A 230,686-nucleotide genomic window follows, 5' to 3' on the forward strand; every position below is an offset into this window, starting at 1 on the left:
TTAGAACTGGAAAAAATTCTTAACGATAAGCTTTCCGCATCGCTAATAAAAGATTACTGCCCAAATGGTTTACAGGTGGAAGGGAAAGCGGAAATCCGCAAAGTGATTACTGGCGTAACGGCTTCTCAAGCTTTGATAGAGCAAGCGGTCGAGAAAGGCGCCGATGCCGTGTTAGTCCATCACGGCTATTTTTGGAAAGGCGAGCCAGAGCCCATTCGAGGCATGAAAGGAAATCGCATTCGCACCCTGATGCGGCACGACATCAATCTATTGGCGTATCACTTACCACTCGATATCCATCCACAACTAGGCAACAATGCACAACTGGCCAATCTACTCGATATCGAAGTCGAAGGTGGATTGGAAGGGCACGCCCAATCCGTGGCTATGTTTGGCCGTTTGCGACAAGCGATGAGGGCCGAGGCGTTTGCAGACAAGATCACTCGAACTCTATCGCGTCAGCCACTGCATATCGCGTCAGAACGTGGACAACGCATTGAAACGATTGGTTGGTGTACTGGCGGTGGGCAAGATTTTATTGAACTGGCCGCTCAACGGGGTTTGGATGCTTATCTCTCTGGAGAAATTTCAGAGCGCACGACCTACAGCGCGCGTGAAATGGGGATTCACTACTTTTCGGCTGGGCATCATGCTACCGAACGTTATGGCATCAAAGCTCTAGGCGAATGGTTAACGCAAGAGCACGGTTTAGACGTTGAATTCATCGATATCGACAATCCAGTATAAAGCGCTGGAACGGTCAAAAAGAGAAAGGGCTGAGACTTGCATCTCAACCCTTGATTTTTATTCAACCTGTTATTGGCGCTCGTGCATAGGTTTGAAATCGCGCTGCTCTTCACCAGTATAGAGCTGGCGAGGACGGCCAATGCGATTGAGTGGATCGCTGTGCATTTCGTTCCAATGCGCAATCCAGCCGATAGTGCGCGAGATGGCGAAGATAACGGTAAACATTGAGACAGGAATACCGATCGCTTTGAGGATAATACCTGAGTAGAAGTCTACGTTCGGGTACAGCTTCTTAGAGACAAAGTATTCGTCTGACAGGGCAATGCGCTCAAGCTCCATCGCGACATCCAAGAGCGGATCTTTGATGTTGAGCTCTTTTAGCACTTCGTGACAGGTTTCACGCATCACGGTTGCACGTGGGTCGTAATTCTTATACACGCGGTGACCAAAGCCCATCAGACGGAATGGATCGTCCTTGTCCTTCGCGCGTTCCACGTACATTGGGATGTTATCGACCGAGCCGATCTCTTCCAACATCTTCAGACACGCCTCATTGGCACCACCGTGAGCAGGACCCCATAGAGAAGCAATACCTGCGGCAATACACGCAAACGGGTTTGCCCCCGAAGAGCCAGCGAGACGCACGGTGGAAGTTGAAGCGTTTTGTTCGTGATCTGCATGCAGAGTAAAGATTTTATCCATTGCACGCGCGACGACTGGGTTCACTTCGTATTCTTCACATGGGTTTGCAAACATCATGTGCAGGAAGTTTTCAGCGTAAGTCAGGTCATTGCGTGGATAGATAAAAGGCTGACCAATCGAATATTTGTAACACATGGCCGCCAGCGTTGGCATTTTAGACAGCAGACGATAAGCGGTGATTTCTCGGTGCAAATCGTTATTGATGTCTAAAGAGTCATGATAGAAGGCTGCCAGAGCGCCGACCACGCCACACATCACCGCCATTGGGTGAGCGTCACGACGGAAGCCATGGAAGAAGCTGGCAATCTGTTCGTGCACCATAGTGTGACGTGTCACGGTTGTTCTGAATTTCTCGTATTCCTCACGTGTAGGGGCTTCACCGTAAAGTAGAATATAACAAACCTCTAAGTAATCAGCGTTGTTGGCTAACTGATCAATAGGGAACCCGCGGTGCAAAAGAATACCTTTGCCGCCGTCGATGTATGTTATTTGCGATTCACAAGATGCAGTGGCAAGAAAACCGGGGTCAAATGTGAAATAGCCGTTTGCTCCCAGTGTACGAACATCAATTACAGGGGTACCTAGTGCACCTTCCATAATTGGCAGTTCGATTGGCGCTTTGCCTTCGATGTGAAGGGTAGCTTTCTTATCTGCCATAACAATCTCCTTTGTTTATTATTTAATCCGTCCAGGATGTTTGTGTGCCATTTTTGTACTGGTGTTAAAGATTAAAGTCAATTGTTCTGCCTTTTTGTGTGCACTCAATATGATTTTTTACATAAAAATCGTTAAAAATCTGTTCTGTGTAGCATAATTTGTTACATCAATTGTATTAGAATGTTGCCAGCCGTATAGTGGCGCAGAAATTTTTGGTTAAATCCTTATAAATTCGGGGCTAGAAACAAAGGTGAGGTGTTTTTTTTAGTCTCGTTGTTAACAAGAGTTTTACATTTAAATCGATTATATGTCGTGGAAGGTGTTAAATAAATGTTAACTTTTGTGGGGTTGAGGGCCAAAATTCGTTAATAACAATAAATGCTCAATGGAGCTGAGTGAGCAAGCCCGTGAAAGAAAGAAAGTCAAGACCTGTTAATTTAGATTTGCAGACCATTCGCTTTCCTATCACCGCAATCGCATCCATCCTGCATCGTGTATCTGGGGTGATTACGTTTGTCGCGATAGGCATACTGCTATGGCTACTATCCATTTCCCTGTCATCCCCTGTCGGATTCATGCAAGCGAGCGACATCGTCGATAGCTTTGTCGTGAAATTCGTGTTGTGGGGCATCCTAACTGCATTGGCCTACCACATTGCTGGCGGTATTCGTCATCTCATGATGGATCTTGGTCATTTTGAAGAGCTTGAATCTGGCGCCATGAGTGCCAAGGTTGCATTCGGCGCGACAGCCGTGCTTTCAGTTTTGGCGGGGATCTTAGTATGGTAAAACACGTTTCCTCATTTGGTCGTAACGGGGTACACGATTTCCTCCTGATCCGTGCTACGGCCATCATAATGACACTCTACACAATTTATCTGGTGAGCTTTTGTGCTTTCACGGATATTTCCTACGCATCCTGGACCCAATTTTTCGGTGGCACCTTCACTAAGGTTTTCACCATGCTGGCATTGGTCTGTGTGCTGATTCATGCCTGGATTGGTTTATGGCAGGTTCTGACTGACTACATCAAATGCGCTAAGTTGCGTGGTGGCCTTCAGTTAGCCGTTATTGCCGTGCTGTTCGGATATTTCTTCTCTGGTCTATTTGTGTTGTGGGGTGCGTAAGTGTCTATTCCAGTTCGTGAGTTTGACGCCGTTGTGATCGGCGCAGGTGGTGCAGGTATGCGCGCTGCACTACAAATTTCAGAGCAAGGCCTAACTTGTGCATTGCTATCAAAAGTGTTTCCTACTCGTTCTCATACCGTTTCAGCTCAGGGTGGTATTACGGTTGCACTAGGAAACTCACACAAAGACGATTGGCAGTGGCACATGTATGACACGGTCAAAGGTTCCGACTACATCGGTGACCAAAATGCCATTGAGTACATGTGTAAGAACGGCCCTGAGTCGGTGATTGAGCTAGAGAAGATGGGGTTGCCATTCTCTCGCTTTGAAAACGGATCAATCTATCAGCGTCCTTTTGGTGGCCAGTCAAAAGAGTTCGGTGGTGAGCAAGCGGCTCGTACTGCTGCTGCTGCTGACCGTACTGGTCACGCTCTGCTGCATACGCTTTATCAGCAAAACGTAAAACATAAGACCACTATTTTTTCAGAATGGTATGCGCTTGATCTAGTGAAAAACCAAGATGGCGCTATCTTAGGCTGTACAGCATTGTGCATGGAAACGGGCGAAATTTGTTATTTCAAAGCCAAAGCGACCGTATTAGCAACAGGCGGTGCAGGCCGTATTTATGCATCAACCACTAACGCACACATCAACACGGGCGATGGCGTGGGTATGGCACTGCGTGCTGGTGTTCCGATGCAAGATATGGAAATGTGGCAATTCCACCCAACGGGCATCGCTGGTGCAGGTGTTTTGGTGACGGAAGGTTGCCGTGGCGAGGGTGGTTACCTTCTCAATAAAGATGGTGAGCGTTTCATGGAACGTTATGCACCAAATGCCAAAGATTTGGCTGGCCGTGATGTGGTTGCTCGCTCAATGATGATCGAAATCCGTGAAGGTCGTGGTTGTGACGGCCCTTGGGGTCCACATATCAAGTTGAAGCTCGATCACTTGGGCAAAGATGTACTTGAATCGCGTCTGCCTGGTATCTGTGAGCTTTCTCGTACTTTCGCTCACGTCGATCCAGTGAAAGAGCCGATTCCGGTTATCCCAACCTGTCACTACATGATGGGTGGTGTACCAACTCAAGTTTCTGGTCAGGCGATTAAACAGCTGGCGGACGGCACTGACGTAGAGGTTCAGGGCTTGTTCGCGTGTGGTGAAATAGCTTCTGTATCGGTACACGGAGCGAACCGTTTAGGCGGTAACTCGCTACTCGATCTGGTGGTCTTTGGCCGTGCAACGGGTCTTCACTTAGGTGAAACGCTGGCAGCACAAGCAGAAGCACGCTCAGCGACCGCTTCTGACGTCGAAGCGTCACTTTCTCGCTACATGCGCTGGGAAAACAGCACGGGTGGCGAAGATCCGGTGCAAATCCGTAAAGACCTACAACGTTGCATGCAAAATAGCTTCTCGGTGTTCCGTGAAGGTGAAGCCATGGCGCAAGGTTTAGAAGAACTGAAAGTGATTCGCGAACGTTTGAAAAATGCCCATCTGTCAGACAAGTCTACCGAGTTCAACACGCAGCGTATTGAGTGCTTAGAACTGGATAACTTGATGGAAACGGCATTCTCAACGGCAGTGGCAGCAAACTACCGTACGGAAAGTCGTGGGGCTCACGCTCGTTTCGACTACCCAGATCGTGACGATGAAAACTGGCTATACCACTCTATCTATAATCCGGAAACTGAACAGATGACCAAACGCGACGTAAACATGTCTCCAGTTCATCGTGATGCTTTCCCACCGAAAGTACGTACATACTAAGGGAGGACTAAAAAATGAAATTGAACTTCTCTGTGTATCGTTACAATCCGGATATCGATAGCAAGCCGTACATGAAAGAGTACACGCTGGATGTGGAAGATGGCTCTGACATGATGGTGTTAGATGCGCTGATCCTATTGAAAGAGCAAGATCCAACGCTGGCATTTCGCCGCTCCTGCCGCGAAGGCGTGTGTGGTTCTGACGGTTTGAATATGAACGGCAAAAACGGCTTGGCGTGTATCACTCCGCTGTCGGCTTTGGGCAGTGGTAAGCTGATTATTCGACCACTACCGGGTTTGCCTGTAGTACGCGATCTTATCGTTGACATGACACAGTTCTACGACAACTATGCGAAAGTTAAGCCATTCTTGATCGATGACGGTGCGTTGCCACCTTCTCGCGAGAATCTGCAATCTCCAGAAGAGCGTGCGCATTTGGATGGTTTGTACGAATGTATCATGTGTGCATGTTGTACAACATCTTGCCCATCGTTCTGGTGGAACCCGGACAAATTTATCGGTCCAGCAGGTCTTTTGGCTGCATATCGTTGGTTGATTGATAGTCGCGATACTGCAACAGATGAACGTCTGTCCAATCTTGATGACGCATTTAGCGTTTTTCGTTGCCATGGCATCATGAATTGTGTAAGTGTTTGTCCTAAGGGACTAAACCCAACAAAAGCCATTGGTCACATCAAAACAATGTTGGTCAATCGTTCGGTTTAATAGACAAAAATTGCCGGCTAACTCTTAACCAGATTTAGCCGGCTCTTATAGTAGCTCGGCGCAGACCGAAGCAAACGTGAAAACTACTGGTTAAGGGAAAATATGCACAACGGCGTGATGAAGGCATGGCTCGAGTCTTCACACTTGGCTGGCGCCAATGCAATGTATGTAGAGGACCTCTACGAACTGTATCTAAGTGATCCCGATCTGGTAAGTGAGGAGTGGAAACGTGTTTTTGATGAGTTGCCCAAGCACTCAGAAGTGGCTGAACAGCCGCACTCACGTGTCCGTGACTACTTCCGACGACTCGCTCAAGAAACAAAGCATTACAGTGTCCAGGTCAGTGATCCAGATGTCGATGCTAAGCAAGTAAAAGTACTACAGCTGATAAATGCCTACCGCTTCCGCGGCCATGAAGCAGCTCAGTTAGACCCCCTAGGGTTGTGGCAACGTCCTCAAGTGGCGGAGCTTGATCCTGCATTCCACAATCTCACTCAAGATGACTTCGAAGAGACTTTTAACGTAGGTTCTTTTGCCATTGGCCAAGAAACTATGCAGTTGAAAGACATCTTTAATGCCCTGAAAAAAACCTATTGTGGTTCGATTGGTGCAGAATACATGCACATGACCGACACAGAGCAAAAACGTTGGATTCAGCAACGTCTTGAGTCTGTTATCGGCCAGCCTTCCTTCGAAAAAGAAGAAAAAATTACATTCCTGGAAGAGCTGACCGCAGCAGAAGGTCTCGAGCGCTACCTTGGCGCAAAATTCCCCGGTGCTAAACGTTTCTCTTTGGAAGGCGGTGACGCCATGATCCCAATGATGAAAGAGTTGATTCGTCATGCGGGTAAAAGCGGTATGCGTGAAGTGGTAATTGGTATGGCTCACCGAGGCCGTCTCAATATGCTGGTTAACGTTTTGGGTAAGAAGCCACAAGATCTGTTTGACGAATTTGCCGGTAAACACGGCGAAAGCTGGGGAACGGGTGATGTGAAGTATCACCAAGGCTTCTCTGCAGATTTCGCTACTCCCGGCGGTGATGTGCACCTTGCCTTAGCATTTAACCCGTCCCACTTGGAAATCGTTAACCCAGTGGTGGTGGGGTCGGTACGTGCTCGTCAGGATCGCCTTGGCGATGAAGATGGCAGTAAAGTCCTACCTATCACGATTCATGGTGATTCGGCGATTGCAGGCCAAGGTGTCGTGGCAGAGACGTTCAACATGTCTCAAGCCCGTGGTTACTGTGTCGGCGGTACTGTTCGTTTGGTTGTGAATAACCAAGTCGGTTTCACGACCTCAAACCCACGTGATACGCGTTCCACCATGTACTGTACCGATATTGCCAAGATGGTACAGGCACCGATTTTCCACGTTAATGCCGATGATCCAGAAGCAGTCGCTTTTGTGACGCGTATTGCCTTAGATTACCGCAACGAATTTAAACGCGATGTCGTGATTGACCTTGTTTGTTACCGCCGTCATGGTCACAACGAAGCTGACGAGCCAAATGCCACTCAGCCTCTGATGTACCAAAAGATCAAGAAGCATCCAACACCGCGTAAGCTGTACGCCGACGTGCTGATTGATCGCAACGAGTGCGATATCGAAACCGCAACCCAAATGGTCAATGAGTACCGTGATGCGCTTGACCACGGTGAAGTGGTGGTCAAAGAATGGCGCCCAATGGCTCTACATTCTGTAGACTGGTCTCCTTATCTGGGGCACGACTGGGAAACACCTTGGGCAAACGTATTCGATAAAAAACGTTTAGTCGAGCTAGGACGACGCCTATGCCAATACCCAGAAAGTCACGTTTTGCACAGTCGAGTGAGCAAGCTCTACAGTGATCGTGTTGCGATGATTGAAGGGGAGAAAGAGTTCGACTGGGGGATGGCAGAGACGCTTGCCTATGCGACCTTGCTTGACGATGGAAAACGTATTCGTATTTCTGGTCAAGATTCAGGCCGTGGAACCTTCTTCCATCGTCACTCTGTACTACACAACCAAACTGACGCCAGTACCTATATCCCATTGGCAAACATTCATGACAAACAAGGCCCATTCGAGGTGCTTGACTCTGTGTTGTCGGAAGAAGCGGTGCTGGCATTTGAATACGGTTATGCAACGGCAGAACCAGGTGGTCTGACCATCTGGGAAGCGCAGTTTGGTGATTTCGCTAACGGCGCTCAAGTTGTGATTGACCAGTTCATCTCTTCTGGTGAGCAGAAGTGGGCTCGTTTGTGTGGCTTAACGATGTTGCTGCCACACGGCTATGAAGGTCAAGGCCCTGAACACTCTTCTGCACGTTTGGAGCGCTACCTTCAGTTGTGTGCAGAACAAAACATGCAAGTGGTTGTACCATCAACCCCTGCGCAGGTTTACCACATGATTCGTCGTCAGGTGGTTCGCCCAATGCGTCGCCCACTGATTGTGATGTCGCCGAAGTCGCTGCTACGCCACCCATTGTGCACATCAACGCTGGATGAGCTGGCGAACGGTACATTCTTGCCAGCGATTCCGGAAATTGACAACCTTGATCCTGCCAAGGTCAAACGTGTCGTTTTCTGTTCTGGTAAAGTCTATTTTGATCTACTGGAACAACGTCGTAATAGTGAGCAAGAGGATGTGGCGATTGTTCGTATCGAGCAACTTTACCCGTTCCCACTCGATCAGGTGAAGGACGCCATTGCGCCATACGTCAATGTTGAAGACTTTGTATGGTGTCAGGAAGAGCCTCAAAACCAAGGTGCTTGGTACTGTAGTCAACACAATTTCCGCGCGGCCATTCCAGTTGGCGCAGATCTAAAATACGCCGGCCGCCCGGCTTCTGCTTCACCAGCAGTAGGCTACATGTCGGTGCACTTGAAACAACAGAAAGCGTTGATAGAAGACGCTCTGAACGTGAATGCAAAAACTTCGGATTAAGAACTAGAAGTGAAAGGAAGAAACAGACATGACAATTGAAATTCTGGTTCCAGACTTACCTGAATCAGTCGCGGACGCAACCGTAGCGACTTGGCACAAGAAACCGGGCGACAGAGTAGAACGTGATGAAGTTCTCGTCGATATTGAAACGGACAAAGTCGTTTTAGAAGTACCTGCGCCAGAAGCGGGTATTTTAGAGGCTATCCTAGAAGACGACGGTGCTACGGTGCTTTCAAAGCAGCTTCTTGCGCGCCTAAAACCCGGCGCAGTGGCAGGCGAACCAACCAAAGACACGACTGAAGAATCGGTAGCTTCACCAGACAAGCGCCACAAAGCTTCGCTAACGGAAGAGAGCAATGACGCATTGAGTCCAGCTGTCCGCCGTTTGCTGGCTGAACATAACCTAGAAGCGCATCAAGTGAAAGGCACAGGTGTTGGTGGCCGTATTACACGTGAAGATATCGAGGCGCATTTGGCTAACGCGAAAGCGGCAGTCAAAGCTGAGGCTCCTGCCGTTGTTGCTGCGCCAGCTGCGGCTCGCAGTCAAAAACGCGTACCGATGACTCGTCTACGCAAAACGGTGGCAAATCGTCTGCTTGAAGCGAAAAACAGCACAGCAATGCTGACGACGTTTAACGAAGTGAACATGAAGCCAATCATGGATCTTCGTAAACAGTACGGAGATCAGTTCGAAAAACGTCATGGCATCCGTCTCGGCTTCATGTCTTTCTATGTCAAAGCCGTTACTGAAGCGTTGAAACGTTATCCGGAAATCAACGCCTCGATCGATGGCGATGACATTGTGTATCACAACTACTTTGATATCAGCATGGCGGTATCAACACCACGTGGTTTGGTTACGCCAGTACTGAAAGATTGTGACACGCTAGGTTTTGCTGATGTTGAAAAAGGCATCAAAGAGCTCGCTATCAAAGGTCGCGATGGCAAATTGACAGTAGATGAGCTGATTGGCGGCAACTTCACTATCACCAACGGTGGCGTATTTGGTTCACTGATGTCAACCCCAATCATCAACCCACCACAATCCGCCATTTTGGGTATGCACAAGATCCAAGATCGTCCAATGGCGGTTGACGGTAAGGTTGAAATCTTGCCAATGATGTATTTAGCACTCTCTTACGATCACCGTTTGATTGACGGACGCGAGTCTGTTGGTTTCCTCGTGACAGTGAAAGAGCTGCTGGAAGCTCCTGCACGTCTGCTGCTCGATGTGTAATCGAAATTAGACGTTCGGTCACAGATGGCTGGACGTCTAAAGTTTTCAGGGCTAGACTCGCTCAACGTCTGGCCTTCATTTGAGTCATCTGTGGCTTATTTGAGAAGCACCCTACGTACGTATAGCGCAGCGGTTGCTGCACTTTATGGAAATAATAAATCCCATAAGGGATAAACATACGGAATAACACAATGAATTTGCATGAATATCAAGCCAAACAGCTGTTTGCAGAATTCGGTTTGCCTGTACCGGAAGGCTACGCTTGTGACACCCCACAAGAAGCGTTTGAGGCTGCAGGTCGTATTAGTACAGCCAAGAAAGTCGTAAAATGTCAGGTTCACGCTGGTGGCCGCGGTAAAGCGGGCGGTGTTGAACTGCACGATACTAAAGATGGTGTGAAAGAGTTTGCACAAAAATGGCTAGGTAAAAACCTAGTTACTTATCAAACCGATGCAAATGGTCAGCCAGTCACCAAGATCCTTGTTGAAGAAGCGTCAAACATCGCTAACGAACTGTACTTGGGCGCGGTAGTCGACCGTGCAACGCGTCGTATCGTTTTCATGGCATCTACCGAAGGTGGTGTGGAAATCGAGAAAGTGGCGGAAGAAACGCCAGAGCTGATCCACAAAGCGGCTATCGATCCACTGGTAGGCCCTCAGGCATATCAAGGCCGTGAACTGGCTTTCAAACTTGGCCTTACGGGCGATCAGATCAAACAGTTCGTGAAAATCTTCATGGGTTTGGGTCAGATGTTCTCTCAGTATGACCTGGCACTATTGGAAATCAACCCGCTAGTGATCACTGCTGAAGGCAATCTGCTGTGTCTGGATGGCAAGATCAACATCGACTCAAACGCGATGTACCGTCAGCCAAAACTGCGCGAAATGCACGATCCTTCGCAGGAAGATGCTCGTGAAGCGCACGCGGCGCAGTGGGAACTGAACTATGTCGCACTCGATGGCAACGTAGGTTGTATGGTTAACGGCGCTGGCCTAGCAATGGGCACCATGGATATCGTTAACCTGCACGGCGGCAAACCTGCCAACTTCCTAGATGTCGGCGGCGGCGCAACGAAAGAGCGCGTTGCAGAAGCATTCAAGATCATCCTATCTGATGATAACGTGAAAGCGGTATTGGTTAACATCTTCGGCGGTATTGTCCGTTGTGACATGATCGCAGAAGGTATCATCGGCGCCGTAAAAGAAGTCGGTGTTAACGTACCTGTGGTTGTTCGTCTCGAAGGAACCAACGCTGAGCTAGGTCGTAAAGTGCTTGCCGAGTCTGGTCTGGATATCATTGCAGCTGAGTCGCTAACCGACGCAGCTCAGAAAGTTGTTGCTGCTGCGGAGGGCAAATAATGTCTGTACTAATTAACAAAGACACCAAAGTAATCTGTCAAGGTTTCACCGGTGGTCAAGGCACATTCCACTCCGAACAAGCGATTGCTTACGGCACACAAATGGTTGGTGGTGTTTCTCCAGGTAAAGGTGGCCAAACTCACCTAGGCCTGCCAGTCTTCAATACCGTGCGTGAAGCGGTGGAAGCAACGGGCGCGACAGCAACGGTTATCTACGTTCCAGCACCATTTTGTAAAGATGCGATTCTCGAAGCGATCGATGCAGGTATTCAACTGATCGTCACGATCACCGAAGGCATTCCGACGACCGACATGGTCGACGTGAAAGTGAAGCTGGAAGAAACTGGCGTGCGCATGATTGGCCCTAACTGTCCGGGTGTGATTACGCCTGATGAATGTAAGATCGGCATCATGCCAGGTCACATTCACAAGAAGGGCAAAGTGGGTATCGTTTCTCGCTCCGGTACTCTGACGTACGAAGCAGTAAAACAAACCACAGACGAAGGCTTCGGTCAGTCTACCTGTGTTGGTATTGGTGGCGACCCAATCCCGGGTTCAAACTTTATCGATATCTTGAAACTGTTCCAAGAAGATCCAGAAACTGAAGCGATCGTCATGATTGGCGAGATCGGTGGTACAGCAGAAGAAGATGCTGCTGCGTTTATCAAAGAAAATGTGACTAAGCCGGTGGTGTCTTACATCGCAGGTGTGACCGCGCCTCCAGGCAAACGTATGGGCCACGCCGGCGCAATCATCTCTGGCGGTAAAGGGACAGCGGACGAGAAATTCGCTGCACTGGAATCGGCTGGGGTGAAAACAGTCAAGAGCCTTGCTGACATCGGTAAAGCGTTGCGTGAAGTAACAGGTTGGTAATCTGACCAAACAATAGAGTAAAGCCAGGCTCATGCCTGGCTTTATTTTTACTTGATAAATGTGGTGGTCGCACACTTAGCTGTTGCGTGGTACGAGCTGTGAAAGCACAAACAAGCTTGTTGCGCTGATGACGACAGATGGTCCAGCAGGTGTATCGAAATGCCATGAAAGCGTTAAGCCAGACAAAACCGAGATAACGCCTAAAAACGCAGCCGTAAACGCCATTTGTTCAGGAGAAGAGGCAAAACGTCTGGCGGTAGCGGCGGGGATAATCAGCAGAGAGGTCATAATAAGAGCGCCGACAAACTTCATCCCGACAGCGATGACAATGCCGACCATGAGCATCAGTACCAGACGAATCAAATCGGTGTTGACTCCTTCCACTGCGGCTAACTCTTCGTTCACCGTCGTTGACAGTAGCGGGCGCCAGAAAATAAACAAGGCGGCGGAAATCGCCACGACGCCAGCGTAAATGAACAGCAAATCTTGTGCGGAGACCGCCAAAAGATCGCCAAACAGATAGCTCATCAAGTCCACACGTACATTATCTAAAAAGCTTACCGCGACTAAACCGATGGAAAGTGCGCTGTGGGCGAGAATGCCAAGCAAGGTATCTGACGCAATCAACTGTTGTTTTTGCAAAGTGACCAAAATGACCGCTAAAGTCAGACAGCAGACGACTAAGGCTAAGTAGAGATTGATATCGAGCAGAAAGCCGAGCGCTAATCCCATCAGGGATGCATGGGCTAGAGTGTCACCAAAATAGGCCATTTTCCGCCAAACAACGAACGAGCCAAGAGGTCCGGCGATAAGTGCGATACCGATACCGGCGAGAATCGAAGGCAACAAAAATTCAATCATGATGATGTCCGTGATGATGATGACCGCAGCTTGTCGCCTCGCCGGAAACGGGTTGACCCGCTAAATCATGGTGGTGATGATTGTGTTGATGGTGATAAAACGCCAGCGATTGCTGAGTGGCTTTGCCAAACAACGCAATGTAAGAGGGGTGCTGGGTAATATCTGCGGGCGAACCTGAACAACAGATATGGTGCTGCAAGCATATGACGTCGTCAGTTTTCGCCATCACGAGATGAAGATCATGAGACACCATAAAGACCGCACAGTGGAAGCGATGACGAATACTCTCAATGAGCTCATACAGGTCAATTTGCCCTTGAATGTCGACGCCCTGAGCAGGTTCATCCAGCACCAACAGATCTGGCCGTTGCAGTAGGGCCCGAGCAAGCAAAATGCGCTGAGTTTCGCCCCCAGAGAGTTTGTGCATATTACTCTCTAGCAAATGCTCCGCGCCAACCAGTTTCACCGCTTCAAGCGTTTCTTGCGGACTGTATTTGCCTGAGAGATTGAGAAAGCGCTTTACCTTTAGCGGGAGCGCATCATTGAGTTTGAGTTTCTGTGGCACGTAACCGACTTTGAGCTTGTCCTGGCGAGTAACGCTACCATCACTGGGTTTGACCAGACCAAGGATAACTTTGACCAGTGTGGATTTACCCGCACCGTTTGGACCGATAAGTGTGGTGATTTTACCTTTATGCAATTCGAGGTTGATATTATCTAGGACTGCTTTTTCGTCAAAAGTTACGCACAGGTTCTTTAGACTGACTAACGCCGACATGAATGGAACTTATTTGCAATTGATGAGTGTTATAAAGTAACATTTTACTACACTTAATGCTACTGCCTTACTGGGGAACGATGATGCGCGCGTTTTTAACTGGATTCTTACTTTTATTGCCAACCACGGCCGGGGCTGTGGAGGTTCTTACCAGTATTAAACCCATCCAAATGATTGTCCATGAACTTATGCTTGATGTCGATAAGCCGGATGTACTACTCGCTAGCAATGCTTCTCCACATGATTATGCGTTGCGTCCTTCTGATATGAAGAAAATCCGCCATGCTGACTTGGTGATTTGGTTTGGCCCAGGTTTAGAGCCTTTTATGGAAAAGTTGCTGGAAAGCCATCCGCAGGTGATCACGATCGGCGCTATTAAGGATATTCCGCTGCGTGAATATCAAGATGATCACGGTCATGAAGGACACAATCATGGTAACTATGATCCTCACTTCTGGTTAGGCGTGGATGTCGTTACTATCGCGGCCAAAACAATCAGTGCAAAACTGGTTGAATTGGATTCGGCCCACCAAGAGATTTACCAGCGCAATCTCACTCGTTTTCTTACGCAGTTGTCCAGTACGGATGTACAACTTAAAAAGCAACTGAACGACGTTTCGAAGCTCGGTTACTTTGTTTTTCACGACGCTTATGGGTATTTTGAGTCTCGATACCAGTTGAACAACCTTGGCCATTTTACCGTAAGTCCAGAGCGAAAGCCGGGCGCGAAAACCTTGATCCAGATCCGCAACCGACTGGCAAAAGGGGATGTGCAGTGCGTGTTTGCTGAACCGCAATTTACGCCAGCCGTAGTGGATACGGTGATTGGTAACAGTCCTGTGAATCGAGGCGTGCTAGACCCGATTGGCAGCAAGTACACCGTTGAAAATGGCAGCTACTTCCGTTTTCTCAACGGCTTGGCTGGCGATTATCTGCAATGTCTTAAGCAATAATAACGATTTTACCGAACCAGTTTACGTGATCTAACAAGAAAAATAGCGCAAGTTGACGCCATGAGCCTTTCATCAGCTCGTAATTGATATATCATACCAGATAATTATCAGCTCAAAATAACACCATTGCTGATGAGTGTCCGGTTGATGACCTGACGTATGAAAGGAATGTTCTCTTGCTCCGTATACTGGCCCTCATACTATTTGGGCTTGTGCTGCCGTGGGTAGCACAAGCTGAAAATGGCCAATCTGTTATTTTCTATCCACTGCCCGGACAGGAGCAGGGTACCTTTGTGGCTGCAAAAAACCTTTTTATCGGGAAAGAAGGTGGGCTGTGGATCCATGATGTGCATGGCCGGGTTCAGTTCTATGATGGCAACACGGTGCTTCCCAAAAAAGGTAGCCTTTTAGAGTTCAACGCTGAACAGGTCGCCTTTCATGAGGGGAGTTTCTGGACTTTTGTTGACAATGAAGTCTTTCAAACCTATCCAAATCGTAAACGCTCCTTAGTGTTTAGCCTCAGTCCTGGTACGCAAATTCGCAAAATCGGCAGTTCAGACCAGTATATTTGGGTCAGTGATGGGATTAATTTTTACACCTATAACGTAGAAAATGGCCTGCTTGATACCTACTCGCTGCTATCACTTTATCAAAACAATCATAGTAGTTACGTCTATATCAATGATGCGCAACGTGTACTCAGTAAATGGGTGTTGGGCACAACCGCAGGGGCTTATCTCTCACAAGACAAGCAGTTTACCCACATCAAAGCGTCGGGTAAGCATACGGTCTCGAAACTCTATTTTTCCAATACCCGCCGCGAGTTGTTAGTGGGCACTATGCGTGGAGCTGTGCTGGTGAATATTTTCCAACCGTTACAACAAGAAGTGACGATTGGAGACTCTCATGTATTGTCCATTAGCGAAACGAGCCAAGAATATTGGGTAGGAACAGAACATGGGTTGTTTAGCTATTCATTTCTGGATGGGCAAGTTACGCCAGTCCAATCTTCTGCACATCAAGGAATTGACTTAGCAAAAAGGAAAATCTACGCACTGGTGAATGATGGCAGCGGTGGCATCTGGATCGCGACCAATGCAGGTTTGCTTTATCACTCTTTATTTAGTCGTAAGTTTGAACGGTTTAGTCCTTTCTCAGTTGGGAATGCGAGCCGATTGACGGGATACATCCACAAAGCGCTGTATGATTCTTCTGGGGGGCTGTGGCTGCAAGATGGACAAACTCTTTATCGTATGGACTCAGAACGCGTGCTCATACCTATCCATCTACCGGGGAAAGTCAACGACTTCGCTATTGCTCATCAGCAAGCTTGGATTGCAACGGATAAAGGGGTATTTATCTACGATATTGTCAAGCAACGCCTTAGACAAAATGAGGCAGTTGCTGAACTGGCGGGTAGGTCCGTTGACTATGTTGCCATCGATCAGCAAGGCACGGTGTGGTTTAACGGCGGCTATCGCTTGTTTGCTTTAGACGCGGTTACGCAACAACTAAAAGATTATGGCGACAGATGGATAGTAGCTACTTACTTACCCGCACAGGTCCTCGGTCTTGAAGTCGATACAGGAGATAGTCTGGTTGTTCGCACGGACCACGGTGCTTACACTTTGGCGGAGAATAAAATTCGCTTTGATCGTAGCAGTTCTGTGCTGGGCGAAAGCATTGATATAGTCCGTGCTATGGACGAGACCCTTTGGCTGGCAGGTTCGTATGGGCTCTATCGTAAACGTAAAGGTGATAACACTTTTATCGAACTTCCTTTGCCACAGGAGAACGTGAGGCCAGCTTGTTTAATTCCAGATAAAGAAGGGGTTTGGATGTCAAGTTCGGTAGGATTGAGTTTTTACAATTTTGCCGGAGAGCTAGTCAAGCATTTTGGTGAACCGAACGGGGTTCTAAGTAACGAGTTTTTACAAGGTGTGTGTGCGTCGAGCGCGCTGAATGAGGGCGCTCTTGGACAACTGCTGTTTGGCTCTAAAGAGGGGCTGTTGTTTGTTAATCGTCAAGAGCTGTTGATTTCAAAACTCCCCCCTGTACAGGCGGTGATCAGCCAAATGCGGGTCGATAATCAAGTGCTGGTTACAGGCTATCATCAATCCGTTCCTGATCTTATTCCCTATGGTGCTTCGGTCAGTTTTATGCTTGGCGTTATGCCCGTTGCGTATAACCAGTCACTTTATTACCGTTTGAATCAAGATAAGTGGCAAGCCACAGAAGCTGGCCAAATCGCTTTTGAGCATCTCTCGCCAGGCTCTTATCAGCTAGAAGTGAAAGCGGCACAAGGGAACATGCCTGGGGCATCGATTCATTTTGTCGTCGAAGAGCCTTGGTATCTAACCAAAGTTGCCTGGTTGCTGTTTGCGTTCTCTTCGTTTGCGCTTGTCGTTCTGCTGTTTGTTTGGCGTTCGCGCTATGTAATGGCACACAACCGTGAGTTAATGGCTCAAGTTGCCTTGAAAACCAATCAGTTGCGGCATCAGAGCCGAGTGCTACTCAACAGTAACCAACAGTTGCGTAAACAGATACAAGTACGCAATCTCTTGGTGGATCACGTAGCTAAATCGGTGAAATCTAGCTTAAATGCCATTGTTCCTCAGTCTGACGTTTTGTTGGAGGGAGATAGTCGTGATCATCTGAACAAAATCCACATGCAGTTGGATGAATTGCTTAGTTCCCCTAACGGGTCAGAGGAAAACGCGCTTCAACAGTATAATTTAAGCCAAGTTATACACTCTGTGGTGGCCGTATGGTTTGACGATCTGACAAAAGCGGGTATCACAGTGGATATGAGTCAAGCGCAAGCCAATGTCAGAATCACGGTTGATTGTTTCAATTTGGATGTGATCTTGAATAGCATCCTCGCGAGTGTCGTGCGGCGAACCTACCGTGGACAGACGTTGGAAATTCATCTGCGAGAAGCAGAGCAGTATGCGGAGTTGTCATTTATTGACTACGGAAATGCGCTGCCTTTGAGTTTATCTGGTGACGCTCTAAGCAGCAGTGTGGGAAGTAAAACTCAGATAGACCTAAGTATTGAAAACGTACCTGCGTTGGTTGCAGCCAGCGGTGGTCAATTTAGTGCCTTTATCGGTGATGCCCGCAATAAATTGCATCTTTGTTGGCTAAAAGCGCCCGAGTTCGATTACCTACCCGCGCCGCTGTTGCCTGGCATGGAAGAAATGAAGCCGCCAGCAACGCCAGAACTCGACTGGCTAAACAAAGTAGAAAGTCTGGTTGCAGAACACTATCAAGACGCGGAATTTGGTACTGCTATGGCAGCGAAGATGTTGTATGTTTCGGAGCGAAGTTTACAGCGCCGCTTCAAGTCAGCCAGTGGAAGAACGTTTAAAGATTATCTTACCGAAGTACGTTTAGAGCGTGCGTGTGAAAGCCTACTTGCCGGCGAGAAAATTGCCGATGTCGCCTTTTCTTCTGGTTTTAACGATCCTTCCTATTTTAGCCAACGGTTTAAAATACATTTCGGATTATCCCCTTCAAAATTTGCAACGCACCAACAAGAGCAAGATTAATCAACGCACCACTACTTTTGGCAACTTTCGCTAATGCTAATGATTTAGGGTTAGTTTGTTGGCTGAGACTAGCGGCAGAACGTTAATGGGTTGAGAAACAGCGGTCTGGTGCAACAATATCCTACAGAACTCAATGACGACTAATGAAGCGTAGTTAGAAGCGTGCAGTAAAGAATTGAGGGTGTTTGAGAAGTGACGAGAGTAGAAAAAAATATCGTGGTATAGCCGGGGGGACTATACCACGGGTGTCAAGGACACCTTCGCTTGCTGCCGGAGTGACACGAGTAAATCGCGTCACCTCTGGAATTTCTGAGAGAACGTGCTCTCGATGGGTTCACTATATGAGAACTCACTTATTTTCTTTATAAAAATAACGCCATCATTACCTGACTAATACGACATTATAATTACCTTTTTGTTAAGCATTTGAAAATAAACGATTTATTACATTGTTTTACGGAATTGTAAAAATATTGCCAATTTAAAGTTTGAATACGGATGGTGATTTTGACGAAAGTGACGAGGCGTAAATTGACGAAAGTTACGGCTTCAAAAATGTAAACTTTGATTTCACGCAATAAAGCGATGGGTATTGAACGATAAAATTACACCACTAATAATAATCCTTCTCATTTCAATTTCCGATTAAGGTACCCATCATGAAGTTATCCGAATTAGCGCAGGGGCAGCGTGCGACCGTGTGCGCTTTCCTCTCTCTCTCAACTGATGTCAGGAAAAAACTCATGGTGATGGGGATATTGCCAGATACCGAGATCAGACTGATACGCCGCGCACCGATGGGTGACCCGCTGCAAGTCGAAGTTCGTGGTGTTTCTCTCGCCGTTAGGGAAAACATTGCCGCGCAGATCGAAGTGGAGAGCAAATAAATGCAGTATCAAATTCTGACCGTTGGCAATCCGAATAGCGGTAAAACAACGTTGTTCAATGGTTTGACAGGTGCAAAACAGCAAGTGGGAAACTGGGCGGGGGTCACCGTTGAGAAAAAAACTGGTCGTTACATGCACGCCGGAGATGATTTTTCTCTGACGGATCTGCCCGGTATTTATTCACTCGACAGCGGTAATGACAGTAACAGTATTGATGAATCGATTGCCGCTCGAGCTGTATTAACACACCCCGCCGATCTGATTATCAATGTTGTGGATGCGACAAGTCTTGAACGTAGTCTCTATATGACGTTGCAGCTACGTGAACTTGGGCGACCAATGATTGTGGTGCTGAACAAAATGGATGCTCTGAAGAGAGAGCGACAACTACTCAGCGTCGATGAGCTGGAGAAAGTGTTAGGTTGCCCTGTGGTCACCCTGTCTGCCACCGATAGCAAACAAGTTCTCCAGTTTAAAGAAAAACTGCATAAACTTTTGTTACAGGGGGTAGCGCTAAACGACGTTGCATTAGATTACGGCACCGAGATGGAAGCGGCGATCAAAAATTTACAGCCGATGTTTACGAGTGCTGAAGTCGCTTACCGCGCGTTGGCGATTCGTGCTCTGGAATCGGATACTCTTGTGCTAAATGGTCTTAGTGAAGGTCAACGAAATCAAGTCTTGGTGCAAAAAGGTAATCTAGATCTTGATATCGACTTGCAAGTAGCCAATGTGAGATATACGTTTTTGCATCAAATCTGTAAGCGTGTGCGTCGTACCGAGGGCAAGTTAAGTCGCAGCACCACCGAGACCTTGGATCAGTTCATCCTCAACAAATGGATCGGCATCCCTTTCTTTTTTGTTGTCATGTATTTGATGTTCATGTTCTCCATCAATATTGGCAGTGCCTTTATTGACTTCTTTGACATCGGTGTAGGGGCTTTACTGGTTGATGGCGGCCACCACTTGCTTGATGACCATTTACCTGTATGGCTAGTGACGATTTTAGCCGATGGCATTGGTGGCGGCGTACAAACGGTTGCTACCTTTATTCCAGTGATTGCTTGTTTGTACCTTTTTCTCGCGATGCTAGAGAGCTCCGGCTATATGGCAAGGGCCGCATTTGTGTTGGATAAAGTGATGCAGAAAATTGGCTTGCCGGGTAAGGCTTTTGTACCACTGGTGTTGGGCTTTGGCTGTAATGTGCCTTCAATTATGGCAACGCGCACTTTAGATCAAGAACGTGAGCGAAAGCTGGCTGCATCAATGGCCCCTTTTATGTCCTGCGGGGCTAGATTGCCCGTTTATGCCCTTTTTGCTGCCGCCTTTTTTCCCGGCGCGGGTCAGAACGTTGTTTTTGCTTTGTACCTGCTTGGCATTGTGGCGGCGATTTTTACCGGGCTGTTTTTGAAGAAGACGTTGTATCCTGGCAGTAGCGACAGTTTATTGATGGAAATGCCTGACTACGAATTCCCGACGATGCAAAACGTGCTGTTAAAAACATGGCAAAAGCTAAAACGTTTTGTATTGGGTGCAGGGAAGACCATCGTTATGGTAGTCGCCATTCTCAGCTTTCTGAATTCGCTTGGCACTGATGGCAGTTTTGGTAATCAGGACAGTGAACACTCCGTGTTGTCGAAAGCGGCGCAGGTAGTCACGCCAATTTTTGCACCGATAGGCATTACCCAAGAGAACTGGCCTGCAACTGTAGGGATTATCACGGGGATTTTTGCTAAAGAAGCTGTGGTGGGGACGTTGAACAGCTTATACACCACGTCCGGTGAGGAAGAAGCGGCAGAGTACGATTTGGCAGACAGTTTAAAAGAAGCGGTGATGACAATTCCAGCTAATTTAGCTGGCCTGAGTTTTTCCGACCCGTTGGGGATTGAAGTGGGCGATCTGTCCGATTCAACAGCAGTTGCGGAAGAGCAAGCCGTGGATGCCTCGATTTTTGGTAATTTAAAAGCGAAGTTCGCTTCTGGCCACGCCGCGTTTGCCTATCTGATCTTTATTTTGCTTTATACGCCCTGTGTTGCGGCTATGGGGGCTTATGTGCGTGAGTTTGGTGCGCCTTATGCTCGCTTTATCGCCCTGTGGACGATGGGATTGGCCTATAGTGGAGCGACATTCTATTATCAAGCGGCTCACTTAGCCGATCACCCTGCGCGTAGTGTGGTATGGATGGTCGCTATTATTCTACTGTTTGTCTTGACCTATCAGCTACTGAGACAAGTGGGTAAAAAAGAGCGCAGCTTAGAGGCAACGTTAGCGTGATCTTAGATGAACTGTATCAGTATATCGCCGCGCAAGGGATGGTTTCTCGTCGTGATTTAGCCAAACACTTTGGCATGAGTGATGACGGTGCTGATGCCATGCTTAACGTGTGGATCAAGAAAGGTAAGATAAGTCGCTTAGTTGATACCAACCAAGCGAATCACGTTACTCGTGTGCGCTACACAGTGACAAAGCAACAGGGCTTGTCTCTCACCGTCACAATGTGACCATAAAGAAAAGAGCCGCATCTGAAGCGGCTCTTTTTCATACCTGCGGAATTATCCTTTTTGAAACAGTGAGCTCAATGACAACACATTGCGGATGCGTTCGAGCATCTCTGCTTGCTCTGCTTCGTTGCGGAACTCACCTTGCGTATTTCCCCAAATTGGGCCGGGCCAGGCAACATCGGTCTGAAAACGCGCAATATGATGGATGTGCAGCTGCGGCACCATGTTACCTAATGCGCCAAGGTTGAGTTTGTCTGGGCGAAAAGTCGCTTCCAATGCTTGGCTAACGGCTTGAGATTCGAGCAAAAACTGTTGCTGCTCTTGCATGGGTAAGTGGTGCAGCTCTTTTAAGTTGGCACGTTTGGGTACCAATATAACCCACGGCACGGCATTGTCTTTATGCAGCAATGCCACACACAGCGGGAAGTGACCGATGAGAGTGGTGTCTTTTGCCAATTGAGGGTGCAGTTCAAAACTCATTGTTGTTGTCCGGTTTGAAGAGAGTGAAATCAGTATACGTCAGATAAAACAAAAGGTTGACGCTTTCACGTCAACCTTTCTTAATTACCTAGAACCTAGAACCTAGAACCTAGAACCTAGAACCTAGAACCTAGAACCTAGAACCTAGAACCTAGAACCTAGAACCTAGAACCTAGAACCTAGAACCTAGAACCTCTTACATACGCTCCAACGTATCGATACCGAGTAGAGACAGACCTTGCTTGATGGTCTTCGCTGTTAGCGCTGCTAGTTTTAGACGGCTTTGTTTCACTGCTTCATCTTCAGCCACTAGGATAGGGCACGCTTCGTAGAAGCTAGAGAACTGGCCTGCGAGTTCGAATAGGTAGCTACACATGATGTGTGGTTGACCTTCACGCGCGACAGATTGCACCGCTTCTTCAAACTGCAGCAGTTTGGCGATAAGCGCTTTTTCTTTCTCGTCAGTGATCTTGATATCACCTTGTAGCTCATCCATAGAAACGCCAGCTTTAGCGAATACAGAGGCTACGCGAGTGTAAGCGTATTGCATGTACGGTGCCGTGTTGCCTTCGAATGCGAGCATGTTGTCCCAATCGAACACGTAGTCTGTAGTGCGGTGTTTCGAAAGGTCGGCGTACTTCACCGCTGCCATTGCTACCGTGTTCGCGATCGCTTTCTTCTCGTCTTCTGCGAGTTCTGGATTCTTAGACTCGATCAGCTGCGCTGCACGAACTTCTGCTTCATCTAACAGATCGGCCAGACGAACCGTACCACCAGCGCGCGTCTTAAATGGACGACCATCTTTGCCGAGCATCATGCCGAACGCGTGATGCTCAAGAGAGACAGATTCTGGCACGTAACCGGCTTTGCGAACGATAGTCCACGCTTGCATCAAATGCTGATGCTGGCGTGAATCGATGAAGTACAGTACGCGGTCCGCGCCTAGCTGCTCGTAACGGTATTTCGCACACGCGATGTCGGTTGTGGTGTAGAGGAAGCCGCCATCACGCTTTTGGATGATCACGCCCATTGGCTCGCCATCTTTGTTCTTGAACTCTTCAAGAAACACCACTTGCGCGCCGTCATCTTCAACCGCTAAGCCTTTCTCTTTTAGATCGGCAACAATCCCTGGCAGCATGTCGTTGTACATGCTTTCGCCCATCACGTTTTCACGTGTTAGTGACACATTGAGTCGGTCGTAGTTGCGCTGGTTTTGGATCATGGTGACATCCACCAGCTTCTTCCACATCTCGGCGCAGAATTCGTCACCGCTTTGCAGCTTAACTACGTAGCCGCGAGCTTTTACCGCGAACGCTTCGTCTTCGTCGTAAAGCTTTTTCGATTCGCGGTAGAAGGCTTCCAGATCAGCCAGTTCCATGGAAACTTCGCCAGACTCTTGCTGTACGCGCTCAAGGTTGGCGATAAGCATACCGAACTGAGTGCCCCAGTCACCGATGTGGTTGGCGCGGATCACTTTGTGGCCTAGAAACTCAAGAGTACGCACCACTGCATCGCCAATAATGGTTGAGCGCAAGTGACCAACGTGCATCTCTTTGGCTACGTTTGGCGCCGAATAATCGGCTACGATGGTTTTCGCTTCTTCAGCGGCTACGCCGAGGCGTGCATCTGCCAATGCGGCATCGGCTTGTTTAGCGAGGAACTCTTCACTAAGGAAAATGTTGATAAAGCCCGGACCTGCGATTTCGGTTTTGCTTGCAATGCCTTCTAGGTCTAGAACATCCAGTACTTTTTGCGCAAATTCTCGAGGGTTGGTACCCAGTTGTTTTGCTACGCCCATAACGCCATTGGCCTGGTAATCACCAAATTGTGGCTTAGCGGATTGGCGAACTGCTGCAGGGCTGCCTGCAGGAGCGCCAGCAGCTTCGAGAGCCTGAGATACTTTGTCGTTAATAAGTGCTTGGATATTCACACGCGTTTCCTTCAATTCAAGGACGAAAAACCCAGAAAGCAAGTGGCCGGGTTCTGTTTGAGTTCACAAAAATGACGCTAATGATAACAATTTTCTTGGTGATCATATAGAGAGGATTTGGTGAAATTTCGACTTTTTCCAGCAAGATGAAAATGCCTGCGATTTTGCGATGGAGTTGCTACTATGAGGCCGAAAATCCGAGCTTTCGTGAGAGCAAAATGAATAGATTACTAGAAGAAAAACGCCTGACACCTGTGCAAATGCTTGAAGATTTAGACGGTTTTATGCAAAAAATTGAGTCTTTAGCTGATTTGCTGCAATTAGATTTGAGTTTAGCTCAGGCTGATCATCTGGCGCTGCGAATTAATCAAGCACATCTTGCCAAGGCGGCGCATCTGGCTTGGTCTGATTATGGCGAGACTATTTCCGAGGCGATGATCAATGGTCGGCCCATTATCGTGATCGCCTTCAAGCAACCATTGCATGCGCGTGGCTGGAAAATCGAATGTTTGGAGTTGCCATACCCTGCACCGGGGAAAACTTACCACAGCGAAAGTTGGGAGCATGTGGAATTTGTCGTGCCTTCGCACGCGCAAAGTGCCGAGGCATACCTAGAGGACTTACAGCATACCTATCCCGCTTTTGGTGCTCAGTTTGCCAAGCTGGAAGAACGAGGTGTGAAGACCAAGCTGTCGAGCCCGAAAGGGGAGGGGGAGCGTTTGAATAACCCAACTGTGGCGTTTAAGTACCAAGGCGTCTGTATTAAGCTTCATCCACACTCCCTCAAACGCATTGTTGAATCGGAACAAAACGCGCATTAAAAAAATAGAGGGTTGCCACTTGGCAACCCTCATTCACTGCTAAGTCAAATCTTAGAGAATCACGGTCTTATTGCCGTAGACAAAAACATGGTCGTTAAGCACTTTATTCAGCGCTTTGCTCAAGACATTTTTCTCCACGTCACGCCCAGCCTGCGCCATATCTTGCGCACTGAAATTGTGATCAACAGGAATAACGTCCTGTTTGATGATCGGCCCTTCATCTAAATCATTGGTGACAAAGTGGGCAGTGGCGCCAATGATCTTGACGCCGCGCTCATAGGCCTGTTGATAAGGCTTGGCACCGATGAACGCTGGCAAAAAACTGTGGTGAATATTGATGATCTTGTGGTGGTATTTCTCGACAAAAGCTGGGGTCAAGACGCGCATGTACTTTGCCAGCACCAGATAATGCGGCTGGTAGCGGTCAACCACCTCCAGCATTTTCTGTTCATGTTCTTCGCGGCTTAACCCTTCGTGCGACACATAATGGTATGGAATATCAAAACGCTCGGTAAGGGTCTGCAATTTGTCGTAGTTACCAACCACAGCGGCGATCTCGACATCGAGGCTGCCATCGTAGTTCTTCATCAGAATATCGCCCAGACAGTGGGCTTCTTTAGTTACCAAAATCACAATGCGCTTGCGCTCAGAGCTGACCAGTTTACGCTTTGCTCCGCTTGGCAAAGCTTGGTCTAGATCGGCGAGAAAGGTGTGATCGTTGAAGTATCCTTCCAGTTCGGTGCGCATGAAAAAATGACCGCTGGCGTTATCTACGAACTCATTGTTGTGAATGATATTAAGTTGGTGTTTGTAACAGATGTTGGTGATTTTCGAGATCAGACCCGGCGCGTCTGAGCAATGAGTCAGTAGTGTTTTCTTTTCCATATTTAAGATACTTCCGTGAATAATTTTTTTATGGTACGAATAATTGTTTGGGCGTCGAATAGTGAGCTAAACCGCAATACAAGGCTAATAGATAATCTATTATTAATTTGGTTTCAACATATTCTCTGGGCCAAACGTTTTGCTAAAGAGGATTGCTGAGAAGAGCCGTCAAAACGATACACAAGGTGGTAACTTATGGACAAAGATCTATTGGCTCGAAAACTGTACCTAGAAAGAGTCTCGACTCTGGTCGGTCAGCACGAAATCGATGAGGAGCTTATTACGGAGATGTGGCAAAATCGCGCCTCCCCAGCAGAAGCAGCCAAAGTCATTTTAGAGGGTGAACATTTTAGCGGTCCGGCATGGCTAAACCGTTACCTGAATCGCAAATAATCGAACAGCATAGATTCTACATCACTGCGAGGCGAGCCAAATCCGATTCGCCTCGGCTTCGCAAAACTGCCATAATCAGCCCCACTTATCCATCACCAGCATACAGAATGATAGCCAAAACCTTCTCTTCCAAAGGCGCATTAGGCAAAGCCATCCCTGGATTTCAGGCTCGTCAGCCGCAAATTGACATGGCCGAAGCGGTCAGCCAGGCGATTCAAGACAAGAGTCAACTGGTGGTGGAGGCAGGCACCGGAACCGGAAAAACCTTTGCCTATCTTGTACCTGCATTATTGAGCGGCAAGAAAACCATTATCAGTACTGGATCGAAAAACTTGCAAGAGCAGCTCTTTCACCGCGATCTGCCGTTGATGGTCGATGCGTTGGGTTTTTATGGTCAGGTTGCGTTGCTAAAAGGACGTTCGAATTATCTCTGCTTAGACAGGCTCAGCCGACAAATGGTGGAAGTGCATCATCATGAGGCCGATTCGACGCAATTGAGTCAACTGGTCAAAGTGCGCAGTTGGTCGTCGGAGACCAAAACGGGCGATCTGGGTGATTGTGACGATTTGCCAGAAGACAGCCCGCTGATTACGACCATCACATCAACCAATGACAATTGTCTGGGTAAAGAGTGCCCGAGCTATCAAGATTGCTTTGTCCTTAAAGCACGCAAAAAGGCGCTGGATGCCGATGTGGTAGTGGTTAACCACCACCTATTTTTAGCCGATTTGGCGATCAAAGAGACCGGATTTGGCGAACTGATCCCGGAAGCCGATGTGTTTATTTTCGATGAAGCCCATCAGTTGCCGGATATCGCCAGCGAATATTTTGGACAATCACTCTCAAGCCGACAGATCCACGATCTCGCCAAAGACATCGAGATTGCTTATCGCACGGAAGTGAAAGACATGCGTCAGTTGCAAAAAGTGGGCGATAAGCTGGTGCAAACCTCGATGGATATGCGCATTGTGCTGGGAGAGCCCGGTTTTCGTGGCAACTGGCGTGATGCGTTGCAGTCACCATCGATAAAGCGTGAAGTCGAGCGCTTAGTCGATGCGTTAGATCTCACCATCGATGTGCTTAAATTGGCGCTCGGGCGCTGCCAGTTGCTCGATACGGCCTTTGAGCGGGCCAATTTGATCAAAGCGCGCTTGGAGCGCGTGTGCGATACCAGCGTAACGGGGTATTCTTACTGGTTTGATACCTCCCCCCGTCATTTCACCCTGCACATTACTCCGCTGTCGGTGGCCGATAAGTTCCACGAGCAGATTGAGATGAAACCGGGCGCGTGGATTTTTACCTCCGCGACTTTGGCGGTCAATAGCGATTTCGGCCACTTCACCGCAAGATTGGGGCTAAAACCCGCGAAACAGTTCTCGCTGCCTAGCCCTTTTGATTATCAGCAGCAGGCGCGTCTTTGTGTTCCGCGCTATCTGCCTGAACCCAATAGCCCCGGTTTAGCCGACAAACTGGTGCGTATGTTAGCGCCGTTGATTGAAGCGAACCAAGGGCGCTGTTTTTTCCTTTGTACCTCTCACAGCATGATGCGTGAACTGGGTGAACGCTTTCGCGAGGTGCTCAGTTTGCCCGTGCTGCTGCAAGGGGAAATGAGTAAACAGAAAACGCTGGCAGAGTTTATGGTGCTGGGTAATGCGCTACTGGTGGCGACAGGCGCTTTTTGGGAGGGGATTGATGTTAGAGGTGATGCGTTAAGCTGTGTTATCATCGACAAACTTCCTTTTACATCACCCGATGACCCCTTGCTCAAAGCACGAATTGAAGATTGCCGCTTGCGGGGTGGAGAACCTTTTGAACAGGTCCAGTTGCCTGATGCCGTTATCACCTTAAAACAAGGGGTAGGACGTCTAATTCGCGATCAAAAAGACCGCGGCGCACTGATTATCTGTGATAACCGCTTGGTGACCCGTGAGTATGGTGGCGTCTTCCTCGCCAGTCTCCCTCCGATCCCAAGAACACGCGATCTGGACATCATTCAACAATTTCTAACAGAACAAACAGAGAACTAAATGAGCGCAAAAATTCTCGCTATCGACACAGCCACGGAAAACTGCTCTGTGGCACTCCTAGTTGGTGAGCAAGTTTTCTCACGCAGCGAAGTGGCTCCGCGTGACCATACCAAAAAAGTGTTACCTATGGTGGACGAAGTGCTGCAAGAAGCAGGGCTGACTTTGCATGATCTGGATGCGCTAGCGTTCGGCCGAGGCCCGGGCAGTTTTACTGGCGTGCGAATTGGCATTGGTATTGCACAAGGTTTAGCGTTTGGTGCGGATTTGCCCATGATTGGCATTTCGACACTGGCGGCGATGGCGCAGGGCAGCTATCGTCAAAATGGGGCGACTCATGTGGCGACGGCGATTGATGCACGAATGAACGAAGTGTACTGGGGACGTTACCAGCGCCAAGAAGATGGCCGTTGGCAGAATGTAGATGACGAATGTGTTATTCCCCCTGCCGATTTGGCGGCGCAGTTAGACTCAGATGTACAGACTTGGACGACAGCGGGAACAGGTTGGGATGCGTACTCCGATGCGTTGGGCGCATTGGCCATTTCTGTTGAAAAAGGCGACATCCTCTATCCAGACGCGCAAGATATTGTGGTGTTAGCAGGTCACGAATGGGCAGCGGGAAACACCGTCGCGGTTGAAAACTCGAGCCCGGTGTATCTGCGTGATAACGTTGCGTGGAAGAAATTGCCTGGGCGAGAGTAGTCGCCCAACTCACTGAATAATAATGGTGGAATGCGATGGCCTCAATTAATGGTTTACCTCCTGCGATTATTCCCGGCACGGGCCGGACCAATAAGAGCAGCCGTAAAAAGGTCAATAAAAGCCAGCAACAAGTCGCACAACCTTCCAAGGTGGCCGATGCGGTGGCGCATTCCATCCGTCATGTCTCTCAAGCGGATGTAGAGCGTGCCCAGTTGCAATACGACCTTCCTGAAGGACGCGCGCGCCGAGCGATGGAAGAGTATATGGATGTAATGAATCAAGCGCGTAGAGAGGAACTTGCCCAACTCGTTGGTGTCGATATCTACGTGTAGCGCTCTGGCAATGTGCATTGAAACGTTAAAGGTGAGTGAAAGATGAAAAAAGAGTGCCGTTTACTATTCACACTGGTTGCGCTGTTTACCGTCAGTGCCTGTAGTTCGCTGCCAGAAGAGCTCAATGCGCGCAATGAGTCTGTGCTAACGGATTACAAAACCTTTGCCAAGCAGCAAGGCCAAGTCACAGAGGAAGTTCGTCTTGGTGGTGTGATTGCCAAAGTCGATAATCTATCAGATAAAACCCGAATCGAACTGGTTAATTTGCCGATAAGTAAAGAAGGCAAGCCCGATATCGGCCAAGAGCCTAGTGGCCGTTTTGTTGTCTACCTTCCTGGGTATCTTGAACCTGTCGCATTCAGTCAGGGTCGTCTAATGACGGTTGTGGGGCAAGCTGGCGGTGAAGAAAAAGGCAAAATTGGTGATTATGACTACGTCTTCCCTGTGATCCAAGCTTATGGTCACCGACTCTGGACCATCGAAGAGCGAGTCCGAGTTTACGACACTTCCACTTATCTCTATCCTTGTTACTCCATTTCTTGCCGCCAACGGCGTGATTTCCCTCGTGATGGAAAAATCATTAAAGACGTCAACTAATGCGTGATTCCCGTTATACGCTGGCGGACTTGAGTCTCGCGGCACTTGAGATTGGTGATGCAAAAACGGCTGATTTATCAGTCGTTTTTATTCATGGCTGGTTAGATAACGCCGCCAGTTTTCTCTCTGTTATGCAGCATCTTCATCATCTTTGCCCTAGATTGCATCTGTGTGCGATCGATCTGCCGGGGCATGGGCATTCTGACCACAAAGCATCGGGCAATTTTTACCCTTTTCACGACTACATTGATGATATTCATCAGTTTTTGCACATTTTATCGCCAAACAGACTGCTGTTAGTCGGCCATTCTCTTGGTGCATTGATTGCGAGTTGCTATAGTGCCGCCTTTGCTGAACAGGTGGATGCACTGGTTCAGATAGAAGGTTACGGGCCTTTGGCTGAAGCCCCGCAAAACGCGGTTCAAAGGCTCAGGCAAGGGGTGCTCAGCCGTAATCGTTTGCGTACCAAACCCTCCCGTAATCTCGCCAGTTTTGACGAGGCACTACGCCTTCGCGTGATGGCAAATCAGCTTTCTCCAGATCTGTTACGGCCGATCGTCGAGCGCTCAGTGATTGAGCAGCAAGGCACTTGGCAGTGGCGGCATGATGCAAAATTGAAATGCGACTCGCTCTATCGCATGTCCCACAAACATGCTGCAACAATGGTAGAGCAGATTTCTTGTTTTCATCTGGTCATATTAGGCGAAAATGGCTTTCGCGAGCTTAAGGATTTCAGCCACTTAAACGTGAGCAATCCTGCAAAAATCGCGACAGTTGCGGGCGGTCATCATTGTCATTTAGAGCAATCGCTCGAGGTGGCTCAGCGAATTCTTGGTGTAGTTAACAAAATTTAAACAAGTGTTTGAGAGTTTCGTGCTCAAGCATGACGGCTGTGCTGTAATAGCGAACAAAATAAGAAAGGACGCTATTGCGCAAGACAAAAGTCTTTCGTTAGCCAGCTATTGACGAGGAGTAACATCGTGGAAAAACCATGGCTTTCACGTTATCCAAGTGACGTACCTGAAACCATCAACCCAGACCAGTATGAATCGCTGGTGGAAATGTTTGAGCAATCGGTGCAAAAGTACGCCGACCAGCCTGCGTTCATGAACATGGGCTCGGTGATGACGTTTCGCAAATTAGAAGAACGCAGTCGTGCTTTTTCTGCCTATCTGCAAAACGAGCTCAAGCTGAAAAAAGGCGATCGTGTTGCCTTGATGATGCCAAACCTGCTGCAATACCCAGTTGCGCTGTTTGGCGTGTTGCGCGCCGGTCTTATTGCGGTTAACGTCAACCCTCTTTACACTCCTCGCGAGCTGGAACACCAGTTAAACGACTCTGGCGCCAAAGCGATTGTGATTGTCTCCAACTTTGCCAACACGCTTGAGCAAATCGTTGATAATACGCCAGTGAAACACGTGGTTTTGACGAGTTTGGGGCAAATGTTGCCACGCGCGAAAGGTACCATTGTTGATTTTGTCGTCAAATACGTCAAAGGCATGGTGCCTAAGTATGATCTGCCTGGGGCGATTTCAATGCGTAAAGCGCTGCACAAAGGGCGACGCCTGCAATACGTCAAACCGTTTATGACCGGCGATGACATCGCCTTTTTGCAATACACGGGTGGTACCACAGGCGTGGCAAAGGGCGCGATTCTCACCCACCGCAATATGGTGGCAAACGTCTTGCAAGCCAAAGGCATGTATGGTCCTGTCCTGAGTCAGGGGCGTGAGTTAGTGGTAACGGCTTTGCCGCTTTATCACGTTTTTGCGCTGACCGTGAACTGTTTGCTGTTTATCGAAATGGGTGGCCGTAACCTGCTGATTACCAACCCTCGAGATATTCCTGGGCTCATTAAAGAGCTGCAAAAGTATCCCTTTACTGCGATTACCGGGGTCAATACGCTGTTTAATGCCTTGGTTAATAATGAAGATTTCCACGAGTTGAACTTCAGCAATCTCAAACTTGCTGTGGGCGGCGGCATGGCGGTGCAGCGGGCGGTGGCGGAAAAATGGAAAAAAACCACCGGTTGCTACCTGCTTGAAGGTTACGGATTAACCGAGTGTTCACCTCTGGTTGCCGCCTATCCGCACGACTTGGTTGATTACAACGGTTCAATTGGCCTGCCTGTTCCTTCAACCGAGGTGCGTATTGTCAATGATGAAGGCGAAGCCCTAGCAAACAGCGAAACGGGTGAGCTGCAAGTGCGCGGCCCGCAGGTGATGCAGGGGTACTGGCAGCGTCCGGAAGCGACCAAAGAAGTGATCAATAGCGAAGGCTGGTTATCGACCGGGGATGTGGTGAAGTTCGATCAAGAGGGCTTTTTGCACATTGTTGATCGTAAGAAAGACATGATTTTGGTCTCCGGTTTCAATGTCTATCCGAATGAGATCGAAGATGTGGTTGCGCTGCATGGTAAAGTGCTGGAAGTGGCCGCCATTGGACAACCACATGAAGTCTCTGGTGAAGTGGTGAAAATCTACGTGGTGAAGCGTGATCCAAGTTTGACCAAAGAAGAAATCATCAACCACTGTCGCCAGCATCTCACCGGTTATAAAGTGCCGAAGCTGATTGAATTCCGCGAAGAGCTGCCCAAGACTAATGTCGGAAAAATATTGCGCCGAGTATTGCGTGACGAGAACGACGCAAAACTGGCGAAAAATGATGCCGCTGCGTAATCCGCGCAAAGTGTAACAATCAATGCTAGAATGCCAGCCTATGTTTTCAGGCTGGCATTTTTATTTTCAAGCGATAGCGAGTGACGAGTGAATTATCAGATTATTACCGATGAAAAAGAGCTCAATAGGGTCTGCCACCAAGCGCGACAAGCGGATGTGGTGATGTTGGATACCGAATTTGTTCGAACGCGAACCTACTATCCTCAACTTGGCTTAATTCAGTTATTTGACGGGGAAAACTTGTCGCTCATCGACCCAACGACAGTGAAAGAGATGGATGCTTTCGTTGAGTTGTTGCAAGACACTGCGGTGATTAAAGTGCTGCACGCTTGCGGCGAAGATTTAGAAGTGTTTCACAACGCTTTTGGTTGCACGCCAGTTCCCATGGTCGATACGCAAATTATGGCGGCCTTTCTCGGTCACGGGCTGTCTACTGGCTTTGCCGCTTTGGTTGAGCAATATTTGCACGTTCAACTGGATAAAAGTGAATCCCGCACGGATTGGCTAGCGCGCCCATTGTCAGACAAACAGCTGGAGTATGCCGCGGCTGACGTGCATTATTTGCTGCCGCTGTATGACATTTTGCGAGACCAAGTGCAGCAGGCCGGCTGGTGGCAAGCCGCGCAGCAAGAGAGTGAACTACTGGCGGGCAAACGCGTGCGCACCCCAGATTTAGCAAACGCCTATCTCGAGATCAAAGGGGCATGGCAACTTAAACCGCGTGAATTGGCCATCTTGAAGCCGCTCGCGACTTGGCGAATGCAGGAGGCAATTCGTCGTGACTTGGCGCTCAACTTTGTCTTTAAAGAGCAAGATTTGCTAACGGTTGCCCGTTTGGGCCTCACTAGCTTTAAACGCATGGAGCAAGAGGGGATGGATTTACGTTCCGTGCAGCGCCATGGCAATAAAATTGCGGCCATCGTTAGAGAAGCGCTAACGACGCCGGCTGACGAGTATCCTGAAGAGATAGACCGTTTGATGGACTTGCCGGGTTATAAGCAGCTGTTTAAGCAGCTCAAAGATCAAGTGACCTTAGCAACGAAAAACACCGGTCTGGCCTCAGAGTTTTTGGCATCGAAGAAGCAAATTAACCAGTTGATTACCTGGGTGTGGAAAAAGGATCGCGATCCAGAGAGTTTGCCGGATCTGATGCAAGGTTGGCGTTTGCCCATTTTGGGCGAAAAAATGAATGCGCTAATCTAAGCGCGGAATATGCGGAATATAAAAAAGACAGATGGTTTGATCGTCTGTCTTTTTTTGTAAGCAAAACACAACAATATGTGTTTTTACAGCGCCTGCGCTTATTTCTCTTCGTCGGGTAACTTGACGTTCAGCTCCAGAACCGAAATATCATCGTCTTTATGTTCGAAAGTGAGATCGACCATCGACGGGTCAACGGCAACATACTTGCTGATCACTTTCAAAATATCTTCTTTTAACTGAGGAAGATAAGAAGGCGCGGGATCGTTCTGGCTACGACGTTCCGCCACAATAATTTGCAGACGTTCTTTCGCCAAGCTGGCAGAACTCTTTTTTTGTGGGCGGAAAAACTCTAAAAGTGACATAAACTAGCCTCCGAACAGTCTTTTGAACAGTCCTTTCTTCTCTTCCGTCAGGAAACGAAAATCCACCTGTTTACCCAGTAGACGTTCGACCGTATCCGCGTAAGCCATACCAGCATCCGATGCTTCATCAAAAATGACTGGCACCCCTTTGTTCGAAGCATTTAGCACCGCTTGGCTTTCTGGAATGACGCCAAGCAGAGAGATGTGCAGGATCTCTTCCACGTCTTCCACGCTGAGCATCTCGCCTTGACTCACACGAGTTGGGTTATAACGTGTTAATAACAGGTGCTGTTTCACGGGTTCAAGCCCTTGCTCGGCGCGCAGTGATTTTGAATCCAAAATACCGAGAATCCGGTCGGAGTCGCGAACCGAAGAGACTTCTGGGTTGGTGGTCACAATCGCTTCATCTGCATAGTATAGCGCCATCAGCGCGCCTTGCTCGATGCCTGCTGGCGAGTCACAAATGACAAAATCAAAGCCCATTTCATCCAATTGATCCAGCACGCGTTTTACGCCATCTTTGGTCAGTGCGTCTTTATCGCGGGTTTGCGATGCAGGCAGAATGAACAGGTTCTCAGTGCGCTTGTCTTTAATCATCGCCTGATTGAGGGTGGCTTCGCCGTTAATCACGTTGACGAAATCGTATACAACGCGACGTTCACAGCCCATGATAAGGTCTAAGTTACGCAGGCCAATGTCAAAATCGATCACGGCCGTTTTTTTGCCTTGTAGCGCGAGGCCAGAGGCAATGGCGGCGCTTGACGTGGTTTTACCAACCCCACCTTTGCCAGACGTAACAACAATAATGCGTGCCATTGTGTTTTCCTTTCTAATCTTTAAAGAGTGAGCAATTCGAGGTGGAGTGATTCATCCACTAGGCTCAACATAATTTTTTGTTGCCAGAATTCGCGGTCGATCTGATCGCTCAGCCAGTAGTTTCCAGCGATAGAGATCAGCTCCGCTTGCAAATCATGGCAGAGTATTCTTGCTTCTTTTTGACCACTCGCGCCAGCGATAGCTCGCCCGCGTAGGGTGCCGTAGATATGAATCGAGCCATCGGCAATCACTTCGGCACCGGCACTGACGTGACTTAAAATGACCAAATCCGCGTCTTTGGCATAAATTTGTTGTCCGGAGCGAACCGGCGTACGCACCACTTTCGTCGGAGCAATTTTAGCCGGAGCTTGGGTCGGTGATTTGCTGGCTGACATAATGGCGAAACCCGCTTGTGAAGCGAGATTTTGCGTGCGCTTATCTTTGCAGCCCGTAATGCCAACTGGGATCAAGCCCGCTTTTGCAATCCCCTGTTTCAGGCGGTCGAAGTCGATATCGCCTTCGACCTCGGCAATATTGATCACGACTGGGGCAGAGGCGAAAAACGCCGGTGCTTGGTCAACTTTTTCTTGCACAAATTCAATGGCGCTGTCGACCGAGCAATCTGTTAGGTGCAACACCGACAAGGTGAAGCTGCTACCTTTTAAATCAGGGGTACGAGACATCCGATACTTCTTGCCTTTATTGAAAGAGCGTTGTCTTTTACTAAGGTTGTCATGTTATATTTCATCCCTGCACGCAGCAAGTTATCTTGCGGTCATTTAGGTGATTTTGTCTGAAAAATTACGTTTTAATTAAATTTCGCGTGTCGGATGCGGAAATTAACAAAAAAGGCTTGTCATGCTTTGTTCTATCTATAAAAGTTCTAAGAAAGAAGGCACATATCTTTACATTCCTAAAAAGGATGATTTTTCAAAAGTTCCTGAACAATTAATGGCAATGTTTGGTAAGCCACTGCCAGTAATGACGATAAATTTGCAAGGTCGTACGTTGGCGTTGGTCAGTGTCGAGAAGGTTCGCGAATCACTAATAAATGACGGTTTCTTCTTGCAACTGCCGCCACCACCGAAAAATCTTCTCGAACAACATAAAGAACGCAAAGCGCAGCAGAAGTCAGATTAACGGCGTGGCTGGTTTTGCGGGCCGATTGGCTCAAGGAGGGCAATATGAGAACACTGTTAACAGCGATGCTCGGTATGAGCCTAAGTGCTTCGGTATGGGCGAACTCGGAAAGTTTCGAGCAGTATATTGAACGCTTGAAAGCACAAGCGCGCTCGGAAGGTATTAGCGCACAAACCATTGCGCAGGCGTTTCACAATGTCGAGTACAAGCCCCGAGCGGTAAAAGCGGATCGCAATCAACCAGAAAAAAAACTGACGCTGGATGAGTATCTTCCACGCGCGGTGCCCGATTGGAAAGTACAGCAGGCGAAAGATCTCTACCAAAAACATGGCGCAGAACTGAAGCAAATTGCTGAACACTATGGCGTGCAAGCGCGCTTTATTGTCGCGCTTTGGGGCGTAGAAAGTAATTTCGGTAAATTTACTGGCAATTTTCCTGTGGTCGACGCGCTCGCGACTATGGCCTATGAAGGGCGACGCGAGGCGTTTTTCCGCGCCGAAACCATGGCGGCGTTGAAGATTCTCGATCAAGGACACATTGAATACGAGAATTTTAAAGGCTCTTGGGCGGGTGCCATGGGGCAATGTCAGTTTATGCCCAGTTCGTTTTTGGCCTACGCTGCTGATGGCGATGGTGATGGCAAAAAGGACATCTGGAGCAATACCCACGATGTATTTGCCTCGACCGCTAGTTATCTCAGCCAGTCTGGTTGGGATGACAAGTACACTTGGGGGCGGCAAGTAAGAATCCCTAAAGGGTTTGACCTTTCCTTGCAGGGCAGGGAAGAAGCCAAAGGTAAGTATTTGCAAGAGTGGAAAAAGCTAGGTATTACCAATTATGTGGGCGGGGCGTTGCCGATGCTCAATCAAGATATCAAAGCCTGGCTGGTGATGCCGGATGATGAAAATGGCCGGGCTTACTTGGTGTACAACAATTACAATGTACTAATGAAGTGGAACCGCTCTCACTACTTCGCTCTGGCCGTTAGCCATCTGGCTGATCGCATTAAAGATTAACCACCAACTTAGGCTTGTCTCATGCGTTGCGTGATGGCAAGGCCTTCTTAACGACAACATGTTATCTGAACGCGCAGCACAAATGGTGGTTTTTTCCGCCTTGGTTAAACATCGCAACTTCACTCAGGCGGCGAAAAGCTTGGGTGTGTCGGTTTCACACGTCAGTAAGCAGCTTGCGTTACTCGAAGCCTCGCTTGGCATCAAGCTGATTCAGCGCACCACGCGCAGTTTTACGCCGACCGAAGCAGGGCTGAGCTTTTATCGTCATTGCCATCAGGTGGTGCAAGCGGTGAACAATGCGCAGTCTGAAATGGAGAGCCAGCGTGATGAGGTGGCTGGTTTGGTGCGTATCGGTTTGTCGCAATCTTTCGGTACCTTGCATGTGCTGCCTGCGATTGACGAGCTGCGTCAGCGCTACCCACAATTGCAAGTCGAATTGCACCTGTTTGATTATAAAGTGGATATGTTAGACGAAGGGCTGGATGTGTGGATCACCAACCACGAGAAATTGCCAGAGGGGTATATTGCCCAGCGTTTGGCCGATTGCCAATTCGTGGTTGCTGCGTCACCCGACTACTTAATGCGTCACGACACGCCTGCACATCCAACGGACCTTAGCGAGCATAACTGTTTGATTTATCGCAGTTGGGAACGTGATTACACCAGCTGGGCTTTTCGCCGCGCCGACGAAGAGTTATGCGTCAAAGTAGCAGGCAACTATTCCGTTGATTTGGCCGAAGCAGTGCGCGATGCCGCGATTGCCGGATGGGGGATAGGCTATCTTGCCACCTATTTGCTGAGTGATGAGTTTCGCAGCGGAAAACTGATTCAGCTATTGCCAGAATGGCGCGCCAGCCAGCAAATGCCGTTTTATGCGGTCTACCCAAGTCGTCAACACATGCCAAAGAAAACCTCAGCGGTGATCGAATTTATTCGGCAAAAGATCGGCGCACCATGTCACTGGGATCAAAAGCTGTTGCCTTATATCACCATTGCGCATTGAGTGATTTTCGTCACATATTATTTCTCTGTTGGGAAACATTTTCCTTATATGGAAACAATACCAAATAGCAAACGTTTATCTTGATTTTTTTCAAAGAGTTAAGTGTATAGGCGTTGGCTGCTGTTCTTCCTGTTCCACTTTATTAACATTCCCGACTTGCATCCCGCGTTTGTCACTATACAATCCGCGCCTTCCTTGTTCCCCCTCTCTCTGGAAACCTTCTATGAACTCTTTACTGGGTATTGTGGCCATTCTCGTTGTCGCGTGGCTATTATCTACCAACAGAAAAAACATTCGTTTGAAAACAGTACTACTGGCGTTTTGTCTGCAAGTCGCGTTTGCCTTACTTGTGCTCTATGTTCCTGCGGGCAAAAATGCGCTGAATACAGTGACGGGCGCTGTGTCAGGATTGATCAAATATGGGCAGGAAGGCATCGCTTTTCTGTTCGGCGGTTTGGCAACCGGCGGTTTCACTTTCGCCATTAACGTGCTTGGGATCATCATTTTCTTCTCCGCGCTGATCTCGGGTCTGTATCACATTGGCTTGATGCCCAAAGTGATCAATTTGATTGGTGGTGGCCTACAGAAACTGCTCGGTACGGGAAGGGCTGAATCGCTCTCCGCGACGGCGAATATTTTTGTCGGCATGATTGAAGCCCCCCTTGTGGTCAAACCGTACCTAAAGCACATGAGTGATTCGCAATTTTTTGCAGTGATGACTTGTGGTCTTGCCTCGGTTGCTGGTGGTACCTTGGTCGGGTATGCCTCGCTCGGTGTAGAACTGAACTATCTGATTGCTGCTGCGTTTATGTCGGCACCAGCGGGCCTGTTAATGGCGAAGATCCTCATGCCAGAGACAGAAACTGAGCCACAAGCGGCACAGATGGAAAACATTGAAATGCCAAAAGCCACCAATGTGGTGGAAGCGATGGCCGATGGCGCGATGTCGGGGCTACGCATTGCCGTTGCGGTGGGCGCGACACTGCTGGCGTTTGTCAGTGTGATTGCGCTGTTAAACGGCATGTTGGGTTGGATTGGCAGCTGGTTTGGTATCAGCCTGAGTTTTGAGCTGATCCTCGGCTATTTATTTGCTCCCGTCGCGTGGCTGCTAGGTATTCCTTGGCAAGAAGCGATCACCGCAGGCTCATTGATTGGCAATAAGATCGTTGTTAACGAGTTTGTCGCTTTTATTCAGTTGATGGAAGTGAAACAGCAACTAAGTGCTCACTCTCAAGCGATTGTGACGTTTGCGCTGTGTGGTTTCGCCAACATTTCGACCATGGCGATGCTGATTGGTGGTTTAGGTAGCTTAGTGCCGGAGAAACGTACCTTTATCTCGACCTATGGTTTTCGCGCCATTGCCGCTGGTGTGCTGGCAAACCTAATGAGCGCCTCGATTGCTGGTGTGATCTTAAGCTTGTAATTCGTCTACGCCATTGAACTTGGCAGATAGCATTGTCACTTCTGGACAAAGCCGATGCTGTCTGCCTTTATTCTTTCTCTTCTCCCTGATTTTCTTGTAACTCTTCTCTACGCGGTTCGCGCCTTTCCCACTGCTATTCCCTTTCTTTCTCATGCAAAGCGACAAGTAGGAGCATTTGATGGACGGCCAAAAAAGCGGTTACATGAAATGATGAAATGATGAAATGATGAAGAGATAAGGATTGAAGATTGGCGCTGTTAAGCTATTTTAGGCGAGAAAGCAAAAGAGAGAGCCGAAGCTCTCTCTTTCTAGGTGTATGGTCGGACTGAGAGGATTTGAACCTCCGACCCCCGACACCCCATGACGGTGCGCTACCAAGCTGCGCTACAGTCCGATGGCGTCTACTCTAATCGGAAGTTCTGGTTAGGTCAACACTTTGTTTCACAACAATAAAAGCTCGTTGATAGAATGACCAGTTTGCGCATTTAATGGCCAGAAAAAGTGAGCCACAATATTGAGCGCCGTAATGGCAAAGTTAATCACGTACGCGTTTAAAGATGATCGAGGTGTTAATGCCACCAAAAGCAAAGTTGTTGCTCATCAGATACTCGATATCCATCTCGCGCCCGTTGCCTGTGATGTAATCGAGATCGCCGCATTCGGGGTCGAGATTGTTGAGGTTGAGAGTGGGGTTAAACCAACCGCTGTTCATCATCTCAATCGCGATCCAAGCTTCAATTGCGCCGCAAGCGCCCAACGTGTGGCCAAAGTAACTCTTTAGTGAACTGATAGGCACCTTGCCGACGGCATTTTGTGTGGCGTTGCTTTCGGCAATGTCACCTCTGTCGGTGGCGGTGCCGTGGGCCGACACGTAGCCGATGTGTTTCGGATGTAGATTGGCGTTTTGCAGTGCCATCTCCATGCAGATTTGCATCGTTTCCATTTGTGGCTGAGTGACGTGCGCCGCATCGCAATTGCTGGCGAAACCGATAATTTCTGCGTAGATCTTCGCCCCTCGAGCCACCGCATGTTCATACTCTTCCAGCACCAGTGTTCCCGCGCCTTCGCCAATCACCAGCCCGTCACGATCTTTGTCGTAAGGGCTCGGCGTGGTTTTCGGTGCATCGTTTTTCAGACTGGTGGCAAAAAGGGTGTCAAAAACGGCGGATTCTGTCGGGCATAACTCTTCTGCTCCACCTGCGACCATGACGGTTTGGTAACCGTGCTTGATGGCCTCATACGCATAGCCAATCGCTTGGCTACCTGACGTGCAGGCGCTGCTGGTGGGAATCACTCGGCCACGTAAACCGAAAAACAGCCCAACGTTGACTGCGGTGGTGTGTGGCATCATCTGTACATAAGTGGTCGCGGTGATCGCTTTGGTGGTTTTATCGTTGAGCATCACGCCGAAAGCACCGATCGCATCGGTAGAGCCAGTTGATGACCCATACGCGATACCGGTTTGGCCATTGGTTAGCACCTTATGACCTATTAAGCCTGCTTGCTTGAGCGCATTTTCCGTTGCGACGGTGGCGAGCTTGGAGACGCGCCCCATGCCGCGTACCTGCTTGCGTTTATAGTGCGATGGGAGTTCAAAATCGACCACGGGGGCGGCGAGTTTTGTGTTTAGCCCTTCATATTGCGCGTAGTTTTCCATGTAGCGCGTGGCATTTTCTAAGGCTTTGAGACGCGGCTCAACGCAGGCCCAATCATGACCAAACGCGGTCACACCAGACATGCCAGTGACAACGACTCTGCGGTTCATATTAAACCTCCGTTGACCGAAATCACTTGGCGGGTAACATACCCGGCGATGTCGGACATCAGATAGCTGACCAAACCAGCAATCTCTTCAGGTTGCCCCATACGGCGCATCGGCACTTGCGGTAATGCATGTTCTTTGACGTGTTCATCGACCATACCTGTATCGATTAAGCCGGGCGCAACACAGTTAACGGTGATTTTGCGTTTCGCCAGTTCAAGTGCCAGCGATTTGGTTGCGCCAATCACACCCGCTTTTGCCGCTGCATAGTTGGTTTGGCCACGGTTGCCCATCAAGCCAGACACCGATGCCAGCGTGACGATGCGTCCACCTTGACGCTTTTGCACCATCGGCATGACGCATGGGTGCAGCACGTTGTAGAAACTGTCGAGATTGGTGTGGATCACGCCATCCCATTCTGCCTCTGTCATCGCTGGAAACGCAGTATCGCGTGTGATACCGGCATTGTTGACCACGCCATAATATGCGCCGTGAGCGGCGATGTCGCCTTCAAGCTGTTCTCGGCATTGGGTGCGATTACTGATGTCAAACTGGATTAAACGGCCTGTGCCGCCCTGTGCCTGAATGGCTGCTAAGGTTTCTTCAGCGCCGTTTTTATCTCCCATGTAATGAACGGCGACGGAAAACCCATCTTTTGCCAATTGAATCGCAATGGCTTTACCAATTCCTTTACTGGCCCCGGTGACTAACACTTGTCGGGTCATTGTTGACTCCTGATTTTCATTTCTTGTAATTTTTCTTCGGTTGGTACGTAAACATTCAACTGGCATTGTGCAAGCAATTGGCCAGCCAGTTCGATTTGACCGCTAAAGACGGCCATACCGCTGTCTTGCATGATTTGTTCGGCGAAAATATCCAGCGTTTGGCCCTGGAGGAAAAGATCGCAATGGGCTTGATAACGGCGGCTGCCGAGTAAGAAACCGATCGGTGGTTGTTCGCCTTTCTGCAGTGCATGATAACCAGACCAAGCGGCAATCGACTGAGCCATAAATTCAATGCCGACGTAAGCGGGAATGCTGCATGTTTCGCTGTCAAAAAAGACATTGTGTTCACCAATGTCTACTTGGCAGTGAATGCGAGTTGGCTGTACGTCTATCGCGCGATCAATCAAAATCATCGGCGCATCGTGTGGCAGCAGAGTGGCGATGTCAGCAAGGTTATTCATGAGTGAGTCCAAAAATTAGCGCAATGTTGTTGCCACCAAAGGCGAATGAGTTGCTTAAAATCGCTTTCTTCTTAAGCTTGGTAGGCGTTTCCACCAAGCGGATTGCAATATCTTCTGCTTTGTTCTGGCATCCTTGCTGCGGCAAATCCAGATCGTATTTGAGGATGTTCCAAGCGATAGCCGCTTCTACCGCGCTGGCGGCGCCCAAGGTATGACCGGTGAGATGCTTGGTTGAGCTGACGGGCACTTTGTCACCAAATACACGATAGATGGCTTTGCTTTCCATGCTGTCGTTGAGTGGGGTAGCAGTACCGTGTGCGTTGACATAGCCAATATCCTCGGCAGAAAGATGGGCATCGAGCAGTGCCTTTTGCATCGCTTCTTCAGCGCCGTTGCCTTGAGGATGAGGTGCGGAAATATGGTGCGCATCTGAGCTGTCGCCGCAGCCAAGCAGAGCGACATCACTGGATTCTAAGCTCAGCAACATAAAAGCCGCTGCTTCGCCGATATTAATCCCATCGCGATCGGCACTAAAGGGCTGACAATGCTGGTTTGACAATGCTTCTAAACCGTTAAAACCGTTGAGGGTTAGACGGCACAGGGTGTCTACGCCGCCGACAATCACAGCATCGGCCATACCCGTTTGCAACAAGCGTTTGGCCGAGATAAACACGCGGCCGCTGGATGAACAAGCGGTCGAGATGGCGTAGCTTGGGCCTGTGAGGGCGAAATAGTCGGCGACAAAATCACTGACGTTGCCGAGTTCTTGTTTTCGGTAGTGAAAACTGTGAGGAAATGCACCGCTTTGGATCTTCTCTCGATAGGCGATTTCACCGTCGGCAATGCCGGAGGTGCTTGAGCCGATGACAACCGCGATACGATGACAGCCAAAGCGCTGCTTGGCTTGCTCGACTTGCGCTGCAATTTGTTTTAACGCTGAGAGCGCTAGACGGTTGTTGCGTGTGTCATAATCCGTCAGTTGCAGCGGCATGTCAGGCAAAGGTTGGGTCACTTTTCCGACGACCGTTGCGGTTTGAGTGTTGAGCAGCGAAGGCTCAACGATCATTTGTTCGCTGCGGTTTAGCGCTAGGCATTGATGGATCTGCTCTGGGGTTGAACCTAATGCAGAATGAAAGCCACAGCCATGAATATAAATGGGTTGAAAAGAGTGCGAATTCATTTGGCTTATTACAGTTAGGGTTGTGTTATCTGGTAGTTGAGCGTCTCAATGGTAATACTGTAGTGATTTTGCACCGAGTAAAAATGGACAGTGCCGTCAAAACCGCGGCCATTCTCATACTCAATCTGGAGCGTCTCTTTCCCGTTATTATCAATGATGGTGCGCTGATTGGTGCTATCAATAAGTTGCCACTTTACCTGATTTAGCGGTGCTTCCCAAGCTTGTTGCGGCCAGAGCGTGATCATCAGATTAAAAAGAACCTGCTCCGGCTGCGGTAGGGTATTTTCTAACCCGCTTAAGACTTGCGTTTCTATCTCGCCATCTTGATAAGTTAGTGAGAGCAGCCGTGTTCCCCACGACGAGAAACCCGCCAACACCACTTTATTCGCATCGACTTGCAACTGTACAGGAAGCTGCTGGGTCTGCTGGCCTTGTTCTGCCTGCCACGTGGCCGTGATGAGCTGAGTGGCGCTGATATGTTGGCCCAGTTCACTTGGTGAGGGTAAGGTGACCTTGACCTCTGGCGTTATCTGCACTGTTGAAAGTGGAGCAGACGGTGTCAGAGCGCATCCTTGCAGCACAAAGCTGACGATGGCCAAAAGCCATAAGCGTGAAAGCGTCACGATGATTTTCCTTTGTTGTCAATCGCCATTGGTGCCAGAAGCCATGCGACAAAAATGCCACTTAGGACCGTTAGGCCAAAACTGTGAATGGCGTGTGTGGCACTCAGTGCTAGCAGGCCAAACGACAGCAGGGTGGTGATGGCGGAGAGTGTCACCGCGAGCAAGGTGCTGTGACTTGCTTGTTGCTCGGCAAAAAACAAGGTGTAGTCGATACCAATGCCAATCACCAACACCAGCGCAAGCAGGTTAAACAGATTGAGTGTGGAGCCAGTGAACACAGATACTGCCAGACCAGCAAGGCAGGCGATGAGACATGGTAGAACGATGCGCACGCTGTGTCGCACTCCGTAGCGCCAACTGAGTAAGCTGAAGATAACCAGCAGAGCGGCGCCGATGAGTTCCATCACTTTGAGGCGATACTGGCTAAGCAGCTGCGAGATATCTTCTGTTTTGTTGAGATAAAGGATTTCGGCATCTTGCTCGGCAAACTGTTTGATTGCGCTTGAATCACTGACTTCTTTGAGCAAAATTGCGGCAGAAACCTTTTCGTCGATCAGCCCAAGATACATAAAACGCACCGGCTCGGAGACGGGAGATTGCAGATAATCTTGTAAAAAGACCGGATCAAAAGCCGCATCGAAGCTGGCGACCTGCTTGAGCCCCAAACTTTGGCTCAGTGAGCCGGAAAACCCCTGATAAAGCGCTTTGATTAACTGATAATCCTGCTGCTGCTGGGTGACCGAATGGATCGTTTGTGCAAGGCTTTGATGAGCAGAAATGAGCCCCTTATGTTGCCAATCGGCCAGCGTGGGTTCCAGTGACTCTAAGCGCTGCAGCAGTTTTTCGTTGTTCTCGGCGCGAACAAGCAACATTTGCTGTGAGGCGTGCACGCCAGTGAGCTGTGCGATGACACTCTCTTGGCTCTTGAGCTGTGGCGGCAGTGCTTGCAACTGGCGGATATCATCGTCGTAACGGATCTGGGTAACGGCGAGTAGGCTGGCTAGGGCAATAGCTGCGGGAAGATAAACAGCGACGCGTTTTTGTTGCCAGCAGGCAAGCCAAGCCTGCCAGAGAGCAAGGCCCGGTAAAGAGCGTTCTTTTGATGGGCGCGCAGCCAGCCAGGGATACCAAGCGACAACGGTTAAGTAGGCAGCAAGAAGGCCTGTTGCGGAGAAAAGCGCAAGCTGCTGTAAACCGGGAAAAGGCGCAATCAGTAAGCCCAAATACCCAATTAAACTGGTGATCAAACCTAAGGTGATGGCGGCAAAAATGTGTTGCAGCCCCGAGATGCTGTGCCACTTTCTGCCAGCGGCTAAGCGGTCAGTGAGGTAGTGAAACGCGTAGTCAATCGAAACGCCAATCAGGCTGGCACCAAAGACCAAACTGAACAGATGAACTTTGCCAAACAGCCACAAGGTGACACAAAACGCCACCAGTAGCCCGATAGTGATAGACAGCAGGGCGAGTAGCAGTGGGGTGGCGCTACGAAACACCCAAAGCATCAATAGTACAATGCCTGCAAGCGATGCCATGCCAATGGTGCTGATCTCTTGCTTGGCGCTTTGAGTGCCAAAATCGGCGTAAAACAGCACCCCCGTATGGTAAAACTCACTACCCGTCTGAGTCGACAGTTGCTGTTGCCACTGTGAAATCTGCGCGACCGCGCGTTGGGCATCCAAACTGTACGGCGAATCGGCTAATTGTGCGCTGAGCAACACATAGGTGGTGTGATCTTTCTCCAGGGTGAGGAATCCATCGCGTACCTTAAACGTGCCCGCGCGCTGTGAGAGCTCATTGAGATAATCACGAAACATCAGAAAAGGATCGTTAGCGAGCTCAGTGCCAGTCACGCCGGAAAAGGGGTTATACAACGACTGAATCACGTATTGCACTTGCTGCTGGGGTTGTTCATTGAGCCTTTGTCGCTGCTGTGCAGTGAGAAACTGAAAGCGATGAGTGAAATAGTAGTTGGCCCACTGCTGCTGAGCGTTGGCATCAATCTCGCCAATCACTTGATGGAAATAGCCGCTTTGTTGCAGCTTTTCCGCCAGTTGGCGACTGGCTAAAAAAGCAGAGGAGGCGTCTTGGTTAGCCACCACAAACACCACCTGTTTGCCCATCGAATCAGCCATGTGCGAGAAGGCTTGTTCGGCCACGGGATTTTGTTTGTCTTGTGGCAAAAGCTTGAGAATATCCGTTTCGATCGGGGCGCTTGCGCTTTGGTTCCACAGTTTCAGCAGTAGAATGAGCGCGGCGATCACGAGTGCAAGCCAGCCAAAGGCGAAGAGAGGAGATTTAAAACGCAAACTGCTGCTGCTCCGTGCTGGTCAATTGAGCGGGTTGATGGCTGTGTGCTTGGAAATGTATTTCGCTGCGATCGCCACGTTTTTCCAGCAGTTCAATCTGCTCTATCTCATCTTCGCCCTGCAAAACAATACGCTCAAACACCGCATTTAAAGGGGCGGATTTTGGCGCTAAGGTCAGCGTCCATTTGGCATCATCGGTGCTGAGTGACAGGTCAAACTCGTTTTGTAAGGCGTTGGTATCGCCATGAAATACGGCTAAAAAAATCCGGCTGAAGTAAAATGCCATCGGATTTTGTGCCGACGTGATCACCTCTGGCGCTTGACCAGCAATACTCTGCCTGAGTTTATCTTGTGTCAGCACCAAATTGACCGGAAACGGCGCTGTTTGTTGCCACAGCAAACCGTGCTGCTTATCCAACACAAACTGACCTTGCGAGCTGAGGGGCTGGGCAAACATCTGCAAATGGCGAAGCTGGGTAAACTGGCCGCGCACCAGAGCATGACTAGAGAGCTGCTTTTGCAGCGAATCTAGGTTGTCCACCTTGGCAAAGGTGACGAAAGAGAACAGGCTTAGCAGTAGACAAAGCGGTTTTTTCAAGCGGTTTAGCATTGATATTTTCCATGCTGATGCCACTGTGCCACACGCTCAAGGAGTGCCGCTGGCGAGGCAAGGCGCATCTCTTTGTCTTCAATCCCCACCGCCACTTGGGTGGTGTGGCCTTTTGTCATGCGTTGACCAGTCTGAGCATCGTAGATTTCATAGTGGACACGCAGCCGATTTTCCCATTCCGTCAGGCGGGCTTTGACCCGAATCGGATGATTAAACGCAATGGCTCGGACATACTTTACCTGAACATCAATCACTGGCCACATAAAGCCCGATTCGGTCATTTTGAGATAGCCGTAATCGATTTTCTCCATCATTACCCGGCGAGCTTCTTCAAAAAAGCGAAAATAGTTACCGTGATAAATCACGCCCATCGGATCGGCGTCTTGAAAGGAGGTGACCAACGTCACCTCCGCTTCCAGAGGGTAAAGTATGTCTGTCATAGAACCTCTTAATACAATGACCAGTGGCGCTGTTGAATACGCGTGATAAAGTGGCGCAGGTCCTTCTCTAGCGGGCGATCTTCGCTTACAAAATCAAACTCTTCCAACACGTGAGCGCACATCGCACGCAGTTGGTCGCTCATATGTTGCTGGTTCAACTCACCGCGACGACGACGAATTTCGATCGCTTGTGTGGCGGCAAGCAACGAGGCTGCGGCCACTTGTTCCGTCAGCTCCAGTACACGTAGACAATCGCGCGCGGCGATAGTGCCCATGCTCACTTTGTCTTGGTTGTGACATTCAGTTGAACGTGAGAACACGCTGGCTGGCATGGTGTGCTTCAGTGCTTCTGCTGTCCAAGCGGAAATGCCGATCTGCACCGCTTTAAAACCGTGGTTGATCGGTTTGCGCTCGCCTTCAGCACCACTTAGGTTAAATGGTAGGCCGTTATTGAACTTATAGTCCATTAACTGCGCCATTTGTCTGTCCAGCAGATCCGCCAAGTTGGCAATCGCCGTTTTTAGCGTGTCCATCGCCATAGCGATGTGGCCGCCGTAGAAATGGCCGCCGTGCAGAACGCGTTCATTGTCGCCATCGATGATGGGGTTGTCATTGGCGCTGTTGAGCTCGTTTTCGATCAATTGGCGCAGCCAAGGCAGGGCGTCTTGCACCATGCCAATCACATGTGGCGCACAGCGCAGCGAGTAGCGATCTTGCAGACGGTCACTGTTACGCGGCGGTTGTTCAGCCTTAAGATCGGCACGCAGCCACGCCGCGATCTGTTGCTGACCTGGGTGCGGTTTGACGGCAAAAAGGGCTTCATCGAAATGGAAGTCATTGCCTTGCATGCCAACCGAAACCATCGCGGTGATTTTGCTTATAAGCTGAGTGAGATATTCGGCCCGTTTAAACGCTAGACAAGCGAGTGCGGTCATGACCGAGGTGCCGTTCATCAGCGCCAAACCTTCTTTTGGCCGCAGCTTAATAGGCTGGATCCCCAGCTCAGCAAACACCTCCGCGGTGGCACGTTCTTGGCCGCGATATAACACTTCGCGCTCGCCAATCAAGGCCGCTGCAAGATAGGAGAGCGGCGTGAGATCGCCACTAGCGCCGACCGAACCTTCTTCTGGGATGCGCGGGGCGATGTCGTGATTGATCAGCGTGACAATCTGCTTGAGTAGCTCGTGACTCACGCCAGAAACACCTTGCGCGAGTGAGCAAAGCCGTGTCGCCAGTACCGCGCGCGCTTGTTCATGAGTGAGTACTTTGCCAAGGCCGCAGCCGTGAAAGCGAGTTAAGTGCAGCGGAAGCTCTTCAACCAGTTGGCTTGGAATTGCCACAGTACAAGAGTCACCATATCCGGTGGTGACACCGTAGATAACGCCTTCTTCTTTGAGTAACTTCTCTAAAAAAGCCACGCCACGGTCGATTTTGGCGTTGAACTGGGCTGAGTCATTTAAGCGGGCTTTTGCCCCCTGTGCAATTGCGCTGACGTCTTCAATCGTCAGGCGTCCCTGCCCAAAGGTGATGTTATGTTCTGTTTGCGTTGTCATGTTGCTGATCTGTCAGGTTCCAAAAATCGAAAAAGTTATACCACTGCAAAGGAGCTTGCAGCGTGTAATGTTCTAAGCGTTGCGCGTATTGTTGCACAACCATTTCTAAAGCGGCCTGTCTCTCTTTGCGAGGCAGAACAATTTTGTCGCTAAAATGCTCGAAATAGACATCAAAATGCGCTGTGGAACTGGTGTCATCCCGTAAACCAAACAACAAATAAACCGGTGCTTTTAAGATGGACGCCAGCATAAATGGCCCCTGAGGGAAAGGTGCTGGCTTGCCGAGAAAATCGGCCCAGACCGCTCGGCTCTCTTTGCTGGTGGAGGTGCGGTCGCCGACAATCACTATCCACTCACCTTGCTCAATTTTCTGTTGCAGCAAGATAGCGGTGTCCGGCCCTAACGAACTTACTTGGATCAAGTTCAGCTCCGAGCTCGGATTCACCGCTTTCATCACTGCGTTAAAGCGCTCGGCATGCTCAGTGAACACCAGCGCATTGATCTTGACGTCAGTATGGCGTCGCCCCAGTGCGCGACACAGCTCAAGGTTGCCTAAATGTGAGCCTAAGATCACCACGCCCTGCTTATTCGCGACCATTTGGTCGAACTGTTGTTGGCCGTGAATAGTAAGATTGTGCGCTGAAAAGTCACCTTTCCACGCGGCCAGTTTGTCGAGCATGGTGTGACCAAACGAGAGCAAATGATTGTAACTGGTGAGGTGGTCGGGTAGCTCGATCTGCTTGTCACTGGCGTAGTGTTGCAACTGGGCCAAATAGGTTTGCGAGGCGCTTTTTGCCTGCTTGCCTGTGGCATGGTAGTAGCCGATCACTAAACGCAAAATTAGGTTGAAAGTCGGCCTGCCAAGCAGAGTGTAAATCGCCAGCAGCAGCTTAATCCCGAGCACGGTGCCTTTTTCCTGCTGTTTGGACCAATGGGTTCTTAGTTGCGAATTGGGCTTTTTTCGGCCTAGAAGTTTGGGAATACGCGGCAACATGCCGAAAAATAGCCGAGTGTGCATCCAACTGATTTTGACATTGTCCCACAGCGCATCGAAGTGGGAGATGCCGCCTTCGGGGTAAATGACCCGAGTTTCGATAAACTCAATGTCGCTCCCTTCCCAGTACATCCGCACTAAGATCTCGATATCAAAATCCATCCGACTGCCAATTCGGTACTTATTGAGCACGCTGACGGTTTTCGCCACCGGGTAGGCGCGAAAACCGCACATGCTGTCTTCGATGGCCAAGGATAAGGTTTCAATCCATACCCAAACGTGCGTCACGTAGCGTCCATAGAGTCGAGATTTAGGCACGCTCGCATCGTAAATCGGCTTGCCGGAGATGAGGCGCTCGGGATGCCTTTGAGACGTTTCAAGCAGTTTTGGCAGAGCTTGAATATCATGCTGCCCATCGGAGTCAATCTGGATAGCATGAGTAAAACCGAGTTTATTGGCATGGCGAATCCCCGCCATGACTGCGCCACCTTTGCCTTGGTTGTGCGCCAGCCTGACCAAATGAACATTGTCGCGCTTTGCTTGCCGCTCAAGTTGCTGCTGTGTAATGAGGTTACTGCCGTCATCAACCAAAATAATCGGCAGTTGGTATGGCAGTAGGGCATCAATGACCTGACCAACGGTGCTACCGTGGTTGTAGCATGGGATCAAAAAGCAAGCGTGGTAATTACTCACTAGGGTTCCCCAACTTCATTTTTCCAGTAGAGTGATTGACCACTGTGCCATTTCGTTGTGACGTGTAGGCAAACTGCAATTTTTGTTTTTCGTCATCCCATTTGAGCTGTAGCGACACTTCGCTATCTGGCAGAATCGGTTCTTGGAATTTGATCACTTCCATGCCTTTAAAGGAAGGTGGCGTATGCAAAAACTCCTTGGCATAAGCGACCGCCCAATCAATTTGGGTCACGCCCGGCAACAACGGAAAATGACTAAAGTGACCGGAAAAGTCCAGTATGTCGTGATCAACACGCAAATGCAGTGTGGCTTGGTTTTGTTCGACCATAACGGATAACAGCGTTGGCTTTCTTTTTGGGGTCATGATGTTCTATTTTTTGTCATTAATTGGACTGAAAAAGCATCTCGATTTCGTTGTTCAGCCGTTTTCCTTGGCTGTTGAGTGGAATGTGTTCCACTAGGCGATAGCGCCGAGGTACGGCAATCGGCTCTAGCCACTGGCGCAGCTCAGCGCGCAACTGCAACCAGAATTTGCCTTTGCCGATATCTTCTATCTGTTGTTTGCCTGTCTGATTTAAGACCAGCGCGGCGACCAGTACTAAGCGATCATTTTCCTGCATCGGTATGACTGCGCTTTCGCTGATCCATGCTAACTGCTCAAGACGCTTTTCCACTTCGACTAACGAAACGCGTTTCTCTTCGATTTTAATCACGCGGTCAGTGCGTCCTTTGAGGATAAATTGTCGCTCACCGAGCAACTCACATTCATCGGCGGTCTGATACCAGTGGTGCGGATCGATATGCGGAGAACGTAAACGTAAGCATCGTTCTTCATTGAGCATAACCTCAACGCCGGGGAACAGCGTCCACGGTTGCTGGTCGCAAACCTGCTGGCGATAGGCAATTCCGCCCGTTTCGGTGCTGCCAAACACTTCAATCGGCCACTGAGTAAACAACTGTTGCGCATCGTGGGCGGCCTGAAAACTCAGTGGTCCGCCGGATGAGAAAATAGCCGCGAAAGCGCCAGTCTGATGCTCCTGACCCAAACGTTTTAAGAGCGCAGGGCTACTGATCAGCGCGACTGTCTCCCCAGCGTGGGCGATCAACTGCTCAGGATATTCCAAGTTATAGCGTGCAAACGCTCGACCTGCGCACAAAGGCCACAACAGGCGAAATAGTAAGCCATAAATATGCTGATGGGAGACAGTACTCTCAATGCGACAGTTCGTCAGTTGAGCGCCGAACAGACGCTGTAAGATCTCAATCTCGATATCAAGTTGTTTGATTGTTTTGGCGATTGCTTTTGGCACTCCACTCGAGCCAGAAGTAAATAAGGTCAGAGTGAGGTTTTCCACATCCAGCGGCTCAAACACATAGCTGGCGCTTTCCATCGACTCTGACTCAAGCAAAAGATGAGGAAGTGACGTGCTTTGCGCAATCTTATGATCGCAAAGGAGCAGATCAAACTCACTGCTGAGTTCTGTCAAAGCGGATGGCTGATAGTTACCCGGCAGAATGAGCGCTTTCTGGCTGTAACACAAGGCAAAAAAGCCCACGGCAAAGTGGTAGCTGTCCAAACAGCACAGGGCGATCTTTTTCGCCGGCTCGCGGTTGAGTCGTTGGCAAAGTGCGGCAACCTGCGCCGAGAACTGCTGCCAGTGGAGCTCTCCCTGCGCATCAAATGCGATCGGGTGATTGGGCGCTCTGCCAGTTGCCAAAAGCGTCGACAAAGAGAGAAATGGTTGAGTTTGACTCATCGAATGTTTAGTCCTTGCGAACACGTTGGCGTACGATCCACTCTCCGGCAAATAAGCTCCCCGCTGCCAAATAGCTGATCAAACCGTTGTACAGTGTCCAGACGTGCAATGGCTGAAAGCAGGTATACAGAGCGATGGCCGCGTTGCAGACAAAAAATGCGCACCACACTTTGGTGACGGTGCGCGTGTAGCGCACGCCACTTTCAGGCAGATCCGGTTGCTGTAATCTGGCCAAACGTTCAATCACCGTTTGTGGTTGAGTTAAACTGAGGGCAAAAACGGCCAGCATAGACAGGTTTATCACCACCGGATAAAAGGTCAGCCAGCCTTGCTGCTTGAAAATTGCCCCAAGCGTGACCAGAGTGACACCGACCATGCCGCTTAATACTGCCAGATGTTTCAGCTCTTTAAGCTTGGCCTGATGGCCAGAAAAGATTCTTAGCAGGAACACTGCGCCTAAAAGGAGAGCGACCACGTTAAGACCAAGCTTATCGATACCGAAGTAAACCGCAAATGGGTAAGCGAGCAATACGATTGCAGACAGAACTGTCAGCAATGTGCGCATCGGTTAGCCCTTCACGAGTTCAACAACCGCGTCCACGACATCATTGACGGTACGTACGGTTTTAAATTCCTCTGGTTGAATCTTTTTACCGGTCACTTTTTGCAAGTGGACCACAAGGTCAACCGCATCAATGCTATCTAGATCTAGGTCCTGATACAGATTGGCTTCGGGCTGGATATCATCTTCATCCAGCTCAAATAGCTCAATCAGAGCGGCTTTTACTTGCTCAAAGACTTGTTGTTGATTTACTACTGACATATCAGGGCCTACTAAATTAGTGTTCGGTTTGTGAAGAAATATAATTCGCCAAGTTAGCTACAGAGGCGAAGTGTTGACGGGTGTTATTATCATCCGCATCAATAACGATATTGTATTTCTTTTTAATGGCCAAACCGAGCTCTAATGCATCGATAGAGTCTAAGCCTAAACCATCACCAAACAGCGGTGCTTGCGTTTCGATATCATCAATCGAAATGTCTTCAAGGTTAAGGGCGTCGATGATCAGTTGTTTGATTTCGTTATGTAGTACTTCCACTGGGACCTACTTATATTGACTGATATTGTGAAAAAAACCCGAGAATGAGCGCAAAATGCCATAAGAAGGGCAAATAAGTCACTTAACTTGGGAAAATGGTCTTAGCCAGATGTTGATTTAATCTTCTAGCTGCTGACGTTGGGTTGCTAGTTTGCTCTATAAATGGTTTTACCTCAACCTTATGTTTTACCTCTATATGAAAGAAGGGTTTGGTCTCTGGCACTTGATACCACTTTTTCTCTTTTGTTAGAAAACTAGGCGTTACGGTAATGTGCACAACGCGCATATCGCGCTCAGTACGAACTGCCACTTGGGCAGCGCCGCGTTGTAAACTAGATTTTATTCCAGGTGTTGTACGGGTTCCTTCAGGAAATACCAACAATACATTTCCACGCGCAAAGCGCTGTTCACACTGGTTGAGTAATTCATCAGGGGATTTATTGGGAATATAACCAGCGCCTTTTACGACGTGCTTCATAAAAGGATTATCCCAAATCGCCGCTTTAACTAAACAATCGCATTGTGGCAACTGTGAGGCAATTAACACGTAATCAATCAAACTGGGATGATTGGCAATTATTAAACAGTTCTTATCACTGGCTAAAATATCAGCGCCGGTTATTTTGTAGTCGATCGCGCCAGTGTATTTCATCAACTTGCAAAGCAGATTGAAGGTTATTTGGATCGTGTTTTGTACGCGATATTCACGCCGCGTTTGATCTTTTTCAAGCAAGTGAATGAGAGGGATAACCACAAAACTCAGTGCTAATCCACCAATACCAAACATGGCAAAACAGAAACCCGTGGCGACAATACGCCAGTACTGACCAATTTTTCTCATCTCTGTTGCCATATCCAAGTGTGACGACGAGTGGAAACTGGCCATGTGCGAACTGAACTCGCCAGATAGTGTTGCAAAAATTGCAACGCTTGTGGGCGTGGTGTGACTGGATCCACACTAGGTGCGGCTTGACTGATGGTGAATTGCTCACCTTGGCTAATCACCAATGCAAGGGCATAACCGCGGTACGATTGTTCTTCGAACTCGGCATAATCCTCGGGCAAAGGCTCATCGAAATCCACCAATAAGACCTTTTTGTCAGGGTGTTGCTGTAAATAACAGAAGGTTTCAATTAGAGCGCTGTGGAAGGTATTTTCGCCCGCGGCGATAGAAGTCAATGGAATGGACTTTTTACTGGCGATGGTGGCCAGCCCAGCTGCGGTATTATGCACAGATTGAGAAAACGCCATGGGCGAGGCCTCTTCACCTAGTAAAATATCTTTAACTAATGCGATGCTGCGATGTAACTCTCCATGCCGACTGGAAAAAACCATATAATCTACCGAGGTTTGCGAAAGTAATTCCAGTGCGCTGTGCACCGCGTGTTTACTTAATTCGCTCATCCGCCGACGCATCATTGCTGGGATATTAGTAAATATCGTTTCGCTATTTTCGGGATATTGACCGTTCAAAGCCCAATCTTGCCAAGCTTGGCGATCATTCAGTCCAACTGAACTTGCATACCACTTTTCAATATTTAAACAGATAAAAGAGGATGAAATTGACATAGGTTGTTGATTTGTTTCCAACGGAGTTCATACTAAGGGCTTCTATTTCGTTTGAATTCAGGAGCAATATCTAGATGAACACCTTTAAAATTATAATTTCTTTTTGTTTGACGTTGTTGTTAGTTGGCTGTGGTCGTTTACAACCAATTATGGAGATACAGGATACTCCGATCAGTTATGATCTTCAAAGCAAACAAGTGAAAAGCGCGATAGTGTTAGCAGCAACAAAGCGTGGTTGGGGCATTACCGAAGTTGAACCGGGCGTTTTGACCGCAAAACTGCATCTTCGATCGCATATTGCAGAAGTCATGATCCCTTATGACACTAAATTTTATTCAATTCTTTACGTTAAATCAGAAAACCTAGATGAAGATGATGGCAAAATCCATCGCAACTACAATCGTTGGATCAATAACTTAAATGTTGATATTCAACGTCAGCTTGCGGTTACGGCTAATCAGTAACCTCTTCTTTTAACTATTAGTTAGGTTTTTTCGTGTTAAATCATAATTTAGACCCTTACAACGCTTTACAAGCAAAAACAGAGGCACAGAAACTCTCCTTTGCACCGATTTTATTTCACACCGCTCGAACGTTGAGAGATTTGAATATCCTTACGGTCCTCGACGCCGCTGGTCAGGCGGGGTTACCTGCTGTGGAGATTGCGGAAAAAACCGGCGTCTCCGAATACGGTGTCAAAGTGTTGCTGGATATGGCGTTAAGTGCACACATTGTGGTGTGGAAAAAGCCTAACTACGTGTTGGCAAACGTTGGTCATTTTTTGCTGCATGATGGCATGACCAAAGCCAACATGGATTTTACCGCGGACGTTTGTTATGCGGCGATGATGCATCTGACGGAATCGATTACCACAGGCACACCAGCAGGGTTGAAAGAGCTCGGCGACTGGAACACCATTTACGAAGGGCTTTCACGTCTACCGGAGAAAGCAAAAGAGAGCTGGTTTAAGTTCGATCACTATTACTCCGACCGTTCCTTTCCGATCCTGCTAGAGCGGGTGTTTGCCGACAAACCCCAACACATCGTAGACATTGGTGGAAACACCGGAAAATGGGCTCTTCAGTGTTGCAATTATGATCCGGATGTCAAAGTGACCATTGTCGATCTGCCACGCCAGTTAGAACTGGCGATGTCCAATGCCCGTGAGCAAGGTTTTGCTGAGCGAATATCCCCTTTCCCAGCCAATATGCTGGATAAAAATCAGCCTTTGCCGACACAAGGCGATATCTGGTGGATGAGCCAGTTTCTTGACTGCTTCTCGCCAATGGAGATTCTCAGCATTTTGACTCGCGTTAAAGAGAGCCTTCAGCCCGGAGCAGTAGTGTATATTCTTGAGCTCTTTTGTGACGCACAGAAATACGACGCCGCATCTTACAGCCTTAATGCGACCTCGCTGTACTTTACCTGTTTGGCCAATGGCAACAGCCGTTTTTACCGCAGTGACGATTTTCTGCAAATTGTCGCTGAAGCGGAGTTAGAGGTGATTGAAAGAACCGACAACATCGGTCTTGGCCACACCTTGCTAAAACTGGTCGCAAAATCACATTAAAAACTCAGGATAAAATGAGATGCAAAAGCAATCGACTCAGGTTGTGATTATCGGTGCTGGCCCATCTGGGTCGACGGCCGCTGCGCTACTGAAAGCGCAAAACATCGACGTCATTGTATTGGAAAAAGCGCTATTTCCGCGTTTTTCAATTGGTGAGAGCTTATTACCCGCTTGCATGGAAGTGATTGAACAGGCGGGTATGCTAGATGCGGTGAATCAGGCTGGTTTTCAATTTAAAAATGGTGCCGCATTTAGAAAAAACGGCGTTTACACCGAATTTGATTTTACTGACAAATTTACCCCCGGCCCAGGAACGACTTATCAAGTCCAACGCGCGACGTTTGATAAAGTGCTGGCCGATGATGCCGAACGTCAAGGGGTCGAGATTCGCTATCAACACGAAGTCACTCGCGTTGAGATGAGAGGCAACACGTCACTGCTGAGTGTGAAAGACGAGCTTGGCCAGGCTTATCAGTTAGAGGCGAATTTCCTACTGGATGCCAGCGGCTTTGGCCGGGTGCTGCCTCGCTTGCTTGACCTTGAAGAGCCCTCTTGTCTGCCACCACGCCAAGCGATTTTTACCCATATCGTTGACCATATTGATACTGGGGACATGGCGTATACCCGCGACAAAATTCTTATTTCCGTGCACCCACAACACGCCGATGTCTGGTACTGGTTGATCCCATTTTCTAACGGCGTTTGCTCTTTGGGTATCGTCGGTACGCCAGCATTTTTTGCCAACTACCCGCAAGATAAAATCTCGGCGATACAGCAGCTTGCTAGCGAAGAGCCCGGTTTGGCGAAGTTGCTTAGCCGCGCCCAATACCCCAATCCGGCTGGGGAGCTTGGCGGTTATTCGGCCAACGTGAAGCATTTGGCAACGGAACATTATGCACTGCTTGGTAACGCCGGTGAGTTTCTTGACCCAGTGTTCTCTTCTGGCGTAACCATTGCGATGAAATCAGCTCAATTCGCCAGTGCTTGTGTGGCAAAACAGCTCAATGGGGAACGGGTAGATTGGCAACGTGACTATGCGCAGCCGCTCATGGTCGGGGTGAACACTTTCCGCACCTATGTCGAAGGTTGGTACGATGGCACCTTGCAGGATGTGATTTTCTTTGAAGAGCCCAATGAACGAATTAAGCAGATGATTTCCTCCATTTTGGCCGGATATGCTTGGGATGAAGCAAACCCGTATGTCAAGGAATCGCAGCGCCGTTTAGCCTGTCTTGCTGAATTTGTCCGCCAAGAGAACGCGGCGATAAAATAAGGGTCTGCACGCAGTGCTCACTTGTCAAAAGGCTCGCTTGGGCCTTATTTGAGTGATTGTCAATGACAACAAATTATTTTGCTGAATGATTCGCGTATTTTATAAATTGTTCTTGTGTCTGAGCTGGAGATACATAAGGTGTGTGCTTTCGTTTCGTTATTGAGACACAAGCCAAAGAATATCTTAAAGGGAGTTAGGGTTAAGAATGAAAAAATGGCTTTCTACGCTGGCGTGTAGCGCCGCAACGATGGCATTGTCAGCCTCAGCGCTGGCAATGGTTCCCCCGGCACCGATTTGGCATGAGATAGTGCTGCCGGATGGTTCCAGTACTCAAATTCGCCTGCAGGGCTCGGCCCATTTTAGCTGGTTCGAAGATGAGCAAGGCAATGCTCTCATCCAGCAAGGGGATAACTGGTACTTTGCTGAAATCCAAAGTGATTCAACAGGCGCTCAACTGATTTCAACCGGAGAGCTTTTGCTTGCGGGCGCGCTAGCACCGACGCGTTCTCAATTACGCCCGCCGCTTAATTTGCCTGACGCCCTTAACACAGACAGTGCTAACCAAGTTCTCCGCTCACGCAGTTTTACCCCCAACAAAAGGCTGGCTCGCAGTGCTTTCTCTGCGCCAGCGCAGCCGTTTGAACAGCCGCTGTTGGTGGTGCAAGTTTCCTTTTCCAATGTCAACATGGTGCACGATTTTACCGAGCGAGTGTTTGGTGAGGCAGGGCAGAGCGTGGTGGATTACTACGCGAAAAACTCGGCCGGTCAGTATCAAGTCGTACCCGCGAAAGAAAGCTTTGGCACGGCGAATGATGGTGTCATTGATATTACGCTCGATCAGTTCCATCCCAGCTGCCATGATTCAGCCTGGTGTACCAACCGCCTCAACAGCATTTTTCAGGAAAGTTATCAAAAACTCGATCAATACGTCGATTTCGCCCAATACGATGTCAACGCGGATGGCACCATTGATCCCACCGAACTGTCAGTAATGTTTGTCTTCGCGGGGGGCGATCGCTCCACAGGCGTCGTCAATCGACCTTCGATCTGGCCTCACATGTATTACCACAACGACGCCCCCGTTGATGGGAAAACCATTTCTGCTTACTGTTTGTTTGGTGATTATCAAGTCGATCACCAAGCTACACTCGGGGTGATTGTCCATGAACTGGGCCATCTGATGCTTGGCCTGCCGGATCTCTATTCTTACAAACACGATGGCTCCGTTGGCCAGTGGGGTGTGATGGGGGCGGGGTCTTGGGCCATGACCCCGGATGATCAGTACGCCGGTGACACGCCAGTCAATATGAGCGCGTGGAGCAAACACGCTTCCGGCTTTGTTGCGCCGCAGGTGTTGAGTCAATCGCAAGCGGCAGTGCAAGTGGCAAACGCAGAGGCGGGGCTTATCTATCTTGACCCTTATTTGAAGGAGTTTGGCCCGCGATTGTATGTGGAAAATCGTCGCAGTGTCGATTACGACCGCGCTTTGCAGGCCGAAGGGATGCTGGTGACCTCGGTTAACGTCAACAATGCATTTAACGAAACTGGCCCAATGCAGGTGCAGATCATGCAAGCTGACGGATTGGGCGAACTGGAGCGCGGCGGTCGTGCCGACAGTGCCGACATCTACCCGGGTCTTTATGGCAATACTCAAATTTCGGACAACTCACAGCCGAATTTAACCAGCGTCGCTGGCTTTGAAACTGGCGTTAGCCTCACTGGGATTGTCAGTGGTGAGCACGCTGCGCGTTTTGATTTTGTCAAACCGCAAGATGGCGAGAAGTTCGCTTGGTTAACCAGTTTACGCCGGAGCTATGTGCAAGCGGAAGCGGGCAAAGACGCGCTGGCGTTTGAAGTGAATTTGCCCAAAGCCACCCAGATTGATGGCGTTCAACTCTATTACCAAGTGGTGAATAGCTCGCTGCCAGTTCGCTATACCGTTTCTCGCTATCCACAAAATGGGGCAAACTTTGCCAATCTGCTGTTAGACAGCAGCCAGCAAGAACGATTAGCCGAAGGGGTAGTGAGCCGCTCTGGCCGAGTGATGTTTAGTACTCCCGCAAAGCTCGCCGTTGGGACTCATACCTTGGTGGTGGAGTTGCAAAATGCCGTTTTGGAGCAAAACTATCTCTTCAGTGATTTACAGAATATGGAGCCGACGGATGAGAAAAAAGCGTGGCTCGGTAGCCGGTTAGAGAAAGAGAGCAATGGCCTGAGTAAACTGCTCGGTTACCAAACGGTGGCTTTTGCTGCGCTGTTTGATGTCGACCTCGCAAGTTTAGTCCAACCTATGGCAGATAAGGTTGAAGTTGATAAAAACGGCTCGGTGGCGTTGGATGTGATGACCAATGACAATATGGACGCGGGTTATGTGTTCCAGGCCGAACTGGTTTCGCCACCGACTAACGGCACAGTCACAAACTGGGTTTACACGCCGAAAACCAACTTTGTTGGGCAAGATCAATTGACCTATCGCTTACGTTCGACCGCTGGAAACCTTGTTTCTTCAGTGGTGACGGTCGAGATCGATGTTACGGGCAGCAACGCGGCTCCGCAAGCCAAAGCGTCAGTTGCCGAGGTTGCACTGGTCGCAGGAGCACGGATTACGCTGCTGGGTGATGCAAGCACTGATGCCGACGGTGATGAGCTGCAATATCAATGGCGACAAATATTTGGACCCCAAGTTAACTTGAACAATGCCAGCAGCAGTACTGCCGAATTTGTGGTGCCAAAAGAGGTGATAATGGGCAATACGCTGGCTTTCGCGCTAACGGTCACTGATCCAAGTGGCTTGAGCGATAGCGCCACGATTCAGCTTGAAGTGGCTAACAGTGCACCGATGGCGAAGCAAGATGCCATCAGCCTCTCCGCTGGCTCTAGTGTCGACATTATGGCGTTATCCAATGACTACGATCAGGATAACCACGTACTGACGCTCATCTCGGTATCAACCCCAGAGTTCGGTTCGGCCAGCGTAGCGAACAATCAAATTCACTACCAAGCGCCAAACAGTGTGGCGCAGGAAACTGTGGTGACGCTGGAGTACCAAATTCAGGATGCAGAAGGGGCAATTGCCAGCGGAACGGTGCTGGTAACGGTGACACCAGAGATCAATGCGACCTCGTTTACCGCCAGCTCTTCTAGCGGTTCATCCGGCGGTTCGCTTGCCGTACTACCTCTGCTATTTCTCGCGTTACTTGGGCGCAGACGCTCGCGCACCTAACTCAGCTAAAACGCGCCTTCGGGCGCGTTTTCACTTTAGGCTCCACCGACAGAGCCATATGGCACAAGCAATTTCCCTGCTGCCAATCGGTGTTTGTCACCTTCACTCTGTGCTAGTTTGGAGAGGATTTCTCTTTTTTGGAGCCCTTTATGTCTGCTTGGCCATCGGTCACATTCTCACAGCGTTTTTCTTCGCTTCCTCGCGCCTTTTATACTGCGGTTAAGCCGCAGCCGCTGCAAAATAGCCACTGGGTGGTGTGGAACGCACCTTTAGCCGCCCGTTTTGCTTTGCCGGAGGTTGCGGATGAAACCTTGCGCTGCGCTTTTGCGGCTGAGCAAGTGCCGGATTGTTTCTCGCCGCTGGCAATGAAATACGCCGGGCACCAGTTTGGTGTCTATAACCCCGATTTGGGCGACGGTCGCGGCCTGCTGCTGGCCGAAATGCAGGACAAACAGGGCAACTGGTTTGACGTGCATCTCAAAGGGGCGGGGCAGACGCCGTACTCGCGCATGGGCGATGGCCGTGCTGTGCTGCGCTCAACCATTCGTGAATATCTGTGCAGTGAAGCCATGGCGGGGTTAGGCATTGCCACTACGCGCGCGCTGGGGATGTTGAGTAGCGATACCCCAGTTTATCGCGAGCAGACCGAGCGCGGCGCGCTGCTGATCCGTTTAGCCACCACTCACATCCGTTTTGGTCATTTTGAGCACTTTTTCTATACCAATCAGTTGGCTGAGCACAAACTGCTGGCTGACAAAGTCATCGAATGGTATCTGCCGCAATGCCAACAAGCGGCTAAGCCTTATTTGGCGATGTTTGAGCAGATTGTCGCGCGCACTGCACTGATGATTGCGCAGTGGCAAGCGGTCGGTTTTGCTCATGGGGTGATGAATACCGACAACATGTCGATTTTGGGCGAAACGTTTGATTACGGCCCGTTTGGGTTTCTTGATGACTACGAGCCGGGCTACATCTGTAACCACTCCGATTATCAAGGTCGCTATGCTTTTGATCAGCAGCCCAGAGTCGCCTTGTGGAATCTCTCTGCCCTGGCCCACGCGCTTTCGCCATTGATCGAACGTGCCGACTTGCAAGCCGCGTTGGCGCAGTTTGACGTTTTATTGGGTCAGCACTTTAGCCGCTTGATGCGCAGCAAATTGGGTTTGAACGCGCGACTTACCGGAGATAGTGAGTTGTTTGACCGACTATTCGCCCTGCTGACGGAAAACCGCACCGATTACACCCGTTTTATGCGCACGCTGTCGGAGTTGGATCGCCATGGCAAACAAGCGGTGATCGATCTCTTTATTGACCGAGAGTCGGTAACGCGCTGGTTGGATGATTATCTGGCGCGCTGCCAACAAGAAGTGCAAGCAGACGGTTCGCCGCTGTCAGAAAGTATGCGCTGCGCGGCCATGCGTCTGGTGAATCCTAAATACATTTTGCGTAATTATCTGGCCCAGCAAGCGATAGAAAAAGCGCAGCAAGGTGATTTTAGCCAAGTGCAACAACTGGCAGAGCTACTTCGCCGTCCTTACGATGACGCACCGCAATTTGAGCACTACGCGCGTCTTCCGCCTGAGTGGGGTAAGAAAATGGTCATCAGCTGCTCTTCCTAACTGTGATCCAAACGCGGATTTGCCTCAAATTTCACTAAACTATCTCTCATTATTGATTGGCGAAATCGATAGACTATGTAAATGAATTGTAATGATAGGTAGAGGCGAATGCAGGAAGTAAGCCGAATTTTGGTGGTTGACGACGACGAAGAGATCCGTGAGCTGTTGGATGAGTATCTGACGCGCAGCGGATATCAGGTAAGAACCGTCGCCGATGGTGTACAGCTCAAAGCACATCTTAGCCAAGAGGGCTTTCCGGATTTGATCCTGCTCGACATCATGCTGCCCGGCGAGGATGGTTTTAGCTTGTGCCAGTACATTCGCCGTGAATCGAGCGTGCCGATCATTATGCTTACTGCTGTCTCGGAAGAGACCGATCAGATCATTGGCTTAGAAATTGGCGCTGATGACTACATCGCGAAACCGTTTAATCCGCGCCACCTGATCGCCCGCATCAAAGCGGTGTTGCGCCGTGTGCAAGTTCGACAAGAAAAGGGCAGTGATACGCTGCCAAAGCAAATTCTGTTCGGTGATTGGAGCCTAGACACTCTGGCCCATCGCCTTACCCATCAGGAAACGCAAACGCAACACGAACTCTCTGGCAGTGATTTTGCTTTGCTGATGCTGTTTCTGACTCGGCCAAATGAGGTGCTGGATCGCGACACCATCTCCTATGCAACTCGAGGGCGAGAATCACTGCCATTCGAGCGCGGTATCGATGTGCAGTTGAGCCGTTTGCGCCAGCGTTTGGGCGACAGTGCGCGCTATCCGCACTACATCAAAACCATGCGCGGCAACGGTTACATTCTCTCTGTCCCTGTCAGTTATGAACATTAAGCGAGATGAGTGATGCTGAGATTTAGGCCCCATTCATTGGTTGCGCGAACCTTGATGTTGACGCTACTGGCGGTGGTGATTGCCCAAGGCATCGCCACCGCGATTTGGTATAGCCAGTCGAAACAGAAAGAACTTGAAGGGATTCGCTCGACGTCAGCCAGCATGGCGAGCATGTTTGCTTCGACTGTGACCTTTTTCCAATCTTTACCGGTCAACTACCGCCATATTGTTTTGGATCAGATCCGCAATATGGGCGGGACGCGCTTTTTCGTCTCCTTTAACCGAGAAAAATTACAGGTCGAGCCGATTGAAAATACCCGCTTAAAAGAGGCTTCGGTCAGCGCAATCAAAAGTGTGCTGAGGCAAAAGCTCACGCGGGTTGAATCGGTGTCGGTCGATTTTTCCAGCCCGGAAACACTACGGCTGCTCAAAAACGACATTTATCTGCACGACTTACCCAAATCGTGGGCGCACCACACCTTAACTTTGGCGCCGATTAATCCGCCTGTGCTGGTGGTGCAAATTGAGCTGAGTAGCCATGAATGGATCTACATCGCTGCGCTTTTGCCTGCCCCGTATCTGACCTTGGATGACGAGCTGCTGGGGCGAGAGCAGATGCTGTTTCTGTTTTTGTCCACCAGCTTATTGCTGCTGCTCACCTATGCGATGATCCGTCGGCAGGTGAAACCGCTTAAACGTCTGGCGCGCGCGGCCAATGAGATGAGCATGAATATTGAACAGCCGCCTCTGGTGGAGGAGGGGGCGAGTGAACTGGTCACCGCCACGCGCGCTTTTAATCGTATGCAGCAACGTATTCGTCGTTACGTGGCGGATCGTGAGCACCTGTTTTCGGCTATTTCCCATGATTTGAAAACGCCGATCACTCGCCTGCGTCTTAGGGCCGAGCTGTTGGACGATGAGCGTAAACGCAGCAAATTCAATCAAGATTTGGATGAGCTGGAGATGATGGTCAAAGGCGCGCTGCAGTGCGTGCGTGACACGGATTTGCATGAAAATAACGACTATATCGATCTCAACGTTATGCTGGAGCAGATCATCGAAAGTTACAATCAGCATCAGGTTCGAGTCCACTTTACCCCGCATCCGATGGAGCCCTTGGTCGCGAAACCGTTGGCCATTAAGCGAGTACTGACCAACTTGCTGGACAATGCGCTCAAGTATGCAGGCAGCGCCGAAGTGCAGTTAGAGGAAAACGATAACTGGGTGAAAGTGACCATCACCGACTCAGGCCCGGGCATTCCCAACCATAAACTGGAAGCGGTGTTTGAGCCCTACTATCGCTTAGCGCGTGATACTGATGGCCACGGTTTGGGGCTGGGTATCTGCCGCAATATTTTGCACGGGCACGGCGGAGATCTCACTCTGAGCAATTTGCCAAAGGGCGGCTTGAAAGTGGAAGTGCTTATTCCATCAGGGCTTGAAGTGTAATGTAACTCAATTGTTACATTGTGGTTACTGTTTGTTGCAATCCATACGGTTTATTACGGATAGACTGCTCAATATCAGACCAAGCCTGGTTTGACTAAGCCGATACATGGAAGATAACAATGAAAATGACCAAAACCCTACTTACCCTCTCTCTTCTTTCTGCGACTTCATTGGTTCAGGCTGGTGAAGTGGAAGTACTTCACTGGTGGACTGCTGGAGGCGAAGCCAAATCTGCCGCTGTGCTGAAACAGATGCTGGAGCAGCAAGGCCACACTTGGAAAGATTTCGCCGTTGCTGGCGGCGGCGGCGAGTCTGCGATGACCGTCCTCAAAACCCGTGCCGTTTCTGGCAATCCGCCTTCTGCGGCGCAAATCAAAGGCCACGATATCCAAGAATGGGGTGGGCTCGGCTTTTTGACATCGCTAGACGCGACGGCGAAAAAAGAGAATTGGGATGGCATTCTTCCTGCCGTGGTCACCAAAGTGATGAAATTTGATGGTGAATATGTGGTAGTTCCTGTCAACGTGCACCGCGTCAACTGGCTGTGGGCCAACCCAGAAGTGCTGAAAAAGTCGGGCGTTGCGCTACCCACCACCTTAGATGAATTTTTTGCCGCCGCCGACAAAATCAAAGCTGCGGGCTTTATTCCACTGGCACATGGTGGTCAACCTTGGCAAGACGCAACGGTATTTGAAGCGGTAGCACTCGATGTCCTTGGCAGTGCCGACTACAACAAAGCGTTTGTCGATCTCGATATGAATGTGCTCTCGGGCGACAAAATGGTCGAAGTGTTTACTAAATTTAAGAAAATGCGCAGTTACATTGATGACAACGCGCCGGGACGTGACTGGAACGTGGCCACGTCGATGGTGATCAATGGCGAAGCAGCAATGCAGATCATGGGCGACTGGGCAAAAGGAGAGTTTTCTGCGGCGGGCAAAGTCGCGGGCAAAGATTACATCTGCGCGCCAGCGCCGGGCACAGCGGGGCAGTTTACCTTCAACATCGACAGTTTTGCTTTCTTTGAGCTGAGCAATAAAGCCAACCAAAAAGCGCAGCAAGACTTGGCAAAAACCATTTTGACCAAAGAATTCCAAGAAGTCTTTAACCTCAACAAAGGCTCCATTCCAGTGCGTCTGGACATGGATATGTCTAAGTTCGACCAGTGCGCGCTGGACTCTATGGCGACCTTCAAAGCCAGTGCTAAGTCGGGCGATCTTGTGCCGAGTATGGCGCACGGTCTTGCCACCACCAGCTACGCGCAAGGTGCCATCTATGACGTGGTGACCAACTTTTTCAACGACAGCAAGGCCGATCCGAAAGAAGCGGCGAAAAAGCTGGCGAAAGCGGTGAAAGCGGCCATCTAACTCTTGGGGCGGGCAGGCTTGTGGGGAGCCTGTCTGCCTATTTTCGCCACTCAATACTATGGACAACGGGCGACGTTGGCCACGACTGAGTGTTTGCTACAAGGAATCGTTATGGAGCATGTTTTGCACGGGTCATCTGCCAAAAACGCACCGAAACCGGGTTTTGCCGACCGCTTGCAACATTGGCTGCCAAAAATTGTTTTGGCACCAACGATGCTGGTCACTGTGGTGTGTATTTATGGATTTATTTTCTGGACAGCAGCGCTGTCTATGACCAACTCGCGCTTTTTGCCGAGTTTCAATTTTGCGGGTTTCGATCAGTACGCCAAACTGATGGACAACGACCGCTGGTTAACTTCGATCACCAATCTGGGGGTGTTTGGGCTGCTATTTATGCTGGTTGCCATCGTTTTGGGCGTTGGGCTAGCGATTCTTCTGGACCAAAATATTCGCCAAGAAGGGGCGATTCGCACCATCTATCTCTACCCGATGGCGCTGTCGTTTATCGTCACGGGCACGGCGTGGAAGTGGATTCTAAACCCCGGCCTCGGGATTGAAAAACTGATGCATGATTGGGGCTTTACTGGTTTTGAGTTTGACTGGTTGGTGGACTCCGATATGGCTGTCTATACCTTGGTGATTGCCGCGGTCTGGCAATCGTCTGGCTTTGTCATGGCGATGTTTTTAGCTGGACTGCGCGGGATTGATTCTTCGATTGTCAAAGCGGCGCAGATTGATGGCGCGAGTCTGCCGACCATCTATTGGAAGATCATTTTGCCTTGTTTACGTCCGGTGTTTTTCAGCGCGGTGATTATCACATCGCACATTGCGATTAAGAGTTTCGATTTGGTCACTGCCATGACCGCAGGTGGACCGGGTTATTCCTCTGATTTGCCTGCGCTGTTTATGTACGCGCACTCCTTTACCCGCGGGCAGATTGGCCTTGGCGCAGCCAGTGCCATGATGATGCTGGCTGGCATTCTTGCCATTTTGGTGCCGTATCTTTATTCCGAACTTAGGGAGAAGCGTTCATGAACAGTCAAATGAACTTGGCCCGCCTGACGATTTACGCTGCCTTGGTTTTCTTCTGCTTGGTGTATCTGATGCCGCTGTTTGTCATGGTGATCACCTCATTTAAAACCTTACCCGATATCAAAGCAGGCAACTTGATGTCTTTGCCGCAAGAGTGGGTGATGGATGCGTGGTACAAAGCGTGGAACAGCGCCTGTACCGGGGTGAAATGTGAAGGGGTGAAAGGCTATTTTTGGAACTCCTTTCAGATGGTCATTCCGGCGGTGGCGATATCCACTTTGCTTGGCGCGTTCAACGGCTATGTGGTAACCAAATGGCAATTTCGCGGCTCCAACCTGTTCTTCAGTTTGCTGCTGTTTGGCTGTTTTATTCCCTTTCAGGTGATTTTGTTACCGATGGCGGCTGTGCTGGGCAAACTGGGTTTAGCCAACACCACCACAGGCTTGGTGTTGGTTCACGTTATCTATGGTATGGCGTTTACTACGCTGTTTTTCCGCAATTTTTACATTGGCGTACCGGATGAGTTGATCAAAGCCGCTAAGCTCGATGGCGCTGGCTTTTTCGCCATTTTCTTTAAGATTTTGCTGCCGATTTCTACCCCCATCATCATGGTGACGGTGATTTGGCAATTTACCGCCATCTGGAACGATTTCCTGTTTGGCGTGGTTTATTCCGGCTCAGAGACGCAGCCGATCACCGTGGCGCTGAACAACTTGGTTAACACCAGTACCGGGGTCAAAGAGTACAACGTTGATATGGCGGCGGCGATCATCGCGGCGCTGCCGACGCTGCTGGTGTATGTATTAGCAGGCAAATATTTTGTGCGTGGTTTAACGGCAGGATCAGTAAAAGGATAAGTAACATGGCAACTCTAGAACTCAAACAGATCCGCAAAACCTACGCGAAAGCGGACATTGAAACCCTCAAGGGAATCGATATCAGTATCGACTCTGGCGAGTTTTTGATCCTCGTTGGTCCATCTGGCTGCGGAAAATCAACCTTGATGAACACCATTGCTGGGCTTGAGAACATCTCCTCAGGGCAAATTGTGATTGATGGGGTGAACGTGGCGGAGGTCGAACCGAAAGATCGCGACATCGCGATGGTGTTTCAATCCTATGCGCTCTATCCCAATATGACGGTGCGCGGCAATATCGAATTTGGCCTTAAGATCCGCAAGATGGCGAAAGCCGAGATCGATGCCGAGGTGCAGCGCGTGGCCGAGATGCTACAAATCGACCACTTGCTGGATCGCAAGCCGTCCCAGCTTTCTGGCGGTCAACGCCAGCGGGTGGCGATGGGGCGAGCACTGGCACGTCGGCCGAAACTCTACCTATTTGATGAGCCGCTATCGAACTTGGATGCCAAATTGCGCGTGGAAATGCGCCATCAAATTAAACGGCTGCATCAGCAGCTCAACACCACCATTGTCTATGTGACGCACGATCAGATAGAAGCGATGACGCTGGCAGACCGTATCGCGGTGATGAAAGACGGCATTTTACAACAGCTCGGTACACCACAGGAGATCTACAACAAACCGGCCAACATGTTTGTCGCCGGATTTATGGGCTCGCCTTCGATGAACTTTATTCACACTATGGTGGACTTGGATGAACAAGATCAGCCCGTGATTAAAGTGACGGGCGGCTGTGGGCAAGAGCATCACATTCGCTTGCCAGTGTCGATGCGTGAGCAAGATGGAAAGCAGGTGGTGATTGGCCTGCGACCTGAACACATCAGTGACAAACCGAGTGATGATCAATCGGCGTCGACTTGTCTTAATCTTAAACTAGAGGTTTTGGAACCGACGGGGCCAGACACCATCGCGATGATCAAAGTTAACGATCAAGAAGTGGCCTGCCGTTTATCGCCAGAACTGCAAGCAAAAGTGGGCGACGCCGCGCCGCTCTATTTCGACTTGTCTAAAGCGGTTTACTTCGACGCGCAAAGTCAGGCGCGCATCGAGTTCTAACCCGCTTGCGTCGTTTGTGCTTTCTCCGGGCAAACGACGCCTCTATTTGCGTGTCCTCTATCGCGTTCGCAGTTGGCACAGGCTGCGACCGGCACAATCGGGGGAGAGTGACCAGAGCGCTTGCTGTCTGGTGTGAGGACACGCCCTTCTTCTCCATTCCGTTCTCTTTTCACTTACTCGTTCTCTTCTCACTTACTCATGCTGTTCCTGATTTAAGCACCCAGTTTCAATGGGTCATTTTCCACCCTTTGGCGATTTTTAATGGGTCATTTTCCACCCATTTCTTGAATGAATGATCAGCGAAATATTATTCGCTATAAATGATCTTATCTTATCTTATTGATTTTTAATGGTTAAAAAATTGTTAGCAAATGTGGCCTAGTTGTTGCTCTTAGTGAAACATCAGTCCCCAAAGAAGGGGCTGCTTACTTCAACAAGGAGAACACAATGTTTAAACCTCTTACCCTACTTGCTGCTTCTGTTCTTGCCGTGACCAGCTTTACCGCCGCCGCGAACTGTGATCCGGGCGAAATCGTGATCAAGTTCAGCCACGTGACCAACACCGACAAACACCCGAAAGGGATCGCCGCTTCTCTGTTGGAAGAGCGCGTCAATAAGGAGATGAACGGTAAAGCGTGTATGCAGGTTTATCCAAACTCAACCCTTTACGATGACGATAAAGTGCTTGAGGCGATGCTCAACGGTGACGTGCAACTGGCTGCGCCGTCGCTTTCCAAATTCGAGAAGTTCACCAAGAAATACCGCATTTTTGACCTGCCTTTCCTCTTTGAAGATGTTGACGCCGTAGACCGTTTCCAAAACTCTGAAGCGGGCGAAAAGCTGAAAAACGCCATGAATCGTCGTGGTGTCCGTGGCCTCGAATTTTGGCACAACGGCATGAAACAGATTTCGGCCAGCAAGCCAATCATGTTGCCAGCCGATGCCAAAGGCTTGAAATTCCGCGTTCAGGCGTCGGATGTGTTAGTGGCTCAGTTTGAGCAGCTTGGCGCGAACCCACAGAAAATGTCTTTTGCCGAAGTGTACGGTGGTCTGCAAACCAAAGTTATCGATGGTCAAGAGAACACTTGGTCAAACATCTACGGTAAGAAGTTCTTCGAAGTTCAGGACGGCATTACCGAAACCAACCACGGCATTCTGGATTACTTGGTGGTGACATCAACCAAGTGGTGGGATGGCCTGCCAAGCGATGTGCGCAATCAGCTCGCCACCATCTTGAAAGAAGTAACTGAAATGCGTAACGCCGAATCGAACAAAGTGGAGCTGGCGAACAGACAGTATGTGATTGAAGCCGGTGGTGTGGTGCGCACCTTGACGCCAGAGCAGCGCCAAGAGTGGGTCACGGCGCTAACGCCAGTATGGAAAAAGTTTGAAAAAGATATCGGTTCTGATCTGATTGACGCAGCGCTGGCGTCAAACAAGAAATAACGAAAAACGGCAGGCCTCAGCCGTGAGGCCTGCCAAAAATAAAGAGCGAAAGCGATTATGGAACAATCAATGATGGCCAAAATCGGCCAGTTTACCGACCGAGTCGAAGAGGGGCTGATTGCCTTTTTCTTAGGGGCGATGACCTTGCTAACCTTCATCAACGTGGTGATGCGTTACCTGTTTAACGACAACATTTTATGGGCCTTGGAGCTGACGGTGTTTATGTTTGCCTGGATGGTGCTGGTCGGCGCGTCCTACGGCGTGAAGAAGCACTTCCATATCGGAGTCGATGTGGTCATCAATAAGGCACCACCACAAGTTCGCAAGGTGCTGGCGTTGTTGGCCGTGGCTTGTTGTCTGGCGTTTGCCATCCTGCTGCTGATTGGCTCGTGGAATTACTGGTATCCGTTTGCCACCGAACGTGCTTGGTATGAGACCGACGATATTCCGATGCCGGAGATGTTCCAATTTTTATCTGTGTGGTTTAACGAAGGGGAGTTGTATGAAAAGATCCCGCGTTTCCTTCCTTACATGGCATTGCCTATTGGTATGGGGCTGCTCACTTTCCGTTTTCTCCAAGTGGCTTGGCTTATTGTGACTAATCAACAAGATCGCATGATCGCGGGGCACGAAGCGGAAGAAGATTTAGAGAGCTTGAAAGCGGAGCTAAGCGGCGCAGAAGCCATCATGAGCAAATCGCAACAAACCGACAGCAAGGAGCGTTAATCCATGGCTATTCTGATTCTGTTTTTGATGGTGATCGCCTTCATGCTGATTGGCGTGCCGATCGCCGTCTCGCTGGGCTTATCCAGCATTCTGTTTTTGATGTGGCATTCAGACGCCTCCCTCGCATCGGTGGCGCAGACGTTGTTCAATGCCTTTGAAGGACACTACACGCTGCTGGCCATTCCTTTCTTCATTCTGGCATCGAGCTTTATGTCGACTGGCGGGGTGGCCAAGCGGATTATTCGTTTCGCCATTGCGATGGTGGGCTGGTTTCGTGGTGGTCTAGCGATGGCTTCTGTGGTGGCCTGTATGATGTTTGCCGCGCTGTCGGGGTCTTCACCGGCAACGGTGGTGGCGATCGGTAGCATTGTGATTGCCGGGATGATCAAAAATGGCTACTCGAAAGAGTTTGCCGCCGGGGTGATTTGTAACGCAGGTACGCTTGGCATCTTGATCCCACCTTCTATCGTGATGGTGGTCTATTCGGCGGCAACCGACGTGTCGGTCGGGCGCATGTTCCTTGGCGGCGTGATTCCCGGTCTGCTGGCGGGATTGATGTTGATGGTGGCGATTTACATCGCCGCAAGAGTGAAAAACCTGCCCAAGCAACCTTTTGTTGGCTGGAAAGAAGCAGTGGCCGCCGCCAAAGACGCCAGTTGGGGCTTGCTGTTGGTGGTGATTATTTTAGGCGGTATCTACGGCGGGGTCTTCACCCCAACCGAAGCGGCTGCGGTGGCTGCTGTTTACTCATTCTTTATCGCCAATTTCGTCTACAAAGACATGGGCCCGTTTGCCGACAAAGAGAACACTCGTCCGGCACTGGTGAAAATGGTCGAAACCTTTGTGCACAAAGATACGCAAAAAACGCTGTTTGAAGCGGGTAAGCTGACCATCATGTTGCTGTTTATCATTGCCAACGCGCTGATTCTCAAACACGTACTGACCGAAGAACGCATCCCGCAGATGATCACAGAATCCATGCTGTCGGCAGGTCTTGGCCCAATTGCTTTCCTTATCGTGGTCAACGTGCTGCTGCTGATTGGTGGTCAGTTTATGGAGCCGTCGGGCTTGCTGATTATCGTCGCGCCACTGGTTTTCCCGATTGCGATTCAGCTTGGCATTGACCCGATCCACCTTGGCATCATCATGGTGGTCAACATGGAGATTGGCATGATCACGCCACCGGTTGGCCTCAACCTGTTTGTGACCGCAGGGGTGGCACGAATGTCGATGATGGGCGTGGTGAAAGCGGCGCTCCCTTGGGTAGGCGTCATGTTCCTGTTCTTGATTATCGTGACCTATGTTCCATGGGTCTCGACGTGGTTGCCGACCACCTTAATGGGACCGGAGATTATTACCAAATAGTCGCTAATTAGGCCAAAAAGAGCCGCCTCGGCCTATTTGTCGAGGCGGCTTCGTTATGAGGTCGTAATCATGAGGCTTAATCGTTTTTATAGTGACTTTTATCTAAATCGTAACGCTGCATCTTGTCGTAAAGCGTTTTGCGCGCCACTTTGAGTTTTTCCATCGTCTCCTTGATGCTCCCCCCGCACTCGATCAGTGTTTGTTCGATGATGCTTTTCTCAAACTCCGCCACTTGTTCGACTAAGCTTTGTGCATTGTTACTGACGCTGGGGAGATCGCCCAATTGTGCCAGTTTACCCAGTAGTGTGTAGCGCTCAGCGGCGTTGCGCAGCTCTCTGACATTGCCCGGCCAGCTGTGGGCGAGCAATTGTTGTAAATCGCTGCTATTGAGCGCAGGAACGGTTTTGCCGTAGCGGGAAGCCGCAACCAAGAGAAAGTGATGAAAGAGGGCAGGGATGTCCTCTTTACGCTCGCGCAGAGGTGGCAGATCCAGCGTGACGACATTGAGGCGGTAGTACAAATCTTGACGAAATTCGCCTTGCGCAGCCGCTTGTTTGAGATCGACTTTGGTGGCCGCTATCACACGAATATCGAGTGGTAACAATTGGTTTGAGCCGACGCGCTCAATCACTCGCTCCTGCAGTACACGCAACAGGCGAACTTGCGCTTGCATCGGCATCGATTCAATTTCGTCCAAAAACAGCGTACCGCCTTGGGCGAATTCGAATTTGCCGATGCGCTGGCTGTCTGCGCCTGTGAACGCGCCTTTCTCATGGCCATACAGTTCGCTTTCAATCAAATTTTCCGGCACCGCCCCGCAGTTAACGGCGACAAAATTTTGCTCGCGGCGACTGCTTTGTTCATGAATCGATCGAGCAATCAGCTCCTTCCCGGTTCCCGTCTCACCAAACAGTAAAATATCCGCGTTGGTATCCGCGATATGGCTGATGGTGTCGCGCAGCTCTTGAATGCACGGCGTTTCTCCGATGATGCGCGGACCGAGTGCCTTGCTTGCTTTGAGCGACTGGCGCAGCGCTTGGTTTTCGTTGGTCAATTGACGTTTTTCAATCGCCCGCTTGACCGTTTCGACCAAGTGCTCCGGCGAGAAAGGCTTCTCAATAAAATCGTATGCGCCTTGACGCAGCGCTTTCACCGCCATGGAAATGTCACCGTGACCAGTAATCATGATCACGGGCAGATCTTTATCACGATGGCTGAGAGTGCTCAGCAGATCCATCCCTGAGATCCCCGGTAAACAGATATCGGTCACCACCACACCGGGTTTGTCGTTCCCTTTCATCGCCAACAGGGCGCTCTCGGCATCAGCAAAAAAACAGGCTTCGATATCGGCCAGTTCAAAGCTTTGTTCGATGGCCAGCCGCAGATCCGACTCATCGTCAATAAAATACACTAGACACATCATGACACCTCTGTGTTAATCACCGGCAGTACTACCGTGAAGCGAGCGCCGCATAACGCGCTTGTGCTCACACTCAGTTTTCCTTTCATGCCGGAAAGAATTTGTTGAGAAATTGATAGGCCAAGCCCGAGACCATTTTTTTTGGTGGTGTGGAAAGGCTCGCAAAGCGTAGAGAAAGCATTGAGTTCGATACCTGGCCCGTTGTCGTCAATGTGGATGGCGACCATCGCGTTTGCATTTAACTCGACCGTGATCACTAGGCGTTTGTTGTCACACTCGCTCATCGCTTCCATCGCGTTTGTCAGCAAGTTAATCAGCACCTGTTCCAGTTGAATGGTGTTGGCCAACAGCCAAATATCATCCTGAGGAAAATCGGTTTCCAGATGGACCCGTGCAGACTTAAGCGCGGGTTTCATCAACTCTTTGGTCGAGAGCAAAATCGGCAAAAGTTTGGTTTCAACCAACTTATCCCCTGTCGTCTTGCGTGCGAAGGAGCGTAACTGTTGACTGATCTTCGCCATACGATCCGTGAGGGCAGATATCCGGCTGAGGTTGTCATCGACCCGGTCATAGTGTTCTTTGTGCAAAAACAGCTTGCCATTTTCTGCAAAACTGCGAATCGCGGCCAGCGGGTTATTGAGCTCATGACTGATGCTGGCGGACATTTGCCCCAATACGGCCAGTTTGGCGGCTTGAATCAACTCATCTTGGGTGACGCGCAGCACTTGCTCGGTCTTGGCGCGTTGGGCAATTTCTGCCTGCAATTCGGCAGTGCGTTCCATCACCTGAAATTCGAGCTTTTGATTGGCCTCTTGCTGTAATTGTTCTATTTGACGGTGTTTTTGCTGACGATGGTAATAAAGCTGTCCCAGTAGAAATAAGATGGCAAAAACCAGTGTCAACACCAGCAGAGCGCCAAGGGTATTGAACACGATGGTGTGTTTGGACGAGAGAACGCGAATGGTCAGATCCAGCTCAGGCAGCGCATGGGAGGAGACAACCAAAGTGGCAGAGCGATAATGACTGCCTTGACGGATTTCACTGTGTTCGCTGGTGAGATCGCCGACAAAATTGAGTGATTCAATCTTTTGGTCGAGATATTGGCGTGATGCGCTGATCTGCGCCAAGGTCTCTTGGCTTAGAGTCGTTAGGCTTTTAAACAGCCAGTCGGGATTACTCGACATAAATACAATTTGGTTGCGGTCACTGGCAACAAAAATACTGCGCTTTTCACGCCAGTTTTCCTCTATCGAGGTAAGATCCATTTTGACCACGACAACGCCAATCGGTGCGCCAGCATACGTCATGGGGTAGGAGTAGTAGTAGCCGCGCTGGCCAGAGGTTGACCCAAGGGCAAAGTACTGGCTCTGTTCTCCCACAATCGCCTGCTTGAAATAAGGGCGAAAGGCGAAGTTGCGGCCAATAAAAGTGCGGTCGAGATTCCAGTTACTTGCGGCAATGGTGTTGCCAAATTGGTCAATCAAATAGGTATCGACCGCTTTAATCACGTGATTGACCTCTTGCAAATAGCGATTGGTGACATCGATTTGTGCGCTATTGTTCGGATGAAGCAAGGCTTGGAACAGTGGCTCATCTTTGGAGAGCAGCTGCGGGATATGGGCGTATTTATCCAATTTATTCTGAATATGGCTAGCAAAGCGTTCTAATTGAGATTGGTGCTGCTGCAGTAGAGAAGCGTAGGTGGTTTGCCAAACCCAATGCCCAGTGACCATTAGCGAAAAGAGGTAAAAGGCGATAAAAATCAAAATAATGCGTCTGCGTTGTGACATTCCTTGCCTCCAGCTACTGACACGGATAAAACATCAAAACGGGACCAGCGTAGCGCAAACGCTGGTCTGATAAATTTGTTATCGCGTTTATGTTATCGAGTTGTAGAGAATAGTCGCGGAAAAGATCTCAACTCTGTGGAGCAAAACAAGAGCAAGATCTCTTTTTGGGCTTTTGGATAAAAAAAGCTGTCGATTCTCTTGAAAAAGTCGCTATTGTCCCAATCTTAGCGATAAGGCAGCGCATATTGCGACGTAAATTCGAGTTTTTAGGACAGACATTGCTCACATAGTGGCGATTGGCTCGACAGGGTAGGATCAGATCGTTAGAATGTCGCGTCTGAAATTTCGTCCTGAGACTAATGGGAGATACCTTTGGCTAACCGAAGATATCGCTGATTAGTCAGGTGTGAACTTTCGCACCGTACTCGATTTTTAAAATAGGTGCTCAGCAGAGCACAGACAAGGATGCAGCTGGTCAGGCCGCTCTAGCGACCGTCTGGCTCATACGCTCAGAGTAATCTGAGCCATTTTTGAGGTTTATATACAATGCAAGTTACTGTTGAAACGCTAGAAGGCCTACAGCGCCGTCTGAATATTACTGTTCCTGCTGCTAACATCGAAGATGCAGTGACAGCTGAACTACGCAACATCGCGAAAAACCGTCGTTTCGATGGTTTCCGTAAAGGCAAAGTGCCAATGAAGATGGTTGCGAAAATGTACGGTCGCGCAGTACGTCAAGACATCCTAGGTGAAGTGATGCAACGCCACTTCATCGAAGCGATCATCAAAGAGAAAATCAATCCAGCTGGCGCTCCAACTTTCGCTCCTGTTGAGAACAAAGAAGGTGCAGACCTAGTATTCAACGCAACTTTCGAAGTTTACCCAGAAGTAGAACTGAAGGGTCTTGAAAACATCACTGTTGAGAAACCAGCGGTTGAAGTGAAAGACGCAGACGTTGAAGAGATGATCGAAACACTGCGTAAGCAACAAGCAACTTGGAAAGAGATCGAAGGTGCGGCCGAAGTTGGTACTCGTGCAACCATCGACTTCGTTGGTTCTATCGACGGTGAAGAGTTTGAAGGCGGCAAAGCAGAAAACTTCCCACTAGAAATGGGCGCTGGTCGTATGATCCCAGGCTTTGAAGATGGCATCGTTGGCAAGTCTAAAGGCATGGAATTCGAAATCGATGTGACTTTCCCAGAAGATTACCACGCAGAAAACCTGAAAGGTAAAGCGGCGAAGTTCGCAATCAAAGTCAACAAAGTAGAAGCCCGTGAACTGCCAGAACTGAACGACGAATTCGTTGCTAAGTTTGGTGTGGCTGAAGGCGGCGTTGACGCTCTGAAAGCTGAAGTGCGTAAAAACATGGAACGTGAACTTAAGCAAGCGGTTAAAAATCGCATCAAAGAACAAGCGATTGACGGCCTTGTAAAAGAGAACGAAATCGACGTACCAGCAGCGCTTATCGACCAAGAGATCAACGTTCTGCGTCAGCAAGCGGCTCAGCGCTTTGGTGGCAATGTTGAAGCAGCAATGCAGCTTCCACGTGAACTGTTCGAAGAGCAAGCAAAACGCCGCGTGGTGGTTGGCCTGCTGCTAGGTGAAGTGATCAAAGCCGACCAGCTGAAAGTGGATGAAGAGAAAGTGAAAGCACTGATCTCTGAAATGGCGACAGCGTATGAAGATCCAGCAGAAGTGGTTGCTTACTACGAGCAAAACGAACAGCTAATGAACAACATGCGTAACGTTGCTCTAGAAGAGCAAGCTATCGACGCAATCATTGCTAAAGCGCAGGTTTCTGATAAAGAAGTTAGCTTCAACGAGCTAATGAACCAACCAGCTTAATCAGCAATATCGAGCGTAGAAGGTTGACTAAACGTTAACTATTCTGCTAACAATGGTCCGTGTGATAAGCATCATCCGGGCCATTTATTTTAGGGACATAAGAATATGAGCTACCAAGAAAAAAATGCAATGTCGCCAATTCTTGACGCACTAGTACCCATGGTGGTTGAACAGACTTCCCGTGGTGAGCGTTCTTACGACATCTACTCTCGTTTGCTCAAAGAGCGAGTGATTTTCCTTACGGGACAAGTTGAAGACCACATGGCAAACCTTGTTGTGGCTCAGCTACTGTTCTTAGAATCTGAAAACCCAGACAAAGATATTTTCCTGTACATCAACTCTCCTGGTGGCAGTGTGACCGCAGGCATGTCAATCTACGACACCATGCAGTTCATCAAACCGAACGTGAGCACTGTATGTATGGGTCAAGCGTGTTCAATGGGCGCTTTCTTACTTGCGGGTGGTGCTCCAGGTAAACGTTATGTTCTGCCAAATTCACGTGTGATGATTCACCAGCCTCTGGGCGGTTTCCAAGGCCAAGCATCGGATATTCAGATCCACGCTCAGGAAATTCTGACGATTAAGAACAAACTCAACCGACTGTTGGCAGAGCATACAGGCCAGCCGCTGGAAGTGATTGAGCGTGACACCGATCGTGATAACTTCATGGCGGCAGAACAAGCAGTAGAATATGGATTGGTGGATGCAGTTCTCACTCACCGTGGTGCATAATTGCCTACGCAAGTTGATACGAATTGTTATACACTCAAAGCATAATGAGTAAAGGCTAAGAGGTTAGCGAATGACAGATAAAGGCAAAGAGGGCAGTAGCAGTAAACTGTTATACTGCTCTTTCTGCGGTAAAAGCCAGCACGAAGTTCGCAAGTTAATCGCGGGTCCTTCCGTTTACATCTGTGATGAATGTGTCGACCTTTGTAACGACATCATCCGTGAAGAAATTAAAGATGTGCTTCCAAAGCGCGAATCCGAAGCGTTACCAACGCCGCGTAAAATTCGCGAACATCTTGATGATTATGTAATTGGTCAGGACCGAGCGAAGAAAGTGCTCGCGGTTGCAGTATATAACCACTACAAGCGTTTACGTAATGGTGATACGACTAACGATGGCGTAGAGCTAGGTAAGAGTAACATTTTGCTGATCGGCCCAACGGGTAGCGGTAAAACGTTGCTTGCTGAGACGCTAGCGCGTTTCCTTGATGTACCTTTCACCATGGCAGATGCGACCACATTAACAGAAGCGGGTTACGTGGGTGAAGATGTTGAAAACATCATCCAAAAGCTTTTGCAAAAATGTGACTACGACGTCGCGAAAGCCGAGCGTGGCATCGTTTATATCGATGAAATTGATAAGATTTCTCGCAAAGCGGAAAATCCATCCATTACGCGTGATGTGTCAGGTGAAGGTGTTCAACAAGCACTGCTAAAACTGGTTGAAGGCACCATCGCTTCAGTACCACCACAAGGTGGACGTAAGCATCCTCAGCAAGAGTTTCTCCAAGTCGATACATCGAAAATCCTCTTTATCTGTGGTGGTGCGTTTGCAGGCCTAGATAAAGTGATTGAGAAACGTGTTGCTACTGGTACAGGTATTGGTTTCGGGGCGGAAGTGCGCTCGAAAGATGAAACGAAAACCGTTGGTGAATTGTTCACTCAGGTTGAGCCTGAAGATTTGGTGAAATATGGTTTGATCCCTGAGTTTATCGGCCGTCTTCCAGTCACCGCTTCATTGACCGAACTGGATGAAGAAGCGTTGATTCAGATCCTTTGTGAGCCGAAGAATGCGCTAACCAAACAGTACGCGGCGTTGTTCGAACTTGAAGATGCCGAGCTTGAGTTTCGTGAAGATGCGCTGCGCGCGATTGCGAAAAAAGCGATGGAGCGTAAAACAGGTGCTCGTGGATTGCGCTCTATTCTTGAGAGCGTACTACTGGAAACCATGTACGAATTGCCATCCATGGATAACGTAAGCAAAGTGGTTATCGACGAATCGGTGATTAACGGTGAATCAGAACCGCTGCTAATCTACAGCAACGCTGATAGTCAAGCCGCTGGCGCTGAGTAAGTTCCCAAAACGAAAAAAGGAGGTAATTACTTACCTCCTTTTTTAATTTCTATTATTGAATCCAAATAATTAGCCCCCATATACTGCTCATATCAGTAAGTGGAAGAGAGAATTATATGAACTTGGAACGTTCCGAGCTTATCGAGATCCCCGTACTACCTCTGCGTGACGTGGTGGTTTATCCACACATGGTGATTCCTTTGTTTGTTGGCCGAGAAAAATCCATCAGTTGCCTTGAGTCTGCGATGGAAACCAACAAGCAAGTTCTGCTGGTGGCACAAAAGCAGGCAGATACAGACGAACCTAAGATTGATGACCTCTTTAACGTTGGTACGGTCGCGACCATTTTACAGCTACTGAAATTACCAGATGGCACCGTTAAAGTATTGGTGGAAGGCCAGCAGCGCGCCAAGATCACCCATTTTAAAGAGAGCGAATTTTTCCTCGCAGAAGCGCAATATGTTCTGACGCCAGAGTTGGATGAGCGTGAGCAAGAGGTGGTCGTGCGCAGTGCGATCAATCAGTTTGAAGGTTTTATCAAGCTGAACAAAAAAATTCCGCCTGAAGTATTAACTTCATTAGGTGGCATTGATGACGCAGCGCGCCTTGCTGATACCATTGCTGCCCATATGCCCTTAAAACTTCTAGACAAACAGAAGGTGCTTGAAATTGTCGACGTCACCGAACGTTTAGAATTTCTTATGGGACAAATGGAATCTGAGATTGACCTACTGCAAGTTGAAAAACGCATTCGCAATCGAGTGAAGAAGCAGATGGAAAAATCTCAGCGCGAGTACTATCTGAATGAGCAGATGAAAGCGATCCAGAAAGAGCTGGGTGAGAGTGAAGACGGCGTTGATGAATTTGAAGTGCTGAAACAGAAGATCATCGATGCCAAAATGCCACAAGAAGCACGCGAGAAGACCGAACAAGAGCTGCAAAAGCTGAAAATGATGTCTCCCATGTCAGCAGAAGCAACGGTAGTTCGTAGTTACATTGATTGGATGGTGAACGTGCCTTGGAACAAACGTTCCAAAGTGAAGAAAGATCTGGCGAAAGCAGAAGAGATTCTTCATGAAGATCACTATGGCTTAGAGCGAGTAAAAGAGCGCATTCTAGAATACTTGGCGGTGCAAAATCGCATCAACAAGTTGAAAGGGCCTATCTTATGTTTGGTCGGTCCTCCAGGTGTAGGTAAAACGTCATTAGGCCGCTCAATTGCCGCGGCTACTGGTCGTAAGTATGTCCGTATGGCGCTAGGTGGGGTGCGCGATGAAGCCGAAATTCGCGGCCATCGTCGTACTTACATCGGTTCATTGCCGGGTAAGCTTATTCAGAAAATGGCAAAGGTTGGCGTGAAAAACCCGCTATTTTTGCTGGATGAAATCGACAAAATGTCATCGGATATGCGCGGTGACCCGGCGTCGGCGCTGCTTGAAGTACTTGATCCAGAACAGAACAACACCTTCAATGATCACTATTTGGAAGTGGACTACGATCTCTCTGACGTGATGTTTGTCGCGACATCAAACTCGATGAACATTCCAGGACCTCTACTGGATCGTATGGAAGTGATTCGTCTCTCTGGTTACACCGAAGATGAGAAGCTCAACATCGCTAAGCGCCATTTGGTTGCGAAACAGGTTGAACGAAATGGTTTGAAAGCGCACGAAATCACCATTGAAGACTCGGCGATAGTTGGTATTATCCGCTACTACACGCGTGAAGCGGGTGTGCGTGGCCTTGAGCGTGAAGTGTCGAAAATCTGTCGTAAAGCGGTGAAGAACATTCTGCTGAAACCTGAGTTGAAGTCGGTGACGGTCACCATGGAAAACTTGAAAGAGTATCTTGGTGTGCAGCGTTTCGATTACGGAAAAGCGGATGAAAGCAACCGCATTGGCCAAGTGACTGGTCTGGCTTGGACAGAGGTGGGCGGCGACCTGCTGACCATTGAAACGCAGGCGATGCCAGGCAAAGGTAAGTTGACGCAAACGGGCTCACTGGGTGACGTGATGCAGGAGTCGATTCAGGCCGCAATGACTGTGGTGCGTTCTCGTACAGAAAAGTTGGGTATTAACAGCGATTTCTACGAGAAAAAAGACATTCACGTGCATGTACCGGAAGGCGCGACACCCAAAGATGGACCGAGTGCTGGTATCGCGATGTGCACCGCGTTGGTATCCAGCTTGACGGGCAATCCGGTCAAAGCGGAAGTTGCCATGACAGGTGAAATTACGCTGCGTGGTGAGGTGCTACCTATTGGTGGTTTGAAAGAGAAGCTACTCGCAGCTCACCGTGGTGGTATCAAAACGGTGTTGATTCCTAAGGATAACGAGCGCGATCTCGAAGACATTCCAGACAATGTGATTGCTGATCTGCAAGTCATTCCGGTGCAGTGGATTGATGAAGTTTTAAAAGTCGCGCTAGAAAAAGACCCAACTGGGGTCGAATTTGACGCGAAAAAATAGTGATGTGCTGCAAAAATAAGTAAAACTTTGCGCTGACAAGTCCGAAAAGGCTTGTCAGCCTTTTTTTTGAGAGCTAACTTAGACCTCGATAGCGGCCAGCCCTTTTGTAATAAGGCTTGGCGCTGATTTTTTGTTTTAATGGAACGAAAGTCATCTAAAAAAATAATCACAGATGACACAAAGGGGAATAACAGTGAACAAAACTCAACTAGTAGAATCCATCGCTGCAAATGCAGATATTTCTAAAGCGTCAGCAGGTCGTGCCCTGGATGCATTCATTGAAGCCGTAAGCACCACCCTTGAGTCTGGCGAGCAGGTCGCTCTAGTTGGCTTCGGTACGTTCAGCGTCCGTACTCGTGCAGCACGCACTGGTCGTAACCCAAAAACGGGTGAAGAAATCCAAATCGCAGAAGCAAAAGTACCTTCATTCAAAGCGGGTAAAGCTCTGAAAGACGCTTGTAACTGATTTTAGTTGAACATTTTTTGTTCTAACAAATCAGTTTGAAGCAAATTTTGCGTTGTAACAGCCGAACTTTTCTAAATTATGCGCATCCTACTGATGCGCATTTCTTTTTCTGGTATTATCGCGCGATTAGTTTCTTAAGAAGCAGATGGCTTCGTGAGCGGAGAGTAGTTTAGTTATGATGGATCGATTACGCGAAGGCGTTAATAGCATCGCGGTAAAAATTATCCTAGGATTGATCATCCTTTCTTTCATCTTTGCGGGTGTTGGTAGTTACCTGGTCAGCGGTAGCAATAATGCAGCGGCAAAAGTGGGCAACAGAGAAATCGGTCGTGGTGAGTTTGAAATGGCTTACCAGAATGCGCGTAACCGTATGCAAGCGCAGATGGGTGATTACTTTTCCCAGTTGCTCGCCGATCCAGGTTATGTTGAATCGTTCCGTAAATCGGTACTTGACGACATGATCAACGATGTGTTGCTCGACCAGCATGCAGAGTCTCTAGGGCTACGTATTAGTGACGCGCAGATCCGTACCATTATTCTGAATATGCCAGAGTTCCAAGTGGAAGGTAAATTCAATCAGGATATCTATCAATCAATGCTGCGCCGGTCCGGTCATTCACCCGATTCCTTTGCAGAGTACATGCGCCGCCAGATGGTGCGTAGCCAGTTGATGGAAGCGCTGCAAGCCAGTGAGTTTACTTTACCTGGCGAAGTGGATTCTGAAGGTAAGCTGTTTACTCAAACTCGTGACATCCGCTCGATTGTTTTAAGTCTGGATGACTTCGCGAGCAAAGTCACGCTCAGCGATGACGAGATTCAGCAGTACTACAATGACAACAAAACCAATTTCACTCGCCCTGCGCAAGTAAAAGTGGCTTACATTGAGTTGAATGCACAAGATCTGAAAAAGCAGATTTCAGTATCAGATGAACAAGCAAAGCAGTATTACCAACAACACTTGGATAAATACTCTTCAGAAGAGCAGCGCCGTGTTGCGCACATTCTGGTAGAAGGTGATGACGAAGCGAAAGCACAAGCCATTTTGGATGAGCTTAATGCGGGTGCTGATTTTGCCGCGCTTGCGAAATCGAAATCCGATGACTTTGCTAGCGCAGAAACCGGTGGCGATCTTGGCTGGATTGAGCGTGACGTGATGGATGCCGCATTTGAAGACGCCGCATTTGCCCTGCAAAAACCGGGAGAGACAACTGGTCTAGTTAAGTCTGACTTTGGCTACCACATCATCAAGCTTGAAGAGCTGCGTGAACCTGAAAGTAAACCGTATGAGCAAGTGGCTGAGCAGATCAAACAAGAGCTGAGCGATCAGCAAGCGATTGATCACTTCTACGATCTGCAAAGTGAGCTAGAAAAAGTGGCGTTTGAATACCCAGACTCACTCGATCAAGCCTCCAAAGCGGTTGACATAGCAGTTCAGCGTACGGATTTCATCTCTGATGCGGATGCGCCTGCTGTGCTGCGTACCCCAGCGGTCATGCAAGCGCTCCAAACCGTTGAAGTGAAGGAAGACGGTCTCAACTCACAAGCGATTGAAATCGCGCCAGAGCACATTGTCGTGGTTCGCGTCGAAGACGCTCGTGCAGAGACGGTGTTACCACTGGATGAAGTGAAATCAAAAGTGGTTGAGGAGCTATCGAAAGTCAGAGGCGAACAACAAGCGATTGAACTTGCGAGCGACTTGGTCGTCGCGCTGAAAGCGGGAAATACTGAGCTTGTGGCTGAAAAAGGCCTAGCGTTTGGCGATGTCGAGCAGATCGATCGTCGTTCACCATTGGCGCAAACCGTGTTTGCGATGGTTAAACCTGAAGAAGGTAAAGCCGTGTATGCTCAAACCAGAGACTATACGGGCAACGTGGTGGTGGTTGCGCTAGAAAAAGTACAAGAAAGTCTAGATCCTGCTTTGGCGCCACAACTTGCTACGCAACTTCAGCGTGTCTCTGCGCAGCGTGACTTGACGTCTATCTTGTCTGTTTTGCGTGCCAACACCGATATCGAGTATTACGTCGTGAGCAACTAACCAGTTGCCGTGTAATTGATATGTTACTTAAAACGGGTTGCGAAAGTGACCCGTTTTATTTTTTATCAGACCGTGTTTCTTTCCTTTGTTGGCGTTTGTATAAACAGCAATACACAATCAAAGGAGAAGTTTATGAAACGGATACTGGTATCTATCGCACTTGTTTTGAGTTGCTTGTTTTCCTTTACGGCAAACGCTAACGAGGCGCCTGCGAAAGTCGATAAGCATGAAGGGATTGAGATCACCGTCAACATCAATACCGCAAGCGCTGAAGAAATCGCTGCTTTGCTAAAAGGCATTGGGATTAAGAAAGCGCAGCAGATTGTTGCTGATCGCGAGGCTAATGGCCCCTTTCAATCGGCGGAAGATTTAGCGCGTGTTAAAGGAATTGGTCCATCAACGGTGGCGAAGAACCAAGAACGGATCAAGTTGGAGTAGTGTTGGCTCGCTACGTCTGGCAAGGCTGGTGTTATACCGGCCTTTTTTTATCGATACCAAAACATATGAGGGCGAAAACTAAGCCAGAAAGCATGCCAAATAGATGGGCTTCAATCGCCACTCGTGCGGCAATCAGCTCGCTGGTCGAAATTGACGCGCCAAAGCTGTGTTCCCACCACACTTTGCCGATCACCCCGGCAACCAATAGCCCACTGCTCTTTCGGCCATGCAGATACTCCGTCAAGGCATAGAACGCAAACAGTCCGTGTAATGTGCCGGAAAGACCGACATAGCTCGACATAGAGGTCGAGAGGTTTGACACACCGACCAGCAGACTTACCAAGCCTAGTAGCCAAGCGACGCTTGTCCAACGTGGCTTGAACAGATAACAGATGACCCACAACCCCGCGAGATTCATGGTCAAATGGGCAAAGTTGGTATGAGTGAAATTTCCTGTTAGGATTCGCCACCATTGCCCTTGCTCTATGGCCAATTTATTCCACTCAGCGAGTTCACTCAACGCGGGATATTGAAGCGCAAGACACACGGTACTGATAATTGAAAGAAAGATAAAAAGGTTCACTCTATGTCCCGTTATTGTTCCCGATGTGGTAAAGCAAAAAAAGCCTGTCTGTGTCAGTGGATACGTGCACTGCCAGCGGATACCGAACTTATCATTCTTCAACATCCGAGTGAAGAACATCGTCCATTGGGCAGCGCGAGAATTCTCTCGCTCTCACTTGCCAATAGCCGCTGTTTTATCGGAGAGGACTTCACACACCATCAAGAACTGAACCATCTGCTTTGTGAAGAAGGTTACCAACACTGGCTGCTTTATCCCAGTGACAAGGCGTATCCACTCAGTGACCTTACCCAGAAAAACGCCGCAACGAGCAAACTCAGGGTGATTTTACTGGATGGGACCTGGAAGAAAGCGTTTAAAATGTGGCAGTTATCGAGCAACTTGCATACATTGCCTTGCGTCAAGCTGCCAGACAATCTGGTTGGCAATTACGTGATTCGTAAAGCGCCGAGTGAAAACAGTTTGTCGACGCTGGAAGCGGGCTATCATCTTTTGTCTCTGCTTGAGCCACAGCGAGACTTCACGCCATTGCTGACGGCATTTCACAATATGATTGAGTTTCAAATTGCGCAAATGCCGCCTGGGGTGTTTGAGCAAAACTATCGTAAACGTTAATGGTGTGAAGAGAAGAGCTGCTGGTGTAAACGCTGTGCATGGCCGTCGGTCATCGAGGAGATGTAGTCTGCGATCACCCGCATCTGCGCGCTTTCCTCTTGCGCCGCTTGCCAAAGCTGCCGAGTTGCAATCGGCAGCAAGCGCTTGGGATCAGCGCTAAAGGCTTCAAAGAGGTCCATGATGATCTGTTGGCCCTTATATTCGACAATTTGCACCTGTGGGATCTGAATGACATAGTGGCTGACGAAGTTTTTGAGTATGGTCAGTGCTTGATCCATTCCCGGCTCAAGAAAGGCGTTGTACGCCAGAAGTTCGCTGGCAAAATCGGCCTCTACGCGCTGGACGCGGATGCTGGTTAGCAGCGCATTGACCATGCCGCCGATGGCATCTTTTCTTTGATGGTGTTTACCGCTAAACAGCATGTCACCAATCGAACTAAGATGTTGTTCAAACCAAGCATCACCACAATCCGCCAGTTTGCTGGCTGCGCCTTCTTGCCATTGCCCGCGATTGACCAAACCCAGCACAATAGCATCTTCGAGGTCGTGTACACCGTAGGCGATGTCATCGGCCAGCTCCATGATCGAACAGTCGAGAGATTTGAAGCGCGTTTTACGATGAGCACAAGGATTTTCTGGCGCGATGCGCATTTGGCCAAGCAACTGCTGGTCATGGGTGTTAAGTGGCGCCAACACCCATTCAAACAGCGCTCGGTCACAGTCATAAATGCCTTTCGCGGGCATCCAGTCACTGGCTTTGAGCTGTCTCTGGTGGGAAACCGCTTTAGGTTGCACAAGCGCTTGAGTTTGACTGATAAGAGCGGGGTATTTGATCAAACCCAATAGAGTGCGGCGCGATAAATTCATGCCGAAATGTTCGGTATACGGCTCCAGTTGGGTCACAATGCGAAAGGTCTGCGCGTTGCCCTCAAAGCCCCCGTGGTTGCGCATCATGTAGTTCAACGCGATTTCACCGCCATGCCCATAGGGAGGATGGCCGATATCATGAGCAAGGCAAAGTGAGTCGATCAAGCTTTCAGTTGGCAGCAGATCGCGAAACTCCGCTTGTTTCTTCTTAATTTGCGCGACAATGCCGCTACCCAGTTGCGCTGCTTCTAGCGAATGGGTGAGGCGAGTGCGGTGAAAATCTTCCAGACTGTTGCCATGCACTTGGGTTTTGGCTTGCAGGCGACGAAAAGCGGCCGAGTGCAGTATTCGCGCCCGGTCACGTTGATAGGGACTGCGGTGATCGTCTCTGCGGATCTTATGTTCATCATCATGGCGTTCCAGCCATTGTGGGCTAAGGGTTACTTGCACTGTCTTGCTCCGCTTGGGAATTAACTGATTTCGTCGAGCGATAACTCGAAACTGGGGGCAAAGGTCTGCAGGAAATAGACCATTTCCGGCGTGTCACGCTCGGCCAAAGTGATGTCTAGTCGTTTCTTAGCCAAGGCAAATTCGTGATTGCCAGCACTGAGCTCTTCTAAACATTTTAGGTAGGCGCAGATCGAGTCGGCTTGCTTTACGATGTTGGCTTCGTCTTGCGGTGCTTCTTCTGAGAGTAGGAAAGGACGAAAATCGTCCTGAAACTCTTCAGGCAGCATCGACAGGAGCTTTTTTTCCGCCGCTGCTTCGATCTTTTTATACTCTTTGGCAATGTCAGGATTGTAGTACTTCACTGGCGTTGGCAAATCCCCAGTCAATACTTCGCTGGTGTCATGGTACATCGCCATCAACGCGATCCGTTCTGGGTTGACATTGCCAGCGAATTTTTTGTTTTTAATCAGTGCCAAGGCGTGGGCGACAAACGCCACTTGCAGGCTGTGTTCCGAGACGTTTTCGGTGGAGACAGAGCGCATGAGCGGCCAGCGTTGGATTAGCTTCATTCTGGCGAGATGGGCAAAAAAATGGCTTTCTTTCATCACAGACCTCATCGACAGCAAAAAGGAAAAGGTGTTCCAGATGGAACACCTTTAAGCATATGAAAGTTTTACACTAATTACTACTGTCGATAAGTGTGTAAGAAACGTTCGAAACGGCCGATCGCGGTTTCGAGATCTTCAATGTGTGGCAGAGTCACGATACGAAAGTGGTCAGGTTTTGGCCAGTTAAAGCCTGTTCCTTGCACTAACAGCACTTTTTCTTGTACTAGGAAGTCGAATACCATCTTCTGATCGTCGGTAATGTTGTACTTTTTCACGTCGATTTTCGGGAAGAGGTACATCGCGCCTTTTGGTTTAACGCACGACACACCGGGAATTTGATTGATCAGTTCCCACGCGCGATCACGCTGTTCCAGCAAACGTCCGCCCGGCAAAATGAGCTCATTAATGCTCTGATACCCCCCGAGCGCAGTCTGGATGGCGTGCTGCATGGGTACGTTGGCACATAAGCGCATCGACGCCAGCATGTCCAACCCATTGATGTAACCCTGAGCCAAGTGCTTTGGTCCGGTGAGGAACATCCAACCGCCACGGAAACCGCACACACGATAAGCTTTCGACAGACCGTTAAACGTCATCACCAGCACATCGTCAGTCAGTGTCGCAACCGAGGTGTGCACGGCACCGTCGTACAGCACTTTGTCATAGATTTCATCGGCAAAAATCATCAGTTTGTGCTGGCGAGCAATTTCGATCATTTGCAGTAGAAAATCCCGACTGTAGACGGCGCCTGTCGGATTATTGGGGTTGATTAGCACGATGCCGCGCGTCTTAGGCGTGATTTTCTTTTTCATGTCTTCGAGATCAGGATACCAATCCGACTCTTCGTCACATAAATAGTGCACCGCTTTGCCGCCAGAAAGCGATACAGCCGCCGTCCACAGTGGGTAGTCCGGTGCTGGCACTAACATTTCATCACCGTTGTTCAGCAGTGCTTGCATCGCCATCACAATCAGTTCAGACACACCGTTACCCACGTAGACATCTTCGACATCGAGCGAACGAATTCCCTTGCGTTGATAATGCTGTACAACTGCTTTGCGTGCGGAGTAGATACCTTTGGAATCGCAGTAGCCCTGAGAGGTTGGCAGATTACGAATCACATCGACCAGAATTTCATCAGGGGCGTCAAAGCCAAACGGGGCGGGGTTTCCGATATTGAGTTTAAGGATTTTATGCCCTTCTTCTTCCATGCGTTTAGCATGTTTGAGTACCGGACCCCTGATGTCATAGCAGACATTATCAAGTTTTGACGACATCCCGATATTTTGCATTGTATAATTCCTGAAAAATCGATAATTTCTTTATTAAAGCACACTAACTTGACATTCTTTAGGATAAAAATCTACAGCAAAGTGCAATTAACCCTAAAGTTTCTGTAATACGCACTTTGTGTGTTTGAAAGAGCGCGAACGAATGAGCGCCTGTTATCACAGGATCTGGTAAAAGATGTCCTACAACCTTGATTTGATCAGGGTCTATCAATAGAGTAGCGACAGTATTTCTTTATCCTCTAATGTTCGAGGTAGATTTGTCGTATTTTCATCAAGCCATTGGCCAACTGATTGAACGAGTCAAAAATGCTGGAGAGGACGAGAGCCGTCTGATTGAGCCCATCGACACCGCGCTGAAATTCACCTTAATTGATTGGCTTGAAGCGCAGCCTATTTTCCCTAAATTCTATTGGCATTCTCGTGATGGCCGCGAACAGGTGGTGGCGCTTGGCCAACTGCATACGTTTACCGAGCCAGCACCTGCTTACGCAATTTTGGCCCCTGGGCAGCGGGTTTGGGGAGGGCGTTCATTTGATGGACTGAGTGAGAAAAATCGTCGCTGCATGTCCTCATTTTTCTTTTTGCCACAGATCGAACTACTTCAACAAGATGGCAAGCTTTCCCTTGCGGTCAATTTGGGCGCTGAGCGTTCCCGCTTACTGGCAAGTTTACGCAAGCTGGTGTGCGACATTTCGCTACTGGCGCCGCTGGCTGCGCACATTTGCCACATCGATCATTTGCCAAGTCAGGATCAGTGGCAGAGTTTGGTAGATAAGGTGCTGCATGGCATTGAGCAAAATGCTTTTAAGAAAGTGGTGCTGGCGCGTAAAACCAGCGTGCAGCTTGATACGCCACTGTGCGCCTCGCAGCTGCTTAAAGCCAGTGCTCAGCACAATCACCACAGTTTTCATTTCATGTTAAGCCTAGATAGAAAACACAGTTTCATCGGCTCAACGCCAGAGCGGCTCTATCTCAGACACGATAGAGAACTGCATACCGAAGCGTTAGCTGGGACGATTGGCCGCGGCGTTAATGCCACGCACGATCTCGAACTAGCCAATTGGCTGGCGCAAGATGCTAAAAACCTCAACGAAAACCAATATGTGGTGGATGATATAGTCGAGCGTTTGACACCACATGCCGAGACGGTGCAAGTGGAAGCGGATCCGCGTTTGGTTCGTTTGCGCAAAGTGCAGCATTTAAAGCGTGATATTCACGCGCGTCTCAAAGAGGGGGTCAATGGCGTACAGCTTCTCTCGGCGCTGCAACCGACGGCGGCGGTGGCTGGATTGCCTCGTCAGGCATCGATGCAGTTTATTCTCGACAATGAACCATTTTCTCGCGGCTGGTATGCCGGTTCGGTCGGCTATTTGAGCCACGATAAAGCGGAGTTCTGTGTCGCTATTCGTAGTGCATTGATTGTCGATGACGAGTTACAACTGTTTGCGGGCGCAGGTATTGTCCCCGGTTCGATTGCTGAGCACGAATGGGCCGAGTTGGACAAGAAAATGTCCACCTTATTGTCGCTCATCGCAGAGTACCCACCGCTGGGTGTTGCTTCATGAAACACGACCAAGCGTTATTAAATCGGGTTTGGTGCCAAGTTCTGCTGGAAGAACTGCGCCGTTTTGGTGTGCAACAGGTGTGCGTAGCTCCGGGCTCTCGCTCGACGCCGTTGACCTTAGAAGCCGACGCCAACCCGAATCTCCATTTGCACACCCATTTTGATGAACGTGGATTGGGCTATTTGGCTCTCGGCTTAGCCAAAGCCAGTGGTAAGCCAGTAGCGATCATTGTCACTTCGGGAACCGCCGTCGCCAATTTGCTGCCAGCGGTGGCAGAAGCGGGCCTAACCGGGGAGAAACTGGTGCTGCTTACGGCCGATCGGCCTGTCGAGCTGGTGGATTGTGGCGCCAATCAAGCGATTCGCCAAGTAGGCATTTTCGCTCCCCATGTTTGCGCCGAGCTGGATTTGCCTAGCCCTACCACCTCGATTGGTCTGCCTTGGCTGCTGACTTCGGTTGATCAAGTCATGCACCGTCAAGCGGCCGCCGGGCACGCGGTGCACATCAATTGTCCTTTCCCTGAACCACTGTATTCTGATGGCAACAAAGCGCTCTACGCCGAGTATCTCGCATCGATTGCCTCGTGGTTGCGCAGTGAACAAGTTTATAGCGCGCAATCACTTCATCTGCACAACAACTTGCCCATTGGTGAGGCGTGGTGGCAGAAAAAAGGGCTGGTGGTGATTGGCAGTTTGCCTCTGGCCGATGCACAAGCGGCGTTGGTCTTCGCCAAGCGGCTTGGCTGGCCAGTGCTGTGTGATGTGCAAAGTGGCGTGAGCTCTGAATGGGCAGGGTATGACCTCTGGCTACAAAACCCCAAAGCCTCTGCGCAACTTGCGCAGGCGGAGTTGGTGGTTCAGTTTGGCAGTCGTCTGGTGTCAAAGCGCTGGAATCAGTGGCTACCAACGCAGATCTCGAGTCAATGCAACTATTGGTATGTCTTTCCTCAGTTGGAGCGAAACAACCCTGCACATCTCCCGCAGAGACACTTTGTCGCCAGCGCGCAGCAGTGGCAGTGCCAAGCACTGAGTGAATGGCAAGGAGACTCGCCGCATTCGGGCTGGGCAGACGAGCTGAAATGGTACTCACAGCGCAGCCAATGGGTCGCCGAAAAAATTGCCAACCAGCCAATCAGTGAGCTCTCTCTTGCCTGCCAACTTGGGCAATGGGCAACGAGTACAACGCTTTTTCTGGGCAACAGTTTATTTGTGCGCTTAGCGGATATGGTGGCTCGGTTAGATGGCCGGGCTGTGTTTACCAATCGCGGCGCGTCGGGTATTGATGGCCTGTTTGCCACCGCAGCGGGTGTGCAGCGCGCGCAGCAACAGCCGCTTTTGATGATTTTGGGTGACACTTCTGCGCTGTATGATCTCAACTCCTTAGCGCTGTTTGCCCACAATCCACTCCCCGCGGTGCTGGTGGTGGTGAATAATGATGGCGGAGCGATTTTTGATCTCTTGCCTGTTCCCGCGCAGCAAAGGCAAAGTTTGTATCAAATGCCGCACGGCTTTGGTTTTGAGTTCGCTGCCCGCCAGTTTGCTTTGGCCTATGCTCGGCCACAAAACATGGCGCAATGCGGGCAAATGATTAAGCAGCATTTGGCCTCTGGCCAAGGCACCTTGCTAGTGGAAGTGAAAACCGCGCCACTTGAAGCCAGCAACGATGTTAAGGCTCTTTGCCGTGCCGTTGCCGAGCTCTAGTGTGACCGCGCCCACCTTGGTCTATTTACATGGCTTGCTTGGCAGCAGCGCCGATTGGGCGGCGCTGCAAGGTTGCCTCACTGAGTTTGAGCACGTCGCTATCGACTTGCCCGGCCATGGCGTTCACCAAGCCGTGCGTTGCCAAGATGCCCTCGCATGCGGCGAGTTTGTCGCGCAGCAAATGCAATCAATGATTAAGCCCGGCACGCCCCTGATTTTGCTCGGATATTCGCTTGGTGCGCGCATTGTGATGCAAAGTCTGGTGAGTCGACTGTTTGCCCAACTGAATCTGCAAGGGGTCATTTTGGAAGGTGGCCATTTTGGCCTTGCTTGCGTCTCAGAGCGAGAAGAGCGGCTACGAGCGGATACGCGCTGGGCAAATCGCTTTCGCCGCGAACCCATTGAGCAGGTATTGTCCGATTGGTATCAACAGCCGGTATTTTCCTCACTAAACCATGAGCAAAGACAAACTCTGATAACAAAACGTAGTGCTAATCTTGGCGCTGCCGTTGCAGATATGCTGTTATCGACTTCTCTTGGCAAGCAAGCGAACTTGCTAGCCGATATCCAGGCTCTTTCGCTGCCAGTGCATTATGTATGCGGTGCAAAAGACACGAAATTTAGCACATTGGCGTTGCAAAGCGGTTTGCCTTGTACGCCAATCAGTCAGGCGGGCCACAACGTTCATCAGGAACAGCCTATGGCGTTCGCGAAAACGGTCCGCGCATTTATTCAATCGGTTTATCAACGATAACCACAACGAAAACAATGGGAATCACCATGGCTAAAACCGTAGGCATCACCGAAGCAGAACTCTACGCCCCAGTCAGTTGGAACGACTGCAGCGCAGGCTATGAAGATATTCACTATCACAAGTCGGAAGATGGCATTGCTAAAATCACCATCGCGCGTCCTCAAGTGCGTAATGCATTTCGCCCGCAAACCGTTAAAGAGATGATCCAAGCGCTTGCAGATGCTCGCTATGACTCTAACGTCGGTGTGATTATTTTGACCGGTCTAGGTGAAGACGCGTTCTGTTCTGGCGGTGACCAAAAGATTCGCGGCGATTACGGCGGCTATAAAGATGACTCCGGAGTTCACCACCTAAATGTGCTTGATTTCCAACGTGATATTCGCACTTGTCCGAAACCCGTTATTGCGTCTGTCGCAGGTTGGGCGGTCGGTGGTGGTCACGTGCTTCATATGATGTGTGACTTAACCATTGCCGCTGACAACGCGCAATTTGGTCAAACTGGCCCTAAAGTTGGCTCATTTGACGGAGGGTGGGGCGCTTCCTACATGGCGCGCATCGTCGGTCAGAAAAAAGCGCGTGAGATTTGGTTCTTGTGCCGCTTCTATAACGCGCAAGAAGCGTTGGACATGGGCCTAGTGAATACCGTTGTCCCTGTTGAAGAATTGGAAAAAGAGACGGTGCGCTGGTGCCGCGAAGTGCTGCAACATAGCCCAATGGCTCTGCGCTGTCTGAAAGCGGCCCTCAACGCCGATTGCGATGGCCAAGCGGGGCTTCAAGAGTTAGCGGGTAACGCCACCATGATGTTCTACATGACCGATGAAGGTCAGGAAGGACGTAACGCTTTTAACGAGAAGCGTCGACCTGATTTCAATAAGTTCCCGCGCAATCCTTAATCGCCTCGCTTTATCGGCTGCAGCGCAGTGACTGGTTGCGTTGTGGCCGCACTTTTCTGCTCTTTGTGGTGCAACAAAGAGCAACGGGCGTTAAGAGATCAAGGAATAATCATGAAATCAGCCAAACTTTTTCGTTATACGCTGCCGATGGACAGCGGTGTGATTTTAAGAGATGAAAAGCTGACAGAGCGAGTCGGCTATGTTGTTGAGCTAAACCAGAATGGGCAACGAAGCTACGGTGAAATCGCCCCTTTACCCGGTTTTAGTCTCGAGTCGGTAGAAGAGGCGGGCATTCAGGCGCAAGCCCAGCTTGAACTTTGGCTAGCCGGGCAAGCGTTAGAGTTTGATGCTTTGTATCCTTCGGTCGCGTTTGGTCTGTCGATGGCGCTGTTGGAGCTTTCGGGAGCGCTACCTGTCGAGGGGAATTACCTTGCTGCGCCCTTATGTACTGGCGATCCTGACGAACTGCTGCCTATTTTGAGTGCCATGCCAGGAGACAAGGTAGCAAAAGTCAAAGTCGGTTTGTATGAGCCGATCCGTGACGGCATGCTGGTCAATCTGTTTTTGGAAAGCATCCCAGATCTCACGCTGCGTCTGGACGCCAACCGTGCTTGGACGCCAGAAAAAGCCAACAAATTTGCCCAATATGTTACCCCCTCTCTACGTCAGCGCATCGTTTTCATTGAAGAACCGTGTCAAAAGCCGGGCGACAGTTTGTCGTTTGCCATTAACACCGGTATCGCCATTGCGTGGGATGAGACTTTGCAAGAAGCGGTGAAGCGAGACGATTTTCGTCTGGAAGATTTAACGGGCGTGAAAGCGATCGTCATCAAACCGACCTTGATTGGCTCTGTGCAACGCTGTATCGGGTTGATCGAGCGTGCTCAGGCGCTTGGTATCAAAGCGGTTATCAGTTCAAGCCTTGAATCGAGCTTAGGTTTGAGCCAGTTGGCTCGGTTGTCCCACTGGAAACTGCCGAATGTCACCCCGGGATTAGATACCATTGGCCTGTTTAAAGCACAGTTGCAAATGGCGTGGCCGAGTTGTGAACTGCCAGTGACTCCTTTGTCTGAGCAGAACTTGGTTTGGCAGTCATGAACAACATCACAGTGCCTGCGGCACTGCCGATGTGGCGCCATTGGGCGCAAACAACCCCTTTTTCGCAGGCGCTGAAGCTGCCTGCTTGCTCACTCACTTGGCAGCAATTAGCCCAAGTGGTGGATAGCTACGCTGGATTCTTAGCAGAACAAGGCGTTACAAGCGACGAGGTGGTGACGCTGATTGGCAAAAATCGTCCGGAAAGTGTCTTGCTCTGTTTAGCCGCGCAGCAGTTAGGCGCTTTGGTGGCGTTTGTTATGCCTGCTCCAGCGAAGGTGCTGACAGCAAAACTCAACGCTCTTTATCGCCCTGAGCAGCGCCGTTTTATCTATTGCACGGCTTTTGGCGATTGCCCAGAGGTCGACGTTCAGCAAGATTGGGCTCAACTGCCACGTTTTCATCCGCAACTGCTGCACATGGCTGCATCTGACACGGAGCCGATGGCGTATCATTCCTCTCGCTTGGCAAGCGTGCTTTTTACCTCGGGCTCGACTGGCGCGGCCAAAGCGCTGGCGCACACTCATGCACAGCACTTTGCTTCTGCGCAGGGTTTACTGCAAGAGTTCCCCTTCACCTCGCAAGATTGCTGGCTGCTCTCTCTGCCGCTCTACCACGTTGCTGGCGTCGCCATTGTTTATCGTTGGTTGCTGGCTGGCGCGACGCTGAAAATAGGCCAGGGTGCACTTGCCGACGACATATTGTCGGTCACGCACGCTTCTCTGGTGGCAACGCAGCTTAAGCGCTTGCTGGATGCTGATGCCAGTCTATCGCTCACGCATGTCCTTCTGGGGGGCAGCCATGTTGAGCATTCGCTTGCAACCCGAGCGCAACAGCAAGGGATTGAAACTTGGCTCGGCTATGGCATGACTGAAGCGGCTTCAACCGTTACGGCCAAGGCAATCGATGGTATGAGCAATGCTGGGCATGTGCTGAAAAATCGCCAAGTGAAATTGGTTGATGGGCGGATTTATATTGCCGGACAAACCTTGGCGCAAGGCTACTACTATCAAGGTGGATTAACGCCTCTTACCGATGAGCAAGGCTGGTTTGACAGCAAAGATCTTGGTGAATGGCAGGATGAGGAGCTGCGGATCGTCGGCCGAGCGGACAACTTGTTTATCTCCGGCGGAGAAAACATCCATTGCGAAGAGATTGAAAGTGCGCTGTGTCAGCACGCTGAGATCGCCGCTGCGATCGCGGTACCGATTGCCGACGCCGAGTTTGGCCATCGCCCTGTCGCGGTGTTACAAACCACGGCACTCTTCGCCAAGCCAACCTACGATGCGCACTTAATGGGTAAGCTCGAAAAATTCAAGTGGCCAGTCGCTTATTATCTATGGCCCGTCTCACTACAAAGTGGCGCGATTAAACCAGCGCGCCATGAGATCAAACAGTGGTTGGAGCAAAGACTCGCAGAGGGTCGTTTGGCGAATTAGTCAATTTAGGAATGATTTAGTCGCAAAGGGAATTTCGCTTAGTTATAACTGTGAATCATAATCATCTGGGATTTGAAGATGATAAAGGTATAAGGTTATGGCTAAGCGAATTCTATTCGGCGTCGTACTGTTGCAAATCGGCGTCGCGCTCAGTAACGAAGGGCTCTATCGCTCCCTAGCGGAATTAACGGCCTTCCTCATTTTGTCGGCGCTGTTTGTGCTGCATCGCCAGCAAACGCTTGGCAATAATGGCATCACTCAATCGACGGAGAGCTAACGGAGCAGCAGCCAACCGAGTGATGTGCTCGATATCACCAGCCACAAACCAACGCCAAACAGCAGCGGTTTTGCGCCCGCTCTTTTGAGTTTTTCCACTGAAATACTGCACCCAATCAAAAATAGACACACAACCAATGCCTGTTTCGCTACGGCAAAGATACCTTGATAGATCCAGTCAAATTGCGGCAGGGTATCGCTGATGCCAATTGCCGCGCAGTACCACAAAATAAAATAGGGGATAACGACGCGTTTTGCTTGGTTGTCGCCTTTGCGCTGAAATAACCAAGCGCTGAGAAGCGCAATCGGTACTATCCAGAGCGCTCTCGCCAATTTTAACGTTGTTGCCGTGGTGAGTGCTTGCTCTCCATAAGCCGAAGCGGCACCAACGACGGAAGAGGTGTCGTGAATGGCAATCGCCGCCCAAGTGCCAAATGTCTGTTGATCTAAATCGAGCGCGTGACCAATCACCGGAAACAGGAACAGCGCCAGAGAGTTGAGCACGAATACGGTCGCTAGGGCGAGAGCGATCTGATCGTCTTTCGCTTTAATCGCAGGCGCCACGGCGGCAATAGCGCTGCCACCGCAAATCGCCGTACCTGTCGAGATCAGATAAGCGGTAGTGCTTTCTAGTCTGATCATCTTGGCTATTAACCAACCTAAGCTCAGCGTGCCAAAAATGGTGGCAACAATTAACCCGATACCATCGGCAGTGACGGCTAATGCTTGCTCGAAATGAATGCCAAAACCGAGGCCAATAATCGAGTAAGCGAGGAGCTTTTTGGTGTAAGTCGAGATGGGGAGATGCGAGGGTACGTAGCCACAGCTTGCGAGGAGAAAGCCGATCACCAGTGCCATCGGCGAGGAGACAAATGGCGTAAGGCAGCAAAACAGTGCAAGGCCAAAAACAAGCAAGTTTTTTTTCAAGAGAATCAGCGTAATCAAGGATCGGGGCGACAGTATAGCGTAACGCTACGATCAGCAAGTTTTAATGAATTGAACAAGTGTTCATCTAATCTGAACACTTGCGGTTATTTCCAATCGCCTCGCAGTGCCTGCACTTTCTCTTGCATCCGTGACGCTGAGGCGTCATTGGGTGGCACAGGTGCGCCGGCTTCTATCTCCAAGCGAGACCAAAAACGCTGTGGTAAGCCTTTACATGCTCTGCCACGAGCACGACTGAAAAAGCTGCCCCACAACCCTTTGATCGCCATCGGCATCACCGGAACTGGGCTGCGGCGTAAGATGAGGTCAATACCGCGCATAAAGGGCTGAATCTCTCCATCAGGGGTGAGCCGTCCTTCAGGGAAGATGCACACAATATGGCCTTCGTTCAACGCTTGTTCTACGTCATTAAACGCGCGGCGTATTGAACTGCGGTTAGAGGCGGAAATGGGGATTACTCCTGCGGTGCGCAAAAAGCGATTCAAGAGCGGCAAAGAGGCGTACTCTTCTTCCATCACAAACCGGATCAATCTCGGGCAGACCGCACTGAGCAGTAACGCGTCCATATAGCTGACGTGGTTGCACACGATGAGCATTCCGCCTTGTTCTGGCAAGTGGTGCAGATTTTTGTGTTTGACGCGATAGAGAGTGTGGGTCAGCAGCCAAACCAAAAAACGGACGACAAACATAGGTGCGGACAAGAACAGGTATGCTGCCACGAGTAAGTTGAGTAACGCTAGCAGAGCAAACAGCGACGGAATGCTCATCTCAATCACACTCAGGCAAATAATGCCGAGAATGGCACTGGCGACCATAAACAAGGAGTTGATGATGTTCAGCCCGGCGATCACCTGCGCCCGCTCGCTCTCTTTAGCTCGATGTTGCATCAGTGCGTACAACGGCACAATAAACAGTCCGCCACAAGCGCCAATCATCAACAGATGAAAAAACAGAGGCCAAAGTGGTTCAAAGCCAATGAATTCAGCGAAGGTTTGGAACTGTGGTAAACCCTCTTGAATGGCGGTGGCCATTTGGTAACCGAAAATGGTCATGCCGATGGCACCAATCGGTACAATGCCCACATCGATACGTTGTTTGGACAGTGTGTTACACAAGAGAGAGCCGAGCGCAATGCCGACAGAAAAGAGTGCCAAAAGAAATGAGACTGCGCTCTCGCTGCCATTGAGATAGTGCTGGGTAAAATTAGGGAACTGAGTCAGATAGGCTGCGCCTAAAAACCAGAACCAACTGATCGCCAGTGTGGCCTTAAAAATGACCGGATCCGCTTTACTAATAGAGAGTGTGTGCTTGGTCTGGCGATAAGGTTGCCAGCGAAATTTAATATTGGGCGCGCTGGCCGCAGCCATCGGAATCGCGCGACTCGAAAGGTAGCCAAACAGAGCGAAGATCACCACACTCAGCGCAGCAATGTATTTTGCCTGTTCAGCAGAGGCAATAATGCCTGCGCCAAGCGTACCGAGCAAAATGGCGATAAAAGTGCCCGCTTCAACCAGTGCGTTGCCCGGCAACAGCTCTTTAGTCGTTAATTGTTGCGGCAATAACGCGTATTTGACTGGCCCAAAAAATGCCGATTGGGTGCCCATCAAAAAGAGTAAAAGCAGCAAAACGCCGTAGCTTTCGGTAATAAAGCCAATTGCACCAAGCAGCATGATGGCAATTTCAAATAATTTAACTTTGCGGATAAACCACGACTTTTCGTATTTATCGGCCAACACACCGGCGGAGGCGGAAAATAGGAAAAAAGGCAGAATAAAAAGTCCTGCCGCTAAATTGATAAATAGATTGCTTGAAATTGGTAGCGCACCTGTGCCCGCAAAAGCAACAAACAGCAACAAAACATTCTTAAAGATATTGTCGTTAAAAGCGCCGAAGAATTGTGTGACAAAATAAGGCAAAAACTTTCGTTGTGTTAACAGCGAAGGTTGTCGATTGCGGGACATGATTAAGCCTTGTGGTTACCAGTTGGCAAGATAATTAGACAATAGATTGTTAATCAGCTGTTTGCCATCTACCGGTTCGGCTGAAAAAAACTTGTCGTCGACGCTTAAGAGTGTAATACCATGCACTCCGGACCAAAGCACTCGGCTGGCTTGCAATACTTCAGAGGGATTATGCTCAGGGCTTATCTGGATGAGTAAAGATTCCAGCATGCCTGTCATGTGATCGATTCGCTTCGCTTGCCACTCTGGTAGTTCAGCGCCGTTCATGTTGTGTTCGAAAATCAGTTGCCACCGGTATGGGTTACGTTGGGCGAAATCATGGTAGCAATAGGCGAGATTAAACAGCGCTTGCTTACTGTCCGGAGAATTTTGCATGGCGGTCATGGCTTCGTTAGACAGCTCATCCAAGGTCTGAGCAATGGCATGGAGCAAGAGCAAATTGTAGTTGCCAAAAACATTGACCAAAGTACTGGGCACATAACCAATCATGTTTGCCAATTTACGTAAACTGAGTTCGTGATAGGAATTTTCGCTGAGGAAATCTTTAACGGTTTGAAGGGTTAAGGCAACCAGTTCTTCTCTGGTGTGATCGTTTCTACGGGCCATTTTCTGCTACTACAAATTGAACAACGTTCGATATTTTAGACGTGTCTGATATACCCGTCAATAATTCATCGCGGTGTAAATCGTTCTCTGTAGCAATATTCTGATACAAGTCCAATTCTCGCCAGCATTTAAAAGCAACTAAGATACTTGTATGATTCCAAGTGACCAATTCTCTTGTTAGCGCGCCATGACTTGGCCTTCCCGAGGATTGGAATTTGTTTCAATAAGATAACAAAAGGATAAAGATGAAACGTTTATTATCGATTGTTGCCCTGCTCATCGTCTCTGTCGCGGTAATGCCGATTGCAGAAGCGAAAAAGTTTGGTGGCGGTAAATCGCTCGGAAAGAGCTACAAAACCGCACCTGCACCAAAACAACAGCAGCAGGATACCAACACCATCGGCAAAGATCAGGGTGCGAAACAGGGTTCGAAGAAAGGTCTCATGGGCGGAATCCTAGGGGGATTGTTAGCAGGTGGCTTGCTGGCGGCTTTCTTCGGTGGTGCGTTTGAAGGCATTCAGTTTATGGATATCCTGATTATCGGCCTGATTGCCTTTATCATCTTTAAACTGATGCGTAGCTTGCTTGCCGCCAAGCAGGGCAGTATGAATCAGCATCGTCAACAGCCTGCATTTGGTGGTCAAGCGCCTAAGTTTGAACAAGCCAATGTACATAACTTTGAACAAACAGCGGGTTCTTCATCCAATGGCAGTTTTGGTTTTGCCAATCAATCTGATGTGCCGCACAACTACCCACCAGGGTTTGACCAAGTCGCATTTGTCAATGGTGCGCGTGAGCATTACCGAACACTGCAAGGTGCTTGGAACCATAATCAGTTGGATACGATTGAAGAGTACGTTTCGCCAACACTGTTTGCCGATCTGAAAGCAGAGCGTGAAAAGCTCGCTGGTGAGCAGCATACGGAAGTGATGTATGTCGATGCACAGATCGTTCGTGCCGAGTACGACGACACTAAAGCGCAGTTGAGCTTGCAATTCAGTGGTCGCTATCGTGACGCGGTTGAAGGCATTGAAGAAGATATCGAGGACATTTGGCACTTAGAGCGTGACCTAACCCAAGACAACGCGCCTTGGCTGATTGTCGGTATTCAGGGATAAAAACAACCCCTTCCAATTTAGTCTTACTAAAATCCCGCTCATCAAGGTGAGCGGGATTTTTTATTGCGGTAATTTTATTTGGCTATCAAGCCGTTGACGTTTTGATAAGCATCGTTAATACGATGATCAAGTCCAGAAGCAAAACAAAAAAGCCAGCTCAATGAGCTGGCTTCTTGTGTATGGTGGAGGGGGACGGATTCGAACCATCGAAGGCGGAGCCGGCAGATTTACAGTCTGCTCCCTTTGGCCACTCGGGAACCCCTCCAGAGGGTTTTTATACTTAGAAAGTGTTTTCCCAACACGGCTTTCCAAGTGCTTTCTTATGACAAGATCACAAGAAACAATATGGTGGAGGGGGACGGATTCGAACCATCGAAGGCGGAGCCGGCAGATTTACAGTCTGCTCCCTTTGGCCACTCGGGAACCCCTCCAGGGATTTTTATACTTAGAAAGTGTTTTCCCAACACGACTTTCCAAGTGCTTTCTCATGACAAGATCACAAGAAACAATATGGTGGAGGGGGACGGATTCGAACCATCGAAGGCGGAGCCGGCAGATTTACAGTCTGCTCCCTTTGGCCACTCGGGAACCCCTCCAGGGATTTTTATACTTAGAAAGTGTTTTCCCAACACGGCTTTCCAAGTGTTTTCTCATGACAAAATCACAAGAAAGAATATGGTGGAGGGGGACGGATTCGAACCATCGAAGGCGGAGCCGGCAGATTTACAGTCTGCTCCCTTTGGCCACTCGGGAACCCCTCCAGGGTGTTTTTCTTTTCACTAACTGAAAAGTTTAAGCGACGTTTTCCCAACGCATCGCTCAAGTGCGGAGCGCATCATAACAAACCATTTGTGACTGTAAAGCCTTTTTCTGGCGTTTTTGGTTTGAATGCTTCCTTTTTGGGCAAAGTTGCCAGAAAGTATTCATTTTGAGTGTTAAGTCGCCATTTGATCTGAATGGTCGCTATCGTGCGTATAAGGTTTGCGATAATTTACACAACTTGACGTTACCTGAGTTTTGAGCTGATAAACTAACAAACTCAAATACTTTTGCTCTGCTTGGCGGTTCCCGTCAAATAAAACGTATTCAGATGAATTGAGCAAAACTCTCCAACTTACATTCTTTGATTGATGGACTATGAATAAGCGCATTCTAATTTCTATGTTGGTGCTCACTTTGTCAGGACACTCGTCGCTGGCAAGCGCTGCACCTAAAGGGCCAACCGCAGTGACGGTGGTTGCAGAACAGGTTCAAACTCACCAGATAAACCAGTCGCTCTCTTTGGTTGGTAAGCTTGAGGCGGTACAGTCGGTGGTGATCGCCTCTGAAGTCTCCGGAAAAGTGGAGTCGATTCAGGTGAAAGCGAACCAAAACGTGCGCCAAGGGCAGTTATTGATTAAGTTGGAAGATGGCAAGGTACTGGCGGCGCAAACAGAAGCGAACGCTTATTTGAAGGATGAGCAGCGTAAACTGAAAGAGTACGAGCGTTTGGTAAAACGCAATGCCATCACCCAAACCGAGATAGACGCACAAAAAGCGAGTGTTGAGATTGCCGAAGCCCGTTTGGCAGCAGCAAAGGCGAGTTTGAACGATTTGCATATCTCGGCGCCGTTTGCGGGCACTGTCGGTTTTATCAATTTTAGCCGAGGGAAGCTGGTCAGCGCTGGAACGGAATTACTGACATTAGACGATCTTTCGCTGATGCAGCTCGATCTACACATCCCAGAACGTTATTTGTCACAGATTTCGCTGGGAATGGCAGTGACGGCCAGCTCTAATGCATGGAAAAATGAGACATTCCAAGGAAAGATCGTCGGCATCGATTCACGCATCAATGCCGAGACGCTCAACCTGCGCGTTCGTATCCAATTTGCCAATCCAGAGAACAAGCTTAAGCCGGGCATGTTGCTCAATGCGGCCTTAGCTTTCCCTGCCATCGAAGCGCCGATTATTCCAGTGCAGGCATTGGAGTACTCTGGCACAAAACGCTACGTCTACGTGATTGATGAACATAACAAAGCGCGCCGAACTGAGGTACGGCTTGGAGCTCGGGTTGAAAACCAAGTTGTGATCGAATCGGGCGTCAATATAGGCGACAAAATTGTGGTGCAAGGCATCGTCAATATGCGCGATGGCGTGTTGGTCAAAGAGCTTGTTGGTAGTGCCAACAGCGCTCAGCCAGAAACCAAGAAGGATAGCTAACCATGCTGTTGTCTGATGTGTCGGTCAAGAGACCGGTAGCAGCGCTGGTACTGAGTTTGCTGCTGTGCGTGTTTGGCTTTGTCTCTTTTACTAAGCTCTCAGTGCGGGAAATGCCCGATATCGAGAGTCCGGTTGTGTCGATCAGTACCCGTTATGAAGGGGCATCGGCCACCATCATTGAAAGTCAAATCACCTCGGTGCTGGAAGATCAACTTTCTGGCATCAGTGGGATTGACGAAATATCTTCTACCACGCGCAATAGCTCTTCGCGTATCACCATCACCTTTGAACTGGGTTACGACCTCAACACGGGGATCAGTGATGTGCGAGACGCGGTAGCCCGCGCGCAGCGTGCTCTGCCGGAAGAAGCCGATGATCCGATTGTCTATAAAAACAACGGTAGCGGTGAGGCGTCAGTCTACATCAATTTAAGCTCATCAGAAATGGATCGCACTCAGCTCACCGATTACATTGAGCGCGTGTTGATGGACCGTTTTAGCTTGATCACTGGTGTCAGCTCGGTGGATGTTTCTGGCGGTTTGTACAAGGTGATGTACGTCAAATTGCAACCGGAGTTGATGGCGGGGCGCAGTGTCACCGCTACCGATATCACTTCGGCGTTGCGCAGTGAAAACCTCGAAAGTCCGGGCGGTGTGGTGCGAAACGATCAGACGGTGATGTCGGTCAGGACAGCGCGCAGCTACAAAACCGTGGAAGATTTCCAATACTTGGTGGTCAAACGGGCCAGCGACAATACGCCGATCTATCTGAAAGATGTGGCGGATGTTTTCATTGGCGCCGAGAACGAAAACTCGACGTTCAAGAGTGACGGCGTAGTCAACGTCAGCATGGGGATTGTACCGCAATCGGATGCCAACCCGCTGGAAGTGGCCAAACGTGTCCATGAAGAAGTGGAGAAAGTACAGAAGTTTCTGCCCGAAGGCACCCGTTTAGCGATTGATTATGACTCAACGGTGTTTATTGAACGTTCCATTTCTGAAGTCTACAGCACTCTTTTTATCACGGGTGGCTTAGTAATTTTGGTGCTGTATATTTTCATCGGTCAGGTGAGAGCAACGCTGATCCCGGCGGTGACGGTACCGGTGTCACTGATTTCTTCATTTATTGCCGCCTACTACTTCGGCTTCTCGATCAACCTCATTACCTTGATGGCGCTGATTTTGTCGATTGGTCTGGTGGTCGATGATGCCATTGTGGTAGTGGAAAATATTTTCCACCACATTGAGCAAGGTGAGCCGCCACTGTTGGCAGCCTATAAAGGTACTCGCGAAGTCGGTTTTGCGGTTATCGCCACGACTTTGGTGCTGGTGATGGTCTTTCTGCCTATCTCCTTTATGGATGGTATGGTCGGCTTGCTGTTTACCGAGTTTTCAGTGTTATTGGCGATGTCGGTGATCTTCTCGTCTTTGATCGCCTTGACCTTAACGCCAGTACTGGGCAGCAAAATGCTCAAAGCCAACGTGAAGAAAAATCGATTCAATGATTTGGTCGATTTTCTCTTCGCCAAACTGGAAACCGCTTATCGCGCCGTGCTGAAAAAAGCTTTGGCGTGGCGCTGGCTGGCTCCCGTCATTATTCTCGCTTGCGTAGGGGGCAGCTACAGCTTAATGAATCAAGTGCCGGCGCAATTAACACCACAAGAAGATCGCGGTGTGATTTTTGCCTTTGTACGCGGCGCGGATGCAACCAGCTACAACCGCATGGCGGCTAACATGGATTTGGTCGAACAGCGTTTAATGCCGTTACTTGGGCAGGGCTTCTTGAAGTCATTCAGCATTCAATCGCCCGCGTTTGGCGGACAAGCTGGCGACCAAACCGGTTTCGTTATCATGATTTTGGATGATTGGAACGAGCGTAACGTGACGGCGCAGCAAGCACTTGGCGAAGTGCGCAAAGCCTTGGCGGGGATTCCGGATGTGCGCGTGTTTCCGTTTATGCCCGGTTTCCGCGGAGGTTCGAGCGAACCAGTGCAGTTTGTTCTTGGTGGCTCAGACTATGACGAGCTGAAAGTGTGGGCGGAAAAACTGAAAAATCTCGCCGAAGAGTCACCGATGATGGAAGGGGCAGAGATCAACTATTCGGAGAAAACCCCAGAGCTGGTGGTGTCGGTAGACAAGAAGCGTGCGGCTGAACTGGGCATTTCGATTGCCGATGTGTCAGACACGTTAGAAATTATGCTGGGCGGCAAAAAAGAGACGACCTTTGTCGACCGAGGCGAAGAGTACGATGTTTACCTGCGTGGTGATGAAAATCGTTTTAATAACGCCGCCGATCTCAGCCAGATCTACCTACGCACAAGCAGTGGCGAGCTGGTTACGCTTGATACAGTGACGAAAATTGAGGAGATCGCCTCGTCCATTCGTCTCTCTCACTACAACAAGCAGAAAGCCATTACGGTCACGGCGAACTTGTCTGACGGGGCAACCCTAGGCCAAGCATTGGAGTTTATGGATCAGCAAGCGATTAAGTTGTTGCCGGGCGATATTTCGGTCAGTTATTCCGGTGAGTCGAAAGACTTCAAAGAGAATCAGTCCAGTATTGTATTGGTGTTTGCGCTGGCGTTATTGGTTGCCTACTTAGTACTGGCAGCGCAATTTGAGAGCTTCATTAACCCGCTAGTGGTGATGTTTACCGTTCCTATGGGGGTGTTTGGTGGTTTCCTCGGGCTGATAGTGATGAGTCAAGGACTGAACATCTATAGCCAGATCGGTATGATTATGCTGATCGGTATGGTGACGAAAAACGGCATCTTGATCGTCGAATTTGCCAACCAGTTGCGTGATCGCGGCTTTGAGTTCGAAAAAGCGATTGTTGACGCGGCGGCGAGACGTTTGCGCCCGATCTTGATGACGGCCTTCACCACACTGGCAGGCGCTATTCCACTGATTTTGTCCAATGGAGCGGGATATGAAAGTCGCGTTGCTGTCGGTACAGTGATCTTCTTTGGTATGGCGTTTGCCACGCTAGTGACTCTGCTGGTGATCCCAGCTATGTATCGCTTGCTATCTCGTCACACTGAAGCTCCCGGTCATGTCGAAGCCGAGTTGAATAAAGCGCTCAGCCATGATACCAAAGGACGGGTAAGTCACGGTTGATACCAACCGAAGCTGGATACGATCAAAAGGAAGGTAAAGTGGCAGAGTTTAAATATCAGCAGTTGACGCAGGAGCAGCAAGATAAGTTGGATGCAGCGGCCTTTCGTCGTTTACTGGCTCATCTTGATGTTAATAAAGAGGTGCAAAACATCGATTTGATGATTTTGGCCGGTTTTTGCCGCAACTGTTTTAGTAAGTGGTACTTGGCAGAAGCGCAGGCGCTGGAACTGGATATCAGTCTCGATGATGCCAGAGAAAGGGTGTATGGCATGAGCTACGATGAGTGGAAAGCCAATCACCAGCCGCCAGCCACGGCAGAACAACTGGCTGCTTTCGAAAAGAAACAGCAGAAAGCATAAAAACATGCCCGCCAGTGTGCGGGCATGTTTCTTTTCAGCCTTCCTTAACTAGCAATCACGCTGGGCAACAAAGGGGCTCGACGCAGCCATCACGTTCGATGATCGACAGTTGTTCTAAATACGGCGTTATGTCACCGATATTGTGTTCGACCCACTGCGGGTTGTAGTAGGTGTCGAGGTAGCGTTCACCGCTGTCGCACAGAAGAGTGACAATCGAACCCTGCTCACCACGCTGCTTCATTTCACACGCCAATTGCAATGCGCCATACAGATTTGTACCCGTGGACGCGCCGACCTTGCGACCAATCAGCTTGGATAGCCAATGCGCACTGGCCACCGAAGCGGCATCGGGGATCTTGCGCATTTCATCGACCACGCCAGCAATAAAACTTGGCTCGACGCGTGGGCGGCCGATCCCTTCTATTTTGCTGCCTGCATCCAGTGTTATTTCTGCGTTTCGCGATTGGTAGTAATCAAAGAAAACCGAATTTTCTGGGTCTACCACGCACAGTTTGGTGTTTAATTTCTGATAGCGGATAAAGCGGCCGATGGTGGCTGAGGTGCCGCCAGTGCCCGGGCTCATGACGATCCAACTGGGCTCAGGGTGCTCTTCAAGCGTCATTTGGCTGAAAATCGAATTGGCAATGTTGTTGTTACCGCGCCAGTCGGTAGCGCGCTCTGCATAGGTAAATTGGTCCATGTAATGGCCGTTCAGCTCTTGCGCTAGGCGGCGTGATTCGGCGTAAATTTGATCCGAGCGATCGACAAGATGCGCTTGGCCACCATAGAACTCGATCTGCTCGATTTTTCTACGTGCAGTGCATTTGGGCATCACGGCGATAAAAGGCAGGCCAAGTAGACGCGCAAAATAGGCTTCAGACACCGCAGTACTGCCCGATGAAGCTTCAATCACCGTGGTTTCCGGACCAATCCACCCGTTACAAATCGAGTAGAGAAACAGGGAGCGCGCCAAACGGTGTTTTAGAGAACCGGTTGGATGGGTACTTTCATCTTTAAGATAAATATCAATGCCTTGCAACGAAGGAAGGTCGAGTTTGAACAGGTGGGTGTCCGCTGAGCGTTGATAGTCCGCTTCAATCTTGCGGATGGCGTTGTTAATCCAGTCGTGATCAGTACACATATTGGCTTTCCATAATGGGTTCGATAGTGACAAAGTACCTACTCATACGGAGAAATGCTTTGCTTTCTCGCTGGTGATTTCTCTATATTGTAGAAAATTTTTCTCTTAAAACGGTGAATCCGAGATGTTAGATAAAACCGATCGCACCTTGCTTGCTCTGTTGCAGCAAGACGGCACTTTGTCACTCAATGATTTGGCCGAGAAGGTGAACTTAACCACCACGCCGTGCTGGAAACGCTTGAAGCGCCTTGAAGACGAAGGTTTTATTGAAAAGCGAGTCGCACTTCTCAATGCAGAAAAGTTGGATCTCTCCTTTATAGCCTTCGTACAAGTGAAAACCTGTGACCACTCGTATGCTTGGTATGACCGTTTTGTCTCAACCGTTAATGAGTTTCCAGAGGTGATGGAGTTCTACCGTATGGCAGGGGAATACGACTACATGATGAAAGTGTTGGTCAAAGATATGAAAAGTTTTGATGAGTTTTACAAAAAGTTGGTCAACAGTGTGGCAGGTATTTCCAATGTCACCTCGACTTTTGCCATGGAACCATTGAAATACACCACTGCGTTGCCAATCGATGTGCATTAAAGCGGGCGTTTCGAGTTAACGTCCCCATGTTTGTTTCAGATCATCCGATGCTGAATCGTTTACTTGATGAAGCGCCCAGAAAGGCTCTGCGCGCCTTTTCCATACTTCAACGCTTAACCTTGACCGAAACGATAATTGACCCCAAGTTTCACACTGACAATATCGCTATCGTCTCTTTCTGTTGGAACATCTTTCTTGAGGTCGATAGAAAGATGCGTCCCAAACTGAGGTGTGAATTGATAATTTATGCCTGCGCTGTAGTTCGGGTTGAGCTTGTGAGAGACCTCCGAGCCCATCGCACTCTCAAAGCCTAAGGTCACCACGCCAATCCACTGGTCACTGATCGGTAAAGTCAGTTGTGAACCAAACTGCGCAAGATAAATGTCATCAATATCCGTATTGGTGATGGTGGTGAAGCCGAAGTAGGGTGAAAAGTATTTGCGAAACTTATAACCTCCTCGTATCTCGCTGCTGAGACCTAGGTTTGTCGTTATCTCATCATTTTGCAGCTCACTGCTGCCTAGGCTTGAGGAGACCCAAAAGAACTCTTCATCCAAAGGGTGAAGTGGTTTGGCAAAAACGCTCGTGCTCAGCAGTATGGTTAATAGGGGTAGGATAGATGTTGGCTTCAATCGGCGGTCCTCTGTTTTCATCTTTTCGGGTTGATTTTAAATTGCAGGCGAAGAGTAGAGGGTCAATGTCAGGAGATTTTTAAGGCGATGTCTATTTTATGACTGGTTTGCCCGCGGCGTTGAAGCTAGACGCAGAATGCTGAGGCAAGAGGTGCAAGCGCGTCGAGTTCAGTGAGTGACTGGCACTGAGCTATTCGCTGTAACAACAAAGAGAGAGCGCAAATGCGCTCCCTCTTTGTTGATAAATGCCGCCAAATTTGTCTGTATCAAAAGCACGCGCGTACTTTCTAAGCGCTATTTATGGGTAAAACGCATCACTCCTTCCTGCACGGCGGTAGCGACGAGGTGCCCTTGCTGATTGTAGATCTCACCGCGTACCAAACCGCGCGTGTTTGAAGCGGTTGGACTTTCTATCACGTACAGTAGCCACTCATCCATCTTGAATGGACGGTGAAACCAGATCGAGTGATCGATGGTGGCGACCTGAAAATTGGGCGTCATTAAAGATACGCCATGCGGGTGTAGCGCGGTGACCAAAAATCCCCAATCGGAAGCGTAAGCGAGTAGATACTGGTGGATCAGTTGGCTGTCAGGCATGTCGCCATTGGCGCGAATCCACAGACACTGTTTCGGTTCAGCTTTTTGCGGTTTGAGCGGGTTAATCACCGTCACAGGGCGGGTTTCAATCGGCTTTTCGCCGCAGAATGTTTTGCGCAGTTTCTGTGGGAGAAACTCAGCAATATGGCTGGCGAGCTCTGTCTCCGAGGCGAAATTCTCCGGCCCTGGAATATCGGGCATCTGATTTTGATGTTCAAACCCCGGCGCATCGCCGTGATAAGAAGCAGTGAGGTAAAAAATCGGCCGGCCATTTTGCACCGCTTTGACGCGTCGAGTGCTGAAACTTCGGCCATCGCGCAGGTTTTCTACATCATAAATGATCGCTTTCTCGGGATCGCCCGGATAGAGAAAATAGCTATGAAAGGAGTGCACCGTTCGATCTTCCGACACAGTATAGCGAGCCGCTGACAGTGCCTGACCCAATACCTGGCCACCATAAACTTGAGGAAGGCCGAGATTCTCACTTTGCCCGCGGAAAAGACCTTCTTCCAGTTTTTCTAATTGCAGTAAACTTAGGAGTTCTTTTAAGGGTTTACTCATAATTTGGCGTTCCTTTGAGTGACCTGTGTCATGTTGTTGTTGGTTCTGATTGGTACGCGACAGTGAAACCGTTATTTTTAGCTTAGTCAATATCAGGCGTAAAGTTCTGTTGTGCAAGACAGATCCCAATCGCGAGCCTATAATCCTTGGTGAACTATCAATGAGATCTGTTTTATGAAGAAAATTATTTACGCCGTAATGTCATTTTTCGTTGGCGTTATTCTAGTCGGTTGTCAAAGTGCTGAGCCGATTGTTCAGGAGCAGGGCATCAAAACCATTAAAGGAACGGTCAGTTATCGTGAACGTATTGCGTTGCCGGATGATACGACGGTGATTGTGCTACTTGAAGACGTGTCACGCGCGGATGCGCCATCGAAAGTGATCGCAAAATACAAGGTCATCACCAATGGAGCACAAGTGCCAATATCATTTGACTTGGCTTACGATACAAAGAAAATCGATTTCAAGCACACCTACAATGTTCGTGCGCGCATTGAAGTGAATGGACGTTTGCGATTTACCACCGACACCATCACGCCAGTTGTGACTGATGGCAGCAGAACGCATCACGTTGATTTAATGCTGGTCGGTGTACGTTAACCTCAAGATTTCTCATGCTTTCGAGAATGGCAGCCGTTATGGCTGCCATTTGTATTTGCGCAGATTGATCCGCCCGCTTTGATTGACCTCTATCTGTTCGGCTAAGAGCTTTTCTCTTTGCCGCACAAAATCCTCTCCGCTGAGTGATATTTTCCCTTGGCTATTGATCACCCGAAACCAAGGTAATTTGCTGCCTTCGGGTAAGTTACTCAGCGCTTTGCCGACATGGCGTGCATAGCCGGGATAGCCAGCCATCCGTGCAACTTCTCCATAAGTCGTCACCTTGCCGAATGGAATTTGGTGAATCACGGCAAAGATTTGTGGCAAAAATTGGTCCATACTGAAACTGTCCTAGTTCGTGATTACCAAGGATTGGTAAGCCAGACATTCTGGAAAACGAGCCCGCTTAGCGTACACCCTTTTACCGTAAAGTTTCCATCGTTACGCTGAGTCTGAGTTGTACAGATACGGGTCTTAAGGAGGCGCTATGATATTTTCCGTACTTCAATTTGTCATCACTAGCTTGCTGGCGGTGGTGTGTGCCAGAGCCATCAGTATGAATCCGGGGGACATCCCAGTTTTGGCGTTGGTAATCCCAGCGTTATGGATTCTGCCTCAAGGCGGCTTCTTTGGCCTTATCCTACTTGCGGCCATGACGGCTTACGGCCTGACTCTACCTTTGCAGCCGATTGCTTTGTCCGTCTGTGTCTGGATTCTGTTTCCACTTTTGATGGTGGTTTTCTCGCGAAAAAGCAGCCTTGGCGTGCTGTTGACCTCCGGCATGATTGTACTCACCTTACAAGTCGGCATTATGGTAACCCAATCGGCAGGAAAGCTCGGCGGCACACCCTGGGTCACGGTCGTGCAAACTTTGTCTGTGATGGTGATTTGGTGGGCGGCACGTCATTGGAAACCGTCAAATCGTCATAGCTGGTGGCCGCTGCTGCTGCTGATCCCTCTTTGGGTCGCAGACCTGCCCAACGCCGTTTTAGTCGCGCTGTGTATCACTGGCATTATGGCCTGCATGGAAAGTTTGAATACACTGAAAAGCTTCTCGTGGAATACCTTATTGTGTTGGACCCTGCCAACCGTCGGGTTCGCCGCTCTGGTGGTCACGCCAAGCGTTGAGGTGCCTAACTCTGTCTTTGTGGTTTGGATCTGTTTGCTTGGCACCGCTTGGATGACCGACTACATCCTCAAAGCGGCGGAAGAGATGGAAGAGCAAGATTAAGCTTGGCAAGAAAAGTGACCAATATTAAAGAATGCTAATTTACCGTATGCATATTTATAATAATTGGTATATGTTTCATATCAATCACTCAGGCTTATTGAGTTATTCCTAGATAATTAGCAGAAAAAGTTGTCAGTATGGTCAGGGAAATTTGTTGGCTGCTGGTTGGCCTGTTGTTTTGCCTTCCGCATAGCTCGTTGGCAAAAAACAAAGAAATCACAGTCGCCACGGAAGCGGATGATGTCGTCACGCGCATTTTGTTTGATGCCTTAGCGGAGCATTTTTCACTGGATGTTCGTTATGTCCATCAACCAAGCTTCGACGAAGTGTTGCATTCCGTCGCCATAGGGCAAACCGACTATGCTGCCAACGTCACTTACACTCCTGAACGTGCCAAACTGTTTAATTATTCCTATCCCACTAATATCGAATACACCTATCTCTACTCGTTTAACGAAAGTACCTTGGACGATGTGTCTGTGGTTGGAGTACCCGATGAGACAATTTATAGCGAGCTGATTGCGGCCAATTATCCGCATATTAAGCAGGTGAGCTATCAGGGCCATGAACAGGCATTCCAATTGCTGGAAACGGGAGCGGTTGACGGCGTTGTCGATGCCATCAATCAGCTAAAACCGATGCTGTTACGAGGTCTGGATGCGCAGCTACTTAATGACCAGATCTCGATTAAGCCAGTGTCGATTGTCAGTGCGAAAGGCCAACACGAGAAAGAGCTTGCGGCGTTCGCCAAATACATTCATAGCGAAGCGGTACAAAAGCGCATTCGCGATGAGATCAGCGACTATCAATTTTCCATTCGTAAAAGAGCACTGCAGATCGCCCTTGCGAGTACTCGTATCGATTTAAATCAGCCGCTTACAATTAAACTAGAGCCGATTTTCCCTTACGTGATTTATCATCCTGATGGTCGCATTGACGGCATTACCGCTGACGTGGTGCAGCAGAGCTGTCAGATTTTGGCCCTCAACTGTCAAATAGTCAGCCATGCCAATGAGACGTGGGGAAACATGTTGGGCGAGTTTACCAGGCAAGAAGTGGATATGATTGCACCGCTCACTTATACCAGCGCCCGTGAACAGATTGCCCAGTTTACCGTCCCTCACTATGCTCCCCAATCGGTGATGGTTAAACGCATCGGCTACAAGGAGAAGGTCTATTCGCATGTTTCTCAACTGATCGCGGAGAAAATCGGCGTGGTCAAAGACGACTTCTTTGATGCTCTGCTTAGCCAGATGTTGCCGCTTAAAGAACTTGTACGCTATCGGGATCGCCAGCAGATGGTCGAGGCTTTACTCCGTGGAGAAGTCGACTACATCGCCATGGATACCGCCACACTAAATTATTTGCTACGTACTAAATCGATGCCAGCCATTGAACAAGACGACGCGATCGGTGTTTTCCACCATTCTAAAATATCGATTGGTCTCGCCAACAATGGCCGTGGGCGAGAACTCGCCCCCTATTTTTCAAAAGCGATTCAAATGCTCGATCTGGATGCCATCACTGAGCGCTACGATCTGCGCCCAAATTGGCGCAGTTCTTTGGAGATGGAGCAGCTATTTGCGTCGCGTACGCAGGCGCTGTTTACTGCGCTGTTTCTCTTTGTCGGGGTCATCTCTTTTTATCTCTATCGTCAGTCGAATACCGATAACCTCACCGGGCTGGGGAATCGTCGCTCACTGGTGCAGAAATATGGCAAAGGCATACCCAGTGATTTGACGGTTCTTTACATCGATCTCAACCAATTCAAACCGATCAACGATACTTATGGCCATCATAGTGGAGATATGGTGTTGAAGAGGATTGGCCAGCAGATCCGCCAGCAATGGTCGGGCAAAGCATTTCGTGTCGGTGGGGATGAGTTTATCCTGATTGGTAAAATCAAGCAGAGCGAAGTGAACGAATCATTACAACGTTTCAGTCGGTTTGTGATTGAAACCGATCTGCTCGGTATGCCGTTGGTGGTCACGGCGTCGGTTGGTATTTCACGAACCAGAAAACAGTACATGAGTTTGCAGCAGGCGTTGCACTTAGCGGATGTGGATATGTACCAAAACAAACATCAGCAGCGAGAGATAGGGTACTCTTAAGCCCTTGTTTATCTGTTGCGCTTGAAAGGTGATGAGGTCACATCATGCCATTTTGCGCAAGAGTTAAGCGGTCAAACCGCCATGTCGGGATAATTACGAGATTGGGGTTGCAATCCGTCAGGCGATGCTTAATAATCGTGCCCACGTTAGGCGGCAGCCCAACAACAGAATCGACGGGGCTCTGGTCCTCTCGCAACAATAATTCGTGAACTCGGTCAGGTCCGGAAGGAAGCAGCCGCAGCGAATGACTTGTGTGCCGGGATGTGGCTGGGGCCCCACCCAATGTGATGTTTGCAAAATAAGTTCGCATAAATTGCAGGCTTTCTTCATATTTGCACCATAAGTTTTCATAGTCTATTTTTTTGTTGTAGGTTTACAACAAAAGTGACTTGGCTATGTTTGACCAAACTAAGAAATCATCTCACGTACACAACATCTGTAAGTTCATGAGCTTGAAGAACGATGCTGTTGTTCGCACTCTTTCCATTTTGGAATTCGATTTCTGTTTTCACCTCGAATACAACCCAAACATCAACAGTTTTACCTCTCAACCTTTTGGCTTCCACTATCAGTTCAATAACCGCAAGTGCCGATATACTCCTGACTTTTTAGCAATAGGTCATAATGAGCAATCAACATTCTTCGAGGTCAAACACTCTAGCCAGATTCTTAAACCTGATTTTAGGGAGCGCTTTGAAGAGAAGCAGAGAGTAGCGTTTGTCCGGTGCTGTTTATTCATGGTGAGAAGGCGCACTCTCGTTATTTCAGTGAAACCGCTTTCGAAGCGGCTGCAGAGCCAAAAGAGCTGATGATTATCCCGGGAGCCAACCACACCGATCTGTACGACCAGATGGATGTGATCCCATTTGACAAAATGACCTCATTCTTCCAACAACATCTGAGTAAAAGCTGAAGTTGACTTTGCGAGTCGATGGCGAGCTGGCGGGATGAATAGGTCGAAATGAACATTTTTTGATAGACAAATCATCTACCCCGAAAAAAACCTGCCTTGCTTCCCCCCGAGCAAGGCAGGTTTTTTGTTTGTAGCCAATGAGCCCAAAATTATGATCTTGCTTCAAATGTGAGAAAGGTTGCACATATTAAAAAAGTTGCTCATTCGCAGAGCAATTCATTGCGCATGTCTAACTATGAGCTAAGTTTTTATGCATGATGACTTTTAATGGTTGGTCGGTGTGGATAGAGACTACTATCGCTTGCGGGACGATTTCCTCCCGCTGGCTCAGATACAAAAAACGTTAGGCGCACTGAACGAGTCTGACTGGGTCAGTCACGTCAATCGGGCTTGCTATGAAGGTGGGTGGCAAGTTTACCCGTTGCGCGGATTGGCAAAATACAGTGAAAGCTCGCCCATTTTGCAGTCATTTGCTCTGGAAGAGTCGCAAGGCGAAGGAGACTACGTCAATTACCCTGCAATGAAAGTGTTTCCGGAGCTGGAAGTTTTTCTCTCTCAGCTTTGCTGCCCACTCCTCTCAATTCGGCTTATGCGTCTGATGCCCGGCGCGGTGATCCACCCACATCGTGATAGGGGGCTTTGCTTCTCAAATGGGCAGGCGCGCTTGCATTTATCTCTGACTTCAGAGCCCGATGTGGAGTTTATAGTGAATGGTGAATCAGTGCATATGGCACCTGGTGAGCTGTGGTACTTGAACGCTGATTGTGAGCACGCGGTGTATCACCGTGGGGAAATTCCCCGTGTTCACTTGGTGATTGACTGCCTAGCCAATGATTGGCTTAGGAACGCGTTAGGTTTGCCTGAGCATCGTAATTTGTGTGATGACACATTAGCTGAACGGCAAGCATGGTTGTCGCAGTTGACCAAGCAAATCGTGTATTGCGCGCCACAAGCACGCTACACATTGCGACAACCTGTAAGAGAGCTGGTGACCAGTTTCGCTAATCTGGTTGAGTTGGATCTCAACCCGACCATGTTTGTTGATGACCACTTTACGATGACCAATCATGGAAAAGCGGTGTCGATGCTGGTGGCGGCAAAATGTGGTGAAGAGTTTGCTCGCACGGCGGCGTTCCTTCAAGGGATATATCAAGCGATTGAAGAGAGGCAAAAAGAGGGCCGTACTGTATCCGTTCTATACGCAGGAACGGGCCCTTTTGCGACATTACTTCTACCCTTGATGAGCCTCTACTCGGCCAAACAGCTTCAAGTCACTATGCTCGATATCCATTCCACTTCACTCGAAAAACTAGGTTCATTGGTCAGTGCTTTTGGTTTGCAAGACAGAGTTGAAAACTATGTCTGCAGCGACGCAACTGATTGGACTTCTGAGCAACGTTTTGACCTGCTCGTTTCGGAAACGATGAAAGCGGCGCTCGATACTGAACCGCAAGTCTCGGTGTTTTCCAATCTCGTTTTGTTGCTTAAAGAAGAGGGTGCCCTGATACCACAAACGGTTGAAATGCACCTAAATGTTGTTGATCAACAGGGAAAAAGAACTCCCCTCGATATCTGTTCTCGGTTGGATAAGCAAGCTACGGAGCTTTTCAACCAAGGGGATAAAACGGCGTTAGATGTCATTGTTCAGTGGCCATTCGAAACGAACCATCAAGCTATTGAAATCTGTACTGAGATTCAAGTCTACGGGGAACACTGGTTGAGAGGATATGACTGCAGTTTAAATCTGCCATTTCACCTCCCTTTTTCATCAGAGCAACAGGCACATTTGGCAAAGCCTGATCTCTGTCAATGGCAACTCAATTACCACGTCAGCCAAACGCCGGGGTATCGATTAACGGCATTGAGATAACTCACTTGCCGATTGTAAGTATGTTTGTAGTCAATAAAGGGTCATCTAATGGAGAAATACAATTTTGAAACATTGAGTACATTGCTTGGGCAAACATTGCGAACCCGAGTGGATGATACTGAGGTCGAGCTGGAAATATTGGATGTAGCGCGCACGGCTACTCATGGTGATAAGTGGGATGCTTTTGCACTTTATTTAAAACACCAAAATGACGATGTGATGTTTAATCAAGGTATCTACGAGTTCAGTCACCCAGAACTGGGCACTGCACAATTATTTGTATCACCGAACTCTCACGAAGAATTAGAAATAATTTTCTCGCGCCGGATTCAACCTCAATCAGAGCAATAAGGAAGAACAATGGAACCGTATCTTGGTAATATTCAGATGTTTGCGTGTAATTTTGCGCCTAAAGACTACGCGTTTTGTGATGGTAGCCAAATTACAATAACTCAGAATCCCGCTCTCTATTCACTACTTAACACTACATTTGGTGGAAATAGTACGACCTATTTTAATTTGCCTGATTTAAGAGGAAGGATGCCAGTTCAATCTTCACCTACGCTACTCCAAGGTCAGCAGGGCGGAGTGGAAACCGTCTCACTCACCTTGCCGCAATTGCCTATCCACATCCACTTGGTCGGAGTGACCTCAGCAGAGGGAGATGCATTTCGCCCCAATTCGCCTAATGGTTCCAAACCGACCATTTTTGCGGGTGTTGCTGGTAATGCCTTGCCTGCTTATGGCGATCTGGAGAGCACGACTGCGCCATTAAATTCACTGACGATAGGCGATGCACCTAGCAGTAACAACGTGGGGTTGCCGCACAATAACGTTCAGCCCAGCACCGTTATTCATTTCTGCATTGCTTTAAAGGGCCTGTATCCACAACGTAATTAAGGAAAGTCACATGTCAACTCGATTTATGTCAGAAATTACCTTATTTGCTGGTAATTATGCTCCTCAGAACTGGGCCTATTGCAGTGGAACTCTTCTCTCTGTTGCTGGCAATGAAGCTTTATTTTCTTTGATTGGTAGCTATTTTGGAGGAGATGGTCGAAGTAGTTTTGGTTTGCCGGATTTACGAGGGCGTGTCGCCGTTGGATCTGGCAGTGGTCCAGGTTTGACTCCTCGTGTTTTAGGGCAAGTATTTGGCACTGAAGCCGTCACATTAACGGAAAATCAAATCCCCGGGCATACCCATAGCTTCAATGTTTCTACTGTTGAGGCCGATAGCACACTCCCCTATGGACAGGCCTTAGCCTCCGCCAATCAATATGTGGCCGTGCAAAATGCAGATGGTTTGGCGTCGATGAAGAGCAGCGCCATTCAAGAAGCAGGAGGCAACGGTGCGCACTATAATATGTCACCATTCTTAGCTCTGAACTTTATTATCTGCACTGCAGGTGCTTACCCCACAAGAAATTAACTGAGGAGTTAACGATGAGTGAAGCATTTTTTGGCGAAATTATGATGTTACCCTATACGTTCTCGCCTGTAGGATGGGCCTATTGTAATGGGCAGACGATGTTAATTTCTCAAAATCAGGCGTTATATGCTGTTATAGGCAATTTATATGGAGGGTCTCCGGGGCAAAATACGATGGCAGTACCTGATCTTCGTGGTCGATCGCCCATCTCACAAGGATCTGCGCCCGGTTTGACACCGAGAACACTTACTCAAATCGGTGGTCTTACAGAAGTGACATTAACTGACTCGCAGATGCCCAGTCATACACATCAATTGAGAGGAAAGTCGTCAGCGACGGTGACATCCGATCCTACAGGGGCAGTGCCATCAATCTTGAGGGACGGCAATGGGACTAGCATTGATCGCTACAGTACATCAATAGAACCTAATTACCCCATGAATGGGAATGTGTTGGGTGTTGCAGGTGGCAGTGTTGCCCATGAGAATCGTCAGCCTTTTTTAGCGATAAACTTTTTCATCTGCATTGACGGTGTGTTCCCATCAAGAAATTGAGGTTGTTTCTAATTAAAGCAACAAAATCGCGGATAGCCCCACTGTTATTGATTGGTCGGGGTTATCCTGTTTTCGGTTTGTCGCGACTCCCAGAACCGTTATATTGGTACGGAGAAACATAAGTGTAATGGTGCATTTTTGAGACGAAGTATGTTAGCAGTAGTAAGAATAGTGTCTCGGATGGTTTTCGGCCTTTGGCTTTTTATACCTCATATGGCCGCTGCATGGCCAAACGAGATGACGGTGCAGTACCACAACCGAGGGGTTACGCTATCCTTGGCAGCAGTGACCTCTGGGGCTCCTGAATATACCCATGCCAAATTGGGCGAGTTTGTTTTGAGAATTGAGGATAGGCTGCTTGTTAAGCATTTAAGCAGCGTTGAGTTGGCGAGCTTGGATGAGCTCAATGGCTATCCTGTGATGCCGTTGGTGGTTCTGCCTGATGGGGTTATGTGGAGCTTAGTTAAGCTGCCGGGCCCGAATGAAGTAGTAAGCCTGGCCAATACTCTGCCGACAAAATCGGGCATTTTACTCGCAGAACCCGATTTTCTTCAGCGTGATGGAGCCACGTTGCAACATCGCACAAATTCCGTCCCTTTCGCTGAGCCCAAACACTTTGTTCGTCAAGCATTACAACTTGAAGATTGGCCACCCTTAGCAGGTAAGGGCATTAGAGTCGCTGTGATTGATAGCGCATTTGATATTACAGACAGCGCGCTCAATCTATCCGATATATTACTAAATTATGATACGCATCTACTTGACACTGCTAGGGACAAACAATCCGCCTCAAGGACAGTGTTTAATGACCCCTATCATGGCAACGCGAGTTTGTCTTTACTATGGGGAAATGGCCGTGATTCGTTAGGCTTGGCTCCATTTGCTACACCGATATTAATTGAGAGGAGTGTTAACTGGGGTTCTGAGGTGGCTTTTGCGCTGCAATTGGCCAGCTCCGCCAAAGCGGATGTGGTTGCCTGCCCTTGGACACTGCGTTTTACTCCGCAAGTTGTCTCTGATGCGGTAACACTGCTGACTAAATATGGCAGAGAAGGTAAAGGAACCGTGGTCGTTGCAGCAGCAGGTAACACCAGCTTTCCGATTGACAACTCATTTAGCTTCGCCGCAGAGCCAGAGCTGATAGTGATCAATGCGGCAAGTTCAGGGACGATGTGGCCTGCAAAAAGCCAACATATTGGTGTTACAATGCCGGTACCCTATCTGATTAAGCAGCAAGGTCGAACGATTTCTTACAGCGGGACGTCTGCGGCCAGCATTGCCGTAAGTGGTGTAGTAGCGACATTGCTGAGCATTGGGCCAACTTTTACCGCTCAGGATATAAAGCATTTGTTGATCCGCTTTTCTACCCCAGAGCTTAACGTCACCAATTTGCTGAAGGAAGTAGAAGCAGAAATAAAGAAAACAACCGTTGATCAATAGCATAGGGAGAAGTGCTTTGAATTTACATCAGTTAAACTTACCTGCGGGTTTGCACGTCCGACCCGCAAGAGCGAATGACAATCCATTCTTAGAAGTTTTACATAATGAAAAGCGTAGCGATTTACGCCTCATTGATGCAGAACGTGACTTTGTAGAATCGCTTATCGACATGCAGTTTCGAGCGATGAATCAAGGTTATGGGGAGCAATTTCCCAACGCACTCTATTTTATCATTGAGTACCATAGTGAATCCGTCGGCCGAGCAGTGCTGGACTTTACAGACAACCATGTCCACTTAGTTGACATCGCTTTTCTACAAAAGGCGAGAGGTCATGGTCTTGGAGAGGCAGTAGTACGGTCATTTATGTACTCTTCCAATCAGCTTCGGGTACCGATGGTCCTCTCCGTTCAACAGTTAAATCTGGCGGCAAAGCAGCTATACCTCAAGCTGGGTTTTAGAACCTATAAAATGGAACTGCCGCACGAAAAAATGATTTGGTATCCACCGACATTAGTCGTCAGACGTGAAGTCAACACAACAGAATAACAAAGGAAAGGACCGCCGAATGGCAGAGAATCGCGAATACCAAAGTGATGCACAGATATCCGACTCAGAAGAAGCTAAAGAATTTGAGGTGACGTACTGCGAGCGTTTCGCTCCACTCCTTCAAGCGCTCAATTCGAGCCTCATTGTAAGCTCCTATTCGGCAAATAGCCTCTTGCTTTTAAGCAGCTCAGACGGAGAAAATATCCACGTCAGCTCCGTTTACGTTCCCCGTTTGTTAGGGATCGCCATAAATCCTGAGCAGAATAAACTGACCTTTGCCGCTTATGGGCAACTGTTGCACTACCAACGTCTTGAGAATCCGCATCAGCACAAAGTACTGGAAACGTTGAACAAGGAAAAAGACGTGTTCTTTGTGCCTTGCAGTTCCACGGTGACGGGGTTTCTCAATACGCACGATATGGCGTACACCGAGCAAGGGTTAGTTTTTGTCAATAGCAGCTTCAGTTGCATCGCTACCACTCACCCAGAGCGCAGTTTTAAACCGCTCTGGCAACCACCTTTTATCTCCGAACTGACACCCGAGGATCGATGTCACTTGAATGGCATGGCTGTAGTTAACGGCCAGCCTGAATTCGTCAGTTGTTTTACAAGTAGTGATGCAGCTTACTCATGGAAAAGCGAGTTAAGTCACCAAGGCGTGATTATTCGTACAGCAGATAACCTCATTTTATGCGATGGGTTAAGCCTTCCTCACTCTCCCCGTTTCCACCAAGGAAAGTTGTATTTCTGTGAATCCGGTGCGGGCCGACTGTGGTGCATTGAGAATCCTTACGCAGCAAGCAAAGACGAGTTGAACATCACTTGTGTGGGCGAATACCCCGGTTTCACCCGCGGGCTAAAGTGTGTGGGGGATCTCGCTCTGATGGGGCTTTCTCGGCTGCGCCCCGCAAAAGATGGCAGCAAGCGCAATACGGATATGCCTATTTTGCAAAAGCAAGAGGAAACCTGGGGCGGTATTGTCGCCGTGGATCTGCGTAGTGGTGAAATGGTAGCGCGCATGCAATTTAGTGAGGAAGTGGCGCAAATTTACGATGTCGATCTGCTGGCGGAGAGTGTAAATCCACACATTTTCGCTTGGGATGCCGAAGAAGTCAGTGAAGTGTATCTTTTTTAATTATTTTTGATCGATGTAACATTTGTAATATTAATGTTATGCAATCAGTGGGGCGTAATTGCATCAGTGTTACAGTATGTATGTATCTTTAATATTCTCGCCCTATGTCAGTGCAAACGTAAAGCGTGTGGCCGCTGTCTCTCTGCGGTTACACGAAAATACAGGTTGGCTAGCTTAGAAAGTTGAGATCATCAACTCAAAAATTTACAGGACTGATTATGTCAAAATCGTTTCGTGTCTCCCCGCTTGCTAGCGCGATAACGCAGCTGTTTGGTCGCTCAACGCCTGCCGAAGGAAAAGTTTCCTCGCCTAGTTCTCACATGGCGCCTTCATTGCTTTCGTTGGCAGTGGCTGGCGGAATGGCCTTTGCCTCACCCAACGTCGTGGCTGCAATAACAGACACTCAAGAGTTGAATGAGCCGAGTGCCGTTGTGCAGCAGGCCGATTCGCACAGTGTACAAAGGTCGGAATTCGATCTGGATGCATTCCTGCGATCAGCCAAACGATTTAATCAAGGCAGCCGCTTGCTTAAACAAGCCAAAGGGCAGTTGGCGAGTATTTCTCCTAGCCAAAGCCCACAATCTCAGTTTGTTGGTGGCGCAAAAGCGGCGGGGAAGGCCAATGCGGCGGCAAGTACTTATTGTCAGCCGGGGGCCGGTTCTTGTTATGGTGGCAATTATGACGGTGATGCTTGTAATACCAACGATGATTGCTTTCCTCAGACCGACCATGCGCCCACAGCGAGCAACGTCACGTTTAGTGGTAACTTGCAAGTTGGCCAAACGCTGACTGGCTCTTACAGCTACAGCGACAGTGATGGCGACACAGAAAGCGGTACATCGTTTCAGTGGTATGCATCGGATACCAGTGGTGGCTCAAATAAAGCAGCGATTAGCGGCGCTACATCACAAACCTTTACGCTTACCGCTAGCCAAGTTGGTAAATTTATCAGTTTCGAAGTTACACCAAAAAATAGCAAAGCGACGGGCTCTGCAGTATCAAGCGCAATTAACTCGACTGCGGTAACGGCGCCTGATAGTGCACCTACAGCAAGCAATGTGAGTTTTAGTGGTACGCTAGCTGTTGGGCAAGTTTTAACTGGCTCTTACAGCTACAGCGACAGTGATGGCGACACAGAAAGCGGTACTACGTTTCAGTGGTATGCATCGGATACCAGTGGTGGCTCAAATAAAGCAGCGATTAGCGGCGCAACGTCACAAACCTTTACGCTGACCACTAACCAAGAAGGTAAATTTATTAGCTTCGAGGTGACGCCTAGAAATACTAATGCCACCGGTAGCGCCGTTGAAAGTAGCATTAATTCAACCGCAGTTAATAGCAAGCCAGTAGTGGATTTGCAGGGCAGTGGTGGTAATGACACCACTGCTTCGTTTTTCGAGGGCAGTGGTGGGGTAAATATTGCGCCTTCTGCGAGTGTCACGGATGCTGATGGCGATACGATTACTTCAATTACAATAAGCTTATCTAACTCTCATGGCGACACAGATGAAGGTATCTACATCTCTGGCTCGGCAATTGATACGCTTAAAGGAACATCGGGCGCCTCGGACGTAAATGGCTCGCTCGAAACAACGATTAGTAGCTTGAGTGCAACCACATCAGCAGTCGCAACTTTTTTACAATCTGTAAAATACAATAATAAAGCCAGCACCCCAAATACGACCGCAAGAACAATCACAGTAGTCGTCAATGATGGTACTAATAGCAGTACATCACGTACCTCAACTATTAGTGTTTCAGATGTGAACGCAGCAAGTTCTACCGCTGTTAATTTTAATACAACAACGGGCACGAACCTTTCACCTGCCATTATTTTTGGCAGTGGTGATGAAACACTGACGATAGCGAATAGTGCGCACGCGGCAGGTTCTACCGCCGATGGCGGTGCAGGCACGGATACACTTGTTGTAACAACTGGCACCGATTTGTCGACTCTCACCTCTCTAACCAACTTTGAAACGTTGACGCCAGATAACGATGGTTCGCTCACCTTAACGGAAGCGCAGCATGAGAGCTTTACCACCATCAATGGGACCGGAACCAACCAATTTACAATTAGCAGTGCAGACGGTGATGGCGTGCTGTCGGGTGATGCCGATATTGAAACGTATGTACTTAATGCCGCGCTGACTTTTACACTTGGTGATGCAGCACAAAATGTGACGGGTGGCAGTAGTGCTATTACGGTTAAGACTGGTGCAGTAACTGCTTCTGGCACATTAACTGGCAGCAGCAGCAGCAGCGATACTTTAGAGTTGGCAAATGGGGCGAATATTGCAGGTGCTACGGTAAGCACATTCGAAACCCTTTCATTAGACAGCGGCGCATCGGTCACGATGACAGAAGCGCAGCACGATAGTTTCAGTGCGATCAGTGGTGCAGGCACAGAACAGATCACTATTTCGACTGCAACCGATGGGTTTACTGCGGCAAGCAGTATTGAAACCTATGTTTTAGGCGCGGCGAATACCGTCACCTTATCCAGTGGTAGTCAAAATATTACCGGTAGTAGCGGCAATGACACCATTGTTGCCGGCAGTTTAACACTCACTGGTGTGCTAAACCCTGCCAGTGGTATAGATACACTGAGTCTCTTCAGTGGTGCTGATATCTCTGGTGCCACGATAGTTAATTTTGAAAATCTGACTTTGGCGGACAATGCTTCTGTGACCATGAAAGCTAATCAGCCTTCAAAGTTTGGAGGAACGATCACAGCACCCGGGTCAGAAACAATCACGATATCAGGTGATGGCAATTTCACGACCTTAGCCAATGTGGAAAGTTTTGTTGTTGGGGATGAAACAACTAACACCAGAACTATTACTCTTGCTACTGGAGGGGCATCGGTTTCCGCAACCTCGGGAACCGATGCAATCACATTTGACGCTGGTTCTCTGACCCTGACGGGCACACTTTCTGGTGAAAGTAGTGTGGCTGATACACTCTCACTTTCAAACGGAGCGAATATCGCTGGTGGTACGTTAAATAGCGTTAACAATTTAACTCTAGCAAGTGGTGCAAGCGTGACCGTGACCGCCGCTCAGCATCAAGCGTTTTCTGGTACAGTGACCGCGACGGGAAGTGAAACGATTTCCATCACTGGAGATGGTGATATCACCACCTTGTTTGACGTTGAGAATTATAGTCTGGGTGATGCAAGCAATAACACTCGGACTGTGACAATCAGCAATGCGACGACCAGTGTCACCGCAGATTCAAGTACGGATGCTGTCACGTTTAATGTTCAGGGCAGTGGTTACTCAGGAACGCTGACGGGTGATTCGGGTGTGGGAGATACCGTGCTTGCATCAACAGGAGCCGATCTCTCTTCGGGTTCGTTCCTTAATATCGGTACGCTGAGCTTAGCCAGTGGTGCAACCGTGGCTATCGATGCGGCCAACGTCAGTGACTTTAGCACAGCAATGAGCGGATCCAGCGGCTCAGAAACGCTCAAGTTAATGGATGGCGGTACCTTCGACTTTTCAACCACTAGCGTATCTGAAATTGAAAACCTCGCTATTGGTACCAACAATAACTTCACAATAACGCTGACCGATAATTTTGATTCAAACGGCAATCCCGTAACCGTAACAAACGCCAGTGGCAGTGCGATTGTAGGTAATATCAGTTTGAATGCCAGCGCCCTGAGCGGCGATGCCTTGGTTATCTCCGCAACCGACTTTAATGGTGCCGATACTTTTGTCGGTGGCAGTGCGGCGGATACCATCAGACCGGGCGGTGGCACAGATTCAATGACAGGCAATGCTGGCAATGATAATTTTGTCGGCAGTGCGTCAAATCTCTCAGGCGACACCATTACGGATTTGAGCGTCGGCGATACTATCACGCTAACTGGTGTGACCGGGCTCAGTAAGAGTAATGTGCGTTTTAATGGCAGCAATGTTCTGCAAATCGATACCAACGGTACCGATTTCTCTGGCGTTGAAGTGGCGATCTCACTTTCGAATAGCCCAGCGGCTTCTTTAGATTTCACGGTTGCAGACAGCGGTAGCGATACCTTAATCACCTTTATTACACCGAATGATGCACCAACGTTTAGCGGCCTCAATGGCGGTAATACCTTTACCGAAAATGGCAGTGCTGTTGCTATTGATGACAACGCAACTGTCGCGGATACCGAGCTAGATGCACTCAATAGCGGCTTGGGTAACTACAACGACGCCACACTAACCATTGCGCGAAACGGCGGAGCGAATAGCCAAGACATCTTTACTAATGGTGGGCTACTCGGTGCGCTCGCTCAAGGCAGCAGCTTTACGTACAACGATACGACTGTGGGTACGGTGACCACTAATTCAAACGGAACGCTTGTTTTGCGCTTTAATAGCAACGCAACATCAGCGATTGTTGATTCAGTATTGCAGGCGATTTTCTACCAGAACAGCTCAGAAGATCCCGCTACCAGTGTCACTCTGGACTTTACGTTTAATGATGGAACGGCCAACAGCACTGGCATCAATCAGGCCGTGGTCAACATAACGGCGCAAAATGACGCACCAACGGATATTTCGCTTTCAGCGACTTCGGTGAACCAGTCAGCAACAGGAAGCGCTGCTACAGTTGCGACCGCGAGTACCACCGATGTGGACAGTGCAGACTCTCACACCTACAGCTTGGTTGCGGCAAGCAGCAGTACAAATGGAACCTGTAGCGCCAGCACGGGCAACGACAGTTTCCAATTCACAGGTAGTACCTTGCAAAGTAAAACGGCACTGACGCCCGGAAGTTACAGCATTTGCGTGCAAAGCGATGACGGTACCACCACTTTCCAAGAGTCCTTCACCATTACCGTGGTGGACAACGTGGCGCCGGACGCGCCGTCAACACCGGATCTTTATGCCGCCTCTGATACAGGTGCATCTAATACCGACAACATTACTAATGACACAACGCCAACCTTTAGTGGTACTGCGGAAAGTGGCGCGACCGTTACCTTGTATAGCGACCAAGTCGGCGGTGGCGCTACTTCCATAGGTTCCGCAACCGCAACTGATGGCAACTGGCAGATCACGACCGACGAATTAGCGGCGGGAGTGACGCATGTAATCACCGCCAAAGCGACGGATTCGGCAAATAACGTCAGCAGCAGTTCTGGTTCGCTGAGTGTAACGATTGACACCACGGCGCCATCCGCGCCAAGTACTCCAGATCTCGCGGCGAGCAGCGACACGGGTACCTCTAACACAGATAACCTGACAAAAGACAGCACGCCAACCTTTACAGGAACAGGTACCACCGGTGACACCGTTACTCTCGTTTCCAATGTCGATGGCACCATCGGCAGCGCTGTTGTCAGCGGTGGCGTCTGGAGCATTACTGCAAGCTCAGCACTGACCGCAGGTGACCACACAATTACAGCGCGCGCTTTTGATACCGCCGGCAATACCGCTGATAGCGCAAGTTTGGCGATTACGGTAGATACCGTTTCGCCAAGCATTGGCATTAGCAGCGACAAATCAGCGCTGAAAGTGGGGGAAACCGCGACGTTGACCTTCACCTTGTCGGAAAGCAGCAGTGACTTCACGGTCGGTGACATTGGGGTAACGGGTGGCAGCTTGTCGGGCTTTACCGGCAGCGGCACCAGCTACACGGCGACCTTTACCCCAACCGCTAATACGACCAGCACGGCGACCATCAACGTGGCGGCTAATACCTTTACCGATGAGGCGGGTAATCACAACACGGCGGCCCCGCAACAGAGCATCAGTGTTGATACACAGACGCCGACGGGCCACAGCGTGACGTTTGGCGATACGTTGTACTCGAATGCGGAGAAAACGGCGGCGTCATTCAGCTTTAGCAACGCGGAAGCGGGGGCCAGTTACAGCTACACCATCAGCAGCTCTAATGGTGGTAGCAGCGTGACGGGCACAGGCACGGTGAATAGCGGCAGTGAGATCGTCAGTGGCATCGACTTGTCTAATCTTAATGACGGCACCTTGACGCTGTCGGTCATCGTGACGGACAGCGCGGGCAACAGCGCCTCGGCGGTGACGGCGAGCAGCACGCTCGACACGGCAGCACCAACGGTGACCATCAGTGACGACACAACGGGCACGGCCACGGGCGATGTGCTGTACACCTTCACCTTCAGCGAAAGCGTGACGGGCTTTACCGAAGACGACATCACTGTATCCGGTGGAACCAAGGGCACCTTCACGGCCGTCAGTGGCACGGTGTACACCCTAGTGGTGACGCCAACGGCGGACAGCACCAGCAACCTCACGGTGGATGTGGCGGCGAGTGTGGCGACAGACACAGCGGGGAACCCGAACAGCGCGGCGACGCAAAGTGTCCAAGTGGTCGACACGGCGTTGCCAAGCATTGGCATTAGCAGCGACAAATCAGCGCTGAAAGTGGGGGAAACGGCGACCATCACCTTCACCTTGTCAGAAAGCAGCAGTGACTTTGCGGCGGACGACATCACCGTGACGGGTGGCAGCTTGTCGGGCTTTACCGGCAGCGGCACCAGCTACACCGCGACCTTTACCCCGACCGCTAATACGACCAGCACGGCGACCATCAACGTGGCGGCGAATACCTTTACCGATGCGGCGGGCAACCACAACACGGCGGCCCCGCAACAGAACATCGGTGTCGATACCCAAACGCCGACGGGCCACAGCGTGACGTTTGGTGATACGTTGTACTCGAATGCGGAGAAAACGGCGGCGTCATTCAGCTTTAGCAACGCGGAAGCGGGGGCCAACTACAGCTACACCATCAGCAGCTCTAATGGCGGCAGCAACGTTACGGGCACGGGCACGCTCGCCAGCGCCAGTGAGACCCTCAGTGGCATCGACCTGTCCAATCTCAATGACGGCACCCTGACGCTGTCGGTCATCGTCACGGACGGCGCAGGCAACAGCGCTTCGGCGGTGACGGCGAGCAGCACGCTCGACACGGCGGTACCGACGGGCCACAGCGTGACGTTTGGCGATACGTTGTACTCGAATGCGGAGAAAACGGCGGCGTCATTCAGCTTTAGCAACGCGGAAGCGGGGGCCAGTTACAGCTACACCATCAGCAGCTCTAATGGTGGTAGCAGCGTGACGGGCACAGGCACGGTGAATAGCGGCAGTGAGATCGTCAGTGGCATCGACCTGTCTAATCTTAATGACGGCACCTTGACGCTGTCGGTCATCATCACGGACGGCGCGGGCAACAGCGCTTCGGCGGTGACGGCGAGCAGCACGCTCGACACCGCAGCACCAACAGTGACCATCAGTGACGACACAACGGGCACGGCCACGGGCGATGTGCTGTACACCTTTACCTTCAATGAGAACGTGACGGGCTTTACCGAAGACGACATCACCGTATCCGGTGGAACCAAGGGCACCTTCACGGCCGTCAGTGGCACGGTCTACACCCTAGTGGTGACGCCAACGGCCAACAGCACCAGCAACCTCACGGTGGATGTGGCGGCGAGTGTGGCGACAGACACGGCGGGGAACCCGAACAGCGCGGCGACGCAAAGTGTGCAAGTGGTCGACACGGCGCTGCCAAGCATTGGCATTAGCAGCGACAAATCAGCCCTGAAAGTGGGTGAAACCGCGACGCTGACCTTCACCTTGTCGGAAAACAGCAATGACTTTGCGGCGGACGACATTACCGTGACCGGCGGCAGCTTGTCGGGCTTTACCGGCAGCGGCACCAGCTACACCGCGACCTTTACCCCAACCGCCAACACGACCAGCACGGCGACCATCAACGTAGCGGCGAATACCTTTACCGATGAGGCGGGTAATCACAACACGGCGGCCCCGCAACAGAGCATCAGTGTTGATACACAGACGCCGACGGGCCACAGCGTGACGTTTGGCGATACGTTGTACTCGAATGCGGAGAAAACGGCGGCGTCATTCAGCTTTAGCAACGCGGAAGCGGGGGCCAACTACAGCTACACCATCAGCAGCTCTAATGGCGGCAGCAACGTGACGGGCACGGGCACGCTTGCCAGCGCCAGTGAGACCCTCAGTGGCATCGACCTGTCCAATCTTAATGACGGCACCCTGACGCTGTCGGTCATCGTCACGGACAGCGCAGGCAACAGCGCCTCGGCGGTGACGGCGAGCAGCACGCTCGACACGGCGGTACCGACGGGCCACAGCGTGACGTTTGGCGATACGCTGTACTCGAATGCGGAGAAAACAGCGGCGTCATTCAGTTTTGGCAACGCAGAAGCGGGGGCCAACTACAGCTACACCATCAGTAGCAGCAATGGCGGCAGCAACGTAACGGGCACGGGCACGCTCGCCAGCGCCAGTGAGACCCTCAGTGGCATCGACCTGTCCAATCTTAATGACGGCACCCTGACGCTGTCGGTCATCATCACGGACGGCGCGGGCAACAGCGCTTCGGCGGTGACGGCGAGCAGCACGCTCGACACCGCAGCACCAACAGTGACCATCAGTGACGACACAACGGGCACGGCCACGGGCGATGTGCTGTACACCTTTACCTTCAATGAGAACGTGACGGGCTTTACCGAAGACGACATCACCGTATCCGGTGGAACCAAGGGCACCTTCACGGCCGTCAGTGGCACGGTCTACACCCTAGTGGTGACGCCAACGGCCAACAGCACCAGCAACCTCACGGTGGATGTGGCGGCGAGTGTGGCGACAGACACGGCGGGGAACCCGAACAGCGCGGCGACGCAAAGTGTGCAAGTGGTCGACACGGCGCTGCCAAGCATTGGCATTAGCAGCGACAAATCAGCCCTGAAAGTGGGTGAAACCGCGACGCTGACCTTCACCTTGTCGGAAAACAGCAATGACTTTGCGGCGGACGACATTACCGTGACCGGCGGCAGCTTGTCGGGCTTTACCGGCAGCGGCACCAGCTACACCGCGACCTTTACCCCGACCGCTAATACGACCAGCACGGCGACCATCAACGTGGCGGCGAATACCTTTACCGATGCGGCGGGCAACCACAACACGGCGGCCCCGCAACAGAACATCGGTGTCGATACCCAAACGCCGACGGGCCACAGCGTGACGTTTGGTGATACGTTGTACTCGAATGCGGAGAAAACGGCGGCGTCATTCAGCTTTAGCAACGCGGAAGCGGGGGCCAACTACAGCTACACCATCAGCAGCTCTAATGGCGGCAGCAACGTGACGGGCACGGGCACGCTCGCCAGCGCCAGTGAGACCCTCAGTGGCATCGACCTGTCCAATCTTAATGACGGCACCCTGACGCTGTCGGTCATCGTCACGGACAGCGCAGGCAACAGCGCCTCGGCGGTGACGGCGAGCAGCACGCTCGACACGGCGGTACCGACGGGCCACAGCGTGACGTTTGGCGATACGCTGTACTCGAATGCGGAGAAAACGGCGGCGTCATTCAGCTTTAGCAACGCGGAAGCGGGGGCCAACTACAGCTACACCATCAGCAGCAGCAATGGCGGCGGCAGCGTGACGGGCACGGGCACGCTCACCAGCGCCAGTGAGATCCTCAGTGGTATCAACTTGTCCAATCTCAATGACGGCACCTTGACGTTGTCGGTCATCGTCACGGACAGCGCGGGCAACAGCGCCTCGGCGGTGACGGCGAGCAGCACGCTCGACACGGCGGTACCGACGGGCCACAGCGTGACGTTTGGCGATACGCTGTACTCGAATGCGGAGAAAACGGCGGCGTCATTCAGCTTTAGCAACGCGGAAGCGGGGGCCAACTACAGCTACACCATCAGCAGCTCTAATGGTGGTAGCAGCGTGACGGGCACAGGCACGCTTGCCAGCGCCAGTGAGACCCTCAGTGGCATCGACCTGTCCAATCTTAATGACGGCACCTTGACGCTGTCGGTCATCGTGACGGACAGCGCAGGCAACAGCGCCTCGGCGGTGACGGCGAGCAGCACGCTCGACACGGCGGTACCGACGGGCCACAGCGTGGCTTTGAATGACACTACTTATAACGCCTCGGAAGCGAGTTCAGCGAGCTTTACCTTTAGCGGCGCAGAAAGTGGTTCAGCCTATAATTATGTATTAAGCAGTAATGGCGGTGGCACTGATGTAACAGGTTCAGGCAGTATCAGTACAGCGGATCAGCTCGTGAGTATTGGTGATATCAGCAGCCTAAATGATGGAACCCTAAGCTTGTCGGTGACTGTCACTGACGATGCGGGTAATGCAGCAGCACCTGTACTAGCTACCGCTACACTCGATATCACTCAACCAACAGTGAGTATTAACAGCGACAAGTCGGCGCTCAAAGCTGGCGAAACGGCAACACTCACGTTTACCTTGAGTGAGTCGTCGAGTGACTTTGCTGAATCGGATGTCACCGTCACTGGCGGCAGTCTTTCTAACTTTGCGGGCAGTGGTAGCAGCTACACGGCTACCTTTACGCCGGAGATAGACAGTACCAGTGCAGCGACGATTAACGTGCCGGCAGATGTCTTTACCGATGCTGCGGGGAATAGCAATACTGCTGCGTCTCAACTGTCTATGAGCGTTGATAGCTTAGTGCCGAGTGTGACTATCTCGAGTGATAAATCGGCGCTGAAAGCGGGTGAAACCGCGACGCTTACCTTTACCTTAAGTGAGTCGTCGAGTGATTTTGCCGAGACGGACATCACAGTCAGTGGCGGTACGTTGTCTGGCTTTTCAGGCAGCGGCATCAGCTACACGGCGACCTTTACACCGGCGGAAGAGAGTACGGCGAGCGGCACCATTGATGTTGCCACAGGCACATTTACCGATGCCTCTGGTAACAGCAACAGCGCAGCAACACCAATCTCTATCAGTGTCGATACTGTGCTTCCAACCGTTAGTATTACTAGCACCAGCGATGCGCTGAAAGCGGGTGAAACGGCAACGCTTACCTTTACCTTGACTGAATCAGCAACTGATTTTGCCGAATCTGATGTGACCGTTGCTGGCGGAACGCTTTCTAACTTTGCGGGCAGTGGCACCAGCTACACGGCCACATTTACACCTGCAGAAGAGAGCACTGAGGATGCAACCATTGATGTTGCCGCAGAGAAGTTTAGCGATGCGGCTGGCAACCTCAATACGGCAGCGACTCAGTTGGTGATCTCAGTGGATACGGCGATCCCGACTGGGCATAGCATCAGCATTGATCAGGAGAGCATTAACAAAACCAACGAACAGGCGATGAGCTTTACCTTCGCAGCAGCTGAAGTGAACGCGATGTTCACTTATAGCGTGAGCGACGGTACCGCGACCATTGACGGCGCTAGTCAAACCATCACCTCTGAAACTATGCAAGTAACGGGCATTGACGTCACAAGTTTGCAAGAGGGGACGTTAACAGTCAGCGTGGTGGTCACCGACGCCGCAGGCAATGCGTCTGATGCAGTGACGGATACCGTCACTAAACGTTACGATGTCGCGCCAACGGTGGTTGATGACAGCTTCTCTACTGAGGAAGATACGGCGAAACAATTTGATCTATTAGCCAACGATTCCGACATTAATGATGACATGGTCGCTTCTTCTGCAACGGTGAAAACGCAACCAAGTAAAGGTCAGGTGTCGATCAGCAACGGCGTTGTTACCTATACGCCAAACAGCAATGAGACAGGTACCGACACCTTTACCTATACCGTGAAAGATGCCCTGTTACAGGAGTCTCAAGAAGCGACAGTGACCGTCACTATCAGTGCCATCAATGATGCACCAGTGGCGAAAGCGTTGACCATCACTACCGACGAAGATACCGCCAGTGCGGCGCTTAGTGTGCGCAGCCAAACGACGGATGTGGAAGATGGCATCCCAACGGGTGATTTGGCATTGGTGAGCTTGCCTCAAAAAGGACAAGTGACCATTGATCAAACCGCAGGCACTTTTGTCTACACGCCGAATGCGAATGAAAATGGCAGTGACAGCTTTACTTACACTATCGCCGATAGTGAAGGCAGCGTTTCGCTTGCGGCAACAGTCAGCGTTAATATCGGTTCTGTCAATGACGCACCTGTGGCGGCGGCAGACACACTTACCTTTGATGAAGATGTCACCTCGACACTCGATGTTTTAAGTAACGACAGTGATATCGAAGATGGGTCATTCACCGCGAGCAGTATTACCTTGCTAGATCTTGGTCAAGGCGAGGGGATATATAGTTTCGCTACGGTGAGTGTCAACGCCGATGGCACCTTGAAGATTGTACCAACAGCGAACGTGAATGGTCAGCATAGCTTTACCTACACGCTGACCGACAGTAGCCAGGCGGTCTCAGCGTCGGCAACCGTCACGCTCAATATTACGCCGGTCAATGATGCCCCCGTAGCTGTTGATAACAGTGCGCAGCTACTGGAAGAAGGCTCGTTTGAAGTCAACGTATTGGGTAACGATAGCGATGTCGATACGGGAGACCGTTTTGATCTCACCAGCGTCAACGTGGTCGATAAGCCAGCTCATGGTAGTGTCAGCGTGACGGCGTCAGGAGCGATTGTCTACCGCCCTGAAGAAAACTACTTTGGCGAAGACAGCTTCACCTACACAGTAGCAGACGTAGCAGGTGCGGTTTCTAACGTTGCGACAGTGACCATGACGGTCACACCCGTTAACGATGCACCAATGGCACAAGCACAGTCACAAACACTGGATGAAGATAAGAGTTTGGTGATCACGCTGGTCGGTTCAGACATTGATAACGATGATGACACTCTGCAGTACGTTATCACTGAGCAAGTTAGCCATGGTGTGCTAGAACAGTTGACCAACAACAGTTGGCGTTACACACCAGAAGCGAACTTCAATGGCTCCGACTCCTTCTTGTTCAAGGTCAACGACGGTGATCTGGACTCTACGGAAGTGCGTGTCGATCTGACCGTCAATGCGGTCAACGATATACCCACTGCGACCGATGTCAGCGCGACGGGAGAGGAAGAAACACCGCTGACCATCACCTTAAATGGTAGCGATGTAGAAGGGTCATCGCTGAGCTATCAAGTCGCCACCGCGCCAGTTAACGGTAGCGTGACCATCACCGGTAACCAAGCGGTCTATACGGGTAACAGCAACTTCTTTGGTCAGGACAGTTTCACTTACAGCGTCAGTGACGGTGAACTCACCTCTGAAGCGGCGTTGGTAACCATTACGGTCAATAACGTTAATGACGCACCTGTGATTAGCGGTAGCCCAGCGACGCAAGTGGATGAAGATAGTGCGTATCAGTTTGTGCCTCAGGCATCGGATAATGACCCTGCGGATACACTGACCTATTCGATTGCTAACAAACCATCTTGGGCGACATTTGACACGGCCACAGGAGCACTCTCTGGCACGCCAAGTAACAGTGATGTGGGTACGAATACGGGTATTGTGATCAGCGTATCCGATGGTAGCGTTTCGGCCTCCTTGCCAGCGTTTGCGATTACCGTGAATAACGTTAACGATGCACCGGTTATCTCCGGTTCACCAGCAACGCAAGTGAATGAAGACAGCGCTTATCTGTTCACACCGCAAGTATCGGATGTCGACAGCCAAGCCTTCACCTTCAGTATTGCCAACAAACCTGCTTGGGCGAGCTTTGATGCAGCGACAGGTACGTTAAGTGGTACGCCATCGAATGATGATGTCGGCACCTATACGGGGATTGTTATTACAGTTTCTGATGGCTCAGCGACAGCCACACTCAATACCTTCAGTATTGCGGTGAACAATGTCAACGACACGCCAACCATCAGTGGTACTCCTGCGCTCACAGTCAACCAAGACAGTGCGTACCGCTTTGCGCCGCAGGCAGGGGATGTGGATAGTAGCAGTTTGAGCTTCTCTATTAGCAACAAACCAAGCTGGGCGAGCTTTAACACTGCAACCGGTGTGCTCAGTGGTACGCCAGCCAACGAACATGTTGGTACCACCGAGAATATCGTTATTACGGTATCTGACGGTGAACTCAGCGCGTCTCTCGCAGCGTTTAACCTTACAGTTATTAACGTCAACGATGCGCCAGTGGCGGTCAACGACACCTTTGTCTTCACTGAAAGCAACGATGGTATCTATCTGCTTGATGTGCTGAGCAATGATAGTGATGTTGACCAAGATACGTTGCAACTGGACTGGGTAAGACCAACCTCAGGAACCGCGACGACGGTCGGCAGCCAAATCCAGCTTGTGACGACTGCGATTGGTACCGTGACGGTGCAGTACGGTGTGAAAGATGGTAACGGAGGTAAAGCAACCGCGAAAGCGACAGTGACCATTAACAGCGCGAAATTGGATGCGCCAACCATTACCGCGCCAGCCGATGTGGAAGTGAATGCGACCTCACTCTTTACCAAAGTGGCGTTGGGGACAGCGATCGCCGAAGACAGCACGGGTAAACCATTACCGGTCTCCTTGGTCGACAACAATACCTTCTTCCGTCCTGGAGCCAATACAGTGTATTGGCGTACCCAAGACTCGCAAGGTAATGTGGCCGAGGCGAGTCAAACCGTGATTGTGCATCCGCTTATTAGCATTTCCAAAGATGCACAAACCACTGAAGGTACCAGCCACTCCGTGTCGGTATACCTCAACGGCCCTGCGCCGAGTTACCCAGTTGTGGTGCCTTACACGGTATCGGGGAGCACGGACAGCAGTGACCATACTCTCGCCTCGGGTGAAGTGGTCATCTCCAGCGGAACAGAAGGCAAGCTTTCGTTTGACATCCTGAATGATGGACAGAGTGAAAGTGCAGAAACCTTAGTGATCGACTTGGACAACACGCTCAACCTCGGCAGTAAACGTCGTTATACCTTGACGATTTTTGAAGAGAACGTGGCACCTAAAGTCTCGGTCAATGTTTCTCAGGCAGGAGAGCAGCGTAGCAAGATTGATAATAGTTCGGATTTGGTCACCATTACCAGCAGTGTGACCGATGCCAACGCGTCTGACACCCACACCTTTGCATGGAGTAGTAGTAACGATGCGCTCAACCAAGCGATTGTAGGCCAGACAAACAGCGACACACTGACTTTCTTGCCACAAACGCTCAGCTCAGCAATTTACACTCTGCAACTGACGGTTACTGACAACGGTACACCACCGCTTTCAGTCACCCACAACGTCTATCTTGAAGTGGTTGAGGCACTGGCAGTGCTTGGCAGTGAAGACAGTGATGGTGACGGCATTCCGGATGACCAAGAAGGCCATGGCGACAGTAATGGTAACGGCATTCCGGATTATCTGGATGCCATCTCCGACTGTAACGTGATTCAGCAAACGGTAACCGAGAACGACAGTTTCCTCATTGAGGGTCAACCAGGCGTTTGTTTGCGTAAAGGTGTCACCATAGTGGAAAACCAGACAGGTGGAGCACGCTTGTTGGATAATGAGCTGACGGTCGACAACGAGGCGGACAACATTGGCGGTATTTTTGACTTTGTGGCGACCAACTTGCCGCAGCCAGGTCAGAGCTATCAATTGGTTATGCCGCAACGTCTGCCTGTTCCGGCGAATGCCGTTTATCGCAAGTTCCGAGCGAGCGTGGGCTGGGTCGATTTTGTTGAAGATGCTGACAACTCGATTGCGTCTACTTCCGGTGAAGCGGGCTACTGTCCACCTCCTGGAGACAGTGCATGGACACCGGGCTTAACTGAAGGCCACTGGTGTGTGCAACTTACCGTTCAAGACGGTGGACCGAACGATGATGACGGCATGGCAAACGGCAGCGTGGTTGACCCAGGTGGTGTTGCCGCTCGCGCCAGCAGCAATGCGCTGCCACAAGCAAGCGACGATACTGCAGTGGTCACGCGCAATGGCAGCGTGGTCATTGATGTGCTGAGTAACGACACGGACGCCGACGGCGACAGCTTGACCTTGTTAGAAGGTGCTTCTGCGGACATCGGCAGTGTCAGCGTGGTAAACAATCAGTTGAGTTACACCACCCAGTCACAGTTTTACGGTGTGGCGACCATTACCTATAGCGTGACCGACGGTAAAGGTGGTACGGGTACAGCCAAAGTAACGGTCAACGTACTTAACAATCAAAATCCACGTGCCGCGGATGATGTGGTTGAAACCAACGACCGCACGCCAGTCACGATTAACGTCCTGTCCAATGACAGTGATGTTGATAATGACGCGTTGACTTTGGTATCAATTAATAACCCCGAGCATGGACAGGCCGTGTTGAACGCCGATCAAACGGTGACCTACACGCCGACCTTGGGCTTTGAAGGTACGGATGTTATCACCTATGTGATTCAAGACAGCCAAGGTCTGCAAGACACTGGCAAGGTGACGGTGACGGTGAAACTAGTGAAAGATGTCGATGTATCAAACAGTTCAGGAGGCCCGTTAGGCGGTATGGCATTAATGTTACTCACTCTCGCTGGCGCGCTGCGCCGCGTTGGCAAAAAAGGTTGGTTGGCGCTGCTGGCTGCGCTGAGTTTCAATTCTCAAGCGGCTTGGTATCTCGATGCGCAGATGGGCGTCAGCCATGCCGATGAGCGCAGCGCTGTCAGCATGGCGGATGTGGTCTCAACCGATGATAACGGCTTCTACCGTTCGGTTGGCTTGGGGTATCAGTTCGATGAAAAGTGGTCAGCGATGCTGCGCTATGTGGATATGGGAGAAGGAAGCGCGACGCTACGTGGCGCGACCACTTCGCCACAGGAGTACCATCAAAGTGTGGCGAGTGTTTCGCCCATTTTGGCCAGTGGTGTTGGCTTAGAAGTGGGCTATCAATTTTGGCAAAGTGACGCTTGGCATGCCAAAGTCAATCTCGGTGGCCTATTTTGGAATGCGGACATTGAAAGTACCTATCAAGGTAGCACCATTAAGACTGACATTGACGGCTTTAATGGCTATTTAGGTGCTGAAGTGGGGTATGCGCTTTCGGAGACATGGGGGCTCGGCTTGCAGGCTTCACGCTATTTTCTGCGAGAAAACGATGTCGATACCATCGCGATACAACTTACATACCGTTGGGCTCAGTAGCAAGATTTAGAGTAAAACGCTACACATCGGAGACCATGCCAACAAAATGGCATGGTTTCTAGAAGGAAAACGTATCGATTAGGGGAGGAACTGGAAAGTTCCTCTTTTTGTTGCTTTGGCGTTAAACAAGGCCTTGTCGGCTTTGGAGATAAAACGTTCTAAATCATTATGTTCTGTAGTTAACTGGTGGTAAAACTGAATGCCGATGGTGACGGTCAAAATATTGGCAACGCTTGAGTTTGGATTAGGAATGGCAAGTTTTTTGACCGATGCCAATAAAGCGTGCGCTTTTTCCACACATTCTTGCTGAGAAATGGCAGGGATAAAAACGAGAAACTCATCGCCGCCATAACGAAAACAGCTACCGCTCTCATGGCTCCATCTTTTTAATGTGTGGCTCACCATTCTTAACGCTTTGTCGCCATTGAGATGGCCAAAGGTATCATTAAGATCTTTAAAACAGTCAATATCGACCATAAACAAGGCAGCACTTTGACCGTTGGCAATCGCTTGAGCCAAAAGCGATGGAAGGTAGATCTCCAGTGCGTAGCGATTGTTTAATTGCGTTAAATGATCTAAACAAGACAGTGTTTCCAGTGACGCTCTTTGCCGTTTAAGTTCCTGAAGTGCGGTTTTGTATTCGGTAATGTTTCTCACCGACCAAAGTACCTTGTCTTCTCCAATGACCGGAATGACAAACGCGCTGAAATATTGCAGCTCACTCGGGCCTGCGACCCCTTTAAAACAAGGCATGTCGTAAGGGTGTAGCTCATACTCAAGCTCTTGCGGCTTCTGCGTCGCAATCACCTGTTTTATCACATCTAAAAACCATCTTGCTTTGTCTTCAGGCAGAACTTCGAACTGATTTAAACCAATCACATAAGATGGATTATGGTGTCGCTTGGTATCCTTGCCGCCCCAAGCTTCAATGTAATATCCGGCTTCACTGATGAGAAAAGTGGGCTCCGGTAGTGATTCAAAAAAGTGATGGATCACTTTTGGGTTATTCACAATAACGCGCGATAAGATGGATTCATCTACCATACTGTGCCCTTACTTCACTTTATGATTTAAATACAGCTATTAAGATATAGCTCAATAACACATTGTAGGGTTAATGGTGACGCTGGTTTTATCAACTTCTCCGATTGTCTCAAGGCTAAGAAGAACGATCTCATCAATTGATAAAATCGTCACATTCGATTTAGTAAATTGAGGAAATTAGACGACACTTAACTTAAGTGCAAAAAACGCTGCAAAGGAGATGGCGATGAAGTCACTAAAAGTTAAAGACTATATGACCTTACAAGCGGTGACCTTTACGGTCGATATGTCATTGAGCGCTGCGCTGAATAAAGTGATGGAAAGCCTGGTGATGGGCGGACCCGTGATCAATGAAAAAGAAGAAGTCATCGGCTTTTTATCTGAACAAGACTTACTCGATAAGTTAGTCAAAGCCAGCTACTACTGCCAAGACGCACATACGGTCGGTGAATGTATGCATGTCGATGTGCTGTCGGTGTCGCCTGAGATGTCGATTATTGAGCTGGCGGAGATGATGAAGGTAGGCAAACCGAAAATGTACCCGGTGGTAGACAAAAACCGCTTGGTTGGTGTGATAACCCGCCGTGATGTGCTTAAAGCGGTCGGAAACAGTCTGACTGATTGTTTCAAGCATCCCGTCTAGGTATATAGACAAGATGCGAGCAGATGGTGTGGCCTCGGATTAGCGAGGCCATTTTATTGCGAGCAGCGAAAAGTCGGCAAAAAAGGGGCTTGACCTTAGAGTGAACTCCAAGGTTTATGCTTAGGTTGTCATCTTAAAAAAGGAATCGACTATGTGCGCAAAACATACTGCTTGTCAGTCACAAAAAATATCGGCTATTCGTCCCGCATCAACTTGCTGCCAGAGCGCTAACCTCGCGGCTGCAAAAATCAGCCCAATCAACTCAGCCACGGCAGATTGCTGCTCCTCTGATGTATGCTCAACCAGTGACCCTGGTGAGGAAAGCGAGCGGCAAAGGCCTCAAACCCCAAGCCTGAACACAGAGCGCCAGCAATGGCTCATCTCAGGAATGGATTGCCCCTCCTGTGCGCAAAAACTCGAGAAAGCACTGCGTACAATGGACGGGGTTATTGAAGCAAAAGTGCTGTTTGCCACGGAAAAACTGGTGGTCGATTTTGATGAGCGCGTTGCTGCCAGCGATATTGAGCACCTAGCGCAAAAAACCGGCTTTCCTCTTAGCCTGCTCAGCGCAATAAAAGTGCGCAATCCCCTCAATGAGTCGGCATCTGGCTGGCGCGCAACATTGAAAAGCAACGCGCATATCTTGACCATTTCCCTTGCCATGATGATAGGCGCCCTGTTTTCAATCATTGATAGCGATGTTAGCCGTTGGATATTTGTACTCACCTGTTTAGCCGGGCTCTATCCTGTCGCGAGAAAAGCGTGGCGCTTGGCCTTATCGGGTACCCCATTTGCGATTGAAACCTTGATGAGTGTGGCCGCTCTAGGTGCACTTTATTTAGGTGAAAGCGTTGAAGCGGCAATGGTACTGCTGCTGTTTTTGATTGGTGAAAAGCTGGAAGCGTATGCATCGTCCCGAGCTCGCAGTGGCGTGCAAGCCTTGATGGCGCTCGTCCCAGAAAACAGCATAAAAATCGTCGATGGTGAACGGGTTTCGGTAGCTGCCAGTGAGTTGTTACCGGGAGATGTGGTGGAAATCGCTCCGGGCGATCGTTTGCCAGCCGATGGTAAATTGATGAGCGTGATCGCCAGTTTTGATGAAAGCGCGTTGACTGGCGAATCCCTTCCTGTCGAACATCAGGCTGGTGCTAAGTTGATGGCAGGCGTTGTTTCGCTAGATAAAGTCGTTCGAGTCGAAGTGACGTCTAAGCAAGGAGAGAATGCGATTGATCGTATTTTGCACCTGATCGAACAAGCCGAATCACGTAAAGCACCGCTGGAGCGTTTTCTCGATAGATTTAGCCGCTGGTACACACCACTGATGATGTTGGTCTCGCTGGCCGTTATCGTCACACCGCCATTGCTCTTTGCCCAGCCTTGGGAAACTTGGGTTTATCGCGGTTTAGCCTTGCTGCTGATTGCTTGCCCCTGTGCGTTGGTGATCTCTACGCCAGCGGCGATTACATCCGGGCTAGCCGCCGCCGCTAAACGAGGTGCCCTGATAAAAGGGGGGGCCGCGCTGGAGTTACTTGGTAAAGTGGACACCATCGCGTTTGATAAAACTGGCACCTTAACTCGTGGCAAGCCGCAGGTGACTGACATTGTTGCTGTCGATATCAGTGAAGAGAAACTCCTCACCATGACCAGTGCGATAGAGGTCGGCTCAAATCACCCGTTGGCAACGGCTTTAGTTGCCAAAGCTAAGGAAGCTGGAGTGACGATTCCTCACGCCCAAGACAAAACGGCGCAGATTGGCGTGGGCGTTTCGGGGTTGGTAGAGGGGCAGTTAGTGGAAGTGATTGCCTCAGCGAAAGCCAATTTTCCGCTTCCGGACGCGCTCGAAAAAGCGATGCAGACGTTAGAAGCTGAGGGAAAAACCGTGGCTTTGGTTCGCTATGATCAACAAGTTATGGGTCTGATTGCATGGCAAGATACCTTGCGTGATGACGCTCACCAAGCAATTAATGCGTTGAAACGCTTAGGTATTTCCTCGCTGATGCTCACCGGAGACAACCCACGTAGCGCAGCAGCGATCGCTGAGCACATCGGTATCGATTTTCAGGCTAACTTGCTTCCCACAGACAAAGTGCATCACGTTGAGAAGCTGGCGACAAAACAAACGGTGGCAATGGTCGGAGACGGCATCAATGACGCACCGGCGATGAAAGCGGCGAGTATTGGCATTGCGATGGGCGGCGGAACCGATGTAGCGTTAGAGACAGCCGATGCTGCGCTCACGCACAATCGCTTGGTCGAATTACCAGCGATGATCGAACTATCGCGCGCCACGCTAAGTAACATTCGACAAAATGTCACCTTGGCTCTGGGGTTGAAAGCGGTGTTTCTGGTAACGAGTTTGCTCGGCATCACTGGCCTCTGGGTGGCGGTATTGGCAGACAGTGGCGCGACCGCCTTAGTGACGCTTAATGCGTTGAGGCTGCTGCGTTTTCAACCGCAAGAAGAGTGATGGTTGGCGCACGGTAGATGGAGAAGATACCTGCTGATACGTGGCAGGTATCTTTGTCTCAGATTTATGCAAATGGATGATTGATTTGTTGGCTTTTTGTGATGCCAAACGGTTTTTCCTGAAAATACATAATTGTTACATTAGTCAGTTGTGATTTTGATCACTCCATATTTCACTTCGGTTAAGTAAAGTGCATTCTGTACCCCACAATTTCATTTGAGCTTACCTCACAGAGTAAGCCGCAATAAGGAGTGACTTATGTCTCAAGCTGTTTTCCACTTAGGTGTAACCGAAGCCGATCTCAACGGTGCGACTCTGGCCATTATTCCGGGCGATCCAGCGCGCGTACAAAAAATCGCTGAAGAGATGGAAAATCCCGTATTTCTAGCCAGCCATCGTGAGTACACCCTGTACCGAGCGGAGCTAGACGGAAAATCCGTGGTTGTTTGCTCTACGGGTATCGGTGGTCCATCAACTTCTATTGCAGTTGAAGAGTTAGCTCAACTTGGCGTACGTACTTTCCTACGCGTTGGTACGACTGGCGCTATCCAGCCACATGTGAATGTTGGCGACATGATTGTGACCACAGGTTCTGTTCGTCTTGATGGTGCCAGCTTGCACTTCGCGCCAATGGAGTTTCCAGCCGTTGCCGATTTTGAAGTGGCAACGGCAATGAAAGCCGCCGCTGAAGAGAGTGGCGCAACGGTACACACAGGTGTAACCGCATCAAGCGATACTTTCTACCCAGGTCAAGAGCGTTACGACACTTTCACCGGACGCGTAGTACGCCGTTTCCAAGGCTCAATGAAAGAGTGGCAAGAGATGGGCGTGCTGAACTTTGAAATGGAATCAGCGACTCTATTGACCATGTGTGCGAGCTCAGGCTTACGTGCGGGCTGTGTTGCGGGCGTGATTATCAACCGCACTCAGAAAGAGATCCCAGATCACGCAACGCTGAAAGAAACTGAAGCGCGTTCAATCAAAGTGGTTGTGGAATCGGCGCGTAAGATGCTGTAATCCCGCTTTTTACTCGATTGCAGAATAGTAAAACCCGGAGTTTTGGCTCCGGGTTTTCTTTTTCCACAGAAAAAATTAAATACCGTCGCTGCCACCGGCTTGGGCAAACCAGTTGGTGAGATGCAGTTTCAGATCGCGCAGTTCATCTGGCCCAATCAGAGCTAAGCCAAGATCTTCTGCTCGAGTGATGTCGTTGTGGCGCAGTGGTCGAAAGCTCACTAACATCGCACGTGCTTGCAACCCGCCCAGCAGATCGCGCAACGATTCCAACTTGTAGAGCGTATCGTCACCATCATCACGCATGCCTTTGGTTTTGCACTCAATAATGTGCAATTTATTGTTCACCACCGAGGCTACGTCTAGTTCATTGCGTACTTCACGCTCCCCAAGCTGTCGGTAAACCTGTACGTTCAGCGAATGGTCTTGAATGGTCGGCATGTCATCTTGGATTTGCTTGACTGTGCTGTGGACTAACGTTTCCAGCCATTCACCGTTGGAAAAACGGCGCGCGTCTTCATTGGCAAAGGTGAGTACCCCATTTTCGTAGGTGGCGATATTGGCCTCAACCAAATCTGCCAGCAGCATATTCAGTTCGCGGTAGCCTTGCTGCTTGTCGGAAAGCTCGACATCAAGCCGCTGCTCTTTGCGACAAGTGGTGGCTAAGTAGTTGAGCGTTGCCAACCCAGGGCCAAGCTCCAGAGCATTGCTCGCCCAGCGTTCACCAAGCTGGTAGAGCTGCTGATCCAGTTGGGGTGGCAACTCCACCTCGTTAAACTCACCGCGTGCGCCAAAAATGGTGAGGTAATCTGAAATGGTGATACGGTCCTGAACTTGGGCCTCTTCTCTACCGTCAGGGTAGAGCCAGCAAAGTTTGTCGCTGTTGGGCTCCACGACAAAAATCGGCCAATGGTAGGTGCGAAACACTTCATACACCGAAAGCAAACGATGTCGCAGACCACAACTGGCGTTCAATTTCACATCTTCGCCACGGCGTTTGAGATCCTCGGCCAGCGATTGGATAGACTGCTTGATGAGGGACGTATCGACCACTGAGGGAATTTCAAAAAACTCGGTCGTGATGCTGCGTTGGGCGAGGACGGAATGAAGCCTTTGGTACATGTCGTGCTGAGATTCGTCACCGATGAAAATGATGTGTGTACTGACGGTGCGATGATCGAGTAGGGGAGTGACCAAGCGTACCGGATCCTGGTCGATAATACCGACGTGAACAGCCATAGAGTTTCCTTTTTATATGGGCTGCACAGAATGAAAGAGAAAAGGAATTGGCAAGCCCTTGATCTCCATATGTAGACAAGGCTTATAAAAAACAAGGGCAACGCTGTGAAAAGTTGCCCTTATCGGATTGGAAACGGCTTTGGTGCGATGCGCTTAGATAAGACGCCTTATAGCTTAAAGCGATGCACCAGTTCAGTTTGCTGGTGAGCCAGATTCGACAAACTTTCGCTGGTTTGCGCAATGGTTGCCATCGCATGGTAGCTGCGATCAGCGATGCTGTTGATGTCCTCAAGGCTGCGCGCGATGTCTGCAGAAGTTTCGCTCTGCTCTGCGGCTGCGTGGGAAATATGCGTGCTCATCTGGCTGATTTCGATGATAAGTGCTTGGATCTCTTCCATTGAACTGTTGGCTTTGGAGGCTTGATCAACCGACATTTCCATATCGTTCATACAACTTTGAATCACTTGACTGGCAGATTGCGAGCTGGATTGTAAGTTACTGATCATCGCTTCAATCTCAGTGGTGGACTGAGTGGTCTTGGAAGCCAGTACGCGTACTTCATCGGCAACCACGGCAAAACCTCGCCCTTGTTCACCCGCGCGCGCAGCTTCGATAGCGGCGTTGAGTGCCAGTAGGTTAGTTTGCTCTGCAATGTTGCGGATCACATCCAAAATCGACCCAATTTGACCGCTCATGCGCTGTAGCTCAGAGACCGCACTAACCGACTCATTGAGGCGCATCTCAAGCTGATTGATGGTTGAGATATTGCTACTCATGATGCTACGGCCAGAATCTGACGCGGTTTCGACTTTCTGTACCATCTCCAAAGAGCTTTGCGCATTCTGTGCTACCTCTTGGACTGAATGAGACATTTCAGTCATTGCCGTGGCAACGCTGGCGGTTTGGCCACGTTGCGCATTGAGCTGAGTTTGCGCCTCAGAAGAGGTCCTCTCGTTGTTGGCCGCGGTGTCGGTAAGATTTTCCGCTGCGTCATTAAGCTTGACTAGGATGTTGTGCAAGCTATCGGCGAGGGTATTGATATGGCCACTCACACGGCTAAACTCGTTGTTGTAGCGGATCTCGATTCGCTGTGTCATGTCGCCATTCGCCAGCCCCTCCAGCGTTGCCAGAATGCGTGTGAGCGGTTCGCGTACACTGTGCGCGATATGATAACCCACCGCAGCGGCAAAAATGGTGACCGCAATACCGATGACGATCGCCTTGAGTAAGCCTTGGTCGTAAACTTCCCCCGCTTCTACTAGAGATTGATTCAAATTGTCGGTGGCGGTGGTGGTGAAGGTTTCTAGCGTGGTCATGGCATTATCAACTTTGACCGCTAGGTTGGCGATGTTGTTGTACAGCGCCGTTCTTGCGCGCAGGTAACTGGCATGTTGGTCAAGCACCCCGCCTTTTTGCCCGACGTCTTGGGTAAACTGTTCTACCGATTGGTTAAACACCTCTTTCAAAGAAGGTAACTGAGTGACCAAACCCCGGTAAGCGTAGTTTAAGTGAGTAACCGCTTTCTTGTTCTTGGTAACTGCTTTTTCCACAAACTCAAGGTCTGAGCTTGCTAACGCATCCGAGGTAATCACTTCGGCGTCTTTCAACTTGATGAAATAGCTCTTAGCCATCACTTTGACGGAAATACTGGTTTGATCATCAACATACTCTTTCATGCCAACGGTCAATTCGGTATGCAGTTTTTGGAAACGACGAGAAGATTTCTGCACTTCAGCTTGGGCAGTGAACATCGCTTCGTAGTTGTTCATCGCTTCATTAGCTTCTGCAAAATAGCTCTGTTCAGTTTCACGAAGCTGATCAAGTGGCTCGGCAAGAGCAGGATAAATACGGCTGGCTTGTTCAAGCTCGGCCAATGTTTTGCCAAACTCTTGTTGTGATTGGCCGAACTCTTGGCGCATCTGTGCCATCCGAGCTTGATCTTGTGTGGTCAGAAAATCTTTGAAGGATTTATCTGCCGACAGAAGCTGGACGCTGGTCTGGTTAGACAGTGAAACTAAAGGTAGAGAGGTGCTTGATACCGTCTCAAAGTTAGAATGAATTTGATTCATGCCGTTGGTCATGATGGTCACTGTGACTACAAACAGCACAATGATCAACGCGAAACCGGCATACATCCTTTTAATGACTGAGCCTTGCATAGGTGAAGCCCTCTCCCAGATAGAAATAAAAAGTGCAAAAAGACGTAAAACGTCTCAAAAAATTAACAAAATTATCATCATTGTAGGCAGTTTGAATGGAGCATTTTATGACGAGGGCGACAAAAAAAGCTTTATAGGTTGACGTACTGTTGATAATGTTAAGTGAACACTGTTTTTTATTGTGATGGCGCATGCCTTGACGCATACTAACCGGGCTACACACCACTTAATGGAGTACCTATGGCCGAAGAAACCATCTTTAGCAAAATTATTCGTAAGGAAATACCCGCTGATGTACTTTACCAGGATGATCTCGTCACCGCGTTTCGTGACATCAATCCTCGAGCGCCAAGCCACATTTTGATCATTCCGAACAAGCTTATTCCAACCGTGAATGACGTTGAAGCCGATGACGAAGCCATGATGGGACGTATGTTCACTGTTGCCAGAAAGCTCGCCAAAGAAGAGGGCATTGCCGAAGATGGCTATCGCATAATTGTCAACTGCAATGCGCATGGTGGCCAAGAAGTCTATCATATTCATATGCATTTGGTGGGCGGACGTCCACTTGGTCCCTTGTTGCTCGGATAAATGGTGACTCGGATAGGTTAAGGGGCCAGCGAGCGCTCGCTGGCCAAACGTCTTTTATATCTCTATTGGAGCCGAGTTTTGACGCGAAAGATAAAGTTTGCCGCATTGCTCAGTGGTGTACTCGCTTTAGCAGGGTGCGCCAATATGTCCGCCGGCAATCTATTTAGTCATTACAGTGAGCAGAATAAGTCCGTCTATCAGGCGGTGCAAAGTGGTCACTACTCACAAGCGCAGCAGATGCGATCAGATCTGGTGGCTGGTGAGATGCTCGACAATATGGAGCGTGGCCGTTTGGCATTTTTAGCCAGTGATTATTCGGCAAGCAAAAGCGCCTTTGAAAAAAGTGATGTGGCCGTGCGGCAATGGCAGGATCAGGCAAAAGTTTCTCTGTCACAAACCGCCACCAGCGTAGGCTCATTGGCCGTGAATGACAATCTGAATAATTACACCCCAGCAGATTATGAACTGGGTTTTTTGCATCTTTATCTTGGCTTGAACTATCTGCAGCAAAATAGTTTAGAAGGGGCCTTGGTCGAAATGCGCAGAGCCAACCAAGTGCAGGAAGCGGCTCGAAAAGCGCGTGAAGACGAGCTTAATGCAGCGCAGCGAGACATGCAGAAAAACGGCATGGCCACCAATTTAGGCAGCGTATTGGCAAACTATCCTGACGCGGGACAAACGTTGCAAGCAGTGCAAAATGGCTATCTGTTTTTCCTCTCAGGGCTGCTTTATGAAGCGTCACGCGATCTCAATGGGGCGTATGTGGACTACCGCCGCGCATTGGCAGTGATGCCAGACAATCGCGAAGTGATTGAGCGAACCATAGCCGTCGCCAAAAAGTTGGCGATGCGCGAAGACCTTCGCCAACTAGAGAAGCGCTACGGTGAGCACGATTTAACACTAGGTAGCGAAGAAGGGCGTATTATCGTCATAGAGGAACAAGGCGTGGTTGAAGCGTTGCAAGGATGGCGCATTGATCTGCCCGTTTACGATTCTCGTGGCGTGGGTGCGCTGTACTCATTGGCGCTACCCTACTATGCCAAACAAAGTCGTGCGTCATTCTCACCGCTGAGATTAAATCAGCAGGCGTTGACGACGCACTCCTTGGCGGATGTGAACCAAATGGCGAGATACGATCTCGGTGAGCGTTTACCGTCGATGGTGATTCGTCAGGCGTTGCGTGTGGTTGCCAAAGATCAACTGCGCAAAGAAGCGGCCAAAGGAGACGATGTGGGTAATCTGCTCTTCAATGTCTGGAATGCGTTAACAGAGCAGCCTGATACTCGCAGTTGGCAGACACTACCTGCGACAATCAACACGGCCAGTGCGGTGGTGAAGGCTGGAAAACAGGTGATGACGTCTACCAATCAAGATTATGTGTTTAACGTGCCAGCAGGGCAAACCACTTTGGTCTGGCTCTCTCGTCAAGGGGACAACCAGACTATCTGGCACAAACAATTAGGGAGATTGTAATGAAAGTTTGGCTCATTCAGGCACTGGTATTATTGGCTTTGGCTGGCTGTGCAGAAAATACCGCAGGCATGCGTGTTGATGGGGAAACACAGCATGTGTTCTTTCATGACAACGTATTGGGTAATCGTCTGTTGATCGACGATATCTCGACGGTACCCGCTGACGATCGAGTTCGTGGTGTGGTGCGTTTGACCAGTAATTACAAAGGCGACCAGTCGATCTTGTACCGTTTTTCTTGGTATGACGCGAATGGTTTGGAAGTGAACAGCAAACCCGGACCTTGGCGTCAAGCGATCGTCAGGGGATTTGAGTCGATTACCCTATCGGAAGTGACGGTTAATCCGAATGGTACTCAATACCGAGTGCAGATTCGTGCAAATAATGATTAAAACTCAAGAGTGTGAGGACTAAAAATGAACAAAGGTGTGGTTGCCCTGTTGGGGCTGGCAGTAGTTTTAGGTGGTTGTTCTAACAAGGTTTCTTATGGAGACGCACAGGCGACTGAAACGACAACGATTGATTTTGGCTCGACCGATCTGCAAACCATCGCGGGGCAGATGATCGATAGTATGATGATGTCAGGCTCAGTGGCCGCGATCACTCGTGATCAGCGTCCGATAGTCTTTGTTGAACGAATCAAAAACAAAACCAGCGAACATATTGATACAGAATCCATCACCGACACCATTTCGACCAAGATGTTGAACTCTGGGAAATTCCGCTTTGTGGATATGGACCGTGTTGAAGCGGTGCGAGAGCAGTTGAACTTCCAAAACAATGACGACTTGGTGAACCAATCAACCGCAATTCAGTTCGGTAAGATGGTGGGTGCGCAATACATGCTGTATGGCAATTTGTCGAGCATCGTCAAAAATGACGGCAGCGACAAAGATGTCTACTACAAAATGACCATGCGCTTGATGGATCTGGAAACGGGCCTGATCGAATGGGCGGATGAAACTGAAATCCGCAAACAGCAGTCTAAACGTTTACTTGGACTGTAAGCGCATGTGAGGCGAAATATGGCGTGGTTTTCTTGGCAGCAAGCCAAACAACTTGATCCCAGTTTGAAGGCGGTAGCGGAGTTTTTTGTACCCGCTCCCGCACAAGTTCAAACGGTGACGGGAGGGTTAACCAATCGTTGTTGGAAAATCCTTGATGCCAATGGAAAAGCGTATGTTTGGAGGCCTGCCAGCAAAGTCTGTCAGGCTTTTTCTATTTCTCGTTACAGCGAATATCAGATTCTGGCGGCAATAGCACCATTAAAAATCGGACCCAAGCCGATTTTGGTCAACGAGCAGGGCTTGTTGGTCGAATGGCTGGAAGGCGTGACCATGCGCGGCGCGGCCTCTATCGATACCTTACTGAAAACCTGCATTAAGATTCACGAATTTGATACGCATGGTTTACCGCTTGCGCCGTTTAGTTACACCGCGAGGGTGGATCACTACTGGATGCAGCTTGACGGTCACTACTTGGGGAGTGAATTTGAGAATTTGTATCAACAATGGCGTATGGCTCCTTCCATTGAGCCTTTGCCCGTCGCCCTTTGTCATTTTGACTTAGGGGACTATAACTTAGTTAAAGGTCCGGATGGGGTGAAAGCGATTGACTGGGAATATGCCGCTTTGGCTGATCCTAGGTTGGATGTCGCGTTGGTGATTCAAGTTGCCGGGGAAAACGTGTTTGAGTCGGTATGTCGTTACTGCCAGTTGAGAGAGATAGACGACATCGATTTGTGGCTTGATGGTGTGAAAGCGTGGCAGCCGCGTTTAACCATGATGGCGATGCTGTGGTACCTACTTGCCGACAAGCTTTGGGGTGGTGAAGAATATTTGCTCAGTGCCAAGCAAATGCTGCATACATTATGTCACGAGGATCACTGTTTACAGCCTCAACCCGGTTTACCACTTTAAACCCCTGCTAATCGTGGTAGATTTATGGCGATACCCAAGCTTAAAGTGAGAGGGAACTATGATTATCTATCTTCATGGCTATGATTCAACCAGCCCTGGAAATCACGAAAAAGTGTTGCAATTGCAGTTTATTGACCCCGATGTACGTTTTGTTAATTACAGTACCTTACATCCGAAGCATGATATGCAGCATTTATTAAAAGAAGTGCATAAAGCCATTGAACAGTCTGAGGATCCCGAGCCGATTATTTGTGGTGTCGGTCTGGGTGGCTACTGGTCCGAACGCATTGGCTTTTTGTGTGGCATCAAACAGGTGATTTTCAATCCGAATCTTCACCCGGAAAACAACATGCAAGGGCGTATTGATCGCCCTGAAGAGTACGAAGATATTGCAACAAAATGTGTCGAAAAGTTCCGCATGAAAAATCAAGGTCGTTGTTTAGTGATCCTGTCGCGCAACGACGAAGTGCATGACAACAATCTAACGGCAGAAGCGTTGCAAGACTACTACTCCATCATTTGGGACGAGAAAGAGAGTCACAAATTCAAAAAGATTTCTCAGCATCTGCAAGCGATGAAAGCATTTAAAGAAGCGCTATAGCGACCTCGTGTACCATCACAATGGATATTCTTGCAATAGAATATCAAACACCATCAGCCCCTTTTGGGGCTGAGCTTTTATAAGTGCAACTCATTTGATGATTGTTGAAAGATAATCGACCACTAAGCGGTCTCATCCTATTGTCTCTGCTCCTTTTTTAGCGTTACACGCCGAAGGATTATTCTGGTGTTAGCGCTCACAACAATGGATTTTTGTTGCGGTAAGGGGCTAGCGCTATATAATGTCACGCTATAAAATAATTTGATAAATATCAAAAAAAATTGAGAGCGAGAGTTTAACTTGCCCGATATGTGTGCTGTTTCAAATATTGTGCTGCACTTTGATTCTTAACGTAACAGAACGCCCTTTGATAACCCGTGACCCAGTGTCACACATAACAAGATTTATCCGTTGGATGCGCTTCGCTGAAATCATTAATCGGCTGAACGCGGTCGGGCGGACCCCATTTTTTATTTTGTAGAGGATTATCACTGTGACACGAATTATCGTTGTTGGCGGCGGTGCTGGCGGCCTTGAACTGGCCACTAAACTGGGCCGCACATTGGGTCGTAAAAAACGCGCCCAAATTACCCTAGTCGATCGTAAATCAAGCCATTTATGGAAACCCTTGTTGCACGAAGTGGCAACGGGATCGCTGGATGAAGGCGTGGATGCGCTCAGTTACCGTGCGCACGCGAAAAACCACAGCTTCGATTTTCAGCTAGGCAGCCTGTGTGGCATCGATCGTCAACGCAAAGTGATTACACTGAGTGAGCTGACCGATGAACATGGTGAGCTGCTACTGCCAGGTCGCGAACTGGAGTACGACATTCTTGTGCTGGCAATCGGTTCAACGTCTAACGATTTCAATACTCCTGGGGTAAAAGAGCACTGTATCTTCCTCGACAGCCCGGAGCAGGCACACCGTTTTCGCACGGAAATGAACAACCAGTTCCTCAAACTGCACGCGAAAAATGGTCAGGGAACTGTCGATATCGCGATTGTGGGTGCCGGCGCAACCGGTGTTGAACTCTCCGCAGAGCTGCATAATGCGCTTAAAGAGCTGCGCACTTACGGATTTGGTGACCTAGATTCGAGTAAGCTCAATGTCAACTTAGTGGAAGCGGGTGAGCGCATTTTGCCTGCGTTGCCGCCACGCATCTCTTCGGCTGCGCATCATGAACTGGTGAAGCTTGGCGTGAATGTTCGCACTGCGACTATGGTGACCAAAGCTGAAGCCGATGGCTTAACTACCAAAGATGGCGAGAAGATCTCAGCGCAAATCATGGTTTGGGCGGCCGGAATTAAAGCCCCTGATTTCATGAAAGAGATTGCGGGTTTGGAAACTAACCGTATCAATCAGCTGGTGGTGAAGAACACATTACAAACCACTCGCGATGACGACATTTTTGTTATCGGTGATTTGGCGCAATGCACGCAGCATGATGGCAAATTTGTACCGCCTCGCGCTCAAGCCGCGCACCAAATGGCGAGTCACGCGTTTAGCAACATCGTTGCCAAACTCAACGGACGTGAGTTGAAGGACTATGTGTACAAAGATCATGGTTCGCTGGTTTCATTGAGCCGTTTCTCGACGGTAGGTAGCCTGATGGGTAACCTCACCAAAGGCTCAATGATGGTGGAAGGGCGCATTGCGCGCGTGGTGTATATTTCGCTTTATCGCATGCACCAAATGGCGCTGCATGGTGTGTTCAAAACCGGTCTGATGATGCTAGTGGGGCGGATCAACCGCGTGCTTCGTCCAAACCTCAAGCTGCACTAATTCATCGCATGAACGTAAAGCCGGAGCATTTTCGCTCCGGTTTTTTTCGGCAGTACACTAAGGTACAGCAAAGCTCTCTGGTGCACTTAATCAGCTCAGACATATTGCTCGTCTAGAGATCTCTAGTCAGGTTTTCGTCCAGTAGAAGGTATATCCCCAAAAACGTTCCGTATTTGTCAGCGGCCTGCTTGGTTATAATGCGTGCCCAATTTCCCTGTGTCGTCATTAAAAGGTCATACCATGAGTCAATATGTTGTCTGTGCGCTCTACAAGTTTGTTGAGCTCAACCATTACCAAGAGCTAAGAGCGCCGCTGCTGGCACTGATGGAAGAGAACCACATTCGCGGCACATTACTGCTGGCGCAAGAAGGCATTAACGGCACAGTCGCTTCTTCGCGCCAAGGGATTGATGCGCTGTTGGCGTGGCTAGACAGCGAGCCAAGTTTAAAAGGTACGGTGTATAAAGAGTCTTTTGCCTCTGAGCAGCCGTTTAACCGCACTAAGGTCAAACTCAAGAAAGAGATTGTGACCATGGGCGTTGAAGGCATCGATCCGCGTCATGTGGTAGGCACTTACGTCAAACCGCAAGATTGGAACCAGCTCATCTCCGATCCGGAAGTATTGGTGGTGGATACGCGCAATGATTACGAAGTACAGCTCGGTACGTTTAAAAACGCGCTCAACCCGAAAACCGAGACGTTCCGCGAGTTTCCACACTATGTGAAGGAAAACCTTGATCCGCAAAAGCATAAGAAAGTTGCCATGTTCTGTACTGGCGGGATCCGCTGCGAAAAATCCACGGCCTATTTGAAAGAGCAAGGGTTTGACGAGGTGTATCACCTTGAAGGCGGCATCTTGAAATACCTTGAAGAAGTGCCGCAAGAGCAAAGCCTGTGGCAAGGCGATTGCTATGTGTTTGACGGACGAGTAGCGGTCGGACATGGCTTGTCTGAGAGTGACTATCAAGTCTGTAATGCTTGTCGTCTACCGATTACCGAGGACGACAAACAGAGCGAGCAGTATGAACAAGGGGTCAGTTGTCCGCGCTGTTTTGGGACGCACACAGAAGAGCAATTAGCGCGTTTTCGTGAGCGTGAGAAGCAAGTTCAATTGGCGAAACTGCGCGGTGAATGCCACATTGGTGAAGAGAGCGCACAGGTGATTGAAGCTCGTCGAGCGGAAAAACTGGCGCGCAAAGCCGCGCAGCGTAACCAGAAAGGCTAACCCTGTGGGCAATAAAAAGGCTGATTTAGCCAATAAACGCTAACCAACACAAAGGAGCGCCATGGTGCTCCTTTGTGTTATTTCACATTAAATGACGGCGATAAACGACTAGATCAGATCACTGGGAATTAACGAATAGACCACACCGTCTCTTGGTTCGCCGTGAAAAAGGAAACGATGGCGAGCGATCGATTCTCGTTTGGCATGACAGCGTTCAATCAGTTTTTGACTGGCAAGGTTTGCAGGATCGCAGACAATTTCAATACGGCTCACCTGCAACTTGGCAAAGCAGAACTCGACTAAAGCGGTGATCGCCTCTCTCGCGTTTCCTTGACGCTGATACTTATCCGCAATCCAATAACCAATGCTGACCATATTATAGGTGTGATAAAGCTCATTAATCGCCACCATTCCGAGTAATTGCCCATTCTCGCGATGAAAAATGCCAAAGCCGTACCCATCGGCTTTTACCCAGTTTAGGCGGGTGGTCAGCAAGAACTGCTGCGCCTCTGTGAGAGTGAAATCGGCATGGCACCAATCGACCCATTGATGTAGCGATGGCGAAGTGCGAATGAGCTTTGCCAAAGGTTCGGCTTCATTGGCGTTGATGAGGCGCAGGCAAAGGTGTGACGTAATGATTTGAAAATCTGGGCTCATGTTGACCTCTTTCAACGTTCGTTGATTTCGCTCCCCAGAACAGGCAAAAGTCTTGTTGTGGCGTTTGGGAGAATAAACAAAAGCCCTCGTTTGAGGGCTTTGAATAGACGTAAATCGGTTTTACTCCACGCGGCGAACTTGAATCACGATGCCCAGTAACGGATGGTCTAGGTAGTGGGTTTCACCACTGCGCATACGGCGTTTTTGATCCATGCGGTAGCTTTTGAGGAACTGTTCTACTTGTACCGTGGGAGAGACTTGCGCCAAGTTCCCTAGTTGTACATTGCCATCCACTTGGCCAAGCTGTTCGATGTTTTCATCCAGTGGGCTGGATTCCAGCTTCACTTCACGTACGCTAGGCGCTTTGAGATCTAAGGTGCTTTCAACGAACAGATAGTGCTGCACATAAACTTGCAAAGTACCGTCAAGTTCGTACAACGGGTTGTCGATACGCACTTCGGTAATGCCATCGGCAACGACCTGCTCTGGCTCGGCCTGCTTTTCACTGCCGTCAGGATTAAACTGCGCAGAGTAATCCTTACCACCTAAAATGCGAAAAATGGGCGCCGAGTTTCTGCCTTTGTCATCTTGTCGCCAAGCCGTGTGCAGCAACACGGTGAATCCTGCATGTCTGTCGAGCGTCTCTTTTTGCGAACGCAATTGGTACTGCTCATAAGGCAACATCTGTACGCCCTTAGCTTCACGATAAGCGGCGTCCTGAAACTCATGTGCTTGCGCTTTATTGATCTCCGGCAGTTGGTTTGGCCAGGATTCATTAGTCTGCTGGGCATCGAGGTTACGTTTGAAAATGATAACCTCGATATCAAATTGTCTCTGCGCCCATGAAGGGAGTGACACACAAAGAAGGAGCAGAGGGATCAAGAATCTCATCGGATAACTAGCTCACTGGTAATAAATTCTGATTAAACTCGTTCAGTAAATCGCGAATAAACTGAACACGTTGGCGTCGGTCGGTCAATGGTACGCTAAACTTGAACTTAGTTGGACCTTCCATTGCAAATTTTTTCGGCTGCGACTGCAATAGTCTGACCAAATACGCGGGGTTTATGTCAGCGTTGGGATAAAATTCGATAAACCCGCCTTTATCATGCGCTTCGATCTTTTTCACTTTGATGTTGGCGGCAAGAATCTTTAACTCGGCGATGGCCAACAGATTCTTCGCCGCGTCGGGCAGCAAACCAAAACGGTCGATCAATTCCACTTTGAGCTCGTTGAGTTCCTCTTCGCCTACCACGCTAGCAATGCGTTTATACATCGACAAACGACTGTTGACGTCGGGGATGTAATCATCCGGGAGCAGGGCGGGTATGCGGATCTCGACTTCGGTTTGCTCACGTAAAAGCTCATCCAGTGACGGTTCTTTGCCTTCTTTCAAGGCTTGAACCGCTTGCTCAAGCATCTCCATGTAAAGTGAGAAACCGACCGATTGGATCTGACCGCTCTGTTCTTCGCCGAGAAGCTCACCTGCGCCGCGGATTTCAAGATCGTGGGTAGCCAGTGTAAAACCCGCACCTAAATCTTCCAGTGAGGCAATCGCATCAAGACGTTTGATCGCATCTTTGGTCATGGATTTGGGATGCGGTGTGAGCAAGTAAGCGTAAGCTTGGTGGTGCGAGCGACCCACACGGCCACGTAGCTGATGCAGTTGGGCGAGGCCAAGATTGTCAGCGCGATCCATGATAATGGTGTTGGCGGTGGGGACGTCGATACCCGTTTCGATGATGGTGGTACACACCAGCAAATTAAAACGTTGATGGTAGAAATCGTTCATCACGCGCTCAAGTTCACGTTCACGCATCTGGCCGTGGGCGACGGTAATTCGCGCCTCTGGCACCAGCTTGGTCAAATCCGCTGCGACTTTCTCGATGGTTTCCACTTGATTGTGCAGGAAGTAAACCTGACCACCGCGCATGATTTCACGCAGGATCGCTTCTCGCACGATCGCATCATCGTGCTCGCGCACAAAGGTTTTGATCGACAGACGACGCGCTGGTGGAGTGGCGATGATGGACAAATCGCGCATGCCGCTCATTGCCATATTGAGTGTGCGCGGGATAGGCGTCGCAGTCAGGGTGAGAATGTCAACATCGGCACGCATCGCTTTGACTTTCTCTTTTTGCCGCACGCCGAAACGGTGCTCTTCATCGACAATCAGCAGGCCAAGATCGCTAAACTTGAGCTCGGACGAAAGCAGTTTGTGCGTGCCGACTAGAATGTCGACTTTGCCACTCGCGACATCCTCAAGGATCTGTTTCTGCTCTTTCGCTGATTTAAAGCGCGACAGCACTTCAACCCGAATCGGAAGATTGGCAAAGCGATCGCGGAAGTTCTCAAAATGCTGCTGGGCAAGCAAGGTCGTTGGAACGAGTACCGCGACTTGTTTGCTGTTGTCGGTGGCGACAAACGCGGCGCGCATGGCCACTTCGGTTTTACCAAAGCCCACATCACCGCACACCAGACGGTCCATCGCTTTGGCTTGGCACATGTCTGATAACACCGCGTTGATTGCCGTCGTTTGATCGTCCGTTTCCTCAAAAGGAAAACCGGATTTAAAACTGGCGTACTGGCCACGATCTAACGCAAATTTATAGCCCGGCTTGAGCTCGCGCTTGGCATAGACATCCAGCAACTCTGCCGCAACATCGCGCACTTTTTCCGCCGCTTTGCGCCGCGCTTTGGTCCAAGCTTCGCCGCCAAGTTTGTGCAGCGGAGCGCTCTCTTCCGCACCGCCAGAGTAACGGCTGATGAGGTTTAGCGACGCCACTGGAACGTACAATTTCGCCTCGTTTTGATACTCCAACATCATGTATTCGGCTTTGATGCCGCCCGCTTCGAGCGTCTCTAAACCGATATAGCGGCCGATACCGTGATCAATGTGCACCACAGGTTGGCCCGGTTTGAGCTCGGCAAGATGACGGATAACGGTATCGCTGTTGACGTTACGCTTATCTTTTTTGCGCCGTTGGATGACGCGATCGCCAAGCAGATCGCTTTCGCAGACAAAAGCAAAGCCGCGCTCGGGGTGAATAAAGCCGCGTTCAGTGGCGCCGATCACCAAAGTAAAGCGGTTTTCCTGTTGCAACGCTTCATCCAAGCTAGCCGACATCGTCGGACGAAGTTTTATCCCTTGCAACAGCTCGGTTAAGGCTTCGCGTCGTCCTTCGGACTCCACGGAAAAGACAATTTTTCCGTTAAAGCTTTCGCTAAATTGGCGCAGTTGTGCCAGCGGCTCTTTGCTGTTTTGTTGCACGGCCAGTTCAGGCAGTGCTTGCAGAGGCAGATTGCAACGGCCAGCTTTCTCTTCAATGGCTGCGACAGAGAGGCACGTTTGAGCGAATGGCTTGATGCGAGCGTAAAGCTCATCCTTCTTTAGCCACAGTTGCGCTGGCGGCAAGAGGGGGCGCAGCGGGTCGACTTTTTTCTGTTCGTAGCGGTAATCGACATCACTGAGAAACTGATCCATCGCCAGATCGATGTCGCCGACCGTGATGAAGTGGGAATCGCTAGCGACGTAGTCAAACAAGGTTTCGGTTTGTTCAAAAAACAGCGGTTGCCAATATTCTATGCCAGCCGGCCAAGTCCCTTTGCTCACTTGCATGTAAACCGATTCTGGTTCACGGCGCGCATCAAACTGGCTACGCCAGCGAATACGGAAATCTTCAATCGCCGCTTCAGTGGTGGGGAACTCGTGAGCGGGTAACAGGCGAATTTCCTGTACGGCGTCGGTAGAGCGCTGATTCTCTGGATCGAAGGTGCGAATAGTGTCGATTTCGTCATCAAAGAAATCTATCCGATAGGGGTCATGACTGCCCATTGGATAGAGGTCCAAAATGGAACCTCGGCTAGCGTACTCTCCCGGGCCAAATACTTGATCGACGTGGCGATAGCCGGAATTGTCTAATTGCAGGCGAAGTTTTTCCAGTGAATAGCGATCACCCACTTTGACCATCAAGGTATGTTGCAGCAGGAAATCGCGCGGTGACTGACGCTGAAGTAAGGTGCTGACGGGAACAATGGTGATGCCGTTGGTTTGCCCCGGCAGTTGGAATAAGGTCGCGATGCGTTCAGAAATAATATCTTGGTGTGGCGAGAAATTGTCGTACGGCAGCGTCTCCCAATCGGGGAACACTGTCACCGACTCACGGTAAAACTGTTCGACTTCTGCTTGCAGTTTCAACGCGCTTTGTGGGTCGGGTACCACTAAAACCGTGTGGCTAGTGGCTGCTTTTGCCAGTTCAGCGATGGAGAGTGCGAGCGATGCGCCCGGTAAGCAGCCAATATGTTTTTTGTCGCCTGCACCGTTTGCGCCGCAGACCGATAAGATAGGTTGGACAGTTTTCATTGTGGGTTATTTTGAATCTCTTTCCAGGGTTCGCTGACGAAGTATTTTTTGCTGCTGATGGAGTGCCGCTTTGATCAAAAGGTCTTGATCAGAATCACGCAGCAACTGGTACTTAATGGTGATTTCGAACTGCTGTTCGTGCGCCTCACAGGCGGTCACTTGCGCGTAACAATAAATCGCCGCCGCTGGGCTCTCGAGAAACAGTTTCACCCGCGCGAGTTGCCCGATTGGTACTGTTTGCGCGCAGAGATAACTTACTTGGCTAGCGCCAAAGCGAGTAGTTTTAAAGCGCAGTTTAGGGTCATCTTGCTGGGAGAGCATGAAACTGAGCAGCAAATTGAGTTTGGAATTTTGCGCATCGAGCAAACCGATCACGCTTTTGAAATCGCTATTTTTCAGCTCATGGCGTGCATGGTCCGCCATTTGATCGAGTTGGCTAAATTCGCTGGCGACGATAAACGGGGTCGGGATTTCTGCCAAAAATGTCTCTTCCGAAGGCAAAGTTGATGACGTAGGCAGCAGCTCGACGTTAACCGCGAGGGTCGAATGGACGGTAAAAAACTCTTGATCTGTCATGCTGTTGTTCCTTATTCGTCATCTTGAATTGGCAAGATGAATCTTCAAGTGATTGATTATCGCTAACTTCGCTTAGTTATCAAGCTCTGTTCTGCATCAATTGGCCCACATCCCAGCTTCACTCATCACTAAATTGGCAAAATTACGGTGAATTCTTCGTGGCTTACTCAATTTTAGCTATATTCGTGCCATCTTTCTGGTTAGAGTAACCAGTTGGATTGATTATCGGTTTTTACAATGTTTTATCCAGTATCGCTATTTGTCGGGCTGAGGTATCTGCGCGGGCGTTCCGGTGACAGATTCAGTCGCTTCGTCTCTTATATGTCGACTGCGGGCATCACCATCGGCGTGATGGCGCTGGTCACGGTACTCTCGGTGATGAACGGTTTTGAAGCGCAGCTTAAAGAGCGCATCCTAGGGGTGTTGCCGCAAGCGGTTGTCTCTTATCAAGACGAAACGCCTTGGCAAGCCAATGCGCCCGAATTTGTCCGTCAGCTTTCACCCTCGCGCACCCCAGTACCGATTGTGCGCGGCGAAGCCGTGATTCAAAGCGCAGCGCAGCTTTCGGTGGGTTATTTGATTGGCATTGATTCAAGCTTTGACGATCCTATCGCCGAACATTTAATCGCAGGCTCCGTCGCGAACTTGCATGCTGGTGAATATCAGGTGTTCCTTGGCCATACGCTGGCAAGAAATCTCAACGTATCAATGGGCGATAAAGTGCGCCTTATGGTGACCAGCGCCAGCCAGTTCACCCCATTGGGGCGCATTCCAAGCCAGCGCAATTTTACCGTTGCAGGCATGTTTAACACCGGTTCGGATATTGATGGCCAGTTGATGGTGACGCACATCAACGATGCCGCCAAACTGCTTCGATTGAGTAAGCAAACCATTTCTGGATGGCGGCTATTTTTTGACGATCCGTTTGAAGTGACGCAAGTGGCTAAGCAAAACCTGCCTGAGGGCTGGCAGTGGAGCGACTGGCGTGAGCAGCGCGGGGAGCTGTTTCAAGCGGTGAAAATGGAAAAGAACATGATGGGCCTGATGCTTGGGCTGATTGTTGGCGTCGCGGCGTTTAACATTATTTCGGCGCTGATCATGGTGGTGATGGAAAAGCAAGCTGAAGTGGCGATTTTGAAGACTCAAGGTATGAGCCAGCGCCACATCATGACGATTTTCATGGTGCAGGGGGCGAGCAGTGGCGTGATTGGCGCGCTGGTGGGCGGTGGCGCGGGTGTCTTACTGTCGTTTAATCTCAATAGCTTACTAAATGCCGCCGGCGTGGCGCTGTTCACCTTCGGTGGCAGCCTGCCTGTCGTGATCCAGCCATGGCAAATCTTCTGGGTGATTTTATTGGCGATACTACTTAGTCTAGTGGCTACTCTCTATCCATCCTACCGCGCATCGTCTGTTAAACCTGCTGAGGCTCTTCGCTATGAATAAGTTGTTAAAGTGTCATCACGTGAGCAAAACCTATCAGGAAGGTGAACTCACTACCGAAGTACTTAAAGGCGTAAGCTTTGAGATGGATAAAAGTGAGTTAGTGGCGATTGTTGGTACCTCTGGGTCAGGTAAAAGTACCTTGCTGCACATCCTCGGCGCTTTGGATGACGCCAGCGAGGGCGAGGTAGAATTTCTTAATTACCGCTTGTGTACCCTCAGCAGTAATAAGCAAGCGAAGCTGCGTAACCAGCATCTCGGTTTTATCTATCAATTCCATCATCTATTGGCGGATTTCTCGGCACTGGAAAATGTGGCGATGCCTTTGTTAATTGCCGGCGTGCCATTGGCTCAAGCTAAGCAAGAAGCGCAGCAACTCTTGGAAAAAGTCGGCCTGAAACATCGCATGGTTCACCGCCCATCAGAACTGTCTGGCGGTGAGCGCCAACGTGTGGCGATTGCGCGCGCTCTAGTCAATAAGCCGGAACTGGTTTTGGCCGACGAGCCGACAGGCAATCTTGACCATAAGACGGCACTGCAAATTTACGATCTGATGCGTGAGTTAAATCGTGAGTCGGGCACCGCGTTTTTGGTGGTGACGCACGACAATGAGTTGGCGGCGAAAATGGATCGGCAGATGACGATGCAAGATGGACTGCTGACTAACTCAACCGAAAGTGAGATGAAGTGATGTTTTCTTCTTTGGCACTGATGATCGGCCGCCGTTTTAGTAAAGCCAAGCAGCGCAATAAAATGGTGTCGTTTATCTCTCTCTCATCCACAATTGGCATTGCCGTTGGTGTAGCGGTGATCATCATCGGTCTATCGGCAATGAATGGCTTTGAGCGTGAGTTGCAGTCACGCGTGTTGTCGGTTATTCCTCACGCAGAGCTCGAAGGCGTGCGTGGCCCGATTGCCGACTGGCGCAAAGTGATCTCACAGGTCACAGCGCACCCCAACGTTTTGGCCGCCGCGCCGTATGTGAAATTCACGGGTTTGGTCGAGCGCGGCGATCAGCTCAAAGCGATCGAAGTGCGTGCGGTAGAGCCAGACTATGAACAAGCGGTGTCCAGCATGGCGCAGTTTATCGATGCCGCCGCGTGGCAGGCATTTACGCCGGGCAAAAATCAAGTGATTTTGGGGCGCGGTGTCGCGAACGAGATCGACGCCAAGGTCGGTGACTATGTCACTCTTTTAATTCCGCAAGTGGGCAATACCAGCAAAGTACAGGCACCAAAGCGGGTTCGCGTACAGGTGGTCGGTTTTCTTACGCTCAATGGTCAAATTGATCACAATGTTGCCTTAGTACCCCTGGCCGACGGTCAGCAATACACGGCGTTAGGTGATGGAGTGACGGGCATCGCACTGCGTACTAATGACGTGCTGAATGCGCAAAGTATCGTGCGTGATGTCGGGCAGAAGATCGACATTTATGTCTATTTACGCAGTTGGAAGCAGAAATTTGGCTTTCTATACCGCGATATTCAACTGGTGCGCACCATTATGTATCTAGTGATGGTACTGGTGATTGGCGTCGCCTGTTTTAATATCGTCTCCACCTTAATGATGTCGGTCAAAGACCGCGCTGCAGAAATTGCCATTTTGCGCACCATGGGCGCCTCAGATCGCTTAGTGAGGCGTATCTTTGTTTGGCAAGGCGTTTTCTCAGGTGTGCTTGGCAGCGTGATAGGCAGTGTTCTCGGGGTGTTGGTGGCGTTAAACCTCACCACCTTAATCAAAGGGCTGGAAAGTTTGCTCGGCCATCAATTTTTATCGGGTGACATCTATTTTGTCGATTTTCTACCGACACAATTGCGCTATGAAGATGTGCTGATTGTTTCAGTTACCGCGATAGTATTGAGTATTCTTGCCACTTGGTATCCCGCACTCAGAGCCGCCAAACTCCAACCTGCTGCGGTGTTGAGTAGCAAATAATATTCTGATCCAGGATGCTAAAACGACAAAAGGACCGCTTGGTCCTTTTGTTTTTAGTGCTTTCATTACATCCGTTTTCATTCACTCAGTGCGATAAATCGAAACTTACGCCACTGCTTGCCAACACTTCAGCATCTTACGTTATCTTGCTTGACGCTTCTGCCAACTTCTCACGACAGAGTAACGCCACAAACCGCGAATACCAAAGTAGCCGACAATCGACGAAACCACGCCGCAGATGGTGCACCCGAGTAAGAATGGAGGGCCAATGGTGCTCATTTGTTCAAGGATGAAGTCCCAAGAAAGCTCGAAATGAAAAGGTTGTGGCGGAACATTCATCACGAAAGCGCCGAGTTTGTAAGCGAAGTAAAACAGCACAGGCATGGTGATCGGATTACTTACCCAAACCAGTGCCACTGAAAGCGGCAAATTGACACCAAGCAAAACCGCTAAACCCGCTGACATAATCATTTGGCTTGGCAAAGGAACAAAAGCCATAAACAGGCCAACAGCAAAAGCACCTGCCGCAGAACGGCGATTTAGGCACCACAAATTGGGGTTGTATAAAACGTTACCAAACACTTTCAATGCTTTTTGACGTTTTATCAGCTCATGGTCTGGCATGAAGCGTTTGATCAGCTTTCTTGGCATAGGACAACATGACTCTCTTAGGTAACAATTGGTTCTTGGCTTCGTTCTCAGCGACCCTTATCTCGGCGAATTATTGGCCGATCATGCCTTCCTGGCGGTGGTTATTGCTAATCGTGATTGCCATCTTATTAATTATGAGACTGAAAAGGTGGCGGAGCTCACTCGGTATTGGCTTGGCGCTTGTGGTTGCGATTTGTTCGGGAAATCTAATCCAGCGGAAAGCGGACACCCTGTTTCAGGCAGGGGGGAATATTATCATAAATGGGCAAGTTGACAGCCCCTTTAAACAAATAAGTCACGGCTATGAAGGTATTATTTATATTACGCACATTAATGGTCAACCTCTGCGATTTTTTGATCGGCCAAGAATTCGCCTGATTGCGCCAATTTTGCTCACTCAGAATGATGTCTTTGCAGGCTGGGTAAACATCAAACCCATTTATGGACTGTTGAACCAAGCTGGATTTGATAGTGAAACGTTCGCTCTCAGCCAACAAGTCTTAGCCAGAGCGACACTCGATCCACAGCATTCGTGGCGGGTTACTTCGGCCTACTCGGTAAGGCTGGCGCTGATTGAAAAAGTCTCCCTGCAATTGGCGGAGGCATCGCACTCAGCTTTGCTGATGGCACTCAGTTTTGGCGTGCGTGACCAGATCGAAGCTGAACAGTGGCAGCAGCTCAAACAGAGCGGATTGATTCATCTTCTTTCGATCTCTGGTCTACATATTGGTATGGCGTTTGGATGTGGCTATTGGCTCGGACATTGGATGCGGGCAGGGCAAAGACCGCTTCTTTTCGTGCCGACCATGCTCGGTTTGGTGTTTGCTTGGGCTTATGCTTGGTTGGCCGGCTTTACCCTACCGACTCAGCGAGCGCTGATTTTTTGTCTCTTGATGGCATCGTTTTCGCTGATGAACTGGCAGATAAGTCGTTGGAGTACCTTACTTTGGGTGCTGGCATGCTGTCTGGTGTTATCGCCTTTTTCCCCGCTATCTTCCAGTTTCTGGCTATCTTTTCTCGCCGTCGGTGCCGTTTTTCTCACCATCAACCGAGGCCATTTTCATGCATCATGGCGAAAAAGAGTAACAAACCTGCTACTCACGCAAGCCTTGTTACTACTCTTTCTCGCGCCAGTGACTGGGCACTTCTTTTCCGGTTTTAGCTTTGCAGCGCTGATATACAACTTAGTGTTTATCCCGTGGTTTACGCTGGCGGTGGTTCCTTTGGTGTTGGCTGGTTTGTTGTTTTCGGCCTTGTCTTTGTCAAGCGTCGCCACGCTCATTTGGCAACTGGCAGATTGGTCTTTACAACCGCTCAGCATGCTATTGCCTTATGCACGTCACGGCTGGTGGCCACTCACCGACGGGCAGATCGCCGTGATTACCCTTTTGGCTCTGCTGATCCTGTACGGACGCCTGTTTACGCCCAGTTTTGCGTTGACTGTATTTGGGATAAGCATTGCGATGACGATAGGTTATCGCCAGCAGGGTGAGGTCCGTATTGATCTATTGGATGTCGGCCATGGTTTGGCGGTATTGATTGAGAAAAATGATCACTTGCTGCTTTATGATACTGGCAAAGGTTGGTTTGACGGCAGTATTGCTCAGCAGGTCATTGAACCGGTGATGCTTAAACGGGGGCATCGCGGCTTGGACGGTTTAATTCTTAGCCACCTAGACAATGACCACGCTGGAGGGAAAGCGTATGTCGAGGCCATGCTATCTCCGAAATGGCGCATGAGCAGTTCGCAGCAAGAGCACTATTTACCCTGTCTTCGCGGTGAGCAGCATGAATGGCAAGGGATGAAGCTTGAAGTACTGTGGCCACCGAAACTGGTTAAACGGGCCTATAACCCTCACTCGTGCGTAATTCGGCTCAGCGATTGGGAAAATCAGTTTTCAATCTTACTCACGGGGGACATTGATGCCGTTGCCGAGTGGATCTTGGCTCGAGAGCCTGAAAAGGTGCGAAGCGATATTATGTTGGTTCCGCATCATGGCAGTTTAACCTCGTCCTCACCCGATTTTGTCGCTGCCGTAACGCCGCAGTTGGCGTTGGCTTCTCTTGCTAAAGGCAACCAGTGGGGCATGCCGAGAAAAGAGGTGTTACGCACTTATCAGCAACACGAGGTACGCTGGTTAGATACCGGAGAAGAAGGGCAGATTACCGTTTTGGTTCACCAAGGTCGTTGGTCAGTAAAAACGCTGCGTAGCAATAGTTTGCAGCCTTGGTATAGGCAGATGCTACGGAACCAAGTAGAATGACCGCTTGATTAAAGAAAAGAATCTCTTATCTATGTCTATTACAGCAGATGAATCAACTTGGCGCACTTTTAAGCGTCTGTGGACTTTTATCCGTCTTTATAAATCTGGATTAGCCGTTGCCGTCGTTGCACTGGTGATTAATGCCGTTTCTGATACCTACATGGTTTCTTTGCTCAAACCGCTTCTTGATGAAGGGTTTGGCAGTGCCGAATCAGACTTCCTTCGTACCTTGCCATTGATTATTTTCGCCATGATGTTCATTCGTGGTGTCAGCAGTTTTATCTCTGCGTATTGCTTGAGTTGGGTCTCTGGGAACGTGGTGATGCAAATCCGTCGCATGGTATTTAACCACTATATGCAAATGCCGGTCTCGTTTTTCGACCGTGAGAAATCGGGTAGTCTGCTGTCACGCATTACTTACGATTCAGAGCAAGTCTCTGCTGCAACCAGTCAGGCCTTGGTGAGCATCGTGCGCGAGGGAGCCAGCATTATTGGCTTGTTAGTACTGATGTTCTACAACAGCTGGCAGCTTTCTCTGGTGTTGATTTTAGTTGCCCCTGTTGTGGCATGGGGGATCGGCGTGGTGTCTAAGCGCTTTCGTAAGATCTCCAAAAATATGCAAACCATTATGGGCGTTGTTACCAGCGCAGCGGAACAGATGCTCAAAGGGCATAAAGTGGTGCTGAGTTATGGTGGTCAGGATGTAGAAAAGCAGCGCTTTGATAAAGTCAGCAACCAAATGCGTCAGCAGAGCATGAAGCTCGTCACGGCGCAAGCGGCCGCTAACCCGATCATTCAGATGATTGCATCGGTTGCCATTGTTGTGGTGCTTTATTTGGCGAGCGTTGACTCAATAAAAGAGCAACTGACGCCCGGGACTTTCACCGTGGTTTTCTCTGCGATGTTTGGTCTCATGCGCCCGTTAAAAGCGCTGACAAGTGTCACTTCGCAGTTCCAACGTGGTATGGCCGCGGCGCAGACGCTGTTTGCGTTGGTGGATATTGAACCGGAGAAAAACCACGGGACTCATACGGTAGAGCGTGCCGAAGGGGTAGTAGCGGTAAAAGATATCTCGTTTACTTATCAAGGCACGGAAAAACCGGCGCTGCAGCACGTCTCTTTTGATATACCGAAAGGCAAAACGGTGGCGTTGGTGGGCCGTTCTGGTTCAGGCAAAAGTACCATAGCGAATCTGTTCACCCGTTTTTACGATGTCGACGAAGGCGCAATCGAGCTGGATGGCGTTGATATTCGTGACTACGAACTGAAAAATTTACGTACTCACTTTGCTCTAGTATCACAAAATGTTCACCTGTTTAACGATACCTTGGCGAACAATATTGCCTATGCCGCGGAAGATAAGTATACCCGCGCGGATATTGAACGTGCGGCTGAATTGGCTCATGCGATGGAGTTTATCTCCAAAATGGAGCATGGGCTAGATACAGTTATCGGTGAAAATGGCGCCAGCTTGTCTGGGGGGCAGCGTCAACGGGTTGCGATCGCTCGGGCATTGCTGCGAGATGCGCCAGTACTGATCCTCGATGAAGCGACTTCTGCTTTGGATACCGAATCGGAAAGGGCAATTCAATCCGCATTAGATGAGTTACAAAAAGACAAAACCGTCTTGGTCATTGCGCACCGTCTGTCAACCATTGAACAAGCAGACCAAATCTTAGTGGTCGATGACGGAACCATTATCGAACGAGGCTCGCACGCTGAGCTGATCGCCAAAGATGGCGCTTATGCCCAGTTGCATAAGATTCAGTTTGGTGACTCCTAGTGGTCGAAAAAATTTGGTTTGAGAACCATCCGATCAAATATCTATTGTGGCCGCTGTTGTGGCCACTCTCTTTGCTGTTTGGTGTTATCAGCCGTTGTAAGAAACAGGCCTATCTGCACGGCAAAAGGGCTGCCTATAGAGCACCCGTGCCAGTCGTCGTCGTGGGCAATATTACGGCTGGCGGCAATGGTAAGACTCCAGTGGTGGTTTGGCTGGTGGAAGCGTTGCAGCAACAGGGTTTCAAACCCGGTGTTGTTTCACGCGGCTATGGCGCCAAAGCGCCAAGCTATCCCTTGCTCGTCGATGAAACGACTTTAACTGCACATTGTGGTGACGAACCCAAGCTGATTTTCCAACGCACTGGTGCTCCTGTGGCGGTTGACCCCAATCGCCCTCAGGCAGTAAAAGCGCTTCTAAGCCAAGAGGTGGATGTCATTATCACCGATGATGGCTTGCAACATTATGCCTTACAGCGTGACGTTGAAATCGTCGTGGTTGATGGGCTCCGACGCTTTGGCTCAAAGCAGTTGATTCCACTTGGCCCACTACGCGAACCCGTTTCACGCCTACTTAGTGTCGATTTTGTCATCACCAATGGTGGCAAGCCCCATCCAGGTGAAATTGGCATGACGTTGGTGCCGGGAAAAGCCATTAACTTGCTTACAGGAGAGCAGGTAGAAGTGCAATCGCTCGCCGCTCTGGTCGCTTTTGCTGGCATTGGTCATCCGCCGCGTTTTTTTGTCACGTTAGAGCAGTTAGGCGCTAAATTGGTGGCTATCCAAGAGTTTGCTGATCACCAAGATTTTGAGCATAAAGCGTTGGATAAACTGGTTATTCAGGGTGAAAACGTCATAATGACAGAAAAAGATGCGGTCAAGTGCCGCCAATTTGCCCAGAAGAATTGGTGGTATTTACCGGTATCGGCGCAGTTTGATTTGCACAAAGAACAACAGATTTTACAAAGAATAACAGAGGTTATAAGAAAGTATGGATCACCGTCTGCTTGAGATTGTTGCGTGCCCAGTATGCAAAGGAAAATTAACATTCGATAAAGATAATCAGGAGTTGATCTGTAAGCTCGATCGTCTCGCCTACCCAATTAAAGAGGGCATTCCTGTATTACTTGAGCCAGAGGCTCGCAGTATGGCCATGGACGAGGGGCGCTAATGTCATTCACGGTTGTTATTCCTGCTCGTTACCAGTCTAGTCGTCTGCCGGGCAAGCCACTGGCGGATATTGCCGGTAAACCAATGGTTCAGTGGGTTTACGAACAAGCGATCCAAGCAGGTGCGCAAGATGTGATTATTGCGACCGACGATGAGCGTGTTGCTGATGCCGTTGCTGCTTTCGGTGGTAAAGTTTGCATGACGTCACCGAATCATGAATCGGGTACAGAGCGTCTTGCGGAAGTGGTGAAAAGCATGGGGATTGCCGATGATCACATTATTGTGAATGTGCAGGGTGACGAGCCGCTGATTCCACCAGCGATCATTCGTCAAGTGGCGGATAATTTAGCCGCGAGCACTGCGCCTATGGCGACTCTTGGCGTGGCGATAACCAACGAAGAGGAAGTGTTCAATCCCAATGCGGTGAAGGTCGTAACAGACAAAGAAGGCTATGCGCTTTATTTTAGTCGCGCAACCATTCCTTGGGATCGCGATGCGTATGCGCGCGGTGAAAAACTGTCGCCTCAAGCATTGATGCGTCACATTGGCATCTACGCTTACCGCGCAGGTTTTATCAATACCTACGTTAACTGGCAACCAAGTTCATTGGAAAAGATCGAGTGCCTTGAGCAACTTCGCGTGCTCTGGTACGGCGAAAAAATTCATGTTGCACTGGCAAAAGAAGCGCCACCTGCGGGCGTGGATACCCCCGCGGATCTTGAACTTGTAAGGCATATTGTTAGCCAAGCAAACAAGTAAAATCAAAAAAGCCTAATGTGCATTACGTTAGGCTTTTTGTTATGGTCGTCGCTCTTTTGGCTATGCTAAGTGGAAAGGAAACAGGAAGTGTCGCAACAAGTAGAGCATTTGCATGCACCCACTTAGAATCAAACGCCCATCTCGTCATGCTTTGGTCATCGCACTTAGCATGTTTGCTTTACTCAATGTGACGAGCTTTGTGTCAGCTCTCGGCGTCGAAGATCAAATTGACGTATTCACCGAATCGGCTTATTTCTGCATCTTACTTTACATCCGTATCGCACTTTCACCATCGATTTGTGATTACAAACTGATCGTTTGGGGCGTCAATCTGGTTCTCGCTGTCGCGATGTACGATACCTTGACTGAAGTCCGAATTCTGGCTGACTGGAGTCACGATTATGCGTTGCTAGACAACGTAATCGAGCAAGGTGGTATGTTCATCGCGGTTTCCTTGATCGCACTGGGAATTGCCAGGGCCATGCGTGCCAAAGATTATGAGATAGTACGAGATGAACTGACTGGGCTTTACAATCGACGCTATTTGGATAGTTTTAGCGATGAAGATCTCTCCTTGATTTATATCGATCTTAATGGCTTAAAAGAGATTAACGATACTCAAGGCCATGCTAAAGGTGATGAACTGATCGTCCGTTTTGCCAATAAATTGTCGCATGTGGTTGAAGAAGATGAATTTGCTTTTCGGGTGGGAGGCGACGAATTTATTCTTTTGCTCGACCCGCAAAGAGTTGACCAAGTGATGAATCATCTCCAGGCACTGGCTTTCGCGGCAAAAATCGCCTTCTCTTTTGGTATTTCGTACGTAAATGAAGGCAACATTAGTCAGCGAGTTCGTTTAGCCGATGAGCGCATGTATCAAATGAAACGTAACCTTGATTGACAGACACGAGTGACGCTGGGGGAAAATAACACCCGCCCCAACATAGCGGGTGTTAAGTAGATTACTGATCGCACCGTGCCCCTTGTGCCTATTCTTTGGCGGGACACGTGGCCAGAACTTCGCGATGCCCGGACTCTTTTACTTCTTCCAAAATGACTTCAAATCCCCAAATTCGGTATAAGTGTTTTAGCACTTCTTCATAGCTTTTATCCAGCGGGATCCGATTGTGCGGCACATATTGCAGTGTCAGCGAACGGTCACCACGCACATCGACATTGAAGACCTGAATGTTGGGCTCTAGGTTCGACAGATTATACTGTGCGGCCAAGGCTTCTCTGATTTTTCGATATCCGCTATCGTCATGAATCGCATTCACCTCAATAAAGTTTTTACGGTCGTCATCTTGAATAGCAAACAGTTTAAAATCGCGGATGATTTTAGGCGACAAGTATTGGCTGATAAAACTCTCGTCTTTAAAGTTATGCATTGCAAAATGAACGGCGTCTAGCCAGTTGCTGCCAGCGAGTTCCGGGAACCACTCACGGTCTTCATCGGTGGGTTCTTCACAGATACGTTTGATGTCTCTGAACATGGCAAACCCGAGTGCATACGGATTGATTCCACTGAAATATGGGCTGTTATAGGGGGGTTGAGCGACCACACTGGTATGACTGTGCAAAAATTCCAGAATGAATTTATCGGACACTAGCCCCTCGTCGTAAAGATGATTCAAAATCGTGTAGTGCCAGAAAGTTGCCCAGCCTTCGTTCATCACTTGAGTCTGTTTTTGCGGATAAAAGTATTGGCTGATTTTTCTCACGATACGCACGATTTCACGCTGCCACGGCTCAAGCAATGGCGCATGCTTTTCAATAAAGTAGAGGATGTTTTCCTGCGGCTCACTGGGGAATCGAATCTGATTGCGCTCTTCTTTGGCTTTTGCTTTCGGCACAGTGCGCCACAGTTCATTGACCTGTGATTGCAAGTACGCTTCACGTTCTTCTTGGCGGGCTTTCTCTTCGTTGATCGAAATCTTCTCTGGCCGTTTGTAACGATCAACGCCAAAATTCATCAGGGCATGGCAGGAATCGAGCAGTTTTTCCACTTCGGTTTCACCATACTTGATTTCGCACTCAGCAATGTAATTTTTGGCAAAGAGTAAGTAGTCGATGATAGAACTGGCGTCGGTCCAGGTTTGAAATAGATAATTGCCCTTAAAGAAGGAGTTATGCCCATAACAAGCGTGCGCCATGACCAAGGCCTGCATGGTGACGGTGTTCTCTTCCATCAAGTAGGCGATGCAAGGGTTGGAGTTGATCACAATCTCATAGGCTAAGCCCATTTGTCCGTGTTTGTAATTTTGCTCAGTTTGAATAAACTTTTTACCAAACGACCAGTGGTTGTAGTTTATCGGCATACCGATGCTTGAATAAGCATCCATCATTTGCTCTGAGGTGATCACCTCGATCTGGTTAGGGTAAGTGTCCAGACGATAGTGCTCTGCAACCCGCTTTATCTCTTGATGGTATTTATCCAGCAGTTCGAAAGTCCAGTCAGGGCCATCTGGTAAGGTTTTACGCTTTTGCTTAGTTTTGGTTGTCATGCGCAGTCCTCCTATGCAGTCTCTTTCTGGAACAGCTCTCTAAATACCGGGAAGATATCTTCTACTGAGCGGATATTCTTCATCGCAAAGTTGTTGAAGCTTTCTTCTAATTTTTCATATTCGTGCCAAAGAGTTTGGTGAGAACGACGTGTAATCTCAATATAAGCGTAGTACTGGCAGTTAGGCAGTAACTTGTTGGTTAACAGTTCACGACAGCGTGGAGAGTCGTCCGCCCAGTTATCGCCGTCTGAAGCTTGTGCCGCGTAAACGTTCCATTCCCCAACGGGATAGCGTTGCTTAACAATGTCATCCATCAACTTGAGAGCACTGGAAACAATGGTCCCTCCAGTCTCCTGAGAGTAGAAAAACTCATGCTCATCCACCTCTTTGGCCTGTGTGTGGTGACGAATAAAGACCACTTCAACATTCTCATAAGTGCGAGTTAAGAACAGATAAAGCAGTACATAAAAGCGCTTTGCGATGTCCTTAGTCGCTTGATCCATTGAGCCTGAAACGTCCATCAGACAGAACATGACGGCCTGGCTCGATGGCACGGGTTTTTTCTCATAATTCTTAAAACGCAGATCAAAGGTGTCAATAAAAGGGACCGCATCGATGCGCTTTCGCAACTCTTCAATTTCTTGTTTAATGCGCATCTCTTCCAGTTTTTGCGCCGGTTCCCTATTTTGGATGCGTTCTAGTTCCTCTTCCAATTCTTGCATTAGGCGCTTTTTGCCAGCGGTCATCGCGGTGCGACGAGCTAAAGACTGTTGCAGAGAACGAACAACAGAGATGTTGGATGGAATGCCAGCAGTTTGAAAACCTGCTCGGTGCTTTTTCCATTCGGTGATTTTATTGACTTGGTTTTTCTTCAGGTTGGGCAGCGCCAGATCTTCAAACAGAATGTCGAGATACTCGTCTTTTGAGATCTGAAAGACGAAATCATCTTGCCCCTCACCGTCCGCGCTTGCGTCGCCTTCACCAGAACCGCCACCGCCTTGCCCACCTTTGGGGCGTTCGATCTTATCGCCAGTGATAAACTGGTCGTTTCCGGGGTGTACACGCTCGCGTAATCCGCCTTTCCCCTGATGAAAAATAGGTTCCTTGATATCTTTGTGCGGAATGGCAACATCTTCACCGGTCTCGGTATTGGTGATCGAGCGGCGATTTACTGCATCCGCAACAGACTCTTTGATTTGCTCTTTGTAGCGTCTCAAGAAGCGCTGTCTGTTGACAGCGCTCTTATTCTTGCCATTGAGCCTCCGGTCGATAAATTGCGCCATGAAATTCCCCTCTTCATGTTCCACAAGACCTAACTCATTTCTCAAGGTTAGGACGATTTACGTACACGCAGGTACCACTCGGAAAGCAGGCGTACTTGTTTCTCGGTGTAGCCTTTTTCCATCATACGAGCTACGAAGTCATCGTGTTTCTTCTGATCGTCAGAAGAGGTTTTCGCGTTGAAAGAGATAACCGGAAGCAGATCTTCTGTGTTGGAGAACATTTTCTTCTCGATGACGGTGCGCAGTTTTTCGTAGCTGGTCCAAACCGGATTTTGCCCATTGTTATTTGCTCGGGCACGCAGCACAAAGTTCACAATCTCATTGCGGAAATCTTTCGGATTGGAAATGCCCGCGGTTTTCTCGATTTTTTCCAACTCGCCATTCAGAGCAGAGCGGTCGAATAACTGGCCAGTTTCCGGATCACGGTACTCTTGATCTTGAATCCAGAAATCGGCGTAGGTGACGTAACGATCAAAGATATTCTGGCCATATTCAGAGTAAGACTCGAGGTAGGCAGTTTGAATTTCTTTGCCAATGAACTCCACGTAGCGCGGTACGAGGTAGCCTTTGAGAAACTCTAGGTAGCGATCAGCCGTATCTTGTGGGAACTGCTCCCGTTCGACTTGCTGCTCAATCACATAGAAGAGATGAACAGGGTTTGCCGCCACTTCGGTATGGTCAAAGTTAAACACACGCGAGAGGATCTTAAAGGCGAAACGGGTTGAAAGGCCTTTCATCCCTTCGTCGACACCAGCGTAGTCACGATATTCTTGATAACTCTTCGCTTTTGGATCGGTATCTTTTAAGGTTTCACCGTCATAGACGCGCATTTTTGAGTAAATCGACGAGTTTTCTGGCTCTTTCAGACGAGAAAGAATACTGAATTGGGCCAGTAAATCGAGCGTGCTTGGTGAACAAGGTGCTTTGGAAAGTTCTGAGTGCTCAAGGAGTTTCTGGTAGATTTTGACTTCTTCTGAAACACGCAAACAGTAAGGGACTTTGACGATATAAACCCGATCGAGGAATGCTTCGTTGTTTTTGTTGTTTCTAAAGGTTTGCCATTCCGATTCGTTTGAGTGGGCGAGAATCATGCCATCAAATGGAATCGCTGACAGCCCTTCAGTGCCGTTAAAGTTCCCTTCTTGGGTCGCGGTCAAAAGTGGATGCAGCACTTTGATAGGTGCTTTAAACATCTCGACGAACTCCATCAAACCCTGGTTCGCTTTACACAACGCACCTGAGTAGCTGTAAGCATCCGGATCGTCTTGCGAATAATGTTCAAGACGACGAATATCGACTTTACCAACCAAAGAGGAAATGTCTTGGTTGTTCTCATCGCCCGGTTCGGTTTTGGCAATGCCAATTTGGTCGAGAATGGAAGGACGCACTTTCAGCACTTTAAATTTGCTGATATCCCCCCCGAATTCGTGCAAGCGTTTTGCCGCCCAAGGCGACATGATGGAGCGTAAGTAGCGTTTTTCAATGCCATACTCCTGCTGTAGGATATCGCCGTCTTCATTGACATCAAACAAACAGAAAGGATGGTCGTTGACCGGGCTACGTTGCCCGTTTGCGCTCAAGACGTAAATGGGCATTTGCTGCATCAAGGCCTTGAGTTTTTCCGCCAGTGAAGATTTACCACCGCCGACCGGACCGAGCAAATAGAGGATCTGTTTGCGTTCTTCTAACCCTTGCGCAGCGTGTTTTAGGTAAGAGACGATCTGCTCGATCGCGTCTTCCATGCCATAAAAATCTTTAAACGTTTTGTAGCGTGAGATGACACGGTTAGAAAATAGTCTGCTGAGGCGAGGATGATGTGAAGTGTCGATCAGCTCTGGCTCTCCAATCGCCATAAGAAGTCGTTCTGCTGCATTTGCATAGGCACTTTTGTCATCTTTGCACAGCGCAAGGAAGTCTTGTATCGACATCTCTTCGTCTTTTGCTGCTTCATAGCGAGCTTGATAGTGGTCAAAAATACTCATGTCACATTCCCCTTCTTATTCAGTCTGCTGACGAACGTTGGCAAATATCGTCCCTTCTCAAGGATAAGCCTAGACCGCGATTTGCAATTTTGCTTAACAATTATGTGTTTATTTAAAAAAATACTTGTTGAGATGCGGGGTTGATCGCCTCTTTCCATGGCGCTCAAATAGATTGAATTCAGGAATAATATGTCTTTCTCTATGTGGCATTTGTGGTGAAAATGAGTTTAATATGAAGAGCAATTTAATATGAAGAGCAATTTAGTATGAAGAGCAAAAAGCGACGTTTTAAGCCAACTAGAATAGAGAGGAAATGTTTCTTGATGGTAAAGGCAAAGGAAAGTGGCTAAAGAAACAAGGCCGGCCTATTCGCCAGCCTTGGAGGAAACGGTTTGAGTTCGCTTATGCACTGAAGATTTGGCGCAGCTCCGTGGCAGACAGATGGTACTGGCGAGGACATTTTTTCCAGCTCGCCAGCATTCGGCGGTATTTTTCCAACATCGGCATTTGACTGTTGAAATGGTGGTCTGCTTTATCAAATTGAGGATACAAGCCTTCGGAGTCGACTAAGAAACGCACGTAGTGGACCAATTGAGCTTCTGAAGCGATGTCGAAACCTAGGAACTGTAGTCGACGCTGATCCACCTCTGCACGTTCGCTATCAGAGAGCATTTTGTTGGATTCCTGCATGGCGTGATACATCTCCATAATGTCGATCACTTCTTTGCAGTGTGATTCCGAAATACAGCCAAAATCTTTGTTTAACTCGCGCATTTGTAGCTCATAACCGCGTTCAATAATGGTTTTTAAACGTTGGTATTTTGCCGCATTGGTTGGGTCGAGCTGTGACATGAGTTTGTACTGATTTGATAGGATCAAACGCTGTGTGTTTGACATTTCCATGGTGACCTCACTGAAGATAATTTTATTGTGTTGTTGCAGTTAGGTTAGCGGAACATCACACGATGAAACATGATCTCAATACAGATTTAATTCGAAAAGTACAAATTATGTTTGTCGATTTGTTCAGTGTTTGTGGTAATGGTTGAAAATGTAATCATGGTCGGAGAAGACCCTTAACCACTCAGGCTTGAACACACAAAGTACGGCAAGTGACATGCCATTTAGCAAGGCTTCTGGAAAGGCGAGCAGAGGGACCAAAATGAAATAGTTGTCCCAAATGGTTTGCCAATCATAATGACCAGACCAAAGGTGGTAGAGCGCGTTAACCATCAAATGCAAGCTGCCAGTGATAGCCGCATTGAGAAAACCAGCGATAAAAATAAAGACAAAGATATTGCGTGGCAGGTAGTGGTAACTTAGGCAAAAAATCAGATAAGAAATGGTGATAGGAAACAGCACTGACAGCGTTAGGTATTCGGGAATGGCTGAAAGTGGCATGTCACTGGTTAAGGCTAGCCCGAAGGTGACAGGTAGACAAATCAGAAAAGCCATTCGCCAACCGAACATCATGGTCAGAGTGGTGAGAGCGAGAAAATGAACCTGCAGCCCATCTTTGATCCCAGCTTGTGTGCGCCAGAGCAAAAACAGGATAAAAATAACGGCAAAAGTGAGATGTTGAAAACTCTTTTCATTGAGCAGCTTAGGCAAAACAACGCGCTTGAAATCTGCCCAGCAGAAACGCCAGCCAATCAAAATCGTTAGGCCTGAGCAGAAAAGAGTGAATACATCCATGTACTAAAATCCGTGAGAAAGGAATGTCTGTGCGGCGTTAGTATTTAACGTTGCTGTGGTATTGAGACAAAATGGCCACCATCGCATCCATCGTCTCTTTCGGCGGTGGATTGACCCCTTCCAGAGGATAATCTTGTCCCATCGCTTCCCATTTGTGCGCGCCGAGTTTGTGGTAGGGCAATAGCTCTACTTTCTCAATATTGTCCATGTCTTTGATAAAGGCACCAAGCATGTGTGCGGCTTCAGGATCATCGGTATACCCGGGTACGATAACGTAACGGATCCAAGTCTTTTGGCCGATTTTGTGCAGGTAGCGGGCGAAATCCAGCGTGCGTTTGTTCGATACGCCGATGAAATCGTGGTGAATTTCATCTTTCATGTGTTTAATGTCCAACATCACCAAATCGGTGGCGTCCAGCACCTCATCAATAACTTCCGTATGTTTGCGCACATAACCGTTGGTATCTAAGCAAGTGTGAATACCTTCCGCTTTAGCCGCACGGAAAAAGTCGCGCACAAACTCAGGTTGCAACATGGCTTCGCCACCTGAACAAGTAATGCCACCGCCAGAAGCGTTCATAAAATGTCGGTAGGATTTTGCCTCGCGGATGATCTCTTCCACAGAGACTTCTTTACCAATGTGAGTGTCCCATGTGTCACGGTTGTGGCAATACTTACAGCGCATTAAACAACCTTGCATAAAGACAATAAAGCGAATACCAGGGCCGTCTACGGTACCGCAGGATTCAAATGAGTGAATACGACCAGTTGTTGACATGAGTTGCTCTCAATTCTTACCAAATTCTGGCTGTCATTTTATTACAAAAACTAGGGTTAAAACAGTCTTAGTCGGGAAGTGCGCATGGCAGCAAATTTGCTTCATGAAGATGACAGTTTGCGGAATTGTTATTATGTTATAAAAGTAACCGCTTTTGGGTGTAAAAATAAACAACTATGCTGTAGGGATGTAAACCATGAATACGCTTGCGCTTTCTCAAAAACACAAGATTCTGTCGTTTTTGAGTGTACTTATTTTGGGATTTGTTGCTCTTGCTTTTTACACGTCCAAACAACTTGGCTCAATGACGGAACAGTATGCGAAAAGCAGTCTAGTTTCCGAGGGGGCCAGACAAATCGCCAAAACTCAGGTTGAACTGCTTTTGTTGTCGGGGAAACTGCGTCAAATGAGCTTAAGTCAGGTGGCTGAAATCCGCGCGGATGTACAGGCGCTGAATAAAAATGTTCAAGGTGCGAGCGATACGCTCAGTCAATTTGCACTGAATTCACAAGCCGGCTCGATGAAAACGGCGATTCAAGAGTTTGAGCAATCGCTGACCCCTTGGTTGGAACTACGCTCTGAAGTTGGTTTTTCCGTCGATGAAGGCAAACTTGGGCGAATGAAAGAGTTAGCTAAAATCATTGAAGCAAAAATCGCGGAAACGGGGATGGTGACCATCAACTCGGATTTTCAAGAGATGATTAAGACTCAGCAGAATTACTTGTTGCAAGCAAATGAACAAAACTTAAAGCTGTTTAACCGCTCTATGGCTATGTTTGTCAATGTTTCTAACAGCTACGGTATGTTGGACTTGTATGAGAAAGAGATAAACGAGTTCAAAACCACTTTTGCAAGAGTCAGTGAACTGTTGCAGCAACTAAGCTCGATTGAGCAGCAACTTGCGTCCACTCAGCAGGCCTCTTTACAGCAGATCCAACAAGCGTCTGAAACGTTAAGTGGCATGGCATCCGAGTATCAAAAGAGAGCCGCTAACTATTCTGACAGCACCAAATGGTCGGTGTTGATTGCGTCCGGCGCATTGGCTCTGTTGACCGTCCTTATTTTTGTTAACTTAAGTGCATCTTTGACAAAAGCACTCGATAGAATTAGCCAGATGATCCAAGCGATTGCGCAAGGCGATTTGTCTCGACGTTTGGAAACTAGCCAAAACAGCCAAGATGAATTTAACCTGCTCTCTCAGGCGGTGAACAAAAGCTGTGAGAATTTGGGTGAACTGGTTTCTGGCGTACAGCAGAGCAGTTTATCTCTTGCCAATTACGCGGGCGAACTGAGAACTGGTTTGGATAATCTTGTTCGCCATCAAGCGGACATCATGGGACAAACGCAGTTGATCGCCTCTGCTACCGAGGAAGTCAGCGTTACAACTAGCGAAGTTTCCAGCTCGCTCGAATTTGTTTCTGAGATCAGTAAAGCCTCAAACCAAGCGGCGGAAGAAGGCGGAAAAGTGATTGCAGAAGCGATCGGTTCTCTTGAGCAGGTGGCAGACATTCTGCACTCTGCCTCTGGACACATTACCCAGCTTGAAGAAGCTTCGGCGAAAATAGATTCTGTGATGGATATCATCAATGGCATTGCAGAGCAAACGAATCTGTTGGCGCTCAATGCCGCGATTGAAGCTGCTCGCGCTGGTGAGCAAGGGAGAGGTTTTGCGGTGGTGGCTGATGAGGTACGAAGCCTTGCGGTAAGAACCGTTGATGCCGTCAGCGAAATTTCGGGCACGATTGAGACGATGAAAAACGAAAGTGCTGAGGTTATTCAGTACATCAGCAACTCAGGCAAAACCATAGAGAAAGGGCAGCAGAAAGGACACGAAGCGATCAACGCGCTCAAACACATCACCGACAAAGCCGATGAGGCCAGCCAGCAAACCGAAGTGATCTTTAGTTCGATGAAAGAGCTGGCGACGACCAGTCAATCCATGGCCGATAGCATGACCCAAATCTCCCATGCGATGCGAGAGCTGGAGACCAATAACCAAGAGTTGCGGGAAGTGAGTAAACTGGTTGACAGCCACTCCCGCACACTTAGTAACGAATGCCAGAATTTTAAAATTTGAGCTTAGAAAAAGGCGTACATAGAAAGTGCGCCATTTCCATAGATGGTGTGAGGCGACTCCATGTAGTCTGGTGTTTTCACTGCCAATGTGAAGCTAAAACCCAAGGTGCGATTGTACATGGCGATCCCCGCAACCGCAGTGCTTTGCCAGGGTTGTAGTGTGACATCGAACGCTTCACTTGGCTCCGGAATGCCTGAACGCTCACCCTCAATACTCAGATCATTGAAACGGTATCGACCAGTAATACCAGAGAAGAGAAACCAGCCAGACGAGGTGTTGCCCATCATGCCGGCGTTAAATGGCCGCTCCACACTGATGTCGGCCGCTCCCATAGACTGGCTGAGCTCCGAGCCATAACGGAACATTATCCCCGCAGAGAGATCACTGCGAAAGTTGCTGGCGTTCACCTCAACTAGATTAGAGATTTCCCACTCTTTGCTGTCCTGAAGTGGTTCACGCAGTAAGTTATCGAAACGTTTATAACCAACCCCGACAGTAAACTGATTATCGACTTGATACTCCCATCCTTTGGGTTCAGTCGAGCCGGTAATGCTATGCACTAGGCGCTGCGCTTTTTCCGATAAAGCGTGCTCGCCTGTGGTTCCAAGCGTTAGGTTATAGCGAACAGATTGCTGCGGATTCAGACTGAGGTAATTGATTTCGGTATGAAAAAAACCAGCGTAGGGGCGATCATTGGCGATCGGCTCTGTGGCACCAATGTCTGATGGCGTCCACATTTTGTGGCCGATTAACCACTCAAATTTATCAATTGAACTAGCATACTTCTCCGACATACTCATCCAAGCATACTGACTCTCGCGGCTTAACGCTGGTGTGGTATAGGAGAGAAAGAGGCCATTGGTATAGTCTTGATCGACGCCGAAAATGCCATCGTTGTCGAGACTAAACGAGAAAGTGGAGTTGACGGAAGCGAGAGCCGTTGGAGAGAGTAGTCCAAGCGCAAGGTAAGTAAGTAATTTCATAATGTCACAACAGTTTTTCGCCTCATAATACTGCAATATCCAGCTATCTCCCAGAGTTAGCTTGCCTGTTGGTAGAATTCGTAACCAAAAACAAAAAGCCGGCGCATAGTGCGCCGGCTTGGATGTCACATTGAAATCTTATAGAGATTCAGTGAAAGTACGAGCGATAACGTCTTGCTGCTGTTCCGCAGTCAGAGAGTTAAAGCGAACTGCGTATCCAGATACACGGATAGTTAGCTGAGGGTACTTCTCTGGGTGCTTCACTGCATCAAGCAGAGTGTCACGGTTTAGAACGTTAACGTTCAGGTGTTGACCACCCTCGATGCCTGCTTCGTGATGGAAGTAACCATCCATCAGACCAGCCAGGTTAGCACGCTGTGAGTTCTCATCTTTACCCAGTGCATTTGGCACGATAGAGAAGGTATAAGAAATACCATCTTTCGCGTGAGCAAATGGCAGTTTACCGACTGAAGTCAGAGATGCGACCGCACCTTTTTCGTCACGACCGTGCATTGGGTTTGCACCTGGTGCAAATGGAGCACCTGCACGACGACCGTCTGGCGTGTTACCTGTCTTCTTACCGTATACCACGTTTGATGTGATAGTTAGGATAGACTGAGTAGGAACAGCATCACGGTAAGTCTTAAGCTTACGGATCTTGTTCATGAACACTTCAACAAGTTCACAAGCGATGTCATCAACGCGAGCATCGTTGTTACCAAATTTAGGGTAATCACCTTCGATTTCGAAGTCGATTGCTACGCCATCTTCGTCACGGATTGGTTTCACTTTCGCGTACTTGATTGCAGAAAGTGAGTCAGCTGCGATAGAGAGACCTGCGATACCACATGCCATTGTACGGTATACGTCACGGTCGTGTAGTGCCATTAGTGCAGACTCGTAGCTGTACTTGTCGTGCATGAAGTGGATTGCGTTTAGTGCAGCAACGTACTGCTTAGCTAGCCAATCCATGAAGTGGTCTAGGCTGCTCCACACTTCGTCGAAGTCTAGTACTTCTGAAGTGATCTTAGGCATTACTGGGCCAACTTGCATTTTCAGCTTCTCATCAACACCACCGTTGATTGCGTAAAGCATCGTTTTCGCTAGGTTAGCACGAGCACCAAAGAACTGCATTTGTTTACCAACAACCATTGGAGATACACAACATGCGATGGCGTAGTCGTCAGACTTCATGTCTGGACGCATTAAGTCGTCGTTTTCGTACTGGATTGAAGAAGTATCGATAGATACCTTCGCACAGAACTTCTTGAAGCCTTCAGGTAGCTGCTCAGACCAAAGAACCGTGATGTTTGGCTCTGGAGAAGGACCCATAGTGTATAGAGAGTTGAGGAAACGGAAGTTTGAACGCGTTACTAGCGTACGACCGTCAAGACCCATACCACCCATAGATTCTGTTGCCCAGATTGGGTCACCAGAGAATAGATCATCGTACTCAGGAGTACGTAGGAAACGAACCATACGCAGCTTCATAACGAAGTGGTCGATCATTTCTTGTGCTTCATCTTCAGTGATCTTGCCTGCTTTCATGTCGCGCTCAATGTACACGTCTAAGAAAGTAGAAGTACGACCTAGAGACATCGCCGCGCCGTTTTGAGACTTAACTGCCGCTAGGTAGCCAAAGTAAGTCCACTGGATCGCTTCTTGCGCGGTTTCTGCTGGGCGAGAAATATCGTAACCGTATTTCGCTGCCATTTTTTTCATTTGGCCTAGAGCACGGTGTTGCTCAGCGATCTCTTCACGAAGCTGCATGGTCATTTGCAGATCTTCGCCATTTTCGAATTTTCCTTGCAGAGAAGTAAACTGAGCCAGTTTGTCCTTCATTAGGAAGTCGATACCGTATAGGGCAACACGACGGTAGTCACCGATGATACGACCACGGCCGTAAGCATCTGGAAGACCAGTCAGAACACCAGACTTACGACAAGCTAGGATATCTGGAGTGTAGATATCGAACACGCCAGCGTTGTGCGTTTTGCGGTATTCTGTGTAGATTTTAGAGATTTGAGGATCGAGTTCACGGCCGTAAACTTTACAAGAACCTTCAACCATGCGGATACCACCGTTAGGGATGATCGCACGTTTCAGAGGAGCGTCAGTTTGTAGACCAACGATCTTTTCAATATCTTTGTTGATGTAGCCTGCATCGTGAGCAGTGATGGTAGAGATAAGAGAAGTGTCGAAGTCAACAGGAGCGTGTGTTGAGTTTTCCTGTCTGATGCCTTCCATTACCTTGTCCCAAAGCGCTTTAGTCGCTTCAGTACCTTCAGAAACTAGGAAAGATTCGTCGCCTTCGTACGGAGTGTAGTTCTTCTGAATGAAATCACGAACGTTTACTTCGTTTTGCCACTCACCTGCCGCAAAACCTTCCCAAGCTTTAGCAAATTGCTCTGCCATGACATACCTACCTTTTTAGTAGAAAAAACACGTACTGCTGTGACTGTTGAGCCAGCCATCCTCTTGTAGAAGAGGCCCAGTACACTCTTATTAATAACAATATCTATCGGTTTTTGAGTTCGCTAGAAAACGATAGATATTGTCACTGTTTTTGTTGGGTATCTTGATGACTTGGCTTTAGGTTAAGCTAAAAAATTTTTGCAAACCTTAAACTAAATCAATAAATACTCAAAAAACTCAATAAAATTTGGGTGGTGACCAGCACCACCCACACTTTATTTTAATCTTACAGCCAAGCTTTGATGCCATACTGGCTTTCTAGCATACCCACTGCAAGCATAGCAACCAGACAGATAATCAGTACGCCTCCAGGGATCACGACTTTGTCAACAAAAGAGAGTTTAGACGCACGCTTTTTGTCACCAATCAGGCCATTGTTGTCCAGAAGCATAGTCAACGCCCAAGCCAGCACAGGGTTAACCACCGCAGAACCGAAGATACAGATACCCGCAGCTTGTGAATCTTTGGTGTCTCTCACCATCTGCATACCTGCTTCAAGCAGCGGTAGGAACACACCCACGAGAAGTGCGCAGCGCATCACAGGTGGCCATACTGCAACGTCCATTGGGAATCCAAGAACGGCGATAGTCATAACCAAAGTACCCAGGATGATCGCGCCGGCAGGGATTGGACGTTTTGCAATCGCTGCTGGAATCATGTACGTCCCCCAAGACGAAGTGATGTTGCCGCCGCCCAGTGCAGTACCAACCATCTGGCGGATAGAACACATGGTCATGGTGTCGTCCACATCCATCAGTACTTTTTCTGTCTTCTTAGGATAGTTCAATTCTTGGAAAATACGGTGGCCAAGGAAATCTGGAGACCACATCGCTACCGCTAGAATCGCAAATGGCAGAGAAGCAATAAAGTGCTGCAGATTTGGCAAGCCAAGTTGCCAGCCAGTCTCAGTGCTACCCCACCAGTAAATTGGGTTTAGGTTAGGTAGGCCCATCTGGGTTTCAAACTTCAGATCAAAACCCGCGCCTAGCGCAAGTGCAATCACCAAGCCAGTCAACGCGCAGACAGGAATGGCTAACCAACGTAGGTTGAGTTTAGCGAGCAGCGCGTAGATAACGATGTTAATGCCAAGTACTACCAAGCCAATGTAACCTAGGCTACCCGCCGCAATGTCTGCGGATTGCAAGCCGACGGCCCATTCTTGGATTGATGTGATTTGGCTCATGGTTCCGGTGAAACCGAGGAAGATCAACAAACCGCCAGCGGTGCCTTCCGAAGTGAGATTGACCAGCTTAGAACCGCCTTTGAAGTAGCTCAGAAGCAGACCAAAAACGCCGAGTAACAATGCCAATGCAAGAGGGTGCGCACCGGCAAGAGCAATCGCGCCGATAAGAGGAATCATTGGGCCGTGGTTACCGGCTAGGTTGGCTCGCGGATTGACAAAGCCAGAAGCGATCACACAGAAGAACAGGGCAGGGAACAACATTTCTACACGAGCAACTTCGATAGCGAATTCTTTACCTAAGTTGATGTGATCCCAAGCTTGAGTTAGGCCATCAGCCCAAGACATCATCACCGCTGAGTACATCGCGATGATGCCGATAGTGCCTGCGAGTGCTGGAACAAGGTCTTCAAGTTCAAAACGGAAGTCACGACCAGGAAGGTTTAGACCGAAGCGACGTGGCTTCATGATCTGCAGTTCGTGGTCTAGATAGTCTGAGCGGCTGGCAAATTCAGACGCGGGACGATGAAGCTCTTGATAGCTCTTTGTCTCGATATCTGAATCAGAGTGCACTTTATTCACTGCGTCTGACATAGATTCCTCATATATTTAAAAAGTTAGTAATTCTTTCTCAATTCCACACGCCGGCTTTTTTGCAGGCCGTTTATGCTAGCTATTATTCACTTAATTGTTGCACGAGTACTACGTGCCTAAGCATAGCTAAGTTTTTAATCAATGATGGCTTGAAAGCAGCCTCATCTTTGCCGCGAGTCTAACAAGTTAACCCTTTAGGATGATTGATTTAGATCACTGAAAGAATTGATGTGAAAGAAAACTACGGAAAGTATCTCAGTTGCGAAAAAACCATGCTTTTTATATGTAATTTGCTTTCATAAGTTACGTTTTTTAGAAAATTTGAAACAAATATGCATCAAGGTGAGCTTGTTTGTTCACAAATCAGACATTGAAGTGCAAGAAGTTGGCGCTAATTTTGCTATTGTTCGTTGAGTGACGTTTAATTGGCGAAACTTTGCCGTATCAGGAAGAGAATATGAAGAATCTAAAACTATTGCCGCTTGTAGCGATGATCTCTGGCGTATTGGTTGGCTGCGGCGGTGGAGGCGGTGGAGGCGGTGGCGGTGGTACACCAGTCGCTACGTATACTTGGCAAGTTGTTGATGTTTACAAAGAAGAACGTTCAAAAGTCTTAACTGGATGTGCAATATTTGCCAATATGAGCGACGGTAGTGGAGATGTCATTGCGTCGCGCGTCGCAAATAGGGACTATCGTATTCTTTTTCACAACTCAGATGGTTCGGTTGTGATAGACAAGACTATTGAAGGGGCAGACCTTCCCTCATCAGGAATTATTACGTTTAAAGAAAGCGATGTTCCTGACGGAGGTTATGTTGCGTTAGAAGAGCTCGATGGACGATCGATAGGACAACGGGATAGCTATATGTTTGGTGTCCACAAGAGCCTACTCCAAAATATGACGTTAGCGATTAGTTCGCCTCAAACAAATAATAGCTGTTACAAAGGTGAGCAAGAGCCGAAAGATTCAACGAAGAATGACGCAGTTATCGCTGTTACAGCAAACGGAAATCCAGCTTTCTTTATGACAAGCTCGTCAGAGTCTAATACTAAAGGTGGTACTCAGCCTGTAGGTCTTTCTGTTCATTCAGGAATTCCATCAGTAGAGAAGAAATTGGTTACTGCGTTTTCACAGTACTCAAACAGTGAAGCCAATAATCTAACGCAATATGCGATTGTGCCTGTCAACGCGGTATATGACGTGACCAATCCCCCAACCAATCCACCTGTTTCCATTCTAAGTGACAACCACATAGTCTCAACTGGCTTTACAGCGACAGATCTGAATCTTAGCAACAGCGGTGTAGAAGTTGTTTTGAGCGGGGGTGTTTACCAATGGCAACCCCTTTTTGATTCTAGTATTACGTATTCTATAGCTAAATCTGAAGTGGACTTGTCTAGCTGGAGCTTTCGTCTCAACGGAACCACGCCTGATATCAGTGGAAGTTGGATATATACGGCACAAAAAGTGGCTGATGGTAATGACGTCAATATTTCATATCCTAACGTTCACGATTTTTCTACGACGACGATCGGAGCATGTGGAAACAGTTATTGTGTCAATTCAGTAGGTTATTCCCCTTCTGACTTCCAAGTCCAGAGAACTGCTATTCGTTCAAAGACTGATGCTGATAGAGACTTTTTCCAAACAGTTTATTCAATACCATCGCGGTCTCAGGTGATCTTAAAGAGTCCTAGTGAGCAAATAGTGCCAAAAGCGACGGATAGAGTTGAAATCCAAGTTGTAGATTCTAATGCGTCTCTGCGCGATAAAGCTAAGTTTACGATGGCTTTAGGGATGAACCTGCAAAACTTAGGAACAGACACAACTTTCAAAGATTTCAACGGTGTTGTCATGTTACCTAGTGAGCAACTTAAATATAAGAAGCTGATGATGAGCCAAAACTACCAAGCCTTATCAAACAAAGTAAATTAAGTGCATTTGTTGCACTAGTTAACGAAAATCAAACACAAACTAGCCTCCATCTCGGAGGCTTTTTTTACTCTCTATGCAGGCTAAAAAGAATAATTTGCTAAATGGTGAATAAAAATACATTATTCATTTCTATTTATTCGAATTTTTCAGGTTAATAAATTGTTGCAGGTAAATTGATAGAATGCTAGCTTGTAACTCAATAAGAGGGCGGAATGCCCCGGCAGTGACAAAAAATACAGGGAGTAGAAGCGCATGCAAGATGTACCAGCGCTGGACATTAAACAACTGCACAAAACGTTTGGTCAGAACGAAGTGCTCAAGGGTATTTCACTTTCTGCGCATAAAGGGGATGTCATTTCTATCATCGGCTCTTCCGGTTCCGGTAAGAGTACTTTTCTAAGATGCATTAATTTGCTTGAAACGCCAACCGCAGGGGAGATTTGGGTTAACGGCGAATTGATCCAGATGAAAAACAACCGTGCAGGCGAATCTGTCCCAGCCAATGAGAAACAAGTGCAACGTATCCGTTCACGTTTAGCCATGGTTTTTCAAGGGTTCAATTTATGGTCACACATGACAGTGCTGGAAAATGTGATTGAAGCGCCTGTGCATGTGCTTGGTGTGCCAAAAGCGCAGGCGATAGAAAATGCAGAAATACTGCTGAAGAAAGTCGGCCTGTATGAACGCAAAGATTACTACCCGGGGCATTTGTCTGGTGGTCAACAGCAGCGTGCCGCGATTGCTCGCGCTCTAGCGGTGGAACCAGAAGTGATGCTGTTTGATGAACCGACTTCCGCGCTCGACCCAGAACTGGTCGGCGAAGTATTAGGGGTAATGCGAGATTTGGCCGCGGAAGGGCGAACCATGCTCGTCGTGACGCACGAGATGGCGTTTGCTCGTGATGTGTCAAACCACGTGATGTTCCTTCATCAAGGGCTGGTGGAAGAACAGGGGAACCCAGCTAAACTGTTTACAAACCCAGATTCAGAACGGTTAAAACAGTTTATCTCGTCAATTTATTAAAGGTTTTGCTTGCTAATTGAAGCAAGAAAGATAGTGGTTGCTAGAACCTAGAACCTAGAACCTAGAACCTAGAACCTAGAACCTAGAACCTAGAACCTAGAACCTAGAACCTAGAACCTAGAACCTAGAACCTAGAACCTAGAACCTAGAACCTAGAACCTAGAACCTAGAACCTAGAACCTAAACACAACATCGCAACATAAAGAAAACAATCACAGGAGTATGGATATGAAAAAGTGGTTACTCGCAGCAACTTTGGCCGCGACAGCGGTATCGGGTATCGCACAAGCGAAGGATTGGAAAACCGTGCGTTTCGGTATTGAAGGGGCTTATCCTCCGTTTAGCTGGACAGAAGCCGATGGTTCTCTGAAGGGGTTTGACGTGGATATGGCAAATGCGCTGTGTAAAGAGATGCAGGTGGAGTGCAAAATTGTTCCGCAAGATTGGGATGGAATTATTCCTTCGCTGCTTGCTCGTAAATATGACGCGATTATTGCGGCGATGTCGATTACCGAAGAGCGTAAAAAGAAAGTCGATTTCACCGGCAAGTATGCGCAAATTCCCAACAAGTTTATTGCCAAAAAAGGTGCAGGTTTAGATTTCGCTAGCCTAGACGGGGTGAAAATTGGCGTGCAACGCGCAACCACTCACGACAAATACCTCACTGATAATTACGGCAGTAAAGTGGATATCGTCCGTTACGGTTCATTCGATGAGGCGTATCTGGATCTGGCCAATGGCCGTGTAGCGGCGGTACTGGGTGACGCGTCGGCACTTGAAGAAGGTGTGCTGAACAAACCGGGCGGTGACGCTTATGAGTTTGTCGGCCCGTCGCTGACAGATCCAAAATGGTTTGGTGAAGGTATGGGCATCGCTGTACGTAAACAAGACAAAGATCTCACTAAGAAACTAGACGCCGCTATCGTCTCTCTGCGTGAGAAAGGTGTTTATCAGCAAATTGCAGCCAAGTACTTCAAGTACGATGTTTATGGTAACTAATACCAGCCGATAACACTGCTCCCTGATTGCCGGTTCGTTCCTGGATGTACCCGGCAATCAGGACTCTGGATTCTAGGGATTAGGAACTCACCTATGCTGGATTTACAAGGATATGAAGCCTCAATTCTAAAAGGGGCGCTGCTCACTATTGAAGTGGCACTACTCTCCGTGCTCTTAGCGATGATACTTGGCATGCTAGGTGCCTTGGCGAAAATGGCCCCGTATCGCTGGGCAAGAGCAATCGCGACACTCTACACCACCATCATTCGCGGTATTCCCGATCTGGTTCTGATGATGTTGATCTTCTTCGGTGGACAGATCTTTCTCAATAATTCCCTTTACGCCATCAACGAATGGCTCAATGGCTGGTTTGCCTCCAGCGATCCGAACCACGAATGGGTCTCCTACGTCCCTGATTACTTAGATGTCAGCCCGTTTATTGCGGGTGTGCTAACCATTGGATTTATTTTTGGCGCCTACATGGCCGAGACATTTCGCGGTGCCATCATGGCGGTGGATAAAGGTGAGCTCGAAGCCGCCAAAGCCTACGGCATGAGCGCAACCTTGGCATTTCGCCGCATCTTGTTGCCACAAATGATCCGTCACGCACTGCCCGGTTTTGGCAATAACTGGCTGGTGTTGCTAAAAACCACCGCTCTGGTGTCGATTATCGGTTTGGAAGACATGGTGCGCATGAGCTCTCTCGCCGCGGGATCAACAAAGATGCCGTTTACTTTCTACATGGCGGTGGCGATTATTTTCTTGTTCTTTACCAGTGTTTCAACCGGATTGTTGAAAATTGTCGAACGTAAATTCAGCATTCATGCGAGGTAGAATATGGATTTCTCTTTAATCGTAGACAGTTTTCCCGTTTATCTTGAGGGGCTGTGGAACACCGTGTGGCTGGTTTCTCTCTCGCTGGTGATTGGCTTGAGCTTGGCTATCCCACTTGCGGTGGCAAGAAACAGCCATAACCCATTGTTGCGCTTGCCAACTTGGGGTTATATCTACTTTTTCCGCGGTACACCGCTCTTGGTGCAGCTTTACTTGATCTACTACGGAATGGATCAGTTTTTCCCAGTCAAAGGGACGTTGTGGGAATACGCTTGGTTCTGTGCACTGGTCGCCTTTGTGCTCAACACCTCGGCTTATACCGCCGAGATCATTCGCGGTGCGATCAACGGCTTGCCGAAAGGCGAAGTCGAAGCGGCAAAGGCGTATGGCATGAGCACATGGAAAACCTATCGTCGAGTGATTCTACCGAGTGCTTTGCGACGCGCACTACCGGCTTACAGCAACGAAGTGATTTTCATGCTGCATGGCAGTGCCGTGGCGGGGATCGTCACCATCATGGATTTGACTGGCGCGGCGCGTCTGGTCAACTCGCGCTATTATGCGCCGTTTGAGTCGTTTTTGACCGCAGGCTTTTTCTACATGATGCTGACGTTTTGTATTTTGTGGTGTTTTAAAAATGCCGAAAAACGCTTTTTGGCCTATTTACGGCCATTGAGTTAAGAGTTTGAAAACGGCGCTTGTAAGTGCCGTTTATTTATTCTGGTTACACTGGCCCTAAACATCGGGCCTTGGTCAGAGACTATTTGGTTACCTCAAATACGTGATACTGCACCAACGAGTTTGCCAACCGATGATCAATGTTGATGGCACGACAGCTTGGCCACGCTAGTGCTCAATAGAAAGAGAAGCAAGAGGGAGCCGTTGGGCTCCCTCGTTGTTATTCATCACTTGGAATCAGTTAAACACCGCCCAAATTGGCGCATGATCTGACGGTTTATCGATACCGCGCAGCTCATAGTCGACATCCGATTCCACACAACTGCTGGCGAGGGAAGGCGTTGCTAAGATCACGTCGATACGCAGACCGCGATTATCATCAAATCCGCGTGAGCGATAGTCGAACCAAGAGAACTTGTCGTTGACAGCTGGGTGAAGTCGACGGAATGTGTCTTCCAATCCCCAATCGAGCAAGGTTTTTAGCCATTCGCGCTCTTCTGGTTGGAAAGAGCACTTGCCTGTTTTTAGCCAGCGCTTGCGGTTAACTTCACCGATGCCGATGTCAGCGTCAATCGGACTGATGTTGATATCCCCCATAACGATCAGTTTTTCGTCGGTATTGTGGTGGGCGTTTAAGTAGCCCATGAGATCTTGATAAAACTGGCGTTTGTAAGGAAATTTAGTCTCGTGTTCAACGTTGTCCCCTTGCGGAAAGTAACCGTTGAGAATGGTGACTTTTTCGCCATTTTCATGCAAAAAAGTGCCGATAATCATACGCTTTTGGTGATCATCATTGTCCGTTGGAAAGCCTTTTTGCACCGACAGCGGTTCTTGTTTACACAGCAGAGCCACACCGTAGTGCGCTTTCTGTCCATGAAAATAGACTTTGTAGCCCATGGCCTCAATATCGGCGACCGGGAAGGCTTCGTCGTGTACCTTAATCTCTTGCAGACCGATGACATCGGGCTGGTGTTTATCGATAAGGGCTTGCAGTTGATGGAGGCGGGCACGCAAGCCATTGATATTAAAGCTGACTACTTTCATTGTTGTTCCTGATTCGCTTGTTTTATCTGATGTTACCACTGATACTTTCGACATCAAGTCATGTGTCGGTTTGAACGCCACTTTTCTCTGTCGCTCCCTTACGGGACACAATTGTGTAACAAATGTAATTGATATTGAGGTCGGTTATGCTTTAATGAAACCGAAATAAACCATTTCCTTCCCTCCATTGTTTGCGAATAAGGATGTAGTATGCGAACTCTTTCTGTGCAGTGGAAAATTACCCTGCTGTCCGGTGTCTGCTTGTTGCTCACCTCTCTCTCTTTAATCGGCCTTTCGGTCTATAACGCGATTACCAATCAGCAAGTGCTCAAAGCGCAAAGCAGTTTATCGGTGAGTGAAAAATCGGAGCAATTGGTTCAAACCCGTGCACTACTCAATGCCACCGAGGTGTCGGAATACCTCACGGAATCTCTATACCGCGCTGAGATGCTGGCGGCGAACGCCCTCTTTTATAAGACCAACACCGAAGAAAATTTTGGAGAAAGTGAAGCGCTGCGTACCGCGTTAGATGAAATGGTGCGTAAATCAGTCATCAATTTTAAAACCATGCAAGGCGCGTATTTGGTTTTCAAACCTAACATGCTTGATGGTGAAGATGCGAACTACGTCAATGCTGAGTACGTCGGTTCCAATGAAAAAGGGCAGTTTGCTCCTTATTGGAAGCTTGCCGCGAATGGTGAGAATGTGTTGGCCAATGTTCTGTCAGAGAAGGTGCTCAGCGCCGATGAAAACAGTGAGCGCTTTTTGTGTCCACTCAATTCTGATGCACCATGTATCACCTCGCCAAGAATGGAAAGCTCACAAGAAGGGAACTTCCTTACCACCTCCATTTCGGTGCCGATTCTTCTGGATGGAACATCGATTGGTTTTATGGGCATTGATGTTCGTTTAGATCCTCTGCAACAAATCGCCAATGACTCTGACGCCAGTCTGTTTGGTGGAGCAGGACGCGTGAGCATGGTAAGTTTGGATGGCACCTTGCTCGCCAGTGATGATGCCGACAAGCCAGTCGGACAGCCATTTTCCAGCCAATACGTTTCTGCCAATTTGCTCACAGATCTGCTTTATGGCGGCGAGGCACAAACAAATTGGAGCGAAGACAGCCAGTGGTTGATTGTGTTTGCGCCGTTGACGATTGCAAACCAAACGTGGGGCGTGATTTTTGAGATGCCACGATCGGCGGTATTGGCAGACGCCGTTACTTTGGATGAGATGATCAGCCAGAAAGTATCCGAAGGCATCAAGTTTGAACTGCTGGTGGGTTTATCACTGGTCATCTTAGGTTTATTGACGGTTGCATTCGCCGCTTCACGTCTCGTGCAACCGATCAAGTCGGTGGCGATGAGATTGGAAGATATCGCCTCGGGTGAGGGAGATCTCACTCAGCGTCTCGAAGTGAAAAGCGGTGATGAGATAGGCCAACTGGCCGGCAGTTTTAATGCCTTTTTAGAAAAGCTACAGCGGACGATTCGTCACATAGTGCAAACCTCTGAACAGCTAGCCGAGCAGACGCAGGGCGCAAAGCGGGCGGCGGTTGAAACACGTTCAAGCAGCGAGTCGCAATTTCGTGAAGTCGATTTAGTGGCGACAGCCGCAGAGCAAATGACGCAAACCGCAGGCTTGGTGGTGCACAATGCCGAAATCGCCGTAGACGCGGCCAATCGGGCCAGTGAATCAACCAGTAATGGTCAGCAGGTGATCGAACGCTCGGAGCAGGAGATGGGGAAACTGGTAGAGCGGATGATGAAGGCTGTGCCGGTTGTTGAGGAGCTGGCGCGCAACAATGGCAATATCACCGAAATTTTGACCGTGATTGAGGGCATCTCAGAGCAAACGAATCTACTGGCCTTGAATGCGGCGATTGAAGCGGCTAGGGCGGGAGACCAAGGGCGTGGTTTTGCGGTTGTTGCCGATGAGGTGCGCAATTTAGCCAGCCGAACTCACGACTCGGTGGGCGAGATCCGCCAAGTGATTGAGCAAGTACAAACGGGCACGACGGCGGTTGTTACGACCATTACCCAAGCCAATGAGCTGGCGCGTGAAACCTCAGTGCAAGTGAAAAATGCCGTGGTTGAACTGCAAAGCGTGTTTGAGTCGATTGCCGCGATCAACGATATGAATAGCCAAATCGTTAAAGCGGCTGAAGAGCAGCAACAAGTCTCGGCAGAAGTGAATCAAAACGTGGCCAATATCCGCGATCTCAGCGGACAAATTTTATCTCAGGCGGGGGAATCCGAGGCCGCAGGGGCATTGATGGAAGATCTTTCCCGTCAGCAGCAAAAGTTGATGTCGCAGTTTAAAGTTTAACGATCAAGCGAGGTGGAGCTTACTCTCCCTCGCGTTTATCGCTGCTAAGCCTGCTGGGTTTGCAGCTTACGCTCGATATCCTGTTGAACGATTTTCAGTGCCGCTAGAGCGATTTCCGGAGCAATTTCGTTACTTTCTAATAAGTAGATCAGGTCAACCGCCAGTTTGATCTCTTCAGGTGCCTGTTCAAGGGGGAGATTAGTATTGCTCATTCGTTGTCTTTCTCTTGGTCAGTTATCTGATTTTCAATCTTCAATATTGCGGCTTGGCAACGTGATAGACGCTGCTCCGCCACCAGTAACGCTTGCTGCGCTTGCGCTCTGCCTGGAGCTGAGGCCATAGCCAGCGCACGTTGCTTTTCCGTCACTAACTCTCGCAATCTCCGTCTCCATTCTTGATGCTGAGCTAACTCTTGGTAAAGGAGGTTGATGGGCTTACGAGAATAGCTCATCGGTGCTATTTCATCTTTGCGAGTGACAGTATCAGCAAGAAGTTCACGTGATATCGCGGCAAGTTGGGCCAGTAGTCGTTCTGAGAGAAATTGAGCTCTCTTGGAGGTTAGCATCTGTTCATTTTGCTCGCGAATCAGAGTCTCTAGCGTCGCTTCGGCTTCTTCGACACAAGGTGTGAGCAAGTGTGCACGGCAGCTAAACAGCCGTTCATCAAACAGTGGGGCGTGATGTTCGCCACGCAGACGATCAAGCTCGATAGCCTGCACGGCCATCTGTTCAAGTTTTCCTGCCACTTCCTTTAACGTCATAAGCTAACAAACCACGCGTCATAGGCGAGTTTAATTGCCAAAATGCTGACCACAGTGACAAACACCGGACGAATAAATTTTGCGCCAAAGTGAATAGCCGAGTGGGCACCAACAAACGCACCGGCCATGAGACAAACGCCCATAATCAGGCCCAACCCCCAATTAATATGACCCAGCATGGCGAAAGTCACCAAAGAGGTCAAATTGCTGGTGAAGTTCATTGCTTTGGCAAGCCCAGAGGCCAACAGAATATTGAGTCTGTAAAGCGCCATGGAGCTGACTGTCCAAAAAGCGCCTGTTCCAGGCCCCGCCACGCCATCATAAAAACCAAGTACGAATCCTTGCCCATACTGCTTCTTATTGAGCATAGGGCAGGGGGCAGGGGTTGCGCTGTTGCGGTTGGCATCAGGCGTTTTGTGCCAAATGGTATACAAGGCGGCAGCAAGAATGATCAGCGGTAGAATTTTTTCTAGCCAATCAGTACTGATGGCATCAACGACGAGGGTACCTAAAGTTGCACCCAATAGAGTCGCTATAAAGGCTCTTAGCCAACATCGCGGCTTAAAGAGACGTTTTCGATAATAAGTAAAAGCGGCCGTCGAAGAGGCGAAGGTCGCCGCCAGCTTATTGGTGCCCAGCGCTATGTGCGGCGGGAGCCCAAGAGAAAGCAGCGCCGGGACAGTAAGCATGCCGCCCCCGCCAGCCACCGCGTCAATAAATCCTGCGACAAAGGCCACCAAGGCCAGCACCGCAAGCACGGTGGGATCCAAAAATTCCATAGGGTCTTTTACTCATCTTTCTTATTTTGTTTGTCATGCAGCAAGTATGGTTACTGATCTTTATTCAATAACTCGTTTAAAAGGTGGTAGAGAATCAAGCAACGCTTTGCCATAACGCTTAGAGACGATCCGTCTATCAAGGATGGTGACTGTACCAGAATCCCGCTCTTTGCGCAGCAATCGGCCAACCGATTGAATTAACTTCTTACTCGCCTCCGGAACCGTGATCTGCATAAATGGGTTGCCGCCACGAGATTCTATGTATTCTGAATGCGCTTGTTCAACGGGTGACGTTGGCACGGCAAACGGTATCTTGGTAATCACTAGATTCGAAAGCAGCTCTCCCGGCAGATCAAGCCCTTCCGAAAAGCTGCCCGTGCCAAAAAGAATGCTGGTTTTACCTGACTCAACCAACTTTTTATGTTTTTTTAGAATCTCATTGCGTGAGCTGGAGCCTTGAACTTGCAGTGCCCAACCCTGTTTTACAAACAAGGATTCGAGATTTTCAGCCACTTGATTCATCTGCTTATAAGAAGAGAATAAAACCAGATTCGCCTGTTTGTCTTTTAAATACTTAGGCAAAATTTCGCTAAGATATTCCGTAAACTGCGGGGCTTGTGGTTCATAGCGAGTCGCTGGAACAATCAGTTCAGCTTGGTTTTGGTAATCAAATGGAGAAGCCAGTGCCAGAAATTGGGTGCCGGAGTCTGGGCTTTGATCGATGCCTGCTTGAAAACAGAAGTATTGGAATGAGTTCAGCGCTCGCATAGTGGCAGAAACCAATACCGCACCGACGCAGCGACTCCAAAGCTGCTTCTCAAGCTGCCAGCCCACTTCCAATGGGGAAACACTAACAATGAAATCGCCTTCACGATCTGGGTGGACTTCCAACCATCGCGCAAGTGGTGCACCTTTCTCACGTGTTGGCTCGGCCATGAGCTTCCAAACTTGGGCGAGATTCTCTGTCCGTTGAATATAAAAGCCGAGCTCTGCCAAGGCAGGTTCGGCCAGTTTTGCCGAAAGTTCGCCATCTTTAACTCGCTCAGCGATAAGATCGGCGATTTTGGCAACGGATTGATTGGCTTTTTGACTAAAGGTTTTAAGTTCTTTCGACTGCTCTTCCAACCAACTTGGTAAGATGCCGTGTTCAAAACGATAGATACCATCAATAAAATGGCTCGCATCAAACTGTTTGACCAGTTGGCTTAAACTCGGAATCAGGATCTGTATTGCTTGCTGAAGCTCGTTGTGAAATCGACCGACTCTTTTTTCATCCGCCAAAGAGGTCAGTTTTGTCACCGACTGGTTAAGGCGCTCTAACCATGTCGCGGCCCCCTTCAAGCTTGCGGCGGCAGAGGCATGGTCTCGTGCAACATGGGGCAAATGGTGTGCTTCGTCGAACACATAAATCGTGTTTTCAGGTTCAGGTAAAATCACTCCGCCACCGAGATCGGCATCGGCCATTACAAGGCTATGGTTGGCAATAATGACGTCGTTTTTTTCCAGCTCAGAACGGGCTTTTTGAAACGGGCACTGGCGATGGGCCGATAAACTATTGTTACAGCTATGCTTATCGCTAACGATACTTTGCCAGAGCGAATCGTCTATTGGTTTGGGCCAACTGTCTCTGTCGCCATCCCATTTCCCCTCAGCCAAGCAGCGGAACATGATCTCAAGAAGTTCAATGTCCTTTTTCTTTGGTTTACTTTCAAACATCGCCAACTGACTTCCGTTCGATCCACTGGCCGCTGCAAGTTTCTCTGCGCAGCAGTAGCGTTGGCGGCCCTTCGCTAATATGAAGGAAAAGTTCTGATCCGAAATACGCCTAAAAAGTGGTAAGTCTTTATTGATGAGTTGTTCTTGTAAGGCAACGGTGGCGGTCGAAATGACCACCTTTCGGTTATTCATCACCGCAACGGGAATAGTGGCCATCAAATATGATAACGATTTACCAATCCCCGTTCCGGCTTCCGCCACGATGATACGATTAGACTTGTGATAGCTTCCACAAAGTGTTTTTGCAATTTCTGCAACGAGGTAGTTTTGTGCCCGTCGAGGGATGAAGTTTTCCAGTTGAAATTGCAGGTTTTGATAACTAGTGCGTATGGATTTTTGTATTTTACTGGTTAGCATACTGTGACCTGTGTTCAGACCAACGGATAGTAGCACACATCTCTAATAGAGTCGCACTTCACGAAATTCGCTGCTTTTGGAGCAAATGTCGATCTTCTTCACAAAAAAAAACTGAACCTTCATAAACTTATAATTAATTTGTCTAACAAAAAATATAAATCTCCATTTCTGGTGTTTTTGTCGAATGATAGCCTGACTTTATTGTTATAGATGTTAATATTTGGTTTTTTATTCCAAATTTATTGGCTATTTCAAACGTTGGTGATACAGGGTAAAGGCTTAGAACTGCCTCGAAAAACAATCACAAAAATATGTAAAATATTGATTTTTATTGTTATTCATTTTTGTTGATGATTTTTTGTAGTGGATTTGACAGGCAGAATAATCTTTTGCAATCTAGCTTATGAAATTTACAGATGCCGACCATGGGCTTGCTTAGGTCGGCATCAATTACAAAAGGGAATCGGGCAAGGATATCCCAAACTAAGAAAAGGCAGTGGATTAATTATGAAAAAGACTCTAGTAGCACTAGCTGTTCTAGTAGCAGCAGGTTCTGTAAATGCAGCTGAAGTATTCAAGTCTGACGAAGGTTCTGTAGATTTCTACGGTCAACTACGTCAAGAACTGAAAAAGAATGACGACAACGATGCGACACTGAAATCGGGTTCTTCTCGCGCTGGTGTTAAAGTGAACTACAAGGCGTCTGACGACCTTAGTGTTCTTGGCCTGATTGAGTTCAATATCAACGACACTGCTGCATTCACAACTCGTAAGCACACAGTCGGCCTAAGTGGTGATTTTGGTACAGTAACGGTTGGTAAAGACAGCATCCTGACTGATGATGTGTGGGGCGTTGAAAACTCATACTTCTACGGTGGTACCAGTGTTCTGCCAGAAGCGGATGGTTTCGGCGTAAACTGGCTACAACAAGCAATGGTTAAATACGTTCTTGAAGCTGAAGCTGGTTGGTTGAAAGCAGCGTACTCTTACGACAACGGTGATGCTAACCCAACTACATTTGAAGTCTTTGCAGGAACAACGTTTGATGCTATCTCTGTATACGGTGGTTTAGGCTTAATTACTGACAAAACTACTTCAACTACCGGCTATAGCACTACAATCGATCCTAAGACAGGTATGGGTACTGCTATCAAATCTACTAAAGACAGCGAAATCAAGCATGTAATGCTGACTGTTTCCTATGCTGCGGACAAGTTTGATGTTGGTGCAACTTACTGGCACGCAGAGAATGAAAACAAAAAAGCGAACTACACGCTGAAGACTGACTCTCTAGTTGTTGCTGGTTCATACATGGCCGCTGATAAGACCAAACTTTACGGTGGTTATGAGTTTGTTGGTGACTACCAAGCAGCAGATAAAGACTTCACCAACCTATACGCTGGTGTTGAGTACAAACTGTCTGGTTGGGCTCGTGTGTATGCAGAGCTCGCACTGCAAGATGATGACAACAAAGCAGATAAAGAAAACAACTACGGTATCGGCGCTCGCGTATACTGGTAAGATTGTTTAGTTAGTTTAGTGAAAGCCCAGTGTATACTGGGCTTTTTGTTTTGGAGGTTTGAATGTTTTATCGGTCATTCGCAATGCTAGTAGCATTAGTTTCGTTTAATTGTTTTAGTAGCGTGCAGCTCCGTGTTCCTGATAGTGTTGATTTGCTTTCTGTTAATATGAGCGAACCAACAACTGAAGGGGGGCTTTTTTCCAGTTTCAAAACTATACAGCTAGAAAATGGTATCAACCAAATTGTATTCCAGTATAAACCCTCCTACGACGTGAAAGACGAAGTACGCAAGGTGTATAGTGACGTTATCATTGCTTCGTTTAGTGCCGAAAATGAAACGTTAACATTGTCAGTGCCAAAGTTTAGGAGCTACAAGCTTGCAAAAGAGAGCATCTCTCCATTGCAATGGGAATTGCTAAATAGTCATGATCAGGTTGTTTCTGTGGCAGAAGATGTACTCCAGTCGGATGGGATTCAATTGGGTCGAGATTATTCCGAGGAGGCTAAGAACTACAACATCGCTGGGGGGATAGCCAGTGTTGCTGTTACGTATGTGACGGCAAACCAGCATCAGCAGTCAGTCGTTAACCCCAAGCTAGTGAATAAACAACAAGCGGTAACGCAGAATGGTACAGACAGTACAGTGCTGGATATTATGAAAGCCACGTATCAAAAAGCATCACCGAAAGATCAAGAAGCTTTCAAAAAGTGGCTATTAGCACAGTAGTCTCTTAACTCTTGGATAGTTCAGTCCACTCTCCAGGCTGTAATTCACCCAGTGTCATCTCACCGATTGAGTAACGAATTAGACGCAGTGTCGGAAAGCCAATATGTGCCGTCATGCGTCTGACTTGTCGGTTGCGTCCTTCGATGATGGTAATCGCCAGCCAAGTGGTAGGAATCGAGGCTCGAAAGCGCACAGGGGGATGTCTTTCCCACAACTGAGGCTCTTGCATAATCTCTACTTTGGCGGGTAAGGTCATCCCATCTTTAAGTTCAATGCCTTGGCGAAGAGGTTCGAGTTGTTCCTCTGTCGGAGCGCCTTCTACTTGTACCCAATAGGTTTTCGGCGATTTCGATTGCGGTTGAGTTAACTTGGCTTGTAAGATCCCATCGTTAGTGAGAACCATCAGCCCTTCACTGTCCCTGTCAAGTCGACCCGCGGCATACACCTCTTTAATCGGGATGTAGTCAGCGAGCGTTTTTCTTCCGTCTCCGTCGGTAAATTGACTCAGAGTGTCAAAAGGCTTGTTAAACAAAATCACTTTGCGTTCGGTAGTTTTTAGTGCGCCTTGAGTCTTTTTACCCGAACGACGCTGTTTCAATGAATCAACTGCCATGCCTTTCTTGGAGTGTTTAAATCGCGATTCTGCCCGTTCACCCTTAGAGTGAGATGAATGACGACTTGAACGGAATGACATGTTAACCACCTTGCAAAAATGTAAATGAACTGTGTGTATAAGTTCCAACTTATCCTGAAATCAGCTATGATTTGCGCGCCTTAGACTAGCAAAAGCGTCAGAATGATAGACTAATTCGCGCGATTTGTTTAATTATAAACGTGCACTCATGGATTTAGAGCGACAAACTCAAATGAGCATTTTCGAAAAGAACAATAGAGTGCCAAACGGCGATTTGTACTTGGGGAGATACTGATACTCAGTTTAGTGCAAAGCGCGTCAATTCCACACGCCATGGCTCACTGTGGCGTACCGAAATATAGGGAAATTTCATGCCTACAGAAAAACCTACAATCGTCTATACCATTACCGATGAAGCACCAGCACTAGCAACCTATTCTCTGTTGCCTATCATCCAGTCGTTTACCGCATCGTCGGGTATTAATGTTGAAACCCGAGACATCTCTTTGGCTGGACGCATCATTGCAAACTTCCCTGAGCATTTAAAAGCCGAGCAGCAAATCGGCGATGCACTGACAGAGCTAGGCGAACTGGCACAAACAGCAGAAGCAAACATCATCAAGCTGCCCAATATTTCTGCTTCGATTCCTCAACTGAAAGCTGCGATTAAAGAGTTGCAGGACAAGGGTTATGATCTGCCAAATTACCCTGAAGAGCCAAGCACATACGAAGAAGAAGCGATTAAAGCAACCTACGATAAAATCAAAGGTAGTGCTGTAAACCCAGTGCTTCGTGAGGGGAACTCCGATCGCCGTGCACCACTTTCGGTGAAGAACTACGCGAAAAAGAATCCACATTCAATGGGCGCATGGTCATCTGACTCAAAATCGCACGTTTCCAGCATGGACGAAAAAGATTTCTTCGGCACTGAAAAGTCGGTCACGGTGAATGGTGCAACCAAAGTAAAAATTGAGTTTGTTGGCCAAGATGGCAACAGCAAAGTGTTGAAAAAAGAGTTCGCACTGCAAGATAAAGAGATCATCGACAGTGCCGTACTGAGCAAAAATGCCCTAGTAACTTTTTTTGAAAGAGAGATCGCTGAGGCAAAAGCGCAAGATGTGCTCCTTTCGCTGCACATGAAAGCCACCATGATGAAGGTCTCCGACCCGGTTATTTTCGGCCATGCAGTGAAGGTGTACTACAAAGAGGTTTTCGATAAGTACGGAGAACTGTTTGCTCAGCTCGGTGTGGATGTGAACAACGGTTTAGGTGATGTTTACGCTAAGATCGCCTCTTTACCGAATGCGCAGAAAGAAGAGATTGAAGCTGCTATCGCAGCCGTTTACGAGAAACAACCTGCACTGGCTATGGTTGATTCGGATCGTGGCATTACCAACCTTCATGTACCAAGCGACGTCATTGTGGACGCTTCAATGCCAGCGATGCTGCGTGCTTCAGGGCAAATGTGGGGACCAGACGGCAAACAAAAAGATACTAAAGCGATGATCCCAGATCGTTGTTACGCTGGCGTATACCAAGCAGTCATTGATTTCTGTAAGCAGAATGGTGCGTTTGATCCTACGACAATGGGCAGTGTACCTAACGTCGGTTTGATGGCGCAGAAAGCGGAAGAATACGGCTCACACGACAAGACCTTTATTCTCGATGCAGCGGGTGTAGTACGTGTGGTTAACGAACAAGGTGTTGTGCTTCTTGAACAAGAGGTTGAGCAAGGCGATATCTTCCGTATGTGCCAAGTTAAAGACGCACCTATCCAAGATTGGGTGAAGTTAGCGGTCACACGTGCTCGCGCGACAGGCGTTCCAGCGGTCTTTTGGCTTGATCAAGCGCGTGCTCACGATGCAGAACTTATCAAGAAAGTGACTACCTACTTGGCAGAGCATGATACTCAAGGTTTGGAAATTAAGATCTTGTCGCCAGTAGAAGCTTGTCAGTTTTCGTTACTAAGAATGAAGGCGGGTCAAGATACCATCTCAGTCACGGGTAACGTGCTACGTGACTATCTAACGGACTTGTTCCCAATTCTAGAACTAGGTACTTCGGCGAAAATGCTCTCAATCGTCCCATTGATGAATGGTGGTGGCTTGTTTGAGACGGGCGCTGGCGGCTCAGCACCAAAACATGTGCAGCAAGTGCAAAAAGAGAACCACTTACGCTGGGATTCTTTGGGTGAGTTCCTCGCGCTGGCAGCATCGCTTGAGCATTTGAGTGTGGTCACTGGCAACAAAAAAGCACAAATTCTCGCCGATGCGTTAGACAAAGCGACGGGTGAGTTCCTTGATACCAACAAGTCGCCATCGCGCAAAGTGGGTGAACTTGATAACCGTGGCAGTCACTATTATCTTGCCGCTTATTGGGCGAAAGCACTCGCACAGCAAACGGCAGACGTTGAGTTAGCGACTGAATTCGCTCCGATTGCCAAGGTGTTAGCTGAGAAAGAAGAGCAAATAGTTTCTGAGTTAAATAGCGCGCAAGGTGTTCCAGGTGATTTAGGTGGTTACTATCTGTTTGATGAGAGTAAAACGTCGGCTCTAATGCGCCCTAGCCAAACGTTCAATAGTGTGATTGGTTGTTGAAGCATGACCTGTAGCCAATAAACTAAAAACCCGCTCAAATGAATGAGCGGGTTTTCTAATATTGGTCGAGCACTTAGAGAACCAGCAGTGCTGCAATAGCAAGTAAATTACTTGCTAGCGAGCGCCTCTAACGGTACGACGCTGCTTGCGTGGCACCCTTTAGGGCCTTTTTCTAACTCATATGCGACTTGTTGGCCTGCTTTCAGAGTACGATAACCGTCCATCTGAATAGTGGAGTAATGGGCAAAAATATCACCATCCTCTTCATCTGAACAAATAAACCCAAATCCTTTGGCGTTATTGAACCACTTTACTGTACCTGTAGCCATGCTATACATCCCTCATGCATTTTTGTTACTGATGTTGTTAAACCAATCTAAGCCCACTAAAGACAGATGGCTTATTTAGCGTTAACGCTAAATGTAAAAAATAATGGTGAATTTTTTCAAACTGATGTTGCAGGATTTGCGTTTTGCGAAACCAAACACAAAGTGAAGAAAAAATCACCACCACTCGACAATGTAGTCAATGATTGGCTCTAGTCAATAGTAAAAACGTATAAATAACAACAGAATTGCAAACAGGTCACCTTTATGGTTAACATTTTTGCAAATGTCTCGTGTTCAAAAACCGAGCAAAAACCGTATTTTGTGTTGACGGTTGCTTTTTTTATCATCAAACAGCTTGAGCTATCACGCCTCTCTTCTTCTTTTTATTTGCAGCGGTTCCAGAGGTGCATTAGTCTCTAAATAAGGAATACGAATTCGCACATCCTGACTTGCTACAACCGACTTGCAGCTTATGATAGAGTGTTTCAGGTGTCTGATTTCTTATAAAAGTTCCCAACGTTGTGTTTAGGTCATGAGTAAAAATTTTGAATGGGTCACTCCAGACTCAGATCTTCTGGAGTTAGAAAAAACCAAAATCCAACCACCAAAAATGTATAACGTGGTGTTAAATAACGATGATTACACGCCGATGGATTTCGTTATTGAGGTACTTGAGCGATTCTTTTCGCATGATCTGGATAAAGCGACGCAAATCATGCTCAAGGTCCATTATGAAGGAAAAGCAATTTGTGGCACGTATAGTGCAGAGATCGCTGAGACGAAAGTTGCGCAGGTTACGATGTACTCAAGGGAAAATGAGCATCCGCTTCTGTGCACCATGGAGCAAGCATAACAATAAGACTTGCTCGAGCAACCAAGTTGTTCTTACGGGAGGTACTTATGCTGAATAAAGAACTGGAGTCGAGCCTAAATGGCGCTTTTGCTCGTGCTCGTAACAAACGACATGAGTTCATGACTGTTGAACACCTCCTGCTGGCATTGCTAGAGAACGATGCTGCTAAGGAAGCCCTTATTGCTTGTAAAGCGGATCTAGACGCTTTACGCCATGAACTCGATATATTTATCGACCAAACTACACCCCTTATCCCTGAGAGCGATGAAACTCGCGAAACTCAACCTACTCTCAGTTTTCAACGGGTTTTGCAACGTGCCGTCTTCCATGTTCAATCATCAGGAAGAAGTGAAGTCACTGGGGCGAATGTGCTTGTCGCCATTTTTAGTGAGCAAGAGTCTCATGCCGCTTACTTGTTGAAGAAAAATTACATCTCTCGTCTGGATATTGTTAACTTTATATCCCATGGCATTACAAAAGCCACAGGGGCTAGTGATGATTCATCTTCGGATTCCTTTCACTCAGATAGCACGGAAGAAACTGGCTCCGATGAACGTCTCGAGAGTTTTGCCACCAATCTGAATCAGGTAGCGAAAGAAGGAAATATTGATCCACTGATTGGCCGAGATAAAGAGTTGGAACGAACCATTCAGGTGTTGTGCCGTCGTCGCAAGAATAATCCTTTGTTGGTTGGTGAAGCAGGGGTTGGTAAAACGGCCATTGCGGAAGGACTCGCTTGGCGAATCGTTGAAGGCACGGTGCCAGAAGTGATTCAAAACAGCGTGATTTATTCGTTGGATATTGGCTCCTTGCTAGCGGGCACCAAATATCGTGGTGATTTTGAAAAACGCTTCAAAACTATTTTAAAACAGCTTGAGCGTGAGAAAGACGCTATTCTGTTTATCGATGAAATACATACTATTATTGGCGCAGGTGCCGCTTCTGGTGGTCAGGTCGATGCGGCGAACTTAATTAAACCCTTGTTAAGTAGTGGAAAATTACGCTGTATTGGTTCGACAACTTACCAAGAATACAACAATATTTTTGAGAAAGAGCGTGCGCTTTCGCGTCGCTTCCAGAAGATTGATGTTGTTGAGCCATCGCTCGATGACACGACCAAGATCTTGATGGGCTTGAAAGCGAAATACGAAGCGCACCATGATGTTCGTTATACCAACAAAGCACTTCGAGCAGCGGTGGAATTGTCTGCCAAATACATCAACGAACGCCATTTGCCAGATAAAGCGATTGACGTGATCGACGAAGCTGGCGCGAGAAGTCGTTTAACACCAGCCAGCCGCCGTAAAAAGACGGTCGGTGTGGCCGATATCGAAGCCATGGTGGCGAAAATGGCTCGCATCCCCGAAAAGTCGGTCTCCTCATCGGATAAAGACATCCTAAAAAATCTGGATGATAAGATGAAGATGCTCGTGTTTGGTCAAGATGCTGCCATTGACGTGCTATGTGAAGCGATCAAACTGACTCGTGCAGGTCTCGGTGCCGATCACAAGCCAGTCGGCTCTTTCTTGTTCGCAGGCCCCACTGGTGTCGGTAAAACCGAAGTGACCGTACAGCTATCGAAACTTTTAGGGATCGAGCTGCTGCGTTTTGACATGTCAGAGTATGGTGAACGCCACTCAGTCAGTCGCCTAATCGGCGCGCCTCCGGGTTATGTAGGCTACGATCAGGGCGGCTTGTTAACGGATGCTGTGCTGAAACATCCTCACTCAGTGGTGTTGCTGGATGAGATTGAAAAAGCGCATCCAGATATCTTCAACTTGCTGCTGCAAGTCATGGATAACGGTACGCTGACGGACAACAATGGACGTAAAGCCGATTTTCGCAATGTCATCTTGGTCATGACGACAAACGCAGGTGTGGCTGAGACTGAGAAGAAGTCTATCGGTCTTATTCAACAGGATCATAGCCCTGATGCGATGTCGGAGATTAAGAAAGTCTTCACACCCGAATTTCGTAACCGTCTCGATAATATCATCTGGTTCAATAGCTTGGATGAAGCGATTATCCATCAGGTGGTCGACAAGTTCATCGTTGAGCTGCAGGTACAACTTGATGCACGCGGTGTCTCTTTGGAAGTCTCTGAAGATGCTCGTCATTGGCTGGCTAATAAAGGCTATGACAAAGCGATGGGGGCTCGCCCGATGGGACGGGTGATTCAAGACAAGCTGAAAAAGCCGCTGGCAAACGAGCTACTGTTTGGCTCGCTGATCGATGGTGGTACAGTGAAAGTAACGCTTGAGTCCGATGAACTTCAATTCGAGTACTTAACCACGCGAGAAGAAGCAGTTCATTAAGCGAAAGAGTAAGTTAACCAAGCAGGCTCCGGCATGCTTTTTCTTTGTTGTGGAATGTTGAAGAAGCGTTCACTACTGTGCATTAGACAAACAAACTGTGCATTAGATAAACAAAAAGCGGAGCTTCTGGCTCCGCTTTTTGTTTGTATCCGATAATCGTGATTAACGGGCACGGAAGACGATGCGGCCTTTGGATAGGTCGTATGGAGTCATCTCTACAGTTACTTTGTCACCCGTAAGGATACGGATGTAGTTCTTACGCATCTTGCCGGAAATGTGCGCAGTAACAACGTGGCCGTTTTCTAGCTCAACACGAAACATAGTGTTAGGTAGAGTATCAAGGACGGTACCCTGCATCTCAATTACGTCTTCTTTAGCCATTTAATCCTCTTAGAAACTTGGCGATTTTTTAACGGGCTAATTCTGCCGTCAAAAAGCAAATATGTAAACTTGGGCCGTATTCTACCCTTGCCAACGCTGATTTACTAGTTTTTGGTGACGCTCAAAACGAACTTTATAGTTCATCGCTTCGCATTCATCAATCTGATAACCAAGGTAGAGCCACTGTTTATGTTCCTGCTGACAGTACTCAAGCTGAAATAAAACCGCAAGGGTGCCAAGGGAAAGTGGATAATCGGGATCAAAAAAGGTGTAAAAGGCGCTAGCGCACTGCTCCATGATGTCGGTAACCGCAATGGCTAGGAGCCGTTCTCCTTCATAAATATGAAGATACTGGGTGGTAACCCACTGACTGCGGGAGAAGTGGGCGAAATCCTTTTTCTGTGGCGGATACATAGTCCCGTGTTTGTGACGAGCGGTAATGTAGCGGCTATACAAACTAAACCAGTTACTATCCATGGATTTTTTTAGGCACCAGCTCAGTTTTCGGGACTTTTTCCTCAAGCGTTTCTGGCTTTTCGACAGCACGAAATCGGGGATCGCAACACGAATAGGCTTGCACGCTTGGCAAAGATCGCAGTGTGGCTTGTAAATCGTGTCACCACTGCGGCGAAAACCGTTTGCTAGCAATACTTCGTAGCTTTCTGCGGAGTGCATTTCTGGCTCTAAGGCGACAGCGACACGTTCTTGACGCTCTGGCAGATAACTGCAGGGATGGTTGTCTGTGAGCCCTATTTTTATTTGGTGAATATCTGAACTCATTTATCGGGTTCCTCCAACCATTGTGGCAAAAAACAATTTGCTGCAAGCGACTGTTTCTTTAAGCATAGCAGGCGTTTTAGAAATTCCTCGCGGTGAAGACTAAAAGCGCCGAGTGAGCGAAGGTGAGGGTTCATTACCTGGCAGTCAATCAATTTGCCGTGATGACGGGCGAAATGGTGACAGAAATACCACAGGGCAATTTTGGACGCGTTGCTGCGAGTGCTAAACATGGATTCACCACAAAAAAGCTGTCCCACTGAAATACCATAGAAACCGCCGATCAGTTGGTCATCTGACCAAACCTCTACCGAGTGACAAGCACCTTGGTGACTAAGTTGCGTATACGCCTCGCGCATTTCTGCGTTAAGCCAAGTTTCATCAACGGCGCGAGTGGTGCCACATAGGTCGATAACCTGTTCTGTCGCCTGATTGATACTGACGTGGTAAGCGGCTTTTCTCTGGAATTTTCTCAGGCTTTTGGCCGGAGAGAAGGTCTCTGGGTCAAACACCGCTCGTGGAGAGGGGCTCCACCACAGAATGGGTTCACCTGGGCCATACCAAGGGAAAATACCGTGCTGATAAGCATTAAGGAGTCGTTGTGGTTGCAGGTCACCACCAAAAGCTAACAACCCATTTGGGTCAGCAAGTGCACTCTGTGCTGGAGGAAAGTCTAAACTTTTTGTGTCGAGTTCGGTCAGATAAATAGCCATAAACGGTGTGTCATCAGAAGTTGGGGGTCGGTTATGCAAAAATGGTTATGGTGTCTATTCTTCTTTCCTTTGTTGGTAAATGCGTCCTATGAGAGGAATGTAGCAAAGCCCGTGAACAAAGTCATATATGGTGAGGTGCAATCCGTTCGTTACATCACGCATCAGGAGGTAAAACGTTCACAAGGTAATGGCTGGAAGACGCTGCTAGGAGCAACCATTGGCGGGTTAGTGGGTAATCAGTTTGGCGGCGGCAGTGGCAAGGAGGTGGCGACTGCGGTTGGAGCACTGGCGGGCGCGGCAATTGCACATAATCAGAGTCGTAGTGAATACCAAGTGGACTACCAGTTGGTTGAACTGCTGATTCAAAGCGAGCAAGGTGTTTTGATCAATGTTATTCAGGATGTTGATAAAAACATGCTTTTCAATCCGGGAGCGAAGGTGAGAATTCTCTATTTTGACCAAGGTGTGCGGGTAGATCTGGCGATGTAAGAATGAGTATTTATTCACGGCTTAGCACTGGTTTTATGCGGGCTTTTTGGTTAGTCTGAATCCACGAAGAATAAAGTGATGCTCTCAGTTGAAGGCAACTGAAGCTCAAGGATCGTCTCAATTAATGGAAAGCCTTACGTTACAACCAATTAAGAAAGTTAATGGTGAAGTGAACCTGCCGGGTTCTAAAAGTGTTTCAAACCGCGCGCTTCTACTCGCCGCGCTTGCGCAGGGGACAACCAGACTAACCAACCTGCTTGATAGTGATGATATTCGTCATATGCTCAATGCGTTGAGCAAGCTTGGCGTCGATTACCAACTCTCCGACGACAAAACCGTTTGTACTGTGAATGGATTGGGGCGCCCATTTACGGTGACAGAGGCAACAGAGTTGTTTTTGGGTAATGCTGGCACGGCGATGCGTCCACTTGCCGCCGCTTTGTGTCTAGGTCAAGGTGAGTATGTACTTACTGGCGAACCCCGTATGAAAGAGCGTCCCATTGGTCATTTAGTGGACGCGCTTCGAGCGGCGGGAGCCGATATTCAGTATTTGGAGAATGAACACTTTCCACCGCTCAAAATTAAGGCGACTGGATTGAAAGCAGGGACAGTCAGCATTGATGGCTCTATTTCCAGCCAGTTTTTGACGGCTTTTTTAATGTCAGCGCCGTTAGCTGACGGTGAAGTGATCATCAAGATTGTAGGTGAGCTGGTTTCTAAACCGTACATCGACATCACTTTGCACATCATGCAACAATTTGGTGTGCAGGTGATCAACAAGGAATACCAAGAGTTTGTTATTCCAGCGGGGCAAAAATACCTGGCGCCGGGGGATTTCTTGGTCGAGGGCGATGCTTCTTCTGCTTCGTACTTTCTGGCTGCCGCCGCGATAAAAGGTGGAGAGATTAAAGTCACGGGCATCGGTAAAAATAGTATTCAAGGTGACATTCAGTTTGCGCACGCGTTGGAAAAAATGGGCGCGGAAATTGAGTGGGGCGACGACTATGTGATTTCACGCGTGGGTCAATTGAAAGGCATTGATATGGATTACAATCATATCCCTGATGCGGCTATGACCATCGCCACCACTGCGCTGTTTGCACAAGGGACGACGGCGATTCGTAACGTTTACAATTGGCGAGTAAAGGAAACGGATCGTCTTGCCGCCATGGCAACAGAGCTGCGTAAAGTGGGGGCGGAAGTCGAAGAGGGCGAAGACTACCTGATCGTTAAACCCACCAAGCAACTCAAGCATGCGGCGATTGATACTTATGATGACCATCGAATGGCGATGTGTTTTTCTCTTGTGGCTCTCAGCGACACGCCTGTGACGATCAATGATCCTAAATGTACCTCGAAAACGTTCCCAGATTACTTCGATAAGTTGGCGCAATTAAGCGAACTGGCGTAAAGCCGCCGGGAAGAGGTTTTGTCATTTCTAAAAACAGAGCCTTGGTTTAAACGCCAAGGCTCATTGTTATTTTATTTGAGGGTGAATTTTTTTGACAACTCGTGCGCTAAGTATTTGAACATATTAAATACAGCGGTCGTTTGCGGTGTTGGTAGGCCATCTGAGTCTAAAAAATACTCTCCCTTGAAGACCAAAACGTCTTCTTTTTCTTCCACACTTGTTGCGCGCATGCCTGCAAAATAGTCTTCATGTTCCTGAATTAAGTGATTTGCGATGAGTAGCAGCTCGAATTCTGAAATGGGTTTCTTCTCGGTCATTTAGTTTTATCTCTTGGGAAACAGCAATGTGAATAGTCTAGAGTGTGCTGAAACGATTTCAACGTTTATTCCGAACGAGGATGGCCAATAGTGGTAAAGAACATGGCTCTTACAAGCAAGGTTTTGTGATGTGCAACATAAAAATCACTTTTATATTCGCATAGCTATTTATCAACTGCTTAGTATACGGACCTAAATTTAGGCACTTGTCGATTCTGTTGTGCCCAGAGCGATGGCGACCAATTGTCGACCAATCGGATCTGAAATGTAAAAAAGCAGTTGATCTTCTTTTGATATCGCACAATAGTAAAAAAAGAAGTTTCATAATGGTACAGCGTACCGATTGTTGTTAGCTATCACTGACAATAATGACATCATTTTTAAGGGCGTTAGAGTCAATATGGGTAAATCTCTCGTTATAGTGGAGTCGCCAGCCAAGGCTAAAACGATCAATAAGTATCTTGGGAAAGACTTTGTCGTGAAGTCCAGTGTCGGTCACGTGCGTGATCTACCAACTGCAGGACAAAGTACGGGTGAAAAAGCGGCTGCCATTTCAACCAAAGGCATGAGCGCAGAAGAGAAAGCTCGTATTAAGCAAGAGAAAGATCGTAAATCGTTGATCAAAAAGATGGGGATTGACCCATATCACGATTGGGAAGCGAATTATCAGATCCTTCCAGGCAAAGAAAAAGTGGTGAGCGAACTACAGAAGCTCGCGAAAGATGCTGACTTTGTCTATCTCGCAACCGATTTGGACCGCGAAGGGGAAGCTATTGCGTGGCATCTTCGTGAGATCATCGGTGGTGATGAAGCGCGTTACAAACGAGTGGTGTTTAACGAGATTACCAAGAATGCGATTCAGCAGGCGTTCCAGCGACCTGGTGAGTTGAATATGGATGGCGTAAATGCCCAGCAAGCTCGACGTTTTATGGACCGAGTGGTGGGCTTTATGGTTTCGCCATTACTGTGGAAAAAAGTCGCTCGAGGCTTATCCGCTGGCCGAGTTCAATCGGTAGCGGTGAAATTGCTGGTAGAACGTGAACGTGAAATCAAAGCGTTTGTCCCCGAAGAGTTCTGGGATCTGCATGCGAATACCATGACCGCAGATTCGACCGCGTTCAAGCTGTTGGTGGCGCAAAAAGCTGGCGATACTTTCCGTCCTGTGAACGAAGCGGAAACACAAGCTGCGATGGCCGTTTTGCAAAAAGCCCAATTGGAAGTTTGCAAGCGTGAAGATCGTCCAACAAGGAGCAAGCCATCCGCACCTTTCATCACCTCCACCTTGCAGCAAGCAGCGAGCACGCGCTTAGGTTACGGGGTAAAGAAGACCATGATGCTCGCGCAGCGTTTGTACGAAGCGGGCTACATTACCTACATGCGTACCGACTCGACCAACCTAAGTAGTGAAGCCGTTGAGGCCGTGCGCGGTTACATCGTATCTCAGTTTGGTGAACGTTATTTGCCAGCCAATCCGCTGGTTTACGGTAGCAAGCAAGGGGCTCAAGAGGCGCACGAAGCGATACGCCCATCCGATGTTCAGATTAAATCTGATGATTTAGAAGGGGTTGATAGTGATGCGCATAAACTCTATTCGTTGATCTGGAACCAATTTGTCGCCTGCCAAATGACAGAAGCGGAGTACGATTCTACTACCGTGAGTGTCAAAGCGGCAGAATACACGTTGAAAGCCAAAGGGCGCATTCTCAAATTTGATGGTTGGACACGCGTACAAAGACCGTTGGGTAAGAATGAAGACACAATTTTACCCGCGGTTCAAGTGGGTGAAAAACTGACGCTCGAATCTCTTGATCCGAAACAACACTTCACTAAGCCACCTGCGCGGTTTACCGAAGCGGCGCTAGTGAAAGAACTTGAGAAGAGAGGCATTGGCCGTCCATCAACCTATGCATCGATCATTTCAACGATTCAAGATCGCGGCTACGTCAAAGTGGATCAACGTCGTTTCTATGCAGAGAAAATGGGTGAAATTGTCACCGATCGCTTGGATGAAAGCTTCAACGATTTGATGAACTATGATTTCACCGCTCGTATGGAAGAAAAGCTTGACCAAATTGCCGAAGGTGATGTGCAGTGGAAAGCGGTGCTTGATCACTTCTTCTCTGATTTCACCCAAGATCTTGAGAAAGCAGAGCAAGAAGAAGATGAAGGCGGTATGAAGCTGAACCATATCGTGATGACCGATATTCAGTGTCCGACCTGTTCGCGCCCCATGGGGATACGTACCGCTTCAACAGGTGTCTTTTTAGGCTGCTCAGGCTATGCACTTCCGCCAAAAGAGCGTTGCAAAACGACCATAAATCTCGGTGATGAAGACGGCATTATCAACGTTCTTGAAGAGGATGTGGAAACTGCTGCACTGCGCGCGAAGAAACGTTGCCCGATTTGTGAGACGGCAATGGACGCGTATCTGATTGATGATAAGCGTAAAATGCACGTATGTGGTAACAACCCTAACTGCGAAGGCTACCTCGTTGAATACGGTGAGTTCAAAGTAAAAGGGTATGATGGCCCAGTGGTTGAGTGCGATAAATGTGGGTCTGATATGGTGCTGAAAAATGGCCGTTTCGGGAAATACATGGATTGCACCAGTGAAAGTTGCAAAAATACGCGTAAGATCCTGAAAAATGGTGAAGTCGCACCACCGAAAGAAGAGCCAGTACATTTCCCTGAGTTACCTTGTAGTACCTCAGATGCTTACTTTGTGCTGCGTGATGGTGCGTCGGGTCTGTTCATGGCGGCGAGCAATTTCCCTAAATCTCGTGAGACGAGAGCCCCATTGGTTTCTGAATTAGCGCGTTTTGTTGAGCGCTTACCCGAGAAATATCAATACTTGGCGACGGCACCGACGCATGATCCCGATGGCTTAGAAGCGGTAGTGCGTTTTAGTCGTAAAAGCAAAGAAAATTACGTTCGAACGGAAGTGGACGGTAAACCGACCGGATGGACTGCGCTCTACGAAAACGGGAAATGGGATATTTCCGATAAGCGTAAAAAAACTAAGTAAGTCGATCGTCGGTTGAATGAGAAAATTAAAGAGCAGCATTGCTGCTCTTTTTCGTTTCAACTCTGTTTCCTGCTCACAACGTGCACAACATCCTGTGTGTCTTGTTGTGCTAGCCATTCTCTGCTTGCTCGCTGTCATTTCTTTTTAACACCGATTTCTTATCTTGTTCATCATCGAGTAAACCGCTAGGTGTCGGTAATCTGTAAGTCAATTGTTCCATTTGTGTAACTAAACACTCGTTTGAGTGTGACTTAGCTAACGTCTTCCCAACGAAACGGTTGTACTGTACACACAATACCGCTTTTGAAATTGTATTTTACCGGCAATCAGATACCTTATACAAAAGCATGAAATAGGTATGTAACCCTTGAGCTTATTGATAAGAATGAATGATAAAGCTCAGGAAAAATAAATTTAAAACAAATAATTACGCTCAGTTACTCCCCCCATAGACTATTTAAGTAACTGGGCCATCTTTCCAGACTATAACGAAATGGAGAACAACGAATGGCTGGTGTTTTGGGAATGATTCTTGCTGGCGGTGAAGGCTCAAGATTACGTCCGTTGACGGAATCGAGAAGTAAGCCTTCCGTCCCTTTTGGCGGTAGCTATCGTCTTATCGATTTTGCGTTAAACAACTTCGTTAACGCCGATCTGATGCGTATCTACGTACTGACTCAATTTAAATCACAATCTCTTTTCCATCATTTGAAGAAAGGGTGGAATATCAACGGTATTACGGATCGTTTTATCGACCCGATCCCTGCACAAATGCGGACAGGGAAACGTTGGTACGAAGGAACGGCAGACGCGATCTACCAGAACTTACGTTTTATGGAGCTTTCTGAGCCTGATCAAGTGTGTATCTTTGGTTCAGATCACATCTACAAAATGGACATCAAGCAGATGCTTGATTACCACAAAGAGAAAAAAGCTTCGTTAACGGTTTCGGCATTACGCATGCCTCTTTCTGAAGCGTCACAATTCGGAGTCATCGAAGTGGATGCCGACGGTCGTATGGTTGGATTCCAAGAAAAACCACAGAACCCGAAATCAATACCTGGTGATCCTGATCATGCATTGGTTTCAATGGGGAACTATGTGTTTGAAGCAAAAGTGCTGTTCTCTGAACTGATTGAAGATGCCGATGATGAAGAGTCATCGCACGATTTTGGTAAAGACATTATTCCGAAAATGTTCCCACGTGGTGATGTATTCGTCTATGACTTTAGCTTAAACCGTATTCCTGGTGAAAAAGAACAAGTGTACTGGCGAGATGTAGGCACTATTGACTCTTACTGGCAAGCGCATATGGATCTTTTGAAACATGACGCGCCGTTTTCTTTGTATAACCGTAAATGGCCGATGCACACCTATCACCCGCCACTTCCACCAGCGACGTTTACCGACTCTGCTAATGGCCGTGTGCAGATCATTGATAGTCTAGTCAGCAATGGTAGCTATGTGCGCGGTTCGAGAATTGAAAAATCTGTATTAGGTTTTCGCAGCAACATCGCTTCAGCATGTGACATTAGTGAATGTATCCTGTTAGGTGATGTGAAAATCGGCGAAGGTTGCGTACTACGCCGCGTTATCATGGATAAAGAGGTTGACGTAGCGCCTGGTACGCAGATTGGGGTGAATCTGCAAGAAGATAAGAAACACTTCCACGTGTCGGAAGAGGGTATTGTGGTGATTCCAAAAGGAGCTCGTGTTGGCTACTAGCAACTTGTCTGTTTTGTTTGTTGCTTCCGAGGCCGAAGGGTTGATCAAGAGCGGTGGCTTGGCGGATGTCGCCAAGGCACTGCCAGAAACCTTGGTTGAACTTGAGCAAGACGCGAGGCTGGTTATTCCTGCCTATACAGCGATAAATGGTCTTTCTGACGATGAAGTCGTGTTGGAGAGTCAGTTGGATTTCTGGCCCCATACCTCTTATCAAGTTAAGATGCGTATGTTAGGTGATCTCCCCGTCTATCTGATTGCGTGTGCAGCGTATTTTGATCGACCAGCCATGTATGCGGAAAACAATCAGTCTTATGCAGATAATGGCGAGCGCTTTGCCTTTTTCAGTGCTGCCTGTTTGGACATGTTGCCTAAGATCGGTTTTCGTCCACACATAGTGCACGCCAATGACTGGCATACTGGCTTAGTCCCGTTTCTGCTCAAATATCGTTACGCCAACAACGAGTTTTTCGCCGAAACACGCAGCGTCTTGTCTATCCATAACGCCGTGTTTAAAGGTGTTTTTAGTTATCAAGAACTTCAGTGCTTACCTGAGTTCCATAGCCGATATGTCCCTGAAGTGGCGGTAAGTGCGACTCACATCACGATGCTCAAAGCGGGAGTGATGACCGCAGATAAGATCAATGCGGTCAGCCCTACCTATGCAGAAGAGCTTAAAACCGAACTGGGTAGCCATGGCATGGCTTGGGAGTTTCAATATCGCGCAGCAGATTTGGTGGGTATCCTCAATGGCTGTGACTATTCGGCTTGGAATCCTCAGACAGACGCCTTTCTGCCGACGCGCTATGAAGCGACCTTGCACAGCATGGAGCAAGGCAAACGCGACTGTAAAGCGGCACTGCAACAACAAGTTGGGCTTCCCGTCAAAGATGTGGCGATGTTTGGCATGGTGTGTCGGTTGACGCATCAAAAAGGGGTGCACTATCTGCTGCCGATCCTGAGTGAGTTTTTAAAGCATGAAGCTCAATTAGTGATTGTCGGTACTGGTGATCCACTACTGGCGATGGAACTCAGAGATGTAGCTGCGCGTTTTGCTGATAAGCTTGTCTTTGTTGAAGCATACGATAACCAGCTTGCGCACTTGGTTGAAGCGGCTGCAGATTTCTTTCTAATGCCTTCTGAGTTTGAACCATGTGGTTTAAATCAGATCTACAGCATGGCGTATGGCACCTTACCAATCGTTCGTGGTGTGGGGGGGTTGAAAGACAGTGTGAATGATTACGACGCAAATCCTGCTGATGCAACCGGAATTGTTTTCCAAGATCCAACCCCTCAAGCTCTGTTGATCAGTATGCAGCGCGCGTTGCTTCTCTATGCGCAAAATCTAGCGGAAGTCCGCCGAGTACAAGTGCAAGCGATGCAGCAAGACTTTTGCTGGAGCAAAGCTGCTCAGCAATATTTAAATCTGTACAAAGCGGCGCTCAGGATTGGTTAACAAAGCGAAAAATTGAGTCAAAGGCACGGTTTTACGTGCCTTTTGCTTTTTTTATTCCAGCGCAAATCGCTATTGAGTCTTTTTATGGTAGGATTTCAGCCCTATATTTAGCTAAGAGTGAATGAGCGGTATAATCCATGCCTCAAACGTTACTGTTTCATAAAACCTATTTACATCCAACCAGTCAGGAGTGGGTGGTTTTTGTCCATGGCGCTGGAGGCAGCTCCTCAATATGGTTTAAACAGATCAAAGCGTATAAGCAACATTTCAATCTGCTATTGGTGGACTTAAGGGGACACGGAAAATCGAATCAGTTGTTTAAAGAGCTGATGAGCAGCCGCTACACGTTTAAAGCGGTGACGCACGATATTCTTCAGGTGCTAGATCATCTTAAAATCCACTCAGCCCATTTTGTCGGTATGTCTCTTGGCACCATTATTGTTAGAAATCTTGCGGAGATGGCAAGTGAACGCGTGAAATCGATGGTACTTGGTGGCGCTATTACTCGCTTAGATGCCCGCTCGCAGTTTTTGGTATCACTTGGCAATGTGGGTAAGCACATTCTCCCTTACATGTGGCTATATAAACTGTTCGCCTATATCGTCATGCCGCAAAAGAACCAGCAAGAATCCCGACACCTATTTATCCGTGAAGCAAAGAAATTGTGTCAAAAGGAGTTCAAGCGTTGGTTTATTCTGGCGGCGGAAGTTAACCCTCTGATGCGCTACTTCAAAGAAAGAGAACTGCCAATTCCAACGCTCTATTTGATGGGTGATAAAGATTACATGTTTATCAAACCAGTAAAAGAGATGGTTGCGGTTCATAAACAGAGTGAACTGTTGGAGATCCGAGATTGTGGGCATGTTTGCAACGTTGAACGCCCAGAAGAGTTTAATCGCTATTCAATCAATTTTATTCGCAGACAAATTCAAATTTAATCTATGTTTAACTGCTGGTGTCATGTTCGCCACAACACCAGCAGAGAGCAAATTGGCCCTCATTTTCCTCACCGCAGTTTGAACAGTACCAATGAGTAGCAACGCAGGGCTTCTGCAAGTACTCACTCACGATTTTCAGTGCTGCCTGGTATTGCTGAGGCTCATGTAGCCAAATATAGGGGTCACTCTCGCTGGTCGCGGGTAGCTCGCCTTTCAAGCCGAATAGCCCCTCTCCGTGTACTTCACACCTGATATTCTCATTTCGCAACAGTTGACAGACGATATGCGCCTCGACAGGGGAATTGGCAGTAAATACACGCATGACTTACCGTTCACTCTGTACAGTAGACTGAGGGCGATATTTGTTCATCAACCATTTCACTACGATAGGAAAAAGCCCGAGTAATAGAAACGACAGCAAAACGGCAGGCGAAACGATCCCAGAGAGTGAATCGATCTCGGCGATTTGTGTCCCCGCGTTGAGATAGACAACGGTGCCGGGTAGCATGCCAACTTGACTGGTTAAGTAAAAGCGACTGGCTGTCATTTTACTTAGCCCCATCAGAAGGTTAATCAGAAAAAAAGGAAACACAGGGATAAGTCGAAGTGATAGAAGATAGAAAGATCCATCTCGCCCAACACCTTGATTAATGGCTTGTAACTTGTCAGCAAATTTCTTTTGCACCCACTCTCTGAGCAAATATCGACTGCTTAAAAAAGCTAATGTAGCGCCTACCGTGCTCGCGAAAGAGACGAGCAGTAAACTAAACCAAAACCCGAACAAGGCAGCACCGAGTAAGGTAACGACAGTGGCGCCGGGGATGGAGAAAGCAGTCAGAGCGACGTATAGGACAAAGTAACTGATTGCGGCCGTTAGCCAGTGTTGGCTGATATAGTCGCTAAGGAGCTGCTGTTGAGCTTTGGCATTTTCTAAAGTGAGGTAGGGAGCAAAATGGTAGACCAAAATAGCCATCACACTGACTAAAATAAGGCCAAAAAGCATTTTTCTATTCATCGCATTTTTCCAAGTTTAATTCTCTAATCTAAGACAGGGAAAAGCACAAAAAAATTTCAGGCAAGGCGAAAAAAACTAAGCAGAGTAAAGAGGAAGCGGAGTAAAGAAAAGCCACTTCGTTGCAGAGGTGGCTTTCAGAAACTTACTCAAGCTTAAGAGGAAAGCTTATTAACTAACTCATCTCGGCGTTTTTGAGGGATGACGCTCCAGTGAGTTCCATTGATAGCGCCTTCTAACGCCCACAACAGCTCAAGGCTAACACTTCCACTGTGCGTGTTTTTGATCGCTTCATAAGCCCCAACAGAACCGTGCATTTCCAACTGCTCAACCGTTTCAATACCTGCTTTTTTCAGCATGCGCTCAGTCGCCAGCCTTAGATTTGGCAAATCTTTCAGACGATCGGGTTTGGCAACGGCTTGAAGCTCTTTCTCTTTTCGGGCGCTGTCCAAAGCTTGTCTTGCGACGCTCATCAGTGCAGTCTTGTTATCCCAAAGGGAATCGGTTACCGCGTAGTATTTGGTAACAACAGGGAAGCCACGTTTTTTGTAAACATAAGGCTTAAGGCCCTGTTTTTCGAACAATGAGGTTGTGTTTTGATCCGCGCGAATATGAAGCTGATCTTTGACGACCAATGCAAACATGGTCTCATCTGCAAAAAGGCCGAATCCGCCAAACATAGAGCGAGATTTTATCGCACCAAGTTGCTCAAAAAGCTTCATTGAATCTTTGAGTATCGGTTTATCCATGATGTGTTATCTCGGTGTAATTATAATTACGCCACCCATAAATCAGGTCCGAGAGATTAGCAAACCAATGCATACAAGATGTCATTAGAGAGTCAACTCAATGTAATGCATTTTTGCCATCGGGAACCCCGCTACCTACCAAACAACATTTGGTTTAGGCCGGAGGCTTTGCGTCCCACCTTTTCAGATGGTTTGCCCTGTGCGTGACAGCTAAAGGATACGATTTCTATTGGACTAACATCACATTTTAGAATTAAAAGTGTGATCTTGGTTCAGGTAATAGTTTGCGGAAAATGAGCCAAAACTCGTGTACGAAAATATCTTGTTATTTGTCACAATAATGATTTTGTTTTGACACAAAAAAATAGACGCCGAATAGCGTCTATTTTTTAACAATGTCAGTTCAGTTTTTTAACTGTGTCGCGAATAACGATTTCTGGATGCATCTCAAAAATGCGTTTATCGTGCTCTTTGTCTTTAATGCGCTCAAGTAGAATTTCAAATGCATTTTTACCGACACGACGTTTTGGTTGGTGAATGGTGGTAAGCGGCGGAGAGAAGTACTCGGCCAGTTCAATATTGTCGTAACCGATCACCGACATGTCTTCAGGAATACGGATACCGAGCTGTTGCAAACGGCTCATTAGGCCAAGTGCCATGGTGTCGTTAAAGCAGAAAATGGCCGTTGGACGATCGTCCCAAGAGGCGATCTTATCAGCGACCAATACGGCTGTATCACATTCAAAGTTACCTTCTAAGATCCAATCTTGATTGACCGCTAGGTTTGCCTCTGCCATTGCGCGTTTAAAACCAAGAATTCGCTCCTGACACGCGGCTTTTTCGAAATGACCGCTCAGGCAGGCAATTTTGCTGTGACCGTTATCAATCAGATATTTGGTTGCGAGATAGCCACCTTCTTCTGAGTTGTCGATGATCTTGTCGGCTTGCGAGCTAATCGGGCCCCAGTCCATGATTACTTTTGGAATATCGGCGTGTCTATCGAGCATTTCACGCAGCTCTTCGGTCAAATCTGAACACATCACCAAGATACCGTCGACGCGTTTTTCAGCCAGCATGCGGATATAGTCGCGCTGCTTTTCATAGATGCCACCAGTGTTACATAGAATCAAGGTATAGCCTTGGCGGTAGCAGTAGCTTTCTACGCCGTCAATCACTTCAGAGAAAAAGAGATTGGTTGACTGAGTAACGAGCATGCCAATAGTACGAGTCGTATTGCATTTCAAGCTGCGTGCGACGGCGCTAGGCGCGTAATTGAGTTCATCCACCGCCTTCATCACTTTTTCTTGCGTTGTTTCTGCAACAAAGCGGGTTTTATTGATCACGTGTGAAACTGTCGTGGTTGATACGCCGGCTAAACGTGCGACATCTTTAATTGTGGCCATAATTTTGTCCTGTCCAAGGTTACCGCGGGGAACATTGAGCCGGGTAACGCTCTTGCTACCTTTCTTCGAATCGGTCTTGAACATGGAGAGACCCAAGAAAAGCAGCAGCTTAGCTAAAAAAACACAAAAACCGCTGTTTTTCAGCGGTTTGCATTAAATTCATATTTTATCGTTTGCGGTCTCAATTTTATATCGAGATACGTCAGCAGGCAACCAGCTCAGCACGCGAATATTGTATCCGTGTTCACACTTTATTGGTTAATCTTCAGTCGAGTGATTGCTCTATTGATAGGCCTGTAATTATTATCCAAGTAAATAGTCACTGTCCAGTTTACAAAATGCAATTAATAGTTTTGCAACGCTGGTGTAGAAGTCAAACTGGTCGTGTTGAAGACACTGCTGGTGAAATTGCGGCAGCCAAGACAGCAGCATATCTTCAATGAACTGTTGCTGCTTGGCAAAGGCGGCTTCCATATGGCGCTCTTGCTCCAGCTCATTCGAACGGATAATCAGATGGCCTAAAAAATCCAGTTGAATAGCGAGATGATCCGCAGGTTCATTGAGAGTGTCGCTCACTCTCACGCCGTGCTCTGTCATCAGCTTTTCCATCATTCTGGCTGGTTCGGCGTTGAGTAACCCTGATTGGTCGAGGTAAACGGAAGCGTAGGGTAGAGCGCCATGTTTTGCGCTTTTCAGAAACAGATCGCAAAAGTCTGCGGCCAGTTCAAGTTGAGCATCTTTACGCTCAAGCAGTTTATTCAACGTTTGTACCAGTTGCTGCACTTCAACCCGCAAACGGTCATTTTCTGCTAAACCACAAAGAAATGAGCGAATCTCTGCGCTGTGATATTTGTCCAGTTCCACTTGGCTCAACTCTTTGGCGAAAAGGCTTGAAAGCCACCAGTAAATTTCGGCACGCTTTTCGTTGAAGGCTTTGATCTCTTGCATTTTCTTTGTGCTCCTCAAGGTTTCTCTTATTAGTTTAACCAATAAAAATGAACAGCGGTCACCCTGATTATTAATGGATTATTTAATTATATGTCGGCTTGTAAATGGGTGAAAAATAAGCTTGTCTTGAATCAATAAAAGCCGAGATTATTGTGCTAACTTTGCTCTGACGCTAGAAATGTGACTGTTTATGAATAGAATGAATCGGCGTAGAGAAGAATGACAGAAAGTGGTGTAAATGAGCTATCACGTATTAGTCGTAGAAGATGATGTAGTGACACGAGCCAAATTGGTGGGTTACTTCCAAAATGAAGGATATACCGTCAGTGAAGCAGAGAGCGGCGTAGAAATGCGTGAGGTATTGAACAGCCAAACCATCGATTTGGTGATGTTGGACATTAATCTCACTGGAGAAGATGGCTTGCTTTTGACGCGGGAACTGCGTGGCCAATCGGATATCGGCATCATATTAGTAACAGGCCGCACGGATAGCATAGACAAAATTGTCGGTTTGGAGATGGGCGCGGATGATTACGTGACCAAACCGTTTGAGTTAAGAGAGCTGCTAGTTCGGGTGAAAAACCTCTTGTGGCGGATGTCGTTAACCGATACGGCTAAGCAAAAAGGGCGTGCTGACGAACAGGAGCAGCACGTTGTGCGCTTTGCAGATTGGACGTTTGACATTCATCGTCGTGCATTGAGCCGCAATGGCGAACCGGTAAAATTAACCAAGGCCGAATATGAGTTATTGGTGGCACTCTCGTCGTACCCAAATCAGGTGTTAAGCCGTGAGCGTATTCTAAACATGATTAGCCATCGCGTTGATGCGCCCAATGATCGCACCATCGATGTGTTGATTCGCCGCATGCGTGCCAAAATGGAGTTTGACCCGAAGAACCCGCAAATTTTTGTCACGGTTCACGGAGAAGGCTATATGTTTGCAGGGGATTAAGAGCCATAAATGCGCCAAAGCAGAGCGCTTGATCTCAATGTCGAACAATAAAAAACGAGCTGCGCAGACAGCTCGTTTTTTATGGATAGAATTTTATTTTCAAGCAGGACTTTTCGCGGCGACTTTTTCGTTGTTGGGAGTGGTGGTCAACAAGTCGCGCAAAGATTGCCAAATGAGACCCAAGGTTTCATACCAATAGCGTTCGGTCTGCTCTAAATAGAGCGCTTTCGGCGCGTATTTGTCCCAAGCCTGAGTGATCTCTTTTTGCGCCAAATAGTTGGTTGGTGCTGGCAAAGGGGTTAAGCCTGCATCGTTAAACTCTTTCAAAGCTCGGTTCATATGGCTAGCTGAGGTAACCAGCACCAACTGCTTCTGCCGAACAAAAGCGGCAGCCTGACGCGCTTCTTCCCAAGTATCTTTGGCATCTTCCAATAAGATAATATCGGATTTCGCTACCCCCAGCGCTAAAGCGACGTTTGCCATCATCCGGGCATGACTAATTTCAGAGCCGCCAGCGTAACCAGACAAAATCATTTTTGCCCCAGGGTACATGCGCAAAATACGAATACCTTCAGCAAGGCGCATCAATGCGGTGCGACTGAGTTCAGAGGTCGGAGGAATTTGGTCGTCCACCACATGACCATTACCCAATACCATCACATAATCGACACTTTGTACTTCAGGTAAAAAAACCGAGTATTGGCGCTCTAAAGGCATTAAAAGTTTGCTGGCAACGGGTTGGAATGAAACCAGAAAAATACCGATAAAAGAGAATAAAATGACAAAGCAACCTGTTTTTTGCCTGGTGGTAAACATAATCAACATCAGGCCGAGCAGGCCGATGATGAGTAGTGCAGGCAAAGGCATGAGAAGCGCCGATACCGCTTTTTTCAGCTCAAACATACAGAAATAGTCCGAAAAAACATCACTTGACAGTAAAAAAGAGAGAATCCCTCTTTATTCCTGCTTTCCTTATGACAGAATAGCAGCACGATTCGATATGATAACCCAAGCCGCAGTGAACCAAGACCGTAATTTCGACGATATTGCCCACAAATTTGCAAAAAATATTTACGGATCAGATAAAGGAGAGATCCGCCAAGTGATTGTTTGGGAAGACCTTGAACGGGTTTTAACCGCAATCGATGGTGACAAGAAGGCGCTGACTATTCTCGATGCGGGTGGTGGCTTAGCGCAAATGTCGCAAAAGCTTGCTAAGCTCGGACATCAGGTCGCGTTATGTGATCTATCTTCTGAAATGCTGCAATTGGCTGAACAGGATATTGCAAAAAACGGTTTGCTTGCGCAGTATCGCCTGATCCATTCTCCGGTGCAGTCCATCGCTGAACATTTGGATCAGCCAATAGATTTATTGCTGTTTCACGCGGTGATGGAGTGGTTAGCCGATCCGAAAAGCGCGTTAGAGACACTGCTTGCGCAAGTGAAACCGGGCGGGGCGGCATCCATCATGTTCTATAACCATCATGGCTTGGTTTATAAAAATGTGGTGTGCGGCAATATTCCGCATGTTTTACAAGGCATGCCACATCGAAAACGCTTTAAACTGCAACCGCAGCAAGGTCTGGATCCACAACAGGTTTATCAGTGGATTGAAGACGCAGGATTTGAGATTGGTGGAAAATCCGGTATTCGCTGTTTTAGCGACTACATAGGTAACCGGCAGAATATGGGTGACTACCAGTATGAAGACGTGTTGGCACTGGAAAGGCAATTGTGCCGACAAGAACCATACCTCTCGCTAGGCCGATACATCCATGTATGGGCGAAAAAGAAAGAAAAGCAGGAATAACAATGAGTGAGACAACTCTCAATGCTGCAGAGCAACCAATCGATGAATTGGTGAGCTGGGTTAAGCAGCACGATTTCTCATTGAACCTGACCACAGAACGTCTGGCATTTTTGATAGCCATCGCGGTGTTAAGTAACGAAAGGTTTGATGAAGAGTTGGGTGAAGGTGAATTGCATGATGCATTTACTATCGTCACTCGATTATTTGAAGAAACAGGCGAGGCGTCGGCGTTTCGAGCCAACAACGCAATTAACGAACTGGTTAAACAGCGCCTTATTAGCCGATTTACCAGTGAAGTGACCGAGGGAGCCAGTATCTATCGTTTGTCACCACTGGCGATAGGCATCACTGACTATTACGTCCGTCACCGCGAATTTTCCAAACTTCGCCTCTCGATTCAGCTCTCTATGGTGGCTGGTGAAATGGCCAGAGCCATTGACGCCGCTCAGAAGGGGGGAACCGCAGGGCATTGGAAGAAAAATGTCTACGGGGTGCTCAAGTACTCGGTCGGTGAGATTTTTGATCAGATCGATCTCAACCAGCGTGTGATGGATGAACAGCAGCAATCGGTTAAACAGCAGATTGCCGACTTGCTCAACAAAGACTGGCGTGATGCGATCAACAACTGTGAGTCTCTGCTGTCTGAAACCTCCAATACACTCAAAGAGTTACAAGATACGCTACAAGCGGCAGGCGACGAGCTACAAACGCAGATTTTGGATATCCAAGAGCTGGTTTATGGCGATCCTGAACTGGAGTTTATTGAGGAGACGCTGTTTGGTTTGCAGATGAAGCTTGATCGCATCGTCAGTTGGGGACAGCAGGCGATTGATTTGTGGATCGGCTATGACCGCCACGTGCACAAGTTCATCCGTACGGCTATCGATATGGATAAGAACCGCGCCTTTAGTTCGCGCCTACGCCAATCGGTGAAGGACTACTTTGATCTGCCTTGGTATCTCACCTATGCCGATGCAGAGCGCCTGAGCGATCTTCGCGATGAAGCGCTGATGCTGCGTGATGAAGAAGTCACCGGACAAGTCCCCACAGAAGTGGAATATGAAGAGTTTCAACAAGTCAATGATGAGCTTGCTGAGCGCATTGGCGGCATGCTTAAAGCGCATAAAGAGCAGGGCAGACCGATTGATCTCGGCACAGTACTGCGCGATTACCTCGCGCAACACCCTCAGACTCATCATTTTGATTTAGCACGAATGGTTATCGACCAAGCGGTCCGTCTTGGTTATTCCGAGTCGGATTATCAGGCGATTCAGCCCGATTGGCAGGCGATCAACGATTTTGGTGCAAAGGTACAAGCAAATGTCATCGACCGATATTAATGAATACATGCCAGAGAATCTGGCCAAAGCGATTTGTAACCCGCTTTTTCCCGCTTTAGATAGCATGCTGCGTGCAGGCCGTCACATCTCCAGCGAAGATCTGGATAACCACGCGCTACTTTGTGACTTTGAAGTCGAGCTATCGTCTTTTTATCAGCGTTACAACACCGAGCTGGTGAAAGCGCCCGAAGGCTTTTTCTATCTGCGTCCGCGCTCGACCTCGCTGATTGGCCGCAGTGTTTTGTCTGAACTGGACATGCTGGTGGGCAAAGTGCTCTGTTTTCTTTATCTCAGCCCAGAACGTTTGGCGCACGAAGGCATCTTCACCAATCAAGAACTGTACGAAGAGCTGCTAGCGTTGGCAGATGAGAAGAAGCTGATGAAGTTGGTCACTAATCGCGCTTCGGGCTCTGATCTTGATCGCGAAAAGCTGTTTGAGAAAGTGCGCACCTCACTTCGTCGTCTGCGCCGTCTTGGTATGATCATCCATATCGGTGATACCGGTAAGTTCAGCATCAGTGAAGCGGTATTCCGCTTTGGCGCTGACGTTCGCCTTGGCGATGACATGCGTGAAGCGCAGCTTCGCCTCATCCGTGACGGTGAAGCGGTGGTGCACACCAAAGAGCCAACACAAGGCAGCTTATTGGCTGATGAAGACGATAGTGAATTTAACGAGCAAGCAGAATTAGAGGGTGAAGCATGATTGAAAGAGGTAAGTATCAATCGCTGACCATGGTCAACTGGAACGGCTTCTTTGCTCGTACTTTTGATATCGATGGTCTGGTGACGACTCTCTCGGGCGGCAACGGCGCGGGTAAATCGACCACCATGGCGGCATTTATCACCGCTTTGATCCCTGACCAAAGCTTGTTGCATTTTCGCAATACCACTGAAGCAGGGAGTAGCCAAGCTTCACGTGACAAAGGTCTCTACGGTAAATTGCAGCCAGGTGCCTGCTATGCGGCGCTGGATGTGGTGAACTCGCGCAATCAACGTTTGCTGTTTGCAGTGAAACTGCAGCAAGTGGCAGGTCGCGATAAAAAAGTCGACATCAAACCGTTTGTGATTCAAGGCTTGCCGAGCCATGTGAAGCCGACCGATGTGCTGATCGAAACCGTTTCGTCAACTCAGGCTCGCGTGCGCCAATTGAATGACGTGAAAGAGTGTGTCGGCCAATTTGAAGGCGCACATTTTAAATCGTTCCCATCGATTGTCGATTATCACTCGCAAATGTTTGAGTTTGGCGTAATCCCGAAAAAGCTGCGTAACTCGAGCGACCGCTCTAAGTTCTACCGCCTGATTGAAGCCTCGCTTTATGGTGGTATCTCAAGCGCAATCACCCGCTCTTTGCGCGATTATCTCTTACCGCAAAACGGTGGGGTGAAAAAAGCCTTCCAAGACATGGAATCGGCTCTGCGCGAAAACCGCATGACGCTGGAAGCGATAAAAACCACGCAGGCGGATCGTGATCTGTTCAAACACCTGATCACCGAATCAACCAATTACGTGGCTGCTGATTACATGCGCCACGCCAACGATCGCCGCAACAAGTTAGAACAAACACTTTCTCTGCGCTCTGAGCTGTTTGGCTCACGCGAAATGCTGATTGAGCAAAATAGCTTACTGACTCGCGTTCAGGAAGAGCTGGCGCTGTTGATCGAGTCGGAATCAGCATTAGAACAAGATTATCAAGCGGCGTCGGATCACTTGCAGTTGGTACAAAACGCCTTGCGTCAACAAGAGAAGATCGAGCGTTACCAAGAAGATCTTGAAGAACTGAACGAGCGTCTCGAAGAGCAGAGCATGGTCGTTGAGGAAGCGCAAGAGCGCGTATTGATGGTCGAAGAGCAAGCGACGGTTGCCGAAGAAGAGGTCGACAGCCTCAAGACTCAGCTCGCTGACTATCAGCAGGCGCTGGATGTGCAACAAACGCGCGCGCTTCAATACCAGCAAGCGGTGCAAGCGCTGGAAAAAGCCAAACTGCTGCTTGGCAATGATGAACTGAGCGCGGAAAGTGCACCGTCATTGGTTGCACAGCTCAAAGAGAGCGAAGCGCAGC

General features: G+C 48.8%; 190 protein-coding genes, 5 tRNA genes, 1 other RNA gene, 3 pseudogenes and 1 riboswitch (2 of these 200 running past the window's edge). Of the genes and pseudogenes, 120 read left to right on the plus strand and 79 right to left on the minus strand.

What is annotated here, in order from left to right; genetic code table 11:
• Positions 1–747: the 3' portion of a Nif3-like dinuclear metal center hexameric protein gene (locus I3X05_RS04220; protein ID WP_045571010.1), read on the plus strand. 9 nt of this gene lie to the left of the window's left edge; 747 of the gene's 756 nt are visible here — the last part of the coding sequence; the start codon falls outside the window, past its left edge; the stop codon is at positions 745–747.
• A gap of 69 nt (positions 748–816) precedes the next feature.
• Here I3X05_RS04220 and I3X05_RS04225 read toward each other — a convergent pair whose 3' ends face one another.
• Entirely contained in the window at positions 817–2,106 is a 1,290-nt protein-coding gene (locus tag I3X05_RS04225; protein WP_039424809.1) for a citrate synthase, read from the minus strand.
• Positions 2,107–2,501: 395 nt separating this feature from the next.
• Here I3X05_RS04225 and sdhC point away from each other — a divergent pair, with 395 nt between their 5' ends.
• From sdhC to sucD, 8 genes are all read left to right on the plus strand, one after another.
• Complete coding sequence (sdhC, locus tag I3X05_RS04230; RefSeq protein ID WP_045571009.1) at positions 2,502–2,894, plus strand: succinate dehydrogenase cytochrome b556 subunit; 393 nt, start codon at positions 2,502–2,504, stop codon at positions 2,892–2,894.
• The gene (gene sdhD, locus I3X05_RS04235) at positions 2,888–3,232 is read left to right on the plus strand and encodes a succinate dehydrogenase, hydrophobic membrane anchor protein (protein ID WP_039433926.1); all 345 of its coding nucleotides are present in this window, start codon (positions 2,888–2,890) and stop codon (positions 3,230–3,232) included. The genes sdhC and sdhD overlap by 7 nt, the downstream gene beginning before the upstream one ends.
• Positions 3,233–4,999, plus strand: a complete 1,767-nt coding sequence (gene sdhA / locus I3X05_RS04240) for a succinate dehydrogenase flavoprotein subunit (protein ID WP_045571008.1) — start codon at positions 3,233–3,235, stop codon at positions 4,997–4,999.
• A 14-nt stretch (positions 5,000–5,013) separates the two neighbouring features.
• Positions 5,014–5,724 (plus strand): succinate dehydrogenase iron-sulfur subunit, encoded by a 711-nt coding sequence (locus tag I3X05_RS04245; protein ID WP_045571007.1) that lies wholly within the window; start codon positions 5,014–5,016, stop codon positions 5,722–5,724.
• Positions 5,725–5,826: 102 nt separating this feature from the next.
• Positions 5,827–8,649, plus strand: a complete 2,823-nt coding sequence (gene sucA, locus I3X05_RS04250; RefSeq protein ID WP_045571006.1) for a 2-oxoglutarate dehydrogenase E1 component — start codon at positions 5,827–5,829, stop codon at positions 8,647–8,649.
• A gap of 28 nt (positions 8,650–8,677) precedes the next feature.
• Positions 8,678–9,886 (plus strand): 2-oxoglutarate dehydrogenase complex dihydrolipoyllysine-residue succinyltransferase, encoded by a 1,209-nt coding sequence (gene odhB, locus I3X05_RS04255; protein ID WP_045571005.1) that lies wholly within the window; start codon positions 8,678–8,680, stop codon positions 9,884–9,886.
• Between the two features lie 191 nt (positions 9,887–10,077).
• Positions 10,078–11,244: an ADP-forming succinate--CoA ligase subunit beta gene (gene sucC / locus I3X05_RS04260; protein ID WP_045571004.1), complete on the plus strand. Its 1,167-nt coding sequence runs from the start codon at positions 10,078–10,080 to the stop codon at positions 11,242–11,244.
• Entirely contained in the window at positions 11,244–12,116 is an 873-nt protein-coding gene (gene sucD / locus I3X05_RS04265) for a succinate--CoA ligase subunit alpha (RefSeq protein WP_337970969.1), read from the plus strand. The genes sucC and sucD overlap by 1 nt, the downstream gene beginning before the upstream one ends.
• Before the next feature lie 75 nt (positions 12,117–12,191).
• Here the strand turns inward: sucD and znuB are convergent, their stop codons facing one another.
• Together znuB and znuC are read right to left on the minus strand one after the other, a co-directional pair.
• Positions 12,192–12,977: a zinc ABC transporter permease subunit ZnuB gene (znuB, locus tag I3X05_RS04270; RefSeq protein ID WP_193157644.1), complete on the minus strand. Its 786-nt coding sequence runs from the start codon at positions 12,975–12,977 to the stop codon at positions 12,192–12,194.
• The gene (znuC, locus tag I3X05_RS04275; RefSeq protein WP_045571002.1) at positions 12,970–13,755 is read right to left on the minus strand and encodes a zinc ABC transporter ATP-binding protein ZnuC; all 786 of its coding nucleotides are present in this window, start codon (positions 13,753–13,755) and stop codon (positions 12,970–12,972) included. Before znuC ends, znuB begins: the two co-directional genes overlap by 8 nt.
• An 80-nt stretch (positions 13,756–13,835) precedes the next feature.
• Here znuC and znuA point away from each other — a divergent pair, with 80 nt between their 5' ends.
• The 5 genes from znuA (at position 13,836) to I3X05_RS04300 (ending at position 21,647) form a co-directional block, all read left to right on the plus strand.
• Positions 13,836–14,708 (plus strand): zinc ABC transporter substrate-binding protein ZnuA, encoded by an 873-nt coding sequence (gene znuA / locus I3X05_RS04280; RefSeq protein ID WP_337970970.1) that lies wholly within the window; start codon positions 13,836–13,838, stop codon positions 14,706–14,708.
• Between the two features lie 176 nt (positions 14,709–14,884).
• Positions 14,885–18,259, plus strand: a complete 3,375-nt coding sequence (locus I3X05_RS04285; protein ID WP_337970971.1) for an AraC family transcriptional regulator — start codon at positions 14,885–14,887, stop codon at positions 18,257–18,259.
• A gap of 659 nt (positions 18,260–18,918) precedes the next feature.
• Positions 18,919–19,146, plus strand: coding sequence for a FeoA family protein (locus tag I3X05_RS04290; protein ID WP_045571000.1), 228 nt, complete (start codon positions 18,919–18,921; stop codon positions 19,144–19,146).
• Positions 19,147–21,420, plus strand: coding sequence for a Fe(2+) transporter permease subunit FeoB (gene feoB, locus I3X05_RS04295; protein ID WP_337970972.1), 2,274 nt, complete (start codon positions 19,147–19,149; stop codon positions 21,418–21,420).
• Entirely contained in the window at positions 21,417–21,647 is a 231-nt protein-coding gene (locus I3X05_RS04300; protein WP_045570998.1) for a FeoC-like transcriptional regulator, read from the plus strand. Before feoB ends, I3X05_RS04300 begins: the two co-directional genes overlap by 4 nt.
• A 51-nt stretch (positions 21,648–21,698) precedes the next feature.
• Here the strand turns inward: I3X05_RS04300 and I3X05_RS04305 are convergent, their stop codons facing one another.
• Positions 21,699–22,127 carry an HIT family protein gene (locus I3X05_RS04305; RefSeq protein WP_039424844.1) on the minus strand — a complete coding sequence of 143 codons (429 nt, stop codon included), beginning with the start codon at positions 22,125–22,127 and terminating at the stop codon, positions 21,699–21,701.
• A 196-nt stretch (positions 22,128–22,323) separates the two neighbouring features.
• Entirely contained in the window at positions 22,324–24,057 is a 1,734-nt protein-coding gene (argS, locus tag I3X05_RS04310) for an arginine--tRNA ligase (RefSeq protein ID WP_045570997.1), read from the minus strand.
• A 218-nt stretch (positions 24,058–24,275) separates the two neighbouring features.
• On the opposite strand from argS, the gene I3X05_RS04315 reads away from it, so the two are divergent.
• Positions 24,276–24,878, plus strand: coding sequence for a VOC family protein (locus I3X05_RS04315; RefSeq protein ID WP_045571054.1), 603 nt, complete (start codon positions 24,276–24,278; stop codon positions 24,876–24,878).
• 51 nt (positions 24,879–24,929) lie between these two features.
• Here the strand turns inward: I3X05_RS04315 and purU are convergent, their stop codons facing one another.
• Positions 24,930–25,763, minus strand: a complete 834-nt coding sequence (gene purU / locus I3X05_RS04320; protein WP_045570996.1) for a formyltetrahydrofolate deformylase — start codon at positions 25,761–25,763, stop codon at positions 24,930–24,932.
• A gap of 195 nt (positions 25,764–25,958) precedes the next feature.
• Here purU and I3X05_RS04325 point away from each other — a divergent pair, with 195 nt between their 5' ends.
• From I3X05_RS04325 to rnd, 8 genes are all read left to right on the plus strand, one after another.
• Positions 25,959–26,156: a hypothetical protein gene (locus tag I3X05_RS04325; protein ID WP_045570995.1), complete on the plus strand. Its 198-nt coding sequence runs from the start codon at positions 25,959–25,961 to the stop codon at positions 26,154–26,156.
• Between the two features lie 107 nt (positions 26,157–26,263).
• Positions 26,264–28,183, plus strand: a complete 1,920-nt coding sequence (locus tag I3X05_RS04330) for an ATP-dependent DNA helicase (protein WP_045570994.1) — start codon at positions 26,264–26,266, stop codon at positions 28,181–28,183.
• Entirely contained in the window at positions 28,184–28,885 is a 702-nt protein-coding gene (tsaB, locus tag I3X05_RS04335; protein ID WP_045570993.1) for a tRNA (adenosine(37)-N6)-threonylcarbamoyltransferase complex dimerization subunit type 1 TsaB, read from the plus strand.
• A gap of 35 nt (positions 28,886–28,920) precedes the next feature.
• Positions 28,921–29,217: a hypothetical protein gene (locus I3X05_RS04340; protein ID WP_045570992.1), complete on the plus strand. Its 297-nt coding sequence runs from the start codon at positions 28,921–28,923 to the stop codon at positions 29,215–29,217.
• Between the two features lie 42 nt (positions 29,218–29,259).
• On the plus strand, positions 29,260–29,814 hold the full coding sequence (locus I3X05_RS04345) for a Slp family lipoprotein (RefSeq protein ID WP_193186368.1): 555 nt from the start codon (positions 29,260–29,262) through the stop codon (positions 29,812–29,814).
• On the plus strand, positions 29,814–30,668 hold the full coding sequence (locus I3X05_RS04350) for an alpha/beta hydrolase (protein ID WP_045570990.1): 855 nt from the start codon (positions 29,814–29,816) through the stop codon (positions 30,666–30,668). The genes I3X05_RS04345 and I3X05_RS04350 overlap by 1 nt, the downstream gene beginning before the upstream one ends.
• 126 nt (positions 30,669–30,794) lie before the next feature.
• Positions 30,795–32,492: a long-chain-fatty-acid--CoA ligase FadD gene (gene fadD / locus I3X05_RS04355; RefSeq protein ID WP_193186371.1), complete on the plus strand. Its 1,698-nt coding sequence runs from the start codon at positions 30,795–30,797 to the stop codon at positions 32,490–32,492.
• An 87-nt stretch (positions 32,493–32,579) separates the two neighbouring features.
• Positions 32,580–33,695: a ribonuclease D gene (rnd, locus tag I3X05_RS04360; protein ID WP_045570989.1), complete on the plus strand. Its 1,116-nt coding sequence runs from the start codon at positions 32,580–32,582 to the stop codon at positions 33,693–33,695.
• A gap of 98 nt (positions 33,696–33,793) precedes the next feature.
• Here the strand turns inward: rnd and minE are convergent, their stop codons facing one another.
• From minE to minC, 3 genes are read right to left on the minus strand one after another with little or no spacing between them, the layout of a single operon-like run.
• Positions 33,794–34,057 (minus strand): cell division topological specificity factor MinE, encoded by a 264-nt coding sequence (minE, locus tag I3X05_RS04365; RefSeq protein WP_039424871.1) that lies wholly within the window; start codon positions 34,055–34,057, stop codon positions 33,794–33,796.
• A gap of 3 nt (positions 34,058–34,060) precedes the next feature.
• On the minus strand, positions 34,061–34,873 hold the full coding sequence (minD, locus tag I3X05_RS04370) for a septum site-determining protein MinD (protein WP_039433895.1): 813 nt from the start codon (positions 34,871–34,873) through the stop codon (positions 34,061–34,063).
• Between the two features lie 20 nt (positions 34,874–34,893).
• Positions 34,894–35,556: a septum site-determining protein MinC gene (gene minC, locus I3X05_RS04375; protein WP_045570988.1), complete on the minus strand. Its 663-nt coding sequence runs from the start codon at positions 35,554–35,556 to the stop codon at positions 34,894–34,896.
• 175 nt (positions 35,557–35,731) lie between these two features.
• On the opposite strand from minC, the gene I3X05_RS04380 reads away from it, so the two are divergent.
• From I3X05_RS04380 to I3X05_RS04395, 4 genes are all read left to right on the plus strand, one after another.
• Positions 35,732–36,013, plus strand: coding sequence for a YcgL domain-containing protein (locus I3X05_RS04380; protein WP_039445542.1), 282 nt, complete (start codon positions 35,732–35,734; stop codon positions 36,011–36,013).
• Positions 36,014–36,057: 44 nt separating this feature from the next.
• Entirely contained in the window at positions 36,058–37,029 is a 972-nt protein-coding gene (locus I3X05_RS04385) for a lytic murein transglycosylase (protein WP_337970973.1), read from the plus strand.
• 58 nt (positions 37,030–37,087) lie between these two features.
• Positions 37,088–38,032, plus strand: a complete 945-nt coding sequence (locus I3X05_RS04390) for a LysR family transcriptional regulator (RefSeq protein WP_045570986.1) — start codon at positions 37,088–37,090, stop codon at positions 38,030–38,032.
• A 223-nt stretch (positions 38,033–38,255) separates the two neighbouring features.
• A complete protein-coding gene (locus I3X05_RS04395; RefSeq protein ID WP_337970974.1) occupies positions 38,256–39,455 on the plus strand; it encodes a NupC/NupG family nucleoside CNT transporter in 1,200 nt (399 codons plus the stop codon).
• A 317-nt stretch (positions 39,456–39,772) separates the two neighbouring features.
• Here I3X05_RS04395 and I3X05_RS04400 read toward each other — a convergent pair.
• The 18 genes from I3X05_RS04400 to I3X05_RS04485 all read right to left on the minus strand — a co-directional run bounded on the left by I3X05_RS04400 (position 39,773) and on the right by I3X05_RS04485 (position 55,228).
• Positions 39,773–39,849 (minus strand) — tRNA-Pro (locus tag I3X05_RS04400).
• Between the two features lie 141 nt (positions 39,850–39,990).
• Positions 39,991–41,220, minus strand: a complete 1,230-nt coding sequence (locus I3X05_RS04405; RefSeq protein ID WP_045570984.1) for a beta-ketoacyl-ACP synthase — start codon at positions 41,218–41,220, stop codon at positions 39,991–39,993.
• Entirely contained in the window at positions 41,217–41,942 is a 726-nt protein-coding gene (locus I3X05_RS04410; protein WP_045570983.1) for a 3-ketoacyl-ACP reductase FabG2, read from the minus strand. The genes I3X05_RS04405 and I3X05_RS04410 overlap by 4 nt, the downstream gene beginning before the upstream one ends.
• Entirely contained in the window at positions 41,939–42,403 is a 465-nt protein-coding gene (locus I3X05_RS04415) for a hotdog family protein (protein WP_045570982.1), read from the minus strand. Before I3X05_RS04415 ends, I3X05_RS04410 begins: the two co-directional genes overlap by 4 nt.
• Positions 42,396–43,583 carry a beta-ketoacyl-[acyl-carrier-protein] synthase family protein gene (locus tag I3X05_RS04420; RefSeq protein ID WP_045570981.1) on the minus strand — a complete coding sequence of 396 codons (1,188 nt, stop codon included), beginning with the start codon at positions 43,581–43,583 and terminating at the stop codon, positions 42,396–42,398. The genes I3X05_RS04415 and I3X05_RS04420 overlap by 8 nt, the downstream gene beginning before the upstream one ends.
• 14 nt (positions 43,584–43,597) lie before the next feature.
• Positions 43,598–44,146: a DUF3261 domain-containing protein gene (locus I3X05_RS04425; RefSeq protein ID WP_413470429.1), complete on the minus strand. Its 549-nt coding sequence runs from the start codon at positions 44,144–44,146 to the stop codon at positions 43,598–43,600.
• Between the two features lie 56 nt (positions 44,147–44,202).
• Positions 44,203–46,512, minus strand: coding sequence for an MMPL family transporter (locus I3X05_RS04430; protein ID WP_045570979.1), 2,310 nt, complete (start codon positions 46,510–46,512; stop codon positions 44,203–44,205).
• Positions 46,502–47,122, minus strand: a complete 621-nt coding sequence (locus I3X05_RS04435; protein WP_045570978.1) for an outer membrane lipoprotein carrier protein LolA — start codon at positions 47,120–47,122, stop codon at positions 46,502–46,504. Before I3X05_RS04435 ends, I3X05_RS04430 begins: the two co-directional genes overlap by 11 nt.
• Positions 47,116–47,562 (minus strand): acyl-CoA thioesterase, encoded by a 447-nt coding sequence (locus I3X05_RS04440; RefSeq protein WP_045570977.1) that lies wholly within the window; start codon positions 47,560–47,562, stop codon positions 47,116–47,118. Before I3X05_RS04440 ends, I3X05_RS04435 begins: the two co-directional genes overlap by 7 nt.
• Positions 47,563–47,570: 8 nt before the next feature.
• On the minus strand, positions 47,571–49,115 hold the full coding sequence (locus I3X05_RS04445) for an HAL/PAL/TAL family ammonia-lyase (RefSeq protein WP_045570976.1): 1,545 nt from the start codon (positions 49,113–49,115) through the stop codon (positions 47,571–47,573).
• Positions 49,093–50,802: a glycosyltransferase family 2 protein gene (locus I3X05_RS04450; RefSeq protein WP_045570975.1), complete on the minus strand. Its 1,710-nt coding sequence runs from the start codon at positions 50,800–50,802 to the stop codon at positions 49,093–49,095. The genes I3X05_RS04445 and I3X05_RS04450 overlap by 23 nt, the downstream gene beginning before the upstream one ends.
• Positions 50,795–51,166, minus strand: coding sequence for a 3-hydroxyacyl-ACP dehydratase (locus I3X05_RS04455; protein ID WP_045570974.1), 372 nt, complete (start codon positions 51,164–51,166; stop codon positions 50,795–50,797). Before I3X05_RS04455 ends, I3X05_RS04450 begins: the two co-directional genes overlap by 8 nt.
• Positions 51,167–51,185: 19 nt before the next feature.
• Positions 51,186–52,559 carry an AMP-binding protein gene (locus tag I3X05_RS04460; RefSeq protein WP_045570973.1) on the minus strand — a complete coding sequence of 458 codons (1,374 nt, stop codon included), beginning with the start codon at positions 52,557–52,559 and terminating at the stop codon, positions 51,186–51,188.
• Between the two features lie 7 nt (positions 52,560–52,566).
• Complete coding sequence (locus I3X05_RS04465; RefSeq protein ID WP_045570972.1) at positions 52,567–53,124, minus strand: hypothetical protein; 558 nt, start codon at positions 53,122–53,124, stop codon at positions 52,567–52,569.
• Positions 53,125–53,127: 3 nt separating this feature from the next.
• Positions 53,128–53,382 (minus strand): acyl carrier protein, encoded by a 255-nt coding sequence (locus I3X05_RS04470; protein WP_039424926.1) that lies wholly within the window; start codon positions 53,380–53,382, stop codon positions 53,128–53,130.
• Between the two features lie 16 nt (positions 53,383–53,398).
• Positions 53,399–53,659, minus strand: a complete 261-nt coding sequence (locus I3X05_RS04475; protein ID WP_045570971.1) for a phosphopantetheine-binding protein — start codon at positions 53,657–53,659, stop codon at positions 53,399–53,401.
• 82 nt (positions 53,660–53,741) lie between these two features.
• Positions 53,742–54,500, minus strand: a complete 759-nt coding sequence (locus I3X05_RS04480; protein WP_045570970.1) for a lysophospholipid acyltransferase family protein — start codon at positions 54,498–54,500, stop codon at positions 53,742–53,744.
• Positions 54,497–55,228, minus strand: a complete 732-nt coding sequence (locus tag I3X05_RS04485; RefSeq protein WP_045570969.1) for a beta-ketoacyl synthase chain length factor — start codon at positions 55,226–55,228, stop codon at positions 54,497–54,499. Before I3X05_RS04485 ends, I3X05_RS04480 begins: the two co-directional genes overlap by 4 nt.
• A 74-nt stretch (positions 55,229–55,302) precedes the next feature.
• On the opposite strand from I3X05_RS04485, the gene I3X05_RS04490 reads away from it, so the two are divergent.
• The 11 genes from I3X05_RS04490 to I3X05_RS04540 all read left to right on the plus strand — a co-directional run bounded on the left by I3X05_RS04490 (position 55,303) and on the right by I3X05_RS04540 (position 69,573).
• Positions 55,303–55,692 carry a hypothetical protein gene (locus tag I3X05_RS04490; RefSeq protein ID WP_045570968.1) on the plus strand — a complete coding sequence of 130 codons (390 nt, stop codon included), beginning with the start codon at positions 55,303–55,305 and terminating at the stop codon, positions 55,690–55,692.
• Between the two features lie 32 nt (positions 55,693–55,724).
• On the plus strand, positions 55,725–56,798 hold the full coding sequence (locus I3X05_RS04495; protein WP_045570967.1) for a methyltransferase: 1,074 nt from the start codon (positions 55,725–55,727) through the stop codon (positions 56,796–56,798).
• A 19-nt stretch (positions 56,799–56,817) separates the two neighbouring features.
• On the plus strand, positions 56,818–58,071 hold the full coding sequence (locus tag I3X05_RS04500; protein WP_045570966.1) for an NAD(P)/FAD-dependent oxidoreductase: 1,254 nt from the start codon (positions 56,818–56,820) through the stop codon (positions 58,069–58,071).
• Positions 58,072–58,276: 205 nt separating this feature from the next.
• A complete protein-coding gene (locus I3X05_RS04505; RefSeq protein ID WP_045570965.1) occupies positions 58,277–61,294 on the plus strand; it encodes a M6 family metalloprotease domain-containing protein in 3,018 nt (1,005 codons plus the stop codon).
• 149 nt (positions 61,295–61,443) lie between these two features.
• Positions 61,444–62,913 (plus strand): protein adenylyltransferase SelO, encoded by a 1,470-nt coding sequence (locus I3X05_RS04510; RefSeq protein ID WP_045570964.1) that lies wholly within the window; start codon positions 61,444–61,446, stop codon positions 62,911–62,913.
• Positions 62,914–63,021: 108 nt separating this feature from the next.
• On the plus strand, positions 63,022–63,750 hold the full coding sequence (locus I3X05_RS04515; RefSeq protein ID WP_045570963.1) for a response regulator: 729 nt from the start codon (positions 63,022–63,024) through the stop codon (positions 63,748–63,750).
• Between the two features lie 12 nt (positions 63,751–63,762).
• The gene (locus I3X05_RS04520) at positions 63,763–65,199 is read left to right on the plus strand and encodes an ATP-binding protein (RefSeq protein ID WP_193167278.1); all 1,437 of its coding nucleotides are present in this window, start codon (positions 63,763–63,765) and stop codon (positions 65,197–65,199) included.
• Between the two features lie 119 nt (positions 65,200–65,318).
• A complete protein-coding gene (locus tag I3X05_RS04525) occupies positions 65,319–66,566 on the plus strand; it encodes an ABC transporter substrate-binding protein (RefSeq protein WP_337970975.1) in 1,248 nt (415 codons plus the stop codon).
• Positions 66,567–66,677: 111 nt separating this feature from the next.
• Complete coding sequence (locus tag I3X05_RS04530; protein ID WP_045570960.1) at positions 66,678–67,601, plus strand: carbohydrate ABC transporter permease; 924 nt, start codon at positions 66,678–66,680, stop codon at positions 67,599–67,601.
• A complete protein-coding gene (locus I3X05_RS04535) occupies positions 67,598–68,455 on the plus strand; it encodes a carbohydrate ABC transporter permease (protein WP_337970976.1) in 858 nt (285 codons plus the stop codon). The genes I3X05_RS04530 and I3X05_RS04535 overlap by 4 nt, the downstream gene beginning before the upstream one ends.
• A gap of 5 nt (positions 68,456–68,460) precedes the next feature.
• Entirely contained in the window at positions 68,461–69,573 is a 1,113-nt protein-coding gene (locus I3X05_RS04540) for an ABC transporter ATP-binding protein (RefSeq protein ID WP_193167277.1), read from the plus strand.
• Here I3X05_RS04540 and I3X05_RS04545 read toward each other — a convergent pair.
• On the minus strand, positions 69,570–69,746 hold the full coding sequence (locus I3X05_RS04545) for a hypothetical protein (RefSeq protein ID WP_156478459.1): 177 nt from the start codon (positions 69,744–69,746) through the stop codon (positions 69,570–69,572). The genes I3X05_RS04540 and I3X05_RS04545 overlap by 4 nt on opposite strands.
• A 274-nt stretch (positions 69,747–70,020) precedes the next feature.
• Between I3X05_RS04545 and I3X05_RS04550 the strand changes: the two genes are divergently transcribed.
• Genes I3X05_RS04550 through I3X05_RS04560 form a run of 3 tightly spaced genes read left to right on the plus strand, consistent with a single transcriptional unit; the run spans position 70,021 to position 73,110 of the window.
• Positions 70,021–71,019: a TRAP transporter substrate-binding protein gene (locus I3X05_RS04550; RefSeq protein ID WP_337970977.1), complete on the plus strand. Its 999-nt coding sequence runs from the start codon at positions 70,021–70,023 to the stop codon at positions 71,017–71,019.
• 57 nt (positions 71,020–71,076) lie between these two features.
• Positions 71,077–71,745, plus strand: a complete 669-nt coding sequence (locus tag I3X05_RS04555) for a TRAP transporter small permease (protein WP_045570956.1) — start codon at positions 71,077–71,079, stop codon at positions 71,743–71,745.
• A 3-nt stretch (positions 71,746–71,748) separates the two neighbouring features.
• Positions 71,749–73,110 (plus strand): TRAP transporter large permease, encoded by a 1,362-nt coding sequence (locus I3X05_RS04560; protein WP_045570955.1) that lies wholly within the window; start codon positions 71,749–71,751, stop codon positions 73,108–73,110.
• Positions 73,111–73,186: 76 nt separating this feature from the next.
• Here the strand turns inward: I3X05_RS04560 and I3X05_RS04565 are convergent, their stop codons facing one another.
• Positions 73,187–74,530, minus strand: a complete 1,344-nt coding sequence (locus I3X05_RS04565; RefSeq protein ID WP_045571053.1) for a sigma-54-dependent transcriptional regulator — start codon at positions 74,528–74,530, stop codon at positions 73,187–73,189.
• On the minus strand, positions 74,530–76,320 hold the full coding sequence (locus tag I3X05_RS04570) for a sensor histidine kinase (RefSeq protein ID WP_045570954.1): 1,791 nt from the start codon (positions 76,318–76,320) through the stop codon (positions 74,530–74,532). The genes I3X05_RS04565 and I3X05_RS04570 overlap by 1 nt, the downstream gene beginning before the upstream one ends.
• A gap of 89 nt (positions 76,321–76,409) precedes the next feature.
• Between I3X05_RS04570 and I3X05_RS04575 the strand changes: the two are divergent.
• The 8 genes and pseudogenes from I3X05_RS04575 to I3X05_RS04610 all read left to right on the plus strand — a co-directional run bounded on the left by I3X05_RS04575 (position 76,410) and on the right by I3X05_RS04610 (position 85,655).
• Positions 76,410–76,610: pseudogene (locus I3X05_RS04575) on the plus strand (hypothetical protein).
• A gap of 256 nt (positions 76,611–76,866) precedes the next feature.
• Positions 76,867–78,165, plus strand: coding sequence for a trigger factor (tig, locus tag I3X05_RS04580; RefSeq protein ID WP_045570953.1), 1,299 nt, complete (start codon positions 76,867–76,869; stop codon positions 78,163–78,165).
• Between the two features lie 105 nt (positions 78,166–78,270).
• Entirely contained in the window at positions 78,271–78,897 is a 627-nt protein-coding gene (clpP, locus tag I3X05_RS04585) for an ATP-dependent Clp endopeptidase proteolytic subunit ClpP (protein ID WP_039433834.1), read from the plus strand.
• Positions 78,898–78,967: 70 nt separating this feature from the next.
• Positions 78,968–80,248, plus strand: coding sequence for an ATP-dependent protease ATP-binding subunit ClpX (clpX, locus tag I3X05_RS04590; protein ID WP_045570952.1), 1,281 nt, complete (start codon positions 78,968–78,970; stop codon positions 80,246–80,248).
• A gap of 116 nt (positions 80,249–80,364) precedes the next feature.
• Positions 80,365–82,716, plus strand: a complete 2,352-nt coding sequence (gene lon, locus I3X05_RS04595) for an endopeptidase La (RefSeq protein WP_045570951.1) — start codon at positions 80,365–80,367, stop codon at positions 82,714–82,716.
• A 193-nt stretch (positions 82,717–82,909) separates the two neighbouring features.
• Positions 82,910–83,182 (plus strand): HU family DNA-binding protein, encoded by a 273-nt coding sequence (locus I3X05_RS04600; protein WP_045570950.1) that lies wholly within the window; start codon positions 82,910–82,912, stop codon positions 83,180–83,182.
• 175 nt (positions 83,183–83,357) lie between these two features.
• Entirely contained in the window at positions 83,358–85,217 is a 1,860-nt protein-coding gene (gene ppiD / locus I3X05_RS04605; RefSeq protein WP_045570949.1) for a peptidylprolyl isomerase, read from the plus strand.
• 132 nt (positions 85,218–85,349) lie between these two features.
• Positions 85,350–85,655: a ComEA family DNA-binding protein gene (locus I3X05_RS04610; protein WP_193157642.1), complete on the plus strand. Its 306-nt coding sequence runs from the start codon at positions 85,350–85,352 to the stop codon at positions 85,653–85,655.
• A gap of 31 nt (positions 85,656–85,686) precedes the next feature.
• Here the strand turns inward: I3X05_RS04610 and rrtA are convergent, their stop codons facing one another.
• Positions 85,687–86,238: a rhombosortase gene (gene rrtA / locus I3X05_RS04615; RefSeq protein ID WP_045570948.1), complete on the minus strand. Its 552-nt coding sequence runs from the start codon at positions 86,236–86,238 to the stop codon at positions 85,687–85,689.
• A gap of 3 nt (positions 86,239–86,241) precedes the next feature.
• Between rrtA and I3X05_RS04620 the strand changes: the two genes are divergently transcribed.
• Positions 86,242–86,853: a tRNA-uridine aminocarboxypropyltransferase gene (locus I3X05_RS04620; RefSeq protein WP_045570947.1), complete on the plus strand. Its 612-nt coding sequence runs from the start codon at positions 86,242–86,244 to the stop codon at positions 86,851–86,853.
• On the opposite strand, the gene I3X05_RS04625 is transcribed toward I3X05_RS04620, so the two are convergent.
• The 3 genes from I3X05_RS04625 to I3X05_RS04635 all read right to left on the minus strand — a co-directional run bounded on the left by I3X05_RS04625 (position 86,850) and on the right by I3X05_RS04635 (position 90,069).
• Positions 86,850–88,169, minus strand: coding sequence for an anti-phage deoxyguanosine triphosphatase (locus I3X05_RS04625; protein WP_045570946.1), 1,320 nt, complete (start codon positions 88,167–88,169; stop codon positions 86,850–86,852). The genes I3X05_RS04620 and I3X05_RS04625 overlap by 4 nt on opposite strands.
• Positions 88,170–88,189: 20 nt before the next feature.
• Positions 88,190–88,774 (minus strand): 5'-deoxynucleotidase, encoded by a 585-nt coding sequence (yfbR, locus tag I3X05_RS04630; protein WP_045570945.1) that lies wholly within the window; start codon positions 88,772–88,774, stop codon positions 88,190–88,192.
• An 80-nt stretch (positions 88,775–88,854) separates the two neighbouring features.
• A complete protein-coding gene (locus I3X05_RS04635) occupies positions 88,855–90,069 on the minus strand; it encodes a pyridoxal phosphate-dependent aminotransferase (protein WP_039424998.1) in 1,215 nt (404 codons plus the stop codon).
• Between the two features lie 242 nt (positions 90,070–90,311).
• Between I3X05_RS04635 and I3X05_RS04640 the strand changes: the two genes are divergently transcribed.
• From I3X05_RS04640 to I3X05_RS04670, 7 genes are all read left to right on the plus strand, one after another.
• A complete protein-coding gene (locus I3X05_RS04640; RefSeq protein ID WP_045570944.1) occupies positions 90,312–91,634 on the plus strand; it encodes an isochorismate synthase in 1,323 nt (440 codons plus the stop codon).
• Positions 91,631–93,334 (plus strand): 2-succinyl-5-enolpyruvyl-6-hydroxy-3-cyclohexene-1-carboxylic-acid synthase, encoded by a 1,704-nt coding sequence (gene menD, locus I3X05_RS04645; protein ID WP_045570943.1) that lies wholly within the window; start codon positions 91,631–91,633, stop codon positions 93,332–93,334. Before I3X05_RS04640 ends, menD begins: the two co-directional genes overlap by 4 nt.
• Positions 93,297–94,088 carry a 2-succinyl-6-hydroxy-2,4-cyclohexadiene-1-carboxylate synthase gene (gene menH / locus I3X05_RS04650; RefSeq protein ID WP_045570942.1) on the plus strand — a complete coding sequence of 264 codons (792 nt, stop codon included), beginning with the start codon at positions 93,297–93,299 and terminating at the stop codon, positions 94,086–94,088. Before menD ends, menH begins: the two co-directional genes overlap by 38 nt.
• A 26-nt stretch (positions 94,089–94,114) precedes the next feature.
• Positions 94,115–94,981: a 1,4-dihydroxy-2-naphthoyl-CoA synthase gene (gene menB, locus I3X05_RS04655; protein ID WP_045570941.1), complete on the plus strand. Its 867-nt coding sequence runs from the start codon at positions 94,115–94,117 to the stop codon at positions 94,979–94,981.
• 111 nt (positions 94,982–95,092) lie between these two features.
• Positions 95,093–96,079: an o-succinylbenzoate synthase gene (menC, locus tag I3X05_RS04660; RefSeq protein ID WP_045570940.1), complete on the plus strand. Its 987-nt coding sequence runs from the start codon at positions 95,093–95,095 to the stop codon at positions 96,077–96,079.
• Positions 96,076–97,515, plus strand: coding sequence for an o-succinylbenzoate--CoA ligase (gene menE / locus I3X05_RS04665; protein ID WP_337970978.1), 1,440 nt, complete (start codon positions 96,076–96,078; stop codon positions 97,513–97,515). Before menC ends, menE begins: the two co-directional genes overlap by 4 nt.
• Before the next feature lie 97 nt (positions 97,516–97,612).
• Positions 97,613–97,792 carry a hypothetical protein gene (locus I3X05_RS04670; protein WP_045570938.1) on the plus strand — a complete coding sequence of 60 codons (180 nt, stop codon included), beginning with the start codon at positions 97,613–97,615 and terminating at the stop codon, positions 97,790–97,792.
• Here the strand turns inward: I3X05_RS04670 and I3X05_RS04675 are convergent.
• The 3 genes from I3X05_RS04675 to I3X05_RS04685 all read right to left on the minus strand — a co-directional run bounded on the left by I3X05_RS04675 (position 97,789) and on the right by I3X05_RS04685 (position 101,303).
• Positions 97,789–98,649, minus strand: coding sequence for a YeiH family protein (locus tag I3X05_RS04675; protein ID WP_139046362.1), 861 nt, complete (start codon positions 98,647–98,649; stop codon positions 97,789–97,791). The two genes, I3X05_RS04670 and I3X05_RS04675, sit on opposite strands and share 4 nt — an antisense overlap.
• 173 nt (positions 98,650–98,822) lie before the next feature.
• Positions 98,823–100,697 carry an MFS transporter gene (locus I3X05_RS04680; RefSeq protein WP_045570937.1) on the minus strand — a complete coding sequence of 625 codons (1,875 nt, stop codon included), beginning with the start codon at positions 100,695–100,697 and terminating at the stop codon, positions 98,823–98,825.
• 15 nt (positions 100,698–100,712) lie between these two features.
• The gene (locus I3X05_RS04685; protein ID WP_039464453.1) at positions 100,713–101,303 is read right to left on the minus strand and encodes a TetR/AcrR family transcriptional regulator; all 591 of its coding nucleotides are present in this window, start codon (positions 101,301–101,303) and stop codon (positions 100,713–100,715) included.
• Between the two features lie 245 nt (positions 101,304–101,548).
• Between I3X05_RS04685 and I3X05_RS04690 the strand changes: the two genes are divergently transcribed.
• Positions 101,549–102,421, plus strand: a complete 873-nt coding sequence (locus I3X05_RS04690) for a Tim44 domain-containing protein (RefSeq protein WP_045570936.1) — start codon at positions 101,549–101,551, stop codon at positions 102,419–102,421.
• A 180-nt stretch (positions 102,422–102,601) separates the two neighbouring features.
• Here I3X05_RS04690 and I3X05_RS04695 read toward each other — a convergent pair.
• The 4 genes from I3X05_RS04695 to I3X05_RS04710 form a co-directional block, all read right to left on the minus strand.
• Positions 102,602–102,686: transfer RNA gene (locus I3X05_RS04695), tRNA-Tyr, on the minus strand.
• 81 nt (positions 102,687–102,767) lie between these two features.
• A tRNA-Tyr gene (locus I3X05_RS04700) sits at positions 102,768–102,852 on the minus strand.
• Between the two features lie 80 nt (positions 102,853–102,932).
• Positions 102,933–103,017, minus strand: a tRNA-Tyr gene (locus I3X05_RS04705).
• A gap of 80 nt (positions 103,018–103,097) precedes the next feature.
• A tRNA-Tyr gene (locus tag I3X05_RS04710) sits at positions 103,098–103,182 on the minus strand.
• A 376-nt stretch (positions 103,183–103,558) separates the two neighbouring features.
• Between I3X05_RS04710 and I3X05_RS04715 the strand changes: the two genes are divergently transcribed.
• The 3 genes from I3X05_RS04715 to I3X05_RS04725 are packed head-to-tail and all read left to right on the plus strand — an operon-like array spanning position 103,559 to position 108,098.
• Positions 103,559–104,623 (plus strand): efflux RND transporter periplasmic adaptor subunit, encoded by a 1,065-nt coding sequence (locus I3X05_RS04715; protein WP_045570935.1) that lies wholly within the window; start codon positions 103,559–103,561, stop codon positions 104,621–104,623.
• A 2-nt stretch (positions 104,624–104,625) separates the two neighbouring features.
• The gene (gene vexH / locus I3X05_RS04720; protein ID WP_337970979.1) at positions 104,626–107,739 is read left to right on the plus strand and encodes a vibriobactin export RND transporter permease subunit VexH; all 3,114 of its coding nucleotides are present in this window, start codon (positions 104,626–104,628) and stop codon (positions 107,737–107,739) included.
• A gap of 38 nt (positions 107,740–107,777) precedes the next feature.
• On the plus strand, positions 107,778–108,098 hold the full coding sequence (locus I3X05_RS04725; protein ID WP_193167267.1) for a DUF1244 domain-containing protein: 321 nt from the start codon (positions 107,778–107,780) through the stop codon (positions 108,096–108,098).
• 55 nt (positions 108,099–108,153) lie between these two features.
• Here I3X05_RS04725 and I3X05_RS04730 read toward each other — a convergent pair whose 3' ends face one another.
• The gene (locus I3X05_RS04730; RefSeq protein WP_193167266.1) at positions 108,154–109,239 is read right to left on the minus strand and encodes a PLP-dependent cysteine synthase family protein; all 1,086 of its coding nucleotides are present in this window, start codon (positions 109,237–109,239) and stop codon (positions 108,154–108,156) included.
• Positions 109,240–109,363: 124 nt separating this feature from the next.
• On the opposite strand from I3X05_RS04730, the gene I3X05_RS04735 reads away from it, so the two are divergent.
• On the plus strand, positions 109,364–109,828 hold the full coding sequence (locus tag I3X05_RS04735) for an Lrp/AsnC family transcriptional regulator (protein ID WP_193167265.1): 465 nt from the start codon (positions 109,364–109,366) through the stop codon (positions 109,826–109,828).
• 113 nt (positions 109,829–109,941) lie between these two features.
• Here the strand turns inward: I3X05_RS04735 and I3X05_RS04740 are convergent, their stop codons facing one another.
• Positions 109,942–110,460 (minus strand): outer membrane protein, encoded by a 519-nt coding sequence (locus I3X05_RS04740; protein WP_193167264.1) that lies wholly within the window; start codon positions 110,458–110,460, stop codon positions 109,942–109,944.
• 294 nt (positions 110,461–110,754) lie between these two features.
• Positions 110,755–111,618: an acyl-CoA thioesterase II gene (gene tesB, locus I3X05_RS04745; RefSeq protein ID WP_193186416.1), complete on the minus strand. Its 864-nt coding sequence runs from the start codon at positions 111,616–111,618 to the stop codon at positions 110,755–110,757.
• Between the two features lie 174 nt (positions 111,619–111,792).
• Between tesB and I3X05_RS04750 the strand changes: the two genes are divergently transcribed.
• A complete protein-coding gene (locus tag I3X05_RS04750; protein ID WP_045570932.1) occupies positions 111,793–112,218 on the plus strand; it encodes a YbaY family lipoprotein in 426 nt (141 codons plus the stop codon).
• Positions 112,219–112,254: 36 nt separating this feature from the next.
• Here I3X05_RS04750 and I3X05_RS04755 read toward each other — a convergent pair whose 3' ends face one another.
• The gene (locus I3X05_RS04755) at positions 112,255–112,557 is read right to left on the minus strand and encodes a DNA base-flipping protein (protein WP_045570931.1); all 303 of its coding nucleotides are present in this window, start codon (positions 112,555–112,557) and stop codon (positions 112,255–112,257) included.
• A 148-nt stretch (positions 112,558–112,705) separates the two neighbouring features.
• On the opposite strand from I3X05_RS04755, the gene I3X05_RS04760 reads away from it, so the two are divergent.
• The 14 genes and pseudogenes from I3X05_RS04760 (at position 112,706) to I3X05_RS04825 (ending at position 140,394) form a co-directional block, all read left to right on the plus strand.
• Positions 112,706–113,449: a hypothetical protein gene (locus tag I3X05_RS04760; RefSeq protein ID WP_039433796.1), complete on the plus strand. Its 744-nt coding sequence runs from the start codon at positions 112,706–112,708 to the stop codon at positions 113,447–113,449.
• 137 nt (positions 113,450–113,586) lie between these two features.
• Positions 113,587–115,560, plus strand: a complete 1,974-nt coding sequence (locus tag I3X05_RS04765; RefSeq protein WP_045570930.1) for a GGDEF domain-containing protein — start codon at positions 113,587–113,589, stop codon at positions 115,558–115,560.
• Positions 115,561–115,739: 179 nt separating this feature from the next.
• Positions 115,740–115,836, plus strand: an RNA gene (gene ffs, locus I3X05_RS04770) — signal recognition particle sRNA small type.
• Positions 115,837–115,955: 119 nt separating this feature from the next.
• Positions 115,956–116,276, plus strand: a pseudogene (locus tag I3X05_RS04775) (Tn7 transposase TnsA N-terminal domain-containing protein); the annotation flags it as partial.
• A gap of 8 nt (positions 116,277–116,284) precedes the next feature.
• Positions 116,285–116,473 (plus strand): alpha/beta hydrolase, encoded by a 189-nt coding sequence (locus I3X05_RS04780; RefSeq protein WP_045572530.1) that lies wholly within the window; start codon positions 116,285–116,287, stop codon positions 116,471–116,473.
• Between the two features lie 280 nt (positions 116,474–116,753).
• On the plus strand, positions 116,754–118,343 hold the full coding sequence (locus tag I3X05_RS04785) for an aspartyl/asparaginyl beta-hydroxylase domain-containing protein (RefSeq protein ID WP_171816782.1): 1,590 nt from the start codon (positions 116,754–116,756) through the stop codon (positions 118,341–118,343).
• A 48-nt stretch (positions 118,344–118,391) separates the two neighbouring features.
• Complete coding sequence (locus tag I3X05_RS04790) at positions 118,392–118,694, plus strand: DUF6916 family protein (RefSeq protein ID WP_193167261.1); 303 nt, start codon at positions 118,392–118,394, stop codon at positions 118,692–118,694.
• A gap of 9 nt (positions 118,695–118,703) precedes the next feature.
• A complete protein-coding gene (locus I3X05_RS04795) occupies positions 118,704–119,243 on the plus strand; it encodes a phage tail protein (protein ID WP_045572532.1) in 540 nt (179 codons plus the stop codon).
• A 10-nt stretch (positions 119,244–119,253) separates the two neighbouring features.
• A complete protein-coding gene (locus I3X05_RS04800; RefSeq protein ID WP_045572533.1) occupies positions 119,254–119,772 on the plus strand; it encodes a phage tail protein in 519 nt (172 codons plus the stop codon).
• A gap of 14 nt (positions 119,773–119,786) precedes the next feature.
• Positions 119,787–120,326, plus strand: coding sequence for a phage tail protein (locus I3X05_RS04805; protein ID WP_045572534.1), 540 nt, complete (start codon positions 119,787–119,789; stop codon positions 120,324–120,326).
• A gap of 237 nt (positions 120,327–120,563) precedes the next feature.
• A complete protein-coding gene (locus I3X05_RS04810; protein WP_171816783.1) occupies positions 120,564–121,766 on the plus strand; it encodes a S8 family serine peptidase in 1,203 nt (400 codons plus the stop codon).
• Positions 121,767–121,782: 16 nt separating this feature from the next.
• Entirely contained in the window at positions 121,783–122,313 is a 531-nt protein-coding gene (locus I3X05_RS04815; protein WP_045572538.1) for a GNAT family N-acetyltransferase, read from the plus strand.
• Positions 122,314–122,332: 19 nt separating this feature from the next.
• A complete protein-coding gene (locus I3X05_RS04820; protein ID WP_193167260.1) occupies positions 122,333–123,448 on the plus strand; it encodes a TIGR03032 family protein in 1,116 nt (371 codons plus the stop codon).
• A 218-nt stretch (positions 123,449–123,666) separates the two neighbouring features.
• A complete protein-coding gene (locus tag I3X05_RS04825; RefSeq protein ID WP_337970980.1) occupies positions 123,667–140,394 on the plus strand; it encodes an Ig-like domain-containing protein in 16,728 nt (5,575 codons plus the stop codon).
• Positions 140,395–140,472: 78 nt separating this feature from the next.
• On the opposite strand, the gene I3X05_RS04830 is transcribed toward I3X05_RS04825, so the two are convergent.
• Complete coding sequence (locus I3X05_RS04830) at positions 140,473–141,438, minus strand: sensor domain-containing diguanylate cyclase (protein ID WP_045569013.1); 966 nt, start codon at positions 141,436–141,438, stop codon at positions 140,473–140,475.
• A gap of 226 nt (positions 141,439–141,664) precedes the next feature.
• On the opposite strand from I3X05_RS04830, the gene I3X05_RS04835 reads away from it, so the two are divergent.
• The 3 genes from I3X05_RS04835 (at position 141,665) to udp (ending at position 145,565) form a co-directional block, all read left to right on the plus strand.
• A complete protein-coding gene (locus I3X05_RS04835; protein ID WP_045569012.1) occupies positions 141,665–142,081 on the plus strand; it encodes a CBS domain-containing protein in 417 nt (138 codons plus the stop codon).
• A 151-nt stretch (positions 142,082–142,232) separates the two neighbouring features.
• Complete coding sequence (locus I3X05_RS04840; protein WP_045569011.1) at positions 142,233–144,548, plus strand: zinc/cadmium/mercury/lead-transporting ATPase; 2,316 nt, start codon at positions 142,233–142,235, stop codon at positions 144,546–144,548.
• 258 nt (positions 144,549–144,806) lie between these two features.
• Positions 144,807–145,565 carry a uridine phosphorylase gene (gene udp / locus I3X05_RS04845; protein ID WP_045569010.1) on the plus strand — a complete coding sequence of 253 codons (759 nt, stop codon included), beginning with the start codon at positions 144,807–144,809 and terminating at the stop codon, positions 145,563–145,565.
• 75 nt (positions 145,566–145,640) lie between these two features.
• Here udp and I3X05_RS04850 read toward each other — a convergent pair whose 3' ends face one another.
• A complete protein-coding gene (locus tag I3X05_RS04850) occupies positions 145,641–146,801 on the minus strand; it encodes a DUF1887 family protein (RefSeq protein WP_045569009.1) in 1,161 nt (386 codons plus the stop codon).
• A 167-nt stretch (positions 146,802–146,968) separates the two neighbouring features.
• On the minus strand, positions 146,969–148,960 hold the full coding sequence (locus I3X05_RS04855; RefSeq protein WP_337970981.1) for a methyl-accepting chemotaxis protein: 1,992 nt from the start codon (positions 148,958–148,960) through the stop codon (positions 146,969–146,971).
• 240 nt (positions 148,961–149,200) lie between these two features.
• Between I3X05_RS04855 and hinT the strand changes: the two genes are divergently transcribed.
• The 8 genes from hinT (at position 149,201) to I3X05_RS04895 (ending at position 156,548) form a co-directional block, all read left to right on the plus strand.
• The gene (hinT, locus tag I3X05_RS04860; RefSeq protein ID WP_193187110.1) at positions 149,201–149,551 is read left to right on the plus strand and encodes a purine nucleoside phosphoramidase; all 351 of its coding nucleotides are present in this window, start codon (positions 149,201–149,203) and stop codon (positions 149,549–149,551) included.
• Positions 149,552–149,629: 78 nt separating this feature from the next.
• Positions 149,630–151,024: a COG3014 family protein gene (locus tag I3X05_RS04865; RefSeq protein ID WP_193187106.1), complete on the plus strand. Its 1,395-nt coding sequence runs from the start codon at positions 149,630–149,632 to the stop codon at positions 151,022–151,024.
• Complete coding sequence (locus tag I3X05_RS04870) at positions 151,024–151,413, plus strand: YcfL family protein (RefSeq protein WP_193187103.1); 390 nt, start codon at positions 151,024–151,026, stop codon at positions 151,411–151,413. The genes I3X05_RS04865 and I3X05_RS04870 overlap by 1 nt, the downstream gene beginning before the upstream one ends.
• Positions 151,414–151,437: 24 nt before the next feature.
• Positions 151,438–152,028: a penicillin-binding protein activator LpoB gene (gene lpoB, locus I3X05_RS04875; protein ID WP_045569004.1), complete on the plus strand. Its 591-nt coding sequence runs from the start codon at positions 151,438–151,440 to the stop codon at positions 152,026–152,028.
• Between the two features lie 18 nt (positions 152,029–152,046).
• Positions 152,047–152,940: a thiamine kinase gene (gene thiK / locus I3X05_RS04880; protein WP_045569003.1), complete on the plus strand. Its 894-nt coding sequence runs from the start codon at positions 152,047–152,049 to the stop codon at positions 152,938–152,940.
• 58 nt (positions 152,941–152,998) lie between these two features.
• On the plus strand, positions 152,999–153,541 hold the full coding sequence (gene ycfP, locus I3X05_RS04885; RefSeq protein ID WP_045569002.1) for an alpha/beta hydrolase YcfP: 543 nt from the start codon (positions 152,999–153,001) through the stop codon (positions 153,539–153,541).
• A 493-nt stretch (positions 153,542–154,034) separates the two neighbouring features.
• On the plus strand, positions 154,035–155,324 hold the full coding sequence (locus tag I3X05_RS04890) for an NAD(P)/FAD-dependent oxidoreductase (RefSeq protein ID WP_045569001.1): 1,290 nt from the start codon (positions 154,035–154,037) through the stop codon (positions 155,322–155,324).
• A gap of 240 nt (positions 155,325–155,564) precedes the next feature.
• Positions 155,565–156,548 carry a rhodanese-related sulfurtransferase gene (locus tag I3X05_RS04895; RefSeq protein WP_193187099.1) on the plus strand — a complete coding sequence of 328 codons (984 nt, stop codon included), beginning with the start codon at positions 155,565–155,567 and terminating at the stop codon, positions 156,546–156,548.
• Positions 156,549–156,656: 108 nt separating this feature from the next.
• On the opposite strand, the gene I3X05_RS04900 is transcribed toward I3X05_RS04895, so the two are convergent.
• The 4 genes from I3X05_RS04900 to I3X05_RS04915 form a co-directional block, all read right to left on the minus strand.
• Positions 156,657–157,205: a GNAT family N-acetyltransferase gene (locus I3X05_RS04900; protein WP_045568999.1), complete on the minus strand. Its 549-nt coding sequence runs from the start codon at positions 157,203–157,205 to the stop codon at positions 156,657–156,659.
• 120 nt (positions 157,206–157,325) lie between these two features.
• Positions 157,326–158,096 carry a peptidoglycan binding protein CsiV gene (locus I3X05_RS04905; RefSeq protein ID WP_045568998.1) on the minus strand — a complete coding sequence of 257 codons (771 nt, stop codon included), beginning with the start codon at positions 158,094–158,096 and terminating at the stop codon, positions 157,326–157,328.
• Between the two features lie 7 nt (positions 158,097–158,103).
• Positions 158,104–161,568: a transcription-repair coupling factor gene (gene mfd / locus I3X05_RS04910; RefSeq protein WP_337970982.1), complete on the minus strand. Its 3,465-nt coding sequence runs from the start codon at positions 161,566–161,568 to the stop codon at positions 158,104–158,106.
• A 6-nt stretch (positions 161,569–161,574) separates the two neighbouring features.
• Positions 161,575–162,144, minus strand: a complete 570-nt coding sequence (locus I3X05_RS04915) for a PilZ domain-containing protein (protein WP_337970983.1) — start codon at positions 162,142–162,144, stop codon at positions 161,575–161,577.
• Between the two features lie 237 nt (positions 162,145–162,381).
• Here I3X05_RS04915 and lolC point away from each other — a divergent pair, with 237 nt between their 5' ends.
• Genes lolC through lolE form a run of 3 tightly spaced genes read left to right on the plus strand, consistent with a single transcriptional unit; the run spans position 162,382 to position 165,519 of the window.
• Positions 162,382–163,587: a lipoprotein-releasing ABC transporter permease subunit LolC gene (gene lolC, locus I3X05_RS04920; protein ID WP_082069532.1), complete on the plus strand. Its 1,206-nt coding sequence runs from the start codon at positions 162,382–162,384 to the stop codon at positions 163,585–163,587.
• Positions 163,580–164,275: a lipoprotein-releasing ABC transporter ATP-binding protein LolD gene (gene lolD, locus I3X05_RS04925; RefSeq protein WP_045568994.1), complete on the plus strand. Its 696-nt coding sequence runs from the start codon at positions 163,580–163,582 to the stop codon at positions 164,273–164,275. The genes lolC and lolD overlap by 8 nt, the downstream gene beginning before the upstream one ends.
• On the plus strand, positions 164,275–165,519 hold the full coding sequence (gene lolE / locus I3X05_RS04930) for a lipoprotein-releasing ABC transporter permease subunit LolE (protein WP_045568993.1): 1,245 nt from the start codon (positions 164,275–164,277) through the stop codon (positions 165,517–165,519). Before lolD ends, lolE begins: the two co-directional genes overlap by 1 nt.
• A 141-nt stretch (positions 165,520–165,660) precedes the next feature.
• Here lolE and I3X05_RS04935 read toward each other — a convergent pair whose 3' ends face one another.
• A complete protein-coding gene (locus I3X05_RS04935; RefSeq protein WP_039445689.1) occupies positions 165,661–166,170 on the minus strand; it encodes a DUF2062 domain-containing protein in 510 nt (169 codons plus the stop codon).
• Between the two features lie 389 nt (positions 166,171–166,559).
• Between I3X05_RS04935 and I3X05_RS04940 the strand changes: the two genes are divergently transcribed.
• The 6 genes from I3X05_RS04940 (at position 166,560) to I3X05_RS04965 (ending at position 173,043) form a co-directional block, all read left to right on the plus strand.
• Positions 166,560–168,434 (plus strand): DNA internalization-related competence protein ComEC/Rec2, encoded by a 1,875-nt coding sequence (locus I3X05_RS04940; RefSeq protein WP_226972338.1) that lies wholly within the window; start codon positions 166,560–166,562, stop codon positions 168,432–168,434.
• 31 nt (positions 168,435–168,465) lie between these two features.
• Positions 168,466–170,217 carry a lipid A ABC transporter ATP-binding protein/permease MsbA gene (msbA, locus tag I3X05_RS04945; protein WP_045568991.1) on the plus strand — a complete coding sequence of 584 codons (1,752 nt, stop codon included), beginning with the start codon at positions 168,466–168,468 and terminating at the stop codon, positions 170,215–170,217.
• The gene (lpxK, locus tag I3X05_RS04950; protein ID WP_193157693.1) at positions 170,217–171,224 is read left to right on the plus strand and encodes a tetraacyldisaccharide 4'-kinase; all 1,008 of its coding nucleotides are present in this window, start codon (positions 170,217–170,219) and stop codon (positions 171,222–171,224) included. Before msbA ends, lpxK begins: the two co-directional genes overlap by 1 nt.
• Positions 171,205–171,384 (plus strand): Trm112 family protein, encoded by a 180-nt coding sequence (locus I3X05_RS04955; RefSeq protein ID WP_039425205.1) that lies wholly within the window; start codon positions 171,205–171,207, stop codon positions 171,382–171,384. The genes lpxK and I3X05_RS04955 overlap by 20 nt, the downstream gene beginning before the upstream one ends.
• A complete protein-coding gene (gene kdsB, locus I3X05_RS04960; RefSeq protein ID WP_193157692.1) occupies positions 171,384–172,142 on the plus strand; it encodes a 3-deoxy-manno-octulosonate cytidylyltransferase in 759 nt (252 codons plus the stop codon). Before I3X05_RS04955 ends, kdsB begins: the two co-directional genes overlap by 1 nt.
• Positions 172,143–172,254: 112 nt before the next feature.
• Entirely contained in the window at positions 172,255–173,043 is a 789-nt protein-coding gene (locus I3X05_RS04965) for a GGDEF domain-containing protein (protein WP_193157691.1), read from the plus strand.
• An 88-nt stretch (positions 173,044–173,131) separates the two neighbouring features.
• Here the strand turns inward: I3X05_RS04965 and I3X05_RS04970 are convergent, their stop codons facing one another.
• The 6 genes from I3X05_RS04970 to pflA form a co-directional block, all read right to left on the minus strand.
• Positions 173,132–174,646 (minus strand): SpoVR family protein, encoded by a 1,515-nt coding sequence (locus tag I3X05_RS04970; RefSeq protein ID WP_039425211.1) that lies wholly within the window; start codon positions 174,644–174,646, stop codon positions 173,132–173,134.
• An 11-nt stretch (positions 174,647–174,657) separates the two neighbouring features.
• The gene (locus I3X05_RS04975) at positions 174,658–175,929 is read right to left on the minus strand and encodes a YeaH/YhbH family protein (protein WP_045568986.1); all 1,272 of its coding nucleotides are present in this window, start codon (positions 175,927–175,929) and stop codon (positions 174,658–174,660) included.
• A gap of 47 nt (positions 175,930–175,976) precedes the next feature.
• Positions 175,977–177,911: a PrkA family serine protein kinase gene (locus I3X05_RS04980; protein ID WP_045568985.1), complete on the minus strand. Its 1,935-nt coding sequence runs from the start codon at positions 177,909–177,911 to the stop codon at positions 175,977–175,979.
• 402 nt (positions 177,912–178,313) lie between these two features.
• Positions 178,314–178,814 carry a YfbU family protein gene (locus I3X05_RS04985; RefSeq protein ID WP_045568984.1) on the minus strand — a complete coding sequence of 167 codons (501 nt, stop codon included), beginning with the start codon at positions 178,812–178,814 and terminating at the stop codon, positions 178,314–178,316.
• A gap of 123 nt (positions 178,815–178,937) precedes the next feature.
• Positions 178,938–179,606, minus strand: coding sequence for an energy-coupling factor ABC transporter permease (locus I3X05_RS04990; RefSeq protein WP_045568983.1), 669 nt, complete (start codon positions 179,604–179,606; stop codon positions 178,938–178,940).
• A 37-nt stretch (positions 179,607–179,643) separates the two neighbouring features.
• Positions 179,644–180,384, minus strand: a complete 741-nt coding sequence (gene pflA, locus I3X05_RS04995; RefSeq protein ID WP_039433121.1) for a pyruvate formate lyase 1-activating protein — start codon at positions 180,382–180,384, stop codon at positions 179,644–179,646.
• A 196-nt stretch (positions 180,385–180,580) separates the two neighbouring features.
• On the opposite strand from pflA, the gene I3X05_RS05000 reads away from it, so the two are divergent.
• A complete protein-coding gene (locus tag I3X05_RS05000; protein ID WP_045568982.1) occupies positions 180,581–182,461 on the plus strand; it encodes a methyl-accepting chemotaxis protein in 1,881 nt (626 codons plus the stop codon).
• Positions 182,462–182,463: 2 nt separating this feature from the next.
• Here the strand turns inward: I3X05_RS05000 and I3X05_RS05005 are convergent, their stop codons facing one another.
• The 3 genes from I3X05_RS05005 to I3X05_RS05015 form a co-directional block, all read right to left on the minus strand.
• On the minus strand, positions 182,464–183,444 hold the full coding sequence (locus tag I3X05_RS05005) for a lipid A deacylase LpxR family protein (RefSeq protein ID WP_045568981.1): 981 nt from the start codon (positions 183,442–183,444) through the stop codon (positions 182,464–182,466).
• A gap of 138 nt (positions 183,445–183,582) precedes the next feature.
• Positions 183,583–185,859 (minus strand): formate C-acetyltransferase, encoded by a 2,277-nt coding sequence (pflB, locus tag I3X05_RS05010; protein ID WP_045568980.1) that lies wholly within the window; start codon positions 185,857–185,859, stop codon positions 183,583–183,585.
• 286 nt (positions 185,860–186,145) lie between these two features.
• Entirely contained in the window at positions 186,146–187,693 is a 1,548-nt protein-coding gene (locus I3X05_RS05015) for a DUF3360 family protein (RefSeq protein WP_045568979.1), read from the minus strand.
• 457 nt (positions 187,694–188,150) lie between these two features.
• Between I3X05_RS05015 and I3X05_RS05020 the strand changes: the two genes are divergently transcribed.
• The 5 genes from I3X05_RS05020 (at position 188,151) to I3X05_RS05040 (ending at position 193,166) form a co-directional block, all read left to right on the plus strand.
• Entirely contained in the window at positions 188,151–189,629 is a 1,479-nt protein-coding gene (locus tag I3X05_RS05020; protein ID WP_045568978.1) for a hypothetical protein, read from the plus strand.
• A gap of 252 nt (positions 189,630–189,881) precedes the next feature.
• Positions 189,882–190,652 carry an ABC transporter ATP-binding protein gene (locus I3X05_RS05025; RefSeq protein ID WP_045568977.1) on the plus strand — a complete coding sequence of 257 codons (771 nt, stop codon included), beginning with the start codon at positions 189,882–189,884 and terminating at the stop codon, positions 190,650–190,652.
• Between the two features lie 228 nt (positions 190,653–190,880).
• On the plus strand, positions 190,881–191,651 hold the full coding sequence (locus I3X05_RS05030) for an ABC transporter substrate-binding protein (protein WP_319023908.1): 771 nt from the start codon (positions 190,881–190,883) through the stop codon (positions 191,649–191,651).
• 93 nt (positions 191,652–191,744) lie between these two features.
• Complete coding sequence (locus tag I3X05_RS05035) at positions 191,745–192,485, plus strand: ABC transporter permease (protein ID WP_039464556.1); 741 nt, start codon at positions 191,745–191,747, stop codon at positions 192,483–192,485.
• A gap of 3 nt (positions 192,486–192,488) precedes the next feature.
• Positions 192,489–193,166: an ABC transporter permease gene (locus tag I3X05_RS05040; RefSeq protein ID WP_045568975.1), complete on the plus strand. Its 678-nt coding sequence runs from the start codon at positions 192,489–192,491 to the stop codon at positions 193,164–193,166.
• 234 nt (positions 193,167–193,400) lie between these two features.
• On the opposite strand, the gene xthA is transcribed toward I3X05_RS05040, so the two are convergent.
• Positions 193,401–194,207, minus strand: a complete 807-nt coding sequence (xthA, locus tag I3X05_RS05045; RefSeq protein ID WP_045568974.1) for an exodeoxyribonuclease III — start codon at positions 194,205–194,207, stop codon at positions 193,401–193,403.
• A gap of 210 nt (positions 194,208–194,417) precedes the next feature.
• On the opposite strand from xthA, the gene I3X05_RS05050 reads away from it, so the two are divergent.
• The gene (locus I3X05_RS05050; protein WP_337970984.1) at positions 194,418–196,535 is read left to right on the plus strand and encodes a methyl-accepting chemotaxis protein; all 2,118 of its coding nucleotides are present in this window, start codon (positions 194,418–194,420) and stop codon (positions 196,533–196,535) included.
• Positions 196,536–196,579: 44 nt separating this feature from the next.
• On the opposite strand, the gene rsmS is transcribed toward I3X05_RS05050, so the two are convergent.
• Genes rsmS through dinG form a run of 4 tightly spaced genes read right to left on the minus strand, consistent with a single transcriptional unit; the run spans position 196,580 to position 200,207 of the window.
• A complete protein-coding gene (rsmS, locus tag I3X05_RS05055; RefSeq protein ID WP_045568972.1) occupies positions 196,580–196,747 on the minus strand; it encodes a pleiotropic regulatory protein RsmS in 168 nt (55 codons plus the stop codon).
• Positions 196,744–197,295 (minus strand): primosomal replication protein, encoded by a 552-nt coding sequence (locus I3X05_RS05060; RefSeq protein ID WP_193167331.1) that lies wholly within the window; start codon positions 197,293–197,295, stop codon positions 196,744–196,746. The genes rsmS and I3X05_RS05060 overlap by 4 nt, the downstream gene beginning before the upstream one ends.
• Positions 197,292–198,074: a sulfite exporter TauE/SafE family protein gene (locus I3X05_RS05065; protein WP_045568970.1), complete on the minus strand. Its 783-nt coding sequence runs from the start codon at positions 198,072–198,074 to the stop codon at positions 197,292–197,294. The genes I3X05_RS05060 and I3X05_RS05065 overlap by 4 nt, the downstream gene beginning before the upstream one ends.
• 60 nt (positions 198,075–198,134) lie before the next feature.
• On the minus strand, positions 198,135–200,207 hold the full coding sequence (gene dinG, locus I3X05_RS05070) for an ATP-dependent DNA helicase DinG (protein ID WP_045568969.1): 2,073 nt from the start codon (positions 200,205–200,207) through the stop codon (positions 198,135–198,137).
• Between the two features lie 507 nt (positions 200,208–200,714).
• On the opposite strand from dinG, the gene I3X05_RS05075 reads away from it, so the two are divergent.
• Positions 200,715–201,728, plus strand: coding sequence for a porin (locus tag I3X05_RS05075; RefSeq protein WP_045568968.1), 1,014 nt, complete (start codon positions 200,715–200,717; stop codon positions 201,726–201,728).
• Positions 201,729–201,811: 83 nt separating this feature from the next.
• Entirely contained in the window at positions 201,812–202,456 is a 645-nt protein-coding gene (locus tag I3X05_RS05080; protein ID WP_226972336.1) for a DUF2057 family protein, read from the plus strand.
• A 4-nt stretch (positions 202,457–202,460) separates the two neighbouring features.
• On the opposite strand, the pseudogene I3X05_RS05085 reads toward I3X05_RS05080, so the two are convergent.
• Positions 202,461–203,009, minus strand: a pseudogene (locus I3X05_RS05085) (pseudouridine synthase); the annotation flags it as partial.
• 452 nt (positions 203,010–203,461) lie between these two features.
• Between I3X05_RS05085 and I3X05_RS05090 the strand changes: the two are divergent.
• Positions 203,462–205,687 (plus strand): NADP-dependent isocitrate dehydrogenase, encoded by a 2,226-nt coding sequence (locus tag I3X05_RS05090; protein ID WP_045568965.1) that lies wholly within the window; start codon positions 203,462–203,464, stop codon positions 205,685–205,687.
• Positions 205,688–205,794: 107 nt separating this feature from the next.
• On the opposite strand, the gene cspD is transcribed toward I3X05_RS05090, so the two are convergent.
• Positions 205,795–206,016 (minus strand): cold shock domain-containing protein CspD, encoded by a 222-nt coding sequence (cspD, locus tag I3X05_RS05095; RefSeq protein ID WP_045568964.1) that lies wholly within the window; start codon positions 206,014–206,016, stop codon positions 205,795–205,797.
• A gap of 532 nt (positions 206,017–206,548) precedes the next feature.
• Between cspD and clpS the strand changes: the two genes are divergently transcribed.
• Entirely contained in the window at positions 206,549–206,869 is a 321-nt protein-coding gene (gene clpS, locus I3X05_RS05100) for an ATP-dependent Clp protease adapter ClpS (RefSeq protein ID WP_039425278.1), read from the plus strand.
• Between the two features lie 47 nt (positions 206,870–206,916).
• Positions 206,917–209,184 (plus strand): ATP-dependent Clp protease ATP-binding subunit ClpA, encoded by a 2,268-nt coding sequence (gene clpA / locus I3X05_RS05105; protein ID WP_337970985.1) that lies wholly within the window; start codon positions 206,917–206,919, stop codon positions 209,182–209,184.
• 162 nt (positions 209,185–209,346) lie between these two features.
• On the opposite strand, the gene infA is transcribed toward clpA, so the two are convergent.
• The 3 genes from infA to aat form a co-directional block, all read right to left on the minus strand.
• Entirely contained in the window at positions 209,347–209,565 is a 219-nt protein-coding gene (infA, locus tag I3X05_RS05110) for a translation initiation factor IF-1 (RefSeq protein ID WP_001040192.1), read from the minus strand.
• An 81-nt stretch (positions 209,566–209,646) separates the two neighbouring features.
• Complete coding sequence (locus I3X05_RS05115) at positions 209,647–210,345, minus strand: arginyltransferase (RefSeq protein ID WP_045568962.1); 699 nt, start codon at positions 210,343–210,345, stop codon at positions 209,647–209,649.
• Positions 210,342–211,055: a leucyl/phenylalanyl-tRNA--protein transferase gene (gene aat / locus I3X05_RS05120; protein ID WP_045568961.1), complete on the minus strand. Its 714-nt coding sequence runs from the start codon at positions 211,053–211,055 to the stop codon at positions 210,342–210,344. The genes I3X05_RS05115 and aat overlap by 4 nt, the downstream gene beginning before the upstream one ends.
• Positions 211,056–211,088: 33 nt before the next feature.
• On the opposite strand from aat, the gene I3X05_RS05125 reads away from it, so the two are divergent.
• Positions 211,089–211,544, plus strand: a complete 456-nt coding sequence (locus I3X05_RS05125; protein ID WP_045568960.1) for a glycine zipper 2TM domain-containing protein — start codon at positions 211,089–211,091, stop codon at positions 211,542–211,544.
• Between the two features lie 124 nt (positions 211,545–211,668).
• Complete coding sequence (gene aroA, locus I3X05_RS05130; RefSeq protein WP_045568959.1) at positions 211,669–212,955, plus strand: 3-phosphoshikimate 1-carboxyvinyltransferase; 1,287 nt, start codon at positions 211,669–211,671, stop codon at positions 212,953–212,955.
• 71 nt (positions 212,956–213,026) lie between these two features.
• On the opposite strand, the gene I3X05_RS05135 is transcribed toward aroA, so the two are convergent.
• The gene (locus I3X05_RS05135) at positions 213,027–213,272 is read right to left on the minus strand and encodes a YciN family protein (RefSeq protein ID WP_045568958.1); all 246 of its coding nucleotides are present in this window, start codon (positions 213,270–213,272) and stop codon (positions 213,027–213,029) included.
• 400 nt (positions 213,273–213,672) lie between these two features.
• Here I3X05_RS05135 and topA point away from each other — a divergent pair, with 400 nt between their 5' ends.
• The 4 genes from topA (at position 213,673) to I3X05_RS05155 (ending at position 220,413) form a co-directional block, all read left to right on the plus strand.
• Positions 213,673–216,297, plus strand: a complete 2,625-nt coding sequence (gene topA / locus I3X05_RS05140) for a type I DNA topoisomerase (protein WP_045568957.1) — start codon at positions 213,673–213,675, stop codon at positions 216,295–216,297.
• Between the two features lie 507 nt (positions 216,298–216,804).
• Positions 216,805–218,022 (plus strand): glucose-1-phosphate adenylyltransferase, encoded by a 1,218-nt coding sequence (glgC, locus tag I3X05_RS05145; protein WP_045568956.1) that lies wholly within the window; start codon positions 216,805–216,807, stop codon positions 218,020–218,022.
• On the plus strand, positions 218,012–219,475 hold the full coding sequence (gene glgA / locus I3X05_RS05150) for a glycogen synthase GlgA (RefSeq protein ID WP_045568955.1): 1,464 nt from the start codon (positions 218,012–218,014) through the stop codon (positions 219,473–219,475). The genes glgC and glgA overlap by 11 nt, the downstream gene beginning before the upstream one ends.
• Before the next feature lie 137 nt (positions 219,476–219,612).
• Positions 219,613–220,413, plus strand: a complete 801-nt coding sequence (locus I3X05_RS05155) for an alpha/beta fold hydrolase (RefSeq protein ID WP_045568954.1) — start codon at positions 219,613–219,615, stop codon at positions 220,411–220,413.
• A gap of 7 nt (positions 220,414–220,420) precedes the next feature.
• Here the strand turns inward: I3X05_RS05155 and I3X05_RS05160 are convergent, their stop codons facing one another.
• The 5 genes from I3X05_RS05160 to torD all read right to left on the minus strand — a co-directional run bounded on the left by I3X05_RS05160 (position 220,421) and on the right by torD (position 224,525).
• Entirely contained in the window at positions 220,421–220,735 is a 315-nt protein-coding gene (locus I3X05_RS05160; protein ID WP_045568953.1) for a DUF2007 domain-containing protein, read from the minus strand.
• Positions 220,736–220,738: 3 nt separating this feature from the next.
• On the minus strand, positions 220,739–221,428 hold the full coding sequence (locus I3X05_RS05165) for a TVP38/TMEM64 family protein (protein ID WP_045568952.1): 690 nt from the start codon (positions 221,426–221,428) through the stop codon (positions 220,739–220,741).
• 152 nt (positions 221,429–221,580) lie between these two features.
• Positions 221,581–222,174, minus strand: coding sequence for a TfoX/Sxy family DNA transformation protein (locus tag I3X05_RS05170; RefSeq protein ID WP_039425463.1), 594 nt, complete (start codon positions 222,172–222,174; stop codon positions 221,581–221,583).
• A 118-nt stretch (positions 222,175–222,292) separates the two neighbouring features.
• A riboswitch (cyclic di-GMP riboswitch) is annotated at positions 222,293–222,381 on the minus strand.
• Between the two features lie 191 nt (positions 222,382–222,572).
• On the minus strand, positions 222,573–223,577 hold the full coding sequence (gene purR, locus I3X05_RS05175; RefSeq protein ID WP_045568951.1) for an HTH-type transcriptional repressor PurR: 1,005 nt from the start codon (positions 223,575–223,577) through the stop codon (positions 222,573–222,575).
• 303 nt (positions 223,578–223,880) lie between these two features.
• On the minus strand, positions 223,881–224,525 hold the full coding sequence (torD, locus tag I3X05_RS05180) for a molecular chaperone TorD (protein WP_045568950.1): 645 nt from the start codon (positions 224,523–224,525) through the stop codon (positions 223,881–223,883).
• A gap of 238 nt (positions 224,526–224,763) precedes the next feature.
• Here torD and torR point away from each other — a divergent pair, with 238 nt between their 5' ends.
• Positions 224,764–225,477, plus strand: a complete 714-nt coding sequence (gene torR / locus I3X05_RS05185) for a two-component system response regulator TorR (RefSeq protein WP_045568949.1) — start codon at positions 224,764–224,766, stop codon at positions 225,475–225,477.
• Between the two features lie 99 nt (positions 225,478–225,576).
• Here the strand turns inward: torR and elyC are convergent, their stop codons facing one another.
• Positions 225,577–226,380, minus strand: coding sequence for an envelope biogenesis factor ElyC (gene elyC / locus I3X05_RS05190; RefSeq protein ID WP_045568948.1), 804 nt, complete (start codon positions 226,378–226,380; stop codon positions 225,577–225,579).
• A gap of 97 nt (positions 226,381–226,477) precedes the next feature.
• Between elyC and cmoM the strand changes: the two genes are divergently transcribed.
• The 4 genes in view from cmoM to mukB are tightly spaced (at most 2 nt apart) and all read left to right on the plus strand, a layout consistent with a single transcriptional unit that may run on beyond the window.
• Positions 226,478–227,287 (plus strand): tRNA uridine 5-oxyacetic acid(34) methyltransferase CmoM, encoded by an 810-nt coding sequence (gene cmoM, locus I3X05_RS05195; protein WP_045568947.1) that lies wholly within the window; start codon positions 226,478–226,480, stop codon positions 227,285–227,287.
• 2 nt (positions 227,288–227,289) lie between these two features.
• A complete protein-coding gene (mukF, locus tag I3X05_RS05200; protein WP_045568946.1) occupies positions 227,290–228,627 on the plus strand; it encodes a chromosome partition protein MukF in 1,338 nt (445 codons plus the stop codon).
• Complete coding sequence (gene mukE / locus I3X05_RS05205; RefSeq protein WP_045568945.1) at positions 228,608–229,330, plus strand: chromosome partition protein MukE; 723 nt, start codon at positions 228,608–228,610, stop codon at positions 229,328–229,330. Before mukF ends, mukE begins: the two co-directional genes overlap by 20 nt.
• On the plus strand, positions 229,327–230,686 hold the 5' portion of the coding sequence (mukB, locus tag I3X05_RS05210; protein WP_045568944.1) for a chromosome partition protein MukB. It continues 3,098 nt past the right edge of the window; only the first 1,360 of its 4,458 coding nucleotides appear in the window; it begins with the start codon at positions 229,327–229,329; its stop codon lies beyond the right edge, outside the window. The genes mukE and mukB overlap by 4 nt, the downstream gene beginning before the upstream one ends.

The sequence above is a fragment of the Vibrio navarrensis genome (assembly GCF_015767675.1).
In the GTDB taxonomy this organism is placed as follows: domain Bacteria; phylum Pseudomonadota; class Gammaproteobacteria; order Enterobacterales; family Vibrionaceae; genus Vibrio.

Bases quoted from the DNA above. Each gene is read 5' to 3' on its own strand.
- I3X05_RS04225 (WP_039424809.1), bottom strand. From the start codon at position 2,106: ATGGCAGATAAGAAAGCTACCCTTCACATCGAAGGCAAAGCGCCAATC.
- sdhD (WP_039433926.1), top strand. From the start codon at position 2,888: ATGGTAAAACACGTTTCCTCATTTGGTCGTAACGGGGTACACGATTTC.
- I3X05_RS04245 (WP_045571007.1), top strand. From the start codon at position 5,014: ATGAAATTGAACTTCTCTGTGTATCGTTACAATCCGGATATCGATAGC.
- sucA (WP_045571006.1), top strand. From the start codon at position 5,827: ATGCACAACGGCGTGATGAAGGCATGGCTCGAGTCTTCACACTTGGCT.
- odhB (WP_045571005.1), top strand. From the start codon at position 8,678: ATGACAATTGAAATTCTGGTTCCAGACTTACCTGAATCAGTCGCGGAC.
- sucC (WP_045571004.1), top strand. From the start codon at position 10,078: ATGAATTTGCATGAATATCAAGCCAAACAGCTGTTTGCAGAATTCGGT.
- sucD (WP_337970969.1), top strand. From the start codon at position 11,244: ATGTCTGTACTAATTAACAAAGACACCAAAGTAATCTGTCAAGGTTTC.
- znuB (WP_193157644.1), bottom strand. From the start codon at position 12,977: ATGATTGAATTTTTGTTGCCTTCGATTCTCGCCGGTATCGGTATCGCA.
- znuC (WP_045571002.1), bottom strand. From the start codon at position 13,755: ATGTCGGCGTTAGTCAGTCTAAAGAACCTGTGCGTAACTTTTGACGAA.
- znuA (WP_337970970.1), top strand. From the start codon at position 13,836: ATGATGCGCGCGTTTTTAACTGGATTCTTACTTTTATTGCCAACCACG.
- I3X05_RS04290 (WP_045571000.1), top strand. From the start codon at position 18,919: ATGAAGTTATCCGAATTAGCGCAGGGGCAGCGTGCGACCGTGTGCGCT.
- feoB (WP_337970972.1), top strand. From the start codon at position 19,147: ATGCAGTATCAAATTCTGACCGTTGGCAATCCGAATAGCGGTAAAACA.
- I3X05_RS04305 (WP_039424844.1), bottom strand. From the start codon at position 22,127: ATGAGTTTTGAACTGCACCCTCAATTGGCAAAAGACACCACTCTCATC.
- I3X05_RS04315 (WP_045571054.1), top strand. From the start codon at position 24,276: ATGAATAGATTACTAGAAGAAAAACGCCTGACACCTGTGCAAATGCTT.
- purU (WP_045570996.1), bottom strand. From the start codon at position 25,763: ATGGAAAAGAAAACACTACTGACTCATTGCTCAGACGCGCCGGGTCTG.
- I3X05_RS04325 (WP_045570995.1), top strand. From the start codon at position 25,959: ATGGACAAAGATCTATTGGCTCGAAAACTGTACCTAGAAAGAGTCTCG.
- I3X05_RS04330 (WP_045570994.1), top strand. From the start codon at position 26,264: ATGATAGCCAAAACCTTCTCTTCCAAAGGCGCATTAGGCAAAGCCATC.
- tsaB (WP_045570993.1), top strand. From the start codon at position 28,184: ATGAGCGCAAAAATTCTCGCTATCGACACAGCCACGGAAAACTGCTCT.
- I3X05_RS04340 (WP_045570992.1), top strand. From the start codon at position 28,921: ATGGCCTCAATTAATGGTTTACCTCCTGCGATTATTCCCGGCACGGGC.
- I3X05_RS04345 (WP_193186368.1), top strand. From the start codon at position 29,260: ATGAAAAAAGAGTGCCGTTTACTATTCACACTGGTTGCGCTGTTTACC.
- I3X05_RS04350 (WP_045570990.1), top strand. From the start codon at position 29,814: ATGCGTGATTCCCGTTATACGCTGGCGGACTTGAGTCTCGCGGCACTT.
- minE (WP_039424871.1), bottom strand. From the start codon at position 34,057: ATGTCACTTTTAGAGTTTTTCCGCCCACAAAAAAAGAGTTCTGCCAGC.
- minD (WP_039433895.1), bottom strand. From the start codon at position 34,873: ATGGCACGCATTATTGTTGTTACGTCTGGCAAAGGTGGGGTTGGTAAA.
- minC (WP_045570988.1), bottom strand. From the start codon at position 35,556: ATGTCTCGTACCCCTGATTTAAAAGGTAGCAGCTTCACCTTGTCGGTG.
- I3X05_RS04380 (WP_039445542.1), top strand. From the start codon at position 35,732: ATGCTTTGTTCTATCTATAAAAGTTCTAAGAAAGAAGGCACATATCTT.
- I3X05_RS04385 (WP_337970973.1), top strand. From the start codon at position 36,058: ATGAGAACACTGTTAACAGCGATGCTCGGTATGAGCCTAAGTGCTTCG.
- I3X05_RS04390 (WP_045570986.1), top strand. From the start codon at position 37,088: ATGTTATCTGAACGCGCAGCACAAATGGTGGTTTTTTCCGCCTTGGTT.
- I3X05_RS04395 (WP_337970974.1), top strand. From the start codon at position 38,256: ATGAACTCTTTACTGGGTATTGTGGCCATTCTCGTTGTCGCGTGGCTA.
- I3X05_RS04405 (WP_045570984.1), bottom strand. From the start codon at position 41,220: ATGAACCGCAGAGTCGTTGTCACTGGCATGTCTGGTGTGACCGCGTTT.
- I3X05_RS04410 (WP_045570983.1), bottom strand. From the start codon at position 41,942: ATGACCCGACAAGTGTTAGTCACCGGGGCCAGTAAAGGAATTGGTAAA.
- I3X05_RS04415 (WP_045570982.1), bottom strand. From the start codon at position 42,403: ATGAATAACCTTGCTGACATCGCCACTCTGCTGCCACACGATGCGCCG.
- I3X05_RS04420 (WP_045570981.1), bottom strand. From the start codon at position 43,583: ATGAATTCGCACTCTTTTCAACCCATTTATATTCATGGCTGTGGCTTT.
- I3X05_RS04435 (WP_045570978.1), bottom strand. From the start codon at position 47,122: ATGCTAAACCGCTTGAAAAAACCGCTTTGTCTACTGCTAAGCCTGTTC.
- I3X05_RS04440 (WP_045570977.1), bottom strand. From the start codon at position 47,562: ATGACAGACATACTTTACCCTCTGGAAGCGGAGGTGACGTTGGTCACC.
- I3X05_RS04445 (WP_045570976.1), bottom strand. From the start codon at position 49,115: ATGACAACGCAAACAGAACATAACATCACCTTTGGGCAGGGACGCCTG.
- I3X05_RS04455 (WP_045570974.1), bottom strand. From the start codon at position 51,166: ATGACCCCAAAAAGAAAGCCAACGCTGTTATCCGTTATGGTCGAACAA.
- I3X05_RS04460 (WP_045570973.1), bottom strand. From the start codon at position 52,559: ATGAGTCAAACTCAACCATTTCTCTCTTTGTCGACGCTTTTGGCAACT.
- I3X05_RS04465 (WP_045570972.1), bottom strand. From the start codon at position 53,124: ATGCGCACATTGCTGACAGTTCTGTCTGCAATCGTATTGCTCGCTTAC.
- I3X05_RS04470 (WP_039424926.1), bottom strand. From the start codon at position 53,382: ATGTCAGTAGTAAATCAACAACAAGTCTTTGAGCAAGTAAAAGCCGCT.
- I3X05_RS04480 (WP_045570970.1), bottom strand. From the start codon at position 54,500: ATGAGAAAAATTGGTCAGTACTGGCGTATTGTCGCCACGGGTTTCTGT.
- I3X05_RS04485 (WP_045570969.1), bottom strand. From the start codon at position 55,228: ATGTCAATTTCATCCTCTTTTATCTGTTTAAATATTGAAAAGTGGTAT.
- I3X05_RS04490 (WP_045570968.1), top strand. From the start codon at position 55,303: ATGAACACCTTTAAAATTATAATTTCTTTTTGTTTGACGTTGTTGTTA.
- I3X05_RS04500 (WP_045570966.1), top strand. From the start codon at position 56,818: ATGCAAAAGCAATCGACTCAGGTTGTGATTATCGGTGCTGGCCCATCT.
- I3X05_RS04505 (WP_045570965.1), top strand. From the start codon at position 58,277: ATGAAAAAATGGCTTTCTACGCTGGCGTGTAGCGCCGCAACGATGGCA.
- I3X05_RS04510 (WP_045570964.1), top strand. From the start codon at position 61,444: ATGTCTGCTTGGCCATCGGTCACATTCTCACAGCGTTTTTCTTCGCTT.
- I3X05_RS04515 (WP_045570963.1), top strand. From the start codon at position 63,022: ATGCAGGAAGTAAGCCGAATTTTGGTGGTTGACGACGACGAAGAGATC.
- I3X05_RS04520 (WP_193167278.1), top strand. From the start codon at position 63,763: ATGCTGAGATTTAGGCCCCATTCATTGGTTGCGCGAACCTTGATGTTG.
- I3X05_RS04525 (WP_337970975.1), top strand. From the start codon at position 65,319: ATGAAAATGACCAAAACCCTACTTACCCTCTCTCTTCTTTCTGCGACT.
- I3X05_RS04530 (WP_045570960.1), top strand. From the start codon at position 66,678: ATGGAGCATGTTTTGCACGGGTCATCTGCCAAAAACGCACCGAAACCG.
- I3X05_RS04535 (WP_337970976.1), top strand. From the start codon at position 67,598: ATGAACAGTCAAATGAACTTGGCCCGCCTGACGATTTACGCTGCCTTG.
- I3X05_RS04540 (WP_193167277.1), top strand. From the start codon at position 68,461: ATGGCAACTCTAGAACTCAAACAGATCCGCAAAACCTACGCGAAAGCG.
- I3X05_RS04550 (WP_337970977.1), top strand. From the start codon at position 70,021: ATGTTTAAACCTCTTACCCTACTTGCTGCTTCTGTTCTTGCCGTGACC.
- I3X05_RS04555 (WP_045570956.1), top strand. From the start codon at position 71,077: ATGGAACAATCAATGATGGCCAAAATCGGCCAGTTTACCGACCGAGTC.
- I3X05_RS04560 (WP_045570955.1), top strand. From the start codon at position 71,749: ATGGCTATTCTGATTCTGTTTTTGATGGTGATCGCCTTCATGCTGATT.
- I3X05_RS04565 (WP_045571053.1), bottom strand. From the start codon at position 74,530: ATGTGTCTAGTGTATTTTATTGACGATGAGTCGGATCTGCGGCTGGCC.
- I3X05_RS04570 (WP_045570954.1), bottom strand. From the start codon at position 76,320: ATGTCACAACGCAGACGCATTATTTTGATTTTTATCGCCTTTTACCTC.
- tig (WP_045570953.1), top strand. From the start codon at position 76,867: ATGCAAGTTACTGTTGAAACGCTAGAAGGCCTACAGCGCCGTCTGAAT.
- clpP (WP_039433834.1), top strand. From the start codon at position 78,271: ATGAGCTACCAAGAAAAAAATGCAATGTCGCCAATTCTTGACGCACTA.
- clpX (WP_045570952.1), top strand. From the start codon at position 78,968: ATGACAGATAAAGGCAAAGAGGGCAGTAGCAGTAAACTGTTATACTGC.
- lon (WP_045570951.1), top strand. From the start codon at position 80,365: ATGAACTTGGAACGTTCCGAGCTTATCGAGATCCCCGTACTACCTCTG.
- ppiD (WP_045570949.1), top strand. From the start codon at position 83,358: ATGATGGATCGATTACGCGAAGGCGTTAATAGCATCGCGGTAAAAATT.
- I3X05_RS04610 (WP_193157642.1), top strand. From the start codon at position 85,350: ATGAAACGGATACTGGTATCTATCGCACTTGTTTTGAGTTGCTTGTTT.
- I3X05_RS04620 (WP_045570947.1), top strand. From the start codon at position 86,242: ATGTCCCGTTATTGTTCCCGATGTGGTAAAGCAAAAAAAGCCTGTCTG.
- yfbR (WP_045570945.1), bottom strand. From the start codon at position 88,774: ATGAAAGAAAGCCATTTTTTTGCCCATCTCGCCAGAATGAAGCTAATC.
- I3X05_RS04635 (WP_039424998.1), bottom strand. From the start codon at position 90,069: ATGCAAAATATCGGGATGTCGTCAAAACTTGATAATGTCTGCTATGAC.
- I3X05_RS04640 (WP_045570944.1), top strand. From the start codon at position 90,312: ATGTTCGAGGTAGATTTGTCGTATTTTCATCAAGCCATTGGCCAACTG.
- menD (WP_045570943.1), top strand. From the start codon at position 91,631: ATGAAACACGACCAAGCGTTATTAAATCGGGTTTGGTGCCAAGTTCTG.
- menH (WP_045570942.1), top strand. From the start codon at position 93,297: ATGTTAAGGCTCTTTGCCGTGCCGTTGCCGAGCTCTAGTGTGACCGCG.
- menB (WP_045570941.1), top strand. From the start codon at position 94,115: ATGGCTAAAACCGTAGGCATCACCGAAGCAGAACTCTACGCCCCAGTC.
- menC (WP_045570940.1), top strand. From the start codon at position 95,093: ATGAAATCAGCCAAACTTTTTCGTTATACGCTGCCGATGGACAGCGGT.
- menE (WP_337970978.1), top strand. From the start codon at position 96,076: ATGAACAACATCACAGTGCCTGCGGCACTGCCGATGTGGCGCCATTGG.
- I3X05_RS04670 (WP_045570938.1), top strand. From the start codon at position 97,613: ATGGCTAAGCGAATTCTATTCGGCGTCGTACTGTTGCAAATCGGCGTC.
- I3X05_RS04675 (WP_139046362.1), bottom strand. From the start codon at position 98,649: ATGGCACTGGTGATCGGCTTTCTCCTCGCAAGCTGTGGCTACGTACCC.
- I3X05_RS04680 (WP_045570937.1), bottom strand. From the start codon at position 100,697: ATGTCCCGCAATCGACAACCTTCGCTGTTAACACAACGAAAGTTTTTG.
- I3X05_RS04685 (WP_039464453.1), bottom strand. From the start codon at position 101,303: ATGGCCCGTAGAAACGATCACACCAGAGAAGAACTGGTTGCCTTAACC.
- I3X05_RS04690 (WP_045570936.1), top strand. From the start codon at position 101,549: ATGAAACGTTTATTATCGATTGTTGCCCTGCTCATCGTCTCTGTCGCG.
- I3X05_RS04715 (WP_045570935.1), top strand. From the start codon at position 103,559: ATGAATAAGCGCATTCTAATTTCTATGTTGGTGCTCACTTTGTCAGGA.
- vexH (WP_337970979.1), top strand. From the start codon at position 104,626: ATGCTGTTGTCTGATGTGTCGGTCAAGAGACCGGTAGCAGCGCTGGTA.
- I3X05_RS04730 (WP_193167266.1), bottom strand. From the start codon at position 109,239: ATGTGTACTGATCACGACTGGATTAACAACGCCATCCGCAAGATTGAA.
- I3X05_RS04735 (WP_193167265.1), top strand. From the start codon at position 109,364: ATGTTAGATAAAACCGATCGCACCTTGCTTGCTCTGTTGCAGCAAGAC.
- tesB (WP_193186416.1), bottom strand. From the start codon at position 111,618: ATGAGTAAACCCTTAAAAGAACTCCTAAGTTTACTGCAATTAGAAAAA.
- I3X05_RS04750 (WP_045570932.1), top strand. From the start codon at position 111,793: ATGAAGAAAATTATTTACGCCGTAATGTCATTTTTCGTTGGCGTTATT.
- I3X05_RS04755 (WP_045570931.1), bottom strand. From the start codon at position 112,557: ATGGACCAATTTTTGCCACAAATCTTTGCCGTGATTCACCAAATTCCA.
- I3X05_RS04760 (WP_039433796.1), top strand. From the start codon at position 112,706: ATGATATTTTCCGTACTTCAATTTGTCATCACTAGCTTGCTGGCGGTG.
- I3X05_RS04765 (WP_045570930.1), top strand. From the start codon at position 113,587: ATGGTCAGGGAAATTTGTTGGCTGCTGGTTGGCCTGTTGTTTTGCCTT.
- I3X05_RS04790 (WP_193167261.1), top strand. From the start codon at position 118,392: ATGGAGAAATACAATTTTGAAACATTGAGTACATTGCTTGGGCAAACA.
- I3X05_RS04795 (WP_045572532.1), top strand. From the start codon at position 118,704: ATGGAACCGTATCTTGGTAATATTCAGATGTTTGCGTGTAATTTTGCG.
- I3X05_RS04800 (WP_045572533.1), top strand. From the start codon at position 119,254: ATGTCAACTCGATTTATGTCAGAAATTACCTTATTTGCTGGTAATTAT.
- I3X05_RS04805 (WP_045572534.1), top strand. From the start codon at position 119,787: ATGAGTGAAGCATTTTTTGGCGAAATTATGATGTTACCCTATACGTTC.
- I3X05_RS04810 (WP_171816783.1), top strand. From the start codon at position 120,564: ATGACGGTGCAGTACCACAACCGAGGGGTTACGCTATCCTTGGCAGCA.
- I3X05_RS04820 (WP_193167260.1), top strand. From the start codon at position 122,333: ATGGCAGAGAATCGCGAATACCAAAGTGATGCACAGATATCCGACTCA.
- I3X05_RS04825 (WP_337970980.1), top strand. From the start codon at position 123,667: ATGTCAAAATCGTTTCGTGTCTCCCCGCTTGCTAGCGCGATAACGCAG.
- I3X05_RS04830 (WP_045569013.1), bottom strand. From the start codon at position 141,438: ATGGTAGATGAATCCATCTTATCGCGCGTTATTGTGAATAACCCAAAA.
- I3X05_RS04835 (WP_045569012.1), top strand. From the start codon at position 141,665: ATGAAGTCACTAAAAGTTAAAGACTATATGACCTTACAAGCGGTGACC.
- I3X05_RS04840 (WP_045569011.1), top strand. From the start codon at position 142,233: ATGTGCGCAAAACATACTGCTTGTCAGTCACAAAAAATATCGGCTATT.
- udp (WP_045569010.1), top strand. From the start codon at position 144,807: ATGTCTCAAGCTGTTTTCCACTTAGGTGTAACCGAAGCCGATCTCAAC.
- I3X05_RS04850 (WP_045569009.1), bottom strand. From the start codon at position 146,801: ATGGCTGTTCACGTCGGTATTATCGACCAGGATCCGGTACGCTTGGTC.
- I3X05_RS04855 (WP_337970981.1), bottom strand. From the start codon at position 148,960: ATGCAAGGCTCAGTCATTAAAAGGATGTATGCCGGTTTCGCGTTGATC.
- hinT (WP_193187110.1), top strand. From the start codon at position 149,201: ATGGCCGAAGAAACCATCTTTAGCAAAATTATTCGTAAGGAAATACCC.
- I3X05_RS04870 (WP_193187103.1), top strand. From the start codon at position 151,024: ATGAAAGTTTGGCTCATTCAGGCACTGGTATTATTGGCTTTGGCTGGC.
- lpoB (WP_045569004.1), top strand. From the start codon at position 151,438: ATGAACAAAGGTGTGGTTGCCCTGTTGGGGCTGGCAGTAGTTTTAGGT.
- thiK (WP_045569003.1), top strand. From the start codon at position 152,047: ATGGCGTGGTTTTCTTGGCAGCAAGCCAAACAACTTGATCCCAGTTTG.
- ycfP (WP_045569002.1), top strand. From the start codon at position 152,999: ATGATTATCTATCTTCATGGCTATGATTCAACCAGCCCTGGAAATCAC.
- I3X05_RS04895 (WP_193187099.1), top strand. From the start codon at position 155,565: ATGAGTCAATATGTTGTCTGTGCGCTCTACAAGTTTGTTGAGCTCAAC.
- I3X05_RS04900 (WP_045568999.1), bottom strand. From the start codon at position 157,205: ATGAGCCCAGATTTTCAAATCATTACGTCACACCTTTGCCTGCGCCTC.
- I3X05_RS04905 (WP_045568998.1), bottom strand. From the start codon at position 158,096: ATGAGATTCTTGATCCCTCTGCTCCTTCTTTGTGTGTCACTCCCTTCA.
- mfd (WP_337970982.1), bottom strand. From the start codon at position 161,568: ATGAAAACTGTCCAACCTATCTTATCGGTCTGCGGCGCAAACGGTGCA.
- I3X05_RS04915 (WP_337970983.1), bottom strand. From the start codon at position 162,144: ATGACAGATCAAGAGTTTTTTACCGTCCATTCGACCCTCGCGGTTAAC.
- lolC (WP_082069532.1), top strand. From the start codon at position 162,382: ATGTTTTATCCAGTATCGCTATTTGTCGGGCTGAGGTATCTGCGCGGG.
- lolD (WP_045568994.1), top strand. From the start codon at position 163,580: ATGAATAAGTTGTTAAAGTGTCATCACGTGAGCAAAACCTATCAGGAA.
- lolE (WP_045568993.1), top strand. From the start codon at position 164,275: ATGTTTTCTTCTTTGGCACTGATGATCGGCCGCCGTTTTAGTAAAGCC.
- I3X05_RS04935 (WP_039445689.1), bottom strand. From the start codon at position 166,170: ATGCCAAGAAAGCTGATCAAACGCTTCATGCCAGACCATGAGCTGATA.
- msbA (WP_045568991.1), top strand. From the start codon at position 168,466: ATGTCTATTACAGCAGATGAATCAACTTGGCGCACTTTTAAGCGTCTG.
- I3X05_RS04955 (WP_039425205.1), top strand. From the start codon at position 171,205: ATGGATCACCGTCTGCTTGAGATTGTTGCGTGCCCAGTATGCAAAGGA.
- kdsB (WP_193157692.1), top strand. From the start codon at position 171,384: ATGTCATTCACGGTTGTTATTCCTGCTCGTTACCAGTCTAGTCGTCTG.
- I3X05_RS04965 (WP_193157691.1), top strand. From the start codon at position 172,255: ATGCACCCACTTAGAATCAAACGCCCATCTCGTCATGCTTTGGTCATC.
- I3X05_RS04970 (WP_039425211.1), bottom strand. From the start codon at position 174,646: ATGACAACCAAAACTAAGCAAAAGCGTAAAACCTTACCAGATGGCCCT.
- I3X05_RS04975 (WP_045568986.1), bottom strand. From the start codon at position 175,929: ATGGCGCAATTTATCGACCGGAGGCTCAATGGCAAGAATAAGAGCGCT.
- I3X05_RS04980 (WP_045568985.1), bottom strand. From the start codon at position 177,911: ATGAGTATTTTTGACCACTATCAAGCTCGCTATGAAGCAGCAAAAGAC.
- I3X05_RS04985 (WP_045568984.1), bottom strand. From the start codon at position 178,814: ATGGAAATGTCAAACACACAGCGTTTGATCCTATCAAATCAGTACAAA.
- I3X05_RS04990 (WP_045568983.1), bottom strand. From the start codon at position 179,606: ATGGATGTATTCACTCTTTTCTGCTCAGGCCTAACGATTTTGATTGGC.
- pflA (WP_039433121.1), bottom strand. From the start codon at position 180,384: ATGTCAACAACTGGTCGTATTCACTCATTTGAATCCTGCGGTACCGTA.
- I3X05_RS05000 (WP_045568982.1), top strand. From the start codon at position 180,581: ATGAATACGCTTGCGCTTTCTCAAAAACACAAGATTCTGTCGTTTTTG.
- I3X05_RS05005 (WP_045568981.1), bottom strand. From the start codon at position 183,444: ATGAAATTACTTACTTACCTTGCGCTTGGACTACTCTCTCCAACGGCT.
- pflB (WP_045568980.1), bottom strand. From the start codon at position 185,859: ATGGCAGAGCAATTTGCTAAAGCTTGGGAAGGTTTTGCGGCAGGTGAG.
- I3X05_RS05015 (WP_045568979.1), bottom strand. From the start codon at position 187,693: ATGTCAGACGCAGTGAATAAAGTGCACTCTGATTCAGATATCGAGACA.
- I3X05_RS05020 (WP_045568978.1), top strand. From the start codon at position 188,151: ATGAAGAATCTAAAACTATTGCCGCTTGTAGCGATGATCTCTGGCGTA.
- I3X05_RS05025 (WP_045568977.1), top strand. From the start codon at position 189,882: ATGCAAGATGTACCAGCGCTGGACATTAAACAACTGCACAAAACGTTT.
- I3X05_RS05030 (WP_319023908.1), top strand. From the start codon at position 190,881: ATGAAAAAGTGGTTACTCGCAGCAACTTTGGCCGCGACAGCGGTATCG.
- I3X05_RS05035 (WP_039464556.1), top strand. From the start codon at position 191,745: ATGCTGGATTTACAAGGATATGAAGCCTCAATTCTAAAAGGGGCGCTG.
- I3X05_RS05040 (WP_045568975.1), top strand. From the start codon at position 192,489: ATGGATTTCTCTTTAATCGTAGACAGTTTTCCCGTTTATCTTGAGGGG.
- xthA (WP_045568974.1), bottom strand. From the start codon at position 194,207: ATGAAAGTAGTCAGCTTTAATATCAATGGCTTGCGTGCCCGCCTCCAT.
- I3X05_RS05050 (WP_337970984.1), top strand. From the start codon at position 194,418: ATGCGAACTCTTTCTGTGCAGTGGAAAATTACCCTGCTGTCCGGTGTC.
- rsmS (WP_045568972.1), bottom strand. From the start codon at position 196,747: ATGAGCAATACTAATCTCCCCCTTGAACAGGCACCTGAAGAGATCAAA.
- I3X05_RS05060 (WP_193167331.1), bottom strand. From the start codon at position 197,295: ATGACGTTAAAGGAAGTGGCAGGAAAACTTGAACAGATGGCCGTGCAG.
- I3X05_RS05065 (WP_045568970.1), bottom strand. From the start codon at position 198,074: ATGGAATTTTTGGATCCCACCGTGCTTGCGGTGCTGGCCTTGGTGGCC.
- dinG (WP_045568969.1), bottom strand. From the start codon at position 200,207: ATGCTAACCAGTAAAATACAAAAATCCATACGCACTAGTTATCAAAAC.
- I3X05_RS05075 (WP_045568968.1), top strand. From the start codon at position 200,715: ATGAAAAAGACTCTAGTAGCACTAGCTGTTCTAGTAGCAGCAGGTTCT.
- I3X05_RS05080 (WP_226972336.1), top strand. From the start codon at position 201,812: ATGCTAGTAGCATTAGTTTCGTTTAATTGTTTTAGTAGCGTGCAGCTC.
- I3X05_RS05090 (WP_045568965.1), top strand. From the start codon at position 203,462: ATGCCTACAGAAAAACCTACAATCGTCTATACCATTACCGATGAAGCA.
- cspD (WP_045568964.1), bottom strand. From the start codon at position 206,016: ATGGCTACAGGTACAGTAAAGTGGTTCAATAACGCCAAAGGATTTGGG.
- clpS (WP_039425278.1), top strand. From the start codon at position 206,549: ATGAGTAAAAATTTTGAATGGGTCACTCCAGACTCAGATCTTCTGGAG.
- clpA (WP_337970985.1), top strand. From the start codon at position 206,917: ATGCTGAATAAAGAACTGGAGTCGAGCCTAAATGGCGCTTTTGCTCGT.
- infA (WP_001040192.1), bottom strand. From the start codon at position 209,565: ATGGCTAAAGAAGACGTAATTGAGATGCAGGGTACCGTCCTTGATACT.
- I3X05_RS05115 (WP_045568962.1), bottom strand. From the start codon at position 210,345: ATGAGTTCAGATATTCACCAAATAAAAATAGGGCTCACAGACAACCAT.
- aat (WP_045568961.1), bottom strand. From the start codon at position 211,055: ATGGCTATTTATCTGACCGAACTCGACACAAAAAGTTTAGACTTTCCT.
- I3X05_RS05125 (WP_045568960.1), top strand. From the start codon at position 211,089: ATGCAAAAATGGTTATGGTGTCTATTCTTCTTTCCTTTGTTGGTAAAT.
- aroA (WP_045568959.1), top strand. From the start codon at position 211,669: ATGGAAAGCCTTACGTTACAACCAATTAAGAAAGTTAATGGTGAAGTG.
- I3X05_RS05135 (WP_045568958.1), bottom strand. From the start codon at position 213,272: ATGACCGAGAAGAAACCCATTTCAGAATTCGAGCTGCTACTCATCGCA.
- topA (WP_045568957.1), top strand. From the start codon at position 213,673: ATGGGTAAATCTCTCGTTATAGTGGAGTCGCCAGCCAAGGCTAAAACG.
- glgC (WP_045568956.1), top strand. From the start codon at position 216,805: ATGGCTGGTGTTTTGGGAATGATTCTTGCTGGCGGTGAAGGCTCAAGA.
- I3X05_RS05155 (WP_045568954.1), top strand. From the start codon at position 219,613: ATGCCTCAAACGTTACTGTTTCATAAAACCTATTTACATCCAACCAGT.
- I3X05_RS05160 (WP_045568953.1), bottom strand. From the start codon at position 220,735: ATGCGTGTATTTACTGCCAATTCCCCTGTCGAGGCGCATATCGTCTGT.
- I3X05_RS05165 (WP_045568952.1), bottom strand. From the start codon at position 221,428: ATGAATAGAAAAATGCTTTTTGGCCTTATTTTAGTCAGTGTGATGGCT.
- I3X05_RS05170 (WP_039425463.1), bottom strand. From the start codon at position 222,174: ATGGATAAACCGATACTCAAAGATTCAATGAAGCTTTTTGAGCAACTT.
- purR (WP_045568951.1), bottom strand. From the start codon at position 223,577: ATGGCCACAATTAAAGATGTCGCACGTTTAGCCGGCGTATCAACCACG.
- torD (WP_045568950.1), bottom strand. From the start codon at position 224,525: ATGCAAGAGATCAAAGCCTTCAACGAAAAGCGTGCCGAAATTTACTGG.
- torR (WP_045568949.1), top strand. From the start codon at position 224,764: ATGAGCTATCACGTATTAGTCGTAGAAGATGATGTAGTGACACGAGCC.
- elyC (WP_045568948.1), bottom strand. From the start codon at position 226,380: ATGTTTGAGCTGAAAAAAGCGGTATCGGCGCTTCTCATGCCTTTGCCT.
- cmoM (WP_045568947.1), top strand. From the start codon at position 226,478: ATGATAACCCAAGCCGCAGTGAACCAAGACCGTAATTTCGACGATATT.
- mukF (WP_045568946.1), top strand. From the start codon at position 227,290: ATGAGTGAGACAACTCTCAATGCTGCAGAGCAACCAATCGATGAATTG.
- mukE (WP_045568945.1), top strand. From the start codon at position 228,608: ATGTCATCGACCGATATTAATGAATACATGCCAGAGAATCTGGCCAAA.